The 230686-nt window shown below is 68.7% G+C and carries 188 protein-coding genes, 2 tRNA genes and 1 pseudogene (2 of these 191 cut by a window edge); 108 read left to right on the top strand and 83 right to left on the bottom strand.

Annotation, left to right across the window (positions count from 1 at the left end; all coding sequences use genetic code 11):
• From IEW34_RS20765 to IEW34_RS20750, 4 genes are all read left to right on the top strand, one after another.
• Positions 1-479: the 3' end of an MraY family glycosyltransferase gene (locus tag IEW34_RS20765; RefSeq protein ID WP_188611126.1), read on the top strand. It extends 526 nt beyond the left edge of the window; the window shows 479 of its 1005 coding nt (coding positions 527-1005); the start codon falls outside the window, past its left edge; the stop codon is at positions 477-479.
• 97 nt (positions 480-576) lie between these two features.
• Complete coding sequence (locus IEW34_RS20760) at positions 577-1716, top strand: polyamine ABC transporter substrate-binding protein (protein WP_188611125.1); 1140 nt, start codon at positions 577-579, stop codon at positions 1714-1716.
• 90 nt (positions 1717-1806) lie between these two features.
• Positions 1807-2178, top strand: a complete 372-nt coding sequence (locus IEW34_RS20755) for a TIGR02300 family protein (protein ID WP_188611124.1) — start codon at positions 1807-1809, stop codon at positions 2176-2178.
• A gap of 93 nt (positions 2179-2271) precedes the next feature.
• Positions 2272-2347: transfer RNA gene (locus IEW34_RS20750), tRNA-Ala, on the top strand.
• 227 nt (positions 2348-2574) lie between these two features.
• On the opposite strand, the gene IEW34_RS20745 is transcribed toward IEW34_RS20750, so the two are convergent.
• Positions 2575-2859, bottom strand: a complete 285-nt coding sequence (locus IEW34_RS20745) for a GlsB/YeaQ/YmgE family stress response membrane protein (protein ID WP_188611123.1) — start codon at positions 2857-2859, stop codon at positions 2575-2577.
• 244 nt (positions 2860-3103) lie between these two features.
• Here IEW34_RS20745 and IEW34_RS20740 point away from each other — a divergent pair, with 244 nt between their 5' ends.
• The gene (locus IEW34_RS20740; RefSeq protein WP_188611122.1) at positions 3104-4732 is read left to right on the top strand and encodes an NAD-dependent malic enzyme; all 1629 of its coding nucleotides are present in this window, start codon (positions 3104-3106) and stop codon (positions 4730-4732) included.
• A gap of 9 nt (positions 4733-4741) precedes the next feature.
• Here IEW34_RS20740 and IEW34_RS20735 read toward each other — a convergent pair whose 3' ends face one another.
• From IEW34_RS20735 to IEW34_RS20720, 4 genes are all read right to left on the bottom strand, one after another.
• On the bottom strand, positions 4742-6181 hold the full coding sequence (locus tag IEW34_RS20735; RefSeq protein WP_188611121.1) for an amidohydrolase family protein: 1440 nt from the start codon (positions 6179-6181) through the stop codon (positions 4742-4744).
• Positions 6182-6297: 116 nt separating this feature from the next.
• On the bottom strand, positions 6298-7323 hold the full coding sequence (locus IEW34_RS20730; RefSeq protein WP_188611120.1) for an ABC transporter substrate-binding protein: 1026 nt from the start codon (positions 7321-7323) through the stop codon (positions 6298-6300).
• A 27-nt stretch (positions 7324-7350) separates the two neighbouring features.
• Positions 7351-8130 carry an ABC transporter permease gene (locus IEW34_RS20725; protein ID WP_188611119.1) on the bottom strand — a complete coding sequence of 260 codons (780 nt, stop codon included), beginning with the start codon at positions 8128-8130 and terminating at the stop codon, positions 7351-7353.
• A 2-nt stretch (positions 8131-8132) separates the two neighbouring features.
• The gene (locus IEW34_RS20720; RefSeq protein ID WP_188611171.1) at positions 8133-8999 is read right to left on the bottom strand and encodes an ABC transporter ATP-binding protein; all 867 of its coding nucleotides are present in this window, start codon (positions 8997-8999) and stop codon (positions 8133-8135) included.
• A gap of 288 nt (positions 9000-9287) precedes the next feature.
• Here IEW34_RS20720 and IEW34_RS20715 point away from each other — a divergent pair, with 288 nt between their 5' ends.
• A complete protein-coding gene (locus IEW34_RS20715) occupies positions 9288-10049 on the top strand; it encodes a GntR family transcriptional regulator (protein WP_188611118.1) in 762 nt (253 codons plus the stop codon).
• Positions 10050-10094: 45 nt separating this feature from the next.
• Here the strand turns inward: IEW34_RS20715 and IEW34_RS20710 are convergent, their stop codons facing one another.
• Positions 10095-10517 (bottom strand): nuclear transport factor 2 family protein, encoded by a 423-nt coding sequence (locus IEW34_RS20710; RefSeq protein ID WP_188611117.1) that lies wholly within the window; start codon positions 10515-10517, stop codon positions 10095-10097.
• Positions 10518-10669: 152 nt separating this feature from the next.
• On the opposite strand from IEW34_RS20710, the gene IEW34_RS20705 reads away from it, so the two are divergent.
• On the top strand, positions 10670-11971 hold the full coding sequence (locus tag IEW34_RS20705) for an amidohydrolase family protein (RefSeq protein WP_188611116.1): 1302 nt from the start codon (positions 10670-10672) through the stop codon (positions 11969-11971).
• Positions 11972-12292: 321 nt separating this feature from the next.
• Here the strand turns inward: IEW34_RS20705 and IEW34_RS20700 are convergent, their stop codons facing one another.
• On the bottom strand, positions 12293-14701 hold the full coding sequence (locus tag IEW34_RS20700) for a phosphoketolase family protein (protein WP_188611115.1): 2409 nt from the start codon (positions 14699-14701) through the stop codon (positions 12293-12295).
• Positions 14702-15081: 380 nt separating this feature from the next.
• Here IEW34_RS20700 and IEW34_RS20695 point away from each other — a divergent pair, with 380 nt between their 5' ends.
• Positions 15082-16245, top strand: coding sequence for an acetate/propionate family kinase (locus IEW34_RS20695; RefSeq protein ID WP_188611114.1), 1164 nt, complete (start codon positions 15082-15084; stop codon positions 16243-16245).
• On the opposite strand, the gene IEW34_RS20690 is transcribed toward IEW34_RS20695, so the two are convergent.
• The 12 genes from IEW34_RS20690 to IEW34_RS20635 all read right to left on the bottom strand — a co-directional run bounded on the left by IEW34_RS20690 (position 16210) and on the right by IEW34_RS20635 (position 28571).
• Positions 16210-17535: a BatD family protein gene (locus tag IEW34_RS20690; protein WP_188611113.1), complete on the bottom strand. Its 1326-nt coding sequence runs from the start codon at positions 17533-17535 to the stop codon at positions 16210-16212. The two genes, IEW34_RS20695 and IEW34_RS20690, sit on opposite strands and share 36 nt — an antisense overlap.
• Positions 17532-18185: a tetratricopeptide repeat protein gene (locus IEW34_RS20685; RefSeq protein WP_210324545.1), complete on the bottom strand. Its 654-nt coding sequence runs from the start codon at positions 18183-18185 to the stop codon at positions 17532-17534. Before IEW34_RS20685 ends, IEW34_RS20690 begins: the two co-directional genes overlap by 4 nt.
• Positions 18186-18193: 8 nt before the next feature.
• Positions 18194-19117: a VWA domain-containing protein gene (locus IEW34_RS20680; protein ID WP_188611112.1), complete on the bottom strand. Its 924-nt coding sequence runs from the start codon at positions 19115-19117 to the stop codon at positions 18194-18196.
• Entirely contained in the window at positions 19114-20112 is a 999-nt protein-coding gene (locus IEW34_RS20675) for a VWA domain-containing protein (protein ID WP_188611111.1), read from the bottom strand. Before IEW34_RS20675 ends, IEW34_RS20680 begins: the two co-directional genes overlap by 4 nt.
• Positions 20106-20591, bottom strand: coding sequence for a DUF4381 domain-containing protein (locus IEW34_RS20670; protein WP_188611110.1), 486 nt, complete (start codon positions 20589-20591; stop codon positions 20106-20108). The genes IEW34_RS20675 and IEW34_RS20670 overlap by 7 nt, the downstream gene beginning before the upstream one ends.
• A complete protein-coding gene (locus IEW34_RS20665) occupies positions 20588-21538 on the bottom strand; it encodes a DUF58 domain-containing protein (protein ID WP_188611109.1) in 951 nt (316 codons plus the stop codon). The genes IEW34_RS20670 and IEW34_RS20665 overlap by 4 nt, the downstream gene beginning before the upstream one ends.
• A 15-nt stretch (positions 21539-21553) precedes the next feature.
• Positions 21554-22540 carry an AAA family ATPase gene (locus IEW34_RS20660; RefSeq protein WP_188611108.1) on the bottom strand — a complete coding sequence of 329 codons (987 nt, stop codon included), beginning with the start codon at positions 22538-22540 and terminating at the stop codon, positions 21554-21556.
• A gap of 131 nt (positions 22541-22671) precedes the next feature.
• Positions 22672-24333, bottom strand: coding sequence for an arylsulfatase (locus tag IEW34_RS20655; protein WP_188611107.1), 1662 nt, complete (start codon positions 24331-24333; stop codon positions 22672-22674).
• 80 nt (positions 24334-24413) lie between these two features.
• Positions 24414-25433 carry an HAD family hydrolase gene (locus tag IEW34_RS20650; protein WP_188611106.1) on the bottom strand — a complete coding sequence of 340 codons (1020 nt, stop codon included), beginning with the start codon at positions 25431-25433 and terminating at the stop codon, positions 24414-24416.
• Positions 25412-25933 (bottom strand): hypothetical protein, encoded by a 522-nt coding sequence (locus IEW34_RS20645; RefSeq protein WP_188611105.1) that lies wholly within the window; start codon positions 25931-25933, stop codon positions 25412-25414. Before IEW34_RS20645 ends, IEW34_RS20650 begins: the two co-directional genes overlap by 22 nt.
• Before the next feature lie 486 nt (positions 25934-26419).
• Positions 26420-27331 (bottom strand): Hint domain-containing protein, encoded by a 912-nt coding sequence (locus IEW34_RS20640; protein WP_188611104.1) that lies wholly within the window; start codon positions 27329-27331, stop codon positions 26420-26422.
• Between the two features lie 253 nt (positions 27332-27584).
• Positions 27585-28571, bottom strand: coding sequence for a helix-turn-helix domain-containing protein (locus tag IEW34_RS20635; RefSeq protein ID WP_188611103.1), 987 nt, complete (start codon positions 28569-28571; stop codon positions 27585-27587).
• A 448-nt stretch (positions 28572-29019) separates the two neighbouring features.
• On the opposite strand from IEW34_RS20635, the gene IEW34_RS30660 reads away from it, so the two are divergent.
• Complete coding sequence (locus IEW34_RS30660; protein ID WP_244642108.1) at positions 29020-29529, top strand: hypothetical protein; 510 nt, start codon at positions 29020-29022, stop codon at positions 29527-29529.
• Positions 29530-29678: 149 nt separating this feature from the next.
• On the opposite strand, the gene IEW34_RS20625 is transcribed toward IEW34_RS30660, so the two are convergent.
• Together IEW34_RS20625 and IEW34_RS20620 are read right to left on the bottom strand one after the other, a co-directional pair.
• Positions 29679-30125, bottom strand: a complete 447-nt coding sequence (locus tag IEW34_RS20625; protein ID WP_188611102.1) for a hypothetical protein — start codon at positions 30123-30125, stop codon at positions 29679-29681.
• A gap of 365 nt (positions 30126-30490) precedes the next feature.
• Positions 30491-32134 carry an arylsulfatase gene (locus tag IEW34_RS20620; protein WP_188611101.1) on the bottom strand — a complete coding sequence of 548 codons (1644 nt, stop codon included), beginning with the start codon at positions 32132-32134 and terminating at the stop codon, positions 30491-30493.
• Positions 32135-32629: 495 nt separating this feature from the next.
• Between IEW34_RS20620 and IEW34_RS20615 the strand changes: the two genes are divergently transcribed.
• The 4 genes from IEW34_RS20615 (at position 32630) to IEW34_RS20600 (ending at position 36019) form a co-directional block, all read left to right on the top strand.
• A complete protein-coding gene (locus tag IEW34_RS20615; RefSeq protein ID WP_188611100.1) occupies positions 32630-33676 on the top strand; it encodes a SphA family protein in 1047 nt (348 codons plus the stop codon).
• Between the two features lie 62 nt (positions 33677-33738).
• Complete coding sequence (locus tag IEW34_RS20610) at positions 33739-33990, top strand: DUF3302 domain-containing protein (RefSeq protein ID WP_188611099.1); 252 nt, start codon at positions 33739-33741, stop codon at positions 33988-33990.
• The gene (locus IEW34_RS20605) at positions 33987-34928 is read left to right on the top strand and encodes an HlyD family secretion protein (RefSeq protein WP_188611098.1); all 942 of its coding nucleotides are present in this window, start codon (positions 33987-33989) and stop codon (positions 34926-34928) included. The genes IEW34_RS20610 and IEW34_RS20605 overlap by 4 nt, the downstream gene beginning before the upstream one ends.
• A gap of 134 nt (positions 34929-35062) precedes the next feature.
• Positions 35063-36019, top strand: a complete 957-nt coding sequence (locus tag IEW34_RS20600) for an AraC family transcriptional regulator (RefSeq protein ID WP_188611097.1) — start codon at positions 35063-35065, stop codon at positions 36017-36019.
• A 29-nt stretch (positions 36020-36048) separates the two neighbouring features.
• Here the strand turns inward: IEW34_RS20600 and IEW34_RS20595 are convergent, their stop codons facing one another.
• From IEW34_RS20595 to nthA, 5 genes are all read right to left on the bottom strand, one after another.
• On the bottom strand, positions 36049-37455 hold the full coding sequence (locus tag IEW34_RS20595) for an amidase (protein WP_188611096.1): 1407 nt from the start codon (positions 37453-37455) through the stop codon (positions 36049-36051).
• A gap of 106 nt (positions 37456-37561) precedes the next feature.
• Positions 37562-37924 (bottom strand): nitrile hydratase accessory protein, encoded by a 363-nt coding sequence (locus tag IEW34_RS20590; protein ID WP_188611095.1) that lies wholly within the window; start codon positions 37922-37924, stop codon positions 37562-37564.
• 8 nt (positions 37925-37932) lie between these two features.
• Positions 37933-38292 carry an SH3-like domain-containing protein gene (locus IEW34_RS30950; RefSeq protein ID WP_210324544.1) on the bottom strand — a complete coding sequence of 120 codons (360 nt, stop codon included), beginning with the start codon at positions 38290-38292 and terminating at the stop codon, positions 37933-37935.
• Complete coding sequence (locus IEW34_RS30945) at positions 38292-38603, bottom strand: SH3-like domain-containing protein (protein ID WP_210324543.1); 312 nt, start codon at positions 38601-38603, stop codon at positions 38292-38294. Before IEW34_RS30945 ends, IEW34_RS30950 begins: the two co-directional genes overlap by 1 nt.
• Before the next feature lie 12 nt (positions 38604-38615).
• Positions 38616-39215, bottom strand: coding sequence for a nitrile hydratase subunit alpha (gene nthA, locus IEW34_RS20580; protein ID WP_188611094.1), 600 nt, complete (start codon positions 39213-39215; stop codon positions 38616-38618).
• Between the two features lie 398 nt (positions 39216-39613).
• Between nthA and IEW34_RS20575 the strand changes: the two genes are divergently transcribed.
• From IEW34_RS20575 to IEW34_RS20565, 3 genes are all read left to right on the top strand, one after another.
• Positions 39614-39991: a VOC family protein gene (locus tag IEW34_RS20575; RefSeq protein ID WP_188611093.1), complete on the top strand. Its 378-nt coding sequence runs from the start codon at positions 39614-39616 to the stop codon at positions 39989-39991.
• A 76-nt stretch (positions 39992-40067) separates the two neighbouring features.
• Complete coding sequence (locus IEW34_RS20570; protein WP_188611092.1) at positions 40068-40574, top strand: CinA family protein; 507 nt, start codon at positions 40068-40070, stop codon at positions 40572-40574.
• A gap of 18 nt (positions 40575-40592) precedes the next feature.
• Positions 40593-41849, top strand: a complete 1257-nt coding sequence (locus IEW34_RS20565; protein WP_188611091.1) for a NupC/NupG family nucleoside CNT transporter — start codon at positions 40593-40595, stop codon at positions 41847-41849.
• Between the two features lie 21 nt (positions 41850-41870).
• Here the strand turns inward: IEW34_RS20565 and IEW34_RS20560 are convergent, their stop codons facing one another.
• On the bottom strand, positions 41871-42659 hold the full coding sequence (locus IEW34_RS20560) for a helix-turn-helix transcriptional regulator (RefSeq protein WP_210324542.1): 789 nt from the start codon (positions 42657-42659) through the stop codon (positions 41871-41873).
• 100 nt (positions 42660-42759) lie between these two features.
• On the opposite strand from IEW34_RS20560, the gene IEW34_RS20555 reads away from it, so the two are divergent.
• Together IEW34_RS20555 and IEW34_RS20550 are read left to right on the top strand one after the other, a co-directional pair.
• The gene (locus tag IEW34_RS20555; protein WP_188611089.1) at positions 42760-43968 is read left to right on the top strand and encodes an ABC transporter substrate-binding protein; all 1209 of its coding nucleotides are present in this window, start codon (positions 42760-42762) and stop codon (positions 43966-43968) included.
• Positions 43969-44014: 46 nt separating this feature from the next.
• Complete coding sequence (locus IEW34_RS20550) at positions 44015-45472, top strand: flavin-containing monooxygenase (RefSeq protein WP_188611088.1); 1458 nt, start codon at positions 44015-44017, stop codon at positions 45470-45472.
• Here IEW34_RS20550 and IEW34_RS20545 read toward each other — a convergent pair whose 3' ends face one another.
• The 6 genes from IEW34_RS20545 to IEW34_RS20520 all read right to left on the bottom strand — a co-directional run bounded on the left by IEW34_RS20545 (position 45473) and on the right by IEW34_RS20520 (position 52089).
• The gene (locus tag IEW34_RS20545; protein ID WP_188611087.1) at positions 45473-45676 is read right to left on the bottom strand and encodes a hypothetical protein; all 204 of its coding nucleotides are present in this window, start codon (positions 45674-45676) and stop codon (positions 45473-45475) included.
• 178 nt (positions 45677-45854) lie between these two features.
• Positions 45855-47156 carry a peptide ABC transporter permease gene (locus IEW34_RS20540; protein ID WP_188611086.1) on the bottom strand — a complete coding sequence of 434 codons (1302 nt, stop codon included), beginning with the start codon at positions 47154-47156 and terminating at the stop codon, positions 45855-45857.
• Between the two features lie 476 nt (positions 47157-47632).
• Complete coding sequence (gene mmsB, locus IEW34_RS20535) at positions 47633-48511, bottom strand: 3-hydroxyisobutyrate dehydrogenase (RefSeq protein WP_188611085.1); 879 nt, start codon at positions 48509-48511, stop codon at positions 47633-47635.
• A 264-nt stretch (positions 48512-48775) separates the two neighbouring features.
• Complete coding sequence (locus IEW34_RS20530; RefSeq protein WP_188611084.1) at positions 48776-49918, bottom strand: isobutyryl-CoA dehydrogenase; 1143 nt, start codon at positions 49916-49918, stop codon at positions 48776-48778.
• A gap of 36 nt (positions 49919-49954) precedes the next feature.
• Positions 49955-50488, bottom strand: a complete 534-nt coding sequence (locus tag IEW34_RS20525; RefSeq protein ID WP_188611083.1) for a hypothetical protein — start codon at positions 50486-50488, stop codon at positions 49955-49957.
• A gap of 104 nt (positions 50489-50592) precedes the next feature.
• Entirely contained in the window at positions 50593-52089 is a 1497-nt protein-coding gene (locus tag IEW34_RS20520) for a CoA-acylating methylmalonate-semialdehyde dehydrogenase (RefSeq protein WP_188611082.1), read from the bottom strand.
• 235 nt (positions 52090-52324) lie between these two features.
• Here IEW34_RS20520 and IEW34_RS20515 point away from each other — a divergent pair, with 235 nt between their 5' ends.
• The 4 genes from IEW34_RS20515 to IEW34_RS20500 all read left to right on the top strand — a co-directional run bounded on the left by IEW34_RS20515 (position 52325) and on the right by IEW34_RS20500 (position 55500).
• A complete protein-coding gene (locus IEW34_RS20515) occupies positions 52325-53218 on the top strand; it encodes a LysR family transcriptional regulator (RefSeq protein ID WP_188611081.1) in 894 nt (297 codons plus the stop codon).
• A 91-nt stretch (positions 53219-53309) separates the two neighbouring features.
• On the top strand, positions 53310-53885 hold the full coding sequence (locus IEW34_RS20510; protein WP_188611080.1) for a TIGR00645 family protein: 576 nt from the start codon (positions 53310-53312) through the stop codon (positions 53883-53885).
• A gap of 231 nt (positions 53886-54116) precedes the next feature.
• Positions 54117-54566 carry an ester cyclase gene (locus IEW34_RS20505; protein ID WP_188611079.1) on the top strand — a complete coding sequence of 150 codons (450 nt, stop codon included), beginning with the start codon at positions 54117-54119 and terminating at the stop codon, positions 54564-54566.
• A gap of 184 nt (positions 54567-54750) precedes the next feature.
• A complete protein-coding gene (locus IEW34_RS20500) occupies positions 54751-55500 on the top strand; it encodes a 2OG-Fe(II) oxygenase (protein WP_188611078.1) in 750 nt (249 codons plus the stop codon).
• A gap of 48 nt (positions 55501-55548) precedes the next feature.
• Here IEW34_RS20500 and IEW34_RS20495 read toward each other — a convergent pair whose 3' ends face one another.
• The 5 genes from IEW34_RS20495 to IEW34_RS20475 all read right to left on the bottom strand — a co-directional run bounded on the left by IEW34_RS20495 (position 55549) and on the right by IEW34_RS20475 (position 62716).
• A complete protein-coding gene (locus IEW34_RS20495; protein ID WP_188611077.1) occupies positions 55549-57243 on the bottom strand; it encodes a thiamine pyrophosphate-binding protein in 1695 nt (564 codons plus the stop codon).
• 1 nt (position 57244) lies between these two features.
• Positions 57245-58447 carry a CaiB/BaiF CoA transferase family protein gene (locus tag IEW34_RS20490; protein ID WP_188611076.1) on the bottom strand — a complete coding sequence of 401 codons (1203 nt, stop codon included), beginning with the start codon at positions 58445-58447 and terminating at the stop codon, positions 57245-57247.
• A 197-nt stretch (positions 58448-58644) separates the two neighbouring features.
• Positions 58645-59871, bottom strand: coding sequence for an acyl-CoA dehydrogenase (locus IEW34_RS20485; protein WP_188611075.1), 1227 nt, complete (start codon positions 59869-59871; stop codon positions 58645-58647).
• Between the two features lie 107 nt (positions 59872-59978).
• Complete coding sequence (locus IEW34_RS20480) at positions 59979-60962, bottom strand: transporter (RefSeq protein ID WP_188611074.1); 984 nt, start codon at positions 60960-60962, stop codon at positions 59979-59981.
• A gap of 143 nt (positions 60963-61105) precedes the next feature.
• Positions 61106-62716: an inorganic phosphate transporter gene (locus tag IEW34_RS20475; RefSeq protein ID WP_188611073.1), complete on the bottom strand. Its 1611-nt coding sequence runs from the start codon at positions 62714-62716 to the stop codon at positions 61106-61108.
• Between the two features lie 166 nt (positions 62717-62882).
• On the opposite strand from IEW34_RS20475, the gene IEW34_RS20470 reads away from it, so the two are divergent.
• Both IEW34_RS20470 and IEW34_RS20465 read left to right on the top strand, forming a co-directional pair.
• On the top strand, positions 62883-63377 hold the full coding sequence (locus IEW34_RS20470; protein WP_188611072.1) for a hypothetical protein: 495 nt from the start codon (positions 62883-62885) through the stop codon (positions 63375-63377).
• Between the two features lie 85 nt (positions 63378-63462).
• Positions 63463-65118: an AMP-binding protein gene (locus IEW34_RS20465; RefSeq protein ID WP_188611071.1), complete on the top strand. Its 1656-nt coding sequence runs from the start codon at positions 63463-63465 to the stop codon at positions 65116-65118.
• A 99-nt stretch (positions 65119-65217) separates the two neighbouring features.
• On the opposite strand, the gene IEW34_RS20460 is transcribed toward IEW34_RS20465, so the two are convergent.
• The gene (locus tag IEW34_RS20460) at positions 65218-66459 is read right to left on the bottom strand and encodes an aspartate kinase (RefSeq protein WP_188611070.1); all 1242 of its coding nucleotides are present in this window, start codon (positions 66457-66459) and stop codon (positions 65218-65220) included.
• Between the two features lie 257 nt (positions 66460-66716).
• Here IEW34_RS20460 and IEW34_RS20455 point away from each other — a divergent pair, with 257 nt between their 5' ends.
• The 3 genes from IEW34_RS20455 (at position 66717) to IEW34_RS20445 (ending at position 70571) form a co-directional block, all read left to right on the top strand.
• On the top strand, positions 66717-67955 hold the full coding sequence (locus IEW34_RS20455) for an SAM-dependent methyltransferase (RefSeq protein ID WP_188611069.1): 1239 nt from the start codon (positions 66717-66719) through the stop codon (positions 67953-67955).
• Positions 67956-68354: 399 nt separating this feature from the next.
• Positions 68355-68768, top strand: coding sequence for a 50S ribosomal protein L19 (gene rplS, locus IEW34_RS20450; protein WP_188611068.1), 414 nt, complete (start codon positions 68355-68357; stop codon positions 68766-68768).
• Between the two features lie 261 nt (positions 68769-69029).
• On the top strand, positions 69030-70571 hold the full coding sequence (locus IEW34_RS20445; protein ID WP_188611067.1) for a N,N-dimethylformamidase beta subunit family domain-containing protein: 1542 nt from the start codon (positions 69030-69032) through the stop codon (positions 70569-70571).
• A 38-nt stretch (positions 70572-70609) separates the two neighbouring features.
• Here IEW34_RS20445 and IEW34_RS20440 read toward each other — a convergent pair whose 3' ends face one another.
• Positions 70610-71008 carry a hypothetical protein gene (locus tag IEW34_RS20440; protein WP_188611066.1) on the bottom strand — a complete coding sequence of 133 codons (399 nt, stop codon included), beginning with the start codon at positions 71006-71008 and terminating at the stop codon, positions 70610-70612.
• A gap of 147 nt (positions 71009-71155) precedes the next feature.
• Between IEW34_RS20440 and IEW34_RS20435 the strand changes: the two genes are divergently transcribed.
• The 5 genes from IEW34_RS20435 (at position 71156) to IEW34_RS20415 (ending at position 76215) form a co-directional block, all read left to right on the top strand.
• Positions 71156-71311 carry a hypothetical protein gene (locus IEW34_RS20435; protein ID WP_188611065.1) on the top strand — a complete coding sequence of 52 codons (156 nt, stop codon included), beginning with the start codon at positions 71156-71158 and terminating at the stop codon, positions 71309-71311.
• A 103-nt stretch (positions 71312-71414) separates the two neighbouring features.
• The gene (gene leuC, locus IEW34_RS20430; protein WP_188611064.1) at positions 71415-72818 is read left to right on the top strand and encodes a 3-isopropylmalate dehydratase large subunit; all 1404 of its coding nucleotides are present in this window, start codon (positions 71415-71417) and stop codon (positions 72816-72818) included.
• 5 nt (positions 72819-72823) lie between these two features.
• On the top strand, positions 72824-73249 hold the full coding sequence (locus IEW34_RS20425; protein WP_188611063.1) for a metallopeptidase family protein: 426 nt from the start codon (positions 72824-72826) through the stop codon (positions 73247-73249).
• 59 nt (positions 73250-73308) lie between these two features.
• Positions 73309-73917 (top strand): 3-isopropylmalate dehydratase small subunit, encoded by a 609-nt coding sequence (gene leuD, locus IEW34_RS20420; protein ID WP_188611062.1) that lies wholly within the window; start codon positions 73309-73311, stop codon positions 73915-73917.
• Between the two features lie 165 nt (positions 73918-74082).
• The gene (locus IEW34_RS20415; RefSeq protein ID WP_188611061.1) at positions 74083-76215 is read left to right on the top strand and encodes a GumC domain-containing protein; all 2133 of its coding nucleotides are present in this window, start codon (positions 74083-74085) and stop codon (positions 76213-76215) included.
• A gap of 18 nt (positions 76216-76233) precedes the next feature.
• Here the strand turns inward: IEW34_RS20415 and IEW34_RS20410 are convergent, their stop codons facing one another.
• The gene (locus IEW34_RS20410; protein WP_188611060.1) at positions 76234-77424 is read right to left on the bottom strand and encodes a polysaccharide biosynthesis/export family protein; all 1191 of its coding nucleotides are present in this window, start codon (positions 77422-77424) and stop codon (positions 76234-76236) included.
• A gap of 380 nt (positions 77425-77804) precedes the next feature.
• On the opposite strand from IEW34_RS20410, the gene IEW34_RS20405 reads away from it, so the two are divergent.
• Together IEW34_RS20405 and IEW34_RS20400 are read left to right on the top strand one after the other, a co-directional pair.
• Positions 77805-79607 (top strand): glucan ABC transporter ATP-binding protein/ permease, encoded by a 1803-nt coding sequence (locus tag IEW34_RS20405; protein ID WP_188611059.1) that lies wholly within the window; start codon positions 77805-77807, stop codon positions 79605-79607.
• Positions 79608-79780: 173 nt separating this feature from the next.
• On the top strand, positions 79781-80206 hold the full coding sequence (locus IEW34_RS20400) for a VOC family protein (RefSeq protein WP_188611058.1): 426 nt from the start codon (positions 79781-79783) through the stop codon (positions 80204-80206).
• A 74-nt stretch (positions 80207-80280) separates the two neighbouring features.
• On the opposite strand, the gene IEW34_RS20395 is transcribed toward IEW34_RS20400, so the two are convergent.
• The 3 genes from IEW34_RS20395 to IEW34_RS20385 are packed head-to-tail and all read right to left on the bottom strand — an operon-like array spanning position 80281 to position 83342.
• Entirely contained in the window at positions 80281-81573 is a 1293-nt protein-coding gene (locus IEW34_RS20395; protein WP_188611057.1) for an HlyC/CorC family transporter, read from the bottom strand.
• Positions 81574-81576: 3 nt separating this feature from the next.
• Positions 81577-82725 (bottom strand): 3-dehydroquinate synthase, encoded by a 1149-nt coding sequence (gene aroB, locus IEW34_RS20390; RefSeq protein ID WP_188611056.1) that lies wholly within the window; start codon positions 82723-82725, stop codon positions 81577-81579.
• Entirely contained in the window at positions 82722-83342 is a 621-nt protein-coding gene (locus tag IEW34_RS20385) for a shikimate kinase (protein WP_188611055.1), read from the bottom strand. Before IEW34_RS20385 ends, aroB begins: the two co-directional genes overlap by 4 nt.
• A 133-nt stretch (positions 83343-83475) precedes the next feature.
• Here IEW34_RS20385 and IEW34_RS20380 point away from each other — a divergent pair, with 133 nt between their 5' ends.
• The 8 genes from IEW34_RS20380 to IEW34_RS20345 all read left to right on the top strand — a co-directional run bounded on the left by IEW34_RS20380 (position 83476) and on the right by IEW34_RS20345 (position 93687).
• Positions 83476-83619, top strand: coding sequence for a histidine kinase (locus IEW34_RS20380; protein ID WP_188611054.1), 144 nt, complete (start codon positions 83476-83478; stop codon positions 83617-83619).
• A 53-nt stretch (positions 83620-83672) separates the two neighbouring features.
• Positions 83673-84599, top strand: a complete 927-nt coding sequence (locus IEW34_RS20375; RefSeq protein WP_188611053.1) for a site-specific tyrosine recombinase XerD — start codon at positions 83673-83675, stop codon at positions 84597-84599.
• Positions 84600-84762: 163 nt separating this feature from the next.
• Positions 84763-85398, top strand: a complete 636-nt coding sequence (locus IEW34_RS20370) for a TetR/AcrR family transcriptional regulator (RefSeq protein WP_188611052.1) — start codon at positions 84763-84765, stop codon at positions 85396-85398.
• Between the two features lie 17 nt (positions 85399-85415).
• A complete protein-coding gene (locus tag IEW34_RS20365) occupies positions 85416-86666 on the top strand; it encodes an efflux RND transporter periplasmic adaptor subunit (protein ID WP_188611051.1) in 1251 nt (416 codons plus the stop codon).
• A 26-nt stretch (positions 86667-86692) separates the two neighbouring features.
• Entirely contained in the window at positions 86693-89833 is a 3141-nt protein-coding gene (locus IEW34_RS20360) for an efflux RND transporter permease subunit (RefSeq protein ID WP_188611050.1), read from the top strand.
• A gap of 137 nt (positions 89834-89970) precedes the next feature.
• Positions 89971-92568 (top strand): DUF3772 domain-containing protein, encoded by a 2598-nt coding sequence (locus IEW34_RS20355; RefSeq protein WP_188611049.1) that lies wholly within the window; start codon positions 89971-89973, stop codon positions 92566-92568.
• 34 nt (positions 92569-92602) lie between these two features.
• Positions 92603-93115 (top strand): CAP domain-containing protein, encoded by a 513-nt coding sequence (locus tag IEW34_RS20350; protein WP_188611048.1) that lies wholly within the window; start codon positions 92603-92605, stop codon positions 93113-93115.
• A 281-nt stretch (positions 93116-93396) separates the two neighbouring features.
• Positions 93397-93687: a hypothetical protein gene (locus IEW34_RS20345; RefSeq protein WP_188611047.1), complete on the top strand. Its 291-nt coding sequence runs from the start codon at positions 93397-93399 to the stop codon at positions 93685-93687.
• 44 nt (positions 93688-93731) lie between these two features.
• Here the strand turns inward: IEW34_RS20345 and IEW34_RS20340 are convergent, their stop codons facing one another.
• Positions 93732-94016: a BolA family protein gene (locus tag IEW34_RS20340; protein ID WP_188611046.1), complete on the bottom strand. Its 285-nt coding sequence runs from the start codon at positions 94014-94016 to the stop codon at positions 93732-93734.
• Between the two features lie 72 nt (positions 94017-94088).
• Here IEW34_RS20340 and IEW34_RS20335 point away from each other — a divergent pair, with 72 nt between their 5' ends.
• The 4 genes from IEW34_RS20335 (at position 94089) to IEW34_RS20320 (ending at position 98843) form a co-directional block, all read left to right on the top strand.
• Positions 94089-94697 carry a J domain-containing protein gene (locus IEW34_RS20335; protein WP_188611045.1) on the top strand — a complete coding sequence of 203 codons (609 nt, stop codon included), beginning with the start codon at positions 94089-94091 and terminating at the stop codon, positions 94695-94697.
• 176 nt (positions 94698-94873) lie between these two features.
• Positions 94874-95863: a cobaltochelatase subunit CobS gene (gene cobS / locus IEW34_RS20330; RefSeq protein ID WP_188611044.1), complete on the top strand. Its 990-nt coding sequence runs from the start codon at positions 94874-94876 to the stop codon at positions 95861-95863.
• A gap of 59 nt (positions 95864-95922) precedes the next feature.
• Complete coding sequence (gene cobT, locus IEW34_RS20325) at positions 95923-97827, top strand: cobaltochelatase subunit CobT (RefSeq protein ID WP_188611043.1); 1905 nt, start codon at positions 95923-95925, stop codon at positions 97825-97827.
• Complete coding sequence (locus IEW34_RS20320) at positions 97824-98843, top strand: esterase-like activity of phytase family protein (protein ID WP_188611042.1); 1020 nt, start codon at positions 97824-97826, stop codon at positions 98841-98843. Before cobT ends, IEW34_RS20320 begins: the two co-directional genes overlap by 4 nt.
• Positions 98844-99056: 213 nt before the next feature.
• Here the strand turns inward: IEW34_RS20320 and rpmB are convergent, their stop codons facing one another.
• Positions 99057-99347 (bottom strand): 50S ribosomal protein L28, encoded by a 291-nt coding sequence (gene rpmB, locus IEW34_RS20315; RefSeq protein ID WP_188611041.1) that lies wholly within the window; start codon positions 99345-99347, stop codon positions 99057-99059.
• A 324-nt stretch (positions 99348-99671) separates the two neighbouring features.
• Between rpmB and IEW34_RS20310 the strand changes: the two genes are divergently transcribed.
• Positions 99672-101960, top strand: a complete 2289-nt coding sequence (locus IEW34_RS20310; RefSeq protein WP_188611040.1) for an NADP-dependent malic enzyme — start codon at positions 99672-99674, stop codon at positions 101958-101960.
• A 2-nt stretch (positions 101961-101962) separates the two neighbouring features.
• Positions 101963-102490 carry a hypothetical protein gene (locus tag IEW34_RS20305; protein WP_188611039.1) on the top strand — a complete coding sequence of 176 codons (528 nt, stop codon included), beginning with the start codon at positions 101963-101965 and terminating at the stop codon, positions 102488-102490.
• A gap of 13 nt (positions 102491-102503) precedes the next feature.
• On the opposite strand, the gene IEW34_RS20300 is transcribed toward IEW34_RS20305, so the two are convergent.
• From IEW34_RS20300 to trxA, 4 genes are all read right to left on the bottom strand, one after another.
• Complete coding sequence (locus tag IEW34_RS20300) at positions 102504-102842, bottom strand: hypothetical protein (RefSeq protein WP_188611038.1); 339 nt, start codon at positions 102840-102842, stop codon at positions 102504-102506.
• 84 nt (positions 102843-102926) lie between these two features.
• Positions 102927-103130, bottom strand: a complete 204-nt coding sequence (locus IEW34_RS20295; protein ID WP_188611037.1) for a Trm112 family protein — start codon at positions 103128-103130, stop codon at positions 102927-102929.
• Between the two features lie 49 nt (positions 103131-103179).
• Complete coding sequence (locus IEW34_RS20290) at positions 103180-103848, bottom strand: LON peptidase substrate-binding domain-containing protein (RefSeq protein WP_188611036.1); 669 nt, start codon at positions 103846-103848, stop codon at positions 103180-103182.
• Between the two features lie 78 nt (positions 103849-103926).
• Entirely contained in the window at positions 103927-104823 is an 897-nt protein-coding gene (gene trxA / locus IEW34_RS20285) for a thioredoxin (RefSeq protein ID WP_188611035.1), read from the bottom strand.
• Between the two features lie 375 nt (positions 104824-105198).
• Here trxA and IEW34_RS20280 point away from each other — a divergent pair.
• Together IEW34_RS20280 and IEW34_RS20275 are read left to right on the top strand one after the other, a co-directional pair.
• Positions 105199-105273 (top strand) — tRNA-Gly (locus IEW34_RS20280).
• An 841-nt stretch (positions 105274-106114) separates the two neighbouring features.
• Positions 106115-106330, top strand: coding sequence for a hypothetical protein (locus IEW34_RS20275; protein WP_188611034.1), 216 nt, complete (start codon positions 106115-106117; stop codon positions 106328-106330).
• Between the two features lie 838 nt (positions 106331-107168).
• Here the strand turns inward: IEW34_RS20275 and IEW34_RS20270 are convergent.
• Together IEW34_RS20270 and IEW34_RS20265 are read right to left on the bottom strand one after the other, a co-directional pair.
• The gene (locus tag IEW34_RS20270) at positions 107169-107696 is read right to left on the bottom strand and encodes a DUF4142 domain-containing protein (protein ID WP_188611033.1); all 528 of its coding nucleotides are present in this window, start codon (positions 107694-107696) and stop codon (positions 107169-107171) included.
• A gap of 201 nt (positions 107697-107897) precedes the next feature.
• Complete coding sequence (locus IEW34_RS20265; RefSeq protein ID WP_188611032.1) at positions 107898-108386, bottom strand: YciE/YciF ferroxidase family protein; 489 nt, start codon at positions 108384-108386, stop codon at positions 107898-107900.
• A 195-nt stretch (positions 108387-108581) separates the two neighbouring features.
• On the opposite strand from IEW34_RS20265, the gene IEW34_RS20260 reads away from it, so the two are divergent.
• On the top strand, positions 108582-108797 hold the full coding sequence (locus IEW34_RS20260; RefSeq protein WP_188611031.1) for a hypothetical protein: 216 nt from the start codon (positions 108582-108584) through the stop codon (positions 108795-108797).
• A 49-nt stretch (positions 108798-108846) separates the two neighbouring features.
• Here the strand turns inward: IEW34_RS20260 and IEW34_RS30940 are convergent, their stop codons facing one another.
• The 3 genes from IEW34_RS30940 to IEW34_RS30645 form a co-directional block, all read right to left on the bottom strand.
• Positions 108847-108972, bottom strand: a complete 126-nt coding sequence (locus IEW34_RS30940; RefSeq protein ID WP_280516318.1) for a hypothetical protein — start codon at positions 108970-108972, stop codon at positions 108847-108849.
• 8 nt (positions 108973-108980) lie between these two features.
• Complete coding sequence (locus tag IEW34_RS30650) at positions 108981-109304, bottom strand: divalent metal cation transporter (protein WP_244642116.1); 324 nt, start codon at positions 109302-109304, stop codon at positions 108981-108983.
• 73 nt (positions 109305-109377) lie between these two features.
• Complete coding sequence (locus IEW34_RS30645; protein WP_505626009.1) at positions 109378-109977, bottom strand: divalent metal cation transporter; 600 nt, start codon at positions 109975-109977, stop codon at positions 109378-109380.
• Positions 109978-110244: 267 nt separating this feature from the next.
• Between IEW34_RS30645 and IEW34_RS20250 the strand changes: the two genes are divergently transcribed.
• The 10 genes from IEW34_RS20250 to IEW34_RS20205 are packed head-to-tail and all read left to right on the top strand — an operon-like array spanning position 110245 to position 121318.
• A complete protein-coding gene (locus IEW34_RS20250; RefSeq protein WP_188611030.1) occupies positions 110245-112002 on the top strand; it encodes a protein kinase family protein in 1758 nt (585 codons plus the stop codon).
• 36 nt (positions 112003-112038) lie between these two features.
• A complete protein-coding gene (locus IEW34_RS20245) occupies positions 112039-112296 on the top strand; it encodes a hypothetical protein (RefSeq protein ID WP_188611029.1) in 258 nt (85 codons plus the stop codon).
• 12 nt (positions 112297-112308) lie between these two features.
• On the top strand, positions 112309-113415 hold the full coding sequence (locus IEW34_RS20240; RefSeq protein ID WP_188611028.1) for an NAD-dependent epimerase/dehydratase family protein: 1107 nt from the start codon (positions 112309-112311) through the stop codon (positions 113413-113415).
• Positions 113412-114500 carry an SDR family NAD(P)-dependent oxidoreductase gene (locus IEW34_RS20235; protein WP_188611027.1) on the top strand — a complete coding sequence of 363 codons (1089 nt, stop codon included), beginning with the start codon at positions 113412-113414 and terminating at the stop codon, positions 114498-114500. The genes IEW34_RS20240 and IEW34_RS20235 overlap by 4 nt, the downstream gene beginning before the upstream one ends.
• A 3-nt stretch (positions 114501-114503) precedes the next feature.
• Entirely contained in the window at positions 114504-115796 is a 1293-nt protein-coding gene (locus IEW34_RS20230) for a TIGR04295 family B12-binding domain-containing radical SAM protein (protein ID WP_188611026.1), read from the top strand.
• Positions 115793-116896 (top strand): glycosyltransferase family 4 protein, encoded by a 1104-nt coding sequence (locus IEW34_RS20225; protein WP_244642107.1) that lies wholly within the window; start codon positions 115793-115795, stop codon positions 116894-116896. Before IEW34_RS20230 ends, IEW34_RS20225 begins: the two co-directional genes overlap by 4 nt.
• Positions 116893-118002, top strand: a complete 1110-nt coding sequence (locus IEW34_RS20220; protein ID WP_188611025.1) for a CgeB family protein — start codon at positions 116893-116895, stop codon at positions 118000-118002. The genes IEW34_RS20225 and IEW34_RS20220 overlap by 4 nt, the downstream gene beginning before the upstream one ends.
• Positions 117999-119093, top strand: coding sequence for a CgeB family protein (locus tag IEW34_RS20215; protein ID WP_188611024.1), 1095 nt, complete (start codon positions 117999-118001; stop codon positions 119091-119093). The genes IEW34_RS20220 and IEW34_RS20215 overlap by 4 nt, the downstream gene beginning before the upstream one ends.
• Positions 119093-120193: a CgeB family protein gene (locus IEW34_RS20210; protein WP_188611167.1), complete on the top strand. Its 1101-nt coding sequence runs from the start codon at positions 119093-119095 to the stop codon at positions 120191-120193. Before IEW34_RS20215 ends, IEW34_RS20210 begins: the two co-directional genes overlap by 1 nt.
• Before the next feature lie 51 nt (positions 120194-120244).
• The gene (locus tag IEW34_RS20205) at positions 120245-121318 is read left to right on the top strand and encodes a UDP-glucuronic acid decarboxylase family protein (RefSeq protein WP_188611023.1); all 1074 of its coding nucleotides are present in this window, start codon (positions 120245-120247) and stop codon (positions 121316-121318) included.
• 93 nt (positions 121319-121411) lie between these two features.
• Here the strand turns inward: IEW34_RS20205 and IEW34_RS20200 are convergent, their stop codons facing one another.
• Genes IEW34_RS20200 through IEW34_RS20185 form a run of 4 tightly spaced genes read right to left on the bottom strand, consistent with a single transcriptional unit; the run spans position 121412 to position 124815 of the window.
• The gene (locus IEW34_RS20200) at positions 121412-122323 is read right to left on the bottom strand and encodes a beta-xylosidase (RefSeq protein WP_188611022.1); all 912 of its coding nucleotides are present in this window, start codon (positions 122321-122323) and stop codon (positions 121412-121414) included.
• Positions 122320-123078: a TIGR04290 family methyltransferase gene (locus IEW34_RS20195; RefSeq protein ID WP_188611021.1), complete on the bottom strand. Its 759-nt coding sequence runs from the start codon at positions 123076-123078 to the stop codon at positions 122320-122322. Before IEW34_RS20195 ends, IEW34_RS20200 begins: the two co-directional genes overlap by 4 nt.
• Before the next feature lie 37 nt (positions 123079-123115).
• Entirely contained in the window at positions 123116-123712 is a 597-nt protein-coding gene (locus tag IEW34_RS20190; protein ID WP_244642106.1) for a histidine phosphatase family protein, read from the bottom strand.
• Complete coding sequence (locus IEW34_RS20185; RefSeq protein ID WP_244642105.1) at positions 123709-124815, bottom strand: inositol-3-phosphate synthase; 1107 nt, start codon at positions 124813-124815, stop codon at positions 123709-123711. Before IEW34_RS20185 ends, IEW34_RS20190 begins: the two co-directional genes overlap by 4 nt.
• A 77-nt stretch (positions 124816-124892) precedes the next feature.
• Here IEW34_RS20185 and IEW34_RS20180 point away from each other — a divergent pair, with 77 nt between their 5' ends.
• The 8 genes from IEW34_RS20180 (at position 124893) to IEW34_RS20145 (ending at position 132005) form a co-directional block, all read left to right on the top strand.
• Positions 124893-125030, top strand: coding sequence for a hypothetical protein (locus IEW34_RS20180; RefSeq protein WP_188611019.1), 138 nt, complete (start codon positions 124893-124895; stop codon positions 125028-125030).
• Between the two features lie 75 nt (positions 125031-125105).
• Positions 125106-126197 (top strand): CgeB family protein, encoded by a 1092-nt coding sequence (locus IEW34_RS20175; RefSeq protein WP_188611018.1) that lies wholly within the window; start codon positions 125106-125108, stop codon positions 126195-126197.
• A gap of 3 nt (positions 126198-126200) precedes the next feature.
• The gene (locus IEW34_RS20170) at positions 126201-127013 is read left to right on the top strand and encodes a sugar phosphate nucleotidyltransferase (protein WP_188611017.1); all 813 of its coding nucleotides are present in this window, start codon (positions 126201-126203) and stop codon (positions 127011-127013) included.
• A 5-nt stretch (positions 127014-127018) separates the two neighbouring features.
• Entirely contained in the window at positions 127019-127822 is an 804-nt protein-coding gene (locus IEW34_RS20165; RefSeq protein WP_188611016.1) for a PIG-L deacetylase family protein, read from the top strand.
• 8 nt (positions 127823-127830) lie between these two features.
• Entirely contained in the window at positions 127831-128877 is a 1047-nt protein-coding gene (locus tag IEW34_RS20160; RefSeq protein ID WP_244642104.1) for a glycosyltransferase, read from the top strand.
• Positions 128874-129875: a GNAT family N-acetyltransferase gene (locus IEW34_RS20155; RefSeq protein ID WP_188611014.1), complete on the top strand. Its 1002-nt coding sequence runs from the start codon at positions 128874-128876 to the stop codon at positions 129873-129875. The genes IEW34_RS20160 and IEW34_RS20155 overlap by 4 nt, the downstream gene beginning before the upstream one ends.
• A 13-nt stretch (positions 129876-129888) precedes the next feature.
• On the top strand, positions 129889-130743 hold the full coding sequence (locus IEW34_RS20150) for a class I SAM-dependent methyltransferase (RefSeq protein ID WP_244642114.1): 855 nt from the start codon (positions 129889-129891) through the stop codon (positions 130741-130743).
• Positions 130744-130799: 56 nt separating this feature from the next.
• Positions 130800-132005, top strand: a complete 1206-nt coding sequence (locus tag IEW34_RS20145) for a phosphopentomutase (protein ID WP_188611012.1) — start codon at positions 130800-130802, stop codon at positions 132003-132005.
• An 83-nt stretch (positions 132006-132088) separates the two neighbouring features.
• On the opposite strand, the gene IEW34_RS20140 is transcribed toward IEW34_RS20145, so the two are convergent.
• The 3 genes from IEW34_RS20140 to IEW34_RS20130 are packed head-to-tail and all read right to left on the bottom strand — an operon-like array spanning position 132089 to position 135916.
• Positions 132089-133885, bottom strand: coding sequence for a thiamine pyrophosphate-requiring protein (locus IEW34_RS20140; protein WP_188611011.1), 1797 nt, complete (start codon positions 133883-133885; stop codon positions 132089-132091).
• A gap of 40 nt (positions 133886-133925) precedes the next feature.
• A complete protein-coding gene (locus IEW34_RS20135; RefSeq protein WP_188611010.1) occupies positions 133926-134729 on the bottom strand; it encodes an SDR family NAD(P)-dependent oxidoreductase in 804 nt (267 codons plus the stop codon).
• A gap of 17 nt (positions 134730-134746) precedes the next feature.
• Positions 134747-135916 (bottom strand): zinc-dependent alcohol dehydrogenase, encoded by a 1170-nt coding sequence (locus tag IEW34_RS20130; RefSeq protein ID WP_188611009.1) that lies wholly within the window; start codon positions 135914-135916, stop codon positions 134747-134749.
• 279 nt (positions 135917-136195) lie between these two features.
• Here IEW34_RS20130 and IEW34_RS31135 point away from each other — a divergent pair.
• From IEW34_RS31135 to IEW34_RS20045, 17 genes and pseudogenes are all read left to right on the top strand, one after another.
• A pseudogene (locus IEW34_RS31135) lies at positions 136196-136340 on the top strand (IS5/IS1182 family transposase); the annotation flags it as partial.
• Positions 136341-136642: 302 nt separating this feature from the next.
• The gene (locus IEW34_RS20120) at positions 136643-137383 is read left to right on the top strand and encodes a 4'-phosphopantetheinyl transferase family protein (protein WP_188611008.1); all 741 of its coding nucleotides are present in this window, start codon (positions 136643-136645) and stop codon (positions 137381-137383) included.
• Positions 137383-138834 carry an oligosaccharide flippase family protein gene (locus IEW34_RS20115; RefSeq protein WP_188611007.1) on the top strand — a complete coding sequence of 484 codons (1452 nt, stop codon included), beginning with the start codon at positions 137383-137385 and terminating at the stop codon, positions 138832-138834. The genes IEW34_RS20120 and IEW34_RS20115 overlap by 1 nt, the downstream gene beginning before the upstream one ends.
• 581 nt (positions 138835-139415) lie before the next feature.
• Positions 139416-140210 carry a thioesterase II family protein gene (locus IEW34_RS20110; RefSeq protein ID WP_188611006.1) on the top strand — a complete coding sequence of 265 codons (795 nt, stop codon included), beginning with the start codon at positions 139416-139418 and terminating at the stop codon, positions 140208-140210.
• Positions 140210-144715 carry a type I polyketide synthase gene (locus IEW34_RS20105; protein ID WP_188611005.1) on the top strand — a complete coding sequence of 1502 codons (4506 nt, stop codon included), beginning with the start codon at positions 140210-140212 and terminating at the stop codon, positions 144713-144715. Before IEW34_RS20110 ends, IEW34_RS20105 begins: the two co-directional genes overlap by 1 nt.
• Positions 144712-151065, top strand: coding sequence for a type I polyketide synthase (locus IEW34_RS20100; protein WP_188611004.1), 6354 nt, complete (start codon positions 144712-144714; stop codon positions 151063-151065). The genes IEW34_RS20105 and IEW34_RS20100 overlap by 4 nt, the downstream gene beginning before the upstream one ends.
• Positions 151062-155411: a type I polyketide synthase gene (locus tag IEW34_RS20095; RefSeq protein WP_188611003.1), complete on the top strand. Its 4350-nt coding sequence runs from the start codon at positions 151062-151064 to the stop codon at positions 155409-155411. The genes IEW34_RS20100 and IEW34_RS20095 overlap by 4 nt, the downstream gene beginning before the upstream one ends.
• Positions 155408-162892, top strand: a complete 7485-nt coding sequence (locus tag IEW34_RS20090; protein WP_188611002.1) for a type I polyketide synthase — start codon at positions 155408-155410, stop codon at positions 162890-162892. Before IEW34_RS20095 ends, IEW34_RS20090 begins: the two co-directional genes overlap by 4 nt.
• A 2-nt stretch (positions 162893-162894) precedes the next feature.
• Positions 162895-169521: a type I polyketide synthase gene (locus tag IEW34_RS20085; protein WP_188611001.1), complete on the top strand. Its 6627-nt coding sequence runs from the start codon at positions 162895-162897 to the stop codon at positions 169519-169521.
• Between the two features lie 2 nt (positions 169522-169523).
• Positions 169524-175934 carry a type I polyketide synthase gene (locus IEW34_RS20080; RefSeq protein WP_188611000.1) on the top strand — a complete coding sequence of 2137 codons (6411 nt, stop codon included), beginning with the start codon at positions 169524-169526 and terminating at the stop codon, positions 175932-175934.
• Complete coding sequence (locus IEW34_RS20075; protein WP_188610999.1) at positions 175931-176857, top strand: hypothetical protein; 927 nt, start codon at positions 175931-175933, stop codon at positions 176855-176857. Before IEW34_RS20080 ends, IEW34_RS20075 begins: the two co-directional genes overlap by 4 nt.
• Before the next feature lie 125 nt (positions 176858-176982).
• A complete protein-coding gene (locus IEW34_RS20070) occupies positions 176983-180369 on the top strand; it encodes a non-ribosomal peptide synthetase (protein WP_188610998.1) in 3387 nt (1128 codons plus the stop codon).
• The gene (locus IEW34_RS20065) at positions 180366-181151 is read left to right on the top strand and encodes a serine aminopeptidase domain-containing protein (protein ID WP_188610997.1); all 786 of its coding nucleotides are present in this window, start codon (positions 180366-180368) and stop codon (positions 181149-181151) included. The genes IEW34_RS20070 and IEW34_RS20065 overlap by 4 nt, the downstream gene beginning before the upstream one ends.
• Positions 181139-182056 carry an alpha/beta fold hydrolase gene (locus IEW34_RS20060; RefSeq protein WP_188610996.1) on the top strand — a complete coding sequence of 306 codons (918 nt, stop codon included), beginning with the start codon at positions 181139-181141 and terminating at the stop codon, positions 182054-182056. Before IEW34_RS20065 ends, IEW34_RS20060 begins: the two co-directional genes overlap by 13 nt.
• 337 nt (positions 182057-182393) lie before the next feature.
• Positions 182394-183470, top strand: a complete 1077-nt coding sequence (locus IEW34_RS20055; protein ID WP_188610995.1) for an LLM class flavin-dependent oxidoreductase — start codon at positions 182394-182396, stop codon at positions 183468-183470.
• 66 nt (positions 183471-183536) lie between these two features.
• Positions 183537-184295, top strand: coding sequence for an SDR family NAD(P)-dependent oxidoreductase (locus IEW34_RS20050; protein WP_188610994.1), 759 nt, complete (start codon positions 183537-183539; stop codon positions 184293-184295).
• 98 nt (positions 184296-184393) lie between these two features.
• Positions 184394-185569, top strand: coding sequence for an iron-containing alcohol dehydrogenase family protein (locus tag IEW34_RS20045; protein ID WP_188610993.1), 1176 nt, complete (start codon positions 184394-184396; stop codon positions 185567-185569).
• Positions 185570-185666: 97 nt separating this feature from the next.
• Here IEW34_RS20045 and IEW34_RS20040 read toward each other — a convergent pair whose 3' ends face one another.
• The 12 genes from IEW34_RS20040 to IEW34_RS19985 all read right to left on the bottom strand — a co-directional run bounded on the left by IEW34_RS20040 (position 185667) and on the right by IEW34_RS19985 (position 197803).
• The gene (locus tag IEW34_RS20040; RefSeq protein WP_188610992.1) at positions 185667-186575 is read right to left on the bottom strand and encodes an alpha/beta hydrolase; all 909 of its coding nucleotides are present in this window, start codon (positions 186573-186575) and stop codon (positions 185667-185669) included.
• Positions 186576-186602: 27 nt separating this feature from the next.
• Entirely contained in the window at positions 186603-187541 is a 939-nt protein-coding gene (gene kce, locus IEW34_RS20035) for a 3,5-dioxohexanoate:acetyl-CoA acetone transferase (RefSeq protein ID WP_188610991.1), read from the bottom strand.
• Positions 187542-187706: 165 nt separating this feature from the next.
• Positions 187707-188882 (bottom strand): ABC transporter substrate-binding protein, encoded by a 1176-nt coding sequence (locus IEW34_RS20030; RefSeq protein WP_188610990.1) that lies wholly within the window; start codon positions 188880-188882, stop codon positions 187707-187709.
• A gap of 138 nt (positions 188883-189020) precedes the next feature.
• The gene (locus IEW34_RS20025) at positions 189021-189932 is read right to left on the bottom strand and encodes an SDR family oxidoreductase (protein ID WP_188610989.1); all 912 of its coding nucleotides are present in this window, start codon (positions 189930-189932) and stop codon (positions 189021-189023) included.
• A 70-nt stretch (positions 189933-190002) separates the two neighbouring features.
• Positions 190003-191910 carry an AMP-dependent synthetase/ligase gene (locus tag IEW34_RS20020; RefSeq protein WP_244642103.1) on the bottom strand — a complete coding sequence of 636 codons (1908 nt, stop codon included), beginning with the start codon at positions 191908-191910 and terminating at the stop codon, positions 190003-190005.
• Positions 191911-191938: 28 nt separating this feature from the next.
• Positions 191939-192712: an ABC transporter ATP-binding protein gene (locus tag IEW34_RS20015; protein ID WP_188610987.1), complete on the bottom strand. Its 774-nt coding sequence runs from the start codon at positions 192710-192712 to the stop codon at positions 191939-191941.
• A gap of 3 nt (positions 192713-192715) precedes the next feature.
• Positions 192716-193474 carry an ABC transporter ATP-binding protein gene (locus IEW34_RS20010; protein ID WP_188610986.1) on the bottom strand — a complete coding sequence of 253 codons (759 nt, stop codon included), beginning with the start codon at positions 193472-193474 and terminating at the stop codon, positions 192716-192718.
• Positions 193471-194547: a branched-chain amino acid ABC transporter permease gene (locus IEW34_RS20005; RefSeq protein WP_188610985.1), complete on the bottom strand. Its 1077-nt coding sequence runs from the start codon at positions 194545-194547 to the stop codon at positions 193471-193473. Before IEW34_RS20005 ends, IEW34_RS20010 begins: the two co-directional genes overlap by 4 nt.
• A gap of 4 nt (positions 194548-194551) precedes the next feature.
• Positions 194552-195424 carry a branched-chain amino acid ABC transporter permease gene (locus IEW34_RS20000; protein ID WP_188610984.1) on the bottom strand — a complete coding sequence of 291 codons (873 nt, stop codon included), beginning with the start codon at positions 195422-195424 and terminating at the stop codon, positions 194552-194554.
• Between the two features lie 327 nt (positions 195425-195751).
• Positions 195752-196126, bottom strand: a complete 375-nt coding sequence (locus IEW34_RS19995; RefSeq protein WP_188610983.1) for a Zn-ribbon domain-containing OB-fold protein — start codon at positions 196124-196126, stop codon at positions 195752-195754.
• 2 nt (positions 196127-196128) lie between these two features.
• The gene (locus IEW34_RS19990; protein WP_188610982.1) at positions 196129-197298 is read right to left on the bottom strand and encodes a thiolase family protein; all 1170 of its coding nucleotides are present in this window, start codon (positions 197296-197298) and stop codon (positions 196129-196131) included.
• Positions 197299-197350: 52 nt separating this feature from the next.
• Positions 197351-197803, bottom strand: coding sequence for a MaoC family dehydratase (locus IEW34_RS19985; protein WP_188610981.1), 453 nt, complete (start codon positions 197801-197803; stop codon positions 197351-197353).
• 440 nt (positions 197804-198243) lie between these two features.
• On the opposite strand from IEW34_RS19985, the gene IEW34_RS19980 reads away from it, so the two are divergent.
• The 6 genes from IEW34_RS19980 to IEW34_RS19955 all read left to right on the top strand — a co-directional run bounded on the left by IEW34_RS19980 (position 198244) and on the right by IEW34_RS19955 (position 204858).
• Positions 198244-199245, top strand: a complete 1002-nt coding sequence (locus IEW34_RS19980; protein WP_188610980.1) for an NADP-dependent oxidoreductase — start codon at positions 198244-198246, stop codon at positions 199243-199245.
• 301 nt (positions 199246-199546) lie between these two features.
• Complete coding sequence (locus IEW34_RS19975; protein WP_188610979.1) at positions 199547-200518, top strand: NAD(P)H-dependent flavin oxidoreductase; 972 nt, start codon at positions 199547-199549, stop codon at positions 200516-200518.
• A gap of 29 nt (positions 200519-200547) precedes the next feature.
• Positions 200548-201006 carry a DUF3237 domain-containing protein gene (locus tag IEW34_RS19970; protein ID WP_188610978.1) on the top strand — a complete coding sequence of 153 codons (459 nt, stop codon included), beginning with the start codon at positions 200548-200550 and terminating at the stop codon, positions 201004-201006.
• 179 nt (positions 201007-201185) lie between these two features.
• Positions 201186-202787 carry a fatty acid--CoA ligase gene (locus IEW34_RS19965; RefSeq protein WP_188610977.1) on the top strand — a complete coding sequence of 534 codons (1602 nt, stop codon included), beginning with the start codon at positions 201186-201188 and terminating at the stop codon, positions 202785-202787.
• Between the two features lie 79 nt (positions 202788-202866).
• Positions 202867-203970: an NADH:flavin oxidoreductase/NADH oxidase gene (locus tag IEW34_RS19960; RefSeq protein ID WP_188610976.1), complete on the top strand. Its 1104-nt coding sequence runs from the start codon at positions 202867-202869 to the stop codon at positions 203968-203970.
• A 57-nt stretch (positions 203971-204027) separates the two neighbouring features.
• Positions 204028-204858 (top strand): PaaI family thioesterase, encoded by an 831-nt coding sequence (locus tag IEW34_RS19955; protein WP_188610975.1) that lies wholly within the window; start codon positions 204028-204030, stop codon positions 204856-204858.
• 266 nt (positions 204859-205124) lie between these two features.
• Here IEW34_RS19955 and IEW34_RS19950 read toward each other — a convergent pair whose 3' ends face one another.
• The 3 genes from IEW34_RS19950 to IEW34_RS19940 form a co-directional block, all read right to left on the bottom strand.
• A complete protein-coding gene (locus tag IEW34_RS19950; protein ID WP_188610974.1) occupies positions 205125-205958 on the bottom strand; it encodes an SDR family NAD(P)-dependent oxidoreductase in 834 nt (277 codons plus the stop codon).
• Positions 205959-205966: 8 nt separating this feature from the next.
• Positions 205967-207112 carry an ABC transporter substrate-binding protein gene (locus IEW34_RS19945; protein WP_188610973.1) on the bottom strand — a complete coding sequence of 382 codons (1146 nt, stop codon included), beginning with the start codon at positions 207110-207112 and terminating at the stop codon, positions 205967-205969.
• Positions 207113-207463: 351 nt separating this feature from the next.
• Positions 207464-208312 carry an SDR family NAD(P)-dependent oxidoreductase gene (locus IEW34_RS19940; RefSeq protein WP_188610972.1) on the bottom strand — a complete coding sequence of 283 codons (849 nt, stop codon included), beginning with the start codon at positions 208310-208312 and terminating at the stop codon, positions 207464-207466.
• Between the two features lie 277 nt (positions 208313-208589).
• Between IEW34_RS19940 and IEW34_RS19935 the strand changes: the two genes are divergently transcribed.
• Positions 208590-209753, top strand: a complete 1164-nt coding sequence (locus tag IEW34_RS19935) for an LLM class flavin-dependent oxidoreductase (protein WP_244642102.1) — start codon at positions 208590-208592, stop codon at positions 209751-209753.
• 207 nt (positions 209754-209960) lie between these two features.
• On the opposite strand, the gene IEW34_RS19930 is transcribed toward IEW34_RS19935, so the two are convergent.
• Together IEW34_RS19930 and IEW34_RS19925 are read right to left on the bottom strand one after the other, a co-directional pair.
• Positions 209961-210848: an MBL fold metallo-hydrolase gene (locus IEW34_RS19930; RefSeq protein ID WP_188610971.1), complete on the bottom strand. Its 888-nt coding sequence runs from the start codon at positions 210846-210848 to the stop codon at positions 209961-209963.
• Between the two features lie 13 nt (positions 210849-210861).
• A complete protein-coding gene (locus IEW34_RS19925; RefSeq protein WP_188610970.1) occupies positions 210862-211737 on the bottom strand; it encodes a succinate--CoA ligase subunit alpha in 876 nt (291 codons plus the stop codon).
• A 339-nt stretch (positions 211738-212076) separates the two neighbouring features.
• Between IEW34_RS19925 and IEW34_RS19920 the strand changes: the two genes are divergently transcribed.
• From IEW34_RS19920 to IEW34_RS19905, 4 genes are read left to right on the top strand one after another with little or no spacing between them, the layout of a single operon-like run.
• On the top strand, positions 212077-213336 hold the full coding sequence (locus IEW34_RS19920; RefSeq protein WP_188610969.1) for an acetyl-CoA hydrolase/transferase family protein: 1260 nt from the start codon (positions 212077-212079) through the stop codon (positions 213334-213336).
• A 29-nt stretch (positions 213337-213365) separates the two neighbouring features.
• A complete protein-coding gene (locus IEW34_RS19915; protein ID WP_188610968.1) occupies positions 213366-214220 on the top strand; it encodes an HpcH/HpaI aldolase/citrate lyase family protein in 855 nt (284 codons plus the stop codon).
• Positions 214221-214242: 22 nt separating this feature from the next.
• Positions 214243-215454, top strand: a complete 1212-nt coding sequence (locus tag IEW34_RS19910; RefSeq protein WP_188610967.1) for a CaiB/BaiF CoA transferase family protein — start codon at positions 214243-214245, stop codon at positions 215452-215454.
• Positions 215455-215488: 34 nt separating this feature from the next.
• Positions 215489-215806, top strand: a complete 318-nt coding sequence (locus IEW34_RS19905) for a hypothetical protein (protein WP_188610966.1) — start codon at positions 215489-215491, stop codon at positions 215804-215806.
• Positions 215807-215842: 36 nt separating this feature from the next.
• On the opposite strand, the gene IEW34_RS19900 is transcribed toward IEW34_RS19905, so the two are convergent.
• Genes IEW34_RS19900 through IEW34_RS19890 form a run of 3 tightly spaced genes read right to left on the bottom strand, consistent with a single transcriptional unit; the run spans position 215843 to position 219055 of the window.
• Positions 215843-216997, bottom strand: coding sequence for an ATP-grasp domain-containing protein (locus IEW34_RS19900; RefSeq protein WP_188610965.1), 1155 nt, complete (start codon positions 216995-216997; stop codon positions 215843-215845).
• 12 nt (positions 216998-217009) lie between these two features.
• Positions 217010-217777, bottom strand: a complete 768-nt coding sequence (locus tag IEW34_RS19895) for an SDR family NAD(P)-dependent oxidoreductase (protein ID WP_188610964.1) — start codon at positions 217775-217777, stop codon at positions 217010-217012.
• Positions 217778-217813: 36 nt separating this feature from the next.
• Complete coding sequence (locus IEW34_RS19890) at positions 217814-219055, bottom strand: CaiB/BaiF CoA transferase family protein (RefSeq protein ID WP_188610963.1); 1242 nt, start codon at positions 219053-219055, stop codon at positions 217814-217816.
• Between the two features lie 251 nt (positions 219056-219306).
• Here IEW34_RS19890 and IEW34_RS19885 point away from each other — a divergent pair, with 251 nt between their 5' ends.
• The 11 genes from IEW34_RS19885 (at position 219307) to IEW34_RS19835 (ending at position 230008) form a co-directional block, all read left to right on the top strand.
• Positions 219307-220497: an acyl-CoA dehydrogenase family protein gene (locus IEW34_RS19885; RefSeq protein ID WP_244642101.1), complete on the top strand. Its 1191-nt coding sequence runs from the start codon at positions 219307-219309 to the stop codon at positions 220495-220497.
• Between the two features lie 54 nt (positions 220498-220551).
• Positions 220552-221811, top strand: coding sequence for an ABC transporter substrate-binding protein (locus IEW34_RS19880; RefSeq protein WP_188610962.1), 1260 nt, complete (start codon positions 220552-220554; stop codon positions 221809-221811).
• Between the two features lie 298 nt (positions 221812-222109).
• Positions 222110-222985: a branched-chain amino acid ABC transporter permease gene (locus IEW34_RS19875; RefSeq protein ID WP_188610961.1), complete on the top strand. Its 876-nt coding sequence runs from the start codon at positions 222110-222112 to the stop codon at positions 222983-222985.
• The gene (locus tag IEW34_RS19870; protein WP_188610960.1) at positions 222982-223965 is read left to right on the top strand and encodes a branched-chain amino acid ABC transporter permease; all 984 of its coding nucleotides are present in this window, start codon (positions 222982-222984) and stop codon (positions 223963-223965) included. The genes IEW34_RS19875 and IEW34_RS19870 overlap by 4 nt, the downstream gene beginning before the upstream one ends.
• Positions 223962-224750: an ABC transporter ATP-binding protein gene (locus IEW34_RS19865; RefSeq protein WP_188610959.1), complete on the top strand. Its 789-nt coding sequence runs from the start codon at positions 223962-223964 to the stop codon at positions 224748-224750. Before IEW34_RS19870 ends, IEW34_RS19865 begins: the two co-directional genes overlap by 4 nt.
• Positions 224734-225492, top strand: a complete 759-nt coding sequence (locus IEW34_RS19860) for an ABC transporter ATP-binding protein (RefSeq protein WP_188610958.1) — start codon at positions 224734-224736, stop codon at positions 225490-225492. Before IEW34_RS19865 ends, IEW34_RS19860 begins: the two co-directional genes overlap by 17 nt.
• A 184-nt stretch (positions 225493-225676) precedes the next feature.
• Entirely contained in the window at positions 225677-226429 is a 753-nt protein-coding gene (locus IEW34_RS19855) for a GntR family transcriptional regulator (protein ID WP_188610957.1), read from the top strand.
• A 219-nt stretch (positions 226430-226648) separates the two neighbouring features.
• Positions 226649-227431 (top strand): enoyl-CoA hydratase-related protein, encoded by a 783-nt coding sequence (locus IEW34_RS19850; protein ID WP_188610956.1) that lies wholly within the window; start codon positions 226649-226651, stop codon positions 227429-227431.
• 15 nt (positions 227432-227446) lie between these two features.
• Positions 227447-228415: a hydroxymethylglutaryl-CoA lyase gene (locus tag IEW34_RS19845; RefSeq protein ID WP_188610955.1), complete on the top strand. Its 969-nt coding sequence runs from the start codon at positions 227447-227449 to the stop codon at positions 228413-228415.
• A 71-nt stretch (positions 228416-228486) separates the two neighbouring features.
• Complete coding sequence (locus IEW34_RS19840; RefSeq protein WP_188610954.1) at positions 228487-228648, top strand: hypothetical protein; 162 nt, start codon at positions 228487-228489, stop codon at positions 228646-228648.
• A 646-nt stretch (positions 228649-229294) separates the two neighbouring features.
• Complete coding sequence (locus IEW34_RS19835) at positions 229295-230008, top strand: helix-turn-helix domain-containing protein (RefSeq protein ID WP_188610953.1); 714 nt, start codon at positions 229295-229297, stop codon at positions 230006-230008.
• 246 nt (positions 230009-230254) lie between these two features.
• Here IEW34_RS19835 and IEW34_RS19830 read toward each other — a convergent pair whose 3' ends face one another.
• Positions 230255-230686, bottom strand: the 3' portion of a protein-coding gene (locus IEW34_RS19830) for an ABC transporter substrate-binding protein (RefSeq protein ID WP_188610952.1). It continues 747 nt past the right edge of the window; the window shows 432 of its 1179 coding nt (coding positions 748-1179); the start codon falls outside the window, past its right edge; it ends in the stop codon at positions 230255-230257.

The raw sequence follows: 230686 nt of genomic DNA, 5'->3' as shown, positions 1-230686 counted from the left end.
TGGCAGGCTGGCTGCCGCCCGCCGCCGGCGTCGTTGCCGGCGCCCTGCTCGGCGCCCTGCTCGGCTTCGTGCCCCACAATTGGCCCGTGGCCCGGCTGTTCCTCGGCGACGTCGGCTCCCTCGCCATCGGCCTCGTGCTGGCCTGGCTGCTCTACCGGCTGGCCGCGGCAGGCGCCATCACCGCTGCCGTGCTGTTGCCCATGTATTACTGCCTCGACGCGTCCATCACGCTGCTGCGGCGGCTGCGGCGCGGCGAGCGCATCTGGCAGGCGCACCGCGACCACTTCTACCAGCAGGCGGCGGACCGCGGCATGCCGGGGCTGACCATCGTCGGCTGGGTCGTCGCCCTCAACCTCGTCCTCGTCGCACTGGCGGTCCTGAGCTTGATCTACGATGGTGTCGCTGCGCAGATCGCTCTCGTCCTTGCCGGCGCCGTGCTCGCGGGCCTGGTCCTCGCCCGCTTCGCCGGCCGCGTCTGACCATTTTCCGATCCGGCGCGCCGTGGGCTCTCGCACGCTGCCGTAGGCGCCGGCCAATAGCTGCGATAAGAGGGCGCAAACGATAGAGGAGGTCACGATGGGGTCGAGCCGCCCGCCAGTCCGCCGAGCCGCAGGCCTCGGACGACGCTCCGCCGTCATCGGCCTCGCCCTGCTCGGATGGCTCGGCCTCGCAGCGACGCCGCGCGCCGCCGACCGCGTCGTCAACGTCTACAACTGGTCCGACTATATCGACCCCAAGATGCTCGACGCCTTCACCAAAGAGACGGGCATCAAGGTCGTCTACGACACCTACGACACCAACGAGATCGTCGAAAGCAAGCTGCTGGCCGGCCGCTCCGGCTACGACATCGTCGTCCCCTCGGGGCCGTTCCTGCAGCGCCTGATCAGGGCCGGGGTCTTCCAAAAGCTCGACAAGGCCAAGCTGCCCAATCTGACGAATCTCTGGCCCGAGGTGACCCAGCGCCTCCAGGCCTACGATCCCGGCAACCTCTATGCGGTCGACTACATGTGGGGCACGACCGGTATCGGGCTCGCCACGGCCAAGGTGCGCGCCGTCCTGGGGGCCGCCACGCCGCTCAACAGCTGGGACCTCATGTTCAAGCCCGAATACGCCGACAAGCTCAAGGCGTGCGGCCTCTACATGCTCGATGCCCCGGAGGACGTTCTGCCCAACGCCTTGCGCTACCTCGGCCTGGATCCCAACTCCAAGGCCCAGGCCGACCTGCAGCGGGCGGCTGATTTGCTCATGAAGGTGCGCGGCGACGTGCGCAAGTTCCACTCCTCCGAATACATCAACGCGCTCGCCAACGGCGACATCTGCGCGGCGGTCGGCTATTCCGGCGACGTCCTCCAGGCGCGCAAGCGCGCCAAGGAGGCGGACAACGGCGTCGAGATCAGCTACCTCGTCCCCAAGGAAGGGGCGCTGATGTGGTTCGACAGCTTCGCCATCCCGGCCGATGCCCCCAACGCGGAGGCGGCGCACGCGTTCATCAACTTCATGTTGAAGCCCGAGGTGGCCGCGGCCAACACCAACTTCGTCTCGTTCGCCAGTGGCAACCTCGCCGCCAAGGCCTTCGTCGCGCCGGCGATCCTGAATGATCCGGGCATCTATCCGGACGAAGCGACGATGACTCGCCTGTTCACCAACACGGCCTATGACGATAAGACCCAGCGGCTGGCGACCCGGCTATGGACCCGCGTGCGGACAGGGCATTGACGGCCGCGCGATTCGCCGGCAAAGCCGTGTTGACAGGGCCAGGCCGCTTGACTAACGGGAGCCCTCACATTTTCCAAGAGAGATTGCTCTGTGGCTAACCCGGAACTTGGGACGAAGCGCGTCTGTCCGACGACGGGCCGCAAGTTCTACGACCTGAACAAAGATCCCATCGTCTCGCCCTACACCGGCGAAGCGTTTCCACGTACCGTCTTCGAACCGCAGGCCAAGGCGGGCCGGCCCGCCGCCGTCGAGCCCGACGATACGGCGCCCGACACTGCCGGGGCGGAGGTCGTTTCGCTCGATGACGTCGAGGCGGCCGAGGAAAAGGCTGAGGACGCGGACGATGAGGCCGACATCAATGCCGGCGAAGCCGACGACACCTTCCTGGAGGAAGAGGTCGAGGGTGACGACGACGTGAGCGACCTCATCGACGGCGACATTGAGGACGACGAGGAAATCTGAGAAAAAGTTGAAATCAGCGCTTGAGTCCGCGGAAGCAGGTGACTATACCACCGCTTCCTCGGCGGCGGTCGCCCCATCGACCGCCCACGACGTGGGGCCATAGCTCAGTTGGGAGAGCGCTTGAATGGCATTCAAGAGGTCGGCGGTTCGATTCCGCCTGGCTCCACCAAATCACCGCGCCGGGCTCTGACCCATTCCCGCCGAGCGGGAAGAAGCGTTGCTTCCTCAGCAATTGAACGATAGCTGCGCTCCGCCTGCGCGGGAACGCGGTACATGAGTCTGCCGCCGATCGGGGAGTGAAACCACGCGATCGGCGAACCGCTCTCGGCGACGGCCACGCATGCCCGCCCCCGAGCCCAGACTTACCCTCGGCGAAAGGCAGCCGCCTCCCCCCCGTCAGTTCGGACGTTCGCGACGCCAGAACCACAGCGCGGCGAGCACGATCAGTGAGCCGATGAGGGCAGCGACCACGTCGCGCAGCGAGATCGAAACCCTGTCGAGTCCCTGGAACAGCCCCAGGAGCCGGAACAGGAGGCCACCGATGAACGCGCCCACCAGGCCCAATCCCAGGTTGCGGAGCATGCCGAAGCCTCTGCGCTCGCGCGTCGTCACCAGGCCGGCGAGGCTGCCGCCGATCAGGCCGACAATGATCCAGACGATGATTTGGCTGAATGCGGGCATCCCCCGACCTCCGCTTGCTCCCGCGCATGACTTTGGCGACCGGATGAGCCGGTCCGATCGCGAGCGCTCCGACGCGATCCTGCCACCGCGAAGTTAAAGCATTGGCGGCGCTGCCGGATAGTCGAATCGATCGCCTGAGGGGGCCATCGGATCGGTGAGCGGGGCCTCCGCCCCGTCGGCGAACGCCTCTTGCGGTCCGGCAAAAATCCTGTCCAATCCCGCTTGGCCGACAGGGAGCGATGCCATGAGCGAGCAGGTGACGAGCACGGGCTACGGGGTGCTGCGCGATCCGCACGTCAACAGGGGCTCCGCCTTCACCGAGCCCGAGCGTCGCGCTCGTCGCCTCGAGGGACTGTTGCCGCCGGGAATGAGCACGCTGGAGCTTCAGATCGCACGCGTGCATGCAGAGCTCGCCGCGCTCGACAACGACCTGCAAAAATATCTGCTGCTGTCGGACCTGCGGGGCCGCAACGAAACGCTGTTCTTCGCAGTGGTGATGGCCGATCCCGCCACCTTCATGCCGCTGGTCTACACCCCGACCGTGGGCGAGGCTTGCCAGAAGTTCGACCATATCTTCCGCGGCGCGCGCGGCATGTATCTGCCGATCACCGCCCGCGGACGGATCAAGGAACTTCTCGGCAACTGGCCCCAGCGCGACGTACGCTTCATCGTTGTCACCGACGGCGAGCGCATCCTGGGGCTGGGCGACCAGGGGGTCGGCGGCATGGGCATTCCCCTCGGCAAGCTGGCCCTCTACACCGCCTGCGCCGGCGTTCCCCCGCAATGCTGCCTTCCCATCACGCTGGACGTCGGTACCAACAACCACGACCTGCAAGAAGACCCGCTATACCTCGGCCTGCGGCAGGAGCGGGTGCGCGGCGCCGACTATCTCGCCTTCATCGACGAGTTCGTCGCGGCGGTCGAGGCGCTCTACCCCAAGTGCTGCATCCAATGGGAGGATTTCGCCAACATCAACGCCGTGCCGATCCTGGAGCGCTTCCGCGACAGGATCTGCACCTATAACGACGACATCCAGGGCACGGCGGCGGTGGCGCTGGCGGGCATCTTCGGCGCGCTGCGCCTCTCCGGCGGCAAGCTGACGGACCAGCGCTTCCTGTTCCTGGGCGGCGGCTCCGCCGCAACGGGCATCGCCGAGCTGATCAGCGAGGCCATGGCGCTCGAAGGCCTGCCGCTCGATCAGGCCCGGGCCCGCAGCCAGCTGTTCGACATCAACGGCCTGATGGTCACCTCGCGCCCCGATCTGGCCGACTTCCAGAAGCCGTTCGCCATCGACCATGCGCCGCTCTCGAACTTCGCCGACGCGGTGAAGGCCTTGCGCCCCACCGCCATTATCGGCGTCAGCACGGTGCCCAAGCTGTTCAATCAGCAGGTGATCGAGGCCATGGCGGCGATCAACGAACGGCCGATCATCTTCCCCTACTCCAACCCGACCTCGCGCTCGGAATGCACGGCGGAGGAGGCCTATCGCTGGTCGGACGGCCGCGCCATTTTCGCCAGCGGCAGCCCCTTCCCGCCGGTCGAACTGGCCGGCAGGACCTTCGTGCCGGGGCAGGGCAACAACGTCTACATCTTTCCCGCCATGGGCATGGCGGTCTACGCCACCGAAGCCACGCGTGTCACCGAGGACATGTTCATCGTCGCCGCCAAGGCCGTCGCCGAGCAGGTGACCGACGATAACCTGGCGACCGGCCTGATCTATCCACCGCAAAGCGCCATCTTCGAGGCCTCGCTGCACGTCGCCGAGCGCATCGCCACGTGCATCTTCGACAAGGGGCTGGCCCGTGTGCCGCGGCCGGACGACATCGCCGCCCACATCCGCGCGGCCGCCTACCGGCCCGTCTATCCCGGATAGGCCGCGCTCTTACGCGCAGCCGCAATAGCTGCGGAACCACTCCGTGAGCGCGGCGTCGAACGGGCGCCAGTGCCGCTCGAGCGCAGCATAGCGGGGCAAGGCGGCGCGAAACCGCGCACGCAGCTCGGCTTCTGCCGCGGCCAAGTCGATGCCGGTCGGCCGGCCGTCGCGGACGATGGTGCGGCCGTCGACCACGACGTCGCGCACGCAGGATGTGTTGCCCCGGGCGAACATGAGGTCGAGCGGATCGACGGGCATGATCGCGTCGCGATCGAGCCGGTCGAGATCGAGGACCGCGAAATCGGCGGGCGCGCCCGGCACGAGCCGTCCGTCCCCGGGCGCGCCGACGGCCCGCCGTCCGTCGCGCAGCGCCAGCGCCAGGAACTCCGCCGGGCTCCACGTCCGCCCGAATCCGACGCCGTCGTGCACGAGCTGGACCAAGCGCATCTCGCGGATGGCATCGTCGTCCTCATCGAGGGCGACGCCGTCGATGCCGACGGCGATGCGGCAGCCGCGCCGGTGGGCCTCGGCAATGGGTGCCAGGCCGGACCGCAGGTGCAGGTTGGAGCTGAAGTTGGTGACGATGGTAGCGCCGGCCGCGGCGATGAGATCGAGTTCGTCGGGCCGCGCATGGGTGCAATGGGCCAACGTCAGCCGCTCGGACAGGAGGCCGATGTCCCTGAGATAGGCGACGATTCCGCCGGGAAACGTGCGGTCGGCCCAGGCGCGCTGGTAGACGGTCTCGAGCAGATGCATGTGCACGCGCCGGCCGGTGCGGGCCGAATGGGCGGCGATGGCCTCCAGCATGGGCGGCGAGCACCATTGCACGCCGGCCGGCCCGAACTGCACGTCGACCGTCGGGCCGGCGATCGCCGCGGCGATGGCGTCGACCAGCTCGACATAGGCGCGGGGCGCCATCGCGGGGCGCACGAACAGCTCTTCGACGGCGCGGCGCCCCTCGGCGGGCAGTTGCGCCAGCACCGCCGCTCCATCACCGTAGACCAGCGGATTCCGGTCGCGCACGGCGAGCGCGAAGGCGAGGCGTATGCCGACGTCCCCCGCCGCCCGGGCAATGGCGCGGGCCTCGTCCACCAGCGCCATGGTGCCGCTCGGCCGCGTGTAGTGGATCATCATTGCGCCGCAGCCCGCGCGGGCGGCACGGGCAAGCGGCACCGCCGTGGCCAGATAGGGCTCCGGCGGCGCGCCGAAGGCGGAGCGGGCGATCCAGGTCTCCAGCGGCATGCCACCGGCGCCGAAGGAGGCCATGGCCGGGCGGCCGTGATCGTGGGCGTTGACCAGCGCCGGGACAACGAAGCGGCGCGGGCCGGCGACCGGCTGGCCGGCCTCCAGGCCGGTGATGCGGCCGGCCGCGTGTTCGAGCGCGACATCGGCGAGGACGCCGCGCTCGGCATCTGCGAACAGATGGCTGGCCGCGACCCGGGTCGTCATGATTTCGCGGTGTCGTGCCGACGGCGCCGGTCCTTGGTCGGCGCCGCGAGAGTTCCCCTCGGGCGCCGCACGGGCTCGGCCGAAGGAGGGGGAAGAGACGTCATCCCGGCCGGGTCTCAGTTCGCCACGTAGACGAGGTCGCGCTCCGTGCGCGGCGGCAGGAACTGGCGCGAGAAGATCTCCTCCGGCTTCGGCGCGCGCGCCAGCTGATAGCCCTCGACGACGATGCCGATGGCGCGCGCCATGCGGTCGTCCTTGACGTCGCCGATGCCGATCTCCTTCATCTCGGGCGAGATGATGAGCTTGTCGAACGAATACTGCAAACGGCGCTTCTCGACAGGCTCGTTGACCAGATTATCGAAGTTGACGACCGCCGCCATGCCGGCGTTCTGATCCTTGGCGATGGCGATCGTCGCCTTGTTGATGGCGCGCACCAGGCCGGCCACAGCCTTGGGATTGGAAGCCAGCAGCTTGCGCGACACCATCACGCCGTTGGAGTAGAGATCAAGTCCGTAGTCGCCGAAGGTGAGCCACTTGAAGTCCTTGTCCGGATCCTGCCGGTTCAGCACCAGGTTGAAGTAACTGGTGATATTGAAGACCAGGGCGGCGTCGATGTCGCCCTTGATCAGCATCGGCTCTTGCAGGTTGGGCGCCATGTTGGAGAGCTTGATCTTCTCCATGTCGAGGCCGTTCGTGCGGGCGAACACCGTCAGCAGGCGGGTCGTGGGCGTGCCCTGGGCGCCGCCCAGAGTGCGGCCCTCCAGATCCTTGGGGCCGGCGATGCCGCTCGCGGTCTTGGAGACGACGGCGAAGGGCGGCCGGTTCCACATCATGTAGACCATGACGGGGGCCTCGTCCGGCTTGGCCGAGGCGTTCTGAATGATGGCGTTGACGTCGCCGAAGCCGGCATCGTAAGCGCCAGACATGATGCGCGTCACCGTGGCGCCCGATCCCTCGCCCTGGTCGATGACCACATCGAGGCCCTCATCCTTGAAGTAGCCCTTGTCCTTGGCGTAGAAAAACGCCGCATCGCTGCCCTGTGTCTTCCAGCCGAGCGTGAACTTGATCTTCACCTCGTCGGCTCGAGCGGCGGTCGCAAGCAGCCCGCCGGCGATGACTATTGCCGCCAATCGTTTCAACATCTTGCCCTCCTTGGTGACGCCTGCGCCTCACGCGGCGGCGGCGAGGTCGTTGCGGCGCGTCGCCCACCCGGTCACCCGCGCCTCGATGAGCGAGAAGGCGACGTAGAGGGCGACACCGAGCGCGGCGAGGATGAACAGGCCGGCGAACAGCAGCGGCACGTTGAAGTTCGACGAGGCGCTCATCATCACGTTGCCGATGCCGCGGTTGGAGGCGACCGTCTCGGCCAGCACCGTGCCGACGAAGGCGTAGGTGATGGCAACCTTCAGCGAGGCGAAGAAGAACGGCATGGTGCGCGGCAGGCCGACGTTCCACAGGATGTCGAACTTGCTGGCCCCCAGCGCCTTGAGAACGTCTTCCAGCTCCGGCTCGGTGGTGGCGAGGCCGGTGGCGATGTTGACCACGATCGGAAAGAAGCAGATGGCCAGCGCGGTGAGCACCGCCGGCACGGTGCCCGAGCCGAACCACAGCACGAAGATCGGCACGACCGCGACCTTGGGGATCGACGAGAAACCGATGAGCAGGGGATAGACGGTGTCATAGGCCGTCTTGGAGACGCCGATCAAGGCGCCGAGCAGGATGCCGAGCGCCACCCCCAGGATGAAGCCGATCATCGTGGTGACAAGGGTCTGCACGATATGCGGCCACAGCACCGGCAGGCGCTGGACCAGCGTGACGAAGACCTGCGAGGGCCGCGGCAGGATCAGGTCCGACATGCCGGAGACGACGCAGAAGACCTCCCAGCCGACGAAGAACAGCACGATCAGCCCCGCCGAGGCGAGCTTCTGGCGGATCTCGGGTCGCGGCATGGTCAGGCCTCCGACGGCGCGGGCGCGGCGCGGCGCGCGTCGGTGATGAGGTCGCGCAGGCGCTGGTTGAGGGCGACGAAATCCGGCTCGAAGGTCATAGCGATGGTGCGCGGGCGCGCGAAGGCGACGGCGCTGTCGTCGATGATGCGGCCGGGGCGGGCGCTCATGACGCAGATGCGGTTGGCGAGGAAGCCGGCCTCGCGCAGGTCGTGGGTGACCAGCAGGACGGTGGGGCGATGGACGAGCCACAGATCCTGCAAGATGCTCCACAGCTCCTCGCGCGTGAACTGATCGAGGGCGCCGAAGGGCTCGTCGAGCAGCAGCAGGCGCGGCTCGTGGATCAGCGCCCGGCACAGATTGGCCCGTTGCAGCATGCCGCCCGACAACTGCCAGGGGTAGCGCGTGGCAAAGCCCGTCAGGCCCACCTGCGCCAGCAGCGCATGCGCCTTGTCGCGGAACGAGGCTTTGCGCTGGCGCCGAAACTGCGACCGGTAGGGCTCGACGATCTTCAGCGGCAGCATGACGTTCTGCTCGATCGTCAGCCACGGCAGCATGGTCGGATTCTGGAAGGCCATGCCGATGCGCAGGGCCTTGGCCGCGACCTCGCGTCCGCCGACCACGACGACGCCGGCACTTGGCCGCACCAAGCCGGCCGCGAGCTTCAGGATCGTCGACTTGCCGCAGCCGGAGGGACCGACGAGGGCGACGAACTCCCCGTCGGGAATGCGCAGTTCCGTCGCCTGGAGGGCCGCCACCGCGCGCTCGCCCTGCCCGAAGGTCACGGCGGCGGCCGACAACTCCACGGCGATCGCCGCGGCGCGGGACCGCGCCGCCGTCTCCGCCTCGATTGCTGTGAGTGGCGCGTGCATCATGACAAAGTGCATGCAAGTGCGAGGCCAGGGTGAATGGGCTCTCACCGCAAGCTTCGTGGCACGGGGGAGGTCGTCCTCGGCCGGCTTAAACTTGTGCAGTCTGCCCGGAAAAGTGCATGCAATTGCCTATCGCCCGTCAGCGCGCCGTCTTGCCTCGAGGCCCAGCCGGGAGGTAAGTGACCCTGGCGATGGACTCATCCAGGCGCAAAAAAAGATTCTGAGCATGCCCGCCATTTGATGATCCCACCCGATGGCGAAATACCTCCAGCCACGCGAGACTCGGCCATGGCACGCGGCAAGGACAACGCGCTGGATGCCGGCGACAAGGTCGGAACCATCTGCCGGGCGCTGAGGCGTGCCATCATCGAGCAGGCGCTCGAGCCCGGCGCCAAGCTGCCCGAGGACACCCTGGGCGAACGCTTCGGCGTCAGCCGCACCATCGCCCGCCACGCCCTCGGGCAGTTGGCGGCGGAAGGGCTGATCGAGCTGCGGCGCAACCGGATCGCCGTAGTCGCCACGCCGAGCTGGCAGGAAGCGCGCGATGCCTTCGACGTGCGCATCGAGATGGAGCGGCTGGTGGTGCGTCAGCTGGCCGGGCGCCTGAGCCGCGCGCAACTCGCCGAGCTGGAAGCCCATGTCGATCTCGAGGACGCCGCGCGCGACGGGCCCGACGCGGTGTCGATCCGGCTGGCGACGGAGTTCCACGTGCTGCTGGCGCAGATGACCAACAGCCCCATCCTCATCCGCTACGTCAGCGAACTGGCTTACCGCTGCTGCCTGACGTTGTCGCTCTACAGCCGCCCGCACTCATCCGAATGCGCCATCAACGAGCACCGCCTGGTCATCGCCGCTCTGGCCGCCGGGGATACCGATCGGGTGATGGAGCTCATGGGCCACCATCTGGAATCGGTCGCCAGCCGGGCCCTGGTCGGACCGGGCAAGCCGCACGGCCTCGACCTGATGGGCGTCCTGGCCCCCTATGCAGCCGAGGCACGCGATGCCGTGCCGGCGCGGCGGGTGGGGCGTCCACGCCTGCGGACGGGCTGAACGGCCCGGCGCAAGGCGGCGGAACCGACCCGTCCTCGATCGGCTTCAGGCCGTGATGCCGCGCTGGAGCAGGATGCGCTCGGCGCTGTCGTTCCACACGTCCATCCGCACGATCCGGCCGTCGCGCACGACGAAGCGATCGATGTAGCGATTGCCCTCGAACGGTGTGCCATCCGGCCATTCGCCGAAGAGCGTGCCGACGCTGTAGACGACGGTCTCCCCCTCGGCGGGGCAGACGTCGAAGCGCTCCATGCGTTTCTTCACCCACTTGTAGCGGCCCTTGTTGAAGGCCGTGGGGCCGCGCGGACTGTCGAACACGCGCCCGCCGGTAAAGGTGATCGGCGCCCCGGGCTTCATGTAGGCCGCGGCGGCATCGGGATCGGGGATCATGGAGGCTTCGAGATAGGCGCGCACGATCTCCGCATCGGCGAGACCGGGCCGTGGCTGGGCAGGGGACGCGGCCGGCATGGCAACTCCTTCGACGCGGCGATGCTAATGCCGCCCCGGACTAAGTGCATGCAATTTATTTTGGCAAAATAGAGATTCATCTGCACACAATTCGACCCTGCGAGGCAGCGGCGAGACGGCTATAGCGGTCTGTAGAATGCACCGGAGCGCCCATGCAGACGGACCCTGGTTCCGCCTTCGATCTCATCGTGCGCCGGGCCGTCGTCCAGAGCGGCAGCGAGCCGATCGACATCGGTATCCGCGACGGACGGATCGCCGCCCTCGCGCCGCGCCTCGATGCGCTGGCGCCCGAGCGCGATGCGGGCGGCCGCCTGGTGATCGCCGGCTTCGTCGAGACGCACATCCATCTCGACAAGGCCTGCATCCTGGGTCGCTGCGGCCACGGGCACGCCGACCTCGCCGCCGCGATCAGGGCGGTGGCGGCGCTGAAGCCGTCGTTCACGGCCGACGATGTCTACGCGCGCGGGGCGCGGGTGCTCGACACGGCCATCGCCAAGGGCACCACGCGCATGCGCACCCACGTGGAGGTGGATCCCCGCGCCGGCTTACGCAGCTTCGAGGCAATCAAGGCGCTGCGGCGGGACTATCGCTGGGCGCTCGACCTCTCCATCTGCGCCTTTCCGCAAGAGGGGCTGACCAACGATCCCGGCACCGAGGACCTGCTCGCGGAGGCGCTCGCGGCCGGTGCCGATGCGCTGGGCGGCTGCCCTTACACCGACAGCGATCCGCATGGGCAGATCGGCCGCCTGTTCGAGTTGGCGGCCCGCTTCGACGTCGACCTGGACTTTCACCTCGACTTCGACCTCGATCCCACGTGGATGCACCTCGACGAGATCGTCCGCCAGACCCGGCGGCACGGCTATGGCCGGCGCGTCGCCGTCGGCCACGTCACCAAGCTGTCGGCGCTGCCGGCAGGCGAGCGCGACCGCATCGCCGACCAGCTGGCCGAGGCCGGCGTCGCGGTGACGGTGCTCCCGGCGACGGACGTCTATCTGATGGGCCGGGACGCGAGCCACAGCGCGCCGCGCGGGCTGACGCCGGCCCACCGCCTCGCCGCCCGCGGCGTCGTCTGCTCGATCGCCTCCAACAACATCCTCAACCCGTTCACGCCGTTCGGCGATGCCTCGCTCTTGCGCATGGCCAATTTCTACGCCCATGTGGCGCACGTCGATCCAAGCGAGATCGGAGCCTGCCTCGACCTCGTCACCACGGCGCCGGCGCGGCTCCTGCGCCTGACCGACTACGGCCTCGCGGTCGGCCATCCCGCCGATCTGGTGGTGCTCGACGCGGTGACGGCCACGGAGGCGGTGGGCGAGATCGCCCAGCCGCTGCTCGGCCTCAAGGCCGGCCGGCCGACGTTCGAGCATGCTCGCGCGCGACTGTTGCCGCCCGGCGCGCAGGCGCGCGTACGGGCAGGCACCCTCCGGCCAGGGACGCTGACGAACCTCAATTGAGCGCCAAGGGCCGTGCGCTGAACTTTGGACAGGCTGGTCCGTCGCGCCGCGCCGTCTTCCCAGGCGGATGGATGGCCGGGTCAAGCCCGGCCATGACGAGGTGGGACGCGACAACCCTCGAACCTCAACGTCATAGCCGGGCTTGACCCGGCTATCCATCTCCTTGGACATGCGGGCCTGGCCGGGCATCTGTCTCTCTCGTGCTTCTGCGCAGACCGCCTATAGCATTTCCGCGTTTCTTCGAATCGCCGAAATGCTCTATCTATTTGATTTGTCGCGTTTTCTTCACGCGAACCGGCGTCCACTTCGCTCGAAAACGCTCTAGGTCCAGCCGCCCCAGTTGCGGATCTCGGGCATATCCTCGCCGTGCTCGCATACGTAGGCGCGGTGCTCGATCAGCTTGTCGCGGAAGCGTTGCTTGACGTGGCCGGCGGCCGCGTTGGCCCCCGCGACCCGCTCGATGGCGGCGATGGCGAGATGAAAGCGGTCGAGCCGGTTGAGCACCACCATGTCGAAGGGCGTCGTCGTCGTCCCCTCCTCCTGGTAGCCGTGCACATGGAAGTTGCCGTGGTTGGTCCGCGAGTAGGTCAGCCGGTGAATGAGATGCGGATAGCCGTGGTAGGCGAAGATCACCGGCTTGTCGGTGGTGAAGATGCCGTCGAATTCCGCGTCGGTCAGCCCGTGCGGGTGATCATCCTTGGATTGCAGGGTCATGAGGTCGACGACGTTGACCACGCGCACGCGCAACGACGGCAGCTGCTGGCGCAGCAGGTCGGCCGCCGCCACCGTCTCCAGCGTCGGCACGTCGCCGGCGCAGGCGAGCACGACGTCGGGCTCGCGGCCGTCGTCATCGTTGCTGGCGAAGCCCCAGATGCCGAGGCCCGCCTCGCAGTGGCGCTTGGCTTCCTCCATGGAGAGCCACTGCGGCGACGGTTGCTTGCCGGCGACGATCACATTGATGCGGTCGTAGGTATTGAGGCAGTGCTCGGTGACCCACAGCAGCGTGTTGGCATCCGGCGGCAGGTAAACCCGCACGACGTCCGCCTTCTTGTTGACCACGTGGTCGACGAAGCCGGGGTCCTGGTGGGTGAAGCCGTTGTGGTCCTGGCGCCAGACGTGCGAGGTCAGGAGGTAGTTGAGCGAGGCGATCGGCGCCCGCCACGGCAGGCCGCGCGCGATCTTCAGCCACTTGGCGTGCTGGTTGAACATCGCATCGACGATGTGCACGAAGGCTTCGTAGCACGAGAACAGGCCATGCCGGCCGGTGAGCAGATAGCCTTCCAGCCAGCCCTGGCAGAGGTGCTCGGAGAGGATCTCCACCACGCGCCCGTCGCGGGCGAGGTGGACGTCATAGGGCTCGATCTCCTCCATCCACACCCGGTCCGTCACCTCGAATACCGCGTCGAGGCGGTTCGAGGCGGTCTCGTCGGGGCCGAACAGGCGGAAATTCCGGGCATCCGCATTGAGGCGCATGACATCGCGCAGATAAGTGCCCATGACGCGGGTGGCCTCGACGCTGCCGCCGCCCGGGCGCTCCAGCCCGACCGCGTAGCCATCGATCGGCGGCAGCGTGAGCCGGCGCCGCTTGAGGCCGCCATTGGCGTGCGGATTGGCGCTCATGCGCCGCGCGCCCTGCGGCGCCTGCCCCCGCAGTTCGGCCCGCAGGCGCCCATGGTCGTCGAACAGCGCCTCCGGCTCATAGCCGCGCATCCAGCTTTCCAACAGCGCCCGGTGCGCCGGGTTCTCCTTCGCCTTGTCGATCGGCACCTGGTGCGCCCGCCAGAAGCCCTCCACGCGCTTGCCGTCGACCTCCTTGGGGCCGGTCCAGCCTTTGGGGCTGCGCAGGATGATCATCGGCCAGCGCGGCATGGCGTTGCCCGTCGCGGCGCCGGCCCGCGCCTCCTGCTGGATGGCGTGGATGCGGTCGAGCGCCTGGTCGAGCGTGGCAGCCATCTGCCGGTGCATCGGGCCGGGCTCGGAGCCGGAGACGATCAGCGGCTCGTAACCGTAGCCCTTGAACAGGTGGATCAGGTCCTTGTCGCTCATGCGCCCGAACACGGTCGGGTTGGCGATCTTGTAGCCGTTGAGGTGCAGGATCGGCAGCACGGCGCCGTCGTGGACCGGGTTGAGGAAGGTGTTGGAGTGCCAGGACGCGGCGAGCGGTCCGGTCTCGGCCTCGCCGTCGCCGACCACGCACGCCACCACCAGGTCCGGGTTGTCGAAGGCGGCGCCGAAGGCATGGGCCAGCGAATAGCCGAGCTCGCCGCCCTCATGGATGGAGCCGGGCGTCTCCGGCGCCGCGTGGCTCGGAATGCCGCCGGGGAAGGAGAACTGGCGGAACAGCCGCTGGAGGCCGTCGACGTCTTCCGTGATGGTCGGATAGACCTCGGTGTAGGTGCCCTCCAGATAGGCGTTGGCCACCATGCCGGGCCCGCCGTGCCCCGGCCCGCAGATGTAGATCACATCGAGGTCGCGGGCACGGATCACCCGGTTGAGGTGGGCGTAGATGAAGTTGAGCCCCGGCGTCGTGCCCCAGTGGCCGAGCAGGCGTGGCTTGATATGCTCGGGCGCCAGCGGCTCGCGCAGCAGCGGGTTGGCCAGCAGATAGATCTGCCCGACGGAGAGATAGTTGGCCGCCCGCCAATAGGCATCCAGCAGCGCGAAGTCGCCGTCCACGGCGCCGGCCGCGCCGCTCTGATCGACAGGGTTCACGTTGGCGCGTTCACTCATTGATCGTTCTCCTTGCTGTCGTCTGCGAACCAGTGATGGGATGCGGCTTCCCAGCGGAACAAATCTGGCCTGGAAGCCACGACGAACCGATGAAGGGCGCCGGCCGACGGCACCGCATCGGCCGAAGGGCAATACAAACGGCACCTTCACGTGTTGACCTCGATCGGCGGCCGCGCGTCGGTCCATGCGATCTGCGCAGTGCCCGCACCATCGGACGCTGGGCGCCTCCCGTTCGGCCGATCGCAGCCGACGGGGAGCATAACGGGCCGGTTCGCATTGTCGAATTGGGGGCGGCCGCACATGTCCGCCTCCGTCAGGGCAAACGACGCAAACTGCCAAGTTGATTTGATCCCCGCCCCCGCGCGACCGGAGCATCCGACGTGAGCAACGCCATCCTGGTTCTGAACGCCGGCTCATCGAGCATGAAGTTCGCGCTGTACGACGCCGACACGCTCGAGCCGCTCACCCGTGGCAACGTGCGGGGCATCGGCGGCGAAACCGGCCTCGATGTCAGCGGACCGGACGGCGCGATCTTCGGCGCTCCCCGCTCGCTCTCGCACCACGCCGACCACCAGGCGGCGATCGCCTGGATCCTGAAGCGCATTCGGGAGGAACCCGGCCTGAGCCTGCGGGCGGCGGGGCACCGGGTGGTGCACGGCGGCCCTCGCTTCACCGCCCCCGTGCTCGTCGACGACGCCATCCTGGCGCAACTCGCGGCGCTCACCCCGCTGGCACCGGCGCACCAGCCCCACAACCTGGCGGCGCTGCGCGCCGTCGCGCAGGCCTGGCCCGGCCTGCCGCAAGTGGCCTGCTTCGACACCGCCTTCCACCGCACCCAGCCGCGCCTGGCGCAACTGCTGCCGCTGCCCCGGTCCTTCGCCGACGAAGGAGTGCTGCGCTACGGCTTTCACGGCCTCTCCTACCAGCACATCGCCGAGACGCTGCCCGATTTGATTGGGCGGCGGTGCGAGGGCCGCGTCATCGTTGCGCATCTGGGCCATGGCGCCAGCCTGTGCGCCATGCGCGAGCGCCGCAGTGTCGCCACGACCATGGGTTTTACGGCGCTCGACGGGCTGATGATGGGCACGCGCTCCGGCGCCATCGATCCGGGCCTCGTCCTGTACCTGATCCAGGAGCGCGGCATGGCCCCCGCAGCGGTCGCCGAACTGCTCAACAAGCAGTCCGGGCTGCTCGGCGTCTCCGGGCTGAGCGACGACGTGCGCGTGCTGACTGAAAGCGGCGATGCTTGCGCCGAGGAGGCACTCGAGCTGTTCGCCTACCGCGCGGTGCGCGAGGCCGGCTCGCTGATGGCGGCGCTGGGCGGCCTCGACGTGCTGGTCTTCACCGCGGGAATCGGCGAGCACGCGCCGGGCGTGCGCGCCGCCATCGCCTCGGCGCTCGCGTGGGCCGGCATCGACTTCGACGGCGAGCGCAACCGGCACAATGCCCAGCGCATCAGCCGCGACGGCTCCGCGGTGGACGTGCTGGTCATCCCTGCCAACGAGGAGCTACCGATCGCCCGCGCGGTTCAGAACCTGCTGTAGCGGCGCCCGCGCGCCGACAGCCGCGCCCGGATTGAGCGGCGGCAGAGCCGCCACCGCTTGTCGATCGGGAACCAACAGCGCCGTGCGTGCCGCCTGGGCCGCGTCGCCGAGCCGCTTGGCCTGCGGCGGCGACCACATGCCCCGCGGCGATCCGAACAAGGCCTGCTCCAGCGGCTCCGCCAGCGGCGCGAGGCGCGAGGCGGCCTCGGCCGGCAGACGCCTCCGCCACGTCGCGAGCGCGCCATAGAGCCCTGTCGCATCATCGCCCCGGCAGGCTGCCATGAGGTCGCGGAAGGCCTTGGCTTCGGACGCCTCCCAGCGTTGCCGGCGCCGCGCCCGCCACGCGTCAAGACGCGGCAGGGCCCAGACGAGCAGAGCTACGATTGTAGCAGCGCCAGCGACCACGGCGGCCATCAACTGCCACGCTCCGCCTCCAACCGATTGCCCGAGCCCGCTCCCCGACGGCGCGGCCGTCACGGCAACGGCTACGCCGGCCCCGCTCGCCTGGCGCAGCGTCCCTGCGCCGAGGTCCCACCATGGCTGCGCGACCTCCGGGAGGGCATACCGGCCCTCCTGCTCGAAGACGTAGGTGACCTTATCGGTGCGCCGCCCGGTGACGACGCCGCGGGCGACCTCGTCCCGGCTGACGGGGGTGTCGACGTAGACGCGCACGCCCGGCGGCGCGGCAAAGCCGAGGTCGCGCATGGCAAGGCCCGGCACGTCGGCCGCCGTGCGCGTGATGGTGCGGACGATCGCGTCGCCGGCCCTGAAGGCGGTCGTGGGACTGGGCGCCCAGCTCTCGTCGAGTTCGACGCGGTTCGAGGCGATCACCGGCTTGGACACATCGACGCCGGGCGGCACGGCGACCGCGACGGTGACGGCCTCGCCATGGACGGTGGACGTCTCGTTGCCGTCGCGGTCGAGCACCGTCACGGTCGCCGGCGGCACCGTGAAGGAGCCGCCGTGGCGTGCATAGACGGCGAATTCGAAACGCTGCCCGATGTAGGCGGTGCCCGCGATCGTGTCGTTGATCGTCGTCGCCTGCGACTCGAAGCGGATGATCTGGGCGCCGGGCAGCTCCGGCACGGTCACCCGCGGCGGCCTCGGCATCTCGCCGCGAAACAGCACGTCGACATAGAGCGCGATACGCTGCCCGACCACGGCGCCCTGGGCCGGTGCGACCGACGTGCGCACCAGGATGGGCGGCTGTGGCGACGCGCCGGTGGCGGGCTGGGCCTGGACGGGCGCCGCCAGCCACAGCGTCAGCAGGCAGAGCCACAGCATTCTCACGGCCCGACCCCCGCCGGCGGCGCCACCTGCAGCTGATACGCGAAGCGAGCCCGCAGGAAATCGGCCGGCCGCGTCTGCACCCGCTTGAGCCACAGCGCCCGCACGGCGGCGTCGCTCATGGCCTCGCCGGCGGTCTCGGTATCCTGGCCGCCTTCGTCTTTCTTGTCCTTGTCATAGACGATCTGATCGGCGCCCTCGCGCTGATCGCCGGCATCGGCCCCCGGCGCCTTGAGCCGCTCGGCCCGCGCCTGGGCAAGGGCCCGGTTGGCGGCGGCATCCGCCCATCCCGGGCGCAGCGCCAGGGCGCGGTCGTAGCGGGCCACCGCCTCGTCGTATTTCCCCAGCATCACCAGGGCGTTGCCCTGGTCGTAGGCGGCCAGCCCGGTATCGATGCCGCCCAGCACCTGCGCCGCCTGCTTGAAGTCCCCGGCTCGCATCAACGCCACGCCGCGCCACATTGGGTCCTGAAAGGCCGCCGCTGCCTCGTCGTAGCGTTGCCGCTCGAACAGCCACCGGCCGCGCTGGTCGGGGCCGGCCCAGAGGTCCTTCAGGCCCAGGCGCCAGGCGCCCAGCGCCAGCGCCGCGACGGTCAGCCCCGCCACTACCATCAGCGGATGTCTGGACGCCAGCGATCTCACGGATGCGATCATGGCGCGGCTCACCCCAATACCCAGCCGCGCCGGAACCAGCCGAGCGCGATCAGCGCGATGATGGGAGTCAGCCAGTAGCCGGCCTCCTGCCAGCGCGCGGCCTCGCCCGGGGCCGGCGCCTGCGGGGCCGCAGCGAGGCGCCGCACCATCCTCGCCACGTCGGCCTCGTCCGGAGTGGTCTCGACGATGGGAGCGGAGAGCGCCCGCGCCGCGGCGGCCAGTGCCGTGTCCCTGTCGGCGTTCGCCGGCGGCACCACGGCGAAGATCACGGTGGGCACGCCCGCGGCGGCGCCGGCCAGCTCAGCGACCTGGTCCGGCGCCACCGTGTCGGTCACGATGAGGACGGCGCCGCCCTGCTGGCCCCGGCGCAGCACGTCGCTGGCCAGGGCGACCGCCTTGGCGAGCGCGTCGCCGCTCACCGGCATGATCTGCGGCGACAGCGCCCCGGCCATGGTGGCCACGACGTCCTTGTCGGGCGTGGGCGGCAGCACCAGGTGGGCCGAGCCGCCGTAGGCCACGAGCCCGGTCGCAGCGCCCGGGCGCGCTGCCATGAGATCGGCAAGCTTCTGGCGGGCGCGGTCGAGCCGAGTCGGCGAAAGATCCGGCGTCAACATCGAGGATGCCACCTTGAGCACGACCATGGCCGGCGGCGATGGCGCCGCGAACGGCTGCGGCAGCTCGCGCCACGTCGGCCCTGCGATGGCGACGATGCCCAGGATCCAGCCGGCCAGCAGCACGTCGGCCCGGGCGAAGGCGGAGCGGCGCTCGCCGCCGCTGCGCAGCACCGCCAGGAGGTCGGCATCCATCACCTTGGCCCAGGCCGCCGTGCTGTCGCTCGCCCGTCGCTCGATCCACCACAGCACGAGCGCCGGCACCAGCAGCAGGAGCCACCACGGCCGCAGCAGATGCAGATGGGCCAGCAGGTCGTTCATGCCGTCACCGGCCCCACCCGGCGGCGGCGCCAGCGGCGCGCGTGCGCCAGCACCTGGGCCAGCATCGACAGCCCGGTCAGCGCCGCCAGCGGCCACCAGTAGAGCTCGGTGCGCGGCGAGAACGACACCGTGTCGATCTTGCGCGGCTCCGCCGCATCCAGCCGGTTATAGATCTCGGCGAGTTGCGCTCGGTCGAGGGCACGGTAGAAGCCGCCGCCCGTCACCGCGGCAACATCGCGCAGCGCCGATTCGTCGAGCTTGTCCTCGCCCACGGCGGCCGGATCGCCGATGGCGACCGTGTGGACAACGATGCCGTTGTCCTTGGCGACCCGCGCCGCTTCGGCCGGCGGCACGGCACTGGCGGTGTCGTTGCCATCGGTCAGCGCGATCATGGTCTTGGCCGGCACCGTCGAGGCCGCGAACAGGTTGACGCCGAGGCCGATGGCGTCGCCCAGCGCCGTGCGCGGACCGGCGATGCCGACCTGCATCTCCCCGAGCAGGCGGCGGGCGAGGTCGAGATCGGCCGTGAACGGCGCCAACAGGAAGGGCGCATCGCCGAAGACCACGACGCCGATGCGGTCGCCCTGCCGGCGGGACAGGAAGTCGTCGAGCACCTGCTTGACCGCAGTGAGCCTGTCGGTCCGTGCGCCCGTCGGATCGGTGAAATCCCGGGTGTCCATGGAGCCGGACAGGTCGACCAGCAGCAGCAGGTCGCGGGCCGGCTGGTCGTGGTGAACCGGCGGCTCGATGCGCTGCGGCCGCATCAGCGCCAGCAGCGCCAGGGCCCAGCACATGACGAGGACGCCCGTGCGCCAGATGCCGCGGCGGCGCACGACGGCGCCCGCCTGCGGCGACGCGCCCGAAAGCCTGGCGATCGTGGCCAGGAACGGCACCCGGACGGCGGCGCGGTGCAGCGCGTAGGGCGGCATAAGATAATAGACCAGGAGCGGCAGCGGCAGCAGCAGGGCGATGAGCGGATAGGCGAAGGTCAGCATCCCTCGCCCCCCTCGGCAGGCCGGTGACGCGCCAGCCACTGTCGGGCCGCCCGGGCCAGCGCAGTGCCGTCGGCTGGCGCCCCGGCGCCCAGGGCCGCGGCTGTCAGTTGCCGCCCCGCGCCACGGCTGAAGGCGTCGGTGCCGCCGGTGCGATCGAGGAAGCCGAGCCACGCCGAGCCGGTGAGCGACGCGACCGCCTGGCGCGGGTAGGCCACCAGCGCGGCGCGCTTCAGCACGGCGGAGAGGCGCTGCGCCGCCGCCGGCGTGGTGACGGGGCCGATGGCATCGAGCTCCGCCAGCGCCTGGCGCCGGTAGGCGTCGCGGCGGTAGCGCGCGAGGGCGGCGGCAAGGCCGATGAGCAGCACGGCCGTGAGGGCCGCGGCGAGGATCCACCAGCCCGGCGCCGGCGGCCAATAGGCGACCGGCGCCGGCACGGCGATGTCGCGCAGCAGGGAGAGATCGGCGGGATCGCCGCTCATGACCGGGCCTCGGCGGCGTGAACGCGGCGCGCCGCGATGCGGCGGCCGAGGAGCTCGCGCATCTGGTCGAGCACCGGCCGGTCCGTCGAGACCGGCAGCACCGGGATGGCGCGGTCGCGCGAGAAGCGCTCGACGGCGGCGCGGCGATCGCGAAAGTCGGCGGCGAAGGCCGACCGCAGCCGCGCGGCGGAGGTGTCCACCTCGACCTGCCGCTCGCCCTCGGCCATCGCCGTCTCGCCGATCGTCGGCAGCTCCGTCTCCAGCGGATCGAACACGAAGACGGTGAGCACGTCGTTGTGCGCGGTGAGCCGGGTCACCAGTTGCACCGTTTCGCCGTCGGCGCCGAAGGTGTCGGTGACCAGGCAGACCAGCCAGTCGTGGTTGGCGAGCCGCACGGCCCGGTGCAGCGCCTCATTCAGCAGCGCGGGATCGGCCGGGCGCGGATCGGCGGCGGCGAGCTTGCCGTTGTGCCGCACCACCGTGTCGAGCACCCGCGTCACCGCGCCCGCGCGTGCCCGGGGACGGATTTCGTCGACGCCGTTCTCGGAGAAGACGATGGCGCCCACGCGGTCGCCGAGCGAGGTGACGCGCCAGGCCGACAGGGCGGCGGCCTCGGCCGCCGCCACCGATTTGGTAGTGAGCCGGCTGCCGAAGAACATGGAGAGCCGCTGGTCGACCAGCAGCAGCACCGGGCGGTCACGCTCCTCGGTGAAGACCCGGAGATAGGCCGACCCCAGGCGCGCCGTCGCCGGCCAGTCGATGGCGCGGGTGTCGTCGCCCTCGACATAGTGGCGCAACTCCTCGAACTCGAGGCCGCGGCCGCGCAGGCGCGAGGCGTGGCGGCCGTTGAGCAGGCTATGCACCGGCTGGCGCGGCAGGAAGCTGAAGCCCTTGGCGCGGTGGCGCAGGCGGGTCAGCTCATCCAGCGTGACATAGGCGCGTGCCACCGCTCCTCCTCGTCGTTACACGGCCACGGCCACTTGCCTGACGACCTCGTCGATGACGTCGTCGACCGCGACGCCGTCGGCGCTGGCCTCGTAGCTGAGCGAGACCCGGTGGCGGAGGCAATCGTGGATGACCGCCTGCACGTCCTCGGGCACCACGTAAGCCCGCTGCTGGAGCCAGGCATAGACGCGCGCGCAGCGGTCGAGCGCGAGCGTGCCGCGCGGGCTGGCGCCAATGGCGATCCATTTGCCGAGCTTGTCGCCGAAGTCGGCCGGCCGGCGCGTCGCCGCGATCAGCGCCACGGTATAGCCCTCGACCGCGGCCGCGCTGGTGACGGCGTCGATCTCTCGCCGCGCATCGAAGATAACCTGCTGGGGAACCTTGGCCGGCTCCGCCGCGGGCCCGGCCGCCGCCTCGGCCTCCGCCTTCTCGGCGCGCACCAGCTGCATCACCTTGATCTCGTCGGCATCGCTCGGATAGCCGATGCGCACGTGCATGAGGAAGCGGTCCATCTGCGCCTCGGGCAGCGGATAGGTGCCCTCCTGCTCGATGGGGTTCTGCGTCGCCAGCACCATGAACAGCTGGGGCAGCCCATAGCGCTTGCCCGCCACGGTGACCTGCCGCTCCTCCATGGCCTCCAGCAGGGCGGATTGAACCTTGGCCGGCGCCCGGTTGATCTCGTCGGCAAGAATAAGGTTGCCGAAGATCGGGCCCTTGCGGAACTCGAAGCTGCCGGCGCCTTGCGCATCGGTCCGGTAGATCTCGCCGCCGGTGACGTCCGACGGCAAGAGGTCGGGCGTGAACTGGATGCGGCTGAACTCCGATTCCAGCGCCTTCGAGAGGCTCTTGATCGCCCGTGTTTTGGCGAGGCCGGGCAAGCCCTCGAGCAGCACGTTGCCATCGGCGAGGAGCGCGATGATCAGCCGCTCGACGACACGCTCCTGGCCGATGATGGAGGCGTTGACGCGGGCCTCGATGGCAGCGATCTGATCGATTGACGACATGGGCCAGGCGTTTCCTTCGTTGGCGCACAATGGCTGAGCGCCGCTCGCCGAAGCTGAATGTCGCGCGCTCCAGTTTCAGGGGAAAGGGGCGGCGTTGCTGCCGTCCCCTCCCTCGCTCCGTCTGTCCAGGCTCAACGAGGGGCCAGGCCCTCCAGGTCCTTGAGGCGCTTGAGCGCCGCCTGCTGCCGCAAGAGGCTGTAGTTGATGCCGCTGGCGTTGAGCGTGCTGCCCTCCTGGTAGGGAAATTTGTCGAAGTCGGCGAAGAACTCCTTGATCTTCCCTTGAATGGGCACCAACAGCCACATGTTGCGCGCCAGGAACTCGATCGCACCGCCGCCCTCCTTCATCCCCCGCTCATAGGGATCCATCCTGAGGTTTTCGATGAGCGCCCAGCTTGGCGTCTCACGCAGCGCGGTAGCGATGTTGCCTTCGCTCGCAACCGCGAAGCTCAACTTCCAATCGTTCCAGCGGATGGCGTTCAGATTGCCGCCCTGGTCGAAGTAATACATGGCGTCGCGTGGCGGCGTCTTGGCTTCGCCCTTCAGCAGTTGCGTCAGGTCGTAGCCGTCGAGATGCACCTTGAAGGTCTTCGTACCGGACTGGAAGCCCGTCTTCATCTTCTCCTTCAGGTCGGGAATGCCCGCCGCCGTGGCGAAGGTCGGCATCCAGTCCATGAGCGTGACAATGTCGTTGATCTGGCTTCCCGGCTTCACCACGCCGGGCCACCGCACCATCATGGGAATGCGCATGCCACCCTCCCAGGTGGTGCCCTTCTCGCCGTGGAACGGCGTCATGCCGCCGTCCGGCCACAGCGCGAGTTCGGCGCCGTTGTCGGTGGTGTAGAGGACGATGGTGTCGTCGGCGATGCCGAGGTCGTCGAGTTGCTTCAGGAGCTGGCCGACGTGGCCGTCGTGCTCGACCATGCCGTCCGCATAGATACCCTTGCCGCTCTTGCCGTCGCTCTCGGGCTTGAGGTGGGTGAAGACGTGCATGCGAGTGGCGTTGAACCAGACGAAGAACGGCTTGTCGGCCTTGTGCTGGCGGTCGATGAAGTCCTTGGCGGCGCCCAGGAACTCCTCGTCGACGGTCTCCATGCGCTTCTTGTTGAGCGGCCCGGTGTCCTCGATGCGTCCGTCGGCATGGGAATGGATCACCCCGCGAGGACCGTATTTTTTCCGGAACTCGGGATCCTTCGGGTAGAAGTAGCCCTCGGGCTCCTCCTCGGCATTGAGGTGATAGAGGTTACCGAAGAACTCGTCGAAGCCGTGCTTGGTCGGCAGGTGCTGGTCCTGGTCGCCCAGGTGGTTCTTGCCGAACTGGCCGGTGCTGTAGCCCTTCGTCTTCATCACGTCGGCGATCGTCGGCATCCATTCCGCGATGCCATGGGGATCGCCCGGCATGCCGATGGTGAGCAGGCCGGTACGGAACGGCTCCTGGCCCAAAATGAACGACGCGCGTCCGGCGGTGCAGCTCTGCTGGCCGTAGGAATCGGTGAAGATGGCCCCTTCCGATGCGATCCGATCGATGTTCGGCGTGCGGTAGCCCATCAGACCCATGGTGTAGGCGCTGATCTGCGAGACGCCGATGTCGTCGCCGAAGATCACGAGGACGTTGGGCGGACGGCCGCCGGCCCCCGCCGAGGCGCCGGGTTGCCCCGCCCGAGGCTGCGGCTGCGTCGTCTGGGCCACCGCGGGCCCGCCCGCCACCGCGGCGGCGGCGAGAGCCGTGCCGCTGAGCAGGAGGTTGCGCCTGTCGACGGTGTTGGCCGGAGGGATCTTCTTGTCCGCACTCATGAACGTCACTCCTCTCGCGTCTTTCACAGAATTTCGATCGGCGGTCCGATGCGGCATTGGTTGCCAGCCTCGGCGGCGGTTTACTTCTGGAAGGGGAAGACGACCTTCCAGTCGGTCTTCATGTCGACCACGAGCCAGCCACGCTCGGGCGCCTGGTCGAGCGCCTTGGCCAGGCGGCCCACATGGGAGTTGCGGTCATAGGCCCACTCGCGCTCCGCGTCGGTGTGGTGGACGATGAGCCCCAAGCGGGGGCCCGTGTTCAGCGTCGTCCATTGCAGCATCTCCAGGTCGCCGTCGGAATTGCCGGCGGCGAACACCGGCCGGCGGCCGATGAAGCGGTTGATGCCCACGGGCTTGCCGGCACCGTCGTCGACGAATTCGATCTCCGGCAGCTTGAGGATCTCGGGCTTGTCGCCGTCGAGCTTGAACTCGGTCTTGCCGCTGGAGCCGACGATCTGCTCGGGTGGGATGCCGTAGGCCTTGGGCGCCCACGGCCGCATGAACTCGACGCCGCCACCGGAGACGATGAAGGTCTTGAAGCCGTTGGCCCTGAGATAGGCCAGGAGTTCCTGCATCGGCTGGTAGACGAGATCGGTGTAGGGCCGGTCGAAGCGCGGATGCCGGGCCGTCTTCAGCCAGTCCTGAACGATCTTCTCGAAGTCGGCGACGGTGAGCCCTGTGTGGGTGAGCGCCACGATCTGCAGGAAGCCCTTCTCGCCCAGCGCCGCCAAGACCGTGTTGTTCTCTGAAAGGGCCGACTTGTAGGGCTCGGTCGCCGCCAGCGCCGGCGTGGCCCGGGCCATGGCCTTCAACCGGTCGAGCGCGAAGAGGATCTGGAAATACATGGGCTGCTCGGCCCATAGCGTGCCGTCGTTGTCGAAGGTGGCGATCCGCTCCTCCACCGGCACGAAATCCGCCGATCCCTGCGTCGTCACGCGCCGGACGAAGTCCATGATGGAGGTTTTCGCCTTGCCCTCATTCCAGGACGGCAGGGGGTCGGTCTGGGCCAAGGTCGGGCGCGGGAGCGCGCCGAACAGCAACAGGACGACGAGGCCAAGGCGCAGCAAGATCAGTCGGCTCAAAGCCGCGGCAGCCAGCATGAACGCTCCTCCGTCCGCCGCTCGAACGGCGGCACGTCCACACATGTAGCGCCCTGGCAGGGATAGTCACCCCGGCTCATGGACAGGGTGGCTCCCGCCTGACGCGTCGGAAACCGATGAGGCTCGTCGACGTATCGACCGGTCGCGCAGGCCCGTGCCGCGGCCTGCAGCTCCACCATGCGCCGATCGCGCATGTCCACGGCCCGCCGCGGCAGGCTGGCCACCGACGAGTGGCCTCTGAGCATGCACGGGACGGCGCCGGGCAAGCCCTCGACGCGGGGCTTGCGCCCGGTGGGAGCGACGGAGCCTGTAATCTGGCGAAAGTGGGCGTTGCTCGGCGACGCGCGATCGATGGTGAGGCCGTCGACGCGCACGCCGTGCGCCAGCGCCTCGTCCGGGTCGAAGCGGTCAAAGCCCACCGTGAACTCGCCCGCGGGGACCGGACCCGTGTCCTTGCTGGCGCCGCCCGTGCCTTCTCGCGCTTCGGCCTCGATTCGCATCGCTGAAGCTCGGCCTCTTACTGGTTTACGGGCCCCACGTTAGATTCGCGCGGCGACATGCCGGCGACAATGCACGCCGGCCTCAGCGGGAGCTATGCAGATTGTGCCAAGTCGCCGTCGGCCCGCCTCCGGTCATTTAGCCGGCGCCGCACACATGACCGAGCGCCGCGACTACGGAGCACGGAACTCTTAGGCGCAGAAGTAACGCGGAAGAGCACCAGGGCCATAAGCACTCTTAAATGCCTGCGGCGTCGCCTCATAGGCGATGACGCCCGATGTTAGCCGAGGTGCCCGGACGCGAGGTCGAGAGGATGGGAAAAAAACCCGTCGTCGCGAGCCGAAGGGCATGCCTGGAGGCCACATCCAGGTCTCGACCGGGAGCCGTTCCCGATCAAATGACATCATCTGATCGGATAGCCGTGCTCCAAGTCTTTTCACCTGGCGCGCTTCTCTCCGATCGGGCGGTTTTACCCCGTCGGACGCGCTCTAGGCCGCTGCCTCGCTCACGAAGCCCAGCGCCGCGGCCCGTGCGGCGAGCCGCTCGCGTACCGCCCTCGGCAGTTGCCGGGCCGACTTCGCTCGTGGCAGCGCCAACTCGGGAATGCGCGCGTCGCCGTCACCGTACAACGCCGCATATTCCCTGTAGTTGTCGAAGCGGCGGCGCCTCACGTTATCGACGAAGGTCTCCGCCTCTGCCCCCTCGGCCAGGATGAGCGCATGGTCCTCCAGCTCGATATGATAGAGCGTGAAGAGCGCGGGCGGCTTATCGAGACGCCGGATGGTGAGCCCGTTCACCAGAGCGGCCGCCTGAACCAGCACGCCATCGACCAACAGCGCATGATCGGGCGAGACGTACAGGTCGCGCGTGGGTATCTGCGGTGCAAGGGCACCGGCTGTCACGCAAACCGGGGACGAGCGGAGCGGATCCGCGAAGAGCGACGCGACGGTCTGGCGCCCGATCCACCTGATCGGCTTCGGCATGCCGGAGGCCGACAGGACCATATCCCCGGCGCGGAGATCCTCGATGGGCCGCTCGCCGTCCGGACAGGCGATCATGGTGCCCGCCATGAAGCAGATCGGGACGTCATCGGCCTGGATGTTGAAGTTCTGGTTGAGCGGCACTTCCGTGTTCGCGAACAGGTAAAAGAGCCCGTCTGGCCCCTGCGCGACATAGCCGGGTATTCCGGGCTCGTGGCCGAGATAGGTGTATTCGCCGTCGAGGGCCGACTGCGTCGCGAAGGTGACGGTCACCGGCTCCCCGGGCGCAAAGACACCGTCGTCAGAGCCCGCCTCTTCGGCGCCACCGGCCTCCGCGTCCGGAACCTGTCCGTTGACGGTATACTGACCGGTGCCCCCCGGAGTAAGGGTGTAGAGATAAGTGCTGCTAAAAGTGGCCATAACTCCCCCTCGTTTCGCGATGGCAGCGTCTGACGCTCGCCTCGCCCTCGGCTCCGAGGCATCTGGGACCAAGAGCCATGAGAGCGAGCCCCCCAGCTCACACCCATTAGGACTGAGCGTGCTGGAGAAGTGGCGCCGATGTCAACCGCGCCCGAGAGCGCTCGCAAACCGCTTGTCAGCGATTGCAGGCACCAGCCCAGCAGCTCGCCACGCCTGCCGCGGACAGTAAGCCTCAGCCCGCGGCCCCTCTATGCTAATTGTGCCAACGGGCTGGCAAACCGGGGGGCATCTCGCTGAGCCGGCCGCGGGCTCGCGTCTGCGAGGGAAGTTCCCCGAACAGATCGCGATAGCGGCCGGCGAGCCGGCCGAGCTCGCTCAGTCCCCACCTATTGGCGATGAACGCGATCGTGAGCGACGCCTCCGCCTCCGACAGGAGTTCGTGACGGATGCGATGGAGCCGCAGCTTTTGCAGATACGAATAGGGCGTCTCATCGAGCACCTGCTGAAAGGCGCGATGAAGCGTGCGGCGGGAACCTCCCCCTGCCGCGGCGATCGCCTCGATCGAGAGCGGTTGATCGAGATTTGCGTGCATGAACGCACGGGCGCGGGCCACCACCCGCGCCAACCCGCGCGGATCTCGCTGGCCCACATGCATTCTCGGCGGCCGCCCGAGATGCACCACGAGCGCATCGAGCGCCTGATTGCCGAGCGCCTGCGGGCTGACCGCATCAGCGAGCCGTCCGGAGTGGAGGGCATGGAAGAGCTGCCGCAGCCCGGTCAACCTGTCGTGCGGGAGCTTGCGGGCGGCGACGCCGCTGCCGGTCACGCGCAGGTCCAAGCTGAGCTCATGTTGCTCAGCGAGTATTTCGGCCCGCTCCATGGGAAGCGTTACCGCGAGGTAGAGCGATCCCGGCGCATAGAGCGCGTCGTGCTCGTCACCGGGCATGAACACCGCGACATCGCCGGTGGTCACCTCGCTCAGCCATTGCCGCGAGCCCGACGGCAGCTCGAGGCCGAGGCCGACTGTGACCCTGTCGTCCGACAGACAGCCGGTGAGCGCGGTCCGCGCCCCGATTGCCCCCGTGGCAAAGGAGACGTCGTCGAGCGCGGCAAAGGCCAGGCTGCCGGTGACCGGTGCACGCGACAACTGCGCTGCATCCAGCCCGGCGCCGTAGACGGCATCCTTGAGGACTTCAATATTCTCGATTTGGATGCGGGCCCAATCGCCTCCAAGCCCCAACGTTGCCCTCCCTCATCGAGGCATGACCTCGGCTGCAGCCCGAACGTCGTTGGGCGGCCGCTGGTCGATCGACATTGCGATATGAAAAGAACACCGGCCGAAGGTCAATTCAGGTTGGCGTGTTTCCGCGGCGCCGGCGGACATCAAAGACTGTCGATGGTCTTTGCTCTGGCGTCTGATCCCACGCGGACACCCAGCAGCCCCACGGCGTGCTGCCGCTGACCACCGCATGCGCGGCAGTTCCTTCCCTCGCGAGCGTGAGCGCAACCCACGTACACCCCGAGTCCTTTCGCCGCTCTGCACAGTCTCGCAAGCCGAGCTATGCTATTTGTGCCAGCTTGAGCGGCCACTTACCGAGATCCGACGTGTTGACACGGTTGGTTGTTTCAGGATTTGAAGATCCCATCACCCGACAACGAACGCCGATTGCATTGCACGGAGGAAGCCAATGAGAACACCAGCTCTCTTTCTCATTGCTAGTCTGCTCGCCTGCCTGCCGGCCGAAGCCGGGCCGATCGCCGTCGGCTTGACCTCGATCTCGTCGGCCGCATCGGGGCTGGTGGAGCCGGCTGCGGCCCGATACAGGGCCGGCGGCGTCAGGGCGGGCCCCTATCGGGCCGGCGGCTATCGCCGCGGCGCGGTGGCCGGGCCCCGTGGTGTCGCGGTTCGGGGCACGCGCGCCGCCGTTGGCCCCTACGGCGGAGCCGCCATTCGCCGCGGCGCCGTGGTCGGGCCGCGCGGCAACGTCTTTGCCCGGCGAACCGTCGTCGTGAACGGCCGGTACCGTCCCTACGGTGCCTGGTGGCCCGCGGGCGGCGCCATTACGGCAGGCGCCGCTATCGGCTTCGTCACGGCGGCCACGGCCGCGGCCTGGGCCGGGGCGCCACCGGCTGCCGGCTATTGCTGGTTCTATACCGACGCAAGCCGGACGACGGGCTTTTGGGATCGGTGCCCCTGAGAGCATTTGCCGGTCCGAGGCACTTCCGATCGCGCCCAAATGGCCGAGCGCCGCGGACACGGACGGCGATCGTCACTCAAGCCAGGCGCGGCATTGCCGCGTCTGCCCGAACAACACGGCCATGCGCGTGGTCCGAAGGTCGCCGCGCCCTATTTGAAGCCGATCAGCACGCCATCGGCGCCCAGCGCCAGCTGCAACCCTTCGCGGCGCGTAGCAAGCCGCAGGGCGACGCCCTTGCCGTTCCTGAGCCAGAGCCGGCCCCGGCCTTGATCGCCCAACGCCCAGCCCTCCCGGATCTGCACGTAAGCGCCGGCGAAATCGCTCAGGCGCTTGAGGCCGTAGACCGTGCCGGTCGCCTCCAGTCGCGAGGCGCCAAAGCCGCCGATGCCGAGCCCGCCGACCGTGATAGGATAGGACCGACCGCGGAACATCAGCTTGCCGCCACCGATGCTGCCCGATCCGATGAAGGCGACCTGCACCTGCTCGATGCTCACCGAGCCCGAGGGCCGGCCAGGCGTAGCGTTTTGCGCAAGCGCCGGAGCCGATACCAGCACGCCAGCCGCCATGGCGAAAAGCATCGTCCTGAAGATGGTCATCTCTGAGTCTCCCTTTGCCCGAGCAATCTACTTGCCCGCGGCATCGGTCAAGGCTCAGATTGAGTCGCGCGCCTGCGGGGGCACGACCGCCGAGTTGCCCGCCGAGGGCCCCGCCCGACGGAACATCGGGCCGGCCCGTCGTCGCGGCAGCTGGGAGCGCGTGATCCCGACAAGTCGATTCCGGTTTTTGGACAAGATCACGCTCAAACCAAAGAATTAGAGGGAGTTGATTCAAATAAAAACCGTCTCGCTCGAGCTCTTCGGATTGAGCCGATATCGCCATGAGCCTTCTGCCCTCGCCGCAGCGGCCGCCAGCGCATGTGGCTGGCGGCCGCCATGGCATCGGCAAACGTGATCGACGTTGCTTACTGCTTGGTGCTCAGGCTCTTCTGCATCCCTTCGATGATCTGATCAACGGTGAAGCTCGCCGCGCGCTGGCGCGGCGGAAAGTCCTTGAAGGTGTTCAGGAATTTCTGCACCTCCGTCTGGGCTGCGAAGATGACGTAGGGCTGCGACAGGAACCAGTCGTAGTAGGTGTTGGAGGTGATGTCGGCTCGCTCATAGGGGTCGGAGCGCAGGTCGAACAGCTTGGGCAGGCGCAGCTTGGTGAACGGCTCGGCCCAGACCTGCATGGTGCCCGGCACCCGCTGCTCCTCGAAGACGACTTTCCAGTTCTCGTAGCGCAGGCCGAGCAGATCGCCGTCGTCGCTGAAGTAGAAGAACTCCTTGCGGGCCCCCTTGTCGTTGGCGCCCGTCAGCAGCGGCAGCTGGTTGTAGCCGTCCAGATGCACCTTGAAGCTCTTGCCACCGGCGGAATAGCCCTCGAGCAGCTTGTCCTTGATATCCGGCTCGCCGGCTGCGGCGAGCAGGGTCGGGAACCAGTCGAGGCCGCTGAAGATCTCGTTGCTGACGCTGCCGGGCCTGATCTTGCCGGGCCAGCGGATCATGGCCGGCACGCGGAACGCGCCCTCCCAGTTGGTGTTCTTCTCGCTACGGAACGGGGTAGTGCCGGCGTCGGGCCAGGAGTTCTGGTGTGGGCCATTGTCGGTAGTGTAGAGCACGATGGTGTTGTCGGCGATGCCGAGATCGTCGAGCTTCTTGAGGATCTGCCCGATGGTCGCGTCGTGCTCGATCATGCCGTCGGCATATTCAGTGCGGGCCGTGAGGCCCTTGGGGCCGCGGTGCTCGTCGCGCACATGGGTGCGGAAGTGCATGCGCGTCGAGTTGAACCAGCAGAAGAAGGGCTTCGACGCCTTCACCTGCCGGTCCATGAAATCCATCGCCGCCGCGGAGGTCTCGTCGTCGATGGTCTCCATCCGCTTTTTGGTGAGCGGGCCGGTATCCTCGATCTTGCCGTCGGCGCTCGAGCGGATGACGCCGCGCGGGCCGAAAGCCTTGCGAAAGGCCGGATCGGTCGGATAGGTGCGCTGTTCCGGCTCCTCCTCGGCGTTGAGGTGGTAGAGGTTGCCGAAGAACTCGTCGAAGCCGTGATTGGTCGGCAAATATTCGTCGCGATCACCCAGGTGGTTCTTGCCGAACTGGCCGGTGGCGTAGCCCAGCGGCTTCAACATCTCGGCGATGGTGCAGTCCTCCTTCTGCAGGCCGACGGTGGATCCCGGCACGCCGACCTTGGAGAGGCCGGTGCGCAGCGTCGCCTGCCCGGTGATGAAGGTGGAGCGGCCGGCAGTGCAGCTCTGCTCGGCATAGTAGTCTGTGAACTTGAGCCCCTCGTTGGCGATGCGGTCGATGTTGGGCGTGTAGTATCCCATCAGGCCGAATGAGTAAGCGCTGAGGTTGGTCTGGCCGATGTCGTCGCCGAAGATGACGAGGATGTTGGGCTTGCCTGCACCCCCGTTTGGGCCGGTGGCAGTGCTGGGCTGGCGCTGTTGGGTCTGCGCTTGAGCCAGTGTCGAAGCGCCGGCGGCGGCGAGGACGGTTCCACCGAGAAGGAGGTTTCGGCGGTCGAGCTCGCCCGCGCGGGCACCCTTGTCCTTGTCAATGCTGCTCATGCTCGCTCCTCCCTTACAACGCTCGAAATCCAATTTGGCTCGCCGACGCGGCGATGAGATACGCAAGACGCGCCGTCGGCCTGCATCGACCGCGGGCGATGGTGCGTCCAGGGGCGCGGGTCCTTCACCGCGCCGGCATGCAGATCTGGCAGTCGCGGCGCCCCCGCGCGAGCAGCCCTCGGCTCAAGGCATAGCTTAGCCGGCTCCTCCTGGCGCGGCGCCTTGGTCCAATCCCGCACCCGGTGCCCGAGAGCTTCCTCCAGATATTGCCGATCCGACCCAAGCCAGCGACCACCGGAGATAAACGCCGACTCGGCGCAAGCAGAAAGGATCGTGCAGGCCGTTCCATGCTGCTCATTTTGCCACTGAAGTGTCCGCTTCCCAGCAGCTGGCGCAGCAACTGGGTTGTGCGGGAGCGGGGTCACGATGCCAGCTCTCCCGGACACTGACAATTGGGAACCGCGGCTTAGCCACCGGGTTTACCCGGCCCGATGGATGAGCCATGCTCCCACATCGGGTCTCGGGAGCGAATCCTCTATGTGTAGAAGCTGGCTGACCCTTGCCCTCGCGCTCGCCGTATCGAGCGCCTTGCTGGGGCGGCGGGCGCAGGCTACCGAGAGCGGCGCGAGCCTCTATGTTCCGGGCCTCCGCGGACCTCTGTCTGGGATTGTCCCGCCGCCGGGGTTCTATTTCAACAACGACTTCTACTTCTATTCCGGCGAGCTCAGCGGCGGCCGCCGGATCCAGATCGGCGGGGCAGTGCTCGCCGGGGTCGACATCGAGGCCCGGGTCGATTTCCTGACGGCGAGTTGGGTCACCCCCGTCGAGATCTTCGGAGGTCGGCTGGGCTTCGGCGTGACTCTGCCGTTCGGGGTGCCGCGCGTGAGCGCCAGTGCCCTGATTGCGGCGCCCCGATTTGGACAGAGCTTCGCCTTCAGCAATCGTGACGCGACGTTCGTCGCCGGCGATCCGGTAGTGACGACCATGATCGGCTGGGATGCGGGCAAATTTCATTGGTCTGTCGGAGTCGCGGTGAGCATTCCCGGGGGAGCCTACCGCGATGGAGAGCTGTCCAATCTCGCCTTCAATCGGCCCGTTGGAGACGTATACGCAGCCCTCACCTGGCTCGACCCGGAACTCGGCCTCGACGTCTCCGGCGCGGTGGGCTTCGAGTTCAACGGCAAGAACTCCGATACCGACTATCGAAGCGGCAACGCCTTCCACGTCGATCTCGCGGTCAGCAAAAACTTGACGCGTGAGTTCGCTGTCGGGCTGCTTGCGGCCCACTACGAGCAAATCTCTGCGGACAGCGGCGAAGGCAATCGCATCGGGCCCTTCAAGGGACGGGTCACCGCGGTCGGCGCGACGGCGTCGTATAACGCCGCCATTCTCGGGACTCCGGTCACGACGCGGATCAAGCTGTTGCGCGAGGTGGAGGTCGAGAACCGGCCGCAGGGCACGATGGGTCTGCTTACGGTCGCATTCCCCATAGGCGGCCACTCGCACTCCGGCTCCCAACGAGCTGCGGCAGCTCACCGATGAGGTCGGCGCGCGGCTGAAGCAGTGACAATCCGAGCAGTTCCGTCTCGCGCGAGGAGCCCGCCATGGCGTTCATCGATATCTTCGCCATCATCGTGCTGATCGTCGCGGTGGCGTCGGCCGTCGCAGTGCTGCTGATCATCGGCATCGCGCCTGGCCACGTCGCGCGGCGGCGTGGCCATCCCTGGGCCGAGGCCGTCGGCGTCGCGGGCTGGATCACCCTGATCTTCGGCCTGGTGTTCTGGCCGCTGGCTTTCATCTGGGCTTATGTGGACATTCCCGCCCGGCCGGTGCCGCCGCGGGAGCCGGCGCCATGATCGTCTTTCTGCTCAACGCCTACATCCTCGTCCTCGTCGTCCTGATCTGGCTCAAGGTCATCCCCTCGAACTTGTTCTGGAAGATCTCGCCGATCCTCGTGCTCCTGCTGTTGCTCGTCGGGCTGTTCATCCCCATGGGCTGGGGGGCGCCAGCGGGCACGGCGCTGGTCGGGCGCCAGTCGGTGCAGATCGTGCCCGACGTCGCCGGCGAGGTCGCCGAGGTGCCAGTCGCGCCCAATCAGCCGCTCAAAGCGGGTGACGTGCTGTTCAAGATCGACCCCACCCCGTTCAGGGCTCAACTCGATGCACTCCAGGCGCAGTTTGCGCTGGCCGACACGCGGCTCAAGCAGATGGAGCAATTGCAGCGGACGGCGGCCGGGCGGGCTTTCGATGTGGAGGAGCGCCAGGCCCAGGTGAAGCAGCTCGAGGCCCAGATCGAGGGCGCCAAGTGGAACCTGGACAAGACGGTGGTGCGCGCGCCGGCCGACGGCTACGTCACCAACGTGACGCTGCGCAAGGGCGCTCGCGTCTCCAACCTGCCGCTGTCGCCCGTGATGGCCTTCATCGACACCTCGGAGTCGATCGTTATCGTCGAGGTGCCGCAAATCTACGCCCGCTTCATCGAGCCCGGGCAGAAGGTCGAGCTCACCTTCAAGTTTCTGCCCGGCGAGATCCACAGCGGCAAAGTCGAAACGGTCCTGCAGGCGATTGCCACCGGCCAGGCGGCGCCGTCCGGCACGGCCGTGGCGCCCCGCCAGATCGAGACCGGGCCCTTCGTGATCCGCGTCAGGCTCGACGAGCCGCGCCTGGGCGAGCGGCTGCCGGCCGGGAGCGTCGGCGACGCGGCGATCTACACCGACCATGTCAAGGTGAGCCACATCATCCGCCAGGTGGTGCTGCGGCAGGCGGCGATCCTCAACTTCGTCAACCCGTTCTGATCGGAGGAACCGGTTGGGCGCGGACCCGCACGAGGCCACGCCGGGAGCTGACGAGCGCCCTGTACACTCGAAGTGGCGCACTCCTTGCTTAGTCGAGACGCTCCTCGCTTGAGCCTCGAGAATGGAGAACGGCCATGCCCGCGGGCTTCGATACGAGCGCACTGCGGCCGGGAGAGCGCTTCGACTATTGGCGCGACGTGGTCTGCAAGCATTTCGTCACGGCCGGCTGCGCCGACCGCAGCTCCGGGCCGTTCGACGCGCAGCTCGCCTTGAGCGATCTCGGCCCCTTCATGATCGGCGCGCTCAAGGCGCCGCGCCACGTCTGGACGCGGGAGCCGCGCGATATCCGCGTCGCGCCCGACGACGACATCCTGATGGGATATCTGGTCAATGGCGAGGGCCGGCTGACGCAGGGCGGGCGTACCGTGCGCCAGCGGGCGGGCGACGTCGTCCTGTACGACGCTCGTCTGCCGTTCACCTACGAGCTCGGTGCCGCGGCCATCGTGATGAAGCTGCCGCGAGACATGCTGGCCGCCAGAGCGCGTGTCAGCGAGGCACTCTGCGCCCGGGCCATCGGCGCCGGCAATCCATTGCGGCCGCTGCTCGGCCGTCTGCTGACGCAATGCGTGGATCCCGCCTCGCCCTGCCTGCACAGCCCGACGGCCGGGGCACGGCTCGGCTCCTCCGCCTTCAACATGCTGCTGGCGCTGATCGACATCGAGATCGAGGGCGAGAGCGAGGCGCTTGCCCCGGCGCAGTCGGCTCAGCTCGAACGCGGCAAGCGCTATGCGATCGCCCACCTGGGTGATCCGGCCCTCGGCAGCGAGCGCATGGCCGACCACGCCGGCGTATCGCTGCGGACGCTGAACCGGCTGTTCGCCAGGATCGGCACCACCCCGATGCGCTGGGTCTGGCAGCAACGGCTCGAGGCGAGTCATCACGAGATCGCGGCGGGGCTGGCGCAGAACGTGACGGACGCGGCCTTCCGCTTCGGCTTCAAGGAGCTCTCGCACTTCAGCCGAAGCTTCAAGGCGGCCTACGGGGTCACACCCCAGTCGATCCTCGCCCAGCGGGCCAAACCGACCCACTGACGACGACGGCCGTGCCACCCGGCGCTCACTCAGCCCCCGCGCTGCGGCGGGCGGTGCGTGTGCCAGTCAGTGACCTGCTGGAAGGCGTGGCCGGCCCGGCACAGCAGGTCTTCGCCGAGATGGCGGCCGACCAGCTGGAGGCTGAGCGGCATGCCCGTCTCGTCAATGCCGGCCGGCAGCGTGATCGTCGGGCTTCCCGAGAAGTCGAAGGGCGCCGTGAAGCGGAGAATGCGAAGCAGCACGTCCGGATCCTCACCGTAGGCGGCCATCTGCGCCAAGCTCGGGATCGGCACCGGCATGGTGGGGACCAGCATCAGGTCCACGTCCTGGAACACGGCGGCGAGCGCGCCGGAGAAGGCGAGCCGCTCATGGTAGATCTCGCCGAGCTCGGCGCCGGACATGGCGCGGCCCTGCTCGATCAGCGCCGCGAGGTCAGGGCCATAGTCGCGGGACCGCGCGGGATAGCTCTCCTTGTGGGCGATCGCCGTCTCCACCGCGCAGAACGGGATCCAGCCGCGCACCAGCTCCGTCGTCGCGGGAAAGCGGATCTCGATGATGCGGGCGCCGAGTCCGGCGAGCACGCCCTCTGCCGCCTCCAGCGCCGCCACCACCTGGGCATCGATGCCCTCGCTGACGAAACGGCGGTCGATACCGATACGCAGACCGCGGATGTTGCGCCCGACCTCGCCGAGGTAATCGGGAACCGGAGCGGACAGCGCCGTCGGGTCGTGCGGATCGGCACCGGCGATGACGCCCAGCATGGCCGCCGCATCGGCGGCGTCGCGGGTCATCGGGCCGATATGATCGAGGGAGGCGGCGAGCGGGAAGACCCCATAGCGGCTCACCCGCCCCCAGGTCGGCTTGATGCCGGTGAGGCCGCAGGTGGCCGAGGGAAAGCGGATCGATCCCCCCGTGTCCGAGCCGATGGCGCCGTAGCAGAGGCCGGCGGCTGTGGCGACGCCCGACCCGGTGGAGGAGGAGCCAACCCAGTGATCGAGCCCCCAGGGGTTGAGCGGCGACGGGTTCTCGGGGTGGTGGCTGGTGTAGGCCCCCTCGGTCATGCTGAGCTTGCCGAGGATCACCGCACCGCCCTGTTCCAGGCGATCAACGACGGTGGCGTTGTGGCCAGGCACCACAGCGCGCAGCATCATGGTGCCGGCGCCGGTCGGCGCGAAGGTGGTGTTGCACAGGTCCTTCACCGCCACCGGCACGCCATGCAGCGGCCCGCGCCAGATGCCCTTGGCGAGTTCCCCGTCCGCCGCTTCGGCCCGGGCCAGCGCCCGGTCGGCGAGCACTGTGGTATAGCTGCGATAGGTGCCGTCGAACCGCTCGATCCGTTTCAGCTGGGCCGCTGTCACCTCGACCGACGACACGCTCCGGTTCCGGATGAGCTCCGAGACCCGGGTCAGGCTTTCAAAGCCAAGCTCGTCGGACATGTTACTCACCTTTTTGCGCCGGGGGGCGGCCGGGGCCGCTCACTCCTGCGGTCGGCCGCGCGCCTAAGCCGAAATCGATGGACGATCGGCCGGCAGAGCAGCCCGATCAGGCCACGCAGACCGGCTCGCGCCGGGCCACGTGGTCGTGCGGCACCGGGTTGTCCTTCAGATACTGATGACGGTCGTCGACGCTGTGCTGATCGAGCAGCTGCTTGCTCGCCAGCAGCTTTTCCAGCGCGGCGAACCAGATGTGATAGTAATCGTGCCCGTCGTCGTCGTGATGCTCGGCATCGTGCGCCTTGATCTCGCTCGACAGGCTCTCCACCCACTCCGGCCAGGTGAAGTGGCCCGCCTTGCTCAGCGCCACCGCCATGGCAAAAGCCGACGCCTCCCAGGGCTCGCGGAACACCGGGCCGTCGCCGTCGCCCGGCTGGCCCGGGGCCTGGCCGATCTCGACAGTCTCTACCATGGCTCGCCTCAACTCTCGTCGCTGACGATGTAGTCTTCGAACATGTCGATAAAGATCTTGTCCGTCGCCGGCGCATCGTCACCCCACAACTCGCGGGCGGCGAACGCGACGCTGTAGACGTGCTGGGGCTTCTCGCCCTTCAGCTCGGCATTGCTGTCCGGAAAGACGAAGACCCCGTGGTCCTTGTGGACGACGCCGCGCTTGCCGCGAACGTAGCGCGGCAGCCGCGTATGTGTCGCCGGGTTGATGTTGAGGACCATCACCTTGTCACCGGGGGCGAAGCCGGGCGCAACCACGGCATCGACGCGGCAGGAGCCTCCGGCCCTGATCAGGTCGGCGACACCTTCGGCAGGAAAAATCTGTGGCATCACGCTTGCCCCTGTCTGATCTCACCAACCCGTTTGTCGATCTCGGCCTCGGTGAGCGAGCCGTTGGCGATGCACCAACGCTCGAGCGAGTGGAGCCAGTGCTCATAGTATGGCGACTCGAGGTAATGCGCGGGGCTCATCTTCTCGATCGCCGCCCTGAACTGGTCGATGTTGAAATGTCCGCCGGCGAACGCCAGGATGAACATGCCGAACATCCGGCGTTCCCATTCGGCGCGGAAGATCGGCTGGCCCGGATCGATATCGATCGGCCCGAGGCCGTGCATGCCGCCGAGGTCGTGGATCCCGTTCATGACAAGGGCCCTTCACTTGGCGCCGACGGGCTGGCCGACGCCGACCATGCTGTCGCGCGTGACCAGCTCGGCAAGCTGGGTTTCGTCGAGCCCCTCCGTCCCGGCCGGGCGCATGGGCAGGACCAGGTAACGCAGCTCGGCATTGCTGTCCCAGACGCGGACCTCCGTGTCGCCAGGGAGCTCCATGCCGAACTCCTTGAGCACGCCGCGCGGATCGATCACCGCGCGCGAGCGGTAGGGCGCCGCCTTGTACCAGTTGGGCGGCAGTCCCAGGGTCGGCCACGGGTAGCAGGAGCACAGCGTGCACACGACCATGTTGTGGACGCCGGGCGTGTTCTCGACCACGACCATGTCCTCGCCCTGGATGCCGGAGTAACCGAGCTCGGCGATCGCCGCCGTCCCGTCATCGAGCAGGCGCTGCTTGTAGACCGGATCGGACCAGGCACGCGCCACCACGGCGGCGCCGTTGTGGGGGCCGATCTTGGTCTCGTAGGCATCGACCAGGAGGTCGATGGCCTTGGGATCGATCAGCCCCTTCTCGACCAGCAACGACTCGACCGCCTTGACACGCAGCGCAATGTCAGAGGGCTGGTGATGCTCATGATCCGTCATCGCGACCTCCTGCTATAGCCACGCATTGAAAGCATCCCCCGATCCGATGGACTCATCTGATCGGGTAGAAACACTCCAAGTCTTCGTATCCGGAGCGTTTCTCTCTGATCGGCGGGAACGACCCGATCAGAGAGAAATGCTCCGAGCGTGCCCTACCGCCGCGGAGCGCAGATCGCACCGAACGCGACCTCTCGCACAAGGCTACTGCTCCTCAGGGAGACGGAGACGGATCGTCTCTCCCTTTGCCTCGCCAGTCGAGCACTTTCGTCATGCTAGGATATGTCGGCCGCCCTGGCTTGCTTGCCATGGCCAATGTGCTTGCCTGCGGCCGCCAGCCGGCCCGAATATCGGCCATCGACGGGATATCGCCCGCGCCTTGGCTTGCGACACAGGAACCGATGATCGACCACATCTCCGTCGCGGTCAGCGATCTCAAGCGCTCGGCACGCTTCTACGAACTGGCGCTGGCGCCGCTCGGGCTGTCGCGCCTGGTGATCCGGCCGGCGACAGTCGGCTTCGGCAAGGCCTATCCCGAATTCTGGATCAACCTGCGCGCCGGGATGACCGAGGCCGAGCCGGGCAGCGGCATGCACGTCGCCCTTCGCGCCCGAAGCACGGGCGAGGTCGACGGCTTCCATGCGGCGGCGCTGAGCGCGGGCGGCCGCAGCGACGGCGCGCCGGGCCTGCGGCCTCACGACCGCGTGCGCTACTACGCCGCCTTCATCGTTGACCTCGACGGCAACCGCATCGAAGCGGTCACTTTCCCGAGCGAATAGACGCCAGCTCCGTCTCGGCGTGGCCGCGGGCCGGCAGGGCCTTGACTTATCTCAGCCATGGCCCAAACCAGGAGGCATGAGCGCCGACACCATTCCGCCCAGCCTCACCCGTCTCGCCCGCACCTGCGCCGAACGGCTCATCGCCCGCCAGGAGACGATCGGCATCTCGGAATCATCCGCCGGCGGCCTCGTCGCAGCGGCGCTGCTCGCGGTGCCCGGCGCATCGGCCTACTTCCTGGGTGCCAGCGTCACCTACGCGCGTCCGGCGGCGCGCGGCTTCCTCGGCATCGAGCGGCTGCCGCCCGGCGTGCGTAGCTCGACTGAAGCCTATGCGGCGTTCATGGCAGAGACCGTGCGCCTGCGCCTCGGCGCCACCTGGGGTCTGTGCGAGACCGGTGCCGCCGGGCCGAGCACCAACCGCTACGGCGACCCGACCGGCCACACCTGCCTGGCCATAGCCGGCCCCGTGGCCGACACGCGCACCCTGCGTACCGGGCTCGGCGAGCGCGAGCCCAACATGATCGCCTTCGCCGAAGCGGCCTTGCAGCTGCTGCACGATACGCTGGCCGCCAAGGACAGCTGACCCGGCAGCGAGGCCGCGATGATCGCCGAGCGGCTGCAATCCGGGCTTGGCATCCTCGTCATCCTCGCCGTTGCCTGGCTGCTGAGCAACAACCGCCAAGCCGTGTCCTGGCGCCGGATCGCCGCCGCGCTGGCGCTGACCGTCGCACTCTCGGCCATCGCCCTGCATCTCCCGCCGATCGTCGCCCTGCTGCGCGGCGCCAACGGTGCCGTCGATGCGATCTCCGAGGCGACGCGCGCAGGCACCTCCTTCGTCTTCGGCCACATCGGCGGCGGGCCGGCCCCCTACGACGTCAAGGCGCCGGGCAACAGCTTCATCCTGGCTTTCCAGGCGCTGCCGGTCGCGCTAGTGGTCAGCGTCATCACCACGCTGCTGTTCTATTGGGGCATCCTGCCGCCGGTGGTGCGCGGCTTCTCCTTCGTGCTCGAACGCCTGCTCGGCGTCGGCGGCGCGGTCGGGCTCGCCACCGCCGCCAACATCTTCGTGGGCATGGTGGAGGGACCGATGTTCATCCGCCCCTATCTCGCCAAGCTCACCCGGAGCGAATTGTTCATCGTCATGACCGGCGGCATGGCCGGAATCGCCGGCACGGTCTTCGTCGTCTACGCCACCATCCTGCGCGACGTCATCCCGGACGTGGCCAGCCACCTCATCGTCGCCTCGGTTCTCGGCGCGCCCGCGGCGATCCTGATCGCGCAGCTGATGATGCCGGAGACGGAGGCCCAGCAGATGCCCGGCAGCCTCGGCCCCATGGAGCCGATCGCCTCGAGCACCATGGACGCCATCGTCAAGGGCACCACCGTCGGCCTCGAGCTGCTGCTCAACATCGTCGCCATGCTGATCGTGCTGGTGGCGCTGGTGCATCTGGTCAACGCCGCAATCGGCCTCCTGCCGCAGATCATGGGCGCGCCGCTGACCTTGCAGCGCCTGCTCGGGGCGGTGATGGCGCCGCTGTGCTGGCTGATGGGCATCCCGTGGGCGGAGGCCCCGACGGCCGGGGCGCTGATGGGTACCAAGACCATCCTCAACGAGTTCATCGCCTACCTCGACCTCGCCGCGCTGCCGCCCGACGCGCTGTCGCCGCGCAGCCGGCTGATCATGCTCTATGCCATGTGCGGCTTCGCCAACCTGGGCTCGCTCGGCATCATGGTCGGCGGCCTCACGGCGCTCGCGCCCGGCCGCCGCGACGACATCCTCAAGCTCGGGCCGCGCACCGTCATCTCCGGCACGCTCTCCACCTGCCTGATCGGCGCCCTGGTCGGCGCTCTCAGCTGATACGAAGAGCGCGGGTGCCGATCAGGCACCGATCGGGCCGAGCATGCCGAGCTGGGCCGCCAGCGCCACCGCGTGCGCCCGGTTCGCGGCGCCGAGCTTGCGCACCACGTTATCCAGGTGGAAGCGCACGGTAGTGGCGGAGACGCCGCTGAGCTCGGCCACCTCGCGTTCGCGGTAGCCCTGCGCGGTGAGGCGCAGGCACTCCCATTCGCGCGGCGTGAGGCGCGACAGGTCCTCGCTCGTAAGCCCCCGCCGGCCAGGCCGGCGGCGCAGCACGTGCATGAAGAAATGCCCGCACGCCAGCAGCTCCGGTCCGGCCCCGGCGACGATCGCCGCGGCGCCGTCTGCCCCGAAGCCGCCGGCCCAGGTCACCATGGCGACCTGCCCGCGGGGCAGATGAACCGGCACGGTGATCATCGCCGTGAGCCCCATGGCCAGCACGATGGTCGTCGCCCGCCGCTGCTCCGGCGGCGGCAGCGCGCCATGGCGCGCCGGCGCCAAGAGGTCGGTGACGAATGGCAGATGCTCGAAGCGGCACCGGATGTAGAAGGGCATCTTGAGGGTGGCGTGGTCGTTCCACCAGATCCGCATGATCTCGTCCGGCCATCCCTGGCGCCGATGAAACGCGTCCATCAGCGGGTCGAAATAGGGCCGCGACAGATCCGGCGCCCAGGCCGTCTTCGCCGCCCCGATGGCGGCGGCAATGCCTTCCAGCTCCGGGATCGCCGCATCGAGACCGGCCGCACCACGCAAGGCCGCCAGATGCTGCCGCAGCCGCCGCATAGCCAGCGGCTTCACCTCTCCGTCCATGGGCTCCCTACGCTTTCCGAGAGGGCCAATTCATCGCACGCCCGGCTAAACCCTAGCCGCGTAAGGCGTCGACAGGAACGCCACGCAACGGGAGGATCGGATGAAGCATCGCATGGGCACATGGGCCTCGCTCCTCGCCCTCGCTCAGCTCGCCTGTGGGCCGGCGACCGCTGGCACCTACGACGAGGGGGCAACGGACACCACCATCAAGATCGGCAACGTCGCCGCCGCCAGCGGCGCAGTCGCCATTTACCTGCCGTACAGGGAGGCGCTGAGCCGCTGCTTCGCCAAGATCAACGCCGACGGCGGCATCCATGGCCGCAAGATCGAGTTCATCTCCTACGACGACGGCTACAACCCCGCCCGCACCGTCGAGCAGACGCGCCGGCTGGTGGAGGGCGACGGGGTGCTGTTCCTGGTGGGCGGCGTCGGCACCGCGACGAGCCTCGCCGCGGCGCCCTACCTTGCTCAAAAGAAGGTGCCCCATCTGTTCGTCGCCTCGTCCGCCAGCAAGATCTCCGACGCCGAGCTCTTCCCGTGGATGATGGGCTGGCAGCCCGCGGCGGCGCAGGAGGGGGCGGTGTTCGCCCGCTACATGGTCGATACGCTCGGCACCTCCAAGATCGGCGTGCTCTACCAGAACGACGATTTCGGCCGGGATTTCCTGGCCGGGGTGAAGGCCGGGCTCGGGGCCGACGGCGCGGGCCGGCTGGTGGCAGCCCGGCCCTACGAGGCGGCCGAGCCGACCATCACGTCCCAGATCGCCCAGATCAAGGCCGCCGGCGCCGACACGGTCTACCTCGCCGCCACCGGCAAGTTCGTCGCGCAGGGGATCAAGGCCATCCGCGAGCTCGGCTGGCAGCCGAACATCTTCATTCCCTACGTCGCCAATTCGCCCGAACTGGTGCTGAAGGCGGCGGACCTCAAGGGCGACGAGAAGCTATTCTCGGCCGCCTTCCTCAAGGACCCCGGCGATCCCCGCCAGGCCACGGCCGACGACGTCAAGGAATGGCTGGCCTGGATGGACAAGTACTATGCGGGCGGCAACACCAGCGAGGTCTTCAACGTCTGGGGATGGTCCATCTGCCAGACCGTCGCCCATGTGCTGCGCCAGGCCGGGGACACGCTGACGCGCGCCAACGTGCTGAAAGCGGCGAATTCCCTGCGCGACTACCGGCCGCCGCTGGTGCTGCCCGGCATCCTGCTGTCGTCGAGCCCGACGCAGCACCGGCTGGTGAAGTGCCTGCAATTACAGCGCTTTGCGGCCGGGCGCTGGGCGCCCGAAGGCGAGGTCGCCTGTGCCGAATGATCAATCCACGATGGCCCGCCATCATCAGCGCGAAAGAGACCTGCCCATGTCCGGATCCACCAGGCCGCTCAGACTAGCCGTCATCGGCGCCGGCGCCGGCGGTATCGCCGCCGCCATCGGCCTGCGCGACATCGGCATACGCGACGTCACCATCTTCGAGAAGGCACACGACGTCGGCGGCACCTGGCGGGACAACACCTATCCCGGGCTCGCCTGCGACGTCCCCTCCCACCTCTATCGCTTCTCCTTCGCCCCCAATCCGGACTGGAGCCGGCGCTACTCGCCCGGCGGCGAGATCCAGGCGTATATGAAGAAGGTCGCGGCCGAGTTCGACGTGACGCCGCTGGTGCGTTTCGACAATGAGGTGACGGCGGCGCGCTGGGACGGCGGCGCGTGGCGCATCCAGACAACGAAAGGGGATCAGGGCTCGTTCGATGCCGTCATTTCGGCGGTGGGCGTGTTGCACCACCCGGTCTACCCGGACATCCCTGGACTGGCGGATTTTTCCGGCACGGCTTTTCATTCCGCACGCTGGGACCATCGCGTCGACCTCGCCGGCAAGCGCGTCGGCATCATCGGCACCGGCTCCACCGCCGTGCAGATCCTGCCGGCGATTGTCGAAGACGTGGCCAAGGTCTCGCTGTTCCAGCGCACGGCGCAATGGATCCTGCCCGAGCCCAACCCGCCCATCCGCGAGGAGCGCAAGGCTGCCTTCCGGGCCGAGCCGGCGCTGATGGCCGAGCAATACGAGCGGCTTGCCGAGACCTTCAACGGCGCCTTCTGCGCCGCCCTCGTCGGCGACAATCCGCAGTGGTACGACGAGATGCAGACCGCCTGCCAGGCCAACCTCGACACGGTGGGGGATGGGGACCTGAAGGCCCGGCTCACGCCGCACTACCGCCTCGGCTGCAAGCGCCTGATCGTCTCGGACCGGTTCTACCCGGCGATCCAGTCTCCGAACGCCGAGCTGGTGACCGACACCATCGTGGGAATCGAGCCGGGCGGCGTGCGCACCGCCGACGGGCGCCTGCATGAGCTCGACGTGCTGGTGCTCGCCACCGGCTTCGACCCGCACCATCCCATGGGCCGGACCCAGGTGAGCGGAGACGGCGGACAGACGCTGGACGAGGCCTGGGCCGACGGCAACGTCACCTACCGCGCCGTCGGCGTCCCCGGCTTCCCGAACTGGTTCATGCTGGGTGGCCCCTACAGCCCGATCGGCAACTTCTCGTTCCTGATGACGCTGGAGCGCCAGCTGAGCTACGTGCTTCAGCTCCTGGGAATGCTGCGTGCGGGCGAGGCACGCCGCATTGCACCGGGGCGCGATGCGACGTCGGCCTATTACGAAGCGATCAAGGCCAAGGCCGGCGCCTCGATCTGGGCCTCGGGATGCAAGAGCTGGTATATCGACAAGCTCGGCAACGTCGCCTCCTATCCCTGGGGCTACGACGTGTTCGAGCGCGAGATGAGCCGGCCTGTCCTGGCCGACTTCGAGATCACCTGATCAGGCCGCCAGGCTCAACGCCGGAGCTTCGGATACGCCCTTCGTCGAGCTGTTGGGCACGTCGTCCGTGGCCTTGGCGCCGAAGAAGATGATGCCCGCCGCGATAGACGCCAGCACGAGCCCGGCAATCAGGACATAGAGGACCGGCCAGCCGGGGCGCCCCTGCCGAGCCTCGGTCGGAGTCACATGTTGGGTATCGATCACGATCGCTCTCCAGTGTTGGGCCGCGGGAGGGAGGAGGCGCCTCGCCGGTCCGTGCTCTCGCACGGCCACGCGATGCAGCCCCCGGCCTGTCGCAGCCGTCTGAAGGCGAACGTTGCCCGGCCCGAGCCGGTTCCGGCCGGGGCCGATGCATCAGGTGCGGGATGCGCCGGCGCGCGAGTTACGGTGGCGCACCATGAGGCCCGTCGGCGGGCGGCTCGGCCGCGCGCCGCACGCGCAGCAACTGCACGCCGGGCCGGTGGGTGCGGAACTGCCCGCGCTCGATGGCGACGAAGGTCAGCACCACGGCGCCGATGACGGACAGCCACCACGCCTGGGCATTGGCCGTGCCGAGGCAGGCGATGGCGAAGGCGCTGCCGTAGCCGGCGAGCACGCCGGGGATCAGCACCTTGTTGAGCGCTGCCGACGAGGACAGCGCGAAGAACAGGGCCGCGGCCGCGGCCAGAGCGCCGATCAGGCCGAGCTCGTACCAGATCTCGAACGGCAGCGTCTGCGGCGCATCGGGCGGCAAGAGCCCGATGAAGCGTGCCCTGAGGCTGGTATCGAGCCCGTGGCCGGTGATCAGCCGCAGCGGATCGCGGCCGACCTCGTCCGCCCAGATACGCAGGGCGGCGGCGCCCGGATAGAGCGGCCCGTGGAAGAACTTCAAGAACGGCCGCACCAGGAAAGGCACCAGGGGCGCGATCGCCAGGATGGCGGGCAGCACGATGGCGATGGCACGCACGCCGTGCTGGCGCCCGAGCGCCACCACGCCGTAGACGATGGCGCCGACGAGCAGGGCGGCGATGGACGCGCGATCCCCCGCCATTCCGGCGGCCAGGGCCACCACGGCCACCAGCGCGGCCGCGCTCCCCGGGCGGCTGCGCGAGACGAGCCACGCCACGCCCGGCCAGACCATGACCGCCAGGATCGCCACCGCGCGCTCCAGCGGGTCGAGCTCGCTCGGCACCGCGAGGCCCGTGCTGAGCCGGAGCAGGATGACGGCGATGGCGGCCAGGGCTGCGATGCCGGCGCCGAGGGGGACCAGGTAGAGGTTGGCCGCGCGCATGCGCAGCGGCAGGCTGACGATGCCGGCGAGAGCCACCGCAATGGTGCCGACGATATTGACGATCTTCTCCGTCGCCGTGTCCGGAAACGGCGTCCAGGCGATCGACAGGGCAGCCCAGCCGAGCAGCAGGAGGGCGCAGGCTCCGCCGTTGGACATCAAGGTTTCGCGAAGCGTGCGGGCCCGCGTCGTCGCCGCCCGGTCGAGAAGGGCGGCCAGCACGAGCAGCGCCGTACCGACCGGCACGAGGATGACGGTGGCGCGGCGTGCCCAGATCGCCGCGACGGGCACGGCGAAGACCAGGATGAAGAAGCCCAGGCGGCGCAGCAGGACGGCGGCGTCCTCGGCCGGATCGAAGCGCGAAGCCGCGTGCCGGGCCGCAGGACGCGACGGCCCGGCGGGCGCCTGAGCCTTCAACGGGGCTTTGGGTGGGGTCGACCTGGACGTGGGAGCCCTGATCTCCATGACGATCGCGCGGTTTGATTGATCTCGGTTGTCCTAACGGTAGCCGCCGTTCATCGCTGGCGCTGTAGAGATGGGGCAACACTGCCGCACCGAAACGTGTCCGCCGGCAGGACGAGATCCCAATTGGTCATTGTCATCCGAACCGGACGGCCCTCGGACATGCATGTCCGAGCCCGCCGGAATGTTCCCTCGCGATGAGCCGTCCGGCCGGCTGATCGACGGCCGGCCGGACGGCGCGCCGCCCAAGAGCATTTGGCCATCGGATGAGGCCATCCATGCCAGAGAAATGCTCATGATCTCTTGAATTTGGAGCGCTTCTTCGCGGTCTAGAGCATTTCCGCGTTTCTTCGAATCGCCGAAATGCTCTATCTGTTTGATTTGTCGCGTTTTCTTGTCGCGAACCGGCGTCCACTTCGCTCGAAAACGCTCTAGGCGCCGCGCAGGAACTTGATGATGCCGGAGAAGTCGGCGCCGCCATTGCCGGCCCCGGCGAACAGCGCATAAAGCTGCGCCGCCTCCGCGCCCAGGGGCGTGGCGGAGCCGCTGGCCAGCGCCGCCTCCTGGGCCAGCTTCAAGTCCTTCAGCATCAGGTCGGCGGCGAAGCCCGGCTTGTAGTCGTTGTTGGCGGGCGAGGTCGGCACCGGGCCCGGCACCGGGCAATAGGTGTTGATCGACCAGCACTGGCCCGACGACGTGGAGGCGACGTCGAACAGCGCCTGGTGGGACAGGCCGAGCTTCTCGCCGAGCGCGAAGGCCTCGCAGACGCCGATCATCGAGATGCCGAGGATCATGTTGTTGCAGATCTTGGCCGCCTGACCGTTGCCGGCGTCGCCGCAGTGGACGATCTTCTTGCCCATCGCCTCCAGCAGCGGCTTGCCCTTGGTGAAGGCGTCGACGCCGCCGCCGACCATGAAGGTGAGGGTGGCGCCTTGGGCCCCGCCGACGCCGCCGGAGACCGGGGCGTCGAGCGAGAGCGCCCCCGCCTCCTTGGCCAGGGCGTGCGCCGCCCGCGCGCTGGCGACGTCGATGGTCGAGGAATCGATGAACAGCGCGCCCGTGGGCGCCGCCGGCACGATCTCGCGCCAGACGCCGAGCACGTGCTTGCCGGCCGGCAGCATGGTGACCACCACCTCGGCGCCGGCGACCGCCTCGACCGCATTAGCCGAGACCGCCACCCCCGCCTTCGCCGCGGCATCGCACGAGGCGACCGACAGGTCGGCGCCGCGCACCGTGTGCCCGGCCTTGACCAGGTTGCCGGCCATGGGGCCGCCCATGTTGCCGAGGCCGATGAAGGCGATGGTGGTCATTGCGTCTCTCCCGATTGAGTTGGCCTGGCGGATGGATGGCCATCCTCGCCTCGTGCGTCTGCACCATGGATTTGATGGTTGGGTAGCGACGGAGCCGCCGCGCACCCTCGCCCCGCTTGCGGGGAGAGGGAGGGGTGAGGGGACTTGCCCACGTGGCGTGACCGCGTCGAGATTCCTCCGGTCCCCTCACCCGGCTTGCGCATGCGCGCAAGCCGACCTCTCCCCGCAAGCGGGGCGAGGTGAGCGGCCGCGCCGCCCGCGATGTCATCGTCCGATCAGGCTGCGCGCCACGATCACGCGCATGATCTCGTTGGTGCCCTCGAGGATCTGGTGCACGCGCAGGTCGCGCACGATCTTCTCGACGCCGTATTCGGCGAGGTAGCCGTAGCCGCCATGCAGCTGCAAGGCCTGGTTGGCGACCTCGAAGCCGATGTCCGTGCCGAAGCGCTTGGCCATGGCGCATAGGCGGCTCGCGTCCCCGTCCTTGCGGTCGAGGGCAGCGGCCGCCCGCCACAGGAAGGTGCGCGCCGCCTCCAGCTCGGTGGCCATGTCCGCAATGCGGAACTGCAAAGCCTGGAATTCGTCGAGGCGCTTGCCGAAGGCCTTGCGCTGATTGACGTAGGCCAGCGTCTTGTCGAGCGCCGCCTGGGCGCCGCCGATCGAGCAGGCGGCGATGTTGAGCCGCCCGCCGTCGAGGCCCGCCATGGCGATCTTGAAGCCGATGCCCTCCTCGCCCAGCCGGTTGGCCACCGGCACACGCGCATTGTCGAAGATCACCGAGCGGGTGGGCTGGGCGTTCCAGCCCATCTTGCGCTCGTTGGCGCCGAAGGAGAGGCCGGGCGTGTCCTTGGGCACGACCAGAGTCGAGACGCCGCCGGCGCCTTCGCCGCCGGTGCGCACCATGACCACGTAAACGTCGGTGGCGCCGGCGCCGGAGATGAACTGCTTGGCGCCATTGAGCACGTAATGGTCGCCGTCGCGCACCGCCTTGGTGGCGAGCGCCGCCGCATCCGAGCCGGCGTTGGCCTCGGTGAGGCAATAGCTCGCCATCCATTCCATGGTGGCGAGCTTGGGCAGGAAGCGCCGGCGCTGCTCGTCGCTGCCGTAGGTGTCGATCATCCACGACGCCATGTTGTGGATGGAGATGAAGGCGGACACCGTGGGACAGCCGCTCGCCAGCGCCTCGAAGATCAGCGCCGCGTCGAGGCGCGTGAGGCCGGAGCCCCCCACGTCCTCGCGCACGTAGACGCCGCCCATGCCGAGCGCCGCCGCCGCCCGCATCTCCTCGACCGGAAAATGCTTGGCCTCGTCCCAGGCCAGGGCGTGCGGTGCCAGTTGCTCCTCGGCAAACGTGCGTGCCATGTCGCGGATGGCGATGTGATCCTCGCTGAGGGCGAAGTGTGTCATGGCGTCCTCAGGGCTCCCCATCTGGTTATTTGCTTACTACGGCTCACTCTGCGGAACGGCTATTGGAGGAATGGCCGTGGATGGATTCAGCAGCTCCAATTCATGCAGCAAAGCGTCGTGGGCCAGTTGCCTCCGCCGGCAGTACACCTCCTCCGTGCAGTTTGTCGGAGGATTGGCCGCGATCGACGCGTCGACGACGAGGCCACAGGCAGAACGCACCCCGACGACCGGCCACTCGCGCGCGTTCCTCAACTTTTCCGGCAGGCGTGGATCAGCTTCAATGAGGAAGTTCAAGCGTCCCCCTTGGGTTGCTCCCCACGCTTTGGCGGATCGCCGCCCTGCATCAATGTCACAATCACCAAGCATACAATACGCTTCAAGGACTGATACATGATTGGGGATTCTGCCCTTGTGCGCACGGTCGACACTGAAACGACTCACGAAGATATAACCACCGCGAAATTTGATGGTCTTCGTAGACACGTACGTCCCCTCGAAGATGACGGGGGCGGCATCGACCATGCTTTTGGCCAGCCTCTCGGCTTGGATGAGCTCGGTGCCTTCTGCCAACGGCATTCGCCAGTAGGCTAGGCTGGGACAGCTGAAGCTGTTTGCTGCAGGCGATCCCAGCCCCACGACTGCTACCAATGCAGGCAGAAGGCGCCCGAACACTGTCAGGCCATCGTCGGGATGACGAACTCGGCGCCTTCCTTGACGCCGGACGGCCAGCGCGAGGTGACCGTCTTGGTCTTGGTGTAGAAGCGGACCGCATCGGGACCGTGCTGGTTGAGATCCCCGAAGCCCGAGCGCTTCCAGCCGCCGAAGGTGTAATAGGCGATCGGCACCGGGATCGGCACGTTCACGCCGATCATGCCGACGTTGACCTTGGCGGCGAAGTCGCGCGCCGCGTCACCGTCGCGGGTGAAGATGGCGACGCCGTTGCCGTATTGGTGGTCGGAGGGCAGTCGGAGCGCCTCGTCGTAGTCCTTGGCGCGGACGACGCTGAGCACCGGCCCGAAGATCTCCTCCTGGTAGATCTTCATCTCTGGCGTCACCTCGTCGAAGAGGCAGCCGCCCATGTAGAAGCCGTTCTCGTAGCCCTGCATCTTGAAGTCGCGGCCGTCGACGACGAGCTTGGCGCCTTCCTTGATGCCGGTATCGACATAGCCCTTGACCCGCTCCAGGGCCTCGCGCGTGACCAGCGGGCCGTAGTCGGCGGTCGGATCGGTGGAGAGGCCGATCTTCAGGCTCTCCACGCGCGGCACCAGCTTCTCGATCAGCTTGTCGGCCGTCGCCTTGCCGACCGGCACCGCCACCGAGATGGCCATGCAGCGCTCGCCGGCCGAGCCGTAGCCGGCGCCGATCAGGGCGTCGACGGTCTGGTCCATGTCGGCATCGGGCATGATGATGGCGTGGTTCTTGGCGCCGCCGAAGCATTGCGCCCGCTTGCCGGTCTGCGCCGCACGCTCGTAGATGTACTGGGCGATCGGCGAGGAGCCGACGAAGCCGACGGCGCGGACGTCCGGGTCGTCGAGGATGGCGTCGACCGCCTCTTTGTCGCCGTTCACGACGTTCAGGATGCCGGCCGGCAAGCCGGCCTCCAGCATCAGCTCGGCGAGGCGCATGGGCACGCCCGGATCACGCTCGGACGGCTTCAGGATGAAGGCGTTGCCGCAGGCGATCGCCGGCGCGAACTTCCACATCGGGATCATCGCCGGGAAGTTGAACGGGGTGATGCCGGCGACCACGCCGAGCGGCTGGCGCATGGAATAGATGTCGATGCCGGGCCCGGCGCCTTCCGTGTACTCGCCCTTCATCAGGTGAGGGATGCCGCAGGCGAACTCCACCACCTCCAGGCCGCGCTGGATGTCGCCCTTGGCGTCGGGGACGGTCTTGCCGTGCTCCCGCGCCAGGAGCTCGGCCAGGCTGTCGTATTCCGCTTGCACCAGGTCGAGGAACTTCATCAGGACGCGGGCGCGGCGCTGTGGATTGGTGTTGCCCCAGCCGACCTGGGCGTCGCGGGCATTCTCCACCGCTGCCCGGAGCTCGGCCTTGGTGGCCAGAGCGACCTTGGCCTGAACCTCGCCGGTCATGGGCTCGTAGACGTCGGAAAAGCGTCCGGACGTGCCGGGGACGTGCTTGCCGCCGATGAAATGGCCGATGGTGCGCATGGCGCTGCTCCCGAGTTTCAGATCCGCGCGGTCCGGCACTCTCGACCGGTCCGGGCGCAAGGTCCAGATCCCATGATACGCGAGTGGCGGCCACCGCCCATCGCGCCCGCGGATCCCCGCTGCGATGGATTGGTCGACTATCATTGACATCTGCGCACAGCTATAGGCTTTCTTGAAGCTCGGTCGTGCATTTTTGCGCAAGAGCCATCCCCGATGCCCGGCCACGAAGGTATGCATGACCGGCTTCGATTGGGACGACCTGCGCTTCTTCCTCTCCGTCGCCCGCGCCGGCCGGCTGACCGTCGCCGCCCGCCGGCTCGGCGCCGACCATGCCACGGTGTCGCGGCGCATCACGTCGCTCGAGGCTTCGCTCAAGGCCAAGCTGTTCGAACGGCGCCCGCAAGGCTACCAGCTCACTGCCCACGGCGAACGCCTGCTCACCAAGGCGGAGGCGATCGAGACGGAGGCCCTGGCCGCCCAGAGTGAGATCGGCGGCGCCGACCTCAGGCTGTCGGGCACGGTGCGCATCGGCGCGCCGGACGGCTTCGGCACCTATTTCCTGGCGCCGCGCATCGGCCGCCTCGCCGAGCGCTATCCCGAGCTCGACATCCAGCTGGTGGCGATGCCGCGCATCCCCTCGCTCAGCAAGCGCGAGGCCGACATCGCCGTCTCTCTCAACCCGCCGCGAGAGGGCAAGATCGTCGCGCGCAAGCTCGCCGACTACGCGCTGGGCCTGTTCGCCGCCCAAGCCTATCTCGACCACGCCCCGCCGCTCGAGCGCGTGGAGGATCTCTTCGCCCACAAGGTGATCGGCTACATCGACGACCTGATCTACACGCCGGAACTCGACTATCTCGACGAGGTGGCCAAAGGGCTCCGGGCACATCTGCAGAGCTCCAACATCGTGGCGCAGCTGATGGCCGCGCAGGCCGGCGCAGGCGTGTGCGTGCTGCCACGCTTCATGGCGGCGCGCGCCGGGCTGGTGCACGTCCTGCCCGAGACGGTGACGCTGGTCCGCTCGTTCTGGCTGATCGTGCATGCGGACCTCAAGGACGTCGCCCGCATCCGCGCCAGTGTCGAGTTCCTGGTGCGCGAGACGCGCGCGGCGCGGGCCGAGCTGCTGCCCTGACCGCGGGCGACGCCGCAACCCTTGTGCGGCGCGGCGATGGCCTCTATCTCCCGACCGTTCCCTTCGCCAGAGATCGAGCCGCGCCACACCCATGTCGCCGACGCCACCGACCCCGACCGAGCCGAAGCTGCCTCCGCGCCTGAGGCCCCTGCCGGCCGTCATTTTCGGCTCCCGCTGGCTGCAGCTGCCGCTCTACCTCGGGCTGATCGTCGCCCAGGGCGTCTACGCTTTCCTGTTCCTCAAGGAGCTGTGGCACCTGCTTTCCCACGCCACGGATTTCAGCGAGCAGCAGATCATGCTCGTGGTTCTCGGCCTGATCGACGTGGTGATGATCTCCAACCTGCTGATGATGGTGATCATCGGCGGCTATGAGACCTTCGTGTCGCGGCTGGAGCTCGAAACCCATCCCGACCAGCCGGAGTGGCTGAGCCACGTCAACGCCAGCGTGCTGAAGATCAAGCTCGCCATGGCCATCATCGGCATCTCGTCGATCCACCTGCTGCGCACCTTCATCGAGGCCGGCAACCTCGGCGTGCCCGGCAAGACCAACTACACGGAGACGGGCGTCATCTTGCAGACCGTCATCCACACGGTCTTCATCCTGTCGGCCATCGGCATCGCCTATGTCGACCGCCTGGCGCAACCGCCGGCGGGCAAGGCGCACTGAGTCAACCCCGGCGGCGGGGGCCTGGCGCATCAGGGCCGCTACCCCGATCCCGCCCGGGCGGGGCGTCGCGACCACGTCGGGCAAAGCCGTCGCGTGCCGACGGCACGGGCGGCCGAGCGGTTTCAAGGCAAGAACCGGAGTTCGGCGAGATGTCCTCGCGTGTAATCCGTCGTGCAGGTCGTCGATCAGCTTCGATGATCCTCTCGAAACGGAATACGAGGATCCACGCCGATGAACAGGGAAGAAAATAACAAGGCAGTCGTCGTCCGCTGGTTTACGGAGTTCTGGGGCAAGGATGTCAATCTTGCGGTCGTCGACCAGATCGCCGCACCGGACATGCTGCTCAAATACTCGCTGCATGAGCCCCGCCGCGGCCATGACGACATCAAGGCGTTCATGCACGACTTCCGCGCGGCATTTCCCGATCTCAACTTCTGGGGAACGGCGGACCTGATCGCCGAGGGCGACTACGTCGTCGGCCAGTGGGAAGGCGGCGGCACTCATACGGGGCCGGCCTTCGACGACTTTCTCATCGGCGGCCTGTCCGCCGCGACCGGCCGCAGGATGCACTTCACCGGCACCACCGTGCTGAAGCTGCGCGACGGCAGGATCGTTGAGGAGATCGGCCTGGACGACGGCGTCACCGCCCTGACCCAGCTCGGCCTGATCGAGGCTGCCTAGAGAGCGTTTTCGAGCGAAGTGGACGCCGATTCGCGTGAAGAAAACGCGACAAATCAAACAGATAGAGCATTTCGGCGATTCGAAGAAACGCGGAAATGCTCTAGATGTGAGCTCTCAGTAGGTTGTCGATCCGGTCCGGGAGAAGCGCTCCGGATGTGAGCACACTGGCAAGGAGGCCATTGGCATGCCCCCCCGTTCGTCCGGCCTCGCCTCGCCCGTCGCGGATTCGTCCGCGGCGGCGCGCGTTGCCGCTTACGACTGGCCCGCGCTCGCGGGCGAGCTCGACGGCTACGGCTGCGCCGTTCTGCCGAAGCTGCTCTCGCCGGAGGAGTGCCGCGCCATCGCGGCCCTCTATCCCGATGAAAGCCACTTTCGAAGCCATATCCACATGGCGCGGCACGGCTTCGGCAGAGGCGAATATCGCTACTTCAAATACCCGCTTCCCGACCTCCTGGGCGGTCTGCGGACGGCGCTCTATCCGCATCTTGCGCGTGTCGCCAACGCGTGGAACGAGCGGATGGGGATCGACGGGCACTTCCCCGGCGACCACGCGTCGTTCCTGGCGCGATGCCACGACGCCGGCCAGACGCGGCCGACGCCGTTGCTGCTGCAATATGAGCCGGGGGACTTCAACTGTCTCCACCAAGATCTCTACGGCGATCTCGCCTTTCCCATACAGGCCGCGATCCTGCTGTCGCAGCCTGGCGCGGACTTCACCGGCGGCGAGTTCGTGCTCACCGAGCAGCGGCCACGCATGCAGAGCCGTGTCGAGGTCGTGCCCCTGCGCCAGGGGGATGCGGTGGCCTTCGCCGTCCATAACCGCCCCGTTCAGGGCTCGAAGGGCAGTTACCGCGTCAACCTCCGCCACGGCGTGAGCCGGGTCCGCTCCGGTAGGCGGCACACGGCCGGCATCATCTTCCACGACGCGAAATGAGGGAGCGGGGGCTGGCTGTCGGGCCCATCCGCCCATCCATCGCAGCATTCATCCCCGTGCGCCCTCCGCGATCGCACGGTCGTGGATCTGGGTGAGAGTGGTCGTCGGCGTGATCGCCTCCGGGTCGATCAGGCAGTGGATGATCGCCGGCCCGCCCGCGGCCAGCGCCCGCTCCAGGGCGGGCGCGAACTCCGCGGTCGCCCGCACCGTCTCGCCATGGCCGCCGTAGGCGCGCGCCAGCGCCGCGAAATCGGGATTCGTGAGCGCCGTCGCCGAGACCCGGCCGGGATACTCCCGCTCCTGGTGCATGCGGATGGTGCCATACATGCCGTTGTCGACGACGATGACCACGATCGCCAGGCCATGCTGCACGGCCGTGGCGAACTCCTGGCCGTTCATCAGGAAGCAGCCGTCGCCGGCAAACGCCACCACCGTCCGCGCCGGGTCGAGCCGCTTGGCCGCCACCGCGGCGGGCACGCCGTAGCCCATCGACCCGGAGGTCGGCGCAAGTTGGGTGCCGAAGCCGCCGAAGGGCCAGAAGCGGTGCACCCAGGTGGCGTAGTTGCCGGCACCGTTGCACAGGACCGCGTCCGCCGGGAGACGGCCGCGCAGCTGTGCCATCACCGCGCCCATCTGCAAAGAGCCGGGGATGCACACGGGCACCGGGTCGCTCCAGGCGAGGTAGTCGCCATGGGCCGCGGCGGCAGCGCCGGCCCAGGCCATGGCCCGCGGGGGCTCGACGCCTTCCAGCGCCGCGCAGAACGCCGCCGGGCTGGCCTGGATGGCAAGGCTCGCCCGGTAGAGCTTGTTGAGCTCCGCCGCATCGGGATGGACGTGGATGAGCTCGACGCCGGGCTCGGGGATGCCGAGCAGGGAATAGGACTGGCTCGGCATCTCCGACAGCCGGGCGCCGACCAGAAGCAGCAGGTCGGCGGCCCTGACCCGGGCGAGCAGCCTGGGGTTGGGGCCGATGCCGAAGTCACCGGCGAAGCACGGATGGGCGGCGGGGAACAGCATCTGCCGGCGGAAGCTCACCGCGACCGGCAGGTCGAAGCGCGTGGCAAAGCGGCCCATGGCCTCGATGCCGCGCACCGTCCAGCGCGAGCCGCCGAGCAGCACCACGGGCGCGCGGGCCCGCCACAGGCGTTTCTGCAGGTCGGCCATGTCAGCGAGGCCCGGGTGGGTCTCGGCGGGTTCGGCGCGGGCCGCATCTGCGACGGCGACACGCTCGCGCAGCATGTCTTCGGGCAGCGCCACCACGACCGGCCCGGGGCGCCCCTGCATGGCGACGTGGAAGGCGCGGGAGACGAGCTCGGGAATGCGGGCGGCGTCATCGATCTCCACCACCCATTTGGCGATGGTGCCGAACACCGCCTGGTAGTCGAGTTCCTGGAACGCCTCGCGGCCGCGCATGCGCCGGCCCACCTGGCCGACGAACAGGATCATCGGCGTTGAATCCTGCGCGGCGATATGCAGGCCGGGCGAGGCATTGGTGGCGCCGGGGCCGCGCGTTACGAAGGCGAGGCCCGGGCGGCCGGTGAGCTTGCCCACCGCCTCCGCCATCATCGCCGCCCCGCCCTCCTGCCGGCAGATGGTGACCTCGAGCGGCGCATCGTGGAAGGCGTCGAGGACGGCGAGATAGCTTTCGCCGGGAACGCAGAAGACGTGCCGGGCGCCGTGCACCACCAGTTGGTCGACGAGGACCGCGGCGGCGCTGCGGTCGTTGGCGGGAGCGGCTGCCATCTCAGCCCCCCGCGGCCGCGGCCGGCCCCGCGCCGCCCCACGCGGGATCGCGCAGCACGTCGTTCGTATCGGCGCCGAGGGCCGGCGACGGCGTGGGGGCGAACACCGGCTCACCGTCGATGACGATGGGCGAGCGCAAGGTCGGGATGCTGCCCCCCGCCGCATCGGCGGCCGGCAGCTCCACCCGCAGGCCGCGATACACCACCTGCGGATGGGCGAACACCTCGTCCAGCCGGTTGATCGGCCCGACCGGAACGCCCACCGCGACGAGCTTGGCCAGCAGATCGTCCTTGGTGAAGGTGGCGGTGCGGGCGGTCAGCAGGGCCATCAACTCGCCGCGATTGGCCAGCCGATCCGCGTTCTTGGCGAAGCGCGGATCGTGGGCGAGCTCCGGCACGCCCAGCACCTCGCAGATCTTCACGTACTGGCCGTCGGTGCCCGAGGCGATGATGATGTGGCCGTCGGCCGCCGGGACCACCTGATAGGGCACCACGTTGGAGTGGGCGTTGCCCATGCGCGGCGGCGGCTCGCCGGCGACGAAATAGTTGAGCGCCTGGTTGCCGAGCACCGCGACCTGGGTGTCGAGCAGGGCCATGTCGATGTGGCAGCCGGCGCCGGTCGCAGTGCGGCCCTGGAGCGCGGCGAGTATGGCGACGCTCGCATACATGCCGGTGAAGATGTCGGCGAAGGCGACGCCGGTCTTGACCGGCTCCCCCTCGGGCTCGCCGGTCAGCGACATGATCCCGCCGAGCCCCTGGATCATGAAATCGTAGCCCGGCCGCGACGCATAGGGGCCGTCCTGGCCAAAGCCGGTGACCGAGCAATAGATCAGTCGGGGGTTGATCGCGCTCAAGCCGGCGTAGTCGAGCCCGTACTTGGCGAGCCCGCCGACCTTGAAGTTCTCGATCACGACATCGGCGTGGGCGGCGAGCCGCCGCACCAGGGCGCGGCCCTGCTCGCTCTCGAAGTCGACCTCGATGGAGCGCTTGCCGCGGTTGGTGGAGTGATAATAGGCGGCGGAGAGGTTGGCGCCGTCGGCCCCGCGCACGAAGGGCGGCCCCCATTGCCGGGTGTCGTCGCCGACGCCCGCGCGCTCCACCTTGACCACGTCGGCGCCGAGGTCGGCGAGAAGCTGGCCGGCCCAGGGGCCGGCGAGGACGCGCGCCAGTTCGAGGACGCGAACGCCCTTGAGCGGTGTTGTCATGGTGCGCTCGTCCCTCCGCGCGGTGATCTCGTCTCTTTGAGCGGATGGCTGGTCGGGTCAAGCCCGGCCATGACGGAGAGGAAACGGACGGCAATTGTTCTCAGCGTCATGATCGGGCTTGACCCGATCATCCATCGACTCGAAGGCCCACCCCGCTGCCATCGCCCCGAACGGTCACGATTCCAGCGCGGCAAGGCCTAGAAGAAGGCCTGCAGGCCGGTCTGGGCGCGGCCGAGGATCAGCGCATGAATGTCGTGCGTGCCCTCGTAGGTGTTCACCGTCTCCAGGTTCTGGGCGTGGCGCATGACGTGGAACTCCTGGGCGATGCCGTTGCCGCCGTGCATGTCACGGGCGACGCGGGCGATGTCGAGGGCCTTGCCGCAGTTGTTGCGCTTGACCAGGGAGACCATCTCCGGCGCCATCCGCCCGTCGTCGAACAGGCGGCCGACCCGCAGCGATGCCTGCAGGCCGAGCGCGATCTCGGTCTGCATGTCGGCGAGCTTCTTCTGCACCAGCTGGGTCGCGGCCAGCGGCCGGCCGAACTGCTTGCGGTCGAGGGTATAGGCCCGGGCGCGGTGCCAGCAGTCCTCCGCCGCCCCCATGGCCCCCCAGGAGATGCCGTAGCGGGCGCGGTTCAGGCAGCCGAACGGTCCCTTGAGGCCGGCGACGTTGGGCAGCAGGGCGCCTTCCGGCACCTCCACGTTGTCCATCACCACCTCGCCGGTGATGGAGGCGCGCAGGCTGAGCTTGCCCTCGATCTTGGGGGTGGAGAGGCCCTTCATCCCCTTCTCCAGGATGAAGCCGCGGATCTCGCCGCCGTGGGCGGCCGACTTCGCCCAGACGACGAACACGTCGGCGATCGGCGCGTTGGAGATCCACATCTTGGCACCGTTGAGCAGATAGCCGCCGGCCGTCTTCTCGACCTTGGTCTTCATGCCGCCGGGATCGGAGCCCGCATCCGGCTCGGTCAGGCCGAAACAGCCGACCCATTCGCCCGAGCCCAGCTTGGGCAGGTAGGTGCGGCGCTGGTTCTCGTCGCCATAGGCGTAGATCGGATACATGACCAGCGACGACTGCACGCTCATCATCGAGCGGTAGCCCGAATCGACGCGCTCCACCTCCCGCGCCACCAGGCCGTAGGCGACGTAGGAGGCGCCGGCGCAGCCGTAGTCCTCGGGAATGGTGACGCCGAGCAGCCCGAGCTCGCCCATCTCGTTGAAGATCGCCCGATCGGTCTTCTCGTGGGCATAGGCCTCGATGACGCGGGGCGCCAGCTTCTCCTGCGCATAGGCGCGGGCGGTGTCGCGGATCATCCGCTCGTCGTCGGTCAGTTGGTCATCGAGGAGGAAGGGGTCTTCCCACACGAAGGCCGCGGGCCTGGCGACCGCAGCCTCCTGCCGCTGGGACGGTTGCGCCTCCACCATGGGCCTCTCCTGCTGTCACGGGCGGATCCTGTGCCAGCGAGATAAGGCCAAGTGCGCCCGCACCACAAGCGCCGGCAAACACGCCGGGAGCCCCGCCTCCGCCACGATCAGACCAGGCGCATGCGCCGCAACACCATGGTGGTGACCACGGCGACGACCGCGATGAGCGCCATGCCCCACCAGAAGCCGGCATCGCTCTGCAAGCCGGGCATTCCGCCGAGATTCATGCCGAAGATGCCGGAGACCAGCGTCATCGGCAGGAAGATGACGGTGACGATCGACAGGACGTAGAGGTTGCGGTTGGTCTCTTCCGCGAGCCGGCTCGACAGCTCGTCCTGGAGCAGGCGCGCCCGCTCCTGGATCAGATCGAGGTCGTGGCTGAGCGCCTCCAGACGCTCGACCGCCTTGCGCAGACGGCCGGCCTCCGGTTCCTCCACCCATTCGGGCAGCCGCGTCACGAGCGCCATCAGGGCGTGCTTCTGCGGCAGCAGATGGCGGCGGATGCGGGCCGTGAGGCGGCGGCAGCGGCCGAGCTCGGCGCTCTTGTCGGCGATCTGGCCGGTGAGAATCGGATCCTCGACGTCGTCGAGCTGTTCGCCAAGGCGGTCCATGGCGCCGTCGAGAGCGCTGGCGATGTAGTGGAACAGCGCGATGATGAGGTCGATCGGCCGGCGCACCTTCATCCCGTCGGCGACCGCGTGGCGCAACTGGTCGACCGCCTTGAGCGGCAGGCGCCGCGCGCTGATGACGCAGTGGTCGTCGACGTAGAAGTGCAGCAGGCCGACCTCGTCGGCTTCGGTGTGGAGATCGTGGTGCAGGTCGCCGACGACGCCGGCGATGCCCTCGCCCACCGGATCGATGCGCACGTGCCGGTCGTCGGCGAGGAGCACGTCGCGCGCCCGCCGCGGCAGGTGCTCGCAGGCGTCGACCCACTCGCGGGCCCGCGCGTCGGTCAGGTTGAAGTGGAGCCAGACGACGCCGCTGCGCGAGGCCAGCGCCTTGTCCATCTCGCCCCAGGCCACGGCCTGGGTGCCGCTCGGGTAGATGGCGAAGCCACAGATGAGGCCGGTGTGGTCGGTCAGCGCGATCATCGTCGCCTCTCAGGCCGGTGCATTTCCTCCCGCCCGGACGGCGCCATCCGAAGGGAAGTGGCCATACGCCGATGGCCGGGCGCCCGGCCCGGCCATCCTGGCAATCGCAGGCCGGCAGCGCACGCCGCCGGCCGAGACTACGCTCAGAAGATGTGGCGGAACACGTAGAACAGCGTCGCCGAGAGCATGATGGCGGCCGGCAGGGTCAGCACCCAGGCCAGGGCCAGGTTGCGGATCGTCGACAGCTGGAGACCCGAGCGGTTGGCCGCCATGGTGCCGGCCACGCCCGATGACAGCACGTGCGTGGTGGAGACGGGCAGGCCGTAGGTGTCCGCCGCAAAGATGGTGCTCATGGCGACCAACTCCGCCGATGCGCCCTGGGCGTAGGTGAGGTGCGTCTTGCCGATCTTCTCACCGACGGTGACCACGATGCGGCGCCAGCCGACCATGGTGCCGAGGCCCAGGGCGATGGCGACGGAGACCTTGACCCAGAGCGGGATGAACTTGGTCGCCGAGTCGAGGCTCGCCTTGAAACCCTTGAGCACCGCCACCTCGTCCGCCGTCAGCTCGTTCTGCTTGTCCTTGAGGAGGACGCGGATCGCCTCGGAGGCCAGGTACATGTCGTTGCGGGTGTTGCCGACCGCGGCCGACGGCACCTTGTCGATCGAACCGTACTTCTTCACCTGGTCGCCCAGGTCCTGCACGAGGAGCGACAGGGCCGGATAGGTGCCGCCGGTGAGCTCATGCCGGGAGATGTAGGCCGACACCACCGGGCGCGGGTCGCCGATGATGCTATAGCCGGAGGCCTTGTCGGCGATCACCTTGGCCGCGGCGGTCGAGGTCTGCTGGTAGAGCTCCACCTCGTTGTCCGGCAGCGACCGGTTCAGCGCATAGGCGGTGGGCACGACGCCGATCAGGATGAGCATGATCAGGCCCATGCCCTTCTGGCCGTCGTTGGAGCCGTGGGCGAAGCTGACGCCCGTGCAGGTGAGGATCAGCAGGGCGCGGATCCACAACGGCGGCGCCACGCCGGGCTTGGGCTCGTTGTAGAGCGCGGGGTTGCGCACCAGCACCTTGAGCGACAGCAGCAGCAGGGCAGCGGCGAAGAAGCCGACCATCGGCGACAGCAGCAGCGACCAGCCGATCTCGGTCGCCTTCGACCAGTCGACGCCGGCCGTGCCGTCCTGGCCGCGCATCATCGCGTTGGCGACGCCGACGCCGATGATCGAGCCGATCAGGGTGTGGGAGCTCGACGCGGGCAGGCCCAGCGCCCAGGTGCCCAGGTTCCAGATGATCGCCGCGATCAGCAGCGCGAACACCATGGCGAAGCCGGCGCTGGAGCCGACCTGGAGGATGAGCTCGACCGGCAGCAGCGAGATGATTCCGAAGGCGACCGCGCCGGTCGACAGCAGCACGCCGAGGAAATTCCACAGCCCCGACCACATCACCGCGACGTGAGGGTTGAGGGAGTTGGTGTAGATCACCGTGGCGACGGCGTTGGCGGTGTCGTGAAAGCCGTTCACGAACTCGAAGCCGAGCGCGATGAACAGCGCCACGCCGAGGAGGATGAACGGCAGCACGGCCGTCGGGTGCGAGTCGACCGCGGTGACGTCGTGGTAGAGGCTGTAGCCCGCGTAGAGCAGGCCGGCGGCCAGCAATCCGAGGAACAGGACCGCAGTCCCCGCCCCCATCGGGGCATCGAGTTTCGGCCTGCCCGACGGGGCGGCCACGGACGGCGCAGTGATATCGCTCATGAGACAAGCTCCCAGCTTCTCGCCGCCTTGAAGACCTGTCGTGTTACATCCATATGACCGACCCGCCCGGGGGCCGTGGTGCAACGGCCACCTTTTGCCGCTACATTCCACCGTCGGTATCGCGGCAACCGATTCCGGTTGAAGAGGAGCCAGGGCGGAAATGCTGTTGACGCGTCAGCTTCACGTCCCGTCGCGCTGGCGGCGGCGCGGCGGCAGCCGCCGTGGCGCCAAGGGCCCACTCTTCGGCCTGGCCGCGCTTGCCGCCACCGCGCTGGTGGTCGGCGGCGCGATCGCGGCTCCGGCGCCGGCCGGGCCGCCCCGCACCGTCGCGGCCTCGCAGGTCACCGTGGTGACCGGCTCGATCTTCCGGGTCGGCAGTCAGGCCTATCAGATCTCCGGCATGCGCACGGCGCGCATCGCCCGCGCCCAGTGCTTCTACGAGAAGCGCGTCGGCCGCGCCGCGCAGCGGGCGCTCAGGCGGATGCTGGCGCGCGGCCCGATCGAGGTGACGCCGGTCGGCGGCACGAGCTTGATGGGCGCTCCCTTCGTCGCCGTGAAGGTCAAGGGGCAGGACGTGCGTCAACGCATGATCGCCCGCGGCTACGCCATTCCGCGCGCCGCGCTGAACGACCGCCGCAATCCTTGGTGTGTACAGCCATAGGCGCCGCACACAGCCGCGCACTTGACCACGACCTTCAGCCACTTAAGCAAGATGAGCCCGACGGGCCTTCAGGGGAGGAAAGCCGATGTCCACCTCGCATCCCGCGCCGAGCGCGGACTACGCCGCCTTCATCGCCGGCTTCCGGGCAGATGCCCTTTGGGACGAGGTCATGGCGCCCGGGCCGGTGCTCAACGCCTGCATCGCCTGCTGCGATCGCCACCCGGCCGGCCGGGTGGCGCTGATCCACGACGGCAAGGGCGGCCGCACGAGCGAGCTCACCTTCGGCGAGCTGAAGGAGCGCGCCGAGCGCTTCGCCCACACGCTCGTCCGCCTCGGGGTCCAGCCGGGCGACCGCATCGCCGCCATGCTGCCGCGCATCCCGGAGCTTCTGGTGGTCATGCTGGGCGCCTGGCGCGCAGGCGCCGTCTACGTGCCGCTGTTCACGGCCTTCGGCCCCAAAGCGATCGAGACCCGCGTCAAAGGCGCCGACGCCAAGCTCGTCGTCACCGATGCGGTCAACCGGCCCAAGCTGAACGACGTCGAGGGCTGCCCGCCGGTCGTCCTGGTCGATCGCGGCGGCGGCGCGCCCGGGCCGGGCGATCATGACTTCGACGCCGAGCTCGCCCGCTCGGCCGGCAGCTTCGCCCCGGTGCCGCGGCAGCCGGGGGACCTCTTCCTCATGCTGTTCACCTCGGGCACCACCGGCTCGCCCAAAGGCGTCGGCGTGCCGCTGACGGCACTCGCCGCGTTCCTCGCCTACATGCGCTATGCCATCGACCTGAGGCCGGAGGATCGCTTCTGGAACATCGCCGACCCGGGCTGGGCCTATGGCCTGTATTACGCCGCCACCGGTCCGCTGCTGATGGGCCACGCCACGCTGTTCTGCGAGGAGGCGTTCTCGGTCGACAGCTTCTACCGCGTGGTGAAGCAATACGGCATCACGAACCTGGCCGGGGCGCCGACCGCCTATCGCCTGCTGATGGCCGCGGGCGAGGGCCCGGCGGCGCCGGTCAAGGGCCAGCTCAGGGTGGTATCGAGCGCCGGTGAGCCGCTGAATGCCGAGGTCATCCGCTGGTTCGCGCGCTCGCTCGCGGTACCGATCCATGATCACTACGGCCAGACCGAGATGGGCATGGTGCTGTGCAACCACCATGCGCTGGCCCATCGCGTGCACGAGGGGGCGGCAGGCCTGGCGCTGCCCGGATACCGCATCGTCGTGATCGACGACGGCGGCCGCGAGCTCCGCGCCGGCGAGCAGGGACAGCTGGCCATCGATCGGCAGGCATCTCCGCTGATGACCTTCGCCGGCTATTGGCAGCGCGACGCCCTGCCCGCCTCCGACCGCTACTACCTCACCGGCGACACCGCCGAACAGAACGACGACGGCACCATCAGCTTCTTCGGTCGCGCCGACGACGTCATCACCTCGTCGGGCTACCGCATCGGTCCGTTCGACGTGGAAAGCGCCCTGATCGAGCATCCGGCGGTGGCCGAGACGGCTGTCATCGGCAAGCCCGACCCGGAGCGCACCGAGGTGGTCAAGGCCTTCATCATCCTCAAGCCCGGCGTCGAGGCCACCCCGGCGCTGGCCGAGGAGCTACGCCAGCATGTCCGCCACCGGCTCTCGGCGCACGCCTATCCGCGCGAGATCGATTTCGTCGCCGAGCTGCCCAAGACTCCGTCAGGCAAGATCCAGCGCTTCATCCTGCGCAACGCCGAAGTGGCGCGCGCAGCCACCTGACGCCCCGGCTCGCCCCGCCGCCGCAGGCCGCGGGGGACACCCCAAGGATGTCCATCCGACCGGAGGAGGCCTCCGATCGGGATGTGCTCCGCGGCGCGATCAGGCCGCCTTGTCGAGCCCGTAGAGCGAGTGCAGCGTGCGTACCGCAAGCTCGGTGTAGGCGGCATCGATCAGCACCGAGAACTTGATCTCGGAAGTGGTGATGGCGCGGATGTTGATGCCCTTCTCGGCCAACGCCCGGAACGCCCGCGCGGCGACGCCGGCGTGGCTGCGCATGCCGATGCCGATGGCCGAGACCTTCACCACGTCGGTGGCGCCCTGGAGGGTGGCATAGCCGACGGCGCCGCGCACCGCCTCCAGGATCGTGCGCGCGCGGTCATAGTCGGCACGCGGCACGGTAAAAGTGATGTCCGTCGTGGTGGTGTCGTCGGAGACCACCTGGATGATCATGTCGACGTTGATGTTGGCATCGGCGAGCGGCCCGAAGATGGCGGCCGCGACGCCCGGCTTGTCCGCCACGCGGCGCAGCGTGAGCTGGGCCTCGTCCTTGGAATAGGCGATGCCGGTGACGACCTGCTGTTCCACGATCTCCTCCTCGTCGCAGATGAGGGTGCCGGACCTGGGGTCGGCCGGATCGTCGAAGGACGAGCGCACGTACGTGCGCACCCCATGCACCATGGCGAGCTCGACCGAGCGCACCTGCAGAACCTTGGCACCCAGCGAGGCCATTTCCAGCATCTCCTCGAACGAGATGCGGTCCAGCCGGCGGGCACGGTCGTCGATGCGCGGATCGGTGGTGTAGACGCCGTCCACGTCCGTATAGATATCGCAGCGATCGGCCTTGATGGCGGCGGCCAGCGCCACCGCGCTGGTGTCGGAGCCGCCGCGGCCCAGCGTGGTGACGCGGCCGGTGGCCCTGTGCAGCCCCTGGAAGCCCGCGACCACGGCAACCTCGTGGCGCTCGTCAAAGCGCGCGACGAGCTCGGCGCCCTCGACGCCCAGGATGCGGGCCGTGCCGTGCGCGCCGTCGGTCAGGATGGGAACCTGCCAGCCCTGCCAGGAGCGGGCCTGAATGCCCATCTCCTGCAGCACGATGGCGAGCAGACCTGCGGTCACCAGTTCACCCGAGGCGACGACGGCGTCGTATTCGCGCGCATCGTGCAGCAGCGAGGCATCCCTGCACCAGGCCACGAGCTCGTTGGTCTTGCCGGACATGGCCGACACGACCACCGCCACCTCATGACCGGCGTCCACCTCGCGCTTGACGTGGCGGGCGACGTTGCGAATGCGCGCCACGTCCGCGACGGACGTGCCGCCGAACTTCATCACCAGCCGGGCCATGGCTCAACATAACGACTCTGCGCCGCGGAAGGGGCCCGCGGACTCGCGAAGGAACCGGGCGTATATGGAGCGGGCCTGCCGGTGTCAACGGAGGCTACTCCGGGGAGGCCCTGCCGAGAATGGGCGGAGCGGCTGGCTATTGGCCGCCGAATGGGAGAGAAGAGACCGGCTCGCCGGAGGGGGACGGGCACGCGCCTGCGATCACGCGCCGTCATCCCGCTCCATCGAAAAAGCAATGGATCACGGTATCGGCCCCCATGCGCCTGCTGTCCGGTCTCCTGAAGAAGTTCATCCGCAACGGCAGGCTCGTCCTCACCGACGCCGACGGAGGGGTGCACCCGTTCGGCGGCGACGGTCCGGGGCCGCAGGTTCGCCTTTCGCTGCACGACCGGGCGCTGCACACCAAGCTGGCGTTCAACCCCGAGCTCTACGCGGCGGAAGCCTACATGGACGGAACGCTCACCTTCGCCGAAGGCTCGAGCGTCTACGACCTGCTCAACCTGTTTTCGGAGAACCGCAAGGGCCTCGGCTCGGCCGGCTCGCAGCAGATGCTGCGGCGGGCCTGGCGCGTCGCCCGGCGCTGGCAGCAGGCCAACCCCGTGGGTGTCGCGGCCAAAAACGCGCGACACCACTACGACCTCTCGACCGATCTTTACCGGCTCTTCCTCGACGAGGGCCTCAATTATTCTTGCGCCTTCTTCGAGCGGCCGCAGACCGATACGCTCGAAGAAGCCCAGCTCGCCAAGCTGGCCCGCATCACGGCCAAGCTCGGCCTGCGCCCGGGCCACACGGTCGCCGAGATCGGCTCAGGCTGGGGCTCGCTCGCCATCCATATCGCCCGCACCAGCGGCGCCCATGTCGTGGCCATCAACGTCTCGCCCGAGCAGATCAAGATCGCGCGCGAGCGCGCGGCAGCCGCCGGCGTGGCCGACCGTGTCGAATTCCGAGAGATGGACTACCGCAACCTCACCGGGCGCTTCGACCGCGTCGTCTCGGTGGGCATGATGGAGCACGTCGGCATCGGCCATTTCGATGCCTATTTCGGCAAGATCCGCGATCTGCTGGGCGAGGGCGGCTACGGCCTCATCCACTGCATCGGCCGCATGAGCCCGCCCGGCACCACGAGCCCGTTCATCCGCAAATACATCTTCCCCGGCGGCTACGTGCCGGCCCTGTCGGAGGTGTTCGCGGCCACCGAGCGCCAGGGCCTCTGGGTCGCCGACATGGAGGTGCTGCGGCTGCACTACCATCACACGATCCGGCACTGGCGCCAGCGCTTCACCGCCAACCGCGCCGCGGCGGCGGCGATCTATGACGAGCGCTTCTGCCGCATGTGGGAGTTTTACCTGGCCGCAGTCGAGTTCGGCTTCCTGACCGGCTCCAACATGGTCTTCCAGGTCGCCGTCTCACCGGCGATCGACGCGGTGCCGATCGTTCGCGACTTCATGGTTGAGGACATCCGCCGCAGCCGCGGTGCGACGATCAGCGTCACCTGAATGCCGATCGCCGGCTGAGCACAACGAGGAGAAGGGCCACCTCGCGGCGGCCCTTCCGGGGTCAGAATGCAAATCGCGCCACACGGCAACGACGTGTCAGGCGAAACGGATCCCGGTCGAGGTCGAGACCCAGTTCACACAAGCGCGCGATTGCAGCTCTTGACGATCAGACACTGGATCACCTCCTTTCAGTTCGTTGACGACCGCACGAAGATGGCAGCGCCCGCGCCATCTCGCAAGTGCAGCAGGCGTGCGGCGTCCCGCCGGGCCATGCCAAAACACCCCGGCGGACGTCTCGACAAACGGCCCCTGCTCGTGTATTGGCGCAGCTCCAACTCACAACAGCGTCGCCGAAACGCTTGTGGTCCCCTGCGGACCGCACCGGCAGGAGTTATGACCATGAACGTCATCGAAGAGCTCGATCGCGAGCAGATCGCCAAGCTCTCCGCCGCACACGCGGTCCCCGATTTCCAACCGGGCGACACCGTGCAGGTCAACGTCAAGGTGCGCGAAGGCGAGCGCTCGCGCGTGCAGGCCTACGAGGGCGTGTGCATCGCTCGCGCCGGTGGCGGCATCAACCAGAATTTCACCGTCCGCAAGATCTCCTACGGCGAGGGCGTCGAGCGCGTGTTCCCGCTCTATTCGCCGATGATCGACTCGATCAAGGTGGTCCGGCGTGGCAAGGTGCGGCGCGCCAAGCTCTATTATCTGCGCGATCGCCGCGGCAAGGCCGCCCGCATCGCCGAGCGGACCGACCGGCCGGCCAAGGCAGCCCGCGCCGCAGCCGCGGCAACGGCCCCCGCCGCCGAGTAATATCAAAGGCCAAGCCCGCGCAGCGTTGGGCGAGGCCGTCTCGGTATCGCTCGCAAGCGCCGCTTTCCGCGTCCGCGCGCCGCGGCGGCTGAGCCTCAAAGCTTCATCATGGCCGGGCGTGACCCGGCCATTTCTGTGAGCAGCATGACGAACCTGCGCCGGGCGAGCGCGGGCGCGCTGCCGGACGCCCGGGTCGCCAACCCGGACTGCTCGCGTTAGTTTCCCCGCTCCGGGCGCCTTCGCCTCCGGGGAGGCAAATCCATGCTCGCCTGCTACGTCGACCGCCCGAGTGTGCAGCCGGGCGAGCCCTTCGTCCTCCATGCCAGCGGCGATGGCCGGCCGTGCCGCCTGCGCATCAGTCGCGTCGGCCTCGGCGAGGAGGTCGTCCTGGAGCGCCGCGGCCTCGTGCCGCCCCCGGCCGAACTGCCGGCGGAAGCCGACCGCAACGGCTGCGGCTGGCCGATCCTCGCCGAGGTCGAGGCCGGCGCCGACTGGCGCCCCGGCTACTACGACGTCGCGCTGACGGCGGAGGACGGGGCGGTCGCCCACCACTTCGTCTGCGTGCGCTCCCGCCCGCAGCAGCGCGCCGGCGCCGCATTGCTCGTGCTCAACACGAACACCTACAACGCCTACAACTACTTCGGAGGCCGCTCGGCCTATTGCGATGTCGGCGCCCTGCTAGAGCGCCGCCTGCCGCTGGCCGAAGCCATGGAGGGCGCCATCGGCGTGCTGTCGACGCAGCGCCCGTTTCCGCCCATGCTGCTGACGCCGCCAGCCGACGTGCCGCGCCTGGTCACCGACCGCAAGCGTGGGCTCGGCGAGCGCCCCCGGGGCCTGGACCCGGAGTGGGCCCGGGCGCGGCGCACCTCGCCTTATGATTTCTCGGCCGGCTTCATCAACAAGTGGGAGCATGCCTTCGTCGCCTGGTGCGAGGCGAAAGGCATCGCGCTCGACTATGCGACGGACTACGACCTCGACGCCGATCCGCGCGCCCTGGAGGGCTTTCGCTGCGTCGTCCTGGCCGGCCACAGCGAGTATTGGTCGGGGCCGCAGCGCGACGGGCTGGAGGACTTCGTCGACGGCGGCGGCGGGCTCGCCATCTTCTCCGGCAACACCGCCTTCTGGAAGGTCCGCCACGAGGACCAGGGGCGGACCATGATCTGCCACAAGTGGCGTGGCTTCGAAGCCGACCCTCGCGCGCAGGAGGATGCCGCGACGGCGACGCACCTGTGGTCGCACCGGCGGTTCGGCCGGCCCGAGGCCGAGATCACCGGCCTCAGCTTCATCTTCGGTGGGTATCACCGCCTGGGCAACTGCATCTCGCGCGGCGCCGCCGGCTACACCGTCTACGACGAGCGGCATTGGGCGCTCGCCGGCGCCGACCTCGGCTACGGCGACGTGATCGGCGCCGAGGTGCCGCTGCTGGGCTACGAGAACGATGGCTGCCGCTTCGACTTCGGCGGCGACGGGCGCCTCGTCGCCCGGCCCATCCTCGGCGTGCCGGCCTCGCTCGAGATCATCGCCGTGGCACCGGCCGCCTTCGGCGAGGACCCGGCGGCCCCCTACCAGCCCCTGATCCCGCCCGAGCGTGTCGACGTCGTGCTCCGCGACGCTCTGGACGAGCACGACGGGGATGCCGAGCGCCGCCTGCTGCGCGGCCACGCGGTGATGGCCTCGTTCCGCCGCGGCCGCGGCGAGGTGTTCAACGGGGGAACGACCGAATGGGCCCACGGCCTCGCGGCCGGCGACCCCTTCATCGAGCGGATCACCGAGAACGTGCTGCGGCGCTTCGGCGCGCTCTGATCGCACCGCGGCATCGACGCCCCGGACGTGAGACGTGGCTACGCCGGCGCCGGCACGCCTTCCTGGCGGGCGCCGCGCCGCGAGATCAGATAGCCGGCGAGCACGTCGACGAGGATGATCACCGTGAGCAGCAGGAACACGCTCGTGCCACACTTGGGCACCAGCAGGAACTCGGCGATGCAGACGATGAGCAGCACCAGCGACAGCGCGTGGTTGACCATGGTCGCCGTGCGGGAGCCGAGCGAGATCATCTCGACGAACAGCAGCGCCAAGGCGACAATGAGCATGGTGTCCCCGGTGGTGATGTTCCAGCCGCCCCCCGAAGGCAGCGCCAGGTGGCCGACGATGGTGTCGAGCGTGCCGGTACCGAAGACGATGAGCACGTTGTAGGCGACAACGACCAGCACCAGGAACGGGAAGGCAAGGAGAAGGCTCATGGCGTAGGCTCCCTTCAGGCGCGGTCATGCCGTGTCGGAGCACGAAGCACAAGGGGCCCATCACCCGATGGTGAGCCGCGACGACCAACCGCTTTGGCGGCATCGGGATTGATTGTCTGCGCCGTTTGGAGCGGCTATAAAGAACTGATGACGATCGTTGCAAATCCGCACAGGCTGCCGCTGCGCGCCGCCCACCAGGGCGCGGGCACGCCCGCGCGCGTCATCCTGCACGATCACACCCGGTTGCCGGGGCGCTTCTTCGGGCGGCTGACGGCGTCGGTCCAGGCGGAACTTAGGCGCTAGGCGCGACGCCGCGCCGGCGGGAGCTCGGGGCAGCGTCTAGGCTGCCGCCGCTTTCGCCCATCCCGCCTTTTCTGCCGACTTTTTTTCATTCACGAGATCAGCCATGCCCCCTCGTACCCTCTACGACAAAATCTGGGACGACCACGTCGTCGACACGCAGCCCGACGGCACCAGCCTGCTCTATATCGACCGTCACCTGGTGCACGAGGTCACCTCGCCGCAAGCGTTCGAAGGCCTGCGGGTCGCCGGCCGCAAGGTGCGCGCGCCGGCCAAGACCCTCGCCGTGGTCGACCACAACGTGCCCACCAGCGACCGCAGCAAGGGCATCGACGACCCCGAGGCGGCGACGCAGATCGCCACCCTGGCGCAAAACGCCAAGGACTTCGGTGTCCTGTATTTCAACGAGCGCGACGTCCGCCAGGGCATCGTCCATATCATCGGCCCGGAACAGGGCTTCACCCTGCCCGGCACCACCATCGTCTGCGGCGACAGCCACACGTCGACGCACGGTGCCTTCGGCGCGCTGGCGCACGGCATCGGCACCTCGGAGGTGGAGCACGTGCTCGCCACCCAGACGCTGGTGCAGAAGAAGGCCCGGAACATGCGCGTCACGGTGGACGGCGCGCTGCCGCCGGGCGTGACCGCCAAGGACATCATCCTCGCCATCATCGGTGAGATCGGCACCGCCGGCGGCACCGGCCACGTCATCGAATACGCAGGCGAGGCGATCCGCGCACTGTCGGTCGAGGGCCGTATGACCGTGTGCAACATGTCGATCGAGGGCGGCGCCCGGGCCGGCATGGTGGCTCCGGACGATAAGGTCTACGCCTATCTCGACGGCCGGCCGATGGCTCCGAAGGGCGAGGCGCTGGCCGCCGCACGCCGCTTCTGGGACACGCTCCACACCGACGACGGCGCCCATTTCGATGCCGAGATCCGGCTCGATGCGGCGGCGCTGCCGCCCATCGTGACCTGGGGCACGAGCCCGGAGGACGTGATCTCGGTGACCGGCCAGGTGCCCGATCCCGAGCAGATCGCGGACGAAGCCAAGCGCCTCTCCAAGCATCGGGCGCTGGAGTACATGGGCCTCACCGCCGGCACCCGGATCACCGACATCGCGCTCGACCGGGTGTTCATCGGCTCGTGCACCAACGGCCGCATCGAAGACCTGCGCGAGGTCGCCCGCCTGGTCGAGGGCAAGAAGGTCAACCCCAACGTCAACGCCATGGTGGTGCCGGGCTCTGGCCTGGTGAAGGTGCAGGCGGAGGCGGAGGGGCTCGACAAGATCCTCGTCGCCGCCGGCTTCGACTGGCGCGAGCCCGGCTGCTCCATGTGCCTCGCCATGAACGCCGACCGGCTGTCGCCGCAGGAGCGCTGCGCCTCGACCTCGAACCGCAACTTCGAGGGCCGCCAGGGCTTCAAGGGCCGCACCCACCTGGTGTCGCCTGCCATGGCGGCGGCGGCGGCGATCGAAGGACACTTCGTCGACATCCGCACCTGGGGCTGAGACCGTTGGGCCGGGCGCAACACCAGGGCGTCGGCGCCGACGCCCTCGCCCCCAGCCTGGAGGATCTGGAGCGCCTCGCCGACGAGGCCTTCGCGGCGTTGCCGGACCAGTTCCGGGCGCTGTGCGAGGGCGTGGTGATCCGCATCGAGGACTTCCCGGACGACGAGACCCTGGATCAGATGAAGTGCGAGACCGCCTTCGACCTCCTGGGCCTCTTCCGCGGCCACGGCCTCGCCCAGCAGGGCGCGGGGCCGCAGACCGGGCAGTTCCCGAACATGGTGTTCCTCTACCGCCGCCCGATCCTGGATTACTGGGCGGAGCACGAGGAGACCATCGGATCAATCGTGACGCACGTACTGGTGCACGAGATCGGCCACCATTTCGGCCTGTCGGACGCCGACATGGAGGCCGTCGAGGCAGCGGCGGGCTGAACCGTCACGGGCGCCCCGCACCCCGATTTCGCTACCGACCTATCGATGGATCAACGAACATGGACAAGTTCACGACGCTGACCGGGGTCGCGGCCCCGCTGGAGATCGTCAATGTCGACACCGACATGATCATCCCCAAGCAGTATCTGAAGACGATCAAGCGCACCGGCCTCGGCACGGGCCTGTTCTCCGAAATGCGCTACAAGGAGGATGGCTCGGAAAATCCCGACTTCGTGCTGAACCAGCCGGCCTACCGCAAGGCCCAGATCATCGTCGCCGGTGACAACTTCGGCTGCGGCTCCTCGCGCGAGCACGCGCCGTGGGCGCTGCTCGATTTCGGCATCCGCTGCGTCATCTCGACGTCGTTCGCCGACATCTTCTACAACAACTGCTTCAACAACGGCATCCTGCCTGTCGCCGTGTCGCAGGAGGACCTCTACAAGCTGTTCGACGATGCCAAGCGCGGCGCCAACGCCACCCTGACGATCGACCTGGAGGCCCAGGAGATCCGCGGGCCCGACGGCGGCGTCGTGCGTTTCGACATCGATCCGCAGCGGAAGGCCAAGCTGCTGTCCGGGCTCGACGACATCGGCGTGACGACGAAGGAGAAGGGCCCGGCGATCGACACCTACGAGCGCCAGGCGGCCGAGCGGCGCCCCTGGCTCTAAGCCTTGTCTCGCCGGCCGGGTGGCTCCATCCGATCGCGAAGCACGCGAGCGACGGGACGACGGGCCGGCCCATGAGGGCTGGAGTTCGCTCCACGGATCCTTAAGGTCCGCGTGAGACAAACTTCGACCTCCGTCCGTCCAATGGTGAACCGAGCCGTGGCCCCCGTGGTCGACCCAACCGACGTCGCGCCGCCGCGTGCATCGCCGGCGCGTCGTTCGGCCGGCGAGTGGCTGCGGCGGGGCGCCCTGCATTGGCGCGCCTTTCTCCTCTGTCTGCTGCTGCCGATCCTGGCGGCGCTGCTGCTGGCATCCCTCCTCCCCACCACCTACGAGGCCGAGGCGCGCCTCCTGGTTCGCATCGACGGCGAGTATGCGGCCGGCACGGGGCGCCACGGCACCGTCGGCGACCCGGGGCGGATCGCGCGAACCGAGGCCGCCGTGTTGACCGGCGCCCCCGCGCGCCGAGCGGTTCTGCAAGCGATCGGGCCGTTGAGGATCTACCCGGACCTTGCGGGGGAGCCCGCGGAGGCGGCCCTCGATGAGGCGACGCGCCGGCTGGGCGGCCAACTGCGGGCGGAGAGCGAGCCGGACTCGTTCGTCGTCCGCATCGCCTTCCGTCACCACGACCGGGCCGCCGCCACCGCCGTGGTGGACGGGCTCGTCCAGGCCTCCATCGAGCCGCGGCACCGTCTCCCCCTTCCGGACCAGGGTCAGCAGCAGGCCGCGGCGCGCGACAAAGCCGAGCTCGACGCCGCCGAGCGCGACATTGCCGCTCTGCGCCAGGGGAGCGACCCCGCTGAGCTCGAGGCCCGCCACGCGGTCCTGGTGGAGCGCCGGCAGGGCCAGGACGAAGTGCTGCGCCGGCTGGAGGCGCGCCGGGCCGGCCTGGACGGCGCCGCCGCGGCCAGCCGCGCCGCCGCGCCACCCCCGGCACCGGTGGCGCCGGCCTCCGACGCCGGGCGGGCCAATGCCTGGGAGGCCGAGCAGCTCCGGCAGCGCCTGGCGGAAGCACAGGCCGACCGGGCGCGCCTGATCAGCATCTTCGGGCCGCAGTCGACGGCTATTCTCGATCGCCAAATCGCGGCGCTGAGGAAGCAGCTCGCCGTCGAGCCGGCGCCGGCAAACGCTCCGGAGCGGCGGCCGCAGCCTCCGCCCAGCGACCCGCTCGCCGCAGAGCGCGGCCGGCTCGATCGTGACATCGCCGCGGCTGCCCAGCAGCTCCGGGACACCGGGGCCCAACTCGCGGCCGTCGACGAGCGTCTCGGCGCGCGCTCAACGGAGATGTCGCTGCTGCTGCGCCGCCGCGACGCGGCGGCCGCCCGCTATGAGACCGATCCGCGGCCTGACAGCGGGGCGGGCGCGGGCCGGAGCGCCGGCGTGACCGTCATCGAGCCGGCGCTGGCACGCGGGCGGGACCTGCGGGCCGAGGTGCTCGCAGCGGGGCTCGCGCTCGGCCTGCTGCTTGCGCCTGTGGCGGCCTTGGCCATGGCCGCGACCCGGCCCGTGCTGCTGACCCCCGCCGACGCCGCGCGCCTGGGCATTCCCTGCCTCGGGACGACGGCAGCGCCCGGTCGCGGCGGCCATCCCGACGGCACCCCCGAGGCGCGCGCCGCCCACCACCTGCCGCGCCTCAACGACATCCTGCCGATCGCGCAAGCACTGCGCACGGCCCGGGCAGGGGGCACAACAGCACCGCACACCGTCCTCTTCGTGTCCCTGCCGCCCGAGACGGCAAGCGGCCACATGCTCGTGCGTGACACCGCAATGGCGCTCGCCGAGGAAGCGGGCAAGCCGGTGCTCCTCGTCGACGCGGCCAGCCAGGTCCACAACGCTCATTTTTCGGCTCACAAGCTGATCGCCGAGCCGGTGGCTGAAGCGTTCATGGGCTCGGCTGCACCGCCGGAGCCGGTTGAGGCACGCCAACCGCCGCAGGCGTCGGCCACCGGCACACGCGCCGTGGTGCTGCGCACCCGCCGCGTGGCCGGCGCGCCGCTCTTCATCGCCCGCGCCGAGGACGCCCTGCCGGCGTTGGCCGCGCTGAGGGGGGGCAGGCAGGGCGGCGGCGACGATGAATTGAGCCGCCGTTTCGCGCGCATCGTCATCGACGGCTCTGCCGCGCTGAACGACTTCCGCGTCCTGCGCGAGACGGCGAGCGTCGATGCCACCGTGCTCATGCTCACCGCCGCAATCACGACCGAGATCGACGCGCGCCGTCTCGTCGAGCGGATCGACGATCTGGGCGGACGCACGCTCGGCACCGTGCTGCTCGACGGGCGACGCCGCCGCGGCACCTGGTGATGGGAGACGGTCCCCGGATCACCTGTGCGAGCAGGAGACGGGCGCTAGCGGCGGCGCGGCCTGCCCCGGCGCGGGGCTCGCGCCGCCGGCGGCGACGACCTGCCAGATGTCGGCGATGCGCATCGCCGACGCCTGGGGCGCGGCCGCGACGTAGATGAGGTCACGGTCTCGGACCAGGGCCTTGCCGGCGTAAAAGAAGCCGAGCGCGCTGCGCATATCGAAGCGATAGACCATCGCCGACGACGGCGCGTCCACTTCGAATCGATACAGGTACACCGCAGTCGGGCCGCCGCGCCCCTCGCCCAGCCCGCCGGCCCGGGCCAGCGCGTCGGCGACGGACACCGTGGGCGTGTCGAACACGAAACGGCCCGCCTGCCCCGATGCCCCGATCACATTGTAGCTGCGCTGGCGGCGATGCACGTAGACGGAATCGCCCGGCTCCAGGGCGACGTTGACCGAAGGCTTGGCCATGAGCTCATGGAAGCTCGTCGTGGTCGACCGACCGTGCCGTAACAGCGTCACGTAGGTCTCGAAGCCTTCAGCCTTGGCGCCTCCGGCTCGGGCGATGGCGTCGAGCAGACGGGTGGGCGCGTTGCTCAGGGCGAAGCGGGTGGGCGCGTTAACCTGGCCGAGCACGCTGACTTCGGCGGCCTGGCGCTCCAGCACCGTCACGATCACCTGCGGCTCGATCGAGCGCGGCCTCAGCTTCTCGACGATGGCGTCCTGGAGCTCGGCGACGGTGAGCCCCGCCGCCTTGACCGTCCCGGCATAGGGAACGGAGAGCTGCCCGTCGGCCTCGATGGCCTGGCGCGGCAGCTCGACGAAGTTGCCGGGCCGCGCTCCTGCCTGGAGGGGGATGAACAGGCCGCCGGCCGCCGCCTCGAAGACGGTGAGGCTGACTACGTCCCCCTTGCCCAGCCGCAGGCCGGGCGGCCGGCCGGAACCGGCGAGGCCGCCGGGGGGCTCCGGCGTCGCCCGCGCCAGCCGCGGCAGGGTGTCGGCGTTGACCTCGACAAGGCAGTAGCCGAGCCCGTCCGACGCCGCAGGCACGCTGAGCGCGGGGCCGGCACGGGGCGCAATGCAGCCCGTGAGCCCCAAGGCGATGGCGGCCACCACGGGGAAACGCGCAAGCCCGCACCGGCCGACGGCGCGGCAAGCCGCGCGGGAAGCCTCCGCGCCCTTGTCTCGACGGTGCGTGATTCGTGCCATGGTCCCTACCCGAACCCCACGGCATCCATTTACGGTTAAGGGCCGGTTAACCGGCCGCGAGGGGCCCCTCAGTCCACACGCCGCTCCGCGCGATGACCTGTGCTCGCCGACACGGCCCGGGTGTATGAATAGGGCAGCCGCATCGAGCTGCCGGCACAGGGCTGGGCCATCCTGGCCGAGGCTGACGGCAACCCCAGTAGAGCGTTTCGAGCGAAGTGGACGCCGGTTCGCGTGAAGAAAACGCAACAAATCAAACAAACAGAGCATTTTGGCGATTCGAAGAAACGCGGAAATGCTCTAAAGCACTTGCTTGACCTCGGCAGACAGGGCAGAGCAGGGCCGATACGCGGCCGTACGCCGTGGATCGTGGACGCTGCGCCATGAGCCTTCTGCGCCTTTACATCCGCATTCTCTCCGAACTGCGCGACGAGCGCGACCTGGTGCTGCTGCTCGCCCTCGCCAATGTGCTGCTGGCAGTCGCGCAATTCGCCGAGCCGGTGCTATTCGGTCGCATCGTCGACGTGCTGACCAAGGCTCAGTCGGCCCAGGCGCCGCCGACCTTCGCCACGCTGGCGCCGCTGGTCGGCGCCTGGGTCGGCTTCGGCCTGTTCACCATCGCGGCGGGCGCGCTGGTGGCGCTGCACGCCGACCGGCTGTCGCATCGGCGCCGCCTCGCCATGGTGGCGACCTACTTCAATCATGTGCTGTCGCTACCGCTCGCCTTTCACGGCTCCACCCATTCCGGCCGCGTGCTCAAGGTGATGATCGAGGGCAGCAACGGCATGGCCTCGCTGTGGCTGTCGTTTTTCCGGGAGCATTGCGCCTCGTTCGTCACGCTCGGCGTGCTGCTCCCGGCGAGCCTGATCATCAACTGGCAGCTCGGGCTGCTGCTGCTCGTGCTGGTCTGCGTCTTCGCTGCGCTCACCTTCGTCGTGCTGCGCAAGACCGAGAGCCTGCAGGGCTCGGTGGAGCGCTATCACACCGACCTGGCGGAGCGGGCCTCCGACGCGCTCGGCAACGTACCGGTGATCCAGAGCTTCACCAGGGTCGAGGCGGAGGTCAGCGCCATGCGCGCCACCATCGACCGCCTGCTGGCGGCGCAGCGACCGGTGCTGTCGTGGTGGGCGCTGGCCAGCATCGCCAGCCGCGCCTCGGCGACGCTGACGGTGCTGGCGGTGTTCCTGATGGGCACCTGGCTCAACCTCAACGGCCAGGCCACGGTGGGCCAGGTGGTGACGTTCATGAACCTCGCCACGCTGCTGATCGCGCGCCTGGAGCAGACGGTCGGCTTCGTCAATTTCATCTTCATGCAGGGTGCCAAGATCGGTGAGTTCTTCGAGGTGCTCGACACGACGGCCACGGTCGCCGACCGGCCCGGCGCCCGTGCCCTGGGCAAGGTCGCCGGCGAGGTGGCCTTCGACGACGTGAGCTTCTCCTATGACGGACGCAAGCCTGCCGTGCTCGATGTCTCGTTCACCGCCAGGCCCGGAGAGACGATCGCGTTGGTGGGCTCCACCGGCTCCGGCAAATCGACCACGCTCGCCCTGCTGCACCGGACCTTCGATCCGCAATCGGGCCGCATCCTGATCGACGGCACCGACCTGCGCGACGTCACGCTCACCTCGCTGCGCCGCGCCATCGGCGTCGTCTTCCAGGAGCCGATGCTGTTCGCCCGGTCCATCCGCGAGAACATGCAGGCCGGCAAGCCCGATGCAACCGATGCCGAGATCTACGCAGCGCTCGAACGGGCCCAGGCGAGCGATTTCATCGCCCGCCAGCCGGAGGGCCTCGACACCGTCGTTGGTGAGCGCGGCCGTTCGCTGTCCGGCGGCGAGCGCCAGCGCCTGTCGATCGCCCGCGCACTGCTCAAGGACCCGCCGATCCTGATCCTCGATGAGGCGACCAGCGCCCTCGATGCCGCAACCGAAAGCAAGCTGCAGAAGGCGCTGAGCGAGGTGATGAAGGGGCGGACCACCTTCGTCATCGCCCACCGGCTGGCGACCATCCGCGAGGCCGGCCGCATCCTCGTCTTCAACAAGGGCTCGATCATCGAAGCCGGCTCGTTCGACGAACTCGTCGCCAAGGACGGCGTGTTCGCCGGTCTGGCCAGGGCGCAGTTCATGGCGGGCGCGGCACAGCAGGAACAGGCCCCCGAGGCCCGCCATGCCGCCGCAGGCGGTTAGCCCCGCGCTTTCAGACCACACCGCGGCCGCCTCCGGCGGTCGTCGAGCCGCTTGAGGTCTCTATTTCTTAGCGCGATGTCGGAGCTGGCCCGCGCCGGTCGTCCTATGGACATGGACCGCGCGAACGGCGCCCCACGCGGGACCGCAGTCGCGCAAAATCGAAAGAAGCACGCATGCCTAAAATGATCTTCGTGAACCTGCCGGTGAAGGACCTTGGGGCCGCGACGCGCTTCTATGAAGCGATCGGCTGCGAGAAGAACGCTCAGTTCAGCGACGAGAAGGCCTCATCGATGGTCTGGTCGGATACGATCGTCTTCCAGCTCCTGACGCGCGACTATTACGCGACCTTCACGCAGAAGCCGATTGCCGACGCTCACGGCACGAGCGCCGCGCTGTTCGCCCTTTCGTTCGACAGCCGCGAGCAGGTGGACGCCGTCGTCGCGGCCGCAGCGACGGCCGGCGGCAAAGCCGACGTGCGCGAGCCACAGGACCTGGGTTTCATGTACTCGCGGGCCTTCGCGGATCCGGACGGCAACGTGTTCGAGCCGATGTGGATGGACCCCTCCGCCATCAGCGGGGATGGCGCTCCTTCCGCCTGACGCGATCGCCCCGCCGGCCGCCGAGCTCTCGCTTGCCCATCCCTGACGGCTTGCGGGAGCGGACGTGCCGCACGTCAGGCCTGGCGGGCCATCAGCCGGGTGACGCGCAGCAGGGTGATGCGGTTGCGGGCGCGGCGCATCACCTGGAAGCGGAAGCCGTGGAAGGTGAAGGCCTGGCCGGGCTCGGGGATGGTCTGGGCCTCGTGGATGACGAGGCCGGCAATGGTCGTCGCCTCCTCGTCGGGCAGGTGCCAGTCCATGGCCCGGTTGAGGTCGCGGATCGGCACGCTGCCCTCGATGAAGACGGCGCCGTCGGGCTGCGGCCGCACGCCCTGCACGGCGAGGTCGTGCTCGTCCCTGATGTCGCCGACGATCTCCTCGAGGATGTCCTCCAGCGTCACCAGCCCCATTACCTCGCCGTACTCGTCGACCACCAGGGCGAAGTGGTTCTTGCGCGCGAGAAAGGCCTTGAGCTGGTCCTCGACCGGGTTGGTATCCGGCACGAACCACGGCTCCGAGGCGACAGCGGCGATCTCGAGCCTTGCCGCATCGCCGCCGGCGGCATAGAGGGCGCGCAGCAGGTCCTTGGCGTGGACCACGCCGATGATGTTCTCGGGCGTGCCACGCCACACCGGCAGGCGGGTGTGCGGCGAGGCCAGCACCTCGCGCACCAGTTGCACCGGCGGCAGGTCCGCGTTGAGCGTGCGCATCTTGGTGCGGTGGACCATGAGGTCGGAGACCTCCAGGTCGCCCAGATCGAGCAGACCGCCCAGCATGTCCCGGGTGTCCTTGACCACGCCGCCCTCGCGGTGGAACAGGTCGACCTGGCCGCGCAACTCCTCGGAAGCGGACAGCACCGCCTGGTTCTCGGCCAAGCGCAGGCCGAACGGCCGCAGCACGACGCGCACGAACCACTCGATGGCGAGCGTCACCGGGCCGAACAGCGCAACGAAGAACGAGACCGGCCGCGCCAGCAGCAGCGCCGCGCGCTCCGGCGACTTGATCGCCACGGTCTTCGGCATGATCTCGGCGAAGATGATCACCAGTACGGACATGCCGACGGTGGCATAGATGACGCCCGCATCGCCGAAGAGCGCCACCAGCACGCTGGTGGTGAAGGCCGAGGCGCCGATATTGACGATGTTGTTGCCGATCAGCATGGCGCCGATCAGCCGCTCCTTGATGCTCAGCAGCCGGTTGACGATCGCGGCCCGCGCGTCGCCGCCCATCTCCAGGGCATGCATGCGCGCGCGCGAGGCCGCCGTCAGGGCGGTCTCCGAGCCGGAGAAGAAAGCCGACATCAGGAGGCACAAGGCGACGATGCCGACGGCAATCCAGAGCTCGGGGGTCAGATCGATGTCGGCCATGGTCTACGCCGTCGTGAGCTCGCGAGCGAGGAAGGCGCGCACCTCCGCCGGATCGACTCCCTTGGCAATGAAGCTTCGCCCGATGCCGCGGGCGAGAATGAAGGTGAGCGCTCCGCGCGACACCTTCTTGTCCTGAGCCATAGCGTCCAGCAGCTGATCCGCGCTTCCGGCCCCCCCGGGCACGTCCTGAAGGCGCGTCGGGAGGCCGACCTGGGCGAGGTGGCGGGCAACACGCTGGGCATCCTGGCCCGGGCAGAGACCGAGACTCGCCGAGAAGCGGAAGGCCAGCGCCATGCCGATGGCCACGCCTTCGCCGTGCACCAGCCGCGCGGGATCATAGCCGGCTAGGCGCTCCAGCGCGTGGCCGAAGGTATGCCCCAGGTTGAGCAGAGCCCGGTCGCCCGTCTCGGTCTCGTCGCGCGCCACCACCGCGGCCTTGGCCGCGCAGCTCCTGGCCACCGCGTATTCGCGCGCGTCCGTGCCGGCGATAATGCCGGCCCAATGCGCCTCGCACCAGTTGAAGAAGGGCTCGTCGTCGATCAGGCCGTATTTGACCACCTCCGCATAGCCCGCCTTGAACTCCCGCTCGCTCAAGGTGTCGAGCAGCCCGGTGTCGGCGATGACCAGCGACGGCTGATGGAACGCGCCGACGAGGTTCTTGCCGTGCGGCGAATTGATACCGGTCTTGCCGCCCACGGAGGAATCGACCTGCGCCAGCAGGGTCGTCGGCATCTGCACCAGGCGCACGCCGCGGCGCAGGATGGCGGCGGCGAAGCCGGCGAGGTCGCCGACCACCCCGCCGCCGAGCGCCAGCACGAGATCGCCTCGCTCGATCTTGGCGGCGAGCATCGCCTCGGTGATGCGCTCGAGCTCGCGCCAGCCCTTGGCCCCCTCGCCCGCCGGCACGGCGACGAGGGTGCAGCGCAGGCCTGCCTGCTCCAGGGCGCTCCGCACCGCCGCACCGTAGAGGCCCTCGACCGTGGTGTCGGTGACGACGGCCACGGTGCCGCCGGGCGCCAGCGTCGCGAGCTCCGGACCCACCGCAGCCGTCACGCCGCGGCCGATGCGGATATCGTAGGCGCGCTCGCCCAGCGCGACGCGGACGGTGTGAGCCTCGCCGGCCTCGGCCGGCCGCACGGACGGGGACGTCATGATGAGCTCTCGTCGGCAAGGACGGCCTCGGCACGCGCCGCCAAGGCCGCGAGCACGCTCTCGACTACGGTTTCGTGCGGCGCCTCATGGGAGGCCACGGTGAGGTCGGCTTGCGCGTAGACCGGATAGCGCTCCGCCATCAGGCGCCGCAACGTGTCCTCGGGATCGGCGGTCTGAAGCAGCGGCCGGTGCCCGCGCTTGCGCACCCGCCGCATCAGCACGTCGAGCTCGGCCTTGAGCCACACCGAGAGGCCGCGGGCAGCGATCAGGGCCCGCGTGGAGGGCTCCATGTAGGCGCCGCCGCCGGTTGCCAGGACCCGGCCGCCATCGCGCAGCAGACGGGCAATGACGCGCCGCTCGCCGTCGCGGAAGTAGGTCTCGCCGTGCTGGGCGAAGATCTCGGGAATGGATTTGCCGGCGGCGCGCTCGATCTCGGCATCGGCGTCGACAAAGGGCACGTCGAGCCGCGCCGCCAGGCGCCGGCCGACCGTGCTCTTGCCGCAGCCCATGAGTCCAACGAGAACGAGCGAGCGCTCGCCCAGGTGCCGGCGAATGAGGGCCGCGCGAGGGTCGCTCCCGTTCCTGCCCTCGTCAGCGGCCAGCTGATGCGTATCCATGCGGTGTCGATATCACGACTGGACCGGCCATGTAATGCGGCCCCCACCGCTCCCGGGGCTTGCGTTCCCGGCCCGGCATGGAGGATATGCTCAACCCAGCGCCGCTTCCCCGCGTGACGTTCAGGAAGGTGTCGTGCCGACGCTGTTTCGGTTTCTCGTCTTCGTCGGCCTGATCTTCGCTCTCGCTTACGGCGCGATGATCGCCCTGGTGACTCTGGTGCAGCCCGAGCTGCGCGAAATCGTCGTCACCATTCCGGCCGACAAGCTCGGCAAGTGAGCCGCGCGCCGCGCTGCGCCGACGCCGGCCGCGCGGATGCTGATGGAGCGAAGATGGGCAATCAGGCGCTCGTCGACCTCTACCTGGACATGCTGGCGTCGGAGCGTGGCGCCGCCCGCAACACGCTCGACGCCTATGCCCGCGATCTCGCCGACTACACGGCCTTCCTCGCCAGCCTCGGCCGAGGCCCGCTCGACGCCGACGCGGCCACCGTCCGCGCCTATCTGGCCGACGTGCACGCGCGCGGGCTCAAGGCCTCGTCCGCGGCGCGGCGGCTCTCGGCCGTGCGCCAGCTCCACAAATTCCTGTTCACGGAAGGCGAGCGGGCCGACGATCCCACCAACGCGATCGAAGGGCCCAAGCTCGGCCGGCCGCTGCCCAAAATCCTCTCCGTGGCCGAGGTCGACCGCCTGCTCGCGGTCGTCCGCGAGGGCATCAACGAGGCGGCACGGCCGCGCGGCGAGCGGCTGCGCGCCGCCCGGCTGAGCGGCCTGCTGGAGCTGCTGTACGCCACGGGCCTGCGGGTGACGGAGCTGGTCTCGCTGCCGCGGAGCGCGGCGCTGACCCGCGAGCGTTTCCTGGTGATCGTCGGCAAGGGCGCCAAGGAGCGCCTGGTGCCGCTGACCGACGCGGCGAAGGCGGCCATGCAGGACTACCTGACGCTGCTCGACGCGGCGCGCCCCGCCGGGAGCCCGCACCTCTTCCCGGCCGACAGCGAGAGCGGCCACCTCACCCGCCAGGCTTTCGCCCGCGACCTCAAGGCCGCCGCCGCGGCGGCGGGCATCGCCGGCCACCGCGTCAGCCCGCACGTACTACGCCACGCCTTCGCCAGTCACCTCCTCCAAAACGGCGCCGACCTGCGCATCGTGCAGGAGCTGCTGGGTCATGCCGACATCGCCACCACGCAGATCTACACCCACGTCCTCGACGAGCGGTTGAAGGCGATGGTGCGCGACCTGCATCCACTGGGCGAAGATTGAGCCGCAGCCGAGCGGCCCCTCGACCTGGGATTGTCGGCGCGGCAGGACGCGGCGACGGGCAACCTTACAAAATCCTCATTTGACAAGGTCTGAACTCGCCAGTTCAATCCGGCGCCGAACGGTTGCGTCTGATATGATGGCAAGGGCTTTGAGGTCGCCGATCATGGTTGCGGGTTCACTTCGAAATGCGAGCGAGGACCGCCGCCGGCGCATCGTTGCGGCCGCCGTCCACCTCTTTTCGGTCCGCCTCTACCAGGACGTGCAGATGGACGACGTGGCGCGCGAGGCCGGCGTCGCCAAGCCGACGCTCTATCGCTACTTCGCCGCCAAGGAGGACCTGTTCATCGAGGCCATGGGGGAGCGGCTCGATGCAGTGGAAGGCGCGACCCGCGCCCAGGCCGCCGCGAGCGCTCCGGCCGCCGACACGTTGCGCGCCGCCATCGCGACGGTTCTCGACGCGTTCGGACGGGATGCGGCAGCGCTCACGGTTGCCGACGGCACCGACAACCGCATCGGCGAGCGGGCGCGCAGCGTGGTGCGGCGCAAGGTCCGCAGCCTGCGCAGTTGCTTCGCCCAGATCATCCGAGCCGGCATCGACGACGGCCAGTTCGCCGCCATCGATCCGGAGGTGGCGGCCGACGCCGTGCTCGGCGCGATCCGCCTCCTGGCGGTGACCAGTGAGCCCGCCCGGCGCGGCGAAGCCGCGGCGATCGTCGCCCACATCTTCACGGCCGGCCTCGCCCATGCCCCGGCGGCGCAACGAGCGCCCGCCACCGCCCACGCGCCGGCCGCGGCCTGAAAGGACGACGACGTTCCATGCGCACGCGCACCCTCGTCTTCACGGTGATCGTCCTTGCCGCCGCAGCCGCCGGCATGCGCTATCGCGAGCAACTCGCGCCGCTGCTGCACACGGCGACCGCGCGGCTGACGGGCCAGCCCGGGCCCACGGTACCGGCGGATGCAGCCAAGGCAGCCAAGGGTAGCGGGCAGAGCGGCGGCGGAGTCGCGGTGGTGACGGCGCTGTCCGAGAACGTCTCCTTCCCGATCCGTCGCCGCACCATCGGCATCGTCGAGACGCCGGCGTCGGTGGTGGTGAAGTCGCGCATCGACAGCCAGATTCTCGAGCAGCACATCACCGACGGGCAGATGGTGAACGCCGGTGATCCGCTGTTCACCCTCGACGACAAGGAGGTGAGGGCGGCCATCGCCCGCGACGAGGCGACGCTCGCGCGCGACCAGGCGCTGGCCGAGCGTGCGCGGGCGGCGCTCGCCCGCACCAAGGAATTGCTGGCCCGCAGCGCCGCTGCACAGTCGGCGCTCGATCAGGCGGTGGCCGACGCCAAGAGTGCCGACGCCAACGTCGCCGCCGACCAGGCGACCCTGGCCAACGACAAGATCAAGCTTTCTTACACCAGGATCACCGCGCCGATGGCCGGCCGCATCGGCGCCGTCCGGGTCGTCCCCGGCAATCTGGTGAGCGCCAGCGATCCGACCGGCACCGGCCTCGTGACCATCACCCAGGTCAAGCCGATCCGCGCCGCCTTCACGCTGCCGGAGCGGGAACTGCCCCGTATTCGCACCGCCATGCTGCGCAAGCCTCTGCCGACCGTGCGCGTGCTGCTGCCCGGCACCGAAACGGTGCTGGCGACCGGGCGGATCGACTTCCTCGACAGCTCGGTCGACACCGCGTCGGGCACCATCGTGGCCAAGTCCAACTTCGCCAACGAGGATCTGCGACTTTGGCCCGGCATGTATGTCGACGTGCAGGTCGACCTCGACCAGCGGCCCGACACCGTCACGGTTCCCTCCCCGGCGGTGCAGATCGGCCAGAACGGCTCGTATGTCTACGTAGTCAAGTCCGACAAGACGGTGGAGGCGCGCCAGGTGACGGTGCTCGGCGCCGAAGGGGACCGCACGGCGATCGAGACGGGGCTGAAGCCCGGCGAGCACGTGGTTGTCGACGGGCAGCTGCGCATCGGGCCGGGCACCCGCGTCACCGAGAGCACGCGCGGCAGCGCCGCCGGATCGCAGAACGAAGCTGCCGTCCACCGCGACGACCACTCCTGATATAATGGCGGTACCGAGGAACGCCCGTGAACGTTTCTGAATTCTGCATCCGGCACCCGGTCGCGACCATCCTGATGTCGGCGGCGCTGGTCATCGGCGGCCTGTTCGCCTACCGCTTCCTGCCCGTAGCCGCGCTGCCGAACACGGACTTCCCGGTCATCAGCGTGACGGCGCAGCTGCCCGGCGCCTCGCCCGACACCATGGCAAATTCGATCGCGACACCGCTGATCAAGCAGTTCGCGACGATCCCCGCCATCGATTCCATGTCGGCCTCGAGCACCCAGGGCAACACGGTCATCAACATTCAGTTCGCGCTGAGCCGGAATATCGACGCGGCGGCGGCGGACGTGCAGTCGGCGATCACGCGCACCCAGCGGCAGCTGCCGATCGAGATGACGACGCCGCCGAGCTTCCGCAAGGCCAATCCCGCCGACGCGCCGGTGCTGCTGCTGACGCTGACGAGCGACGTGCTGCCGCTGTCGACGCTGGACGCCTTCGCCCAGCAGGTCATCTCGCCGGCCGTCTCCACCATCGACGGCGTTGCCCAGCTCCTGATCTACGGCAGTCAGAAATTCGCCGTCCGGGTACAGGCCGACCCCAATGCCCTCGCGGTCCGCGGCATCGGCGTCGACCAGCTGCAGAACGCCGTGGCACAGGCCAACTCCTCGACGCCCGTCGGCACGCTGCAGAACCCGAGCCAGAACCTGACCATCCAGGCCGACACCCAGATGGAAAAGGCGGCTCAGTTTCGCGACGTCATCGTCGCATACAGCAACGGCCGTCCGGTGCGCCTCAGGGACGTCGCCAACGTCATCGACTCGGTCGAGAACAATCAGACCGCCAGCTGGCACGACGGCTCGCGCGCCATCATCCTCGCCGTGCAGCGCCAGCCCGACGCCAACACCGTGGACGTCGTCGACAAGGTGAAGGCGATGCTGCCCGCCTTCCAGGCGCAATTGCCGCCATCCGCCAAGATCCAGACGCTGATCGATCGCTCGACGTCCATCCGCCATGCGGTCGAGGACGTACAGCTCACGCTGCTGCTCACGATCGGGCTGGTGATCCTGGTGATCTTCCTGTTCCTGCGCCGTCTCTCGGCCACCATCATCCCGAGTCTGGCCGTGCCCATCTCGATCATCGCCACCCTGGGCGCGATGTATCTGCTGGGCTTTTCGATCGACAACATCTCGTTGCTCGGTCTGACGCTCTCGGTGGGCCTCGTCGTCGACGACGCCATCGTCATGGTCGAGAACATCTACCGGCACATGGAGGAGGAGGGCAAAAGCGCGTTCCAGGCGGCGCTCGACGGCAGCCGTGAGATCGGCTTCACCATCGTCTCGATCACCGTGTCGCTGGTCGCCGTGTTCATCCCGGTGCTGCTGATGGGCGGCGTGGTCGGACGCGTCTTCCACGAGTTCGCCGTCGTCGTCACCTGCGCGCTCGCCGCCTCCGCCTTCGTCTCGTTGACGCTGACCCCCATGCTCGCCTCGCGCATGCTGCCCAGGCCGCTCAGCCACGAGGAGGCGCGGCGCGGCATCGGCGGGCTGCTCGAGCGCGGCTTCGACCGCATGCTCGGCGCCTACGACTTCGTGCTGAAGGCGGCGCTGCGCTTCAAGATCATCACCTTCATGGTGTTCCTGGCCACCATCGGCGCCACCGCCTACCTGTTCGTCGTCATACCCAAGGGCTTCTTCCCGATCGAGGACATCGACCAGCTGTCGATCTCGACGGAAGCGCGGCAGGACATTTCATTCGCCGAGATGGCAAAGCTGCAGGGCGAGGTGGAGGCGACCTTCCGCCGCTCCCCCTACGTCAAGCATGCCGCGTCGATCATCGGCGCCACCAACAGCACGGTCAATCAGGGACGCGGCTTCGTCGAGCTCAAGCCCAAGGCGGAGCGCCCCGAGCTCAAAGTGGTCCTGGCCGAGCTCAGGCGGGATCTGGCGCGCATCCCCGGCATCCAGACCTACATGATCCCCAACCAGAACCTGCGCTTCGGCACCACGCGCACGAAGAGCCAGTACCAGCTGGTGCTGCAGGGGCTGGAGCAGTCGACGCTCTATGACTGGGCCGTCAAGATGACGGACGCCATGCGCGCCGACCCGGCCTTCGTCGACGTCTCGTCGGACCTGCAGGCCAACGCCTTGCAGTCGACGGTGGCCGTCGACCGCGACAAGGCGACCGCCCTGGGCATCTCGGCCGACCAGATACGCTCGACCTTGTATTCGGGCTTCGGCGTGCGGCAGATCTCGACGATCTACAACACCGGCGACAGCTACCGGGTGATCATCGAGTTCGATCCGCGCTACGGCTGGAGCAACAACCTGCTCGACACGGTCCGGATCCGTTCGGCCAACGGCACCCTCGTGCCGATCAGCGCCTTCGCCCGCATCGAGCGCACCAGCGGCACGCTTTCCGTCAACCAGCTCGGCCAGCTGCCGGCCGTGACGCTGTCGTTCAACCTGCCGCCCGGCAAATCGCTGAGCGATGCGACGGCCGCCGTCGACGCGCTCAAGGGCAAGCTCGGCATGCCGCCGTCGATCACCACGGTCTATTCAGGCGACGCCGACATCTACCAGCAGTCGCTCGCCAACCAGGGAATCCTGCTGCTCGCCGCGATCATCACCATCTACATCGTGCTGGGCATCCTCTACGAGAGCTTCGTGCATCCGTTCACGATCCTGACCGGCCTGCCCGCGGCGGCACTCGGCGCCCTCGCCACTTTGCAGCTCTTCGGTCTGGATCTCAGCGTCATCGCCATCATCGGCATCCTGATGCTGATCGGCATCGTCAAGAAGAACGCGATCATGATGATCGACGTGGCGCTGCAATTGCTGCGCGAGGGGGCCGAGCCGGAGAGCGCCATCTACCGGGCCTGCATCCTGCGGTTCCGCCCGATCATGATGACGACGTTCGCAGCCCTGGTGGGCACCATCCCCATCGCCGTCGGCGCTGGCGCGAGCTCTGAGCTGCGCCAGCCGCTCGGCGTCGCCGTGGTCGGCGGCCTGGTGGTGTCGCAGTTGTTGACCCTGTTCATCACCCCCGTCCTGTTCCTCTACATGGACCGACTGAGCAAATGGCTGGCGGGGCTCGGCCGGCGCAAGGCACGGGTCGATGCGCCCGCCGCCGCTCCGGTGCTGACGCCGCAGGTCAACCCCGCCGAATAGCTCAGCGTGACACCGGCGCAGCGGGCTTGCTCTCGCCGCTTTTGCGCGCTGGAAGGCATGTGCTTCCCTCGTCCTGTCTCGAATCGCGCCGCTGCTGCCCGATGTATGCGGTGATGAGACGCCCAACAGGATCGCGCATGACCGGCTCTTCCGACCGTTCCCTCGCCCGCCTCGCCGCAGCCGCCGTCCGCTGGCTTGTGGCCCTGTCGATCGGAGCGGGAATCGCCGGCTTCGCTTGGCAAGCCTCCGCCCAGGCGCCGCCGGCCCCGACGCCGACCACGGCACCGACGATGCCCGACGCGACCGCCGACGGCCTCAAAACGATGCGCGAGCGCTTCGACCACGTGAAGTTTCGCCTGAACGAAGCTGAGGCCGCCCTCGCCAGGCCAGGGCTCACGGACGCTCAGCTCATCGATCTCAGGGCCCAGGTCGACCCGGCGACGGAGACCATCCAGGACATCCTCAACCGGCTGTCGCCGCGGGTGACGGCCGCCAAGGCGCGCCTCGACCAGCTCGGCCCCAAGCCCGAAGCCAGCGCGCCACCGGAGAGCCCGGAGGCGGCCCGCGACCGCCAGGAGCGCGAGCGGGAGTTCGCCGAACTCAACGAGGTGGTGCGCGCCGGCAACGCCCTTCTGGTTCAGGCCAACCAGGTCAGCAGCCACGTCACCAACCGCCGGCGCGCGCTCTTCACCAACACGCTCTTCCATCGCAACTGGAGCATCCTCAGCCCGGACCTGTGGCTGTCGGTGATGCAATCGGCACCGAGCGACCTCAAGGCGATTTCGACCATCACCTCGGACTGGCTGTCGGCGCTCGGTAGCCGGGTCGCGCAAGGGCGGGTGCTCGCCTTGCTGGTGGCCTTCGCCGCCGCCCTCGCAACCTATATGGGCCGTCGCCGTCTGGCGCCCCGGCTCACCGCCCGCAACGATCGCATCACCGCGCCGACGCGCCTGCGCCGAGCGCTCGCAGCCGTCTGGCGCACGCTGTTCGCCGCCCTGCCCGCCGCGCTGTCGGCGTACTTCATCTACATGGGCCTCGATGGCGCCGGCCTGCTGCCTCCGGGCATCGAGCCGATCATCCGCGCCGCCCTGATCGCAATCCTCTTCATCGTCTTCGTGCGGGCCCTTGCCGAGGCGATCCTGGCGCCGGGCGCCCCGAGCTGGCGCGTGGTCGACGCGCCCGACTCGGCCGCCGAGCCGCTCTATCACCTGGTCGTGATCGGCTCGGTCGTCCTCGCCATCGGCCGTATCATCGAGGTGGCGCTGCAGACCATTGGGGCGGCCCTCGCCACCACGATCGCAGCCAAGGGCGTCGTCGCGATCGTGGTCGCGCTGCTGCTCGCTCGAACCTTGCAGCGCATCCGCCGCAACGACGACTGCGACGAGGCGAGCCTCGGCCCCTACGTCCCCACGGAGCCGACGTTCGGCGGGCCGCTGCGTATCATCGCCTGGGCTGTCGTCGCCGTGCTGCTCGTCGCTGTTCTCGGCGGCTTCATCGCGCTTGCCTCCTTCACCATCCAGCAGTGCATCTGGATTGCGGTTATCGGCGCGGCGCTCGGGCTGGCCCTCACCATTGTCGACGAGACCATCGGCCGCACCCTAGCCGGCGATGGCCGGGTCGCGGTGGCGCTGCAAACGAGCGTCGGTCTACGCAAGCGCTCGCTGGATCAGCTCGCAGTGCTGACCTCGGGCCTGCTCCGGGTCTTGCTGGTGGCCATCGCTTTGCTGCTCGTGCTGGCGCCCTGGGGCATCGACTCCGACGACTTCACCTCGTCGCTCGATGCCGCCCTGTTCGGCCTGCAGATCGCCGGGTTCCGCATCTCGCTCGGCACCGTCATCGGCGCCGCCGGGCTCTTCATCCTGGCGGTGCTGGCGACGCGGGCGCTGCAGCGGTGGCTGTCCGCCAAATACCTGCCAGTGACCGGCCTCGACTCCGGCATCAGGAACTCGATCACCACGGCGGTCGGCTATCTCGGCGGCTTCGTCGCCGTAGCGCTCGCCCTCGCCCAGCTCGGCCTCAGCCTGGACAAGATCGCGATCGTCGCCGGCGCCCTGTCGGTCGGCATCGGCTTCGGCCTGCAGTCGATCGTCAACAATTTCGTATCCGGGCTGATCCTCCTGTGGGAGCGCTCGATCAGTGTCGGTGATTGGATCGTCGTCGGCGGCGAGCAGGGCTACGTGCGCCGCATCAGCGTGCGCGCCACCGAGATTCAAACCTTCGAGCGCGCCTCCGTCATCGTGCCGAACTCCAATCTGGTGTCCGGCGTGGTCAAGAACTGGCTGCACAACAACCGCATCGGCCGCATCTCGATCGTCGTCACGGTACCGTTCCAACCGGACCCGAACCGCGTCGCCAGCCTGCTGCTCGCCTGCGCCGGAGCCCATCCGGACGTGCTGCAGGATCCCAAGCCCTCGGCCCTGTTCAACAAATTCACCGACAGCTCGCAGGAGTTCGAGCTGCGCTGCTTCGCCGACGTGGAGGCAACTCTGCGCATTAAGAGCGAGCTGAATTTCAGGATCTTTCAGCGGCTGACGGAGGAGAAGATCTACTCGGCGCCGGGCGTGCCGTTAAGCGAAGTGAAACTGCAGCTGCCCCAACAGTTCGAGGCGTTGATGGCACGGCGTGCCAGGGCACCCCGCGCCGCGGGCAAGGCGGAGGCGGGCGAAGCGGCGACCGGCAGTGCCACGCCCGATGACGAGCGCCCGGACGGCGAGGCGCCGAACGGCCGGGATTGAGCGGCACGAGACCCAGCCGACGGGGACGGGGGCCATGGCAGGCATTGTGGAACGTCTGTGCGCACTGGCGCTGACGGCGATGGCTGCGGCCTGCGCGAGCGAGCCGCGCGGCAGCGGCGGCAGACAGACACCGCTGTTCTATGCCAGCCTCGCGGCCCCGGCCGCGCAGGTGGATGCCCAGTCGGCCGCCGGCATGATCAACCTCTATCGACGCAACAACGGACTTCCGCCGCTGGCGGTCGACCCGGCACTCGAGCGCGCGGCCGGGGCGGCCGCCGCCGACATGGCGGCGCACGACAAGCCTGCATCGGCCGAAGCGCTGAAGCGGAAGCTCAGCGCAGCCGGCGTCGCCGCGCCGGCGGTCAACGTCTCGGCCGGTTACCACACGGTGGCCGAGGCCTTCTCGGGCTGGCGCGAATCACCGGTGCACAACCGCACCATGCTCGACGGGGCAGGCACCCGCCTCGGCATCGCTACGGCCTATGCGCCTGGCTCCAAGTACAAAGTGTACTGGGCTCTGATCGTGGCCGGCCCGGAGCAGCGCTAGAGTGCTTCGCGATGGGGGTGGCATCATCCAATCGCTGAGAAGCTCTCCAGATCAACGCATTGGCACCGGCCTGCGCAGGTGGGCGGGGGCCCTTCGGGCAGCGGCTGCGCCGGCTCCAACCGACCGGGGAACGGCGACCCTTAGACGCGAAAACAATTTCCATCGTATCCCGATCGCTATAGCCTAACCGTTCGGTCGCCGCGGGCGTCTTCTCAGGCGGCTTCGTCCGGCCGGCGCGCGGATGATCCTATCCGATCCGGGGCCTGCACTAGGATGGATGCATGTTCGATCTCTTCGATTCCTGGGTTTCCCTCACCTGCGACACCGCCCTCATGGCGCTCGGCGCGCAGCAGGTGATCGGCCTGCGCCTGGTCAAGATGGCGGCCGGGGGTACCCAGGCCGAGGTCGAGATGCAACGGATGGTGGCGGAAAAGTCGTCGGCCTTCGTCGAGGCGCAACTCGCCATGCTCAGCGCGCTCGCGGCCGGCCAGTCCCACCGCGTCGCGGCCGTCGCCCTCACGCCCTATGCCCGCCGGGTGCGCGCCAACCATGCGCGCTTGAGCCGCAGCTGAGGCCCGGCAGCCTTTCCCTCATCGATGAGATTGATGCTGGAGCGCTAGGCGCTGGCCGTCCATTCGACCGGGGACTTGGCTATGATCGCGAGCGCATGGATGCGCTCCGGCACGAGCTCGTCCGCCAGTGCAGCATTGACCATGCGGTGGCGCTCCAGCCGGCTCTTGCCGGCGAAGGCATCCGATACAATCTCTACGCTGAAATGGGTTTCACCTTCCGGTCGCGCACCCCTGTGCCCCGCATGGCGGTGGGAGTCGTCAGTGACCGCGAGATGGACCGGCGCGAACGCCGCCCTGAGCCGGCCATCGATCAGATCTTTCCTGGACATGCGCGAACCTCAACGGCCCTGTGACCGATAAACCCTTGCCGGTACGGGCCGAGGAAACATAATCTGGCTGTGATGGATCTCAACTCGCCCCTTTTCGACCGTATCCGCGTCCGCAAGGCCGCCGCCGAGCCGCGGCCGCAGCAGGTGCGCACGTGCGACCATCCCGGTTGCGGGGCCGCGGCCGAGCACCGGGCTCCGAAGGGGCGTGGCAAGGAGGGCCAGTACTGGCAGTTCTGCCTGGAACACGTGCGGGCCTACAACCATTCCTATAATTATTTCGCGGGGATGGACGACGACGCGGTGGTGCGTCACCAGAAGGCCGATGCAGTGGGGCACCGGCCGACCTGGAGCATGGGCGTCAAGGCCGGGGCGCGAGCCCAGTGGCGGCGTGGCGATGGCGACCAAGCCGCGTTCGATCCGTTCAATTTGTTCGGCCAGACCGCCAGCGCCGCACACGCCGCCACCGAGGAGCGCAAGCCGCGCCTCAGCGTCGCCGCCGTGAAAGCCCTGGAGACGCTGGAGCTGGAGGAAGGCGCCGACGCCGCGACCATCAAGGCGCGCTACAAGGCGTTGGTGAAGCGCTTTCATCCCGACGCCAACGGCGGCGACCGCAGCTACGAGACGCGGTTCCAGGACATCGTCCGCGCCTACGGTGTCCTGCGATCGCTCAATCTCTGCTGATCTGGCGCATTTCGTGCCTTGCCCGGGGCACCCTCCGGGCAGCGTGTCCGAGCGACACGACCGGCTGCGGTGAAATTGCCGGCCCAGGCGGCCCGCTTTAGGAAGGAACGGAAGGCAAGCGCTCCGACGGGCCGCGGATTGGCCCGGCACGCGCAGGCATCCGATAGTGAGGACCCATGCAAGGCCATAGCGAGACGAAAGCCGCCCTTCCGGACATGAAGGTGTCCCTGCGCCAGGTATTCGGCATCGAATCCGATCTGGAGGTCCCGGCCTATTCCGAGCCCGACGAGCACGTGCCCGACGTCGACCCGGACTACCTGTTCGACCACGACACCACCCTCGCCATCGTGGCCGGATTCGCGCGCAATCGCCGCGTGATGGTGACGGGCTACCACGGCACCGGCAAGTCGACGCACATCGAGCAGGTGGCGGCGCGGCTCAATTGGCCGTGCGTGCGCATCAACCTGGACAGCCACGTGTCTCGCGTCGACCTGGTCGGCAAGGATGCGATCGTGCTCCAAGACGGCAAGCAGGTGACCGAGTTCCGCGACGGCATCCTGCCGTGGGCGTTGCAGAACAACGTGGCGCTGGTGTTCGACGAGTACGACGCCGGCCGCGCCGACGTGATGTTCGTGATCCAGCGCGTGCTGGAGGTGTCCGGCCGGCTGACGCTGCTCGACCAGAAGCGGGTGATCCGGCCGCACCCGGCCTTCCGCCTGTTCGCCACCGCCAACACCATCGGCCTCGGCGACACGTCGGGCCTCTACCACGGCACCCAGCAGATCAACCAGGGCCAGATGGATCGCTGGTCGATCGTGGTGACGCTGAACTACCTGTCGCACGACAAGGAAGTGGATATCGTGCTGGCCAAGGCGCACCACTACCGCGATTCCGAGCAGGGACGCGATACGGTGAACCGCATGGTCCGCTTGGCGGACCTGACGCGCAACGCCTTCATGAACGGCGACCTGTCGACGGTGATGAGCCCGCGCACGGTGATCACCTGGGCGGAGAACGCCGAGATATTCCGGGATGTCGGCTTCGCCTTCCGGCTGACCTTCCTCAACAAGTGCGACGAGCTGGAGCGACCACTGGTGGCCGAATTCTACCAGCGCTGTTTCGGCCGCGACCTGCCTGAGAGCGCCGCCAACATCGCCCTGAGCTGAGGCCAGGGCACGCGCGGCCGGCGCTCGCCGGCCGCCGCCCAACCGTGCGGATCGGACCCGTGACGATCTCCAATATCAAGCCGTCCACCACCAAGCCCTCACCGACCGAGCCGCTGAAACGCGCCGTGACCGGCTGCATGCGTGCGCTCGCCGGCCGCGCCGACCTCGAAGTGGCCTTTGCCTCCGACAAGCCGTCCCTGGTGGGTGAGCGAGCCCGGTTGCCGGAGCCGCCACGGCGGGTTGCGGCGGCCGATATCGCCGTGCTGCGCGGCCACGCCGATTCCATGGCGCTCCGCCTCGCCTGCCACGACGGCAACCTGCACCGCAAGCTCGCGCCGGAGGGCCAGCAGGCGCGTGCCGTCTACGACGCCGTCGAGCAGTCGCGCGTGGAGGCCATCGGCTCGACCCGTATGCGCGGCACCGCCGCCAACATCACCGCGATGCTGGAGGACCGCTATCACCGCGGCAACTACCACGAGATCACCGATCGCGCCGATGCGCCGATCGCCGACGCACTGGCCATGCTGGTGCGCGAGCGCCTGACTGGCCTCAAGCCGCCGCCGGCGGCGCAGAAGGTCGTCGACCTGTGGCGCGACTTCATCGAAGAGCGCGCCGGCGACGATCTGGACGCCCTGGCCAGGTCCATCGGCAACCAGCGCAGCTTCGCCCGCAACGTCCGCGACCTGCTCTCCAGCCTCGACATGGCGGACGAGTCGGACATGGAGTCCGAGGAAGACGAAGACGACGACCAGGAGAACGCGCCCGACACCAGTCAGGACCAGAACCAGGGCGACGGCGACGAACAGGACACCAGCGAGCGCGGCGACGCTGAGGTCTCGGACGACGCCACCGACGAGCTCGAGGAAGGCGCGACGGAGGCGGCGGACGCACCCTCGGGCGAGATGCCCGACGACGCCGACACGGGCGACTCCGAGAATTCCGGCGAGATGACGCGGCCGCCCGCGTCCCGCTCCAACGAGCCGCGGGGCCCCGACTACAAGCCGTTCGTGGCCAAGTTCGACGAGGTGATCGCGGCCGAAGACCTCTGCGACGCCGAGGAGCTGGCACGCCTGCGCGGCTATCTCGACAAGCAGCTCGCCAACCTTCAGGGGGTGGTAGCGCGGCTTGCCAACCGGCTCCAGCGCAAGCTGCTCGCCCAGCAGAACCGCTCCTGGGAATTCGACCAGGACGAGGGGATGCTCGACCCGGCGCGCCTGCCCCGCGTGATCGTCGACCCATTTCAGCCGCTGTCGTTCAAGCGGGAGAAGGACACCGACTTCCGCGACACGGTCGTCACCCTGCTGCTCGACAATTCCGGCTCCATGCGCGGGCGCCCGATCACGGTGGCGGCGACCTGCGCCGACATTCTGGCGCGGACGCTGGAGCGCTGCGGCGTCAAGGTCGAGATCCTGGGCTTCACCACGCGGGCCTGGAAGGGCGGCCAGTCCCGCGAGCTGTGGCTGCAATCGGGCAAGCCACCCAACCCCGGCCGGCTCAACGATCTGCGTCACATCATCTACAAATCGGCCGATGCGCCCTGGCGCCGGGCGCGCAAGAACCTCGGCCTGATGATGCGCGAGGGGCTGCTCAAGGAGAACATCGACGGCGAGGCGCTCGATTGGGCCCACAAGCGGCTGCTCGGCCGGGCGGAGCAGCGCAAGATCCTGATGGTCATCTCCGACGGTGCTCCGGTCGACGATTCCACGCTCTCGGTCAATCCGGGCAACTACCTGGAGCGGCACCTGCGCCATATCATCGCCGAGGTCGAGGAACGATCGCCGGTGGAACTGATCGCCATCGGCATCGGCCACGATGTGACGCGCTACTATCGGCGCGCCGTCACCATCGTCGATGCCGAGGAACTCGGCGGGGCCATGACCGACAAGCTGGCCGAGCTGTTCGACGACAAGGCGCCGCCGTCGTTCGGCGGCAACCTGCGGCGGGCGGCAGGCGGCCGGCGTTGAGCCCCTACGCCGCCGGCGCGCGTCTCGCAGCCACGCTTCTGCTCCTCGCGCCGCTCGGCGGGGCGCCGCGTGCCGAGGCGGGAGGCCGCGCCGCGGACGTCGCGGTGCAGCCGGCGCGGGGGTTCGACCGGGCCGCCCCCGAGGCGACGCGATTTGGCGCGCTGGACTTCCGCGGCGGCCTGGTGCTCAGCGCCAGGGACAGCGACTTCGGCGGCTGGTCGGGGTTGTGGCGGAGCGCCGATGGCCGCCGGCTCGTCGCCATCAGCGACAAGGGCACCTGGATGACGGCGACGCCGCGCTACGACGGGGGACGCCTCGCCGGCCTCGACGAGGTCAAGCTGGCCCCGGCGCTGTCGGGCACGGGCGAGCCGCTGGGCGAAACCACCGCCTACGACACCGAGGGCCTGGCGATCGTGGACGGCACCGCCTACGTCAGCATCGAGCGCACGCATGAGGTGCTGCGCTTCGCCTTCGGGCGCGACGGCACCGCCGCGCGGGGCGAGACCGTCTCGGTGCCGCCCGCGGCGAAGCGGCTGCGATCCAACTCCAGCCTGGAAGCGATCGGGGTGGCGCCGCCGGCGAGCCCCATCGCGGGCGCCGTCGTGACCATCGCCGAGCAATCGGACGGCGACGGCCCCACTCGCGGCTGGATCCTGACCGGGCCGGCTGCCGGCGAATTTCGCGTGGCGCGCCACGACGGCTTCGACATCACCGACCTCGCCTTCCTGCCCGGCGGCGACATGCTGCTGCTGGAGCGCTTCTACACGCGCGCCACCGGGGTGAAGCTCAGGCTGCGGCGCGTCGCGGCGGCCGATGTGAAGGCGGGCGCGCTGCTCGACGGCCCGGTGCTCGCCACCGCCGACAAGGGCTTCGAGATCGACAATATGGAGGGGCTGGCGCTGCACCGCACGCCGTCGGGAGAGACGATTCTGACGATCATCTCCGACGACAACTTCTCGTCCGAGCAGCGCACCATCCTGCTCGAGTTCGCGCTCAGCGACGGCGCCGCGCGATAGGCCCCTGCCCATCGCGCAGGAGCGGCTCTGCAATGAGATGGGCGCGGCCCCGTCGCGGCAAACAGCAAAAGCCTTCCGCAACGGCATGGGATCAACCCGTTGCGGAAGGCTTTCGCCAAGCCCCAAGCGTCGCCAATGGCGGCACGCAGGCTAACGTTTCGGTATCAGGGCCGGGCTTGCCCCGGCCATGCATCGAGCAGGGCCCCGCCGCGATCAGCTGGCGGCGGCGGCCTTCTTCTCGATCTCGCGCTTCAGCGCCCGCGCGCCGGGCGACAGCTCGTCGGCGGACGCCTTGACGAGGAAGCCGTCCAGGCCGCCGCGATGCTCGACGCTGCGGATCGCCGCGGCGGTGACGCGCAGCCGCACGGAGCGCTGAAGCGCCTCCGACTGCAGCGTCACATTGCACAGGTTCGGCAAGAACCGGCGCTTGGTCTTACGGTTGGAGTGGCTCACGAGATGGCCGGTCAAGACCGCCTTCCCAGTCAGCTCGCAACGGCGGGCCATATTCTGAACGTCCTGCTGAACGGCGAAGCCAGGCAAGCCCGAAGAGCGGGCAGCGGCCTCAACCGACGATGCCATGAAGGGTCCGGTGTATAGGGGTGGCGGCGGAGCCCGTCAAGGCACCCTACGGTGCTTTGTCGGGAGCGGACGACGTGTCCGGGTCCGGGTCGCGCATGACTGTGCGATCAGGCTCGGGCAGACGGCCGACCGACCGGGACACATCCTCGCGGCAGCGGCGGCAAAAGGTCCGCACGCAATTCTGGACATCGGCCGTGCCGCCAGTCACCTTCCGGCCGCGAGCAAGCTGGCCATGGCGGAGCAAAAGCGGTGGACGAGAACCCCTCTCAGGACCTCAAATCCGGTGCGCTGGTCTACCACTCCTATCCCAAGCCCGGGAAGCTGGAGATCCAGGCCACCAAGCCGCTGGGCAACCAGCGCGACCTGGCGCTGGCCTATTCGCCGGGCGTGGCCGCCGCCTGCGAGGCGATCGCCGCCGATCCCGCCACGGCGGCCCTGTACACGGTGCGGCAGAACCTGGTGGCCGTGGTGAGCAACGGCACCGCCGTGCTCGGCCTCGGTGACATCGGCCCCCTCGCCGCCAAGCCGGTGATGGAAGGCAAGGCGGTGCTGTTCAAGAAATTCGCCGGCATCGACGTCTTCGACATCGAGCTGGCCGAGAAGAACGTCGACCGGCTGGTCGACATCGTCGCGGCGCTCGAGCCCACCTTCGGCGGCATCAACCTGGAGGACATCAAGGCGCCCGAGTGCTTCGAGCTGGAGGAGCGCCTGCGCGCCCGCATGGGCATCCCGGTGTTCCACGACGACCAGCACGGCACCGCCATCATCGTCGCCGCCGCGGTCACCAACGGGCTGGCGCTCGCCGGCAAGGCGATCGGCGACGTCAAGATCGTCACCTCGGGAGCTGGGGCCGCGGCGCTCGCCTGCCTCAACCTGCTGGTCTCGATCGGAGCGCGGCGCGAGAACATCTGGGTCACGGACATCGACGGCGTCGTCTATGAGGGCCGGCCCACCCTGATGGACCGCTGGAAGGCGGTCTACGCGCAACGGACGAAGCTGCGCACGCTGGCCGAGGTCATCCCGGGTGCCGACATCTTCCTCGGCCTGTCGGCCGGTGGCGTGCTGAAGCCGCAGATGCTGGAGGCCATGGCGCCGCGCCCGCTGGTCATGGCGCTGGCCAACCCCTACCCCGAGATCATGCCCGACGTCGCCGAGGCGACGCGGCCCGACGCCATGATGTGCACCGGCCGCTCGGACTTTCCGAACCAGGTCAACAACGTCCTGTGCTTCCCCTACATCTTCCGGGGCGCGCTCGACGTGGGGGCGACGACGATCAACGAGCCGATGAAGGCGGCCGCCGCCAGCGCCATTGCGGCGCTGGCACGGGAAGCCCCGTCCGACGTGGTCGCCCGCGCCTACGGCGGCGAGGCGCGTCTGTTCGGCCCGCGCTCACTCATTCCCAGTCCCTTCGACCCGCGCCTCATCCTGCGCATCGCTCCAGCCGTGGCCCAGGCGGCGATGGACAGCGGCGTCGCCACGCGGCCGCTCGGCGACCTCAAGGCCTATGCGGACGGGCTGGGCAGTTTCGTCTTCCGCTCGGGCTTCGTCATGAAGCCCCTGATCAACCAGGCCAAGAGCGACCCCAAGCGCGTTATCTATGCGGAGGGCGAGGACGAGCGGGTGCTGCGCGCCGTCCAGGTCATCATCGAGGAGGGCATCGCCCGGCCAATCCTGGTGGGCCGCCCCTCGGTCATCGAGACTCGGCTCAAGCGCTTCGGCCTGTCGATCCGCCCGATGACGGATTTCGACATCACCAACCCCGAGGACGACCCGCGCTATCGCGACTACGTCGCCAGCTACGTGGAGGTGGCCGGCCGCCGCGGCATCACCCCTGACGCCGCCAAGACGCTGGTGCGCACGAACTCGACCGTCATCGCCGCGCTCGCGGTGAAGCGCGGCGATGCCGATGCCATGATCTGCGGACTGGAGGGACGCTTCCAGTCGCGGCTGAAGCACATCCGCGATATCATCGGCCTGGCCCCCGGCAGCCAGGACATGGCAGCCCTGTCCCTGGTCATCACGCAGAAGGGCGCCTTCTTCCTCGCCGACACGCATGTGCGGCCCGATCCCAGCGCCGAGGAGATCGCCGATATGACGATCGCCTGCGCCAACCACGTCGAGCGCTTCGGCATGACGCCGCAGATCGCCCTGGTGTCCCATTCGGATTTCGGCTCGTCCGACTCGCCCTCGGCCCTGAAGATGCGGGCGGCGCTGTCGCTGGTGCGCCAGCGGGCCCCGGACCTGGAGGTGGACGGCGAGATGGCGGCGGACACGGCCCTGTCGCAGGTGGTGCGGGAGCGGGTGTACCCGGCCTCTCGCCTCCAGGGCGTCGCCAATGTCTTGATCATGCCGAACCTGGATGCGGCCAACGTCGCCTTCCAATTCACCAAGGCGCTGGCCGACGCGCTGCCGGTCGGGCCGATCCTGATCGGCCCGGCGCAGCCGGCGCATGTGCTCACCCATTCGGTGACGGCCCGCGGCATCGTCAACATCACTGCCATCGCGGTGGTCGAGGCGCAGGTGCTGCCGGGAGGCTGAGCATGACCGCGTCAGCCCAGCCGCGCCAGTGCGGGACCTGCGCGCTCTGCTGCAAGGTGATGGGCATCGTGGAGCTCGACAAGCCGCGCGGGCGCTGGTGCCCGCACTGCCGGCCCGGCCAGGGCTGCACCACCTACGACGACCGGCCGGAGGAATGCCGCACCTTCTCCTGCCTGTGGCTGACCCAGGACTTCCTCGGCGAGGAGTGGAAGCCCGATCGTAGCAAGCTGGTGCTCTACACCGAGCACGATGCCAACCGCCTGGTCGTGCAGGTCGACACGGGCGCCGCCCAGGCCTGGCGCCGCGAGCCGTTCTTCAGCCAGATCAAGGCGTGGGCGCAGGCGGGCGTCGACAGCCGCCGGCAGGTCCTGGTGGTCACCGGCGAACTCACCACCCTCGTCCTGCCGGACCGCGAGGTGGCGCTCGGCAAACTCGCCGAGGGTGACCTGGTCATCGTCCGGCCACGGCTGGACGCCGGCCGGCCGGCCTATGACGTCCAGGTGGAGCGCAAGGGCATGTCGCCCGGTTGAGCCCTTCGGCCGATCAGCGGCAGCGCTGCAAGGGCCCGTTCCAGCCGTCCCGGTTGATCCGGTAGCTCAGCATGCCCTTGGCGAGCCGGGCGGTGACGGTGGCCGCCTCGCGGTCCGCGCCGAAGGTGCACTGGCCGCGCCAGCGCACGGTGTTGCCTTGGCGATCGACCGACTTGAAGTCGCAGAAGAAATCCTCGCCGGAGAAGCCCATGGGACGGATGTCCACGGTCGACAGCGGCCGGCCGCACCGGCCCGGCGTCGCCCACGTGCCGACCAGGCTTTCGGCGGCAACGGCGGGGACGCACAGCCCGATCGCTATCGCGACGGCTGAGGCGCCGAGCGGCCGCACCATGATTCACCTCCCTGCCAGGGCCTCGCGATGGGCGGCGCCGCCAGATCGTCCGACAAGCGCTCCCGTGGAACGACCAGGAGCCGCTCAGTCGAGCGGACGGGCCTCGTCCGGCAGCATGATCGGGATGCCGTCGCGAATCGGATAGGCGAGCTTGGCCGGATGGCTGATCAGCTCCTGCCGCTCGGCATCATACTCCAGCGTCGCCTTGGTCAGCGGACAAACCAGCAGCTCCAGCAGCTTGGGATCGAGCCGCGTTGCTTCGGGCTGGGCGGAGGAGGTGTCGGCCATCGGGTGCTCGCTTTCGGGAGGGATGCGGTGGACGCGGCAGCGGCGCCGGCTATTGCAGCGACGTGTCGGAACTGCCGGCGTCGCGCGCCAGCTCGATCTCGGTGATGGCGATCAGCATGTCCGCCCGCGCCTTCAGATCCGGCGCCTCCAACAGCGCCTGCTTCTCCTTGGCACCGTAGGGGCTCATCATCGACAGGGCATTGACGAGGGCCTCGTTGGGCGCATTCTGCACGCCGCGCCAGTCGATCTTGAGCTGGTTGGCCTTCACGAAGGCGGCAAGCGCGGCGATCACCCCTTCGCGGTCCACCTCGTCCTCCCCCGCGCGGGCGGAGAAATCGATCGGGAACGCATAGTCCACCTTGGCCTGGCGGTAGAGCGTGGTGCCGGAGACCTCCTCGGCGACCATGAAGCGCGCGACCCCGGTGAGCGTGACGAGATAACGCCCGTCGCCGGTCTCGGCCCACTGGGTGATCCGGCCGGCGCAGCCCACCTGGTAGAGGGCGGGCGGCGGCCCGTCCGGCAGCGCTTCCTCGATCGGCTGGATGATGCCGATGAGACGGCGTCCGGCGAGCGCGTCGTCCACCATGGCGAGGTAGCGCGGCTCGAAGATGTTGAGCGGCATCTCGCCCCGCGGCAACAGCAGCGCCCCCGACAGAGGGAACAGCGGGATGGTCCTCGGGCAATCCTGAGGGCCCCGGTAGACGGCGTTCATCACCACGGCAGCCTCACCTCTCCCAATGCTGGTCGCTACCCCGCCCCGCCGCGGCGCCTCGGCACGGCTGCGTCCGCGCCCGACTCACGAGAACATCAGCGACGACAGCTTGCGCCGGCCCGTGACCGACAGCGGGTCCATAGGACCCCAGGCCTCGAACATCTGCACCAGCTGCTTGCGCGCCGCACCCTCGTTCCACGACCGGTCCGCCTTGAAGATGGCGAGCAGGTGATCGAGCGCCGCCTCGCGCTGGCCCTTGGCGGCGAGCGCCAGCGCCAGGTCGAAACGTGCCTGAAGGTCATTCGGGTCCGCCGCCACCTTGGCTTCCAACTCGCCCGTGGATCCGACCTCGGCAGCCTGCTCGGCAAGCTCGATGGCCGAACGGGCGGAGGCAATCGCCGGATGGTCCGCCTTGTCCTCCGGCGCCATGGCCAGGAAGCGCCTGGCGCCCTCCAGATCCTCCAGATCGAGGTGCAGCTTGGCCATGGCTCCGATCGCGTCGGCGTTCTCCGGGTCGTCGGCGAGGATCTCGGCATAGACCTGGGCGGCGCCGGCGGCATCGCCATTCGCTACCAGCGCTTCGGCCTCGGCCAGCAGCTCCTCGGTCGCCGTCGGCCCCAGCGGGCCAACCAGCCGCTCGATAAAGCCGCGGATCTGGGCCTCCGGCACGGCGCCCATGAAGCCATCGACCGGCTGGCCGCGCTGGAAGGCGATGACCGCGGGAATCGACTGGATGCCGAGCTGGCCGGCCACCTGGGGATGGTCGTCGATGTTCATCTTGACCAGCTTGACCTTGCCCTGGGTCGAGTCGACGACCTTTTCGAGCACCGGCGCCAGCTGCTTGCAGGGACCGCACCAGGGTGCCCAGAAGTCGACCAACACGGGCTGCCGCATCGAATCGGAGATGACGTCCTGGGTGAACGTCGCCGTAGTGACGTCCTTGACGGCGCTCGGCGGCGCGGTGGTCGTTTGTTCGAGCATATTGGCAACCCTTGGCACTGCCCTTGGCGACAGCGCATCTCGACCGGAAGTGCGATCAACATGGTGCGCGGCCAGGGCCCTGGCAATCAGCTTCTAATGCAGGATGGGCCGGGTGGCATCCGCTTTTGCGTGGCGAGCGACATCGACCACGCCGCTGGCGCCGCAGCGCCGGCTCCCACCGCGACGCCCCCCGCCATGGCGCTCCGCGGCGCCAGCGACCGCAGGCGCAAAGGCTCGCCGCTCCAGCGCCGGCCCGGCGCGCAGGTCGGCACATGCCGATTTATGCACAGCCGCCCACAAAGACCTCTTGCGTCGGCCGCCCATTTCCGGCATGAAGCGCGCCTCGGTGGCGGCGACAGCCGGCGCCGAACGGATGCGGGTGTAGCTCAGGGGTAGAGCACAACCTTGCCAAGGTTGGGGTCGAGGGTTCGAATCCCTTCGCCCGCTCCATTTCTCTTATAATAATCAAAGCGATAACGCGGCCTCGCAAGGCCGCGTTGCTGCTTACATGCGAGTTGCCTCGACCTTGTAAGCGCTGTGTAAGCACTTCAGCGAGACGCCCCGCACAATGCTGACAGTGCGAAGGGCGCGGCGCCTACATTCGCGCGGCGCATAACGCACCGTCACCCTCCGAAGGCAAAGCTCGTACGTTCGAAGCGTGTCGTATACCGCGGCAGGTGCATCTCGAACCTTGTCCCCCAAGGCTTCTTCGTGCCCGCGACCGCGGACATGACGACTCCGCTCCGAAGCGCGGTGTCGGCGTCGACCCAACACCATCCGGACCGCCCGCTCGCGATCGCGCCCTCCGATGAGCGCGGTGGCGCGGCCTCGGCTCGACTGAGTCATCGAGGATCATGGCCCGCCTTCGAACTTCGTTCCATCGCGCCGCAGCCGCCCGCGCCCGCCGCGGCCAGCGCCAGGCGCTCCTCGGTCCAGTTCGCCTGTACGAGTTCGACTTTGATGGCGGACGAGTCAGCGCTCAAGCTGCCTTTGGCGGCCCCTCCACCGCATCGTCGACATCCACGGGGACATCATCGACGCCGCTTGAGATGCTTGGCGCAAGCTCATAGCGCAACCTGCACCGCTACCTCCATCGATCACGCAAATAGCCATCGCGGGTCCCAAGGAGGGGTCGCCGAATATAAGCCGAGCCGCCTTCCGCCTGAATGAGCGGTGAGCGGCTGCTGGCTCAAGCTCGAAGAAGAGGTGTGGGGCCAGAACCATGTGCGGCGCGGCACGTTCTAGACGATGAGGTACCCGATGGCGTCGAACGAATATGTTGGAGGACCAAATGTCAGCTGGGTTCAAGCTCAGGTATCGCGACGAAGGCGGTTTGTACCAAGAGTGGCTCGCGCACATCGACAATCTCGACGTCGCGAAGGCGGCGGTGGAGAAGTTTGTCGAGCACGGCTACAAATTTGCGTTCGAGCAAGCTCTCGACCATGAGCAGATTGCTGGTCAAATTCCAGAGGGCGAGCTCAAGTTCCTACGCGTAGGAAAATACTAGAGCGTTTTCGAGCGAAGTGGACGCCGGTTCGCGTGAAGAAAACGCGACAAAACAGACACATAGAGCATTTCGACGATTAGAAGAAGCGCGGAAATGCTCTAGACGAATGTCTGGCGGGAGGCTGGCACTTCGGCGGACATCCTGTCGCATGCCATGACTTGTCGATCTCCAGCCTGGTAGCGTCACCTCGGCTGCATTTAGCTGGGGCACGCGACGGCGGGGCGACCTATGCGATGACTGCCGCCACGCTGGCTCCTTGCTCCACATCCGTGTCTGAAGCGTTCCATTCGCGACCAGGGCGTTCCACCCATCGTAAAGCGCTTTGCTCGGCGCCCGGCATGTACCGTCGCGAGTTGGCGGCAGATGGTCGATCATTCCCTCGCATGGGTACCGACGACATAGCCTACCGCGGCCGCGACAGCGATACTCAAGACAGGATTCCGACCGATCCAATCCGCGACTTCGCTCGCAACGCTCCCGGAAGGTTTGACAACCGACGTCGTCAAATCTCCGCTTTGCCGAGACGCCTGACGGCTGTTGCGGTTTGAAGCCGCCTCCCGCGGCAGACGGGAAGAATTACTTTGTTGGGCGGCATCAATCGTCTCGTTGAACGACATCGGAAGACCCTTCGGAGCTGCGTGTGATCCTATGGCAGGAACGCTGGGGTCCCGTTGTTGTTCAATCAGCGAAGTCCCTGACCGGGTCTCGACAGGCAGAAGACGCTCGCTGAAGCCAAGTCGCGGCCGAAACGGACGTCTTCGCCGCGAGCCGTGCTGAGGATGCGGCTTTGTGAACGTTAGGCTGAGGCTTACAATCGATTGTACGGGGATAGTCCCCGTCAGTTGTCGAGTTTCTTTGCCATGTCGAGGTGGTGCTCGAGTGCAGGCGCTGTCTTGGCCGCCCATTCCTTCAGAGCCGGGTTGTCGCCCCCTTTGCCATAGCGCTGGAAGAGCGAGACGGCCTCCTGGTGAGCACTGACCTGATCGTCGTGATACTGCTTCGTAAAGTCCGTGCCCTTCAAGCCCTTGAGCTTGTCCAGCTTGGCTTGATGAGCGCTGTCCAGGGCCGTCGGTGCACTTTCCTTCACCTTGCCGCTCGAGATAAGCCCCTTCAGTTCAATGCTGGTCTTCTCGTGATCCTTGATCATCTGTTCGGCGAAGGCCTTCGTCGGGCCGTCGGAACGCTCGAGCGCGAGCTTGCTCGACTCGATCTCGAACATGTCGCTGACCGCGGCCTGGCTCACGAAATCAGCGGTCTTGGGAGCGATCCCAAGCGCTGAGTTGACGCCGGACTTTTCTCCGAGCGACTGCGCAGCCAGCGGCGTTGCGACGAGCATCGCAGCCAAGGCGATCAATGGCAATTTCATGGTTTGCATCCTCCGCTTGATAAGCATCTAACGACGCCGGGCGGTAGAAGGTCGGGCAATCCGCCGCCCTATTCTGGAGATGATTGTCCAGTCGAAGTTCCCTCGCACACGTGCGGGACCGACCGGAGCATATGATAAGCTTGCGATCGAAGACGAACGGTCAAATGGCGGCTCACATTGTCTGAATATCCGACTATTCGCTCATGCAGCCTTTGCGTTTATGGCCTCTTCGGCGAGTTCAGACAGGATGCTATCCGTGTTCTCTTCCTCGATCAGGGTGTCGGTGAGCGGCGCCTCGACATCCTTGAGCGCCAGTTGCCTCGCCCAGGCGAGCAGCGTGCCGTATCGCGTAATCTCGTAGTGCTCGACCGCCTGCGCCGCCGCGATCAGCCCGGCGTCGAGCGCCTCACCGGCGCCGAACTCCCGGATCATTTCCTCGCCTTCGCCCAGGATGCCTGCCATAGCCTTGCATTCCACCGCTTGCGGCTTCTCACCCAGGGTGCGGAAGATGCCTTCGAGCCGCGTCACCTGAGTCTTGGTCTCCTCCAGGTGGACGCCGAAGGCGCCGCGCAGCTCGTCGGAACGGGCCGCTTCAGCCATCTTGGGCAGGGCCTTCACGATCGCTTGCTCGGCCGCATACGTGTCGTTGAGCTGGTGCAGGAACAAGGCCTTGAGATCTGGCTGGGGCATGGCGAACTCCTGGGACGGTTGGCTGTCTCAAGAAGCCGCAAGCGCGCCATTCGTTCCGTCGAGATCAAGCGCGCGGCGCACGTGCTGTGCGCGCCGGCCCGAATGCATGGAAACCGGAGGCCAGGCCCTGACGACCAGCCGAGTGGAACCGGCGGTGGTGCTCGCTGTTGCCTTGGATCAGCGAGGAGCACACTCATGGCCAAGACGCCCCATTCCCGTCCGACCAGCGAACAGCTTCGCCATCAGATCGACAGCGGCAAGACCGGCGACAAGGTGCCGGGCAGCGATCCCGCCGCCGCCCCCTTGGGCACGGATGATGAAGCCGGCGGCCATCCGAACACCGACGAGCAGATCGGTCGTGCCCAGGCCCAAGAGACTTCGCGCGACCTGCGCTCGCCCAAGCGAAACTGAGAGCCGGCGGCTTGCCAGGCGACGAACAGCGTCGAGCCTCAGCCGAGCTTCAGATCAACCAGGTGGCGCATAGTCCGGCGCTAGCGAGAAAGATCACCCCGGTCGTCAGCCACCCCAGGACGTTGGTGCCGCGGCCGTTGACGTTGTCGCCCATGATGCGGTGATTGTTGGTCATCAGCATCTTCAGCAAAAGAGTGGCGGCGTCGAGAAGCCCTGAACGATGCCGGACCAGACGAGTGCCTTGATCGGATTGAAGCCAAGAAAGTTGAGAGCTACGCCGATGAAGGTGAAGGCGCCGATCGCCAGGTAGAAGCGCGGCGCCTCGCGGAAGGTGGCATGCAGGCTGTGGCGCCATCCGAGAGCCTGGCAAAGGTCATAGGCGGCGCCGGTCGTCATGACGGGCGCCGCCAAGAAGCCGACGCCGATCACCCCGGCGGCAAACAGCATCGCAGGGGCGTCGCCCGCGAGGGGACGGAGCGCCTCGGCGGCCTGCGCCGCCGTGTCGATCTCATGCTGGCCTGTCTTGTACAGGGTGAGGCAGTCGCCAGGATGATGAAATACATGACGAGGTTCGAGGACGTCATGCCGATGATAATATCCCTTCGGCTGCGCCGCAGCTCGGCGTCCGTCGCGCCCTTCCGTTGCGAGGCCGTGGGCTGCCCCTCCGAGATCTTCTCCTCGACCTCCTCATTGGACTGCCAGGTATAAAGCTAGGCCGACAGCGTCGTGCCGATGATCGCCACGGGGATCGACAAGAACTCGCGGCTGAACTCCACGTGGGAAGGAGCGTGCCGCGGAGCACGGCCATGGCGTCCGGCTTGGCGAGGATGGCGGCGCCCACATAGGCCAGCAGCGCCAGCGCCAGCCAGCGAAACAAATTGCGGATGAGCGTGTAGGACCCGAATATTTGCAGCACGAACAAGGCGATCGCGACCACCGCGACGATCAGCGGAATCGGCAGCGGCACGAACAGATTGATGGCGGCCGCCATCCCGCCGAGATCGGCGGCGGCCTCGACCGTGTTGCCGATCAGAACGCCGATCAACACCCTCCACAGGAGCCAGCGATAAAAGTCCTTGATGACGTGGAAGAGGCCGCGGCCCGATACTTGCCCGAGCTTCGACGACAGGTACACGACGACATACATCATCGGCAGTGTGACCGGCGCGGTCCACAGGATGTCAGGCCCGAAGCGGGCCCCCGCACTGGCATAGGTGCCGATGGCCGAGGGGTCGTCGTCGCGCCGGTGATCAGTCCGAGGCCGAGCGCACGGCCCAGGCCGCCGCGCTTGCTCTGTTGCGATGCTTGTTCGCGGGACGGAGGGGGCTGACGCGATCCGGACACGGGCAGCAAATTAGGTGGCCTGATCATCGTTCCCGATCCGGAGGGGCGAGCGCGGCTGCCTGACGCTCCCCTCGACGGAACTTTCCCCCGGATCCTTCCTTTCGTGCTGATGCTGGTGTTCGGTGATCGCGAGCGGACGGTTGAACCCCGTGCGGAATTGGCACGCCTGCAGGTTGCATGCGAACGCCTGGAGCGCCTGGAACCAGGAAACCGTTCGCATGCGGCGCTTGTTGCCATTTTCATCGATGTGGCCGAGCTCAGCCAGGGCCTTGTCGACGCCGAGTTCGCTCGAGCGGGAACCGACCGATTGACGCTTCGGGGGTGTTCGGGTGCAGAAGTGCTTCGGGCCTTGGCCGGCGCCGTCATTCGCTCCGGAGACAGCAGGGTCACACCCATGGATGCCGCCCGCAGCGCCATGCGCCAGCTCGCGGCCATGCCTCTACCCGGCGCCGTCGCCTGCCGCCGGCAGGAGGGCTTTGCCTTCTACGCCGTCTACCCCGAAGCCTATGTCGCTGCCGCCCGCCGGCTCGGGGAGTGCCCGGGCGCCGTGATCGGCATTCGCAGCATCGGCATCGGCTTGGCTGCCATCGTCAGCGCGGCCACCGCCGCGCCGTTCATGGTCTCCGTGCGTCCCATCGGCCCCCCGTTCGCGCGCAGGCTGGCGCTGGCCCCCGAACTTCAGAGGCGCCTTGCCGCCTGTACCGGGCAGCCGGTTGCCGTGGTCGACGAAGGCCCGGGGTTATCGGGCAGCTCATTCTTGGCTGTCGGCAGAGCTCTCCGCAGTCTTGGATGCCCGGCGCGCCGCGTGCACTTCTTTCCGTCTCATGGCGGCTTGCCGGGCGCCGCGGCAAGCGACGCCGACCGGGCTGCGTGGCAGCACGCTCCGCGCCACGTCGCGAGCTTCGAGGATGTGGTGTTGCCGCATCTGGCCTCCTGGGTTGCCGACCTCACAGGCCCGGCCGTCGAGCCGCTGGAGGACATGAGCGCAGGCGAATGGCGGCGCCATCACCCCCTTGGCGCACGGCTCCCGGCACAGCCGATGTGGGAGCGTCGCAAGTATCTGCTGCGCAGTGAGCGCGGACGATTTCTGCTGCGCTTTGCCGGGCTCGGCCGGTATGGCGAGGCGGTCCATCGGCGCGCACGTGTCCTCGCCGAAGCCGGCCTCTCACCCCCTGTCCTGGGGCTGCGCTACGGCTTTCTTGTCGAGGAGTGGATCGAGGACGCCCGAATGGCCGGTGCCGGGCAGGAGCGTGCCGGCTTTCTGGCACACGTGGCAGCTTACCTCGCGTTTCGGGCCCAACGGCTGCCCGCCACGCCGGATCGTGGGGCGTCGCTCGACGAACTCGCCCGTATGCTGGTTCACAACGCCTCGGAAGCGCTCGAACAGCCGCTGCCGGAGGCGCCGTGGCTGTCCTGGGCTCGCATGCTGGAGCCACGCGTTCGCCGGATCGAGACCGACGGCCGCCTGCATCGCTGGGAATGGCTCTGCACACGCGACGGCCGGGTGCTGAAGTGCGATGGCTACGACCATTGCGATGGGCATGACATCGTCGGGTGCCAAGACGTCGCCTGGGACGTGACCGGCGCCGTTCACGAGCTGGATCTCACGCGTTCCGAACTCCTCGTGGTCCTCGAGCGACTTGGCGCGCACGGCGTGTCGGTTGACCTCGACCTCCTCCGCTTCCTCTGGCCCTGCTACCTCGCCTTTCAGCTTGGCTGCATCGGCCGATCGGATCCGGGCTCGCGCAACGGAAAGTGGTCCGACAATGCTCTAGCCCAAGAACATGGCAGGTATACAGCCCAGCTGAAGAAAATAATTTGCGCTCCATGCGGAAGATATTCTTCGGAACCTACTTTGTAGCTCACCGTTCTCTGATCTGACGAACGGAGTTCGCCCATGTCGCAAGGAAAGACGACAACCGATCACGGCACCATTCGCAAGTGGGCGGAAGCCCGCGGCGGCAAGCCCGCGAGGGTAAAAGGGACGGGGAAAAAAGATGATCCCGGACTCCTTCGAATCGACTGTGAGAAACCTGAAGAGAGCCTCGAATACATCTCGTGGGATGATTTCTTCGAGAAATTTGAGGAAAAGAAACTGGCTTTCCTCTATCAGGACGAGCCGGACAGCCGCTTCAGCAAGCTTGTCCACCGCTAAATTGCCGAGGCCATGATGGAGACTGTTCTCATCACCGGTGGCGCCGGATTCATCGGCCGCCACCTCGCCCAGGCTTTGCTTCAGCGCGGCTATCGGGTGCGCATGCTCGACAGCCTGATCGAGCAGGTGCATCAGGGTAGGGCGGCGCCAGCCCAGCTCCCGGCAGAGGTCGAATTCCAGCAGGGCGATGTGCGCGACGGCAATGCGGTCGGCCGTGCGCTCCGAGGGGCCGACGCACTCATCCATCTGGCTGCCGAAGTCGGCGTCGGCCAGAGCATGTACGCCATCGACCGTTATGTCGCCGTGAACGATCTCGGCACCGCGGTCGTGTTCCAGCAGCTCATCGAGCGGCCGGTACGTCGGGTGGTCGTCGCCTCGTCCATGAGCATTTATGGGGAAGGCCTGTACCGGACCGTCGATGGCGAGCCAGTGGAGGATGCCGAGCGGACCGCCACGGTCTCGACCACGTGGGACCCGGTGGATGAACAGGGGCGGCCGTTGCAGCCCGTCCCGACCCCCGAGTGGAAGCGCCCTGCGCTCGCCTCCGTCTATGCGCTGACCAAGTACGTTCAGGAGCGTCTCACCCTCAACATCTGCGGGGCGTACGGCATGCAGGGTGTGGCTCTGCGGCTGTTCAACGTCTACGGGCCGGGTCAGGCGCTCTCCAATCCGTACACGGGCGTCCTGGCGATCTTCGCCTCACGGCTCCTCAACGGTAAGGCGCCGCTGGTCTTCGAGGACGGGCGCCAACGCCGGGATTTCGTGCACGTCTCGGACGTGGCGCGCGCGTTTATCGCCGCCCTGGAGCATCCGGCGGCCCCCGGGGGCGTGTTCAACGTCGGTAGCGGCCACGAACTCTCGATCGCCGAGGTGGCGAGATCTCTGGCCTCGGCCATGGGCCGCGACACGGCCGCCGAGGTCACGGGGAAGGCCCGCACCGGCGACATTCGACACTGCTTTGCCGATATCGGCAAAGCAGAGCGAGAGCTCGGCTTCCGTCCGGTCATGAATTTCGAGGCCGGCCTCGCGGAACTCGCGCAATGGGTGGCCCAGCAGGAGGCGGTGGACCGAGCCGACGACGCTCGCCGCGAGCTCGAATTGCGCGGACTGGTGGCATGAGCCCGCCAGCGGTCGTTGGCCTTCGGCCCATCCTGGTGACGGGCGGTGCCGGCTTCATCGGCTCCAACCTGGTCGATCGGCTGGCGCGCGAGGGCGAGCACGTGCTGATCCTCGACGATCTGTCGCGCGCCGGCGTCGACCGCAACGTCGCATGGCTCCAGGCCCGGCATGGCGACCGGGTATCACTGCTCGTCGGCGACGTGCGCGACGGCAGCACCATTGCCGGGGTCGTCAAGCAGGCTTCGGCGATTTTTCACTTCGCAGCGCAGGTCGCGGTGACCACCAGCTTGCGGGAGCCCGTTGAGGACTTTGCGATCAACGTCGCGGCGACGCTCGGGCTGCTGGAAGCGGTTCGCCTCAGGGGCGGCGATATCCCGGTCATCTTCGCGAGCACCAATAAGGTCTACGGCGACCTGGCCGATCTGCCCCTCGCCGTCCGCGACGATGCCTATCTGCCCGCGGACGACATCCTGCGCGGCCGCGGCATCTCGGAACAGCAACCGCTCGATTTCCATACGCCCTATGGCTGCTCAAAGGGGGCAGCGGAGCAGTATGTGCTGGACTATGCCCGCTCCTTCGGCCTCCCGGCCGCGGTCATGCGCATGAGTTGTATCTACGGGCCGCGGCAGATGGGCACGGAAGACCAGGGCTGGGTCGCCCACTTCATGCTGCGCATTCTCGCCGGAGAGCCGATCAGCATCTATGGCGACGGCCGCCAGGTGCGGGATGTACTGTTCGTGGACGACGCCGTGGAGGCCTATATCCGGGCGTGGCGCGCGGCCGCGCGCATCGCCGGCCGCGCCTTCAACCTGGGCGGCGGCCCCCTGAACGCCGTGAGCCTCCGGCAGGTGCTCGCTCACGCCGAGCAACTCCTTGGCTGCCGGGCCGAGCTCTCGTTCCACCCGACGCGGGCCGGCGATCAACGCTATTACGTGTCCGACATCCGGCGGGTTACGCGCGAACTCGCGCTGCCGCCTCCGCTGGCCTGGCAGGCGGGCCTCGCGCGCCTGGCGCAATGGCTGCGGGACGAGCACGGCATTCGCCCGTCGCCCGCGACCCCCGTTCTGCAAACGGCGGGAGCTTGAGCCATGCGCGTCGCCCTCGTCAATCCCACCTGGCGCTTCGATCGCTCGATCTATTTCGGCTGCCGGGAACCGCATCTGCCGCTCGAGCTCGGCGCTGCGAAGGTGCTGTTGGAATGCGCGGGCCACGACGTCCTGCTGGCCGACGGCCACATCACCGATACGCCCATGGCGGCGCTGGCCGACGAGGTGGCCGCCTTCGCGCCCGACATGACCGTGGTCACCACGGCGCCATCCTATCTGTTCTGGCGCTGCGCCCCGCCGGAGCTGCGGATTCCCCGGGAGTTCTTGCTCGCGCTGGACGGACGAGGCGGCCGGACGGTGGCGGTCGGCCCGCACGGCTCCGTGACCCCGCAGACGACGCGGCAAAAGCTCGGTGTCGACGTGGTCGTGCGCGGCGAGTGCGAGGAGGCGATCGTCGAACTCGCCGCCGGCAGGAATTGGGGCTCGATCCCAGGCTTGTGCCTGGCCGACGCGGGCCAAGATGTCGTCACCGGCGGGCCGCGGAGCGCCACCTTTACCGACCTCCCTGCGCTGACCTGGCCCGAGGCCTGGGTGCAGCGCCATCATCACCATCATCACCGCTTCGAGGCTGCACCGGACGGCCCCGGCGCCGAGGTCGAAGCCTCGCGGGGTTGTCCGTATGCGTGCAGTTTCTGCGCCAAGATCGATTTTCGCGACCGGTATCGCCGGCGTTCGCTCGGAGCACTGGTGGAAGAGATCGACGGTCTTCTCGCGCAGGGAGCCGTCTATCTGTACTTCATCGACGAGATATTCCTGCCCCAGAAGCCGCTGCTCGAAGCGCTGGTCGCGCGGCAGGTGCCCTTCGGCGTCCAGACGCGCATCGACCTGTGGAAGCCCGACATGCTCGACCTCCTGGGCGCGGCGCGGTGCGTGTCGATCGAGGCGGGCGTGGAAAGCCTGACCGTGGAAGGGCGTGCAGCGCTCGACAAGAACTGCCGCATGAGCACGGACGAACTGGCGGAACGATTGATCTATGCGCGGCGGCGGGTGCCCTTCGTCCAGGCGAACCTGATCAAACTTGCCGACGACGACGCCGGGCTCGTCGCGGATTGGCGTGCGCGGCTCGAGGGCGCAGGCGTATGGGCTAACGATCCTGTGCCACTCTATCCCTACCCGTCTTCACCGGACTATCGCCGCATGTGGGGCATGCCCGATGGCCGCGCCTGGGAGCGCGCGCACGAGCATTACCTGCGGCAGTTCGACCGCTTCAGCGACATCCAGGAGGAGCATCCGCTGCCGCTGCCGGAACTGGAGGCCGCATGCGAGCGAGCGTGAGGCCAATCAAGCTCATGATGACCGCGGATGCGGTGGGCGGCGTGTTCACCTATGCGCTGGACCTTGCAGCAGGACTTGCGCCGCATGGCATCGAGACGACGCTGGTCGTGCTGGGGCCGGCGATGAATGCCGCGCAGCGGGCCGCCGCCAGCAGTGTGCCGGGCTTGGCCGTGATCCAGAGCGGCCTGCCTCTCGACTGGCTGGCCGCAGACGAAGCCGGGCTTACCGCCGCGGCCGCGGCGGTCGCCGCCATCGCCGCGCGGGCGGAGGCCGACCTCGTCCACCTCAACACGCCGGCCCTGGCAGTTGCCAGCTATGCCGTTCCGGTGGTCGCGGCGGCGCACTCCTGCGTGGCGAGCTGGTGGGCCGCGGTGAGGGGCGGAGAGCTGCCGGATGATTTCGTATGGCGCACGCGAGCCATGGCGCGCGGGCTCGGTGCGGCCGACGCCGTGGTTTGTCCGAGCCGAACCTATGCGGAGACGCTGAGCGCGACCTATGCGGTGGCGGCGACCGCCGTGCACAACGGCCGGGCTGGACCACCGGCCGTCGGAGCGGACGCTCCCCTTGCCCAGGCGTTCACGGCCGGGCGGCTGTGGGACGAGGGCAAGAACATCGGCGTGCTTGATGCCGCCGCTGCCCTGACGGGCGTGCGCATCGCAGCGGCGGGTCCGCTCGATGGCCCGGACGGCACGCACACGGGGCTGCTGAACGTACATCGGATGGGCGTCCTGAGCGATCCTCAGATCCGCGGCTATCTGGCGGCCAAGCCGATCTTTGTCTCCACAGCGCGCTACGAGCCATTCGGCTTGGCGGTGCTTGAGGCCGCGCAGGCGGGCTGTCCACTGGTCCTGTCCGATATTCCCACTTTCCGCGAGCTGTGGAGCGGAGCCGCTCTGTTCACTCCTGTGGACGACCCCGCCGCCGTCGCTGCGGCCCTCGACGCGCTGGCTGCCGATCGAGGCAAGCGCGTGCGCATGGGCGAGGCGGCGCGAGCGCGGGCCGGCCGCTACAGCGTCGAGGCCATGGCAGCGGGCCTGGTCGAAATCTACCGCCGGGTGCACCCCAATCTCGCCCTCGATATCCGGGAGACGGCAGCGTGAAGATCGCCTACTTCACCCAGTCGCTGCTGTCGTGCTGGAACCACGGAAACGCCCACTTTCTGAGGGGGGTGCTGAGCGAACTGTCGGCCGCAGGGCACCAGGTGCGCGCGCATGAGCCGGCCGCGCCGTGGAGCCTGACGAACCTTTTGGCCGATCATGGGGAGGACGGACTTGCACCGTTCCGGCACCTCTATCCGGAGCTGGTGACGACGCCGTTCACCACGGTTGGCGATGTCGATGCGGCCCTCGACGGCGCCGATCTCGTCGTTGTGCACGAGTGGAACGAGCCGTGGCTCGTCGCCCACATCGGCAGGGTGCGGCGGTCGGGCGGCCGCTTTCTGCTGCTCTTCCACGATACCCACCATCGCGCGGTCAGCGATCCGGCGGCGATACGCACCTTCGACCTCACCGCCTATGACGGCGTGCTCGCCTTCGGCCGCACCTTGGCCGACGTTTATGCGCGCTGGGGCTGGGAAGACCGGGTCTTCGTCTGGCACGAAGCCGCGGATGTCCGTCGCTTCCGCCCGCCGGCGGAGGAAGGCCCGCGCGACGGCCTGGTCTGGATCGGCAATTGGGGCGACGGCGAGCGCTCCGCCGAGCTGGAGCAGTTTCTGCTGCGCCCGGCGGCTGCCGCCGATCTGCCCCTCGACGTTTACGGGGTGCGCTACCCTGATGAAGCGCAGCATCTGCTCGCCCGCCATGGCGCACGCTTTCGCGGCTGGCTCCCGAACGCCTGCGCGCCCGAGGTCTTCGCGCGTCATCTGGCGACGGTGCATGTGCCGCGGCGCTTCTACGCCTCGATACTGCCGGGCATTCCAACCATCCGCGTTTTCGAGGCGCTGGCCTGCGGCATTCCGCTGGTGTCCGCACCGTGGAGCGACAGCGAAGGGCTGTTCACACCCGGCAAGGACTATCTGGTTGCCGCCAGCGAAGCCGAGATGACACGGCACCTGAAGACTTTGCGCGGCGACGCGGCCCTGCGCACCCAGCTCGCGGCCGCGGGCCTCGCCACCATTCGCAACCGGCATACCTGCGCCCATCGCGCCGGCGAGCTGCTGGAGATTGCCGGCCGGCTCGCCTCAGCCCCCGTGGAGAGCGCCGCATGAACATCGCCTTCTATGGTTCCAGCCTGCTGTCGTCCTACTGGAACGGTGCTGCCACCTATTATCGGGGGCTCCTTCGGGATCTGGCCGGGCGCGGCTATCGCGTGGTCTTCTACGAGCCCGACGCCTTCGACCGGCAGCAGCATAGGGACATGGACGCGCCCGAGTGGGCCGAAGTGGTGGTGTATCCCGCCAGTGAAGAGGGGCTGCGCCGGGTGATCGCCGAGGCAGCGAAGGCAGACGTCGTCATTAAGGCGAGCGGCGTCGGCGTCTTCGACGACGAGCTGCTCGGCGGGCTGGTCGCTGCCTCGCAGCCGCATGCCATCCGCATCTTCTGGGACGTCGACGCACCGGCCACCCTGGCTGAACTCGCCCGGGCGCCCGACCATCCGCTGCACCGGGCGTTTCCCGCCTTGGACCTGGTGCTGACTTACGGAGGCGGCGATCCCGTCGTGGCCGCCTACGAGGCCTTGGGCGCCGCGCGCTGCGTACCGATCTACAACGCGCTCGATCCCACGACCCATGGGCCGGCCGCGCCCGATCCGCGCTTTGCCTGCGATCTCGCCTTTCTCGGCAACCGGCTGCCGGACCGCGAAGCCCGCGTCACGCAATTCTTCCTGGTGCCGGCGGCGCGGCTGCCGCAGCGCTCGTTCCTCATTGGTGGCAACGGCTGGGAAAGCCGCGCCATGCCGGCCAACGTGCGCCACCTCGGCCATGTCTACACGCACGAGCACAACGCCTTCAACGCGACGCCGCTGGCCGTACTCAACATCGCTCGCGACAGCATGGCCCATGTCGGCTTCTCCCCGGCCACCCGCGTGTTCGAGGCAACGGGTGCCGCCGCTTGCCTGATCACGGATGCCTGGGAGGGAATCGAGCTGTTTCTGGCGCCCGGCGAGGAGGTGCTGGTGGCGCGCGACGGCCGCGACGTGGCCGAGCACCTGGAGGGACTGTCGGCGCACCGTGCCCGCGCCATCGGCGAGGCCGCCCGCCGGCGCGTCCTGGCCGAGCACACCTACGCCCGGCGCGGCGCGAAGGTCGATGCGATCCTCACCGAGACGGCGGCCCGCAAGCGGGAAAGGGCGGTGGCATGATGCCGTATAAGCCGCTCGACCTCGTCGTCTTCGGCCTCAGCCTGTCCTCGTCATGGGGCAACGGCCACGCGACGACCTTCCGCGCGCTGCTCAAGGCGTGGTCGCGGCGCGGTCATCGCGCCGTGTTCTTGGAGCGCGACCAGCCCTGGTATGCGGAGCACCGCGATCTGGTTGCCCCGGACTTCTGTCGGCTGGTGCTCTACGACGGCGTGGAGGAGTTGGAGCTCTATCGAAAGACCGTCGCGCAGGCCGACGTGGTCATGGTCGGCTCCTACGTATCCGATGGTGCAGCCGTCGGCCGCTTCGTGCAGCAGCATGCCCGGGGTGCGACGGCCTTCTACGACATCGATACGCCGGTCACCCTAGAGGCCTTGGGCCGGGGCCGCTGCGACTACCTCGATGCGGAGCTCATCCCCGGCTTCGACCTCTATCTTTCGTTCACCGGGGGGCCGACCCTCGACCTCCTCGAGCAGCGCTACGGATCGCCCGCTGCACGGCCGTTCTACTGCAGCGTCGATGCCGGCACCTATCACCCGTCGGGTGGCCCGCCTCGCTACGATCTCGGCTATCTCGGGACCTATTCGCCCGATCGGCAGCCGTCGCTGGAGCGCCTGCTGATCGAGCCTGCGAGGCAGGCGTCGCACCTGTCGTTCATCGTCGCTGGCCCGCAATACCCGGCGGACATCCCGTGGCCAGCCAATGTGCACCGCGTCGACCACGTGCCTCCGGCGCGCCATGCGGAGTTCTACGGCGCCTGTCGCTTCACCCTGAACGTGACCCGTGCTGACATGATCCGCGCCGGCTTCAGCCCCAGCGTGCGCCTCTTCGAGGCCGCGGCCTGTGCGACGCCCATCATTTCGGATGTGTGGGACGGCCTCGACACCTTCCTCACTCCCCCGGGCGAGATCGCCTTCGCGGCGGCGGCGGGCGACGTGCTGCGGCTCCTCCTGGAGACATCCGAGGAGGAGCGTCTGAGCATGGGACGGCGGGCACGCAGGCGCATTTTGGCGGCCCACACGGCGGCGCATCGCGCGGCCGAGCTCGAAGCCTACGTGCGCGCGGTGCAGCCCGTGCCGGCCCGTGCCGCGGTGCTTGCCTGAGTTGATATGCGTTCGCCGCGCTCAGTGCGGCGCTTTGAAGAGGATGTGCTCATGACCTGCGAGAACGACGCCATCGCTCTCGTCGCCGGTGGCGCGGGATTTATCGGCTCGCATCTCATCGACGCGCTACTGGGTCGCGGCTGGCGGGTCATTTGCCTCGATAATTTCCAGACAGGCCGGTTCGACAACGTCCGCCACCTCGAGCGTGAGCCAAGGTTCGACGTATGCGAGGCGGATATCATCGATCCGCTGCCGGTCAGGCTCGCGCGCAGCCGCGTGCCGATCACGCACGTGTTCAACCTGGCCTGCGCCGCTTCGCCCCCGCACTACCAGGCCGATCCCGAACACACCCTGCTGACGAGCGTGGTCGGCACCCATCACCTCCTGCAGCTCGCCGAGCAACGCGGCGCCCGCTTCCTGCTGGCCTCGACCAGCGAGGTCTACGGCGATCCGGAGGTCCATCCGCAGCAGGAGAGCTACTGGGGCCACGTCAACCCGATAGGGCCCCGGGCCTGCTACGACGAGGGCAAGCGAGCGGCCGAGACGCTGAGCTTCGATTTCCTGCGTACGGCTCGTGTCGACGTACGGGTAGCGCGCATCTTCAACACCTACGGCCCGCGCATGCGCGCCGACGACGGCCGCGTGGTGTCCAATGTCATCACCCAGGCCCTCGCCGGCGACGACATCACCATCTACGGCAGCGGCGAGCAGACCCGCTCCTTCTGCTATGTGGACGACCTGGTGGACGGCCTGCTCCGGCTCATGACCCACGAGCAGGACTACCGGGGCGCCATCAACCTCGGCAATCCGCACGAGCTGAAGGTGCACGAACTCGCCGACTTGGTGGTGGCCATGACCGGCACGCGGTCGATCGTCAGCTACAAGCCGCTTCCCATCGACGATCCGCGGCGGCGGCGGCCCGATATCGGCATCGCGCGGCGGGTGCTCGGGTGGTCGCCACGGGTGCATCTGGAGGTCGGACTGGAAAAGACGATCGCTCACTTCGCGGCCGAGGCGCGCGCGGCGGCAGACCTGCCATTCGTCAGGAGCGCCGTGCGGCGGGCGAGGAGCACGGGCGCAAGGCGCAGCACGCCCTCCACCGTGGTCGCGCATTACGAGCGATGACCGCACCTAAGCGCGCGCGATCATTCGCCCGACCAGGCGAAGCCGCTGTAGCAAGAATTGATGCGGTTCAGGACGGCTTGCTCCCAGCGGCGCTCAAGCCGCCGAGAGGGAGCGAGCATCGCCCCCATAGCGCCGCATCATGCGCGCGCAGAACGCAGCGAACTCGCCCGAGACCGCCGGTGGGCTGGTGTGGTGGGGCGCCAGGCCCCTGTGCTCGGGTGTGAAGCAGAACGTCACGGTCACATCGAAATCGTCCAGCGCCAGCATCATTCGGTCAAACCAGGCGTCGGCGTTGGGGCGAAAGCTGTCGGCCCACGACAGGCCGGTGCGCACGTAGGTCACGCCGAGGCGCTTCATCCAGGAGACCGCATCGTCGAGGCGCGGATCCTCGAAGTGGAACCATTGCACAAGGCCCACCGCGGGCGTCCACTTGGCAAATTCGGTCAGCGCCGGTTTCGGCGTGCCATCGGCACGCAGCAGCCCCATGTGGAAGTGACGGTAGTAGGACGAACCCTCCGCCTCCTTGTGGCGGGTGGTGGCACCCCATTCCATGGGAAGGTCGTAGAGGCTGTACCACTGGATGCGCGGGGCCCTCCCGACAAGGAGCTCGGCGGTGCGCTTCAAGCCCCACACCTGCACCTCGTCGGCACCGAAGGTGGAGATTCCCACCTCGCTGACCCACACGGGGAGCGGCGTCACGGCCTCGATCTCGGCGAGCTTGGCGGGCCACTCGTCGACCTTCCACAGGTTCCAGTCGAGGGGGAATCCATGAACGGCCACGGCTTCCACACGGTCCAGCACGCCGCGCCCCTTCATGTTCTCCATGAAGACCGGATCAATGGGCGAAATGCCCCCGAGCACACGCGTTACGTTTGGGCTCTCGGCGGCGATCGCGTCAGCCGCCTCGATCGCCATGGCGGCGTACAGCGCCCAGTCCGGATCGAGCTCCGGATCCCAATGGGATTTGTTGTTGGGCTCGTTCCAGATCATTGCCGCTTCGATCATGCCGCACCATTCCTTGCTGGATAGACCGCGCCTTCGCCGGCCGGCCGACCGGCGCGACGGCAGACATAGACCTCGGCCTCCGGATGGCTGAGGATCTCGAAACCGGCCGAACGCAGCATCGCCTCGACGCAGGCGGCATTCGGTACCCACCAGTTGGTCGGATCCTGCGCGTAGCTGTGCTCGACGAAATGGAGCCTGGGATACCCGGGGCGCTCGAAAGGCGTCACGTCCCAGAAGTCTCTGTCCCCCACGGCAGGGTCGACCTCGGCGCTCCCCCGCTGCATGGATTGGAACACCAAGAGATTGTCGACCACGTGTTCGCGGATCAGATCCAACGCGAGCAGCGGATGCCGCAGGTGATACAGCACCCCCATGAACAGGACGATGTCGAAGCGCTCCCGAAGGGCTGCGACGTCGTAGACGGACAGCTTCGCGAACGCGATATCGAGGCCGGCGACCTCGGCCGCAAAACGCGCCTGGGCGAGATAGTCGTCGTCGAAGTCGACGCCTAGCACACGCGCCGCTCCTCTTCGCTTCATTTCGAGCGAGTAGAATCCGCCGTTGCAGCCGATATCGAGCACGCTTTTGCCGGAAAGATCCTGCGGCAACGAGCCGGCAAAGTGCCGCCACTTCACGCGCGGATAGTCACCGAGAAAGTGATCCGGGGCCGTCGCGACCCCGCTCAGATCCAGATTGTGAAACCATGGACCGAGCGCCTCGACGCGCTGCTGAATTTCCTGGGTCGAAAGCTTCATCGACACCTCCGGCGTGGGTCTTGCCAAGGTCGCTGCCTCACCACACCACCTCGTTCAGTCCCAGCAATTTCCAAGCCCAGCCAGTGACCTCGATCCGTGTGATCGACGCCGGCTCGACCTCGAAGCGCTGCCAGGCGTCGATGGAGAGGCCCAGTTGATAGATCACCACGGCCTTGATCACGTCGGCGTGGCTGACGAGAGTTATGGTGCGATCGCCGAGCTCGTGCGCGGCGGCTTCCATGTGACGGAGGATGCGGCTCTGGACGTCGTGCATGCTCTCGCCGGCCGGCGTGCGCGAGAAGCTTCGCACCTCGTTCCAACGACGGAATGCGACGTCTCGGTCGAGATCATCAAAGGTTCGGCCCGACCAGGAGCCGAAATCGACCTCGTCGAGCTCCGGCACGATCCGCGGATCGGCCAGTCCGGCCGCGGCGGCAATGGCGGCGGCCGTCTGGCACGTGCGGGGCTGCGGGCTCGTATGGATTGCGCTGATGGCTTCGCCGCGCAGGCGTGAGGCGAGGCGTCCAGCCTGCAACAGTCCTGCTTCCCCGAGCTGGATTCCCCGCGTCCGCCCCGCCAGGAACCCACCGACGTTGTCGTGGGCAGCGTGACGCACCAACAGGAACAGCGTCACTGGGGCTTCCCCGGCCTCGCGAAGCCGTCGTCGCCGGCGATGAAGCGGCGGGTCAGTTCCCGCGCCTCGTCGTCGGTGAACTGCTGGGGCGGCGACTTCATGAAGTAGCTCGAGGGGCCGACGAGCGCACCGGCCTGTCCGCGATCCATGGCAAGTTTGGCGCAGCGCACCGCGTCGATGACAATGCCGGCGGAGTTGGGCGAGTCCCACACCTCGAGCTTGACTTCGGCGTTGAGCGGGACGCCGCCGAAGGCGGTGCCTTCCAAGCGAATGTGCGCGATCTTCCTGTCGGTCAGCCACGGAACGTAATCGCTGGGGCCCACATGCACGTCGCACGCAGGCATCGGCACCGCCAATTGGCTGGTCACCGCCTGCGTTTTGGAGATCTTCTTAGACGTCAACCGCTCGCGCTCCAACATGTTCAAGAAATCGCTGTTGCCGCCGAAGTTTAGTTGGTAAGTGCGGTCGAGCCGCACGCCGCGCTCCTGGAACAGGTTGGCCAACATGCGATGGACGATGGTGGCGCCGACCTGGCTCTTGATGTCGTCACCGATGATGGGCAGGCCGCGCGTTTCGAAGCGCGCCCGCCACTCCGGCCGCGACGCTATGAACACCGGCAGGCAGTTGACCACACCGCACCCGGCTTCGAGGGCCCGGTCGACATACCATTCATTGGCGCGCTGCGAACCGACCGGCAGGTAGGACACCAACACGTCGGTCTCGCTGTCGCGGAGCACGCGTGTCACGTCTGCCACGGGCTCATTGGACTCGATCACCGCGTCGACCAGGTATTTGCCGATCCCGTCGAGCGTAATGCCGCGGTCGACGCGGACGCCCGTCGGCGCGACTTCGGCAAACGCATGGGTGTTGTTGGGCGGCGCAAGGATCGCTTCGGCGACGTCCCGCCCCACCTTCGGCGCAGCGACGTCGAAGGCGGCGGATATCTCGATATCCGAGATGTGGTAGTCGCCGAGCGTGGCGTTCATGAGCCCAGGCACCGGCTCGTTGCCGGCGACGTCGCGGTAGTAGCTCAGGCCCTGCACGAAGGAAGAGGCGCAATTGCCGATGCCGACGAGCCCGACGCGGAGTTTCTTGGCGCCCAAGTGCTTACCCTCACTCGTGTGCGAGGCACCGCGGAACGGCGGTGACGTCATGCTCGCGTAACCCGGCCTACAAAGCTATGTTCGCCGACGTGAACGTGACCAGATCAGCTTTGTTCCTGTCGAGCGCCGTCGGCGAGACGATCCAGCTCAAGGTTGCTGATTTCGACCACATGATGTCTGTTATCGACGCCAGCTACACCGTAAATCGGCTTTGATCTGCGGGTCCTCCGACGTAAGTCAAGCCGCTCCGCCAACCAGGAACAATCTATTTGGCGCCGAGTTGCTGGCCCATGAAGATCGTCGTCTTCGGCCTCACCATCAGCTCGTCCTGGGGAAATGGTCATGCCACGCTCTGGCGAGGGCTGGCCGGCGCGCTGCATCGCCGTGGCTGGCGCATCGTCTTCTTCGAGCGGGACACCTCCTACTACGCGCTCAATCGCGATCTGCACGAGATCGCCGGCGGCGAGCTCGTGCTTTACCGCAATTGGACGGATGTGGCGCCGCGCGCCGCGCGCGAGGCGCGCGATGCGGACGCGGTGATGGTCACGTCCTTCTGTCCTGACGGGATCGCCGCGGCCGATCTCTGCGCCGAGACACCGTCCGCGCTACGCATCTTCTATGATCTCGACACGCCGGTCACCCTGGCCAATCTCGGCCGTGGCGAGCGGCCCTGCTACATCGGCCCGCGCTTACTTGCGGATTTCCACCTGGTATTGAGCTATACGGGCGGGGAGGCGCTGAGCGGACTTCAAGAGTTGCTTTCCGCGCGTCGCGCCGTGCCTCTGTACGGCCACGTTGACCCGCACGTTCATCGGCCGGTTCAACCGCAGGCGGCCTTTGCCGGCGATCTCTCCTATCTCGGCACCTATGCGGCCGACCGCCAGGACGGGGTGCAGCGCTTTTTCATCGGCCCGGCCGGACTGCGGCCGAATGCGCGCTTTGTGCTTGGGGGCGCCCAGTACCCGCCCGAATTTCCGTGGGTCGACAACGTCTTTTTCGTGCGGCACCTGCCGCCGGCCGACCATGCGTCGTTCTTCTGCTCGTCTCCACTCACCCTCAACGTGACGCGGCGGGCGATGGCCGAGATGGGCTGGTGCCCATCAGGGCGCCTGTTCGAAGCCGCCGCGTGTGGAACGGCGCTGATCAGCGACGACTGGGAAGGTCTCGATACGTTCTTCGAGCCTGGCCGCGAGTTGCTTGTGGCGCGCACGGCGCAGGACGTGCTGACAGCGCTGGATCGCTCGCCCGAAGACACACGGCTCATGGGTGCCCGCGCCCGCGAGCGGGTGCTCGCGGAGCATACCTGCGATCACCGTGCAGCGCAGCTCGAAGCGCTGCTCGCCGCGACACCCCGAGCGGCGCGCGTCGCCAAGGAGGCTTGATCCATGTGGGGCATCATTCCCGCCGCGGGCCGCGGCAGCCGCATTCAGCCGCTCGCCTTCTCCAAGGAGCTGCTGCCCGTCGGCAGTCGCGTCGAAGCTGGCGTCGAGCGCCCGTGTGCCGTCAGCGAATATTTGCTCGAACGTATGGTGGCTGGCGGGGCCGACAAGATCGCCTTCGTCATTTCTCCGGGCAAGTCCGACATCATGGAGTATTACGGCGCGGGGCACGGTAGCGTCGCGGTGGTCTATGCCGTGCAACCCAAGGCCGACGGCCTGTGTGATGCGATCTTCCGGGCTGCGCCCCTGATCGCCGCGAGCGACCAGGTGCTTGTCGGCTTGCCGGACACGGTCTGGTTTCCGCGCGAGGGCTTTACGACGCTGCCGGACGGGGATCTGTCGTTCCTGCTGTTTCCCGTGGACGAGCCCAGGTATTTCGATGCGGTCGTGCTCGACGGCAACGACCGGGTAGTCGAAATCCAGGTGAAGCGAGAGGATGCGGCCTCCCAGTGGATCTGGGGCGCCTTCAAGCTGTCCGGCGCTACCTTCCACACACTGCATGACCTGTGGCTGCGCCGCGGGCGGGCCGACGAATTCGTCGGAACGCTGGTCAACGCCTATCTCGCGGCCGGGGGCGAGGCTGTGGGGGTGCGCGCTGGACGCGCTTACGTCGATGTCGGCACCTTCAACGGTTATCGTTCGGCCATCGGTCTGCTGTCCGCCCGGTCCGGCGTTGCGGGAGGCGCGATCGCCGCTGCCGGACGATGGGGCGGCGGGCCCGAGTCTGCGAGATCGGTGCCGCATGCAGCCGGCGGGTAGGTCCAATGCCACTGCTTCGACGAATCGCGCATACGCCCGACCGACCCCTCGGCGGGGCCGATGTCGCCGTGGTGGTCGCCCATCCCGACGACGAGACGCTGGGGTGCGGCGGGCTGCTCGGGCGCTTGTCCGGCGGGCGGCTGATCGTCGTCACGGACGGGGCGCCGCGCGAGGGCGCCGACGCGTCGCGCTGCGGCTTCTCCGATCCCGGCGCGTATGGAACCTGCCGGCGCGCCGAGCTGATCCGTGCGCTCGCGGTGGCGCGGGTGCCGGCTTCGGCACTGATCCTCTTGGACGTCCCCGACCAGGGCGTCTGCCATCGGATGGCTGAGATCGCCCGCGCGCTCGCGCGGCTGTTTGCGATCCACGGCATCAGGAGTGTGTTCACCCACGCCTTCGAAGGCGGCCATCCCGACCACGACGGCATCGCGTTCTGCGTCCGCCTCGCCGCAGACCTACCAGGCTCGAGCATCGTCGAAATCATCGAGATGCCCCTCTATCACCTGGGCGAGGCCGGCATATGCGTCCAGCGGTTCTGCGACGGCGACCACGGCGTGGTCATCGACCTGAAGCCGGGCGAGCGCATGCGCAAGCGTCGCATGCTGGCCTGCCACGCCACGCAGACGGACACCCTTCGCCCGTTCTCGGTCCGGCAGGAGCGCTTCCGCGCCGCGCCGGACTACTGTTTCGCTGCGCTGCCGAACCGAGGCCGTTGCCTCTACGGCGGCCACGACTGGGGGCTATCGCCGGCCGACTGGCCCGCCTGCGTGGGGGCGGCGCGCCGCGCTTTCGAAAGGCTGGCCGCATGAGTCTCACCGTGCTCAGCGTCGCCTATCCGTTCGCGCCGGTCAGCCGCGATACGGCCGGCGGCGCCGAGCAGGTGCTGGCCATGATCGATGCCGGGTTGACCGGCGCCGGTCACACCTCCCTCGTGATGGCCCAGACCGGCTCGCGGGTGGCCGGCACCTTGCTACCCATGCCGAGGCCGCACGGCCCGCTCGACGATGCTGCACGAGCCCGGTTTGAACGGCTCTATCGCGACGCGCTGGCTGCCGCGCTCCGCAGTCGGCGGATCGATCTCGTGCACATGCACGGGGTCGACTACCAGGCCTATCTGCCAGAGGCAGGCCTGCCGGTGCTGGCGACGCTGCATCTGCCGCCCGGCTGGTATCCACCCGCGGCGCTCGCGCCGCTTCGCCCACGCACCTTCGTGCATGGTGTGTCCGCGGCCCAGCACAGGGCGGCCGCCCGTCCCGGCCTGCTGTCACCGATCGAGAACGGGATCGAGCTGGAGGCGTTCGCCGGTCGCCATGCCAAACGCCGTTTCGTGTTGATGCTCGCCCGCATGTGTCCGGAAAAGGGCGTGCACCTCGCCATCGACGCAGCTAAGCAGGCGGAGCTGCCGCTGCTGATTGCGGGCAAGCTTTTCCCCTATCCGGACCATGAACGCTATTTCGCCGACGCCGTCGCGCCACGGCTCGACCGATGGCGCCGCTACATCGGGCCGGTGGGCCTCGCGCGCAAGCGCAGGCTGCTTGGCGCAGCGCACTGCGTGGTGATCGCTTCGACGGTTGCCGAGACGAGCTCGCTCGTCGCCCGTGAGGCGCTTGCGGCAGGGACCGCGGTCGTGGCCCTGGCCCGCGGCGCACTGGTCGACGCAGTCGACCACGGCGTCACCGGGTTTCTCGCCAACGACGTCGCGGAGCTGGCCTTCGGCCTGAGGCGAGCTCACACGCTCGATGGACGGGTGTGCCGCCAGGTCGCCCGCGCCCGCTTCGATGGGCGGCAGATGGTGGCGAGCTACATCGCCCGCTATCGCGAGCTGATCGCCGATGGCTTGCCTGAAACGGGAGCCGCCGCATGAGGCTCAGACTCGCAAGGATCGATCAACTAAGCGACCTGGAGGCGATTGCCGACGAGTGGTGGGCGCTCTGGCATCGGGCCCCGAGCGCCACCCCATTCCAATCGCCCACATGGCTCATTCCATGGTGGAAGACCTTTGCGCCGGGCAAGCTCTGCGTGCTGGCAGTCAAGCATGGGGCAACGCTCGTCGGTCTGGCTCCCTTTTACGTCGAACCGGGCGGCCGCGCCCTGCCGCTCGGCATCTCGGTCAGCGACTATCTGGACGTGTTGGTCGATCCGGACCATCTCGCGCCGGCGGGCGACGTCTTGAGCGGTGCCATTGTCGACGGCTTGCATGCGGGAATTTCCGCCTGGGCCCTGCCCGAGCTGCGGCCGACCGCGCAGGCGTTGGATCTGGCGCCGGATGCCATCGGCGAGCTGCATCCCGGCGACGTATGCCCGGTGCTCGCCCTGCCGGATCAGGCACAGGACCTAGCCGAGGTCGTGCCGCACGCGCGGATGCGCAAGGTGCGCATGGCGCGCCATCGAGCGGCGCGGGCCGGCGGATACACCATCGAGGTCTGTGGAACGCCGGCCCTTGTCGATGCCCTGGGCGATCTCGTCCGCCTGCACGCCATCCGCTGGGCCGAGCGCGGCGGCGGCATCTTCGCCGACGAGCGGGTCGCGGCATTCCATCGTGAAGCGCTGCCGGCACTCGACCGCGCGGGGTTGCTGCGCGTCCTGCGGTGTCGCATCGGCGGCGAGGTGGCAGGCGTCTACTACGGTCTGCGCGACGGCACATGCGCCTATGCCTACATCGGCGGCTTCGACCCGCAGCAGGCCTACACCAGCCCCGGTACCCTGCTGATCGCCGCCGCCATCGAGGACGCGGTGGCTGCCGGCGCGCGAGAGTTCCACTTCCTGCGCGGTGACGAGCCCTACAAGCACGCGTGGGGTGCCGTCGACCGACTCAATTGCTGCCGGATATTTCGGCCATTGAAGGCGTTGGCGTATGGCTGAGGCGTTGGATGCGGTGCTGGGTCTTTGCGCGGACGGCGAGCTGCCGCCGGGCATCGCCCTTGCTCAGCTCTGCCTTGCCGCAACCGACGAGCAGGGCGCGCGGCATGCGCTGGCCCACGCCTTGGCCGACGCCGCGCCCGCCCCCCGGCGTCGCCTGGCCGCGGTATACGCCCTGTGGAATGCGACTCCCGCCGCCTTCGCCGTCACGCGAGCGGTCGCGTCGACAAGCGCGGAGGTGGATACGGAGCGGACGCCCGCAACATGGGCACGCGCGTTCGATGCGGCAGCGGCGATCTCGCCGGAAGCGGCCGTTGCCTTGTACAGCCTCGGGCGCCCGGATCTCCTGGCATCTGCCACGGCGGAGATCGTCGACGACTTGCGCGCGCGGGGGGTGCTCGGTGCCGATCGCCGTGTCGTGGACGTCGGCTGCGGCATCGGTCGCATTCTCGCCGCGCTCGCGCCCCGCGTGAAGGAGGCGGTCGGGATCGAGGTGTCGGCCGTGATGATCGCGGAAGCGCGCAAACGTTGCGCCGGGCTTGAGAACATCACGCTTGCGCCGGGCAGCGGCTCGGACCTGGCGCCCTGCTCGAGTGCGGCTTACGAGCTCGTGCTTTTCGTCGACAGCTTTCCTTACGTCGTAGCCAGCGGTCCCGCCCTCGTCGTCGCCAACCTGCGCGAAGCGCACCGCGTTCTGCGCCCGCGGAGCAGACTCCTCATCTACAATTATTCATATCGCGGCAGCGACGACGACGATCGCCACGACGTGTCGAGACTGGCCGGCGAGCTTGGGTTTCATGTGCTGGAGAATGGCCGACGGGGACTGCGGCGCTGGGACGGCGCCGTCTTCGATCTCATGCGAACGGGCTGACCCAGAAGCACTCAAGGTTCAGATGCCCTGGAGCAGGTCCAGCCGGAGGAAGAGGTATGCCGCGCGCATTTCTGATCGTGATGGATTCCGTCGGCATCGGCGCGGCCCCGGACGCCGGGCGCTACGGCGACAGCGGTGCCGACACTGTCGGCCATATCGCCGACTTCTGTGCCCGCGAACGCGGCGCGCAGCTCGAGGTTCCGCACCTCGTGCGGCTCGGCCTCGGACGGGCCTGTTATCTGGCGACCGGGCGCGTGCCGGCCGGGCTCGACGGTGCCCTATCACCCGGCGGCCGTTATGGCTGCGCGGCCGAGGTGTCGAAGGGCAAGGACACCCCATCGGGACATTGGGAGATCGCCGGACTGCCCGTGCCCTTCGAATGGGGCTATTTCCCCAAGACGTCCCCGTGCTTTCCGCCAGAACTGGTCGCCGAGCTCTGCGGCCGGGCCGCCCTTCCCGGCATCCTCGGCGATTGTCATGCTTCGGGCACCGAGATCATCGAGCGCCTCGGCGCAGCTCACATGAGTTCGGGCAAGCCGATCTGCTACACATCCGCCGACAGCGTCTTTCAGATCGCCGCGCACGAAGAAGCCTTTGGCCTGGAGCGGCTCTACGACATTTGCGCCGTTGCGCGCGAACTCACACGGCCGCTGATGGTGGGACGGGTCATCGCTCGTCCGTTCATCGGCGAGCCCGGCCGGTTCGAGCGCACGCCGCGGAGGCGGGATTTCGCCATCGCGCCACCGGCCCCGACCTTGCTGTCGCTCGCGTCGCGCGAAGGGCGCCAGGTGATCTCCATCGGCAAGATCGGCGACATCTTCGCCCATGAGGGCACGGGACGGGAGGTCAAGGCAACCGGTAACAGCGCGCTGATGGAGGCGACCGCGAAGGCGGTTGCCGAGCTGGCCGATGGGGGGCTGGCATTCACCAATCTGATCGACTTCGACAGCCTCTACGGCCATCGACGCGATCCGCCGGGGTATGCGCGGGCCCTGGAAGCATTCGACGCCCAGCTCGGGCAACTGCTGGGGCAGTTGCAGAGCGGGGACGCGCTCATTGTCACCGCCGACCACGGCTGCGATCCGACCTGGGCGGGCACCGACCATACGCGGGAATGGGTTCCGGTGCTGGCGGTCAGTCCGGGAACAAGCGGCGCGTCCATGGGCAGGCGCACGAGCTTCGCCGATGTGGGCGCGGCCTGCGCCGCTCACCTTCGGCTACCGGAGGTTCTGTCCGGGCAGCCGGCAGGCATGCTCGATTGACGCCAGCGTTTGTCGCACACCGCTCCTTCGATCGTGCCTCAGACGCCGGCAGGAAGGGCGCCTCGCTCACACCCCACGTCACGTCAGTGTTTGTCGCTCGCACCGGGTAGTATCGCCCCCACCAGCTGCCGCGCGGTGCCCTTGATGACGCTGGCGGTGCTAGGCTCTCCGTGCGCGAGCGCCGACGCCAGGTTGCGCGCCTGCTCGAAGGTGATGTGCGGCGGCAGCGGCGGCACCTCGGGATCGGTCTTCACCTCGATCACCACAGGTCGGTCGGCCGACAGTGCCTCCTCCCAGGCGCGTCCCACCTGTCCCGGATCGTCGACAAAGATGCCTTTGAGGCCGATCAGCTCGGCGAAGCGGTGATACGGCACGTCGGGGATATTCTGGGACGCCTCGAACTTGGGATCCCCCTCCATGACGCGCTGCTCCCACGTCACCTGGTTGAGATCGGCGTTGTTCAAGACGCAGGCGATCCAACGCGGATCAGCCCATTGGCGCCAGTACTTGGCCACGGTGATCAGCTCGGCCATGTTGTTCATCTGCATGGCGCCATCGCCGACCAGCGCGATGACAGCTCGCTGCGGGTGAGCGAACTTGGCGGCGATGGCGTAGGGCACGGCCGAGCCCATGGAGGCGAGGCGGCCGGAAAGCGACGCCATCATGCCGCGGCGCATCTTGAGATCGCGGGCAAACCAATTGGCGCACGATCCGGAATCGCTGGTGAGAATGACGCCGTCCGGCAGGCGCGGCGACAGTTCCCAGGTGACCAACTGCGGGTTGACCGGATCGGCCTTGACCTTCGCCCGCTCTGCGAGCGTCGCCCACCACGCGTCGACCTCGGCTGCGATCGTCGCGCGCCAGCTGTTGGCGTCCTTCGCGTTCAAAAGCGGCAGCAGCGCGCGCAGGGTCTCGCGGGCATCGCCCACCAGGCTCACCTCCATGGGGTAGCGCAGCGACAGCATGTCGGGCTTGATGTCGACCTGCACCCCGCGGGCCTGGCCTTCCGGGGGCAGGAACTCCGCATAGGGAAAGTCGGAGCCGACCATCAGCAGCGTATCGCACTCGTTCATCAAGGTGTCGCTCGGCTTGGTGCCGAGCAGGCCGATCGACCCGGTGACCCAGGGCAGGTCGTCGGGCAGGACGGCCTTACCGAGCAGCGCCTTGGCAACGCCCGCGCCCAGCCGATCGGCCACGGCGATCACCTCGTCCGTGGCCCCCAGCGCGCCAGCGCCGACCAGCATCGCCACTTTGGATCCCGCGTTCAGCACCGCGGCGGCGCGCTCCAGGTCGGCGTCGAACGGCATGACCCGGGCAGGCGACAGTCCGACTCCCGAATGCAGTGTGCCGTGCTGGCGTGGCGGCTCCTCATAGGGAAGCTCCTGGAGGTCGTTGGGTAGGATCAGCGCCGTCACCGTCTTGCGGCCGAGTGCGATGCGCACCGCGCGGTCCACCAGATGGCGCACCTGGGCCGGGACCATCGCCTGCTGGACGAAATCGCTTGCCACGTCCTTGAACATGGACAGGAGGTCCAGCTCCTGCTGGTAGTGGCCGCCGAGGGCCGTGCGTGCCTGCTGTCCGACGATGGCCAGTACCGGCTGATGGTCCAGCCGCGCATCGTAGAGGCCGGTCAAGAGATGCGATGCCCCCGGCCCGGAGGTGGCGATGCAGACGCCGAGCTCGCCGGTGAACTTGGCATGTGCTGCGGCCATGAAGGCGGCCATCTCCTCATGCCGGGCCTGGATGAATTCGATCTTGCCTTCCGCCCGGTTCAACGCGCCGAAGACGCCGTTGATGCCGTCACCGGGATAGCCGAACAGCCGCCGCACGCCCCACGCCGCGAGCCGTGCCACGACGAAATCTCCGACGGTCTGGGCCATGGCCGGCGTCCTTGCGTTTCTGTTGCGGATGAGGGCTGCGTCAGCGGCCGCCCGAGCCCGGCTCCGCCATCTTGCGGTGCTGCTCGGCCAGCACGGCGGCGGGCGTCACGTGCGCCATGGTCGCCTGCAGCTTGTTCTTCCAGCCGGCGACGACGTCGCCCTCGCCCTTCATCATCGCGTCGAAGCCGACCTTGGCGACGGCCGCAGGGTCGTCCTTCTTCTGCTGTCCGACGGCGGTGTCCATCAGGTCGCCCCGCTCGAAGAACTCGGTCTCCGTCGGACCCGGCATCAGGCAGGTCACGCTAACGCCGGTATCCTTCAGCTCGTTGCGCAGCGCCCAGGAAAAGGAATCGAGGAACGCCTTCGTGCCGTTATAGACCGCCTGGAACGCTCCCGGGATGAAGCCGGCAATCGAACCGGTGATCAGGATCCTGCCCCGGTTGTGCGTGCGCATGTCGCGGCCGATCTTGTGGATCAGCAGCAGGGTGCCGGTCAGATTGGTGTCCAGCACCTGGCGCCAGTCGGCCGGCTCCTGGTCAAGGAAGCCCTTGCCGAGCCCGCGCCCAGCATTGGCGAGCAGCGCCGCCACGGGCCGGCCGTCGGCGGCCGCCAGCGCGCAGAGCTCGAGCACACCCTTTTCGGTCGCAAGATCGGCTTCGAGCGTTTCCACCCGAGCGCCTCTGCCCCTGAGATCGGAGGCGGCGCGTTCGATCTCGGGCTCGTCAGCGGCGATGATCAGGTCGAAACCGTTGTTCGCGCATTGGAGGGCCAGCTCGTAGCCGATGCCGGTGGATGCGCCGGTCACAATGGCCAGCGGCCGGCCGGAGGGTTCACGCGATGCCATGGTCCGTCTCCTGTCGGTCAGGGGCGCAGGACGACCTTGATGCAGCCGTCCTGCTTGTCTCTGAAGGTCTCGTAAAGGCCAGGTCCGTCTTCCAGAGAGGCGCGATGCGTGATGACGAAAGACGGGTCGATCTCGCCTTTCTCGATGCGCTCCAGCAGCAACGGCAGGTAGCGTTGCACCGGCGTCTGAGCCATGCGGAACGTCAGGCCGCGGTTGATGGCCGAGCCCATGGGGATTTTGTCGAGATAGCCGCCATAGACGCCGACGATGGAGACGGTGCCGAAGTTGCGGCAGCATTGGATCGCCTGGCGCAGCACGTGCGGGCGGTCCGTGCCCATGAAGGTCGCCACCTTGAGCCGATCGATTCGCGCGTAGAAGCTGGACGCTGCATCGGCCTCCGTGCCCACCGCGTCGATGCAGGCGTCGGCGCCGCGGCCCTTGGTCAACTCGCGGATGCGCTCGTAGATATCCTCTTCGAGAAAATCGAGCACCTCGGCGCCCCCGGCCTGCGCCAGCGCCAGTCGCTCCGGCACCGTGTCGATGGCGATCACCCGTTCCGCGCCCAGCAGGACGGCGCTGCGGATGGCGAATTGGCCGACAGGTCCGCAGCCCCACACGGCAATCGTGTCGCCCGGCTGGATGTTGCAGAACTCGGCGGCCATGTAGCCGGTGGGGAAGATGTCCGAGAGGAACAGCACCTGCTCATCGCTGAGGCCGGTCGGCACCTTGATGGGTCCGACATCTGCATAGGGCACGCGCAGATATTCAGCCTGACCGCCGGCATAGCCACCGAGCATATGCGAATAGCCGAAGAGGCCGGCGGGCGAGTATCCCCACATCTTCTCGGCTTGAGCCTTGTCGGGGTTGGAGCGCTCGCAGCCGGAGTAGAAGCCGCGCCGGCAAAAGAAACATTCGCCGCAAGAAATGGTGAATGGCACGACGACGCGGTCGCCGACCTTCAGCGCCTTGTTCTCGGGGCCGACCTCGACGACTTCGCCCATGGTCTCGTGGCCGAGAACGTCGCCGCTCTGCATGGACGGAATGACGCCGTCATAGATGTGCACGTCCGAGCCGCAGATCGCGCAAGCCGTCACCTTGATGATGGCGTCCCGGCCGTGCTCGATCCTGGGATCGTCGACGCGCTCGCAGCGGATGTCGCCTTTGCCGTGCCAGGTCAACGCTTTCATCAGCGGCCTCGTTTTTTTGCGTGGTGAGCGCGGGACTAGAAAAATGGCTCTGGAGGCCGGACATCGCCCGGATGCCGTCAGGGCGACCAAGTCTTGGGAACGGCGCAGCGCCCGTAGAGTTCCTGCATTGCCAAGTCCAAGCAGGACAAACTGGTGCGCGTAGAACCCCAAAAATTTCGCATCGACTAACTTCGTCTCGAGCAGTCCGATGAGAGAGCCTTTGGCACCGCGAGCTCGGCCTTGCGCTGGCAGGTCGCATTGTGGGGCGACAGCGGTCACAAGTCGGCCGATCTCGACTTCGCGCTGGGATCATACGTCGACGGGACGGAACAAAAGAGCTTCGAGGTTCTCCCGCGTGTTTGGGTGCGAGCGGACGTTCGGTTGGATAATCCGCTGGCGACGGCTGGTCAGGGACTATGAACGAGCGACCCGGCCTCCCCGCTCTCCTCCCTCATGCAGACGCGCGACGCGGTCGGCCAAGGTGCAGGACAGAGTCCGCTTCTCGTCTTCCGCTATCCAAATGGACGAGAGATCTAAGACCATTTGGTCCTTTCCTCGGCCGTGGTGATGCCCACGCTTATCAAGAGGACTAGAGGACGACACATTGTTTCGGAGTTTCTCGAATAGGCCTTGAAGGTTAGCTTCGCCCGCCAGCGGCCTTCGGCACAGCCCTCCAAGCTCTCCGCACGGCGGGCCGGCTTGCCGCATTGGGGCATGAGGGATCTGATGAACGCGGCGCCTTGGACGGAGATACGGGACGTGCGCCGACCGGCTCCTCCCTGCGCGAATGCCGTGGACCTCTGGCTGATCGACTTGGATGGCGCCCGCCCTTCGATCACCGGTGCGCTCAACGTAGAAGAGCGCAGACGCGCCGGTCGTTTTGCTTTTGCGCGCGATGCGCGCCGCTTCGCCGCGGCGCGTGGATACTTGCGCCATATATTGGGCGCGAGACTCGACTGCCCGCCCGCAGAGATCGCGTTCGAGGTCGGTCCATGGGGTAAACCGGCATTGCCGCCAAGTGTCGCGAGCTGCTTGGCGTTCAATCTCTCTCATTCCGGCGGCCAGGCGCTCATCGCCCTCGCCCACACGGCAAGTCTCGGAGTTGATTTGGAGGAAATGCGTCCTATCGATGGCTGGCAGGGGCTGATGGACACGTTTGCCTCTTATGAAGCTCAATCCATTCTGCGGACGAGGCCATCTGCTCAGATGGATGCATTTTTCGCTTGTTGGACCCGAAGGGAAGCGGTCGTCAAACTTTGGGGGGAAGGATTTTCGGCAGATCTACACTCCTTTGAGGTCTCCACCGACCCCGACGCTCCGGCGCGGATCCTATCTGTGACGCGGCCGGGCATAACCGCTGCGGACATCAGCCTTTGGAGCTTCAAGGCGACGCCGCGGAGTTGGGCGGCGCTCGCGATACCGGCGGTTGGCGGTTCCGTGGAACTGCGCTTCTGGCGTCTGATCTAGTGCCGAGGATCATCCGCGCCGTTGCGCTCGCGTCCAGCGAGCGCTACTTCAGCGTGCTGACAAGCATCGGCGCAACCATTGTGCTCTCTCGATTGTTGACCCCGAGCGAGTTCGGGATCGGCGTCGTCGGGTTTGCAGCCGCCGCGCTGGCGGAGGGCGTGCGCGAGGTCAGCGCTTCCAATTACATCGTGCAGACCCGCCATCTCAATCGTTCCGCGCTGCGCACAGTCTTCACTCTCAACGGGCTCTTCACACTCGCGATCGCCGCGTGCCTCTATGGCCTCGCGCGTCCGCTCGCCCGCTTCTACAATCTCGATGAGTTGCAGACATTCCTCCAGGTCTTCGCGCTGGGCTTCGCCTTGGGGCTCACCTCCGGACCGGCTGGGGCGCTGATGGCGCGCGAACTCGCCTTCGGACGCCGAGGCGCCGCAGGCCTCCTCGTCACCGTGATCAACGCCGGCGCCGCAATCCTCTTCGCTCTGCAAGGCGCAAGCTACATGAGCTTCGCTTGGGCCTATGTCATCTCCAATGGCGCATCGGCGTTCATCTACCCGGTCCTCCTTCGGGATTGGACGATGTTCGGGATCAGTTTGCGGGATTGGCGCAGAGTGCTGACATTCGGCATGTACGGCGCCGCGACGCGTCTGCTCAACATCGCCAGTGAGAATGCCGCCTACCTCGTCATGGGCCGTTTTGTGTCGCCGGGCGGGATCGGTCTCCTCTACCGGGCCGGGATGGTGGTGACGCTTCCCGATCGTGTCTTGCTCGGTGCCGTATCCTCCGTCGCATTTCCCGCCTTTTCGCGCGAGGCCCGCGACGGGGTGCCCCTCGGCCCAACCTACGTCCGCGCCGCCGAGCTGATGACCGCCATCTACTGGCCCGCGCTCACGGTTATCGGGCTGCTCGCCTTCCCGATTATCCTGACGCTGCTCGGCGCGCAGTGGCGGGAAGCCGCGACCCTCGTTCAAATCATGGCCGGAGCCGCTCTGTTCAACGCCCCAATGGGCATCAGCTATACCGTACCCATCGCGCTCGGCGCCATTCGCCTCACGACGCTCCTCGCCCTGTTCCAGGCGCTCGTTTCGGTCCTGTGCATCGCGGCCGCGGCGCCTTACGGAGCAAGGGCGATCGCTTGGAGTGCCTGGGTCTCGGTTCCGATCAATGTCGGAGCCGCGCTCTTTCTCGTGCACCGCGTCGCACCCTTCTCGGTTGGCGAGCTGGCCATGCGGCTCGCGGGTAGCGCCGCGGTTACTTTCGGAACGGCGCTCGGGCCACTTGTCGTGATCGCGGCAGCCGGTTGGCGTTTTGATTTGCCGCCTCTCGCGAGCCTATGCGCCATCCTCCTGGCCGGACTGGGTTGGCTCGCGAGCCTGGCGGGCGTCCGTCATCCGCTCCTTGGGCACATACGAAATGTTCTACGGCACAGTCGAACCCGCCTGACGACTGGCTAACGATCCAACGACAATTGGATACTCCAGAGGGTTTGCGGAGCGGCACGTCCAATAACAACGATCTCGAGTGCGATGCCGGCGAGAACGCCCGCGTTGATTGGACGATCACCAAGATTAGCGCCGCCGCTGCTCCTTCCTCAATGCGGCACGCCGCAGTGTGCGATGAAGAGCGTGCGAGCTTCCGACGGCAGCCTCACGTGGGCGGCGTGAGCTCGACCATCGATCTGCGGCTCTCTACCGGACATTGGACAGCCCTCCGGTTTGGCGCACCGGGCGCGATATCCCGGCATGTGGTTCGACTCAGACATCGACACGCCGCTGCGCTGGGAAGCCGCCTGACGGATGCACAGCGCCGCCTCCAAAGCCAGCCCCGTAGCCCATAGGCGCCCCACCTCTCATCCGAAAGGCTAATCGTTTACGCCAATTGGCGGCGGAGCATAAGCCGGTTTTCCAAGCCGCGCCCACTTCTCGATTGAAATAGCATTGGTTCATCGAGAGGGTTGGCTGGAATTCGTTGCATACTAGGAGCGTCCTGCCGGCAATTCGGTTCAGCTGGATCGATCTCTATTCCCCGTTTTCTCTTGGAGCTGGTCGGTACAATGGGGGTCGATAGCACCGCTATCTTTCGGCCATCACCGCGGCACGATCCGGCGGTCCGGCTGTTCTGTCTACCATTTGCCGGCGGTGGTGCCGCCTCATATAGACTGTGGCCGCGACATCTGCCAGAGGCGGTCGAACTCCTGGCTTTTCACCCACCCGGACGGGCACATCGCCTGAGGGAAGCGCCACTTACGACCATCGGAGCGATGGTCGAGGCGCTCCTCGACGAAATGTCGAACTGGATCGACAGGCCGCTTGCCATCTTCGGTCACAGCCTGGGCGCCGTCGTCGCGAGCGAATGCGCCAGGGCGCTGGAGGCGCGCGGGCACGAACCGGCGCATCTGTTCGTGTCGGCGCGCCCCTTTAGGCGCCCCGCCGAAGCACGCATTCATGATCTGCCGGACACGGAGTTCGTCACGGCCATGAACCGGCGCTACCAAGGCATTCCCGACGAGATCCTCAAGCACCCGGACGTATTGGATCTGCTGCTGCCAGCGCTGCGCGCCGACTTGCAGGCGCTGGAGACGTTTCAGCCCGACCCATCCCGTCCCAAGATCAACTGTCCGACGACCGTTTTCGGCGGCTCGCTCGACCGGGCGGTGTCGCGGACCGATTTGGAGGCTTGGCGCGGCGAGGTTGCCGGCTCGTGCCGGATCCGCATGTTTCCGGGGGACCATTTCTTCCTGGAGCCGCAGCGCAGCCATCTGGTCGCTGAGATCGTCGCCGCGCTTGCACCGCAGCTGGAGGACTCGGCCAAGGCCGATGCGATGCTGTGATGTCCGGCGGCCCAACTCCTATCGCCATCGTCGGGATTGGCTGCCGCTTCCCAGGTGCGGTCAACGATCCGGAGCAGTTTTGGGCAATGCTCAGCGACGGGCGCGACGGGATTGGGGACATTCCCGGCGACCGCTTCGACTTACCGCGATTCTTCGATGCGGCACCGCAGACACCGGGCAAGACCATCGCGCGTCATGGCGGATACCTATCAAGCATCGACCGTTTCGATGCTGACTTCTTTGGAATTTCACCCCGAGAAGCAGCTTGCATCGATCCTCAGCACAGACTGTTGCTCGAAACGGCCTGGGAGGCCCTCGAGAACGCCGGTGCCGATGCAGGCAAGCTGCGGGGCACGCGGGTCGGCGTGTTCATCGGTCAATGGCTGGCCGATTTCGAGCAGAGACTTTCGCTGCATCCCGATCGCATGGACTTCCCCATGACGCTCGGCAGCGGTCGCTACGCCACCTCCGGCCGCCTGTCCTACGCGTTCGACTTCACCGGGCCCTCCCTAACGATCGACACCGCCTGCTCGTCGTCTCTGACAGCGGTACATCTGGCGATCCAGAGCCTGCGGTCGGGCGAGGCGGCCCTCGCCCTCGCCGGCGGCGTCAACCTCATTCTCGCGCCACACATTCACGTTGCCTACTCGCAGAGCGGCATGATGGCCGGCGACGGGCGCTGCAAGTTCGGCGATGCACGGGCGGACGGCTATGTGCGAAGCGAGGGCGCCGCCGTCGTGGTGCTCAAGCCGCTCCAGGCGGCGCTCGACAGCGGCGACCGCGTCCATGCCGTGATCCGCGGCTCGGCGATCAGCAATGACGGCAGCGCCAGCGGATCCATGGGCACCCCCAGCCTGGCGGGGCAGCAGGAGCTGCTGCGGCGGGCCCTGGGGGATGCCCGCGTCGCTCCAGCGGCGGTTGGCTATGTCGAGGCGCACGGAACCGGTACGCGCGCGGGCGACAAGATCGAGGTCGGTGCCGTCGCGGCCGTGCTGGGTCACGGGCGCTCGCCGTCGCGGCCGCTTCAGATCGGGTCGGTGAAGACAAACCTCGGCCATACCGAGGGTGCGGCCGGGTTGGCCGGGCTGATCAAGGCCGCCCTCGTGGTGCGCGAAGGCGTCATCCCGGCGAGCCTGAACCTGGAGACCGCCAGCCCCGACGTGCCGTGGCATGCGGCCCCCGTCGAAGTCCCTCGCACGGCGACGGCTTGGCCCGGGGATGCCGGGCTGCGGATCGCCGGTGTCAGCGCCTTCGGCATCTCCGGATCGAACGCTCACGTGCTCGTTCAGCAACCGCCGGAGCGCCCGCGCCGCGCGGTCGCAGGACCGCTGCTGCCGCTGCTGCCGCTCTCCGCCTCCAACCCGAAAGCACTGCGAGCCCTGGCTGGCCAGGTTGCCGCCCGCCTGAAGCGTGCCCCCACCGATCTCGAAGCCGTGCTGGCCTTCGCGCAGGAACGCCGCACCCCTTTGCGCCACCGGGCCGCCTTCAGCGCACACGGCGGCTGTGACGCGCTCTGCGAGGCGCTGCGCGCCTACGCCGCCGGAGGCGAGGCGCTCGCCGAGGGGGCCACGGATTCGGCCAGGCCCGCCAAGCTCGCCTTCGTCTTTCCGGGGCAAGGCGGCCAGTGGGCCGGGATGGCGCGGTCGCTCATCGCCGAGGAGCAGGTTTTTCACGCCTTGCTTGCGCCGCTCGACGCCATCATCCGCGATGAAACCGGCTGGTCGCTCATCGAGCGCCTCTGCGCCGCGCCCGGCGCGATGGACTGGCAGGCCGTCGACGTCGTTCAACCCGCCCTTTGCGCTCTCGCCATCGCCTACGCCCAGTGGCTGGGGACAGCCGGCGTCACCGCCCATGCCATCGTCGGACACAGCATGGGGGAGGCGGGGGCTGCCTATGCCTGCGGTGCGCTCTCGTCCGCGGACGCGCTCAAGGTCGTCTGCCGGCGCAGCGCACTGATGCGGGAGAAGCGTGGCCAAGGCGCCATGGCGCTCGTCGATCTACCCCCCGAGGCGGCGCGTGCGTCGCTTGCCGGCTTGGAAGACCGGGTGTCGGTCGCGGCTGTCAACAGCCCGCGCTCCTGCGTCATCTCGGGAGACGCCGCTCCCGTGGCCGATCTGGTCGAGCAGTTCGGCAGGCAGGGCATTTTCAGCCGCGTGATCAACGTCGACGTGGCCTCCCACTCGCCTCATATGGATACGCCGGCAGCGGCCCTGTTCAGCGGGCTCGATGGGCTGGCGCCGACCGTGGAGACAATTCCCTTCGTGTCGGCCCTGTTCGGCCGCGCCGCGTCGGGGACGGAGTTGGACGCGCGGTACTGGGCCCGCAACCTGCGCGAGCCGGTGCGGTTCGCCGCCGCGATCGAAGCCTTGTCCGCGCAGGGCGTCACCGTCTTCGTCGAGCTTGGCCCGCATCCGGTGCTGGCTCCTTCGATCGAGCAGACGGTCGGGACTGGCGACCGCGCGCCGCTGGTCGTCTGCTGCGGGCATCGTGACCGGCCGGAGCGCGCGGCGCTCACGGAGGTGGTGGCGCGAGTGTGGTGCGCCGGCGTGCCGATCGACTGGGCGCGGGGCCGGGCGCGGCCGGCCGACGTCGTCGACTTCCCGCTCTACCCCTGGCAGCGGCGGCGCCATTGGGCCGAGGCCGCCACGCTGGAGCGCGCCCTCGGCCCATCAGCGGTCGCCGCCGGCCCCGACGACGAGGCGCGCGGCTGGATGCACTGCATCGACTGGCGGCAAGCGGCGCCCCCAGCGCCCGCCGACGCAAGCCGATCGGCCTGGCTGGTGCTGGGTGATGTGCCCGGGCTGGCTGCGGCGCTCGCCGCTCGGGGCGCGCGCGTCGAGAGCGATTTGCTCGACCGGCTGGAAGTACGTCTTGCCGCCGTCGGATCGCATGGCGAGGACGTCGATGTGCTGATCGCGGCGCCCGACGGGGATGATGCGCCGTTTCTGCCGGTCCGCGTGGCCCAGGCGGCCCCCCGGGGCGCACGCGCCCGCATCTGGTTTGTGACCTGCGGCGCCCAGAGCCCGGAGGGCTTCGCCCGCGTCGACCCCGACCATGCGGCGCTGTGGGGCGCCGCGCGCGCCATGGGCGAGGAGCGCCCGGAGCTTTGGGGCGGCCTGCTGGATCTGCCGGAGCGCGGCGATCCGTCTGCGCAGTTGGAGAGGGCGGCGGCCTGGCTGCTCACGCACGGCGGCGAGGACCAGATCGCGGTCCGTAGCGAGCGCTCGTTCGTACCGCGTCTGGTTCGGGCCGAACTGGCGGACACGCGCCTCCAGTGGCGGCCTGACGCCACCTACCTGATCTCGGGCGGGCTGGGTGACGTGGGGCTCGCCATCGCTCGCACCATGGCGGAGGACGGCGCACGCCGCTTCATCCTGGCCGCGCGCACCCCTCTGCCGCCGCGCCGTGAATGGAGCTCGGTCGATCCGGGCTCGTCGGCAGGCCGGCGCATCGCCGGCCTGCGCGGTCTCGAGCGCCTGGGTGCCGCGGTCCACTATTGGCAGGTCGACACGTCCGACCAGGCAGCGGTCGAGCGATTGATTGCCGACCATACGGCCGAAGACTGGCCGGCCATTCGCGGCGTCGTTCACCTCGCAGCCGTGCTCGACCGTCGCCTGATCGAGAACATGACGCGAGAGACCTTCGACGCGGCATTGGCGGCCAAATTGCGAAGCGCCCAAGTTCTCGACCGGCTCCTGCCGGATCTGGACTGCTTCGTGCTGTTCTCGTCGATGAGCACGCTGCTGCCTCAAGCGGGAATGTCCGCTTACATCGCGGCGAACGCCGGCATCGAAGCGCTCGCCACGGATCGGCGCGCCCGGGGGAAGCCCGCAAGCTGCATCGCATGGGGCTCCTGGCGGGACGCGGGCCTGATGGGCGGCCAAAGCGGCGCGGCGGTTGCGGAGACGTTGGAGCGGCAGGGCATCGGCTCGTTCGAGCCGCGGCGCGGCGCCACGTTGTTCGCATGGGCGGCCAGCCAGACCGATGGACTGCTCGCCGTGCTGCCGATCGATTGGCCGCGGTTCGCCGGCACGCGGGCAACCCGGGCCGGGCCATTCCTCGCCGACATGACGGCAGCGGACCGAATGCCAAGCCCTACGGCCACGACGCTGGCGCTGGCGAGCGGCGCCGAGCGGCGCACGTTGCTGACGCAGATCGTGGCCGAAGCGGTGGCCCAGACGCTTCACGTGCCAATGGACGATATCGACCACGGCCGCGAGTTCGGCACGTTGGGGCTGACGTCGCTGCTGGCCATGGAACTGCGTAACCGCCTGGAGCGGGCGCTGGCAACACCGCTCTCGGCGACACTGGCGTGGAACTTTCCCACTGTGTCGAGGCTGTCGGCGCATTTGGCTGGCGACGAGGCCAGCGAACGCTTCACGGGGACGGTCGTTGCCGTGCCGGAACGATCGGCCATGGCGGCGCGCCTCGCCGCTGTCGCGGACCTGAGTGACGACCGAGCGCTCGATGCTCTGCGTCGACGGCGCGCGAGGAGAGCGTCGTGAACGGCCCCGTCGCGCTCTCCAACCTCACCGCCGTGCAGATCGCCCTGATGGCCGAGGACGTTCGGGACGAGACGGCGCCGATCCTGCGCGCCGATCCGGTCGCGGTCGTCGGCATGGCCTGCCGCGCGCCCGGCGGCAGCGACAGCCCGGCTGCGCTTTGGCGCCTGCTCGCCGCCGGCTCGACGACGACCGGCGAAATCCCCGGCGAGCGCTTCGACGTCGCCCCCTGGTTCGATCCCGATCCGGATGCGCCCGGCAAGCTCGTCACGCGCCGCGGCAGCTTCCTCGACCGTATCGATCTCTTCGACGCCGAGTATTTCGGCATCCTGGGCCGTGAAGCGGATCAGATGGATCCGCAGCAGCGTCTGACCCTCGAAACCGCGATCGAAGCGATCGACGACGCAGGCGTCGTCCACGCCGCGCTGCGCGGCGCGCGGGCGGGCGTCTTCATGGCCTGCTACCACTCCGACTACGCGCGCCTGGTCTATCGCAGCGTCGGAGCTCTCGACACCCGCACCCTCACCGGCACGGTGCACGGCGTCGTCGCCAATCGCATCTCCCATGTCCTCGACCTGCGCGGGCCGAGCCTCACGCTCGACACGGGCTGCTCGTCGTCGCTCGTGGCGATCCATCTCGCCTGCCAGAGCCTGCGCCTGGGCGAGACGGATTTCGCCCTCGCCGGCGGGGCGTCGGTGATGATCACGCCCGAATTGTTCGTCGCCATGACCAAGCTGGGCTTCATGGCGCCGGACGGCCAGTGCAAGACCTTCGATGCCGCTGCGGACGGATTCGGTCGCGGCGAAGGGTGCGGCGTCGTCGCGCTGAAGCGGCTGAGCGACGCCGTGGCGGACGGCGACCGTGTCCTTGCGGTCATTCGCGGCTCGGCGGTCAACCAGGACGGCCGCTCGACGGTGCTCACGGCGCCGAACGGGCAGGCGCAGCAGGCGCTCGTGCACGAGGCCCTCACATCCGGCGGCGTGACCCCCGAGCGGATCTCGTTCGTGGAAGCGCACGGCACCGGAACCGCCCTTGGCGATCCCATCGAAGTCGAGGCCCTGGCGTCAGCCCTGGGCGCGGGCCGGCCTCATGCGCCGCCGTGCTACCTCGGCTCGGCCAAGGCGAACATCGGGCATCTCGAGGCCGCCGCTGGCGTCATCGGCCTGATCAAGACGGTCGAGGCCTTGCGCCGGGGGCAGATCCCGCCGCAGCCGAATTTCAAGCTCCTCAATCCGCACATATCGTTGGAGCACTCGCGCCTGCGGATTCCGGTCCGGCTGACGCCGTTTCCGGCGGCGGCCGCACCGCGCTGCGCCGCGGTGAGCTCCTTCGGCATCGGCGGCACCAACGGCCACGTCGTCCTGGAGGAAGCGCCCATGCTTCCGGGGGTCGACCCCGCGCCGGAGGGAGCGGTGTGGACGCTGCCCCTTTCGGCGAAGACCCCAGCCGGGCTCGCCACGCTCGCTTCTGCCTGGCTCGACCTGCTCGATGCTCCGGAGTCCGCTCCGATCGCCGATCTCTGCCACACCGCCGCCCGGCGACGGTCGCACTACGCCGCGCGGCTCGCCGTCGTCGGCAAGGACAAGGCTGCGCTCCGCCGCCGGCTCTCCGCCGCGCTGGAGGCGGCGCCGACGCCGCTGTCGGCGGCGAAGCCACGCATCGGTTTTGTCTTCTGCGGTCAAGGAACCCAATGGTTCGCCATGGGCCGGGAGTTGATGGCGTCCCATGCCCGCTTCTTGGCGACCATGGAGGCCTGCGATCGAGCCATCGCACAAATCTCCGGCTGGAGCGTGATCGAGGAGCTGCGGCGTCCGGAGGAGTGTTCGCGCCTCGGTGAAACGGCAATCGCGCAGCCCGCGCTGTTCGCCCTCCAGACCGCCCTTGCCGCCACCTGGGCGTGCTGGGGCATACGGCCGGCGGCGGTCGTCGGCCACAGCGTGGGTGAGATTGCCGCGCTGCACGTCGCGGGCGCGCTCTCGCTGGAGGAGGCGGCGCGCATCGTCGTGCGACGTGGCGCAATCATGCAAGCTGCGACCGGCCTGGGCCGCATGGCGGCCGTCGCGCTGACGGAAGCGGATGCGCGGGCGCTGGTGGCACGGTTCGACGGCCGCATCGACATCGGCGCAGTCAATGCGCCCGGCCAAACGGTGCTGTCCGGCGAAGCCGCCGCCCTCGACGCAGCGATCGAGGAGCTTGCCGGGCGCAATATCCTCGTCCGGCCGCTCCACGTCGACTACGCCTTCCATTCGGCGCAGATGCGGCCGCTCGCCGAGCGCTTCGCCGCCGGGCTCGGGCCTGTCGAGAGCCGTGACGGCGCGATACCAATCGTCTCGACGGTGACGGGGGCAGACTTCGCCGGCCGGGACGTCGACGCTGCCTATCTGACGGAAGCCATCTGCAAGCCGGTGCGCTTTGCGGCGGCCATTGGCGCGATGGCGGACGCGCATGTGGACGTCTTCGTGGAAGTAGGCCCGCACCCGGCGCTCGCCGCCGCGATCGGGGAGACGTTGGGCGACGGCCGGCCGCACGTCGTGGTCGCGTCGCTCCGGCGCGGCCGGGACGACACCGAAACCATGCACCAGAGCCTGGCGGCGCTCTACGCGGCCGGCGTCGACCCGGATTGGTCCGCCGTGCAGCCAGCCGATGGCCAGGTGACGACCCTGCCGGCCTACCCCTGGCAGCGACGCCGCCACTGGATTGCGGACAGCCGGCCCGCTCTTCAGGCTCAGGGCGACTGGCTCGGCGCACCGGCCCCGGTCGCCGGCACGGATCTGACGATCATCCCGCTCGACCCGCAGGCCCTCGGCTCGTGGGTCGATGACCACCGCGTCTTCGACGAGGTGATCCTGCCCGGTGCAGCGATCATCCAGGCGCTTGCGGGCGCGGCCGGCGCCGTGTCGCAAGGGCGTGCCGGGGCCCTGGCGGAGGTGCTCATCCGCGAGCCGCTCAGGGTCGGCGTGGACGGCGAATCCTGGCAGATCGTCGCGGCCGAGGTGCCGAACGGCTGGACGCTGGCCTTTCACGCGCGCGCCGGCACGGCGCCCTGGCGCCTCGTCGCGGAAGCACGGAGCGCCGTACCGGCCGCTCCGTCGGCGCAGCCCCCCGAGACGCACGGCCGCTCCTCTGATCTGGTGTCCTTCTACGGCGCGCTCGCCGGCGCCGGCTTCGCCTTCGGCCCGGCCTTCCGCATCCTGGAGGCAGCCGACGTCAGCGGAAGCGAAGCCCAGGGATGGGCAGCGCTGCCCGACGGCACCCCGACGACGCGGACGCTCCATCCGACCTTGCTGGACGCCGGTTTCCAGCTCGCGACGCTCGCGGCCGGCGTGGACGGCGCTTACCTTCCGATGAGCGTCGAGCATGCGGAGCTCTGGCCTGCGGCGGGCCGCACGCTGCGCCTCCACGCGCGCGTCACGGCCCAGAGCGACGCCGCGTTGACCGCCGAGGTCACGGGCTACGATGAAAGCGGTGCGTGCGTCGCGAAGCTGACTGGGGTGCATTTCGTCAAGCCGTCGCCCCAGTTGCCCCCCGGCCATCGCGACAGGCCGGCGGAGCTCTATTCGGTCGATTGGATCGCGGCAGAGCAGCGGACACCGGATCGTCCGGCTCAAAGCTGGATTGTTCTCGAAGACGCCGGTGGCGTTGCCGCCTCCTTCTGCGCGTCGCTCGAAGCGGCCGGTCTGCGCGCGTTGCGGCTGCGGGCGGACGAGAGCGAGGTCGCGGCGCGGTTGGGCGGCCTGCCGGGGGAGATTGCGACCGCCGCCGTCGCCTGCTTCTGGCCGCTCGACGCCGATGCCGGGTCAGATGGCGAGACCATCTACGCCGCGCTTCTCGCCCTCCTGCAGACGCTCGGCGAGGGCCCTACCCGCCCCTTGGTCGTCGTCACCAGCGGCGCTGCGGGGATAGACGTGGCCTCCCCTGACCTCTCGGTGGCCACCCGCGGAGCCGGCATCGCCGCGCTCTCGGCGGCCGCCGCGCTCGAGTATCCCCAGCTCGGCGTGCGCGTCGTCGACGTCGACCCACTCGCCCCATCGGCCAAGCAGGCGGGCGCCGTGCTGACGGCGCTGCGTGTGTCGAGCGAACCCCTGCTGGCGCTTCGGGGGGACGATATTCTCGCCCCCCGCCTGCGGCGCCTGCCGGACCACGCCGACGCCATCCCGATGGAGATCGTGCACGGTGGCGGGGGGCTCGACGGCGTCGCCCTGCGGCCATTCACGCCTGCCCGGCCGCTACGTGGAGAGGTTCTGGTCCGGGTCCTGGCGGCAGGCCTCAACTTCCGCGACGTGCTCGTCGCGCTCGGGGCCTATCCGGGCGCGCCAGCGCCATTCGGCGGCGAGTGCGCCGGAATCGTGGAGGCCGTGGGCGCCGGCGTCGAGGGATTCGCCGCGGGCGATGCCGTGGTCTGTCTGGCCCAGGGATGCCTCGCCACCCACGCGCTCGCCCGCGCCGACCTTACGGCCCGATTGCCGGATGGGCTGCGCTTCGATGTCGCCGCTGCGAGCCCGGTCGCCTTTCTCACCGGCCATATCGGCCTGCACCACATCGCGAAGCTGCGCCGCGGGGACACCGTGCTGATCCACGCCGCCACCGGCGGCGTCGGCCTCGCGGCTCTGGCGCTGGCCCAGCGTGCGGGCGCCCAGGTGATCGCCACGGCCGGGTCGCCGGAAAAGCGCGCCTACCTCAGTCGCCGCGGCGTAGAGCACGTCTTCGATTCGCGGACGCCGGACTTCGCCGAGCAGGTACTGGCCGCGACGGGCGGCAAGGGCGCGCGCATAGCCCTCAACTCGCTCACTGGCCCGTTCGTCGGCGAAACCTTGCGCGCGCTGTCACCGGGCGGCGTCATGATCGAGCTCGGGAAACGGCAGATCTGGACGCCGGAGCAGGTCGCGGCGGCGCGGCCGGACGTCGCCTACCACGTCTTCGACGCCAGCGTCATGGCCGCCGCCGATCCCACCCTGTTCACTCACGTCGCCAACGAGATCTTGCCGGCCATCGCGCGCGGCGAGCTGGCGCCGCTGCCGATCGAGGTCCGCGGTCTCGACGACGCCACGGGCGCCCTGCGGCACATGGCGCAGGCGCGCCATATCGGCAAGCTGGTTCTGAAGCCGAAGGCGGCGCGGACGGCTTCGCCGCCGGTCCGCACCGACGCCGCCTACCTGATCACCGGCGGCTTCGGCGCCCTCGGGCTGCGGGCCGCCGCATGGCTGGTGGCCCAGGGCGCCCGTCAGCTCGTGCTCGTCGGCCGCAACGCACCGGGGGCCAGCGCACGCGAGGCTATCGCCGCGCTCGAACGCGCGGGGGCGCGGGTGCGCGTCGCGCTGAACGACATCTGCAATCTCGACGCGACGCGCGCCTTGCTCGCCGATGTCGGCCGCGACGCGCCGCTGCGCGGGATCGTGCATGCCGCCGGGGTCGCGGCCGACGCGCTGATCCGCACCCTCGACGCGGCGACGATCCACGAGGCGCGGCGGGGCAAGGCCGTCGGTGCACGGGCGCTGCGCCAAGCGACCAGCGGGCTGCCGCTCGATTTCGTCGTTCTCTGCTCGTCGGCCGCCGGACTGTTCGGCGGCCTGGGACAAGGCGCCTATGTCGCCGCCAACGCCGAGCTGGAGGCTGTCGGGACCCAATGGCGCCGGGACGGCGCTCCCGTCATCACCGTCGCGTGGGGGCCGTGGGCCGAAGGAGGCATGTTCGAGCGCCTCCCGGCGCAAGCCAAATCCGCGTGGCACGCGCGCGGACTGAGGCCGATGCCGAGTCATCAAGCGCTCGCGGCCCTCGAGTTGCTGCTGGCGCAGGACGAGCCGCATGCCGTCGCAGCCTCAGCCGACTGGCGGCAGCTGTCCGAGCTGGCGCCTCCCGATCGCCGGCGCGCGCTGTTCGAAGCCTTCGAGCCCGATCGGCCGGCGTCGCCTCGCGTGATGCCCCCCGCCGACCAGGGGCTCGGCCAGCTCCGTGCTTTGTCGGGCGGTCTCCAGCGGCCGGCCTTGATCGAAGTTCTCGCCAAGCGAACGCGTGCGGTGCTCGAACTGCCCGACGGGGTGCCTCTGCCGGCCGCCACGCCGCTCAAGCAGTTCGGGCTCGATTCACTCATGGCGGTGGAGTTGAGAAACCAGCTCGCAAGATTTGGCGGCGTGCCGTTGCCTGCAACCCTCGTATTCGATCACCCGACCCTCGAGGCGTTGGCCGACCGCCTGAGCAGCGTCTGGGCGCTTCGTCCAGCCCACGCCATCGCCACACCGACGTCGCCGGCGGGTGACGAGATCGACGGTATGAGCGACATCGAGGCGGAGGCGCTGCTGGCCGCGGAGCTCGCCACGCTCTCGGCCGAACCGGCCCGTGGACGGAGGCCGCAATGAGCGCGGATCTCCAGTCCACCACCAAGCGCGCGCTCGTCGAGATCCGCAATCTGCGTGCCCGCCTGGAGCGCAGCGAGGGCGCCGTGCGGGCGCCGATCGCCATCGTCGGGATGGGACTGCGCCTGCCGGGCGACGTCAGCGACGCCAACAGCTTCGCCGACGTGCTGTGGGGCCGCGTCGATACCGTCGGGCCCATCCCGGCCGACCGCTGGGAACTGGAGCCGATCTACTCCGACGATCCCGACGCGCCGGGCAAGATGACGACGCGCTTCGGCGCGTTCCTCAAGAGTGTCGACACGTTTGACGCGGCCTTCTTCGGCATCTCGCCGCGGGAAGCGGCCAGCGTGGACCCGCAGCAACGGCTGCTGCTCGAACTCGCCTGGGAGGCGCTGGAGGGCGCCGCCATCGCGCCCGACCGGCTGGGCGGCACGCGGGTCGGCGTCTATGTCGGCCTGGGCAACAGCGACTACGGCCGGGCCGTGTTCGCCCAGCGCGAGCGTATCGACGCCTACTCCGCGACCGGGACCTCGCTCGCCGTCGCTGCCGGACGGATCGCCTATACCCTGGGCCTCAACGGGCCGGCAGTGACGGTGGACACCGCCTGCTCGTCCGCGCTGGTGGCACTGCACCTCGCCTGCCAGGCGCTGCGGCTGGGCGAATGCGACGCGGCCCTGGTCGGCGGCGCCAACCTGATCCTGTCGCCCGACATCAACGTCAGCTTCAGCAAGGGGCGCATGATGTCGCCCGACGGACGCTGCAAGTTCGCCGACGCCTCGGCGGATGGCTACGTGCGCGGCGAGGGTGGTGTCGTCCTCGTGGTGAAGCGCGAGGCCGACGCGCGCGCCGCCGGCGATCCGGTGCTGGCGGTCATTCGCGGCACGGCGATCAATCAGGATGGCCGCACAAGCGGCATCACCGCGCCCAATGGTCCCGCTCAAGAAGCCGTCATCAAGGCGGCGCTCGCCAACGCCGGCGTCGCCCCGGCCGAGATCGGCTACGTCGAGGCGCACGGCACCGGCACCTCGCTCGGCGACCCGATCGAGCTCGGCGCACTGCAAGCGGTGTTTGCGCCGACACGGACACCGGAGCGGCCGCTGCTGGTGGGCACCGTCAAGACGAACATCGGCCACACCGAGGCAGTCGCCGGCCTCGCCGGCGTCGCCAAGAGCGTCCTCGCCCTGACCCGGCGATCGATCCCCCCGAGCCTGCACTTCCTGGCAGGCAACCCGCATGTCGACTGGGAGCACGCACGCCTGGCGGTGGCCACGGACGCCCAGCCGTTTCCGGCGGGACCCTCGGGGCGGCGTTTGGCGGGCGTCAGCGCCTTCGGCTTCTCCGGCACCAACGCGCACGTGGTGCTCGAAGAGGCGGAGGTGTCGCCCGTGCGCGAGGCGGAGCCCGACCGACCGACCCATGTCCTGGCACTTTCGGCCCATGGCGCGGCGGCCCTGCAGGCCACGGCCGACCGTCTGAGGACCCGCTTCGAGCAAGGCGGCGCGGTGGCTGATCTGTGCCACACGCTCAACGTCGGGCGGGCGGGGCTCGCCACTCGCGCCGCCATCGTCGGCCGCACGGAAGCCGATATCGTCAGGGGGCTGACCGCCCTGCGCGAAGGCCAGCCTCACGCCGCCGTCATCACGGCGGGGCCCGAGCCGGGTGCGGACGCGCCGCGCATCGCATTCCTGTTCACGGGCCAGGGCCTGCACCACGCGGGCATGGGCCGGGAGCTCTATCGGACCTCGCCGGTGTTTCGTGACGCCCTGGACGCATGCGCCCGGGCCGCCGCTCCCCATTGCGGCGACGACCTTCTCGCACGCATGTTCTCCGCCGATAGCGCCGCCCTGGCCGATGCCGCGATCCTTCAGCCCGCCGGCTTCGCGCTGCAGGTCGGTCTGCTGGCGCTCTGGCGCGCATGGGGGATCGAGCCTGCCGCCGCGCTCGGACACAGCCTCGGGGAATACGCCGCCGCCTACGCTGGCGGGGTGATGTCCCTCGACGATGCCATGCGGGTCGTGGTGGCGCGCGGACGCGGCGCGGCACGCTGTGCCGGCGCGGCGACGATGCTCGCGGCCACGGCGCCGGAGGCGGTGGTCGCCCGCGCGCTGGCGGCCGTCGGCGAGGTGGAGATCGCGGCGTTCAACGGGCCGGACAGTGTCGTCGTCAGCGGTCCGCCCGATGCGCTCGCCGCGTGGGCGCGCGTGGTCGAGAGCGAAGGGGGCCGAACCAAGGCGCTGGCCATCCCCTTCGGCTCCCACTCCCGCTGGATCGAGCCGGCGCTGCCGCCGCTGGCCGCCGCCCTGCAAACCGTGGCGTTCCACCCGAGCCGCATCGCGCTGGCAGCGAACGTCACGGGCGCGCTGGCCGGGCCGGACGAGCTTTCGGCGCCCCACTATTGGCTTGCACAGATGCGCCGCCCCGTCCGCTTCGCGCAGGCGATCGCGGCGCTGGGATCCCTCGGGATCACCCATTTCGTCGAGCTCGGGCCTCATCCGGCGCTGTGCACCGCCGGCGCGGAGTGCCTGGGAGATGGCCCCCGATGGATCGCCTCCATGCGGCGCGACGGCGACCCGTGGGCCGACTTGCTGGAGGGTGTCGGCCGCCTGTTCGTCGACGGTGCCCGCGTGGATTGGCGTGGTTTCGACCATGGCTACGGCAGGCGCCGATCCGCGGCCCCCACCTACCCGTTCCAGCGCTCTCGGCATTGGCTGGCGCCGATGGCGCCGGTTCGCGCCGCCGATGCGTGGGCCGCGACGACGGCGGCGGCCGACCGGCAGAGCGAGCAAGGACCGCTCGGGCTCAATGCCGGCTCGTATCCGGCGAAGTGGGCCGTGCTGGATCAACTCGCCGTGGCGCAAACGCTGGCCGCGCTGCGCGGCGCCGGCCTGTTCCTTCAGGCCGAGACGCATGCGCCGGCCGAGATTCTCGCGCGCCTCGGTGTGGCCAGCTCCTATCACGGCCTTGTCCGCCGCTGGCTTCAGCGCCTCGTCGCCGCCGGCTACCTGCGCGAGACCGCACGTGGCATCCACGCTGGCGCACCCTTGCCGGACCCCGATCTCGCGAGGCTGTGGCGCGAGGCGGAGCAGCTCTTCGTCGACAACCCGGAACTCCTCGCCTACGTGCGCCAGTGCGGCACGCTGGCGTTGGACGTCGTCGCCGGACGCGAAAGTCCGCTCGAGACGCTGTTTCCGAACGGCACGTTCGGCCTCGCCGAGGACCTCTACGAGCGCTCCGCGGCGATGCGCTACGTCAACCTGCTGGCTTCGGCGGCAACGTCTGCCTTCGGCGCCGCGGCGGGCGCACGGGGAAGCCTCCGCGTGCTCGAAATCGGCGGCGGCACGGGCGCTACGACGGCGGCGCTGCTGCCAACGCTCGACGCCGGCTGCCGTTATCTGTTCACCGATGTGTCCGACCTCTTCCTCGACCGCGCGCGCGACAAGTTCGCCGCCTATCCGCATGTGCGCTACGGCCGTTTCGATCTCGACGTCGAGATCGCCGAGCAGGGCTACGAGGGCGGCCAGTTCGACCTCGTTGTGGCGGCCAATGCCGTCCATGCCTGCACCGATCTGACAAGGACGCTCGAGCGGCTGCTCGCGCTGCTCGCGCCCGGCGGCGTATTGGCGCTGATCGAGTCGACCACATCGTTCGCCTGGTTCGACTTCACCACCAGCCTCATCGACGGATGGCGCAAGCACGCCGACGAACTCCGCCATGACGGGCCACTGCTGGCCCCGGAGGCCTGGGGGGCGGCGTTGCGCGGCGCCGGGTTTGCGGACGTGGAAACCTGGCCGCGGCGCGGCTCCGCCGCCGACACGCTGGGTCAGCATTTGATCCTTGCCCGTGCGCCCGGTGTCTTCTCGGCCGGCTCGGCCGCGAGCGAGCCCGACGCAGACGATCAGCTCACCATGGACGCCCCGGCGGTGCCTGTTCAGTCCGCCGCCGACATGATCCTCGCCGCCCCGGCGGGCGAGCAGCTGGACCTCATGCGGGACGTGGTGCGCACGCATGTGATGGCCGTGCTGCGAACGGGCGACGATGCGCCGCCCCATCGACACAGCCGGCTTGCAGAACTTGGACTCGACTCGCTCATGGCGCTGCAACTGCGTGATCGCCTGACCCGCGGGTTGTCACTGGCCCGGCCACTGCCGGCAACGCTGATGTTCGACTACCCCACCATCGAGGCGCTCGCCGCCAAGCTGCTCGCGCTCGTACGGCCTGCCGAAGTTGCGGAGCGCCAGGCGGCGCCGGCGGCGGCGATCGCGCCCTCCCTCGCGGCCCACGAGATTGCACAACTGAGCGACGCCGACATCGAGCGCCTGCTCGCAAGCCGTGAGGTGAGCCGGGCATGAACGTCTCCCTCACTCCGCTCCAGCGCGCCTTCCTTGCCTTGCAGGAGGCCGAGGCGCGGCTGGACGCCTTGCGGGCTGACATGGCCGCCCCCATCGCGGTGATCGGTCTCGGCTGCCGAGCGCCGGGCGGAGCGGCCGACGCCGACAGCTTCTGGACGCTCCTGGCGGAGGGCCGCGATGCGGTGCGTCCGCCCCCGTCGGGGCGCTGGGACCATGGCGCGCTCTATGACCCCGATCCCGACGCGCCCGGCCGGATCGCCGCGCGGGCCGGCTCCTTCATCGACGACATCGATCTCTTCGACGCGGACTTCTTCGGTCTGTCGCCCCGCGAGGCGGCGGCGATGGACCCGCAGCAGCGCCTGCTGCTCGAGGTGTGCTGGGAAGCGCTGGAGAACGCCGGACAGGCGCCTGACCGCCTGCACGGCTCCGCGACCGGTGTCTTCATGGGCGCGGCCGGATCCGACTATGCCTACATGCAGATGCGGGCGGGCGCCGCGGCACTCGGGCCACATTTCGCGTCCGGCATCGCCCACAGCGTCCTGTCGGGCCGGGTCTCCTATCTGCTCGGCCTCAGCGGCCCGAGCGTCAGCATCGACACGGCCTGCTCGTCCTCCCTGGTTGCCGTTCATCTGGCCTGCCAGGCCTTGCGCAACCGGGAATGCCGTCTGGCGCTCGCCGGCGGCGTCAACCTCATCCTGTCGCCCGACATCTACACCGCGCTCTCCCGGGCGCGGATGCTCGCGCCCGACGGGCGCTGCAAGGCGTTCGACGCTGGCGCCGACGGCTTCGGCCGCGGCGAGGGCTGCGCCGTCGTCGCCCTCAAGCGCCTGAGCGACGCGGACAGCGATGGTGACCGCGTGCTGGCCGTGATCCGCGGCAGCGCGGTCAACCAGGATGGCCCCTCCAGCAGCCTCACGGCACCCAACGGCCCTGCACAGCAAGCGGTCATCCGCGCAGCGCTCGCGCAGGCCGGACTGACGCCCGACCAGATCGGTTATGTCGAGGCCCACGGCACGGGCACCCAGCTCGGCGACCCTCTGGAGGCGCAAGCCCTCGGCGCGGTCTTCGGCAGCGGCCGCGACGCGCACCAACCGCTGCTGATCGGCTCGGCCAAGGCCAACGTCGGACATCTGGAGGCCGCCGCAGGGGCGATCGGCCTGGTCAAGTGCGTGCTGGCTCTCCAGCACGCAACGATTCCGGCGCAGCCGCATTTCACCACGCCGAGCGCCCATATCGCCTGGGATGACTGGAAGCTCAGCGTGCCCCGGCAGACGATGCCGTGGCCCCCTATCGGCGGACGCCGCATCGCAGGCGTCAGCGCGTTCGGCTTCAGCGGCACCAATGCCCATCTCGTCGTCGAGGCGCCCCCTCCCGCCGCCGCGCCCGAGGCCGCAGAGCGCTCCGGCTGGCTCATTCCGCTGTCGGCCCATCGGACCGACGCGCTGCGGGCGCTCGCGGCCGCGACCTGCGACGCGATCGAGCCGGACGCCCGCCTCGCCGACATCGCCCGGACGTTGACGCTCGGTCGCTCCAACCGCGCCGCTCGAGCGGTCATCAGGACCGCCTCGGCCGCCTCGCTGCGCTCAGGGCTCGCCGCCTTGTCCCGGGACGAGGCAACGGGGGAATGGCGGATGGCGGAGCTGCTCAGCCAGGAGCCGCCGCGCGTCGCCTTCGTGTTCACCGGGCAAGGGTCCCAATATACCGGCATGGCGGCGGGGCTTTACCGCGCGGCGCCGGCCTTCCGGACGGCCTTCGACCGCTGCGACCAGATCCTGACCCCGCTGCTCGGGCAATCGCTCCGGACCTCCGTACTGGCGCAGGACGACGCGGGCGCACTCCAGCAGACGGGGCTCGCCCAACCTGCATTGTTCACGGTGGAGTATGCGCTGGCCGAGTTCCTGCTCGGCCTCGGCATCAAACCGGTCGCGGTCCTCGGCCATTCGGTCGGCGAGTTCGTCGCGGCCTGCGTCGCCGGCGCTCTCGACCTGCAAGACGCGCTGCGCCTCATCGCGGTTCGCGGTTCGCTGATGCAGTCGCTACCGACGGGCGGCGCCATGGCGGCCATCTTCGCTCCCGAGGCACGGGTCGCGGACGCGCTCGTGTCGTTTGAAGCGGAGGTTGCGATCGCCGCCGTCAATGGTCCGGCGCAAACGGTCATTTCCGGGGTGGCGGCGCATGTCGAGGCCGTCTGCGCCCGCTTTGCGGCAGAGGACGTTCGCACGCAGCCGCTCGGTGTATCCCATGCATTCCATTCGCCCCTGGTCACGCCGATCCTCGATGCCTTCGAGGTGGAAGCTGCCAAGGCCTCGTTTAGTGCCCCCCGCGTCCCGATCATTTCCAATGTCACGGGACAGCGCCTGTCCTCATCGGAGCTGGCGACTTCGAATTACTGGCGCCGGCATTTGCGGGACCGCGTCCGGTTTGCCGATGGGCTGACGTCGCTGGCGGCGATGGACGTCGACATCTGCATCGAGGTGGGCCCGCACCCGGCGTTGTCGGCCTTCGGTGCGGCGGTGTTCCCTGACGGCCAAGGCCCGCGCTTCGTTCCGACCCTGCGTCGTGGTGCCGACGACTGGTGCTCCATGCTCGACGCCGTCGGCAGTCTGTATCTTGCCGGTGCCGAGATCGATTGGCGCGGCCTCGATCCCGAGCGCGCCGGCCGTCCAATCGCGCTGCCGACCGCGCGCTTCCGCCGCCAGCGCCATTGGTTCGCCGAGGCGACCGGGACGGTCCCGCCCGCGGCCGGGGCGGCCTCCGGTCATCCTCTGCTCGGTGTCCGGCTCCGCTCGCCTCTGCCCGATGTCGTCCAGTTCGAAGCGGTGCTTACCCCGGACGCCGCGCCCTTCCTGGCCGATCACGTCGTGCAGCAGCGGGTGATCATGCCGGCGGCCGCCATGATCGACATGGTTCTGCAGGCCGGCAAGCTCATCGGCGGCTCTCCCGTAGCGGCGGAAGGCATGCTGATCACCGAGCCGCTGGTGCTTTCGTCCGACGTCCCGCGCATCGTGCAGACCGTTGTCCGACGAGACGGAGAATCGCCTGCGAGCTTCGAGATCCTGTCCTGCGACGCGGCCGACCCGGCGGCGGGCTGGCTCCGCCACGCCCAGGGCGACTACGGTCCGATCGCGGAAGTCGGGCGCCGGCCGCTCCCCCCTGCCGCCCTCGGCGAGGAGATCGCCGGGGCGCAACACTACGAGGAGCTCGCCCGCCGCGGCCTGACGTTCGGCCCGAGCCTGCGCGGCGTGCGATGCGCCCGCCCCGGCGCCGGGAACGCCATGGGCGACATCACCACGCCCGACGCCGCCGGCGACGGCGCGTTCGCCATTCATCCCGCCCAGCTGGACGCCTGCCTGCAGGTGATCGCGGCCGCGCTGCCAGCCGGCACGTCGACATACCTGCCGGTCGGCATTGATCGCATCACCGTCGTCCGCCGTCCGGGGCGGGATGTCCAGGCGCATGTCGAACTCGAGCAGCACCAGCCGAGCCTGCTTCGTGCCGACGTCGTCATCTGCGACGGCGGCGGAGTCGTGGGACGGCTGGAGGGCGTGAGCCTGCGGCCGCCGCGCGGCGCGATGTCATCGGATTTGTATGCCGTCGACTGGCGGCCCGCCGACATTATCAATGCCTGGATGCCCGCCCCTGGAGAGCTGGCGAGAGCCCTCGATGGCCGCATCGTCGAGCTCGAGCGAGAGCACGATCTCGCAACCTACCAGCACGCCTTCCTCGCCCTCGAAGAAGAAAGCGTCAGATCGATCGTGCGGGCCCTGATCGCATTGGGCTGGCAGCCTGCGCTGGGCGAGCGCGTCGACGTCCAGTCGTTGGCGCAGCGCCTCGCCGTCGTGCCGCGATATCACCGCGCCCTCGGCCGCTTCCTTGATATCCTCGCCGAGGACGGCGTGCTGCGGCGGGCGGGCGATGCGTTCGTCGTCAACGCGTTACCGGAGGCGTCGTCGATCCCGGACGAACTGGCCCTCTCGGACGGCACGGACGCCCGCCGCGCCATGGCAATGGCCTGCGGGCGCGACCTGCCGGGCATCCTGGCGGGCCGCATCGATCCGTTGCATGTCCTCTTCCCGGGGGGGGCGTCCGCGCTCGCCGAACGGCTCTATCGGGACTCACCCGAATCCAAGGCCTACAACGGGCTCCTGGCCGAGACGATCGCCGGGATGGTGGCGCGCGCGCCGGCGCATCGAAAAGTCCGCATCCTCGAAGTTGGCGGCGGCTCGGGGGGCAGCACCGGCTGGATCCTGCAGCGGTTGCCGCCCGGCCGCGTCGACTACTGCTTCACGGACGTCGGGACGAGCCTGGTGGAGCGGGCGCGCGACACCTTCGCCTCCTTCGACTTCGTTTCGTTCCGCACGCTCGATCTGGAAGCGGATGCCGGCGCGCAGGGACTAGAGCCGGAGAGCTTCGACATCGTGATCGCCGCCAACGTGGTGCATGCCACGGCGGATCTGCGCCGCACCCTCGGCCGGCTGCGCTCGCTGCTCGGCCCCGGCGGCATGCTGTGCCTGCTCGAGATGACCGGCTTCGAGCGGTGGATCGACATCACGTTCGGGCTGACCGATGGCTGGTGGCTCGGCACCGACCTCGACCTGCGTCCGGCCTACCCGCTGCTCGACCGGCGGCGCTGGATCGACGTGCTCGCCTCCAGCGGTTTCACCGCGGCGGAGATCGGTCCTGCGCTGGCGACCTCGCGCGAGGCGCTCTTCGTCGCCCGGCGGGTGGACGCGCCGCCGCAGCGCGTCGCCATCGTCGGCGAGGGCAACGGCCTCGCCGCCGCGCTCGCGGCTCGGATCACGGCGGCCGGCGGCGAAGCGCAGGTCGTGGATGCGGCAGCTGGCCTCGACGTCTCGGTCGACGCCCTGATTCATCTGGGCTTCCTGGATCTGCCGGCGCTCGAGCCCGGAGACGGCGGGGCGGCGCTCCGCCATCAGCGCGATGCCTTCGCGCCGCTGCTGGCGGCCGTGCAGGCGGCCGCCGCGCGCGGCGGCCGTTCACCCCGCCTCTGGCTGCTTGCTACGGGTGCCGTGGCGGTCGGAGCGCACGAATTGGCGGATCCCGGCCAGGCGACGGTGCTCGGCTTTCGCCGTGCGGCAGCGCTCGAACATCCGGAATGGCAGCCGACGCTGATCGATCTCGATCCGAGCCTGCCGCCGCCGGCACAAGCGGACATCGTGATGGCCCACCTCGCGACATCCGCCGCGGAGGCGGAGATCGCCGTGCGCGGCGGTCACGTGTTCGTCAGCCGGCTCGGCCACCTGGCCGCGCCGCGCGATGCCCCCCGGCTGCGTCTCGAGGCGGCCGCCACCGGCACGATCGGCGATCTCGATCTCGTGCCGTTCGAACGCTGTCCGCCCGGACCGGGGTCGGTCGAGATCCGCGTGGCGGCGAGCGGACTGAACTTCCGGGACGTGATGAACGCGGTCGGCATGAGGGCCGATGGCGAACCGCTCGGCGGCGAATGCGCGGGGGTGGTGACGGCCGTCGGGCCCGGCGTCGATGGCGTCCAGGTGGGCGACTCGGTCGTTGCCACCGCGGCAGGCGCCTTCGCCTCGCACGTGCTGGCCGACGCTCGCTGCGTCGTGCCACGGCCGCGAGGGCTCACCCATGCGCAGGCGGCCGCGCTGCCGCTCGTTGCGATGACGGCACGCCACGCACTCGAGGAGCTTGCCGGGCTGCGCGCCGGACAGAGCGTGCTGATCCATGCGGGCGCCGGCGGGGTCGGGCTCGCGGCGATTCAGATCGCCCAACGGGCGGGCGCGACGATCTTCGCCACGGCCGGTAGCGACGCCAAGCGGGCGCTGCTGCGCGGGCTCGGCGTCGCCCACGTGCTCTCGTCGAGAACCCTGGAGTTCGAAGCGGAGATCGGCAGGCTCACCAATGGCGGCGGCGTCGACGTCGTGCTGAATTCGCTGTCGGGTCCGTTCATCGGGGCGAGCGTGCGCTCGCTCGCGCCAGCGGGGATCTTCATCGAGATCGGCAAGCGGGACATCTGGTCGCCCGGCGCGTTCCGCGACGAGCGGCCGCGCGGCCGTTATCACGTGGTCGACCTGTCCATCACCCGGCTCGACGACCCGGCGCGTTGGGGAGCGATGCTGCGATCGTTGATGGACGACGTGGCGCGCGGCGCCTTCAAGCCGCTCCCTGTCCGAACGTTCCCTTTGACGCAGGCGGCCGACGCCTTCGCCTGCATGGCGCAGGCCCGCCACATCGGGAAGCTCGTCCTCACGGCCGGCGACGGCGACTCTCGCGATCTCGCCGACCTCGATCCGGGCGGGGTCTACCTGGTGACCGGTGGTTTCGCAGGTCTGGGCCTGGAAACGGCGCGCCGGCTGGTGGTGCGCGGTGCCCGTTGGCTGGCCCTGCTCGGCCGCAGTTCCCCCGGGCCGGAGGCGCAGACGCTCATCGGCGGCTGGCGCGCTGCGGGTGTCGATGTCCTCGTGTTGCGCGCCGACGTGGGCGACGACGCCGAACTGGCGGACGCCTTTGACACCATCGACCGCACCGGACGGCCGCTGCGCGGTGTCGTGCATGCGGCCGGAGCGCTCGCGGATGGCGCGCTGTCCCAGCAGCAATGGGAGCGCTTCTCGATGCCGCTGAAGGCCAAGGTGGCCGGTGCGTGGGCGCTGCACCGGCTGACGCGGGATCGGCAACTCGACTTCTTCGTCCTCTACTCCTCCCTGGCCGCGACCTTGGGCTCGGCAGGCCAGGTCAATCATGCCGCGGCGAATGCCTTCATGGATGCCCTCGCCCAATTCCGCCGAGGCCGCGGGCTCCCGGGCCTGAGCATCGGATGGGGCGCGTGGAGCGACATCGGCGCAGCCGCCGCGCGCGGCGTGGACCAATCCGTCGCCAAGCGCGGCATCGGTTCAATCGCGCCGGAGCAAGGCATGGACCTCCTCGAATCGCTGGTCGGCCAAGCCCCCGCCCATGTCGTCGTCAGCCCAATCCAGTGGCCGCGCTACCTCGCCCCGTTCGACGGCGCCGTTCCCTCGCTGCTGAGCGATTTCCGGCGCGATGATGCCGACCGGCCGCACGCGTCTCGCGACGGCGCGGGCCGCGAAGCGACGCCGGATCCGGTGCTGCGTGAACTCGAAGCGGCTGCGCCGGCCGCGCGGCGCGGGATGCTCGTCGATTTCGTCGGCCGCACCGTCGCCCGCGTGCTCGGCCGTCAGGGCGAAGGCGACTTGGACCCTCGCCGCCCCCTCAACGAGATGGGACTGGATTCGCTGCTCGCCGTCGAGTTGCGCAATCACCTCGGCGCCAGCCTGGGCCTGTCGCGAGTCCTGCCGGCGACGCTCGTCTTCACGTGCCCGACGATCGAGGCCCTGGCCGACCATCTGGAGGAGCGCCTCGTGTCACCCAGCCCCGAGACCGCGGCGCCCGTTTCGACCGCACCGGCCGATCCGCTGACGGCGATCGACGGGATGTCCGACGCCGAAATCGAAGCGCTGTTCGCGCGGATGGTCAGGACCTGAGAATGTCGGATTTCCTGCAACGCATCGCCGACTATTCACCCAAGCGCCTCGCCCTGGTGGCGAACGAGCTGAAGCAGCGCGTCGATGCCCTGGAGCAGGCACCTCATGAGCCGGTCGCCATCGTCGGCATGGGATGCCGCTTCCCCGGCGGTGCCGATACGCCGGAGCTCTACTGGGAGAAGATCCGCGCCGGCGCCGATTGCGTCGTGGAGACCCCGCCCGATCGCTGGGACACAAAGGCCCTGTTCGACCCGGATCCGGACGCGCCGGGCAAGCTGACATCCCGCCATGGAGGCTTCCTGGCGCGCGTCGACGCCTTCGACCCGGAGATGTTCGGCATCTCGCGGCGCGAAGCGCAGAACATGGACCCCCAGCAGCGCCTGCTGCTCGAGGTCGCCTGGGAGGCGCTGGAGAACGCCTGCATCCCGGCCAGCGATCTCTACGGCGCCAACGCCGGCATCTTTGTCGGCGTGTCGGGGTTCGATTATTTCCAGCTCTTGCGGCGCGGCGATTCCAGCGCCTTCGATGCGTATGCCGCCTCCGGCGTCGCCCACAGCATCGCTTCCGGCCGCCTGGCCTATGTCCTCGGTACGCGGGGCCCGGCCCTCTCCATCGACACCGCGTGCTCCTCGTCTCTGATGGCGGCGCACGTAGCCGTCCGGAGCCTGCGCAACCGCGAATGCAACGTGGCCCTGGCGGGCGGCGTCAATCTCATTCTGACGCCCGAAACCACGGTGGCGCTGTCGAAGGCGCGCATGATGGCCCCCGACGGCCGCTGCAAGGCGTTCGACGCGCGGGCGGACGGTTTCGTGCGCGGCGAGGGCTGCGGCGTGCTCGTGCTCAAGCGGCTGTCGGACGCACGGGCGGCGGGCGATCCGATCGTCGCCGTGATCCGTGGCACCGCGGCCAACCAGGACGGCCGCAGCAACGGTCTCACAGCGCCGAACGGCGTAGCTCAAGAGGAGCTCCTGAAGGCCGCGCTGGACAACGCACGCATCGAAGCCGACGCGGTCGGCTACGTGGAGGCCCACGGCACCGGGACCAAGCTCGGCGATCCGATCGAGGCCCTCGCATTGGACGCCGCGTTCGGCCGCTCTCGCCGCGGCGCCCCTGTCTTCACCGGTTCGGTCAAGGCCAACATCGGCCACCTCGAATCCGCCGCCGGGGCGGCCGGCCTGATCAAGCTCGCCCTCATGCTCCGGCACGGCGTCATCCCGCCCCAGATCCACTTCGAGACGCCCAATCCGCACGTCCCATGGGAGACGATCGGCGTGCGTGTGCCGCGCACGGAAATGCCGTGGCCGATGCGTGCGGACCAGCCGCGGATCGGCGGTGTCAGTTCCTTCGGCTTCAGCGGCACCAACGCGCATCTGATCCTCGAACAGGCGCCGGACCCGGCGCCGGCCCCGCGCGCCGAGCCGCGAGCGATCCAGATCGTCACCGTGTCGGCCCGCACCGAGGCCGCGCTCGCGAGCCTTGCCGGGAGCTACGCATCGGTGCTGGCCGTACCCGGTGCCGACCTGGATGCCGTGGCCGCCACTGCCACCGCGGGGCGAATGCACCTTCCCCACCGTGCCGCCGTGGTGGCGGCGAGCCCGCACGAGGCGTCGGAGCAACTGGCCGCATTGTCCCTGGGCCAGGACGCGGCCTCCGCTTACCGCGGAGCTGCGAATGCACGACCGCCGAAAATCGCTTTTCTGTTCACCGGCCAAGGCTGCCAATATCTCGGCATGGCGCGGGGCCTGCTCGATGCGCAGCCGGTCTTTCGCGCTGCCATGGACGACTGCCGCGCCCAGCTGAACGCACTTTGGCCGCACGATCTCTTCGAGATCCTCTTCGCGGAGAGCGGCGCGTCGGGCGACCGGCTCAACGACACCACGTTCACCCAGCCGGCACTATTTGCCGTCGAATATGCGTTGGCCCAACTCTGGGCGTCGTTCGGTGTGCGCCCCGATGCGGTGGCCGGCCACAGCCTCGGCGAGATCTCGGCAGCCTGCGTCGCCGGCATGCTCAGCCTCCACGACGCGCTCAAGCTGACGGTCGCCAGGGGGCGGCTGATGGGATCGCTGCCGCGCAACGGCGCCATGGCCGCCGTGATGGCGAGCGAGGAGCGCGTGCTGGCTGCCATCAGGCCGCACGCCCATGCGATTTCGGTCGCCGCGCTGAACGGGCCGGTCGGCACCGTGATCTCGGGGGACGCCGGCGCCGTGAGCTCCGTCGCCGCCGACCTGCGTGCCCAGGGCGTCACGGTGACCCCCCTTAAAGTCTCGCACGCCTTCCATTCGCCTTTGATGGACCCGATCCTGCAGGACTTCGCGGCCGAGGCCGGTGCCGTCGCGTGGGGGCCGGCGCAGATCAAGCTGGCGTCCAACGTGACCGGGAGTTGGGCAGACACGACCGCCGCGGATCCGGACTATTGGTGCCGGCATGCGCGCGCGCCCGTGCGCTTCGCCGACGGCATCGCGGCGCTGGCCCAGTCCGGCTGCAACGTGTTCATCGAGATCGGGCCGCATCCGACGCTGATCCCGATGGCCCAGGCGTGCGTTCCCGATCACGAGGCGCTCTGGCTCGCGTCCCTCAAGCGCGGCGCAAACGACGACGCGGCCATGATGAACGCCCTGGCCGCGCTCTACACCGCCGGGGCAGACATCGACTGGCGCGGACCGAGCGCGTCCGCCGCACGAACGCGCCTGCCGAACTATCCCTTCCAGCGTGAGCGCTTCTGGCTGAGCAACGCAGACGCGGCGGCGGAGCCGCAGCGGGCCGAGCTCCATCCCCTCCTCGGCCGGGAGGTGCGCCAGAGCCTCGGCGCGGAGCGCCTCTTCGAAGCGCGGCTCGGCCCGGCGCGGCAGAGCTATCTGGCCGATCATCGCATCCATGGCACGCTGCCGACGCCGTCGCCCGTGCTGATGGAGATGGCACTGGCGGCCGGCCGCCAGGTCCTGGGCCACGGCGCCCTGCGCCTGCGCAACTTCGAGCTCTCGGCTCCGCTCATGCTCGATGACGCGGAGCTTTCAGTCGTCCAGACGGCCATCGTGCCGACGAGCGGCGAAGTCCGGATTGCCGCCCTCGGCGCCGACGATACGTGGCTGCCGATCGCGACCTGCCGCGTGGAGCGTGACACGGGACCGGACGCCGACATCGTCGACGTGGGCGGCTTGCGGGCATCGCTCCCCGAGATGATCTCGCCGGAGCTGTATTACGGCCGCCTGGCGCAGCTGGGGCTGGAATTCGGACCCGCGTTCCGCGGAGTCGACATCCTTCACCACGGCGCCGGCACGGCACTGGCGCGCGTCGCGGCAACGGCTGGCCTCGCCGCGGCGACCACGATACACCCGGCTGCGCTCGATGCCTGTCTGCACGCGATCGGCGCGGCGCTGCCCGGCGCCGCAGACGGGCTCGCCGAGCCCTACCTGCTGATGGCCGTCGAGGAGGTCCGCGGGCGCGGCGCGGGCTGCGACGGGCCATTCTGGTCCCACGTGACGCTGCGCGATCCGGTGAAGGCAGCGCACGGCGAAGCCTTCGTGGCAGACGTGCGCATAGTCGACGACGCCGGGGCCCCACTGGCAGAGCTCAGTGGCGTGACGCTCAAACGCGCGCGCAAGAGTTCGTTCGGCGACCGGACGCTGGCAGCGCCGATCAGGCGGCTGCTGCACGAAATCGCCTGGGTCCCGGCGACGATGTCCGGCGCCGAAGAGGTCGCGGCGGCGCTGGCGCCGCAGCTCCGCGAGGCGGCCGAGGCGCCTGCGCTGGCCGCCTACGCGGAATTCATACCGAAGCTCGATCATCTCTGCGCGCTCTATGTCATCCGCGGCCTGCGCCTCCTCGGCTGGACCATGTCCGCCGGGGCGACCGCCACGGCGCGCGATCTCGCCGATCGGCTCGATATCCCGCTGCGCCATCGCCGCCTGTTCGCGCGCATGCTGGACATTCTGCGCGAAGACCGCGTCCTCGTTCACAGCGAGGGCGTCTGGCGCGTCATCGAGGTGCCCGAGACGGATCCGGAAGCGTTTGCGGACGAGGTGCTCGCAGCCCATCCCGATTGTGGCGCGGAACTTTCGCTGACGCGCCGGTGCGCGCGCTCCCTGGCCGCGGTGATGCGGGGCGAGACCGATCCGCTGGCACTGCTCTTCCCGGGTGGGTCCTTGGCGGATGCCGAACGGCTCTACCAATCCTCGCCGCCCGCGCAGATCTACAACAAGCTGGTGGCCGACGCGGTCGGCACCCTCGCCGCCGCGTCGGGCGGCCGGCCGCTGCGCATTCTGGAGGTCGGCGCCGGCACCGGCAGCACCACGGAAAGCGTTCTGCGGCGGCTGGGCAGCGCGCCGTTCGAATACACGTTCACGGACGTCTCGCCCCTGTTCCTGAACCACGCCAGAGCCAAGTTCGCGGCCTGTGGCACGGTCCGCTACGAGTTGCTCGACCTGGAGCAGGACCTCGCCGGGCAAGGCTTCGAAGCAGGCAGCTTCGACATCGTCATCGGCGCCAATGTCGTCCACGCCACGCGGGATCTGGCGGCGACGGCGGCGCGCCTGCGAGCGCTGCTGGGGCCGGAGGGGCGCCTCATTCTGCTCGAAGGCGCAGGGCCGCAGCGGTTCGGCGACCTGACCGTCGGCCTGCTGGAAGGCTGGTGGGCCTATACCGACACGGATCTGCGTCAGTACGCCCTGATGCCGCGCGCGGCGTGGCGGACGCTGCTGTCCGGCGCAGGCTTTGCGGAGGTTGCTGCGATTCCGCCGGAGGGCACGCATGCCGTGCTCGACCAGCAGGCGGTCTTCGTGGCCGAAGCTGCGCCTGCTTCACCCCGCACCTGGTTGCTGCAGCCCGACCGAGGCGGCCTCGCCGCCGCCCTCGCCGACGCGCTCCAGCGGCGCGGCTGTTCGACCGTCTTCGTCGACGAGGGCGATGCGATCGCGGCGGCCCTCACCTCACGCACGCGCGAGCCGGTCGGAGTGGTCTCGCTCATCGCGCTCGACCATGCGGCGGAAGCGGCGCAGGACGATCTCGGCGCCGACCAGGAACGGTTGATCAAACCGACGCTGGCGCTCTTCCAGGCCCTCGTGGCGCACGCGGGGCCGGCGCGGTTCTATGCCGTCACGCGCGGAGCGCAGGCGATCCGGGCTGGCGAAGCGGCCGAACCCGCCCAGGCGACGCTGTGGGGGCTCAGCCACGTCGCGGCCCTGGAGCACCCCGAGCTCAACGTCGTGCGCTTCGACCTCGATCCGGCCGAGGATACGGCGACCGCAGCCGATGCGCTCGCACGCGAGCTGTGCGGAGGCTCGCGCGAGCACGAGATCGCGCAGCGGGGCGGCAGGCGCTTCGCGCGTCGCCTCACGACCCGTCTGTCCCAGCCCGCCCGCAGCCTTGCCCCGGCGGCGGCGATCGATCCTGACGGCGCCTATCTGATCACGGGCGGTCTGCGGGGGCTGGGCTTGCTGGTGGCCGAATGGCTCTTCGACCAGGGCGCCCGGTCTATTGCCCTGATGGGGCGCGGCGCGCCTGGGGAGAAGGCGGCGGCGGCCATCGCCCGCATGGAGCGAGGTGGAGCGAATGTCCTGACGCTCCGGGGCGACGTCGCCTTGCGCGATGACGTCAAGGCGGCCCTGTCGGCCGTGCGCGCCGCCGGCCGGCCGCTGAAGGGCGTGTTCCACTGCGCCGGCGTGCTCGACGACGGAGCGCTCATGTCGCTGGACTGGGATCGCTTTGCGCCCGTGCTCGCGCCGAAGGTGCAGGGCGCGTGGAACCTGCATGCGCTGTGCGGCGACCTCGACATGTTCGTCATGTTCTCCTCCGGTGCGTCGCTCGCCGGGTCGGCCGGGCAGGCCAATCATGCCGCCGCCAATGCCTTCGAAGACGCCCTTGCCTGGTTGCGCCAAGCGCAAGGTCAACCCGGGCTGGCAATCAACTGGGGACCGTGGGCCGATATCGGCGCCGCCGCCGACCGCTCCCTGAGCGCGGTCGGAGGCCTTTTGCGGGCGATCTTGCCTCAGGACGGCCTGGCAGCGCTGTCGGCCTGTCTCTGGCGTGGTGAAGGGCAGCCGCTATTTCAGCCGGCGCAACTCGCGGTGATCGACGCCGACTGGTCGGCGCTCGCCACGGCCCAGCGAGGACTAGCGGATTCCCCGCTGTTCTGGGCCATCGCGGCAGAGACCGGGTCCGATGCGGAGCGTCCTGTGGCCCGCCGCACGCGCACCCAGCCGGAGGAGCGCAATTGGCGCGCCCGGATCCGCGCCGCGCCGGCGAGCCGGCGCGGCGCCCTGCTGCGCGACGACGTGCGCGCGCTTGCCGCCAGGGTGCTGGGCGCTTCGCCCAGGAATGTCGACGTCGATCAGCCGTTGCGTGACCTCGGCCTCGACTCGCTGATGGCGGTCGAACTGCGCAACCGGCTCGGCATCGCGCTCGGATGCACCTTGCCTGCGACGATCACCTTTGACTGTCCGACGATTACCGCCCTCGTCTCCTATTTGGGTAGGGAGGGCGACGTCGGTCTCAGGGACATACTCTCGGATGTTGCTCCGGTCCCTGTGCCAGACGTGCCCGATCCCTACGCTGGTCAGACGGAGAGCCAGCTCGCCGCGGCACTCGTGGCGAAGCTGGATGCACTTCAACTCATGAACGAAGTGGCCTGATCGTGAACGTGAGCTTCCAGAACCAGCAGGCGAACAGCGAGCTCTTGCGGCGCGCCCTCGCAGCGATTGATCAGTTGCAGGTCAAGTTGGCTCAGGCCGAGGCCGCGCAGCACGAGCCGATCGCCATCATCGGCATCGGCTGCCGCTTTCCCGGCGGCGCCGAAGATCCGGAAGCGCTCTGGCAGCTGCTCGTCGACGGCGTCGATGCGGTCACCGAAGTGCCGCTCGATCGCTGGGACGTGGCGAAGATCTTCGACCCCGATCCAAACGCGGCAGGCAAGACCTACACGAAGTGGGGAGCGTTCCTCGACGGCGTCGACATGTTCGACGCGCCGTTCTTCGGCATCACCCCGCGCGAGGCGGTCAACCTCGACCCCCAGCAGCGCCTTCTACTGGAAATGTCCTGGCTGGCACTCGAAGACGCGGGCATCGCTCCCCTATCGGTCGCTAACACCCGCACCGGCGTCTATGTGGGCGTGACAGCGCTCGACTATGTGCAGATCCTCGCCCGCAGTTCCGGGCCGGAGGACGCCTATGCGCTCTCGGGCACGGCCCACAGCATCGCCGGCGGCCGCATCTCCTATTTCCTCGGCGCGCAAGGTCCCAACATTTCCGTCGACACGGCCTGCTCGTCGTCGATGGTCGCAGTCCATCTCGCGGTCAAGGGCCTGCGAGCCCGCGAATCCGACCTGGCGATCGCCGGCGGCGTCAACGTCACGCTCATTCCCGACGCATCGATCCTCACGTCACGCGCGCGGATGATGTCGCCGACCGGCCGCTGCCACGCCTTCGACGCCGCCGCCGATGGCTACGTGCGGGCCGAAGGAGCCGGCATGATCGCCCTGAAGCGCCTGTCGGACGCGGAACGCGACGGCGATCGGATCCTGGCGCTGATCCGCGGCTCGGCGCTCAATCAGGATGGGCGCAGCAGCGGGCTCACCGCCCCGCACGGGCCGTCCCAGGAAGCGGTGATCCGCGCCGCCCTGGAGGATGCGCAGGTCACCCCGGGCGACATCACCTTCGTCGAGGCGCACGGCACGGGTACCTCGCTCGGCGACCCGATCGAGGTCAACGCCCTCGGCAACGTCTTCGGCGGACGCCCGGCCGATCGGCCACTCCTCATCGGTTCGATCAAGGCCAACATCGGCCACACCGAAGGCGCGGCCGGCATCGCCGGCATGATCAAGGCTGTTCAGGCGCTGCGCCACCGCGCCTTGCCACGACAGCTGCATCTTCAGACGCCGAACCCGATGATCGATTGGGACAAGTGGCCTGTCCGCGTGCCGCTGGAGACGACGCCGCTGGCCCTCGCGGATGACGCAACGCCCCTGCTCTGCGGCATCAGCTCGTTCGGATTCAGCGGCACCAACGCCCATGTGGTGTTGCAGGAGCCGCCGGCGCCGCCGGCGGCCGAGCGCGGGCCGCATCCCGCCGACGCATCGACATTGCTGGTGCTTTCGGCGCGGACGGACGACGCGGCCCGCGAGCTCGCCGGCCGCTACGCCGCCCTGCTCGAGCGCGAGGGCGGCCCGTCGCTCCGCGACGTCGCCGCCGCCGCACCGCTCGCGCGCTCTCCCTTCCCGCAACGCGTTGGCGTCGTCGCGGCCGATGCCGCCGAAGCGGCCGCGTCGCTCGCGGCCTTCGCCCGGGGAGATGCCCCACGCAACGTAGTTCACGGCCGCGCCACGTCGGCCGCAGCGCCCGAGGTCGTCTTTCTGTTCACCGGCCAGGGCGCCCAATACGCCGGCATGGGCAAGGGCCTCTACGAAACCGAGCCCGCGTTCCGCCAGGCCCTGGACGAATGCGATCGGCTGGCCCGCCCTCACATGGACCGCGGGCTGCTCGATGTGATCCTCGGCGATCAATCCACGCTCATCGACCAGACGACCTACACGCAGCCGGCCTTGTTCGCGCTCGAGTATGCCCTGGCCATGACCTGGCGGGCTTGGGGCATCGAGCCGACGGCGGTCATGGGCCACAGCGTCGGCGAGTATTCAGCCGCCTGCTTTGCCGGCATGATCCCGCTCGCCGATGCGCTGCGCCTCATCGCGACACGCGGGCGCCTCATGGGCGCTCTGCCTGCCGGTGGCGCGATGGCAGCGGTCATGGCACCGGAGCCGGTCGTGCGGTCGGCGATCACGGCGGCCGCCGGGCGCCTGGACATCGCCGCCGTCAACGGTCCGGCGAGCATCGTCGTTTCGGGCGCCGCAGACGCCCTCGATGAGCTGTTGGGCCGCCTGCGGGACCAGGGGATCGAGGCGCAGCGTCTCAACGTCTCGCACGCCTTCCATTCCGCGCTGATGGAGCCGATTCTCGACGAGTTCGAGCAGGCGCTCGCGGCGACGTGCTTCGCGATGCCGTCGATGACCGTGATGTCCAACCTCTCGGGAACGCCGCTTGGCGCCGAAGCGCTCAAGCCCGACTATTGGCGGCGTCACCTGCGCCACGCCGTCCGCTTCGCGGATTCGGTCGCCCATTTGCAGCGCGACGGCTACCGCCTGTTCCTCGAGGTCGGCCCGGCCCCCATTCTCTCCGGAATGGCCAAGCACTGCGGGGGCGAGCCGGATTGCGCCTATGTCGGATCATTGCGCCGCGGCCGCGATGATCGCCGGTCGATGCTCGAGGCGGCGGCCCAGCTTTACGTGGCCGGAGCACAATTGAACTGGCCCGCGATCACGGGCGAACGCGCAGGGCACACGTCCCTCCCCACCTACCCGTTCCAGCGGACACGCTTCTGGCGCGACGACACCAGGGCGATGGGGGGCATGGCCATGCAAGGCCACCCGACGAGCCACCCTCTGCTTGGCCTGCGCACGTCCTCGCCGGTGGAGATCTACACCACCGAGCTGGGGGTCCAGCTCCAGCCCTGGGCGCATGATCACCGCATCTTCGACTACACGCCGTTCCCCGCCGCGGGCTTCCTCGAGCTCGCCCTGGCGGCCGCGACCGAACGCGGAGGCAAGGCGGCGGCCCTGGAGAATGTGACCATAGGCCAGGGATTGCTGCTTCCTGAGGCCGGAGCGGCGAGCCTCCAGGTGGTGGTCACGCCCGACGCCGACGGCCGCAAGACCGTGCAGATCTACAGCGCGGCCGGCGAGGACGGGCCGTCCGAATGGCGTCTCCACGTAACCGCCCAGGTGGTCGAGCGCGGCACGCCGGCGTCGCCGCCGCTCGCGATCGAGGAAGCGGGCTGGAGCGAAGCTTCGGTCGACGACTACTACGGTCGGATGGATGCGCTCGGCGCGCATTACGGCCCTGCCCTGCGCGGCGTTCGCTCCATGAGGCGGCACGGCCGAACCGTTGTCGCGGAGATCGCCTTGCCCGCGGGCCTGTCGCCGGATGGCTACGGCCTTCACCCGGCGTTGCTCGACGCCTGTTTCCAACCCATGGGCTTGGGCATGGAGGAGGAAGGCGCCGCGGTGCCGAGCACGGACCTCTACATGCCGGTCGCGGCCAAGCGCTACAGCGTGTGGCAGCCCGCCGCGACCGCCGTGACGTGCCGGGTTGCGGTGACGACGGGCGGTGAGGGCAGCGGTGTCGCCGAGGCCGATTTCGCCATCTTCGATGCCGCCGGCGCACTCGTCGCCGAGGTGATCGGCTTCGAAGTCCGCCGCATCACCCGCGCCGCGCTCGAACGCCAGCGTCGCGCCAACGGTCCGAAGGCGGACTGGCGCTTCGGCGTGGAATGGCTTGCCAGCGCACCGAACGACGATCCGTCTCAGGTCGCGGGGCAGAATTGGCTGATCCTGGCGGACCAGGGCGGTGTCGGCGATGGCCTGGCAGCGCAGTTGCGCCTGGCCGGCGCTTCTGCCGAGCTCGTGCCTTGCCCGGGTTCCATGACCGAGGCGGATATTGCCGCGGCGGTGGCGGCGGCGGCGCCGATCGATCGTCCCTTGCACGGCGCAGTGCTGCTGTGGCCCCTCGATGGGCCGGAAGGGCTCGCCGATCTGACCGCCATCGAAGCAGCGCACGCCACGCATGTGACGGCGGCGCTCTTCGCCTTGCGCGCGGTCGTGAACCGCGCGGCGCGCGTCATGGTGGTGACCCGCGCGACGCAGCAGCTCGGACAGCTTTCAGCCGATCTGGTCCAGACGCCGATCTGGACCTTCGCCGGCGTCGCCGCCTCCGAATATCCGACGTGCGGGCTCGCCCGGATCGACCTCGACGCGGCACGCGAGGCCGAAGACGGCGACAGGGTCTTCGCCGAGGCCTGCTCGCGGGACGGCGAGGATCGGGTCGCTTATCGCGGCGGCGAGCGCTTCGTCGCCAGGCTCAAGCTTCGGGAGCAGGAGACGACGGCCGAGGGCACGCCGGTCCTGCTCGACATCGCCGAACGCGGATCCCTGGGCAACCTGTCCCTCGTTGCGGCCGAACGCCGGCCGCCGGGTCCTGGCGAGGTCGAGATCCGGGTGCATGCGACCGGGCTGAATTTTCGCGACGTGCTGAACGCGCTCGGCATGTACCAGGGCGAGGCCGGCCCGCTCGGCAACGAATGCGCCGGTGTCGTGACGGCGGTGGGCGCCGGCGTCACGCGCCTCTCCGTGGGCGAGGACGTGGTCGCCATGGTCGATCGCAGCTTCGCATCCTATGTGATCGCGCCGGAGACGATGACCGTCCGCAAGCCGCCGTTCGTATCCTACCAAGAGGCTGCCACCGTTCCGGTGACGTTCCTGACCGCGGACTATGCGCTGCGGGCCCTCTCCCACATCAAGCCGGGCGATCGCGTGCTGATCCACGCGGTGACCGGGGGCGTCGGCATGGCGGCGACGCAGATCGCACTGCGCGCGGGAGCGACCGTCTTCGGCACGGCGGGAACGGCAGCCAAACGGGTCCTCGCCCGGAGCCTCGGCGTTCATTTCGTCAGCGATTCCCGCTCGCTCGATTTCGTCGACGACATCCATCGCGATACGGGGGGAGCGGGGGTCGACATCGTGCTGAACTCGCTGGCGGGCGAATTCATACCCGCCAGCCTGGGCCTCGTTGCCCAGGGTGGGAGCTTCGTCGAGATCGGCAAGACCGATATCTGGACGCGCGAGACCGTTGCCGCCCGGTTTCCCGGCATCGACTATCACCCGCTCTACCTGGGCGAGGTCGCCGCCGCCGAGCCGGAACGGATCCGGTCGATGCTGGTCGACATTCTCGCCGACATGGACGACGGGCCACTGCGCCCGTTGCCGCAGACCGTCTACCCCTTGCACCAGGCCGAAGACGCGTTCCGCTACATGGGCCAGGGGCTGCACACCGGAAAGGTCGTGGTCACTCAGCCCAAGCCGGCGGCCATCCGCGATGATGGCGTCTATGTGATCACCGGCGGGCTGACCGGCCTCGGGCTGACGACCGCCGAATGGCTCGTCCAGCAGGGCGCGCGCAAGCTCATCCTCATGGGGCGCCGCGCGCCCGGCCCGGACGCGCTGTCTGCCATCCAGCGCCTCGAGACGAGTGGGGCAACAGTGCAGACCGCTCAAGCGGACGTGGGCGATCGCGCCGCCCTGGCGGACCTCCTGGCTGACGCCCGCAGCGGCTTGGGTCCGATCCGCGGCGTCCTTCACGCCGCCGGCGTACTCGACGACGGCATGCTGTCCGAGCAGACGCCGGAGCGCTTTGCGCGCGTGATGGCGCCGAAGGTTCGCGGCGGCTGGTTGCTCCACGAACTGACCTTGAGCGATCCCCTGGACTTCTTCGTCCTGTTCTCCTCCGGCGCCTCGCTGCTCGGATCGCCGGGCCAAGGCAACTACGCGGCCGCCAACGGTTTCCTCGACGCACTTGCCAGCTATCGGCACGCGAGCGGGCGGCCGGCGCTCAGCATCAGTTGGGGCAGTTGGGCAGAGGTGGGCATGGCCGCGGGCGTCGGTGAAGACCATCACAGGCGCTGGGCGGCGATGGGCCTGGAGATGATCACGCCGGATTCCGGGATGGAGATGCTCGGCGCGCTGCTGGCCAGCGGCGATGGCCCCCAGGTCGCGGCGGTCCCCATCGTGCGTTCGCGCCTGCCGGCAACGGTCGGGCCCTTCTATCGGGGGCTGGTCGACGCCTCCGCCGCCGCTGCCGAGCCGACACTGCCCGTCACGATCGGCGCAGATCTGCGCGCGGCGGAGCCGGAGGCCAGGCGCGGCTTGCTCGACGCCTTCCTGGCCGATCAGGTCCTGCGCGTCCTGGCCCTGCCGGCGACACAGAAGGTCGACCGGCACGAGCGGCTGCTCAACCTGGGAATGGATTCCCTGATGGCGATGGAGTTCCGCAACCGCGTGCTGGCCGCGCTCGGCGTGCGCCTGGCGGTAGCGGATCTGCTGGGCGGTGCCAGTCTGACCGATGTCGGGCGCATCGTCATGAGCGAGCTCGCGTTCGATGACGGCGGCCCGGGCGAGGCGCCGGCGGTCGACGCCGAGATGGAATGGGAGGAAGGCCAGCTATGACCCAGGCCGACGCCCTGATGCGCTGGGTGGCCGGCGACAATGCCGTGCGCCGGGCCATGGCGTGGGCGGGCTTGTTCGGCATCGGCTGGGCCGGGCTGGAGCTGCTGCTCGTCGCGGAGCTGCGCGAACCCCTGAGTCTGCTTCAGATCGTCTGGTGCCGGTATGCCGTACACCTGATGATCGTCTTGCTCATCTGGGGGCAGCGAACGCCGGTCACCTTTTGGCGTACGTCACGGCCCGTATCGCACGTCTGCCGGTCGCTTATGATGATCGTCATGCCGGGTTCGTTTGCCATCGCTCTCGCGCATGGCATCGCAGTGGAGTTCGTCTGGTCCATGTTCTGGATGGCGCCCGCCTTGATCATCGCCATCGCGGCCGTCTGCCTCAAAGAGCGGCCGCCGTGGGCCGTCGTGGCCGCGAGCTTTGTCGGAGCTCTGTGCGTGGCTGCCATGTTCGGGCATGTGCGCTCGCCATCGCTGTCCGCCATCGGCCTAGCCTTGGCGGCGGCGGGGTCGTTCAGCCTGTACGTCGTGCTGACACGTTCGTTGCGGGAGCAGCCTCTCTCGACGAACATGTTCTACACCGCGATTGCCGTGTTCGTCGCGGCCACGCCTGCCATGCCGAGCGTGTGGATTTGGCCGGACGCCCATGATCTGGTGTTGCTGACCATCCTCGGAGGCGCTGGCTTCGCGGTGCTGCTGGCGCTGGATCACGCCTGCCGCGCAGCTCCGGCTTGGGGCGGTGCCAACGCGCTCTTCACGCAAGCATTCTGCATCGATGGAGTTCTGTCGGTCGTCGGCGGCGGGGCACTGCGTCCGCGCGTCGCTCTCGGGCTGACCGCACTCGTTGTTCTAATCGGAACCCTCTGGATTCGTGCCGATCGGTTCGACATCGGACCGAGTGGCGAGCCGAGCAGCGGCTAGAGCGTTTTCGAGCGAAGTGGACGCCGGTTCGCGTGAAGAAAACGCGGCAAAACAAATAGATATCGCGTTTCCGCGATTCGAAGAAACGCGGAAATGCTCTAGCGGGAAGTAGCAGCGAAGAAGCCATGTCTCACTCCTATATGATCGCTGAGGCAATTCTTCTGCGGCTGAGCGCGCGCGGGGTCGACCTGTGGGTCGAGGCCGGCAATCTGCGCTTCCGAGCCCCGCGCAACGCCATCGATGCCGATTCACGCCAGGAGATCGCGGCAAACCGCGATGCCATCATCTCGGTGCTGAACGAGCGTGGCGTGCAGCCCGCATCGCAAGCCGCCGGGGAGCGGATCCGGCCGCGTGCTGCCGCCACGGGTCTGCCGCTGTCCTCCGTACAGAAGCGTCTGTGGTTTCTCGACCAGATCGACCCCGGTTCGCTGCGCTACAGCATCGGAAGTTCGCTCCGAGTCCGCGAGCCGCTCGATCTAGATATCTTCGCGGCGGCGGTGGACGACTTGTTCGCGCGCCATGAGGCCTTCCGCACTCGGATTGTGGCCGTGGACGGCGAGCCTGTCCTCGACGTTCTGCCGCGCGCGCGCATCGCCTTGGATGTCGTCGACCTATCGAGCGATCCTCCCACCGACGTTGAGGAGGCCGTGCGGACGTTCGGGCGCGAGGCGCTCCGCACCCCCCTCAGCATGGCCGAAGGCAAACTTGCGCTGATGCGCGCCGTTCGCCTGACGCCGAGCGAATATTTCATCGTCTTCGTCGTCCACCACATCATCGCGGATGGTCGCTCGCTGGACATCGTCTGGCGGGATCTGCACGAATTCTATCATGCCCGCGCCGAGAGGCGCTCTGCCCGGCTGCCCTTGCTGAAACTTCAGTATTCGGACTTCGCGTCATGGGAGCGCAACAGAGCACAGACGAAGGGCTTCGCCGGGCACATCGCGTTCTGGCGCGAGACGCTGGCGCAGGCCCCGCGCCTCGATCTCCCCGTGGACCGGCCACGGCGCGCACAGGGCTCCAGCCGCGGCGGCCGCTATTGCGGCCATATCGACAAGGCCGACGTCGAGGCGCTCAAGGACGTTGCCCGCACACGCGGGGCGACGCTGTTCATGGCCCTGCTCGCCGTCTGGCAGACGCTCCTGTCGCGTCTGTGCGGCCAGGATGACATCGTCGTCGGCACTCCGCTTGCGACGCGCGACGAGGAAGGCCTCGCGGATATCGTCGGCTGCTTCGTCAACGATGTCGCGCTGCGCGGTGACCTCAGCGGCTCGCCGCGCTTCACCGAATTGCTCGAGCGCACCAAGAACAGGACGCTTGCAGCTTTCCGGCACAGCGATCTCCCGTTCGATATGGTCGTCGAAGCCGTCAACCCACCTCGCACGTCATCGTATCCGCCCTTGTTCCAAACCCTGTTCACCTTGATGGACTTCCAGGGCGGTGAAGATCCGGCGCCAGGTAGCACCGTCGCCGCGCCGATCGACGGCGATACCGGGGCCTCGCGCTTCGACCTCAGCCTCGAGCTGTCCCGCGCCAGCGCAGGCCCTCAAGCCGGCGCTATGCTTGCGGCATACGAATACGATGCGGTCCTCTTCGAGGAGGCGACGATCGAACGCCTCCACGGGCAATTCCGCCGCCTGTTGCGTGCGGCCCACCAGACACCCGAGGCGCGTCTGCATGATGTGCCGCTGGTGTCGGACGACGAGGCGCACCGTATGGCGAACGACTGGAACGCCACGGCTCACAGGTTCGATCGCGAGCGACCGGTTCATCGGCAGATCGCCGAAATCGCGCGGCAGCACCCGGGCACTGTGGCGATCCGGGCCGGAACAGCTGAGCTCGACTTCGCCGCTTTCGATGCGCAGAGCAACGAGATCGCCCATCGACTCGTGGGGCTCGGCGCAAAGACGGGCACGCGCGTCGGAGTGTGCCTGGAACGCGGCCTGAACCTTCCCCTCGCCCTCGCCGCGGTGTTGAAGGCCGGTGCCGCCTACGTTCCGCTCGACCCGGCACATCCGGTCGAGCGCACGCGGTTGATCCTCGAGGACGCGGACGTGATGTGCGTTTTGACCACGTCCGATCTTGCCGGCCAGTTCGCGTTTGCCTCCGTACTGCTTCTGGACGAGCAGGCGACCGCGATCGCCGCCGCGCCCGATCGCCCACCTCAGGTATCGATCGGGGCTGACGACATCGCCTATCTGATCTACACGTCCGGCTCCACGGGTAGACCGAAAGGCGTCGAGGTCACGCATGGCAACTTGGCCGCGTTTCTCGACGCGATGCGCCTCAAGCTTGGCCCAGCCGCCGGCAAGACGCTGCTCGCGGTCACGACGCCTGCATTCGATATCGCGGGCCTGGAACTTTGGCTGCCGCTGACGAGCGGCGGGCGCGTTGTACTCGCGGACTCCGCGGACACGGTGGACGGCTCGGCGCTCACCTCGCTGATCGACGCACACGATATCGGCCTGTTCCAGGCCACCCCCACGACGTGGCGGCTACTCCTGGAAGACGGCTGGCAGGGCAAGGCCGATCTGACGGCGCTCTGTGGTGGTGAGGCCATGCCGGTCGACCTAGCTGAAGCGCTGATCGATCGGGTGGAGAACTTATGGAATGTCTACGGGCCGACCGAGACAACCGTCTGGTCCGCGATGCACCGAGTGGTGGCTGCCGACGTCGGCGGCGGCCGCCGGCCGATTGGGGGACCGATCCCCAACACACGGATCTATGTGTTGGAGCCATCTGGAACTCTCGCTCCCGTCGGAGCGCCGGGCGAACTGGTGATCGCCGGAGACGGCGTGGCGCGCGGCTATCGCAATCGGCCGGACCTGACCGCCGAGCGGTTCGTTGATCTCCGCATCCTCGGTCGCACCGAGAGGGTATACCGCACGGGCGACCTAGCGCGCTGGCGGGCCGACGCCACGCTCGATTTCATCGGCCGCCGCGACGGCCAGATCAAAATTCGCGGGTTCCGCATAGAGCTCGGGGAAGTCGAGGCTGCACTTTCGTCCCACCCTGCCGTTCGTCAGGCCTACGTCTCGGTTTCGAATGGTGGCAGCGGTTCCGCGCTCGTGGCTTACCTCGCCTTCTGGCTCGGAGGCGAGCCCACGACAAGCGAGTTGCGCCGCTATCTACGCGCCAAGCTTCCCGATTACATGGTGCCTGCTCTGTTCGTGACGCTCGAAGCGGTACCTCTATTGCCGAGTGGCAAGGTGGATCGCGCGCGACTGCCGAACCCGTTCCGCGCTGGAACAAGGGCGCACAGGCGCGACGAGCCCCCGGCGGACGGAATCGAGCGGACGCTGGCCGACATCTGGTGCGAGCTCCTGGACGCCAGGGACATCGGGCCCGGCGACAATTTTTTTGAGCTTGGAGGCCACTCATTGCTGTCCCTGCGCGTCGCCGCAGCCGTCCAACGGCGCCTCGGTTCGCGAATGGACCCTCGCGCATTGTACTTCCAGTCGCTGCGCGAGGTTGCCGCGGGTATCCAGCGCAATGGAGCCGGATTGGGCCAATGACACCGTTCTTCTTTGGTGAAGGCCAACGACGACTTTTCGGAGTCTACGATCCGGCGGAGGGTTTGAATGCGAAGGCGCCGCGTGCGGTCGTATTCTGCGCGCCTTGGGGGCCGGAGTACACGTTTTCCCATGGCGTCTTCCGTCGCCTCGCCCTCAATCTGGCGGCGGGCGGCTATCACGTGCTGCGCTTCGACTATTTCGGCGCTGGCGATTCAGCGGGAGAAAGCACGGAAGCCGATCTCGAAGGCTGGCGCACCGATATCGACTCGGCCATCGATGAACTGAAGAGCATGGCCGGCGCCCTGCGCGTTTCGCTCATCGGAGCGCGGATCGGCGCGGCGCTCGCCGCCGAGGCGGCGGTACGCCGGGTCGATATCGACCGACTCGTGCTCTGGGATCCGGTCGTGGTCGGGCGCAGCTATCTCGATGAGCTCGAACTCAAGCACGCCGCTTGGGTCAATGAACGCACGCGCTATTTACCGCTTCCGCCGGCGGACACGCCCAACCGGCTGTGCCACCCTCTTCCAGCCAGGATCGAGCAGCAAATGGCGGCGATCGATCTGGCCGGTCTCTTGACACGGTTGAAGCAAAAGATCCTCCTTGTGCTCAGCGAGTCGCGCGGCACTGACGCTGCCGCCCTCGGCACCATCGCAAACGTGATACCGAACCGGTTGACGCTCGAGCGCGTTCGCGATCGGCCTCCGTGGAGGGAGGACTCGCCCGAGTTCGGCGGCCCGATGCCGGTCAACGCGTTGGGGAGGATCACCGCGTGGATGGGGTGAGCGGGACGATCAGCGAACGCGCGGTGACTTTCGGCCTTGGCGACAGCCTGGTCGGGATCATCACACAGGCTTCGCGCCCTGATCCGACGTTGCCCGTTGTCGTGGCGATCAACGGCGGAATCCTGGTGCGAAGCGGCCAAGGCCGGGTTTACGTCTCCCTCGCCCGTCGCCTGGCAGCGCTTGGCTACCGGATGCTTCGGTTCGACTTGTCGGGCATCGGTGACAGCCTGACGAGAGGCGACGGCTTGTCCCCCGGCAACGCAGCGGTCGACGACATCCGATTGGCCTTGGACTATTTCGCAGCCATGGGCGAACGAGTGGTCTTACTCGGACTTTGCGATGGCGCGACCTTGGCGGCGCATCGTGCTTCGCTTGATCGCCGCGTCGTCGGCGCGATGCTGATCGATCCACTCATTCCCAGAACGGCCCGTTATCGGCGCTTGCACCTTCAACAGCGGCTCGCTCACCGCACGACGTGGTCCGAACTCGCCGATGGCAGCCACCCCCTCTGGCGCAGGCTTAAAATGCAAGTCAAAGGCTTGACATTTAGCAACAGCACTACACCTCCGTTCGATCCCAATTCACCGGCGGTGTACGCAGGCCTGGAGGCCGTATACCGTGGGCTGGTCGACAACGATGTCGAGGTATTTGCATTGTTCACGGGCGGGATGCAGCATCGGCACTGTTACCGGGAGCAGTTGCTAGATGCGTTTCCGGCCATTGATTTTGGCCCCCGGCTGCGCCTTGAATATTTTCCCAGCAACGACCACCATCTCGAATGGCCGCCCCATCGCGTGTGGCTACTTGATCAGATCACCGCTTGGCTTCAAAGCGCACCTTTCCGGGACAGACCCGAGCGCGAACTGTCCGACCTTTCCCCTCGCCGCAACGTACAGGATATGTGACGGCTTGTGAGCTGCGTGATGCCCAGGCCGCCTGGAGACCTGGAGCATTTCCGCGTTTATTCGAATCGCCAAAATGCTCTATCTGTTTGATTTGTCGCGTCTTCTTCACGCGAACCGGCGTCCACTTCGCTCGAAAACGCTCTAAAGGGCCAGCAGGGACGGTCCAAATTCATGGAGTCATAACTCGTCACTGCCGGTCGGCGCGGAGCGCCCGCTCGATGCGCCCTCGCCATCGACAGACGGGGCGGCTTGCCAATCGGCTCAATGTAAACCTATAAATAGGATAATATGCCATTGAGACTAGGTCGCCAGACCGGCCTTCGCGAGGGAGCTGCCTATGACCACCGTCGGTATCAATTGCATCTTCCAGAACGTGTTCGACGAGCTATCGGATGCGGACGCCTATCGACGCGACCTTCATATCGCCAGCCTCGCCGAGCCGCTTGGATTTGATAAGATCAGCGCTGTCGAGCACCATTTCAGCAACTACTCGATGGCGCCGGACAACGTCGCTTTCCTGTCCTGGGTCGCCGCTCAGACCAAGCGCCTCGAGCTGATGACCGGCGCCGTCATCCTGCCGTGGAACAACCCGCTGCGCGTCGTCGAACGCATGATCCTTCTCGACCATCTGAGCCAGGGCCGCGCTCACTTCGGCATCGGCCGGGGTCTTGCACGTCGCGAATACGAAGCCTTCGGCATCGACATGAATGAAGCAAGAGAGAGATTCAACGAGGCAGCCAAGATGGTCATCGCCGGTGTCGAGACCGGCGTGGTCGAAGGCAGCGGCCCCTTTTACAAGCAGAAGCGGACGGAGGTTCGGCCACGCCCGTTCCGCAGCTTCAAGGATCGGATCACCTGTGTCGCGATGTCAGCCGATACGGTGCCAATTGCCGCGGGCCTCGGGCTCAGGATGACCGTCTTCGCGCAGAAGCCGTGGGCCGAGATGGTCTCCCATTTCGATACGTACCGTCGCCTGTTCGCGGACTCCCAGGGGCACGCCGCGCCGCCGCCGACCTGCACGGAATTCATGTTCTGCGACGAGAGCGCGGATCGGGCGGAAGAGAAGGCTCTCAAGCACATCGGCAACTACTACGACATCATCATCGATCACTACGAGTTCAAGAGCAATCATTTCGAAAAGACGAAAGGGTACACGGCCTATGCCGAGGCGGCCAACAAGGCGCGGACGGCCGATCATGTCAAGGCGCGCGAAGAGTACGTACGGGTCAACAACTTCGGAACGCCCAACCAGATCCTTGAGAACTACGAGCGGCGGCGCAAGCTGATCGGCGACTTCGACATTCAGGTCAACGTGACCTACGGCGGCCTGACGACAGCGGAGGCAGAACGCAACATGCGCCTCTACGCCGCGAAGGTGCTGCCGGAAGTGAAGTCCTGGCGCAAAGCTGCCTGAAGACGCAGCGCCCTCGCGCTCGGCAGATCAGTCAACCACGGCCGCAGGGCCACCGGAGAGCTCACGATGGCTGACAGACTGGCTTTGATCATCGGCGGCGGCAGCGGTCTCGGTCGTGCCGCGAGCATCGCCCTGGCCGGGCAAGGCATGACCATCGCCGTGGCCGATCTCAACGAGGCGGCATCCGACGAAACGGCCAGTCTGCTGCCTGGAACCGGCCACGGCTCCTACCGCGTCGACGTCACCGACGAGGCTTCGGTGGTGGCACTCTTCGAGGCCGTCGAGGCCAGCCGCGGCCCCGCTGCCGTGCTCGCCAACTTCGCCGGCCTGCTGATCGCCCGTGACGGCGCCAGGACCGGCCTCGTGCACACGTCGCTGGACGAATGGGAGCGCAGCTTCGCGGTCAATGCTCGAGGCTGCTTCCTCGTCGTGCGCGAGATGCTGCGGCGACGCGCGGCAGCTCCGGTCGCTCACGGGCGCATCATCACAGTGAGCTCGCTTGCCGGCCAGGTCGGTGGCGTGCGTGGCAGCGCCGCCTACTCGGCCGCCAAGGGCGCGGTCCTGACGCTTACCAAGACGGCGGCGCGCGAAGGCGGCCCGCTTGGTGTCACGGTCAATGCCATCGCGCCGGGCATGATCGAGACGCCGATGCTGCGCCTGGTGCTATCCCGGGAGGACGAGGCGGCGGCAGCCGCGGCGTTGCCGGCCGGACGCATCGGGCGGCCCGAGGAGATCGCCGCGGCCGTGGTCTACCTGGCGTCCGAGGCCGCCGACTTCGTGACCGGCGCCGTGTTGGACATAAATGGCGGCCAGTCCATGCGGTAGGGCATTTCCCGACCGGATGCATGCATCCGATCGGAAGAGTGTGCTCCAAGCCTTTGACACTGGAGCACTTCCTCTCAATCGATCCGGATACGCTCGCCATGCCCGACTCCATCTCGTTCAAGCACGTCACGGCGGGTCTGAGGGTCCACTATGGCGGAGACAGCCTCAGCCAGCTGGCGCCGGAAATGCGGCGCCTCGGCTGCACGCGCGCCGTCGTCGTCTGCGGCGCGTCGGTCGTTCGCGCGGGCGCCGTCGATCTGGTCCGGCGGGCCGGGCTTGGCGACCGACTGGTCGGGGTGTTCGACGGCGTCCGCGCACACAGCCCGCTCGCCGCGGTCGAGGCCGCCGCCGGGGCGATCCGCCACGCCGGAGCGGACGCGGTGGTGGCCCTGGGCGGAGGCTCCGCCATTGTCACGGCGCGGGCCGCGGCGATCCTTCTCGCGGAGGATGGGGACATCCACCAGCTCTGCGCGCAGGTCCGGCCCGGGCGGCCGCCGATGAGCCCCCGGCTGACGCGGCCCAAGCTCCCCCAGTTCGTCGTGCCGACGACCCCGACGACGGCCTACGGTAAGGCCGGCGCTGCCGTGCTCGATCCGGCGAGCGGGCGGCGGCTGACCCTGTTCGATCCCCAGACGCGGGCCCAGGCGTTGTTCATGCACCCGGACCTGGCCATGGGCGCGCCGCCCGAGCTGGTGCGCAGCGCCGCGCTGAACACCTTCGTCATGGCCGTGCAGGGGCTGGAATCGCTGACACGCGAACCGCTGGCGGACGCAGAGCTGATGCATGCGCTGCGCCTGCTGCTGCGCCGCACCGGGCAGCTCGGCACCCGCGACGACAGCTTCGCGCCGCGCGGCGAGCTCATGCTCGCCGCGCTCATGTGCGGTCGCGGCACGGACCACACCACCGGCGCCCTCGCGTCGGTCCTCGGCCATGCCATCGGCGCACGGCTCCACCTGGACAATGGGCTCGTCAATGCGGTGCTGCTGCCTCATGCCATGCGCTTCAATGCGCCCGCCACCGGAAGGCGCCTTGCCGACCTTGCCGAATTGCTGCGCATCGACACGTCCGGAGACGCCGTGGCCCCTGTCGTCGCGGCGATCGAGGGATTTCTGAAGGCTATGCCGATACCGCAGCGGCTGCGTGATCTCGGCATCGATCGCGACATCTTGCCGGACGTGGCGTGCGACGCGGAGTATGACTGGTTTCTGCACCAGAATGCCCAGCCGATCCGCGGCCGGGACGACCTCCTCGGCATCTTGCTCGCCGCCTGGTAGCGGCCGGGCCGGCCGACCAGGGCGCCGGGGCGCCCGTTCACGGGGGAAAAGCCAGCGCCGGCGCCTGGCATGGTGGCCCCCCGCGGAATGCCCAAGCTCAATCGATCGGGCCGCGCACCCTCGCCCGCGCGAAGCGGGCGAGGCGATCGATCGCGCCGCGCCCTTCGGGAATGAGTTTGGCGAAGAAGGGCCAGATGTGGATCATCTCGGGCCATTGGTCGAGCTCGACGTCGACCCCTGCCTGGTTTGCCCGCTCGGCCAGGCGCAAGGCGTCGTCGCGCAGCGCTTCCGCCAGCCCCACCTGGATGAACAGCGGCGCCAGGCCGCGGAGGTCGGCGAAGAGAGGGGAGACCAGAGGATGGGCGGCATCCCCCGCGGCGCCGATATAGCGCTGGACAGAGGCGGCTGCCCCGCGCCGCTGCACGAGCGGGTCGCAGGCGGCGTTCTCGTCCAGCGAAGCCCCCGACAGGGTGAGATCGGTCCATGGCGAAATGAGCATTGCGCCAGCCGGCGACGGCAGGCCGGCGTCGCGCGCCGTGAGCAGCAGCGACAAGGCCAGCCCCCCTCCGGCCGAATCTCCGGCCACCAGGAGGCCCGACGGCGGAACCCCCAGGCTCAGCAGCGTGCGGTAGACCTGCACCGCGTCCTCCAAGGCCGCCGGGAACGGATGCTCGGGCGCCAATCGATAGTCGGGCGCCACGACGAAGGCCCCTGCCGCCCGGCTGAGACGGCCGAGCAGGTCGCGATGCGTCCGCGGCGAACCGACGGTATACCCACCGCCGTGCAGGAAGACGATGGTTCGGCGCGGCCCCGCGCTGCCGGCGCTGATCCCGTCGCAGGCCACGCCGCCGATCATCATGGGCTGGCAGCGGACGTCGTCGTCGAGGGGCAGCAGGCTGTCGGCCAGCCGCTCGAAGCCGGCGCGCCGGGCCTGGATGCCGAGATCGGCGTCCGCCTGCGGCCGGCCCAGCGCGGCCAGAAGCGCGGCGAATTCAGGGCTTGCCATTGGCCTCTCCCCGCTCACCCCGGCGCATCAGAACTCCGTCCGCTCGCCGCCCTTGAGGGCGAGCATGGCGCGCGCCTCGTCGGGTGACGCCGCCTCGAGCCCGAGCCCCTCGATCAGGTGACGCGCGCGCCTGACCTGAGCGGCGTTGGACGGCGCCAACTCGCCCGGCCCCAGCCAGAGCGAATCCTCGAGGCCGACACGGACGTTGCCGCCCATGACGGCGGCTTGTGCCGCGATGGCCATCTGATGGCGCCCGGCGCCGAGCACCGACCAGCGATAATCGGAGCCGAACAGCCGGTCCGCCGTCCGCTTCATATGCATCACGTCCTCCGCATGCGGACCGATGCCGCCGAGAATGCCGAAGACGCTCTGGATGAAGAAGGGCGGCTTGACGATGCCCCGGTCGGCGAAGTGGCGCAGCGTGTAGAGATGGCCGATATCGTAACACTCGATCTCGAAGCGGGTGCCGTTCTCCGCGCACGTCGTCAAGATGTATTCGATATCCTCGAAGGTGTTGCGGAAGATGCGGCCGCGCGATCCTTCCAGGTAGTCGCGCTCCCAGGGGTGCTTGAACTCCTTGAAGCGCTCGAGCATCGGATAGAGCCCGAAGTTCATGCTGCCCATGTTGAGGCTCGCCACCTCCGGCTTGAAGTGCGCAGCCGGCCGCACGCGCTCCTCGATGGTCATGGTCGTCGCGCCACCGGTGGTGATGTTGAGCACGCAGTTGGAGCGCTGCTTGATGACCTTCAGAAAGGGGGTGAAGGCATCGACGCTCTGGTCGGGCAAGCCGCTCTCCGGATGGCGCGCATGCAGGTGCACGATGGCAGCGCCCGCCTCGGCGGCGCCGATCGCGGCCTCGGCGATCTCCTCGGCGGAGACCGGCAGATGCGGCGACATGGACGGGGTGTGGATCGACCCCGTCACGGCGCAGGTGATGATGACCTTGTGCTTGGCTCGCTCCGCCATCGATCCCTCCCAGGATGGGCCCGATCAGATCCAGTCATGAGACCGGGCAGATGCCGCTCTAGAGCATTTCCGCGTTTCCTCGAATCGCCGAAATGCTCTATCTGACTGATTTGTTGTGTTTTCTTCACGCGAACCGGCGTCCACTTCGCTCGAAAACGCTCTAGACTAATCCTTGTAGTCGACCGGTTCCTTGCTCAGGGGGATGAACTTGCCACCCTTGAGCTCGGTCAGGAAGGAAGAGCGCGTGCCCTGATGGCTCGTCGCGCTGTAGTTCTGCTCCGGCCCGCCGAACATGTCGTGGTAGTCTCGGATGCTCTCCATCCCGGCGATGAACGTTTCGACCGACAGGTTCTTGCCGGCCCTTTCCAGGCCGATGCGGATCAGATCGATCGCCACCTGGCCGTTGATGGCGGAGGTGCTGGGGTCGCTGCCGGTGCGCTTCTTGTACGCATCGATCCACCTCTGCACCGGTGCGGGCGCCTCGTCGCGCAAGGGGACCAGCGCCGAGGTGGCCGCGTAGTAACCGTCCATGCCGGGCGCAGCGGCCACCACCGGGTCGTAGCCAGCGGCGTTGCCGACGACGTCCACATCGGTCCAGCCGTTCTTGCGGATCGAGGTGTAGATCAGGATGGAGTCGCGGACGAGGCTGCCGAGCAGCACCAGCTCGCACTTGGCCGCCCTGAGCTTCAGGATATGGGCTGTGAAGTCCGTATCGGTCGGGCGATATCCCGCGGTTTCGGCCACCGGGATCTTGGATGCGGCGGCCTGATCCTTGACCCCGTCCAGCGTCTCCTTGCCGAAATCGGTGTCCTGGTAGAGCGCGCAGACGTTCTTCTTGCCCTTGGCCTGCACCATCCAGCTGATGGTCGAGCGCGCCTGGTCGTAATAGCCGGAGGCGGCCACGAACTTCAGGCGGTCGAACGGCAGCCACATCTGCCTGGCCTGCGAGGCGGGAAACATGTTGGGGATGTTGGCCTTGAACTGCTCGGGAAAGATCGCGAGATTCATCGGCGTGCCGATGTTGGCGACCATCAGGAAGACCTTGTCGCGGCTGATCAGCTTGTTGGCCGCCTGCACAGCCCGCGGCACCTGGTATTGCGCATCCTCCGCGATGAGCCGCAGCTTGCGGCCGTGGATGCCACCGGCGGCGTTGATCTCGTCGATCCCCATCTGCAGGGTCGCCGTCTCGGCAACGCCGGCGAAGGCGGCGGGGCCGCTCAGCGCCGTGACCGAGCCCAGCAGGATCTCGCTGTCGCTGACCCCGTGCAGCGGGGCCTGGGCGCGCGCTGGCGCGGCGACCAGACAGGCGGCGGCGACGACGCCGAAGACCTTGGTGAACATGATACTCCCCTCCCCTTGTTTTCGCTGGATGGCCCGCTGCGCGCGCACGGCCGCCGGATGCGATGGCCGGACGGCCTCACGCACGCGATGACCGGGCGGCATCACCCGGTCACGACGACGTACTCTCAGTTCAAGACCTCAGATCAGGCTCGCGCTCTTCAGGCGCTGGTCGATGTAGCCCGCAGGGCCGGCCGTGCTCGGCACGACGGTGTCGAGGCCGTAGATATCGGCGAAGCGCTCGGCGAACATGTCGACGGTGATCGGCTGCCGGGGGTCGAACTGCACGCCCGCCGTCTCGAAATAGTGCAGCCGGCCGAATCCGCCCGCGGCCGCGGTGATGATGGTGCCCGTCACGTTGCAGGCCTCGCTGGCAAGCCAGGCGACGGCCGGCGATACGTTCTCCGGCCCCATGAAGGCGGTGATCGCGTCGCCGACCAGGCCCTCCGTCATGCGCGTGTTGGCGCCGGGAGAGACCGCGTTGATGAGGACATTGTTCTTCTGCCCTTCGATGGCGAGGGCGTTCATGAAGCCGACGAGGCCGAGCTTAGCGGCGGCGTAGTTGGCCTGGCCGAAGTTGCCGCTGGTGCCGGCGACCGAGGTCGTCACGACGACGCGACCGTACTTCTGCTCGACCATCACCGGCCACGCCGCCTTCGTGCAGTAGGCCGTGCCGAAAAGATGCACCTTCAGCACTTTCTCGAAGTCGGCCAGCTCCATCTTGGCGAAGCTCTTGTCACGCAGGATGCCGGCGTTGTTGATCAGGACATCGAGGCGCCCGAACCGCTTGAGCGCCGTCTCGACGATGCCGGCGCCGCCCTCCGGCGTCTCGACGGAATCGTAGTTCGGCGCGGCCTCGCCGCCCGCCGCCTTGATCTCGGCGACCACCCGGTCGGCGGCCGCCTGGTCGCCGCCGACGCCATTCACCGCCCCGCCGAGGTCGTTGACCACCACCTTGGCGCCCTGCTGGGCGAGCAGCAGCGCATGGGCGCGACCAAGGCCGGCGCCGGCGCCGGTAACGATGGCCACGCGGCCGTCCAAACGTGTCGTCATGGGATCAAGTCTCCTGTGTGCCGGCGCGACCGTCGCGCCCTCGTTGCGGCTCGCGCGCGCACGGCGGCCGTCAGACCGCGGGCTCGCGGTACATCTCGTCGATCAGCTCGCGGTAGGTCTCGCTGACGTAGCTCCGCTTCAGTTTCATCGTCGGCGTCAGCTCGGCATCCTCCGCGGTCAACACCTGCTCGATCAGCCTGAAGGTCTTGATCGTCTCGACGCGCGCGACGTTGCGATTCACCTTCTCGATCTCCGCCGCCACCAGGTCCTGCACGGCCCTGGCCCGACAGAGGGAGGCGAAGCTGGTGAACGGCACGCCGTTGTCCTGGGCGAACTGGGCGACATTGTCCTGGTCGACCATGATCAGGCAGGTGAGGAACTTGCGCCGATCACCGATCACCACGGCATCGGAAATATAGGGGCTGAACTTCAGCTGATTCTCGATCTCCGATGGCGTGATGTTCTTGCCGCCGGCGGTGATGATGATGTCCTTCAGCCGGTCGACGACGCGGACCCAGCCATCCTCGTCGATGGTACCGACGTCGCCGGTGTGCAGCCAGCCGTCGACCACGGTTTCGGCGCTCTTGCCGGGCTGATTTAGGTAGCCGGCGAATATATTCGGCCCGCGCGCCAGGATCTCGCCGCCGGCACCCAGCCGCACCTCCACGTTGGGAACGCCCTTGCCGACGGTCCCCAGCTTCGCCGATCCCGCCGGCGTGCAGGTGATCATGCCGGCGCTCTCGGTCTGACCGTAGGCTTCGCGCATGTCCAGGCCGAGCGCCATATACCATTTGATGACGTCGGGGGCGATCGGCGCCGCCCCGGTCACCAGATACCGGCAGCGGCTGACGCCGATGGAGCGGCGCACGTTCTCCAGCGCCACGCGGCTCGCCAGCGCATAGGCGGCCCGCAGGGCGAGCGGCGGGCGGCGGGCGGCCATGCGCTGGTCCACCAGCCGGTACCCCAGGCCGATAGCCGCCTGGTACAACAGCCGGCCCGGCAGCGTCGCCTCCTTCATGCGCAGCACGACGGCGGAGTGGAACTTCTCCCACACGCGCGGCACGGCGAAGAGGATGGTGGGCTGCAGCTCCTGCAGGTTGGCCGCCATGGTCTCGCCGCTCTCGACGAAGTTGACCACCGCGCCGGTCTTGAGCGGGAAGAACGAGGAATACGAGCGCTCGGCGATATGGCTGAGCGGCAGGAAGCTGAGCAGGCTGTCGCGGCTCGACTGGCCGAGCAGCTCCGTCTCATTCTCGATCTTGAACACCAGATTGCGGTGCGTGAGCATCACTCCCTTGGGCGGGCCGGTGGTCCCGGAGGTGTAGATGAGCACGGCGACGTCCTCAGGCCGCGCCATCTCGATCTCGCCCTCCCAGACGCCGGGCTGCGCCCGGCCGTGCTGCTCGCCCCGCGCCAGGAGATCGGCGAAGCTGATCACCATCGGGTCGCTGAACTGGTGCAGGCCCTTCATGTCGATGACCACGATGGCGCGCAGCGCGGCGCAGCGCCCGCGCACCTCCAGCACCTTGTCGAGCTGCTCCTCGTTCTCGACGATGCAGACGACGGAGCCGCTGTCGCCCAGGATATAGGCGACCTGTGCCGGGCTGTCGGTGGTATAGATGCCGTTGCACACCGCGCCGATGCCGTAGATGCCGTATTCGGCGTAGAGCCACTCCGGCCGGCCCTCGGCGATGATCGAGACGGCCTCGCCACGGCGGACCCCGAGCGCAGCCAGGCCGAGCCCGGCGCAGCGGGCCCGCTCGCCATACTGCCGCCAGCTCACGCCCTGCCAGATGCCGTATTCCTTCATGCGCATGGCGACGGCGTCGCCGCGCTGGCGCGTGGCCGCCGCGAACAGCCGCGGCAGGGTCTCCACCTCGATGATCGAGCGGATCCGGGGATCGACCCTCGCCCAGGCCGGGCCGCGCTGCGGCGCGACGCTGTGCAGATCCGAGGGTGCCTGCATCGCAATCGTCATTCGCACACCTGTCGGCGATCGAGGGTCATCAGCGCCAGGTCTTGCGCCGCTTCCAGCGCCGCCCCTCCCGCACGCCCTCGTCCTTCATCCCCAAGTAGAATTCCTTGATGTCGTCCTTCGCCATCAGGTTCTCGCAGGTGTCTTCCATGACGATGCGCCCCAGTTCGAGAACGAAACCGAAGTGACAGGTGGCGAGCGCCGTGCCGGCGTTCTGCTCGACGACAAGGATGGTGAGCCCGGTCTCGCCGTTGAGGCGCCGGATCAGCTCGAAGACCTCGCCCACGAGTCGCGGCGACAGGCCGAGGGAAGGCTCGTCGAGCAGCAGCAGGCGCGGCCGGCTCATCAGTGCGCGGCCGATCGCCAGCATCTGCTGCTCGCCCCCCGACATGGAGCCGGCGACGCGCTGGCTCAGGTCGCGGAGGCGCGGGATATAGCCGTAGACCATCTCCAGGTCGCCGGGCACGGCCGCCCGGTCGCGCCGCGCATAGGCGCCCATCAGCAGGTTCTGGCGAACCGTGAGATAGGGAAAGGTCTCGCGCCCCTCCGGCACGTGGGCGATACCGGCCCGGGCGATCCGGTCCGGGTCCTCGCCCTGGATCTCGCGGCCTTCGAAGACGACGGCACCCTTGAGCGGATCCATGACGCCGGAGATGGTCTTGAGGATCGTCGTCTTGCCGGCGCCGTTGGCACCCAGCACCGCGACGATCGTGCCCTGGTGCACGTCGAGCGAGACGCCCCGGATCGCCCGGATCGGGCCGTAGAAGGTCTCGACGTTGGACAGCCGGAGCAGCGGCTCACGCATGGCTCAGCCCCCCAGATAGGCTTTGACGACCTGCGGGTCGCTCTTGACCGCGCCGGGGGTGCCGCTGGCGATCACCTGCCCGTGGTTCAGTGCCAGCACGTGGTCGGACACCTTGCTGACCAGCCCCATGTCGTGCTCGACCATCAGCACGGTGATACCGAGGATGTCGCGGATGTCCTGGATCCAGAACACGAGGTCGTCGGTCTCCTCCGGGTTGAGGCCGGACGAGGGCTCGTCGAGCAACAGCAGCCGCGGCTCGGTGCACAGCGCCCGGCCGAGCTCGACGATCTTGCGCACGCCGTAGGACAGGCCCGAGATCAGCGTGTCGCGATGGGGCTCGAGGTTCAGGAAGTCGATGACCCGCTCCACCGCCTCGCGGTGCGCGATCTCGCGGCGCCGCACGCCCGGCAGGAACATGAGCTCGGCCACGACGTTGCCGGCGGCGTGGGCATGGCGGCCGAGCAGCAGGTTCTGGAGCACCGTCGCATTCTCGAACAGCTCGATGTTCTGGAAGGTGCGAGCGATGCCGCGCCGCGCGATATCATGGGGCGGCACCGTGGTGATGTCCCGCCCCTCGAAGATGAGGCGGCCGGCCGTCGGCTCGTAGATCCGGCTGATCAGGTTGAAGACAGTGGTCTTGCCGGCGCCGTTGGGGCCGATCAGCGTGAACACGCTGCGCTCCGGCACCTGGAAGCTGATGCCGTCGACAGCCTTGATGCCGCCGAAGTGGAGGGCGAGCTCCCTGGCCTCGAGCGCGATCACCGGAAGCGCTCCGACTTGGTGAAGCTCTTCTGCTTCTTGAAGGTAGCGACGCGGTACATGGGGAACTGCGAGAAGAACAGCCGCAGCTTGCGCCAGCGCCCCTCGATGCCATGCGGCTCGAACAGGATGAAGCCGATCAGGATGAGGCCGAACAGCCCCGGCTCCAGCCCCGGCTGGCGCGCCACGGACTGGGGCAGGAAATCGCGCAGCAGGGCGATGACCGACGGCAGGGCGCCGACGAAGAGCGCGCCGAAGATGGCGCCCCGGAAGGATCCGAGGCCGCCCACCACCACCATCAGCAGCAGCTGGATCGACAGCAGGATGCCGAAGGCGTCCGGCGCCAGATAGCCGATCTTGTGGGCGAAGAAGGCGCCGGCGAACCCGGTCAGCCCGGCCGACAGGGCGAACGAGATGGTCTTGTAGCGGGTGAGCTTGACGCCCATCGACTGGGCCGCCACCTCGCTGTCGCGCAGCGCGATCAGCGCCCGTCCCGTCGGGGCCCGCATGATGTTGTTGGCGACGAAGAGCGCGAACAGCAAAGCGGCAAGCGTGAGATAGTAGAAGAGCGGATAGTCGACGATCGAATAGCCGAATACGGTGGGCTGCGGCACGGCGAAACCGGAGAAGCCGCCGGTCACGCTGTCCCAGTGCACGAAGACATATTCGACGATGAAGTTGAAGGCGAGGGTCGCCATGGCGAGATAGATGCCGACCAGCCGCAGTGCGGGAAAGCCGATGGCGGCCCCCACGCCGGCGGTGATCAGGCTCGCCAGCGGCGCGGCCACGAAGAAGGGCACGCCCCGTTGCAGCAGGACCGCGTAGGCATAGGCGCCGATGCCGAGAAAGGCGCCATGGCACAGCGAGACCTGCCCGGTATAGCCGGTGAGCAGCATCAGCCCCACGGCGGCGATCGACAGGATGAAGACGTAGGAGAGCTCGCCCAGCCAGAACTGCTCGAGCACCAGCGGCGCCGCGCACAACACGGCGAGCAGCGCGAGGTACCAGTTGCGCTGCGCGGCATCGCCGAAGAGGTCGATGTCCCGGTCGTAGCTGGTCTTGAACTGATATCGCATGGCGTTACACGCGCTTCCTGGCCGCGGCCCCGAAGAGCCCCTGCGGCCTGACGAACAGGACGAGCAGCAGAACCACGTAGGCGGCGATGTCCTTGAAGCCGTCCATCAGGTAGACGCCGGAGAACTGCTCGATCAGGCCGATGGCGATGCCGCCGGCGAGCGCGCCCGGGATCGAGCCGAACCCGCCGAGGACGGCGGCGGCGAAGGCCTTGAGGCCGAGGAAGCCGATCGAGGTGTCGATCAGCGTCAGTGGCGCGAGCAGGATGCCGGCCACCGCCGCGACGCCGCCCGAGATGGCCCAGATCAGCGCGAAGATGCGCTTGACGGGGATCCCCATGTAGTAGGCGGCCAGCTGGTTCTGGGAGGCGGCCTGCATGGCGACGCCGACCGGCGTGTACTGGAACAGGGCGAACAGCAGCCCGCACAGGACGGCGGTGCCGGCGACGATCGACAGGCTTACGTCGGGTATCGGCGCCCCGCCGATGCTGGTGGTGCCGTCGGTGAAGGGGGTGACGAAGGCGAGCGGATTGGCGCCCCAGATCATCGACGCGGCGGCACGGAACACGAAGCCGAGGCCGATCGTGAGCATGACCACGGCGAACTGGGGCTGGCCGATCACGCGCCGCAGGACGAAGACGTCGAGCGCGTAGCTGAACACGGCCATGATCACCACGGCACCGACGAGGGCGATCCAATAGTTGGCGCCGAGGCCGACGATCAGGAAGTAACCGACGAACGCGCCGAGCATCATGAGATCGCCCTGCGCGAAGTTCACCATCTCGGTCGCCTTGTAGATCAGCACGAAGCCGAGCGCGACGAGCGCGTAGATGCAGCCTTCGGCCAAGCCGCTCATGAAGATCTGGATGACTTGCGACATCCCTGGTCACCCGCCTCCCTGGCGCTGCGGTTGTCTCGGGCGATCGGACAGCGGCCTCGGCCCGCAGCTTTGCGGCCCCGAGACAATCATGAGGCCTGATATCCGGTCAATAGGTCTTCTTAATAAATAATCTGACTAGCCGGTTTTATGAGTCGAGCCCGAATCGGGGCAGCTCCTCGCGAGACGGCGCGGGCGCACGCCATGCGCCCGGCGCGGTTGCGACCCCGGCCGCCCGCCCCGCCGCGCGAGGCGGACTGCGCACCGGCCGGAGGGCCGGCGGCCGAGTGACGATGCGGCGCGTGCCGCCGGGCTGCGGTCGCGGCGTCCTCAGCCCGGCGGCACGCGCCGGAACATCGGCACGGCGACGCCGTCCACGTCCCGGAAGACGACGTCGACAGGCTGGCCAATGGCGATAGTGTCCAGCGGCGTATCGACGATGTTGGTCAGCAGCGTCGGCCCCTCCGCCAGGGTGACGAAGGCGATGGCGTAGGGCTCCGCGCCGCGGCGCGTCACGCTGTAGGAGTAGATCGTGCCCTGGCCTGCCGCCTCCACCCACTCCGTCTCGGCACTGAAGCAGAAGGGACAGTGGGGACGCGGATAATGATGAAGCTCGCCGCACGCCTTGCAGCGCTTCAACAGCAGCTTGCCGCCGGTCGAGCGCCAGTAGGGCGCCGCCTGGGCCTCCGGACGGACCGCATCCATGATCAGACCCTTTCCAGGATGAGCGTTGCGCTGCCGTGACGCCCGGCCAGGTAGCCGCCGGTACCGTTGGCGAGCGCGAGGTCGCAGTTGGCCACCTGCACGGCCGGATGGGCTTCGCCGCGCAGCTGACGGACGGCTTCGATCACCTTGGTCATGCCGCCGCGGTTGGCCGGATGGTTGCTGCACAGGCCGCCGCCGTCGGTGTTGAACGGCAGCTTGCCGACGCCGGCGATCAGATTGCCGTCGCTGACGAAGCGTCCCCCCGTGCCGCGCTCGCAGAAACCCAAGTCCTCCAGCTGCATCAGCACCGTGATGGTGAAGCTGTCGTAGATCGAGACATACTTGATGTCCCTCGGGGTGACGGCCGCCTCGGCGAAGGCGGCGCGCCCGGACCATGCGGTGCCGGAATAGGCGAGGTCGACCTTGCCGCCGTCGGAGTGCTTCACCGCCGCCGCCGCGCCCCGGACCTTGACCAGCGGCCGCTTCAGGCTGCGCGCGATCTCCGGCGCCACCACCACCAGCGCGCCGCCACCGTCGGTGACCACGCAACAATCGAGGCGATGCAGCGGATCGGCGATGATCGGCGAGCCGACCACGTCGGCGACGCTCACCACCTCGCGCAACAGCGCATGAGGATTGTGCTGGGCGTGGTGGGAGGCGGCGACCTTGATCCACGCCAGTTGCTCGCTGGTGGTGCCGAAGGCGTGCATGTGGCGCTGCGCCACCATGCCGTAGAGGTTGACGATGGTGGCCCGGAACGGCGTCTCGTAGGGCACGTCCGGCACGCCGGGATCGCTCAGATAGGCGATCTCGGCCGGCGACTGCGGTTCGCTGCGCGGCCGGCCCGCCAGCGTGATGAGCGCCACCTTGCATTTGCCGGCCGCGATGGCCTGCGCCGCGTGGTCGACCGCAACGATGTAGGAGGAGCCGCCGGTGTTGGTCGAATCGACATGGCGGGCTCGCAGACCGAGGTACTCGGCCATGTTGAGCGGGCCGAGCCCGGGCGAGTCGCCGGAGCAGAAGAAGCCGTCGACATCCGCGACGCTCAGGCCCGCGTCGTCGAGGGCACCCCTGGCGACCTCCGCGTGCAGCTCCGCCGTGGTCTTGTCGGGCGCTTTCCGGGTCGGATGTTCGTAGGCACCCGCGATGTAGGCTTTGCCGTTGATGGTCACGCGATGGTCTCCGGATCGGCGTGGCTGGGCCGCGCCGGCCCGCCACGGCGGCTCAGTCGAAGTAGAGGAAGACGATCTCGGCGATCAGCGCCGGCTTGGGCGCGCCCTCCAGCTCGATCGTCGCTTCGGTGGCGATGCGGAGCCCGCCGGAGACCGGCTCGGCCGCCTTGACGGTCTCGCTCAGGCGGACGCGCGCGCCCGACGGCACCGGCGCCAGAAAGCGCAGCCGGTTGATGCCATAGTTCAGGATCCGTGAGGCCTTGACGGTGTAGATGGTCGGCTGCAGCACGCCCAGCAGTGACAGCAGCAGATAGCCGTGCGCGATGGTCTTGCCGTCCGGTGCTTCGCGCCGGGCGCGCTCGACATCCACATGGATCCACTGGCGGTCGCCCGTGGCGTCGGCGAAGCGGTCGATCATCTCCTGGGTGACGGTGGTCCAATCGCCGGGACCGAGGGCCTCCCCCACCCGGCTTGCCAGCACCGCGGGACTGTCGAATGCAATCATGATGGCTGTCCTTTCCCCGCCGGGCGGACTCCCTGCCCCCGCCGGCCGAAGTGCCGAACGCGTCGAAGCGTCCGGCGCGAAGGCGCGTTGTCAGTAGAGTAGGCCTATTAATGCGACTATCAGCTACGATTGTCTCTGACAAGCGGACATCGAGCGCCCGTGGCTGAACGCTGCCGAAGGGCTTACATCCTCGGAGGGGGGCGATTGGGCCCGGGCAACGCGCCGCATCAAAAGCGCGTGCTACTCTAAGCAGGGGCGCGGGATGCAGGAGCGACCCATATCGCATCGATACGCCGGCGTTCTTGCAGCCTTCGCCGGATCGCCGGCACGACAGCTGGTTTCGACAATAACATTGTTGTACCTTTTTTAGGTTTAATCCTTGCCGCCGCGCGGGAGACGCACCGCTCCCGTCCGCCGCGTGCGCAACCACGGCCTCTGCCATGAACCGACAGATCGTCCTCGCCAGCCGGCCCGAGGGGCTGCCTGCCCTCGACAACTTCGCACTGGTCTCCGGCGACATGCCCGTGCCGGGCCCCGGGCAGTTCCTGCTCGCCCATCATTATCTCGGCCTGGCGCCAGCCGCACGCATCCGCATGGGCGCCGCCCGCTCCTATGCGCCGCCGCTGCCGATCGGCGGCGTCATCTACGGCCAGGCGGTGGGGCGCGTAGGCGCCTCCCGTCATCCACAGTTCCAGGAGGGGGACCTGGTCGTCTCCACCGACGCCGGGTGGCAGGAGTATTCGGTATCCGACGGTGCGCGCGCGAGCCGGATCGACGCCGCGATCGCCCCCGAGCGCGTCTGGCTCGGCGCCCTCGGCGTCTCGGGATTGACCGCCTATGTCGGCCTGCTCGATGTCGGCGGCCCGCGGGCCACCGACACGGTGGTGGTGTCCGCGGCGGCCGGGGCCGTGGGCTCGGCGGTCGGGCAGATCGCCAGGATCAAGGGCTGCCGGGTGGTCGGCATCGCCGGCGGCAGCGCCAAATGCCGCTACGTGACGCAGGAGCTCGGCCTCGATGCCAGCGTCGACTACCACGCCGCCGACTTCGCCAGGCAACTGGCCGACGCCTGCCACGCCGGCATCGACCTCTACTTCGACAATGTCGGCGGCGCGGTGCGCGACACCGTTTGGCCGCTGATGAACGACTTCGGGCGCGTGGTGGTGTGCGGCCAGATTTCCGAGTACGGCGCCACGGCGCCGGCGGCCGGCCCCGGCTGGTTTTCCCTCCTCACCAAGCGCCTGAGTGTGCGCGGCTTCCTGCTGCGCGACCACGAGGAGCGACACGCCGCCGCCGTCGCCGACATGAGCCGCTGGTATCGCGAGGGCCGCATCAAGGGCCGCGAGCAGATCGTCGAGGGGCTCGAGCAGGCCCCGGCCGCCTTCATCCGCATGCTGCAAGGCGGCAACCTCGGCAAGACCCTGGTCAGGCTGACGACGTCCTGACCGCCGCAGCGGCCACACGAGCCGTCATGATGGTCGAGAAGTTCTATTGACACGTCTACCGCCCTTTCATACCGTTTTCTTGACAGCGCCGGAACGGGGCGTCGGCGAGGCCCGCCGCCCCGGCGCCGTGAGATCACCGAGGAGCGAAACGCGGAGGGGAAGCAGCCGGACGTGGCCCCACGGGCCAGGCCGCGCCGCCTCGCATCGTCCTGGCCGGCGCCGGGCGATCCCGTCGTCCAGCCCGCCAGATGCAGCGCAAGCGGCCCGGACGCCGGTCCCGGGGCACAGGAGAGACGTGACGATGGCGCTTCCAAAGCTTCTCGAGGGCCGGCTGAGCTTGCCGCTCATCGCCTCACCGCTGTTCATCGTGTCGGGCCCGGAGCTCGTCATCGCCCAATGCAAGGCCGGCATCGTGGGCTCCTTCCCCGCCTTGAACGCCCGCCCGGCCGACCAGCTCGACGTCTGGATCCGCCGCATCAAGGAGGAGCTCGCAGCCTATGCCGCGGCCAACCCGGGCAAGCCCGTGGCGCCCTTCGCGGTCAACCAGATCGCCCACAAGTCCAACGTGCGTCTGATGGCCGACGTAGAGGTGTGCCTGAAGCACGAGGTGCCGATCATCATCACCTCGCTCAGGGCGCCGCGTCAGGTGGTGGAGGCGGTGCACGCCTACGGCGGCATCGTCCTGCATGACGTCATCAACATCCGCCACGCCAGGAAGGCCATCGAGGATGGGGTCGACGGCCTGATCACCGTCTGTGCCGGCGCCGGCGGCCACGCCGGCACGCTGAGCCCCTTCGCATTGGTGCGCGAGCTACGCACCTTCTACACCGGCACGATCGCCCTCTCCGGGGCGATCGCCGACGGTGCCTCGCTGCTGGCGGCGCTCGCGATGGGCGCCGACATGGGCTACATGGGCACGCGCTTCATCGCCACGGCCGAGGCCAACGCCAAGCCCGAATACAAGCAGATGCTGATCAATTCCACGTGCAGCGACGTGGTCTACTCGGCTTTCTTCAGCGGCGTGCACGGCAACTACCTGGCCGGCAGCATCAGCCAGGCCGGCCTCGATCCGTTCGACCTGCCGCCGGGCAAGCGCGAGACCATGGACTTCAGCTCCGGCGACAGCCCGGAGGCGAAGCTCTGGAAGGACATCTGGGCCTGCGGCCAAGGCATCGGCGCCATCGACGATGCGCCGCCCGTCGCCGAGCTGGTCGAGCGCCTGAGGCACGAGTTCGCCGACGCCAAGCGACGCCTCTCGGCGATCGCGGCGTGACGCAGCCGCGCGACGGAGGCCGGGGCGAGATGAGCACCCTCGCCAGCCGCCACCTGTTCACTGCCCGCATGGAAACGACGCCGCAGGTGGTCGGCGCGGTGCCCATGGGCTTTCACCGGCGCGCCGGCATCCTGACGGGCGGCAGCTTCTGCGGCGAGCGGTTGCGCGGCCGGGTTCTCCCGGGCGGCGGCGATTGGCTGATCCAGCGGCCGGACGGGGCGCTGCATCTCGACGTGCGGTGCATGCTGGAGACCGACCAGGGCGAGATCATCTACATGACCTATACGGGCCGGCGCACCACCTCGCCCGAGGTCGCCCGGCGGCTGGCGCGGGGAGAGCCGGTCGCCGCCGAAGACATGTACTTCCGCACCGCCGTGCAGTTCGAGACGGCCTCCCCGCGCCTCATCTGGCTGAACGACGTCATTGCCGTCGGGGTCGGCAGCCGGCCACCGGTCGGCCCCGTCTACGACGTCTTCGAGATCATCTAGAGCATTTCCCGATCAGGTCGACTCAACCGATCGGATGCGAACGCTCCAAGTCCTTGTATCTAGAGCACTTCCCACCGGCATACACGCGATCGTTGCCGGTGAACGGTTCATCTAAGCAGGTGTTTGGCCACGACATGCGCGCGCGCATAGCGGGTCCGTGGCGTTCGTCTTGGGAGGACATGACGGTGAACGACGTCAACAGCGGCGCGGGAGCTACCGCGCGCCTTGCCGTGGCGGTCGGCGACCTGGCGCGCGTGCATGCGCGGGCCACGCCCGACAGGCCGGCGATGGTCTTCGAGGAGCGGGTGACCAGCTATGCGGCGCTGGATCGGCGCACCAACCAGGTGGCCAACGGCCTGCTGGCGGCCGGTATCCGCGACCAGGCGCGCATCGCCGTCCTCGCCAAGAACAGCGACCGCTTCTACGACGTCTACTTCGGCGCAGCGAAGGCGAACAACGTCATCGTCCCCGTGAACTGGCGCCTGGCACCGCCCGAGATCGCCTTCATCATCAACCATTCGCAGGCCAAGGCGCTCGTCATCGGCGCCGAATACCTGCCGCTGCTGGACGAGATCGGCACCGAGCTGACCGGGCTCGAGCTGATCCTCGCCGTCGGCGCGGACGGCACGCGGCATGTGGAGTTCGACGCCTGGCAGGCGGGGCAGCCCCACGCCGACCCCGGCCTCGCCCACGACGCCGACATGACGGTGATGCAGCTCTACACGTCAGGCACCACCGGCCTTCCGAAGGGCGTGGAGCTCACCAACGGCAACGTCGTCAGCGCGCTCGCCGCCGGCCTGTCCGGAGCGCTGGGGCCGTGGGGGCCCGAGGAGGTGGTGCTGATCCCGCTGCCCCTCTTCCACGTCGGCGGCGCCCACTTCGGCACCAACGCCTTCTATCACGGCGGCTGCAACGTCATCCTGCGCGAGACCAGCGCCGACCTGATCCTCGAAGCCTTCCGGCGCCATCCCATCACGCGCGCCGGCTTCGTGCCCTCGGTGCTGCTGCTCTGCCTGCAGCATCCCGACTGCCCGGCCACCGACTTCGGCCCGCTGCACACCATCACCTACGGCGGCTCGCCCATCCCCTTCGACCTGCTGCGGCAAGCCATCGACGTGTTCAAATGCGGCTTCGTGCACATGTACGGAATGACCGAGAGCACCTCGTTGGCGACCGTGCTGAAGCCCGAGGAGCACGACCTGGACAACCTGACCCGGCTGCGCTCGGTCGGCCGCGCGGTGCCGGGGCTCGCGGTGCAGATCGTCGACGCCAACGGCGCTGAAGTCGCGCCCGGCCAGGTCGGCGAGATCATCGTTCGCGGGCCATGCGTCACCAAGGGCTACTGGCGCCAGCCCGACGCCACCGCCCATACGATCCGGGCCGGCTGGCTGCACACGGGTGACGCCGGCTATGCCGACGAGGACGGCTATCTCTACGTCTACGACCGCGTGAAGGACATGATCGTCTCGGGTGGCGAGAACGTCTATCCGGCCGAGGTGGAGAGCGCGATCTTCGGCCATCCCGCCGTGGCCGACGTTGCGGTGATCGGCGTTCCCGACGCGCGCTGGGGAGAGGCGGTGAAGGCGGTGGTGGTGCTGGCCCCTGGCGCCGACACCAGCGCCGATGCCATCATCGATTTCGCGCGCGCCCGCATCGCCGGCTTCAAGTGCCCCAAGTCGGTCGATTTCGTCGACGCGCTGCCGCGCAACCCCTCCGGCAAGATCCTGAAGCGGCTGCTGCGCGAGCCCTACTGGGCGGGTTACGAACGCCAGGTGAACTGATCGGGACTGCCGTCGCGACGCCAGCCCATTGCCCGCGTTGGACCGCTCCAGCCGCGGCGCACGCCGTAACAGGAGAGACATGACGGATATCCCGCTGCTGTTCCAGCCCCTGCAACTGCGCTCGGTGTTGGCCAAGAACCGGATCGCGGTGTCGCCCATGTGCCAGTATTCGGCCCGGGATGGCGTCGGCGACGACTGGCACGTGCAGCATCTGGGCGCGCGGGCGGCCGGCGGCGCCGGCATCGTCTTCGTGGAGGCGACGCACGTCTCGGCGGTCGGTCGCATCACCCACGGTTGCCTCGGCCTCTGGAATTGCGCGCAGCAGGCGCTGCTGGGCCGCATCGCCCACCTCATCACGCGCTGCGGCGCCGTGCCGGCCATCCAGGTCGCCCATGCGGGGCGCAAGGCCAGCTGCGAGATCCCGTGGCTCGGCAGCGGGCCGATCCGCCGCGAGGGCCCGCCGATCCCGGTGGACCGGGGCGGCTGGCAGCCCGTGGCTCCGAGCGCGCTGCCCTACGACGAAGACGGTTGCCCGCCGCACCCCCTGTCGGCGGACGAGATCCGCCAGGTGGTCGACCAGTTCGCGACGACGGCGCGCCTTGCCCGCGAAGCCGGCTTCAAGGTGCTGGAGGTGCACGCCGCGCACGGCTATCTCCTGCATTCCTTCATCTCACCCCTCTCCAACAAGCGCGCCGATGCCTACGGCGGCTCGCGCGCGCACCGCTGGCGGGCGCTGATGGAGGTGCTGGACGCCGTCCGGGCCGAGTGGCCAGCGGAGCTGCCGCTGTTCGTGCGCCTCTCCTGCACGGACTACGTGGAAGGCGGCGTGATGCTCGCCGATTCAGTCGAGCTCGCCCGCGCCCTCGCAACCCGCGGCGACGTCGACCTGATCGATTGCTCGAGCGGCGGCGGCAGCCCGCACCAGAGGCTGCCGCCCCTCTACCCCGGCTATCAGGCGGATTTCGCCCGACGCATCCGCGCCGAAGCCGGCATCGCGACCGGCGCCGTCGGGCTGATCCAGGGTCCGGAGCTGGCCAATGCGCTGATCTCGGGCGGTGCGGCCGACCTCGTGCTGGTGGGACGTGCCATCCTCGCCGATCCGGCCTGGCCGCTGCGCGCCGCCAAGGCGCTGGGGGTGGAGGCGGAGCGGGCGCGGCCCTATCAACGGGCCATCGTGACATGAGGCTGGCGGCGCGGCGTGGCCGCGGCGGCCGGCATCTGGGGGCGGAGCACTGAAGGCATGACGCACGAGGACAAGCTGAAGATCATGCGGTCGGCGGCCTATGCCCGCGCCCTTGGGCTGGAGTTCGGCTCTTGGGGCGACGGACGGGCGGAGCTGCGCCTGCCACTGCATGCCCGCATCGGCGCCGACGCGGACGGCGCGCGGATCGACCAGCGGGCGCTCATCGGGCTGCTCGACGACCTCTCGGGCTATGCCGTCGCCTCGACCATCGCGCCCGAGATGGGCATGTCGACCGTGTGCCTGCACATCGACTTCGTCCAGCCCGTGCCGCCGGGTGACATCGTCGGCGCGACGCGCTGCGAGGGTGCCTTCAACGACATCGTCCTCGTTCACGGCACCGCCACGAGCCCGGCGGCCGGGCTCGTCGCCACGTCGACGGCCTGGTTTCACGCCGGCGCCTACCCGGGCCAGTCCGCCTCGGCGGTCATGGGCGAGGCCCGGGAGCGCACCCGCCAGGCCGACGCCTGGCCGGACGGCTCCTACGGCGCCCTGCTGGGCGCCCGCCGGGACGGCGACGCCTGGGTGGTGGCGCCGACACCGCATCTGCTGGGTGGCAACGACAACCCGGCGGTGCACGGCGGCGCCGTCGGCGCCCTGCTCGCCACCGCCTGCCATGCCCGGCTCGCCGACGAGGGACGCGGCGACATGCACATGGCGAGCCTGTCAATCCGCTATCTGCGCGCCGTCCGGTCCGAGCTGCGGGCCACCGCCAGCGTCAGCCGCATCGGCGGGCGCATCGCCTTCATCGACGCGGCGATCCGCGCCGACGACGGCAGCGCTCTGATCGCCACCGCCCAATCGCTCTGGGCCCGCCAGCCGACGCGATAGGACGACTGGGCCTTCGGCGTCAGCGATTGTTCTGAAAGCGCGTCACAAAGCGGAACCACCCCCCCTGAATCCCTCCCCACAAGGCGGAGGGAAGAGGCTCGCTTTGCAACCGTTAGAGAGTTGGCGAGGCGGCCTGCCGAACGGCCTCCCCCTTGTGGGGAGGCCGTCCCGTGCAGAGCGCAACGAAGCGGAAGGGACTGGTGGGGGGTGGGCTCCAACCGCCGCGACGCCGGTCGGATCAGCCGCTACGCTGAAGAGCCTGCCGCTCAGGTGCGGACGTGGTCCTGGCGGTCGAACCCCGGCCGCGGGATCAGGCCGAGCCATGACCGGCCGACGGCGCCATCGACGAGCAGTTCCTGGCCGCTGACATAGGCGGCCTGGTCGCTGGCCAGGAACAGCGCCGCGGCGGCGATGTCGGCGGGGGTGCCGATGCGCCGCAGCGGCACCATGGCCGTACGACGGGCCAGGAGTTCGGCATCCCGGTAGAAGGGCTCGCTCAGCGGCGTGCGGATCATCGCCGGGCTGACGACGTTACTGCGCACGCCGTGCTCGCCGAGCTCCACCGCCAGCTGCTGCGACAGCATCATCACGCCGGCCTTGCTGACGCTGTAGGCGCCGCTGAAGGATTGCGGGAGGTGCCCGGCGATCGACGCGACATGCACCATGGATCCGCGCCCGCGCTCGGTCATGTGGCGGCCGAAGTGCTGAGCGCAGAGCAGGTAGCCCGTCAGGTTCACGGCCAGCAGCGCGTTCCAGTCGGCGAACGAGACCGTCGCGATCGGACCGGCGCGCAGGATCGCGGCATTGTTGACCAGGACGTCACACGGTCCCGCCTCGGCACGGCAGGCCTGCGCCGCCCGGGCGACGCTCGCGGGATCGGCGACATCGCAGGCCAGCGCCACGGCGGCCGCCGCGGCCGGCAGCTCGGCCGCCACTTCGCGGCAGGCCCTCTCGTCCCGGTCCAGCACGACGACCCGCGCGCCCGCGGCCGCGAAGTGCGCGGCGAGGAGGCGGCCGATTCCGCCGCCCGCCCCGGTGATGACGCAGACACGTCCGGCGAGCCCGAGCCAGGCCGGATCCATTGCGGGATTCTCTGCCATCGTCATCCCTACCGGACCTCTTGGAAGCGGCCGTCTCTGACCTGCATCAGCACGAGCGCATTCTTGTCGAGGCCGCGGTGGTCCTCGGGCGTCACCTCGCGGCAACCATCGGCGCCGCACATCTTCACCCGCTCGATCGCGCCTCGCAGCGCCTCGCGCGTGACCGGGCCGTCGATGGCCTTCAGGGCCGCATCGAGGACGATCTTGGAGTCGAGCGCATGGCCCGACGTCTGATCCGGCGGGACGCCCCAGCGCTCGCGATAGGCCTTGTCGAAGCTGGCCAAAGGCGCCTTGCGCGGATCGCTGTCGGGCAGCACCTCCGGCGCCACGATGGGCAGGGCCGCGACATAGACGCCCTCCGCGGCGGCCCCGGTCTGCGCGATGAACGAGAGCGACGCATTGGCGTAGCTCACATAGAACGGCAGCTTCAGCCCGATCTCCTGGGCGTTGCGCAGCACGATGGTCGGCGCCGGGTTGGCGGACCAGATGATCACCGCATCCGGCTTTTTCTCGCGCACGCGCAGGAGCTGTGGCGTCATGTTGGTGTCCTGCGGGCTGAAGCTTTCGACGGCGACGAGATCGATACCGAAGGCCGCGGCCCGCTCCTGCACGATGCCGCCGCCGGATTGGCCGAAGCCATCGGTCGAGTAGATCACGGCAGCCGTCTTGGCGCCGCGGCCGCGCAGATGGTCGAGAATGCTCTCGACCACCAGGCGATCGGTCGGCGACAGGGCGAAGACGTAGGGGGTCACCGGCTTGGTGATCGGCTCGGCGCCGCCATAGGTGATGTTGGGCACCTTGAGCTGGTTGGCGACGGGCACCACCGCCAGCGATTCGCCGCTCGTCGAGGGGCCGAGGACGACATCGACCTCGTCATTGTCGACCAGCCGTCGATAGAACTGCACCGCCTTCGTTGAATTGCCCTCGGTGTCATAGACGGAGAGCTTGACCTTGCGGCCGGCGAGCCCCTCCTTGGCCAGGCTGTCGAAGATCAGCTTCAGGCCCTTCTCCGCCGGGCCGCCGTAGCTCGAAGCCGGTCCGCTGATGGCAAGAATGGCGCCGACGCGCAGGACGTCTTCGGCGGACGCCGCGGGGGCGGCGGCGAGGGATGCTATGGCTGCCGCGCCGAGCAGCAGCCGGTGGAACGACGTCATCGAAATCCTCCTGGGTGTTCCTCGTTGTTATTGGCGGCCGCGAAGAGGCCTCGCCGGCCGCGATCGACGGCTGCGCCGCGCAGTGGTTCGGCCGGGCCGTCGGCTCAGGTGCGATCGCGACCGAAGACCGGCGCCAAACGGCGCAAATTCGCGCCATCCGCTCAGAGATATGCGCTCCAGAATCAGAGACTTGAGATTCAAAGTCCTGGAGTATTTCTCTCCGATGAGTCCATCTGATCGGGAAACGCCCTAGAGCATTTCCGCGTTTCTTCGAATCGCGAAAATGCTCTATCTATTTGTTTTATCGCATTTTCTTCATGCGAACCGGCGTCCACTTCGCTCGAAAACGCTCTAGGCGCCGGCCGCCGACGCGGGCTTGCCGTAGACGCCGCGCTCGAGCAGCGCCCGCGAGCCGAGGTCGGCACCGTTCCAGTTGGTGAAGAAGCCCGCCGTCAGGCCGCCGTCGACCGGCAGCACGGCGCCGGTGATGTAGGCGGCTGCGTCCGACAGCAGGAACAGGCCGGCGCCGGCCTGATCGTCGGGGGTCGACAACCGGCCGAGCGGCACCCGGCCGAGCACCGCCGTCTCGATATGCTCGGCCGGCATGCTCGCCCGGAGCAGCGGCGTATCGACCACGCCCGGCGCCAATCCGTTGACCCGGATGTTGTGCCGGCCCCACTCGATGGCGAGCGACTTGGTCAGCCCGGCGACGCCGTGCTTGGAGGCGCTGTAGTGGGAGCGGGCGGCATGGCCGCCGAACGCGTCGATCGACGCGATCAGCACCACGGCGCCGCGACGGCGCTCGACCATGCGCCGGCCGATCGGACGGATCGATTTGTAGAGGCCGGTCAGGTTGATATCGATGACGAGAGACCACTCGTCGTCGGTCATGTCCGTGGCGAGGGCCGGGCGGGAGGTGCCGGCCGAGGCGACGACGCCGTCGATCGGGCCCAGCTGCTCCTCGATGCGGGCCGTGGCGGCCTCGGCCGCGGCTCCGTCGCGTACGTCGAACACCTCCGCCACGGCGCGCCCGCCCAGCCGTTCGATCTCCTCCGCCGTCTGGTGCGCGGCGTCGTGCGACGCGTCGATGACGGCGACCCGCGCGCCGGCCTTGGCCGCGGCCAGGCCGTGAGCGCGGCCGATGCCGGACGCTCCGCCGGTGACGACGATCACGCGGTCTCGCAGTCCAAAATCGATCATGAACCAAGCCTCCGAGCTGCCCCACCCGCCCGCCGCTCTCCGGCGGCGATCTGCCGATGACTGTAGTGCTATATTTAGTTTTTCACAAGCCACGGATATGGGGTATCCTGGCCTCGGTCGGCGCTTGCCGCGCCGAGTTGTATCATTGACAGAACCTTAGGTGTTCAGCTCTATGCGCTCCGACGCAGCCGGCCCGCGAGCCGAGATTGCCGGGCAGCGCACGGGCTCGACCGTGAAGCCTGCGGAGCAGCATCAGCGTCGGAGCAAGGAGGAACGTATGTCGACCATCCCGCTGAAGCACGGTGTTTTCCTGGCGCCCTACCATCCGATCGAGGAAGGTCCGACCACCTGGATGCGACGCGACCTCGAGCTGTGCCAGATCCTGGATGACCTCGGCTTCGACGAAGTCTGGGTCGGCGAGCATCATTCCGGCGGCTACGAGATGATCTCGTCGCCCGAACTGTTCATCGCCGCCGCAGCCGAGATGACCAAGCGTATTCACTTCGGCACGGGCGTGATCACCCTGCCCTATCACAACCCCCTGATGACGGCGAACCGGATCGCCCAGCTCGACCATCAGACGCGCGGCCGCGTGTCGTTCGGCGTCGGTCCGGGGCTCCTGATGATGGACGCGCTGATGATGGGCCTCGATCCCAACAAGACGCGGGACATGATGCTCGAGGCCTTGGAGGTGATCCTGCGCCTGCTGCGCGGCGAGGAGGTCAGCGCCAAGGGCTCGTGGTACGAACTGGTGAAGGCGCGCGCGCACCTGCTGCCCTACAGCCAGCCCCTGCCCGAGTTCGCCGTCGCCAGCGCCGGCACGCCCTCCGGCGGCCGCGCCGCCGGCAAGCTCGGGCTGTCGATGCTGTGCGTCGCCGCCTCGCAGATCGGCGCCTTCGACGTGCTCGACACCAATTGGAAGATCGCCTGCGAGACCGCCGAGCAGCACGGCCACGCCATGGACCCGTCGAAGCTGCGGCTGGTGGCGCCGGTGCACATCGCCGAGACCCGCGCCAAGGCACGCGAGAACGTGCGTCACGGCTTGGAACGCTGGGCCAAGTACTACGAGATGGTGGCGCCGAACCCGTTCCCCAGCGACGGCCGCGACATCGCCGACGTGCTCATCGATTCCGGACGCGCCGTCATCGGCTCGCCGGACGATGCGATCGCGATGATCGAGCGCCTGCGCAAGAAGCAAGGCCGGTTCGGCGTCTTCCTGGCGCAGCACGTCGATTGGGCCGACTGGGACCAGACGCGCAAGTGCTACGAGCTCTACGCCCGCTACGTGATGCCGCACTTCTCGAACGCCAACGCCAACCGGCTGGCGACCTACGCGGCCATGCGCGAGCGCAACGCGGAGCTGCTCAAGCTGCGCGCCGACGCCTCCGAACAGGCCTTCGCCAAGCACGAGAAGGAGCTCGGCCGCTCGGTACGGGCCTGAGCCAGCGACCGGCGATCAGCGCCTCCGGCTTCGATGCCCGAGGCGCTGGGCCATCCATTGACCGATTGCGAGGCCCGCCACACGAGGGCGGGCCGGCTCGTCGTTTCGCTGGCGCTGCGCGCGGGCAGCGTCGGGCAGCCGCGGCGTGAGAGGCGGACGTCCTGCCCCGTCCCGATGCGGGCGTGGCCGCCGGACGCGTGGCAGCGCTCAGGCCGCCCAGACGAGCCGTGCGGCGGCGCCCGCCCGCACCAGCCGGCAGGCGGTCGGGGCCGGTGAATGGCCGGTCAGGATGATCGTGTCGCTGTCCGCATAAGTCGCGATCAGGCGGCGCACCGTCGCCTCGCCGAGACCAGGGTCGGTATCCGGCCGCGAGCGCCAGCCGGGATGGGCGAACTGGATCGCGTGGTGCACCGCGTCCGCGGTGAAGAAGGCGTGGCGCCCGCCCGAGCGGATGTGGACGCCCACCTGGTGAAGCGTATGACCGGGCAGTTCTTCGAGCCGGATCTCGAGGTCGGGGCCGCGCTCGAGCACGTGATCGGACGGCACCAGCTGCGCGCGCCCCGCCCGAACCAGCGGCTCGACGCATTCGAGGAACGACGCCTTGGCCTGCGGCGTGCCGGCGCCGCGGGCATGCACATCGCGCCACCAGCAATACTCCGCCTCGTTGAACACATAAGTGGCGTTGGGGAAGGTGGGCACGAAGCCCGCGCCGTCCTGCCGCACGTTCCAGCCCACATGGTCCACATGCAGATGGCTGCACACCACCATGTCGACCTCCTCCGGCGCCACGGTCGCGCGCAAGCGCTCGATATACGACGTCTCCAGCATGTGGAAGAACGGCACCGACGGGCGCTGGCGCCGGTTGCCGGTGCAGGTGTCGATCAGGATCGTGCGCTGCGGGGTGCGCAGCAGATACGACTGCACGACCAGCTTCAGCTGGCCGGTATCGCGGTCGACGAGGCGCGGGCCGAGCGCCTCGTAGTTGGCCACCACGTCCGCCGCACCGGCCTGATGCAACAGCCATTCCGGCTCGAAGGCAATGTCCATCTCGACCACGTTGTCGATCCGGACGGCGCCGATGCGCAGCGTCTCCATGCATCACACTCCTTCAGCCGGCCGCGGGCACGAGCTCGCGCAGCCGCTCGACGATGGCGTAGGGCGAGGTGGCGACGATGGCGCCCGCCTCGGCGAGCGCCGCGGCCTTGGCCGCCGCCGTCTCGCGGTCGGCACCCACCAGGGCGCCCGCATGGCCCATGCGCTTGCCGGGTGGAGCGCTGCGCCCGACGATGAAGGCGATGACCGGCTTGCGACGTGCGGCGATCAGATCGAGCAGCGCGTATTCCTTCGCGCCGCCGATCTCACCGCAGTAGACGAGAATGTCGGTGTCGGGGTCGTCCAGGTAGAGCTTCGCCCATTCGTGCGGATTGCGGCCGGCCAGCATGTCGCCGCCGATGTGGGTGACGGTGCTCTGCCCGAGGCCGTGCGCGCTCATGATCCGCGCCACGGTCATCGTCAGCGTGCCGCTGCGGCCGACGAGCCCGATGCGGCCGGGCGCCGTGAAGCCCTGGGGGATCGATCCCAGGATCGCCTGTCCCGGCGTCGCCATGCCCGCCGTATTGGGCCCGACGACCCACATCCCGGCCTCGCGCGCATAGGCCAGGGCCTTGAGGGAATCGTGCAGCGGTACGAACTCGGCGGCGGCCAGCGCCAACCCGATGCCGGCATCGGCGCATTCCGCGATGGCCGCGCCGCAGCCAATCGCCGGCGTGTAGATCACGGCGGTATCCGCACCGGTGGCAGCCACGGCTTCGGCGACGGTATCGAACAGCGGAACCCCGTCGAGCGCGCCGCCGCCGCGCCCGGCCGAGACCCCGGCCACCACCCGGGTGCCACCGCCCCGCATCGCGTCCAGTTGCGCCCGCCCATACGGTCCGGTCGCCGACAGCGTCACCACCCTCGCCGAAGCCCGAAGCAGCACGGCCATGCGACCTCCCCGGGCTCGTCATTGGTCGGATCGGCCCCTCCCGATGGGCTATCACGGCGCGAGTTCGGCAACAACCGTGTATGATGCATATTAGGCTAACATCCTATGATCAGGGTTCAAGACGAACGCGACATGCCCGCCCATGTGGCAGCCGGCTGCCAGCTCGAAGCGACGATATCGAAGCTGAATCCTAAGCGGATTCAGGGGTCGGCACGGCGCCGCCGATGCATGTCGCCGATCGCGAGTTGACCGGCAATAAAGTCCTATATATGGGAAAATAACTTATTCCCTGGAACCGCGCCGGCGCATCGTCGCGCCACCATGCGGGAGAGGCGCCCTATGAGCAGGACCGCTGCCAGCAAATGGCGCTCGGCCGCCGATGCCGTGGATGCCATCGCGTCAGGCATGACCGTGGGCCTCGGCCACGTCGGCGCCGAACCGACGGCGCTGACGGCCGCCCTGTGGGAGCGCGGCCGGGACCTGCGCGACGTCACGTTGCTGTCGGGGATGATGCTCACCGGCTATCCATTCCTCAAGCCGGAGACCGGCGATGGCTTCCGGCTCAAGACCTGGTTCATGCCGGGCACGCTGCTCAGCGCCGAGGCGCGCGAGGTGGAGGCGGAGTATCTGCCTCTGAACTGGACCCAGACGGCCCGCTTCCTGCTCTCCGCCGGCACCGACGTGGCGCTCGTCCAGGTCAGCGAAGCGGACGCCGCCGGCTACCACAGCCTCGGCATCTCGACCGGACAGCACCGGCCGATGATCCGGGGCTCGAAGCTGGTGATCGCCGAGGTCAATCCGGCGATGCCACGCACCTGTGGGGATTCGCTGATCCATGAATCGGAGCTCGACATCCTGGTGCGGGCGGAGCACCCGCTGATCGCCTTCCCGCACCGCGACGGCGACCCGATCGACCGTGCCATCGGCCTCAAGGCAGCCGAGCTGATCGGCGACGGCACGACGATCCAGTTCGGCATCGGCACCATCCCCGGCGCCATGCTCGACGGTCTCCTCGCGCTCGGGCGCTGCAACCTGCGCATCCTGTCGCAGATCAGCGACCCGGCGCGGGCGCTGATCGAAGCGGGCGCCTGCGTCGCCGACGGCCCCAAGGCCATCGTCGGCGAGGTCATCGGCAGCCACGCGCTCTACGAGTGGGCGCGCGACAATGCCGACCTGGCCATGGCCGACGCCCTGTCGACGCACGCCATCGCCGGCTTCGCCACGCGCGAGCGCTTCGTCTCGGTCAACTCGGCGCTGGAGATCGATCTCTACGGCCAGGTCAACTCGGAGACCCTCGACGGCCGCCAGGTCGGCGCCATCGGCGGCAGCATCGACTTCGCCATCGGTGCTCAGCTCGATGGCAATCTGTCGATCATCGCCCTGCGCTCGGCCACCAAGCGCGGCGAAGCCCGCATCGTGCCGGTGCTGAAGCCCGGGCCGGTGACGGTGCCGCGCAGCCTCGTGCAGGTGGTGGTGACCGAGCACGGCGTCGCCGACCTGCGCAACCGGACCATGAAGGAGCGGGCGCAGGCGCTCGCCGCCATCGCCCATCCCGACCACCGCGAAGACCTGGCGCGCCACGCCGCCGCGATCCGCTAGAGCGCAAAGACTAAGAGCAGGGAGCCCCCATGGATCAGGACAACGATCTCGGCCCGGCGCTGCTGTTCTGCCCCGGCGACCGACCGGAGCGCTTCGCCAAGGCTGCGGCCACGGCCGACCAGGCGGTGCTCGACCTGGAGGACGGCGTCTTGCCGGACGGCAAGGACGCCGCCCGCGCCGCCGTCGTCGCCTACCTCGCCGAGGCCGGCGCCCGGGCGATCGTCCGGATCAACCATCCGGCGACACCGCGCGGGCGCGCCGATGCCGCTGCAATCGTCGCCGCCGGCGGCCGCACGCTGCTGTTGCCCAAGACGCAGTCCCGCATGGAGGTCGACGACATCCTCGCCCTCCGCGCCGGCGCCGATCGCCTGCGCGTCGTCGTCACCGTCGAGACCGCCCTCGGCGTGCGCGCGCTGCCCGAGATCCTGGGGCAGCCCGGCGTCACCGCGGTGAGCTGGGGCCCCTACGATCTGGCCGCCGACATGGGGCTGCGCAGCGCGCGCGACGGCGCCGGCCAGTTGCTATCGCCACTCGCCCATGCCCGGGACCAGATCCTGCTCGCCGCCGCGGCGGCGCGCACGACGGTGCTCGACACGGTGACCGCCGAGCTTCGCGATCCCGCCATCCTGGCCCGCGATGCAGAGGTCGCGGCCCTGTTCGGCATGCGCGGCAAGTTCGCCATTCACCCGGCGCAGGTCGACGTGATCCGGCGCGCCTTCCGGCCGAGCGCGGCGGAGGTGGAGCGCTGCCGCCGCCTGCTCGCCGCCGTCCCCGCCCATGGCGCCTTCCTGTTCGAGGGCGATATGATCGACGAGCCGATGCTGCGGCGCGCCAGGCGCACGCTCGCGCTGGCCGAACGGGCGGATGCGACCGCCCACGCATGAACAGCACCTGGAGGCTGGCCCCATGAGCACGACGACCGATTCCGACGCGAGCGGCGGCATCGCCTGCCGGGGGCTGCGGGTCATCGACACCTCGCGCGTGCTCGCCGGCCCCTTCTGCGGCACCATCCTCGCCGATCTGGGAGCCGACGTGATCCGCGTCGAGCACCCCGTGCAGATGGACGAGGTGCGCAGCTGGTCGCCCGTCGTCGACGGCGTCGCCGCCGCCTTCATTGCCGTCAACCACAGCAAGCGCGGCATCGCCATCGACCTGGCGCAGAAGGAGGGACAGGAGATCTTCCGCCGGCTGCTCGCCACCGCCGACGTGCTGATCGACAACTACCGGCCCGGAACCCTGGAGCGCTTCGGCTTCGGCCGCGGCGTCATCGAGGCGCTCAACCCCAGGCTCGTCCACTGCGCCATCCGGGCCTTTCCCACCGGCACCAGCGCCGAGGCGCTGCCCGGCTACGAAGCCTCGATCCAGGCCTACAGCGGCATCATGGCCATGACCGGCGAGCCCGACGGCGAGCCGGTACGCTGCGGCCCGAGCGTCGTCGACATGAGTACCGGCCTGGTGGCGACGATCGCCATCCTGGCCGCCCTGCGCGAGCGCGACGTCACCGGCCGGGGCGGCCGTGTCGAGCCGGCGCTGCTGCGCACCGCCACCAACCTGATGGGCTTTCAGCTCGCCTCCTATGCACATGGCGGCGTGCCGCCGCGGCGCCAGGGCAGCGGCCATGCCTCGCTCGTGCCCTACGGTACCTTCCACACGGCCGACGGCCCCGTGCTGCTGGCCGCCAGCAACGACCGGCTGTGGGCCCGCCTGTGGGACGTGCTGGAGCCGGACGCCGGCGCCGAGCGGCCCTACCCCACCCTGGCCGAGCGGGCGGCGGCCCGGGCGGCGGTGAACCAGCTCGTCGCCGCCAAGGTGGCCGGCTGGTCGCGCGACGCCCTGCTCGCGGCACTGATCGCGGCCGGCGTTCCGGCCGCCCCGGTGCAGACGCTGCCCGAATACATGGCCGACCCCACGCTCGAGCATGCCGGCGTGCTCGAGCGGATCGCGCTGCCGCGGGCCCGCGACATCCAGATCGCCGGCCGCCTGTTCGGCGCCGATGCACCGCTCCGCCCGCGCCGGCCGCCGCCGGAGCTGGGCGAACACACGATGCAGATCCTCGCCGATCTGGGCTACGGCGCGGACGAGCGGGAACGGCTCGAGCGCGCCGGCGTGGTGAGCTGACCGCCGGGGCCAGAGGACAGGAGAGGACGACGCCGTGATTCTCGACATCACCGAGGGGCATCTGGAGCTGCGCGAGCACGAGAACCTGCGGGCCTTCAAGGTGTGCGTGCGGGGGCAGCGCCTGGGGCTCGCGGACGTGCGCCAGGCGCTGGCGGGGCGCGTCGGCTTCCCCGACGAGGCGACCGCATGGGTTGCCGAGCAGACCCTGCGGCAATGGCCGACACTGAAGGACAGCGCCGCATGGCAGCAGGCCCTGACGGCCATGATCGAGAAGGCGCGACCGCATGGCTGGGTCGACCCGGCCACCGGGGCGATCAAGGCGCACGTGGAATGGCCCGACGGCGAGCCCTGAACGGCGCCGCGGTCCGCGCCGGCGCCAGACGCCCCGTCAGGCGCGGCCCTCGATCTGCCGCTTCAGCGCCGCGACCAGCTCCGATGGCTCGCCGACACAGTCGTAGCCGAGCTCGGCGAAGGCCGCCTTGGCCTGCGCCACGCTCATCTCGCGCAGGGCCGGGCCGGTCGCGGCGAAGCCGACGACGACCGGCTTGGCCGGCCGCCGCCGTTTGATCGTCTCGATCAGGCTGACGACGGCCGGCTGAAGCGAGGTGGCCGATAGCGTGAAGAACGCGCCGATCGCCTCGACCCGCGGATCCGCCGCGCGGTCGAACACCAGCTCGGCCATGCGCGTGAAGGCCGTCATGCCGCTGCCGCCGACGGTGTCGCAGAAGTTCGCGGCAGCCAGCCCGCTGTCGGCCAGCAGATCGACCAACGCCATGCCGAGCCCGGCGCCCCCCGACATCAGCGCCACGTTGCCCGGCAGCTCGACGAAGGTGACGCCGGCCGTCTCGGCCTGCGCCTCCAGCGCCGTGAGGCCCGCATGGCGCAGGCGATACGACGGCAGCGCCCGCCAGTACGGGTGCCGCACGGCGGCGGCGGCATCGACCGCCATCTTGCAGTCGAGCGCGACCACGTCGCCCGCGGCCGTCGCCACGAGCGGATTGATCTCGAGGAGCTCGGCATCCTCGGCCTGGAACACCCGGTAGCTGTCGGCGGCGAAGCGAGCGATGGCGCCGAGCATGCGGCCGGTGACGCCGGCGTCGCGCAGGAAGGCGACGAAGTGGTGCGGCAAGGGCGCGCGCAGCGGGCTCACCGGCAGCTGGCGCAGGCTTGCGGCGTGGCTCTCGATCTCGACGCCGCCGTCGAGAGAGAACATCAGCACCGGCCGTTGCGCCACGTCGTCGATGCGCCAGGCCAGATAGTATTCGTGGGCGATGGCGACCCGATCCTCCAGGAGTACGAGCGGCTCCTCGCCGCGCGCCCGCAATTGGCCGCGGATCGCATCGACGCGCCCCGGCGCGTCGTCCGCCTCGACCAGTTGCACGAGGCCCGCCTTGCCGCGCCCGCCCGTCAGGACCTGCGCTTTGGCCACGGCCGGCGCCGCCGTGACGACGGCGTCGCCGGGGCCGAGCAACCGTGCGCGCCCCGGCACCGGAAGCCCGGCCCGCCGCAGCAGCTCCTTGCCGTCAGCCTCGATCAGGCGCATGGCCGCCTCCCTTCATGCGGCGGTGTAACCGCCATCGATCGTGTAGGCGGCGCCCGTCACGTAGGCGGCGCGGTCGGAGCACAGCCAGACCACCAGCTCGGCGATCTCCTCGGCGGTGCCGAGGCGGCCGAGCGGCGTGCGCTGCTCCAGATGGCCGCGCCGCCGCTCCAGGCTCGCCTGGATCAGCGGCGTCTCGATGTAGCCCGGGCAGACGGCGTTGATGCGGATCGCGGCGGCGCCGTACTCGATGGCCGCCGCCTTGGTCAGCCCCACGACGCCATGCTTGCTGGCGGTGTAGGCGGCCGCCGTCGGCAGGCCGACGACGCCGCCGACGGAGGCGACGTTGACGATGGCGCCGCCGGTCGCCTGCATGGCGGCGATCTCGTGCGTCATGCCCAGCCAGACGCCGGTGAGGTTGACGGCGATGATGCGGTCCCAGGCCGCGCGCGGGATCTCGGCCGTGCGCTTGCCGGCGCTGCCGGTCTCGGCACCGCCGATCCCGGCATTGTTGACGGCGCCGTCCAGGCGGCCGAACCGGCGCACCGCCGTCTCCACCATGGCCGCCACGTCGTCTTCACGCGCCACGTCGGCAACGACGTCGATGGCCTCGCCGCCGGCGGCGCGCACCGCCTCGGCGACCGCGGCCGCACCGGCCGCGCTGCGGTCGGCCGCGATCACCCGGGCGCCCTCCCGGGCCAGCGCCAGCACCGTGGCGCGGCCGATGCCGGACGCCGCTCCCGTGACCAGCACGGCCTTGTCGCGGCAGATGCCCTCGCCCATTGCGCCTGCTCCTTCCCGCTCGCGCGCCTGCCCCGATCAGACAGGGCCGCGGACGCGGGCCGTGCCCGCTTCGCCGGCCCGCGCCTCGACCGCCCCGGCCGCGCGCAAGGCGGCGATCGTGTCGGCGCCGTAGCCGAGCTCGGCCAGGATCGCCTCCGTGTGCTCGCCCAGGAGCGGTGGCGCCGATCCGAAGTCGCGCGGCTGGCCGTCGAACACGATCGGCATGCCGACGGTCTGAATCGGCCCCACCACCGGATGCTCGACGGCGCCGATGATGCCGCGCGCGATCGTGTGCTCGTGGCGCAGCACGTCCTCCAGACTGTTCACCGGCGCGCAGGGGACGCCCATGGCGTCGAGCTTGGCCAGCAGATCGTCGGCGCGCCAAGCACCGACGATGTCCTGCACGATGCCGACTGTCTCGTCGCGGCGCACGACACGGCTGGCGTTGGTGGCGAAGCGCGGGTCCTCGGCGAGCTCGTCGCGGCCGAATGCGCGGCAGAAGTTCTGCCACAGCTTGTCGTTGGCGACGCCGATCAGCACCGGCTTGTCGGCACAGTCGAAGGCCTGATAGGGCACGATGCCGGCGTGCCGCGAGCCGATGCGGGTGGGCAGCGCGCCGTTGGCCCAGTACGCCTGCAGCAGATAGCCGACGAAGGCGACGGCGGTCTCGAACAGCGAGACCTCGACGTAGGCCCCTTCCCCGGTCTGGCCGCGCCGCATCAGCGCCGCCAGGATGCCGACCACCGCATGGTGCCCGGTGGTCTGATCGATCGGCGAGAAGGGCACGCGCACCGGGCTGGCGCCCTCCTCCCCGGTGAGACCCATGATGCCGCTGAAGGCCTGCAGGATCATGTCGTAGCCGCGCGCCTCGCGCAGCGGTCCGGTGCGGCCGAAGCCGGAGATCGTGCAGTAGACCAGCCGCGGATTGCGCGCCTTGAGCGATGCGTAGTCGATGCCGAGCCGCTCGGCCACGCCGGTGGCGCTGCTCTCGATGACCACGTCGCTCTCCTCGACGAGCCGCCGGGCGATCTCGAGGCCCTCCGGCCGCTTCAGATCGAGGGCGATGCTGCGCTTACTGCGGTTGGCGCAGAGGAAGGCGGTGCTGGTGCCATTCTGGAAGGGCGGCCAGGCGCGGCTGTCGTCGCCCGTGCCGCACGATTCGATCTTGATGACGTCGGCGCCGAGGTCCGCGAGCGTCTGGGCGCAGAGCGGACCGGCGAGAACCCGGCTGAAGTCCAGTACGCGCGTGCCGGCCAGGGGCTTCATGGCGCCGATCATGTCCTCATCCTCATTGAAGCAACGGCGGAGGCTCCGCCGGACGCGCCACGCGGCACGCCCTCCCTGCGCTTACCAGCCCGCGCCCCTTGGCTCAAGAGTTTACTTCTATGCCCTACTTTGGGCTTAGTAAGCCGTACGCCCCTTCAAGCTTGGACAAAATCGCACGTGGCATGATGACAACTGATCTGTAATTCCGTTATTAGTCATAGTAGGGTTGCGCGTCCGTGATCATGGCGGCGGGAGAGAAGCACGTGAGCGATTTCAGTTGGCTGCCGTCAGGCGTGGAGCTCACCCCGGAGCGTCGGCAGATCTGCGAAGCCGTCAAGGCGCTGTGCGACCGCTTCGACGACGCTTACTGGCTCGATCTGGACAATCGTCACGCCTTTCCGCACGAGTTCCACGCGGCCATGGCACGCGACGGCTGGCTCGGCATCACGATGCCGGAGCAATACGGCGGCGCCGGCCTCGGGGTGACGGAGGCGGCCCTGCTGATGCAGACGGTCGCCAATTCGGCCGGCGCCATCGCCGCCTGCTCGACCTTCCACATCAACCTCTTCGGCCCGCACCCGGTGCTGCTCTACGGCACCGAGGAGCAGAAGCGGCGCATCATTCCGCCGCTCGTGCGTGGCGAGGACAAGGTGGCCTTCGGCGTCACGGAGCCCGACGCCGGCCTCGACACCACCAGCATCACCACGCGCGCGGTCAAGGACGGCAACCGCTACATCGTCAACGGCCAGAAGGTGTGGACGACGACGGCGCAGCAGGCCAACAAGATCCTGCTGCTGACGCGGACGACGCCGCGCGAGAGATGCGCCAAGCGCACCGACGGCCTCACCCTGTTCTACACCGACCTCGACCGGCGCTATGTCGAGGTGCGCGAGATCGACAAGCTGGGACGCGCCGCCGTCAACTCCAACGCCACCTTCTACGAGAACCTGCCGGTGCCGGAGGAAGACCGCATCGGCGCCGAGGGCGACGGCTTCCGCCTGCTGCTCGACAGCCTCAACCCCGAGCGCATCCTGGTCGCGGCCGAATGCGTCGGCGTCGGCCGCCGCGCCCTCGCCAAAGCCGCGGCCTATGCCAGCGAGCGCGTCGTCTTCGGCCGGCCGATCGGCCAGAACCAGAGCATCCAGCATCCGCTGGCGCAGAGCTGGATGGCGCTCGAGGCAGCCGACCTGATGGTCTGGAAGGCCGCGTCGCTCTACGATTCCAAGCAGCCCTGCGGCGCCCAGGCCAATGCGGCGAAGTTCCTGGCGGCGGACGCCGCCTTCGATGCCTGCGACCGCGCCGTACGCACCCATGGCGGCTTCGGCTACGCCAAGGAATACCACGTCGAGCGCTACCTGCGCGAAATCATGTTGCCGCGCATCGCGCCGGTCAGCCGCGAGATGATCATGTGCTTCATCGCCGAGCGCGTGCTCGGCCTGCCCAAATCCTACTGAAGCCGCAGCTCAACCGAATCCGGCGCAACCGGATCGGCCAGGGAAGGAACACCCATGCAGGTCATTCGCCGCCTGAAGCGCCTTGCGGACGGGTGGAAGCGCCCGATCGCAAGCGACGCGGTTCAGATCGAAGACGATCGAGCATTCCTCGGCAATTCCATGATGCTCGTCCAAGTGCGCCATGCGGCGGGCGTCGCCGCTGCCGCGGCGCTGCTGCTCGCGCTGCCGGCCCAGGCCGAGGAGGAGCCGATCAAGATCGGGGCGGTGCTGGCGCTGACCGGGCCTGCCGGCGTGTACGGCGCCCCGGCGGCGCAGGGCCTGCGCGTCGCGCTGGACGACCTGCCGGGCAAGCTGGTCGCCGGCCGGCCCTACAAGCTGACGATCTACGACAGCGAGGGCAACTCCACCAAGGCCGTGCAGCTGTTCCGGCGGCTCGTGGACAGCAACGGTGTCGACGTGATCGTCGGCCCCTCCACCAGCGGTGAATCCCTCTCCGTCGTGCCGGTGGCCAACCAGCTCAAGGTGTCGATGCTCTCGGGCGGGGGCTCGGAGAAGATCACCAACCCGGTCACCCCTTACGCCTTCGCGCTGGCGCCGACCGACCGGCTGATGGTGGAGTTCCTGCTCGGCGTGCTGAAGAAGCGGGGGTTGAACCGCGTCGCGCTGATCTTCTCGATGGACGGCTTCGGCCAGTCCGGCGGCACCATCGTCCAGGAGCTCGCCGCGGCCGCGGGCATCGAGCTGGTCGCGACCGAGACCTTCAGTCCCCAGGACACCAGCATGACGCCGCAGCTCATCCGCATCCGCGAGAAGAACCCGGACGCCGTCATCGCCTGGGCGCCCAATCCGGGCCCGAGCATCCTGCTCAAGAACGCGGCCGAGATCGGCTACAAGGTGCCGGTCTTCCTCAGCACCGCCAACGCGCTGGCGTCGTTCACCAAGCAGACGGGCCCGGCGGCCGAGGGGGTCTATGCCTCGGCCCTGCCGATCATCAATCCGGCAAGCCTGCCGGACAGCGATCCGCGCAAGGCGCCGTCGGTCAAGTTCGCCGATGCCTACCAGGCGCGCTACGGCGTGCCACCCGACCAGACCTCCGGCCTGACGCTCGATGCGGTGCTGATCATCGAGGCCGCGGCCAAGGCCATTACCGGCCCGATCACGCCCGACAAGCTCAGGGCCGCCATCGAGACCGTCCGCATCTGCGGCGCCGACGGCTGCCGTGTCGGCACGCCGAGCGATCACCGCGGCCTGACCAAGGACTCGCTCGTCCTGATGCAGGTGCAGAACGGGCAATGGACGACCGTGCAGCCCTGAGGAAAGCCCCAGGGGCTCCTCCCTCGCTGGCGCGCGACGCGCTAAGATCTGTAGACCGATCTATAGATCTATAATCGGCCGACCGCTCAGAGAGAGCATCCGTGTGTGCCATCTCTCGCACGGGCCAGCCCGTCGCCTCGATTGACCTATGCCTATTAATAGAACTAAATGCCAGCAGCCCCCGACGGGCCATCGGCTGGCAAGGGAGGAGCTGAACAATGTCCCGATGTGCCGATATCAGGCTTGCTCCGCTCGCGGCGGCCGCCGCCGGCCCGCGGCCGGGCGTGGAGCGGCGGCCGTGACGCAGCTGCTTCAGACCCTGCTCTCCGGGCTGACCACCGGCGCCATCTACGGGCTGATCGCGCTGGGCTTCACCATCGTGTTCAACGCCACCAAGGTGACCAATTTCGCCAATGGCGATTTCGTCATGATGGGCGGCGTCGTCTGCGCCGGCCTCGTCACCCTGGCCCACTGGCCCCTGCTGCTCGCCGTGCCGGCGACCATCGTCGGCGTCACCGCGCTGGGTGCCGCCCTCGACGTCTTCGGCATCCAGCGTGCGCGGCGCAAGACCGTGCTCAGCCTGGCGATGATCACCATCGGCTTCAGCGTGCTCTATCGCGGGCTGATGCAGGTGCTCGTGGGGCGCGACGTGATGTTCGCGCCCTCCTTCGGTATCATTCCCGACATCCGCACCGCCGAGCTTTACGTCGGCTCGCAGAGCCTGTGGATCCTGCTGGCGCTCGGCCTGATCAGCGGCGGGCTCTCGTATCTCTTCCTCAAGACGCGCCTCGGCAAAGCCATGCGGGCGGCGAGCCAGAGCCCGCGCGCCGCTGCGCTGTGCGGAATCGATCCGCGGCTGATGTCGATCGCCTCATTCGCCATGGCCGCTGCCGTCGGCGCCATCGCCGGGGCGCTGATCGCGCCGATCGGCGCGGCCTTCTACGACTACGGCCTGGTCTTCGGCCTCAAGGGCTTCGCCGCCGCCGTGCTCGGCGGCTTCGGCAGCCCCGTCGGCGCCGTCGTCGGCGGGCTGCTGCTCGGGCTCATGGAGAGCATCTCCGCCGGCTATCTCGCCTCCGCCTACAAGGATGCGGTGGCGCTGGCCATCCTGCTCGGACTGCTCCTGGTGTGGCCGAGCGGCCTGTTCGGCCGCGTCGAAGCGAGGCGGGTATGATGGCCCGCTCCTTCCTCGCCCGCCGCTACCGCAGCGACCTGATGGGCGTCGCTCTCCTGGCCGTCGCCGTCGTCATCGGCGGCAGCACCATCGTGAAGTCCTATCACCTCACGATGCTGATCTATTCCGGCATCTATGCCATCGCCGCGCTCGGCATGTTCGTGCTGTTCGGCATCGCCGGACAGATCTCCATCGGCCAAGCGGCGTTCTTCGGCGTCGGCGCCTACGCCAGCGCGCTCGCCGCGACGCACGCCGGCATCCCGCCGGTGCTGGCCGTGGCCGGCTCGACCGCGATGGCGGCGGCCTTCGGCTGGCTGGTGTCGCGGCCGCTCTTGCGGCTCACCACCAACTATCTCGCCATGGCGACGCTCGCCTTCGGCGTCATCTGCTTCATCCTGTTCGCCCAGTTGCGCTCGCTCACCGGCGGCATCGACCCCGGCATCGTCGCCACGCCCGGCTTCAGCGTGGCGGGGTTCGACCTGTCGAGCGCGCGGGCGATGTTCTTCGTCGTCGGCGCAGCCCTCTGCGGCACCATCCTGCTGGTGCTCAATCTGGTGCACAGCCGCGTCGGCCGCGCGCTCCGGGCGCTCAAGGGCTCGGAGGTCGCCACCGCCGGCCTCGGCATCGACGTGGTCCGCTACAAGGTGGCGGCCTTCACCCTGGCGGCGGGGCTGGCCGGGCTGGCGGGCGCACTTTTCGCCTACTTCCAGAGCGCCTTCAACGCCTCCGTCTTCAGCGTCGGCTTGTCCATCGAGCTCCTGTTGATGGTCATCGTCGGCTCGGTATCGAGCCCCTGGGGCGCCCTTTTCGGCGCACTGTTCGTCACCATCCTGCCCACCTTCCTGGAGGATTTCGAACAGTACAAACTGTTGATCTATGGAGTGATCTTGACCGTCGTCATGATCTACATGCCGGACGGCTTCGGCAGCACCGTCGTCCAGCTGGGCCGGCGGCTCACGCGGCGGACGGCCACGCCATGACGCTCGTCGTCCAAAGCTTTGCCAAGCGCTATGGCGGCCTCGTCGCCGTCGACGGCGTCAGCCTGACGCTGGCACCTGCGGAGGTCACCGCCATCATCGGCCCCAACGGGGCGGGCAAGACGACGCTGATCAATCTGATGAGCGGCGTCATCCTGCCGGACGGGGGCTCCATGCAGCTGTTCGGCGCGGACGTCGCCGGGGCGACCCCGCACGTGCTCGCAGAGCACGGCCTCACCCGCACCTACCAGAGCCCGCAGCTCTTCGCCGAGATGAGCGTGCTCGAGACCGTCATGGTCGGCGCCCATCTCTCCGGGCGCGCCGGCTTCCTGTCGGCGATGCTGCGGCTGGGCGCCATCCGGCGCGAGGAGGACGAACTGGAGGCGCGGGCCCGCGCCGCGCTAAGCCGCGTCGGGCTGCCCGATGACCTGCTCGACCGCAACACCACGGACCTCGCCTACGGCCATCAGCGACGGGTGGAGATCGCCCGCGCCCTGGCCACAGGACCGAAGGTGATCCTGCTCGACGAACCGGCGGCCGGCCTCAACCCGAAGGAAACTCACGAGATTGCCGATCTGATCAGTGATCTGGCGCGCGAAGGCTATGCGGTCGGGCTGGTCGAGCACGACATGGACATGGTGATGGGCATCTCCCAGCACGTCGTGGTGATGAACTTCGGTCGCAAGATCGCGGACGGCACGGTCGACGAGATCCAGTCGGATCCGGCCGTGATCGAGGCGTATCTCGGGACAAGCGAGGGAGAGGCCGCCCATGCTTGCGTTGCGTGACGTCAGCGCCCGCTACGGCGCCATCCGCGCGCTCGAGGGCGTATCCCTCGACGTCGCCCCCGGCGAGATCGTCTGCCTGATCGGCGCCAACGGCGCCGGCAAGTCGACGGCGCTGAACGTCGTCTCCAACGTGGTGGCCGCCCGCGGCGGCGAGGTGACCTTCGAAGGCGAGCGGCTGCTCGCCCGTTCGGCCAGCGCCACCGTCCGGCGAGGCGTCATCCAGGTGCCGGAAGGACGCCTCGTGTTCCCCGACCTCACCGTTCTGGAGAATCTCGAGATGGGCGCCTACACGCAGGCGCAAGCCCGCTTCGCGCCGACGCTGGAGGCGGTGTTCGCGCTGTTCCCGCGCCTGGCCGAGCGGCGCAAGCAGCTCGCCGGGCTGATGTCCGGCGGCGAACAGCAGATGCTCGCCATCGGCCGGGCGTTGATGGCGCACCCCAAGCTGCTGCTGCTCGACGAGCCGTCCATGGGGCTGGCCCCGCTGGTCATTGCCGACATCTTCCGGGCACTGCAGCGCCTGCGCGCCGAGCTCGGCTGCACGATCCTGCTGGTGGAGCAGAATGCGCGCGCGGCGCTCGCGCTTGCCGACAGGGGCTATGTTCTGGCAAACGGACGAATCACTAAATCCGGCCCGGCGGCCGAGCTCATGCGCGACAGCACCATCCAGGAGGCATTCTTGGGGAAACGTAGGGCCAAAGCATCGCCGGATCAGATGAGATCATCTGAGCGGGTGATGCTCTGACAGCCTGATATTCGGATTGCATCCCGGTCGGGAAGCGCGCGAGGCGCGCCCGGGCCTGCAACCCCACGGATCGCGCGGGCCAGCTTGGTGGCGGCACGCCGCGAGAATCGCCCTAGACTGCACCGCACGGTGGCTCAGGTCCGCAGACGCTGCGGGCGGAGCACCCTCTCCTGAGGTTTCGGCCATGAATTACTCGATGCTGCAGCCAGGACCCGTGACGCTCTACGCGCAGGTTGCCAGCATACTGCGCGACCGCATTGTCAGCGGCACGTGGAAGAACCGCGAGGATATTCCCACCCTCGACGAACTCGCCAAGCAGCTTTCGGTCGCCCGCGTAACCGTGCGACAGGCGGTGCAGATGCTGTCGTCGGAAGGGCTGCTGTCCAGCCAGCGCGGGCGGCGCACCTACGTCACCTATGACCTGGGCGAGGCCGCCGACCGGAGCCCGCTGTTCTCATCAGTCGGCTCGGTCGACAGCGAGGGCGTCAACTATGGTGTCGAGATCCTGTCCCGGGAAAAGGTGGCGGGGCTGCCCCCCCGTCAGATCACGACGGGCGTGGCCATGGGCGACTACGTCCGCATCCGCAAGATCGACAGCCATTCCGGCGTCCCCTACGCCATGTCGGAGAACTATATCGCGGCCTCGGTGGTGCGGCGCTTTCCCAAGGGGGCGGAGAAGAAGGTCAAACTGAGCCGACTGACCCGTGACTACGCCAATCCGCCGATCGAGAAAGCCTTCGAGGCCATCACCATCGGCACCATCGGCTACGAGGAGGCGACCCGCCTGCAGGCACCGCTGTCGAGCGCCGTGGCCAAGGTGACGCGTCTGTTCTTCGGCCCCGAGCAGGCGATCATCTACTACGGCACCTTGACCTATCGCAGCGAGCGCTTCCGCATCGAGCGCGACATCACTGACCTCGTTGTCAAGCAGGCCTAGAGCGTTTTCGAGCGAAGTGGACGCCGGTTCGCGGAAAGAAATCGCGATAAATCAAATAGATAGAGCATTTCGGCGATTCGAAGAAACGCGGAAATGCTATAGTGGCCGAAGCGAGCGGCCGCGGCTGGCGCGATCCGCGTTGCATTCTGATAACTAAATCTGTAGTTCTAGAAATAGAATTTCTAACCGCGGTTCGGCGGCCAGTGGGAGAGACGCGCCATGGCTCAGGCAAGCCCCATCAGCATCACCACCCGTGACGGCGTCACGCGCCTCACTATCGACCGTGCAGAGGCGCGCAACGCCCTCAACGACGCGGTGATGGCGGCGCTCACGGTGGCGATCCTGGAGGCGCAGGCCGACGCGTCGACACGCGCCATCGTGGTGACGGGTGCGGGCGACCGCGCCTTCTGCGCCGGCGCCGACCTCAAGCCCGATGCCAAGACCTTCGGCTTCGACTACGCGCGCCCCAACACGGTCTATGCCGACCTGCTGCGGGCAGCGAGCCACTGTACGCTGCCGCTCGTGGCGCGGGTCAACGGCGCCTGCATGGCCGGCGGCATGGGCATCCTGAGCATGTGCGACATGGCGGTGGCCAGCGAGGAGGCACGCTTCGGCCTGCCCGAGGTGAAGATCGGGCTATTTCCGATGCAGGTGGCGGCGCTGCTGCAGATGGTGTTGCCCCGCACCAAGTTCGCGGAGATGTGCATCACCGGCGAACCGATCACCGCCGCGGAGGCGCTGCAGTACAACCTCGTCAACTACGTCGTGCCGCCGGCCCAGCTCGACGCCAAGGTGGACTGGCTGCTGGCGCGCATCGTCGACAAGTCGCCGACCGCCATCCGGCGCGGCAAGTACGCGCTGCGCGCCATGCAGGACATGACCTATGAGCAGGCGCTCGGCTATGCCGAGGTGCAGATCGGCAGTATCGTCCACACCGAGGATGCGGCCGAGGGGCTGCGGGCCTTCAATGAACGGCGCCCGCCGGCCTGGACCGGCCGCTGACGGGGATCGTCGCCAATGGGCAACGATCTGCCGAGCCGCATCCGCATCATCGAGGAAGGGCCGCGTGAGGGCTTCCAGAGCGAGCCGCCGGGCATCCCGACGGCCGCCAAGGTGCGGCTGATCGAGGCACTCGCCACGACCGGCCTCACGGAGATCGCCTGCTGCTCCTTCGTCGATCCCAGGCGCCTGCCGCAGATGGCCGACGCGGAGGCGATCGCCGCGGCGGTCCGGCGGCGGCCGGGCGTCGCCTATCGCGGCCTGTGGTTGAACGGCGCCGGCTTCGATCGCGCCCGCTCGACCACGCTCGACCTGCGCCCGATCGTCTTCGCCAGCGCCTCGGCGACCTTCGGCGAACGCAACAACGGGCGCTCGCCCACGGGCATGATCGAGGAACAGCGGCGGCTGATCGCCCGCTACCAGGCGGCAGGCCTGAAGGTGGAGGCGGCCTACGTATTCACCGCCTTCGGCTGCAACTACGAGGGCGACATCGCCGTCGCCGCCGTGGTCGAACGCGTCGCTGCGCTGGTCGACGTCTGCGCCGAGGCGGGCGAGCGGCCGCCGCTCGCCGTCCTCTGCGACACCGTCGGCGCCGCCAACCCGCTGCTCGTCGAGCGCCTCATCGGCGCCGTGCGCGAGCGCTGGCCGGACCTCGCCATCGGCCTGCATCTGCACGACACGCGCGGCCTGGGCCTCGCCAACGCCATGGCCGGGCTGCGGCTCGGGGTGACGCACTTCGAGAGTTCCTGCGCCGGCCTCGGCGGTTGCCCGTTTGCCGGCAACCGGGCGGCGGCCGGCAACATCGCGACCGAGGATCTGGCCTTTCTCTGCGCCGAGATCGGCGTGGCGACCGGCCTCGACCTCGAGGCGCTGATCGCGGCGGCCACCCTGGCCGAGGAGATCGTCGGCCACCCCCTGCCGGGGCGGACGATGAAGGGCGGCTCATTGGCGCGCTTCCGCTCCCAGGCCACGATCAACCTGGATTGACGATCTCGATGACACAGGTATCGAGCGTCGCGCGGTCCGGCAGTCCGTCGCCGGCCTCCCGGACCGCGCGCTTGGCGCAGCATATCCTCACCGTGCTGAAAGCGGACGATGTCGCGACACGTCATATCTGGCTGCGCAGCTTGCCTCCCGAGGCGCTGCTACGTGCCGATACGGCCGAACCCATGATCGCGGATGCCGTCACGGCGGTCGAGGCGGCACCGGCGGCAGCTTAGAGCGTTTTCGAGCGAAGTGGACGCCGGTTCGCGTGAAGAAAACGCGACAAAACAAACAGCTAGAGCATTTCGGCGATTCGAAGAAACGCGGAAATGCTCTAGCGCATGTTCTCGCGCGCGATTACGGTCGTCGTCCGGTCCTTCAGTCCATGGCTGCAAGACACATCGTCCAGAACCAATTTGGGCTCGCGGCCGGTCTTCGCGCCGAAGACGAAGAGCTGGCGGTCGATGGCGCATCGGGCGCGACGCTGAGCGAGGCGATCTGTCACTTTTCGACTTCGCTCCGGCATGTCCCGCCGCCGAGCTCCTCGGCCATCCCCGGCCGCCGCGCGCGCCGGCCGAGACCCTCCCTTCGTCGCGAATACATCGCCGGCAAGTCCTGCCGCGAACCCGCGGCAATCACGCGTGTGGTCGCGCCCCAGTCCCCACCTCCCCTACCATTCGGCAGCGGCTGGAGGCGAGACGCGCCTGGACCTGATCCGGGATGCGATAGATAAAGAGGCGCGTCGACGGGAGAGACAGAAGGGCCGATCCGGAACCGCAGGCCCGCTCGAGGTCATGACCGATAGGGATATCAAGGCTGGGCGAGCTTTGATCAGGACGCGCTGAGCCCGCGTTCGGAGCGTTGGAAGGGGCATGCTTGCGAATGGTCACGGAACGCACAAAGAATCAGAACCAGAAAAGTCGCGTCCGGATCAAGGCGGTAGCTCTGAAGCTGTTTGCAACGAGGGGAATGGCGGACGTTTCAACACGCGAGATCGCGCAGGTATGCGGACTGCGCAATGCTGGATCTGTGAACTATCATTTCGGAACCAAGCAGGAGCTGGTCGCAGAACTGGTCCGCGATGCATCCGCATTGATAGAACGCGACCGGAACACCCAACTCGATTACCTCGAGAGCCTGGGCCGGCCACGATCGGTTCGCGAAGTCGTCGCCATCCTTTCAGACATGTCCATATTCGCAAAATCCGGCTCGACGAACGCCGAGTACGGAATGCGCTTGTTAAACATGCTGTACCTCCAGGATAGGCCACTTCTTTTTTCGACCCTCGGTGGCGGGGCCGACAGTGGAACGCGCCGCTGCCTGGCTCATCTCAGGGCAATGCTGTCCCACGTCCCTGCATCTATCCTGCGCTTGCGGATGATGTTGGCAATTCAATATCTTTTCGCAGCCACCTCCACGAGAGAGGCGGCTGTCGAAGCTCCGGAGGCGTGGTCGGCCCTATGGGGCGAACCCTACGCTTGGTCGAACTATCTCGACACAGTGGAAGGCATGCTCAGCTGCCCGGTGTCGCAGCTGACGCAGCAGGAGCTCGAAAAAGCCGCGGCGGCTTTTACGGGCGGCACCGCCACGTCATGATGCCCTGGCACGGCGCAGGGAGGGCGAAGTGCGCCAGAGCGGAAGTGAGCGACGCGGGGCTTGCGGCGGAGGCCGAGCTGGTGCGCGCTGCCTCAGGCTCTGATGAGGCGAACGAGGGCATCTTCGGCTTCGTCGAAAAACGGTTGCGCGCGCCTCTGAAGCGTGCGGCTGCCACAGGCCCACAGGCCGACGTAGCGACCGCGTCGGAATGCTGCGCCCGGCCATTGGCCGGGCGCCTTCTTTGCCTTACTCAGGCAGCAACTCCCAGCGTTTGCCCTTGAACTCGATCAGGCGCAGTTTTTTCATCGGCCGGTAGTCCTTCGCCCCCGTGTGCAACTCGATGCCCGGCAGCAGCAAGGGCACCCTGAAGTTCATATTCGCCGCCTCCTTCATGATGCGTTCGCTGGAGACGTCGGTGCCGGCGTTCTCCAGCAGGCGGATCATGGTGGCGGCCTGAGCGTAGCCCAGAACATTCAGATAATCGGTGGCGTCGGCGCGCGGGTTGTACTTCGCCATCCAGGCGCGCCAGTCCTTCATTTCCGGATCGTCGGCCCATTGCGGATCGTTGGGATCCTTCAGGAACGCCGCCGAAATCAGGCCCTGGGCCCGCTCGAAGCCGGCCGGCTCGATGGCGCCGGCGATGCTGCTCGTGGTGTTGGCCAGATAGGTGTGGGGCTT

This window comes from Chelatococcus reniformis (genome assembly GCF_014640075.1).
GTDB classification, from domain to species: domain Bacteria; phylum Pseudomonadota; class Alphaproteobacteria; order Rhizobiales; family Beijerinckiaceae; genus Camelimonas; species Camelimonas reniformis.
The sequence above is the reverse complement of the archived record's forward strand: the minus strand, read 5'-3'. Positions and strand labels throughout refer to the sequence as shown.

Coding starts and splice junctions, on each gene's coding strand:
- IEW34_RS19945 (WP_188610973.1), bottom strand. CDS start 207,112: ATGACGTCGTTCCACCGGCTGCTGCTCGGCGCGGCAGCCATAGCATCC.
- IEW34_RS20495 (WP_188611077.1), bottom strand. CDS start 57,243: ATGGCAGCCGCTCCCGCCAACGACCGCAGCGCCGCCGCGGTCCTCGTC.
- IEW34_RS20550 (WP_188611088.1), top strand. CDS start 44,015: ATGTCCGGATCCACCAGGCCGCTCAGACTAGCCGTCATCGGCGCCGGC.
- IEW34_RS20050 (WP_188610994.1), top strand. CDS start 183,537: ATGGCTGACAGACTGGCTTTGATCATCGGCGGCGGCAGCGGTCTCGGT.
- IEW34_RS20505 (WP_188611079.1), top strand. CDS start 54,117: ATGAACAGGGAAGAAAATAACAAGGCAGTCGTCGTCCGCTGGTTTACG.
- IEW34_RS20345 (WP_188611047.1), top strand. CDS start 93,397: ATGTTCGATCTCTTCGATTCCTGGGTTTCCCTCACCTGCGACACCGCC.
- IEW34_RS19845 (WP_188610955.1), top strand. CDS start 227,447: ATGGGCAACGATCTGCCGAGCCGCATCCGCATCATCGAGGAAGGGCCG.
- IEW34_RS20105 (WP_188611005.1), top strand. CDS start 140,210: ATGTCCGGCGGCCCAACTCCTATCGCCATCGTCGGGATTGGCTGCCGC.
- trxA (WP_188611035.1), bottom strand. CDS start 104,823: ATGCTCGAACAAACGACCACCGCGCCGCCGAGCGCCGTCAAGGACGTC.
- IEW34_RS20195 (WP_188611021.1), bottom strand. CDS start 123,078: ATGAAGCTTTCGACCCAGGAAATTCAGCAGCGCGTCGAGGCGCTCGGT.
- IEW34_RS20565 (WP_188611091.1), top strand. CDS start 40,593: ATGATCGCCGAGCGGCTGCAATCCGGGCTTGGCATCCTCGTCATCCTC.
- IEW34_RS20295 (WP_188611037.1), bottom strand. CDS start 103,130: ATGGCCGACACCTCCTCCGCCCAGCCCGAAGCAACGCGGCTCGATCCC.
- IEW34_RS20405 (WP_188611059.1), top strand. CDS start 77,805: ATGAGCCTTCTGCGCCTTTACATCCGCATTCTCTCCGAACTGCGCGAC.
- IEW34_RS20370 (WP_188611052.1), top strand. CDS start 84,763: ATGGTTGCGGGTTCACTTCGAAATGCGAGCGAGGACCGCCGCCGGCGC.
- kce (WP_188610991.1), bottom strand. CDS start 187,541: ATGGCGGAGCGAGCCAAGCACAAGGTCATCATCACCTGCGCCGTGACG.
- IEW34_RS30660 (WP_244642108.1), top strand. CDS start 29,020: ATGAGAACACCAGCTCTCTTTCTCATTGCTAGTCTGCTCGCCTGCCTG.
- IEW34_RS20205 (WP_188611023.1), top strand. CDS start 120,245: ATGACCTGCGAGAACGACGCCATCGCTCTCGTCGCCGGTGGCGCGGGA.
- IEW34_RS20460 (WP_188611070.1), bottom strand. CDS start 66,459: ATGGCCCGGCTGGTGATGAAGTTCGGCGGCACGTCCGTCGCGGACGTG.
- IEW34_RS20615 (WP_188611100.1), top strand. CDS start 32,630: ATGAGCCATGCTCCCACATCGGGTCTCGGGAGCGAATCCTCTATGTGT.
- IEW34_RS20135 (WP_188611010.1), bottom strand. CDS start 134,729: ATGGCATCGCGTGAACCCTCCGGCCGGCCGCTGGCCATTGTGACCGGC.
- IEW34_RS20705 (WP_188611116.1), top strand. CDS start 10,670: ATGCAGACGGACCCTGGTTCCGCCTTCGATCTCATCGTGCGCCGGGCC.
- IEW34_RS20090 (WP_188611002.1), top strand. CDS start 155,408: ATGAACGTCTCCCTCACTCCGCTCCAGCGCGCCTTCCTTGCCTTGCAG.
- IEW34_RS19895 (WP_188610964.1), bottom strand. CDS start 217,777: ATGGGCGAGGGCATCTGCCGCGACAAGGCCGTGCTGGTCACGGGAGCG.
- IEW34_RS20725 (WP_188611119.1), bottom strand. CDS start 8,130: ATGCCGCGACCCGAGATCCGCCAGAAGCTCGCCTCGGCGGGGCTGATC.
- IEW34_RS19835 (WP_188610953.1), top strand. CDS start 229,295: ATGGTCACGGAACGCACAAAGAATCAGAACCAGAAAAGTCGCGTCCGG.
- IEW34_RS20500 (WP_188611078.1), top strand. CDS start 54,751: ATGCCCCCCCGTTCGTCCGGCCTCGCCTCGCCCGTCGCGGATTCGTCC.
- IEW34_RS20555 (WP_188611089.1), top strand. CDS start 42,760: ATGAAGCATCGCATGGGCACATGGGCCTCGCTCCTCGCCCTCGCTCAG.
- IEW34_RS20335 (WP_188611045.1), top strand. CDS start 94,089: ATGGATCTCAACTCGCCCCTTTTCGACCGTATCCGCGTCCGCAAGGCC.
- IEW34_RS20440 (WP_188611066.1), bottom strand. CDS start 71,008: ATGAGCCTTCTCCTTGCCTTCCCGTTCCTGGTGCTGGTCGTTGTCGCC.
- IEW34_RS19965 (WP_188610977.1), top strand. CDS start 201,186: ATGACGGTGAACGACGTCAACAGCGGCGCGGGAGCTACCGCGCGCCTT.
- IEW34_RS20350 (WP_188611048.1), top strand. CDS start 92,603: ATGGCAGGCATTGTGGAACGTCTGTGCGCACTGGCGCTGACGGCGATG.
- IEW34_RS19900 (WP_188610965.1), bottom strand. CDS start 216,997: ATGCGCCTGATCGAGGCTGACGGCAAGGAGCTGCTGCGGCGGGCCGGG.
- IEW34_RS20130 (WP_188611009.1), bottom strand. CDS start 135,916: ATGAAAGCGTTGACCTGGCACGGCAAAGGCGACATCCGCTGCGAGCGC.
- IEW34_RS20375 (WP_188611053.1), top strand. CDS start 83,673: ATGGGCAATCAGGCGCTCGTCGACCTCTACCTGGACATGCTGGCGTCG.
- IEW34_RS20520 (WP_188611082.1), bottom strand. CDS start 52,089: ATGCGCACCATCGGCCATTTCATCGGCGGCAAGCACGTCCCCGGCACG.
- IEW34_RS20625 (WP_188611102.1), bottom strand. CDS start 30,125: ATGACCATCTTCAGGACGATGCTTTTCGCCATGGCGGCTGGCGTGCTG.
- IEW34_RS20030 (WP_188610990.1), bottom strand. CDS start 188,882: ATGTTCACCAAGGTCTTCGGCGTCGTCGCCGCCGCCTGTCTGGTCGCC.
- IEW34_RS19880 (WP_188610962.1), top strand. CDS start 220,552: ATGCAGGTCATTCGCCGCCTGAAGCGCCTTGCGGACGGGTGGAAGCGC.
- IEW34_RS20055 (WP_188610995.1), top strand. CDS start 182,394: ATGACCACCGTCGGTATCAATTGCATCTTCCAGAACGTGTTCGACGAG.
- IEW34_RS20395 (WP_188611057.1), bottom strand. CDS start 81,573: ATGGCCGACATCGATCTGACCCCCGAGCTCTGGATTGCCGTCGGCATC.
- IEW34_RS19950 (WP_188610974.1), bottom strand. CDS start 205,958: ATGGCAGAGAATCCCGCAATGGATCCGGCCTGGCTCGGGCTCGCCGGA.
- IEW34_RS20075 (WP_188610999.1), top strand. CDS start 175,931: ATGACCCAGGCCGACGCCCTGATGCGCTGGGTGGCCGGCGACAATGCC.
- IEW34_RS20740 (WP_188611122.1), top strand. CDS start 3,104: ATGAGCGAGCAGGTGACGAGCACGGGCTACGGGGTGCTGCGCGATCCG.
- IEW34_RS20165 (WP_188611016.1), top strand. CDS start 127,019: ATGCCACTGCTTCGACGAATCGCGCATACGCCCGACCGACCCCTCGGC.
- IEW34_RS20480 (WP_188611074.1), bottom strand. CDS start 60,962: ATGATCGCGCTGACCGACCACACCGGCCTCATCTGTGGCTTCGCCATC.
- IEW34_RS30945 (WP_210324543.1), bottom strand. CDS start 38,603: ATGAACGGGATCCACGACCTCGGCGGCATGCACGGCCTCGGGCCGATC.
- IEW34_RS19920 (WP_188610969.1), top strand. CDS start 212,077: ATGAGCAGGACCGCTGCCAGCAAATGGCGCTCGGCCGCCGATGCCGTG.
- IEW34_RS19995 (WP_188610983.1), bottom strand. CDS start 196,126: ATGGATGCGGTCCGTCCGGAGGCCCAGGCGGCGCCCTACTGGCGCTCG.
- IEW34_RS19860 (WP_188610958.1), top strand. CDS start 224,734: ATGCTTGCGTTGCGTGACGTCAGCGCCCGCTACGGCGCCATCCGCGCG.
- IEW34_RS20300 (WP_188611038.1), bottom strand. CDS start 102,842: ATGGTGCGGCCGCTCGGCGCCTCAGCCGTCGCGATAGCGATCGGGCTG.
- IEW34_RS20610 (WP_188611099.1), top strand. CDS start 33,739: ATGGCGTTCATCGATATCTTCGCCATCATCGTGCTGATCGTCGCGGTG.
- IEW34_RS20530 (WP_188611084.1), bottom strand. CDS start 49,918: ATGACACACTTCGCCCTCAGCGAGGATCACATCGCCATCCGCGACATG.
- IEW34_RS20200 (WP_188611022.1), bottom strand. CDS start 122,323: ATGATCGAAGCGGCAATGATCTGGAACGAGCCCAACAACAAATCCCAT.
- IEW34_RS19970 (WP_188610978.1), top strand. CDS start 200,548: ATGAGCACCCTCGCCAGCCGCCACCTGTTCACTGCCCGCATGGAAACG.
- IEW34_RS19870 (WP_188610960.1), top strand. CDS start 222,982: ATGATGGCCCGCTCCTTCCTCGCCCGCCGCTACCGCAGCGACCTGATG.
- IEW34_RS20005 (WP_188610985.1), bottom strand. CDS start 194,547: ATGCGATATCAGTTCAAGACCAGCTACGACCGGGACATCGACCTCTTC.
- IEW34_RS20560 (WP_210324542.1), bottom strand. CDS start 42,659: ATGGACGGAGAGGTGAAGCCGCTGGCTATGCGGCGGCTGCGGCAGCAT.
- IEW34_RS20735 (WP_188611121.1), bottom strand. CDS start 6,181: ATGACGACCCGGGTCGCGGCCAGCCATCTGTTCGCAGATGCCGAGCGC.
- IEW34_RS20575 (WP_188611093.1), top strand. CDS start 39,614: ATGATCGACCACATCTCCGTCGCGGTCAGCGATCTCAAGCGCTCGGCA.
- leuD (WP_188611062.1), top strand. CDS start 73,309: ATGGACAAGTTCACGACGCTGACCGGGGTCGCGGCCCCGCTGGAGATC.
- IEW34_RS20475 (WP_188611073.1), bottom strand. CDS start 62,716: ATGAGCGATATCACTGCGCCGTCCGTGGCCGCCCCGTCGGGCAGGCCG.
- IEW34_RS20455 (WP_188611069.1), top strand. CDS start 66,717: ATGCGCCTGCTGTCCGGTCTCCTGAAGAAGTTCATCCGCAACGGCAGG.
- IEW34_RS20605 (WP_188611098.1), top strand. CDS start 33,987: ATGATCGTCTTTCTGCTCAACGCCTACATCCTCGTCCTCGTCGTCCTG.
- IEW34_RS20240 (WP_188611028.1), top strand. CDS start 112,309: ATGATGGAGACTGTTCTCATCACCGGTGGCGCCGGATTCATCGGCCGC.
- IEW34_RS19865 (WP_188610959.1), top strand. CDS start 223,962: ATGACGCTCGTCGTCCAAAGCTTTGCCAAGCGCTATGGCGGCCTCGTC.
- IEW34_RS20180 (WP_188611019.1), top strand. CDS start 124,893: ATGTTCGCCGACGTGAACGTGACCAGATCAGCTTTGTTCCTGTCGAGC.
- IEW34_RS20070 (WP_188610998.1), top strand. CDS start 176,983: ATGTCTCACTCCTATATGATCGCTGAGGCAATTCTTCTGCGGCTGAGC.
- IEW34_RS20760 (WP_188611125.1), top strand. CDS start 577: ATGGGGTCGAGCCGCCCGCCAGTCCGCCGAGCCGCAGGCCTCGGACGA.
- IEW34_RS20045 (WP_188610993.1), top strand. CDS start 184,394: ATGCCCGACTCCATCTCGTTCAAGCACGTCACGGCGGGTCTGAGGGTC.
- IEW34_RS20020 (WP_244642103.1), bottom strand. CDS start 191,910: ATGACGATTGCGATGCAGGCACCCTCGGATCTGCACAGCGTCGCGCCG.
- IEW34_RS19925 (WP_188610970.1), bottom strand. CDS start 211,737: ATGGCCGTGCTGCTTCGGGCTTCGGCGAGGGTGGTGACGCTGTCGGCG.
- IEW34_RS20685 (WP_210324545.1), bottom strand. CDS start 18,185: ATGATCGCATCCGTGAGATCGCTGGCGTCCAGACATCCGCTGATGGTA.
- IEW34_RS20730 (WP_188611120.1), bottom strand. CDS start 7,323: ATGTTGAAACGATTGGCGGCAATAGTCATCGCCGGCGGGCTGCTTGCG.
- cobS (WP_188611044.1), top strand. CDS start 94,874: ATGCAAGGCCATAGCGAGACGAAAGCCGCCCTTCCGGACATGAAGGTG.
- rpmB (WP_188611041.1), bottom strand. CDS start 99,347: ATGGCCCGCCGTTGCGAGCTGACTGGGAAGGCGGTCTTGACCGGCCAT.
- IEW34_RS20410 (WP_188611060.1), bottom strand. CDS start 77,424: ATGGCACGAATCACGCACCGTCGAGACAAGGGCGCGGAGGCTTCCCGC.
- IEW34_RS20210 (WP_188611167.1), top strand. CDS start 119,093: ATGCCGTATAAGCCGCTCGACCTCGTCGTCTTCGGCCTCAGCCTGTCC.
- IEW34_RS20175 (WP_188611018.1), top strand. CDS start 125,106: ATGAAGATCGTCGTCTTCGGCCTCACCATCAGCTCGTCCTGGGGAAAT.
- IEW34_RS20015 (WP_188610987.1), bottom strand. CDS start 192,712: ATGCGTGAGCCGCTGCTCCGGCTGTCCAACGTCGAGACCTTCTACGGC.
- IEW34_RS20140 (WP_188611011.1), bottom strand. CDS start 133,885: ATGGCCCAGACCGTCGGAGATTTCGTCGTGGCACGGCTCGCGGCGTGG.
- IEW34_RS20720 (WP_188611171.1), bottom strand. CDS start 8,999: ATGCACGCGCCACTCACAGCAATCGAGGCGGAGACGGCGGCGCGGTCC.
- IEW34_RS20655 (WP_188611107.1), bottom strand. CDS start 24,333: ATGAGTGCGGACAAGAAGATCCCTCCGGCCAACACCGTCGACAGGCGC.
- IEW34_RS20235 (WP_188611027.1), top strand. CDS start 113,412: ATGAGCCCGCCAGCGGTCGTTGGCCTTCGGCCCATCCTGGTGACGGGC.
- IEW34_RS20435 (WP_188611065.1), top strand. CDS start 71,156: ATGACGATCGTTGCAAATCCGCACAGGCTGCCGCTGCGCGCCGCCCAC.
- IEW34_RS20120 (WP_188611008.1), top strand. CDS start 136,643: ATGAACGCGGCGCCTTGGACGGAGATACGGGACGTGCGCCGACCGGCT.
- IEW34_RS20270 (WP_188611033.1), bottom strand. CDS start 107,696: ATGAAATTGCCATTGATCGCCTTGGCTGCGATGCTCGTCGCAACGCCG.
- IEW34_RS20600 (WP_188611097.1), top strand. CDS start 35,063: ATGCCCGCGGGCTTCGATACGAGCGCACTGCGGCCGGGAGAGCGCTTC.
- IEW34_RS20640 (WP_188611104.1), bottom strand. CDS start 27,331: ATGGCCACTTTTAGCAGCACTTATCTCTACACCCTTACTCCGGGGGGC.
- aroB (WP_188611056.1), bottom strand. CDS start 82,725: ATGACGTCCCCGTCCGTGCGGCCGGCCGAGGCCGGCGAGGCTCACACC.
- IEW34_RS20465 (WP_188611071.1), top strand. CDS start 63,463: ATGTCCACCTCGCATCCCGCGCCGAGCGCGGACTACGCCGCCTTCATC.
- IEW34_RS19940 (WP_188610972.1), bottom strand. CDS start 208,312: ATGATCGATTTTGGACTGCGAGACCGCGTGATCGTCGTCACCGGCGGA.
- IEW34_RS20365 (WP_188611051.1), top strand. CDS start 85,416: ATGCGCACGCGCACCCTCGTCTTCACGGTGATCGTCCTTGCCGCCGCA.
- IEW34_RS20065 (WP_188610997.1), top strand. CDS start 180,366: ATGACACCGTTCTTCTTTGGTGAAGGCCAACGACGACTTTTCGGAGTC.
- IEW34_RS20595 (WP_188611096.1), bottom strand. CDS start 37,455: ATGTCCGACGAGCTTGGCTTTGAAAGCCTGACCCGGGTCTCGGAGCTC.
- IEW34_RS20675 (WP_188611111.1), bottom strand. CDS start 20,112: ATGCTGACCTTCGCCTATCCGCTCATCGCCCTGCTGCTGCCGCTGCCG.
- IEW34_RS20040 (WP_188610992.1), bottom strand. CDS start 186,575: ATGGCAAGCCCTGAATTCGCCGCGCTTCTGGCCGCGCTGGGCCGGCCG.
- IEW34_RS20715 (WP_188611118.1), top strand. CDS start 9,288: ATGGCACGCGGCAAGGACAACGCGCTGGATGCCGGCGACAAGGTCGGA.
- IEW34_RS20170 (WP_188611017.1), top strand. CDS start 126,201: ATGTGGGGCATCATTCCCGCCGCGGGCCGCGGCAGCCGCATTCAGCCG.
- IEW34_RS19985 (WP_188610981.1), bottom strand. CDS start 197,803: ATGATTGCATTCGACAGTCCCGCGGTGCTGGCAAGCCGGGTGGGGGAG.
- IEW34_RS20710 (WP_188611117.1), bottom strand. CDS start 10,517: ATGCCGGCCGCGTCCCCTGCCCAGCCACGGCCCGGTCTCGCCGATGCG.
- IEW34_RS20245 (WP_188611029.1), top strand. CDS start 112,039: ATGTCGCAAGGAAAGACGACAACCGATCACGGCACCATTCGCAAGTGG.
- IEW34_RS20385 (WP_188611055.1), bottom strand. CDS start 83,342: ATGGATACGCATCAGCTGGCCGCTGACGAGGGCAGGAACGGGAGCGAC.
- IEW34_RS20025 (WP_188610989.1), bottom strand. CDS start 189,932: ATGACGACACGTTTGGACGGCCGCGTGGCCATCGTTACCGGCGCCGGC.
- IEW34_RS20230 (WP_188611026.1), top strand. CDS start 114,504: ATGCGCGTCGCCCTCGTCAATCCCACCTGGCGCTTCGATCGCTCGATC.
- IEW34_RS20085 (WP_188611001.1), top strand. CDS start 162,895: ATGTCGGATTTCCTGCAACGCATCGCCGACTATTCACCCAAGCGCCTC.
- IEW34_RS20355 (WP_188611049.1), top strand. CDS start 89,971: ATGACCGGCTCTTCCGACCGTTCCCTCGCCCGCCTCGCCGCAGCCGCC.
- IEW34_RS20400 (WP_188611058.1), top strand. CDS start 79,781: ATGCCTAAAATGATCTTCGTGAACCTGCCGGTGAAGGACCTTGGGGCC.
- leuC (WP_188611064.1), top strand. CDS start 71,415: ATGCCCCCTCGTACCCTCTACGACAAAATCTGGGACGACCACGTCGTC.
- IEW34_RS20645 (WP_188611105.1), bottom strand. CDS start 25,933: ATGCGAATCGAGGCCGAAGCGCGAGAAGGCACGGGCGGCGCCAGCAAG.
- IEW34_RS19910 (WP_188610967.1), top strand. CDS start 214,243: ATGAGCACGACGACCGATTCCGACGCGAGCGGCGGCATCGCCTGCCGG.
- IEW34_RS19960 (WP_188610976.1), top strand. CDS start 202,867: ATGACGGATATCCCGCTGCTGTTCCAGCCCCTGCAACTGCGCTCGGTG.
- IEW34_RS20265 (WP_188611032.1), bottom strand. CDS start 108,386: ATGCCCCAGCCAGATCTCAAGGCCTTGTTCCTGCACCAGCTCAACGAC.
- IEW34_RS30940 (WP_280516318.1), bottom strand. CDS start 108,972: ATGACCAACAATCACCGCATCATGGGCGACAACGTCAACGGCCGCGGC.
- IEW34_RS19855 (WP_188610957.1), top strand. CDS start 225,677: ATGAATTACTCGATGCTGCAGCCAGGACCCGTGACGCTCTACGCGCAG.
- IEW34_RS20095 (WP_188611003.1), top strand. CDS start 151,062: ATGAGCGCGGATCTCCAGTCCACCACCAAGCGCGCGCTCGTCGAGATC.
- IEW34_RS19935 (WP_244642102.1), top strand. CDS start 208,590: ATGTCGACCATCCCGCTGAAGCACGGTGTTTTCCTGGCGCCCTACCAT.
- IEW34_RS20000 (WP_188610984.1), bottom strand. CDS start 195,424: ATGTCGCAAGTCATCCAGATCTTCATGAGCGGCTTGGCCGAAGGCTGC.
- nthA (WP_188611094.1), bottom strand. CDS start 39,215: ATGACGGATCATGAGCATCACCAGCCCTCTGACATTGCGCTGCGTGTC.
- IEW34_RS19975 (WP_188610979.1), top strand. CDS start 199,547: ATGGCGCTTCCAAAGCTTCTCGAGGGCCGGCTGAGCTTGCCGCTCATC.
- IEW34_RS20215 (WP_188611024.1), top strand. CDS start 117,999: ATGAACATCGCCTTCTATGGTTCCAGCCTGCTGTCGTCCTACTGGAAC.
- IEW34_RS20515 (WP_188611081.1), top strand. CDS start 52,325: ATGACCGGCTTCGATTGGGACGACCTGCGCTTCTTCCTCTCCGTCGCC.
- IEW34_RS20650 (WP_188611106.1), bottom strand. CDS start 25,433: ATGCTGGCTGCCGCGGCTTTGAGCCGACTGATCTTGCTGCGCCTTGGC.
- IEW34_RS20590 (WP_188611095.1), bottom strand. CDS start 37,924: ATGGTAGAGACTGTCGAGATCGGCCAGGCCCCGGGCCAGCCGGGCGAC.
- IEW34_RS19890 (WP_188610963.1), bottom strand. CDS start 219,055: ATGATCGGCGCCATGAAGCCCCTGGCCGGCACGCGCGTACTGGACTTC.
- IEW34_RS20670 (WP_188611110.1), bottom strand. CDS start 20,591: ATGAGCGGCGATCCCGCCGATCTCTCCCTGCTGCGCGACATCGCCGTG.
- IEW34_RS20340 (WP_188611046.1), bottom strand. CDS start 94,016: ATGTCCAGGAAAGATCTGATCGATGGCCGGCTCAGGGCGGCGTTCGCG.
- IEW34_RS20145 (WP_188611012.1), top strand. CDS start 130,800: ATGCCGCGCGCATTTCTGATCGTGATGGATTCCGTCGGCATCGGCGCG.
- IEW34_RS20660 (WP_188611108.1), bottom strand. CDS start 22,540: ATGTCGTCAATCGATCAGATCGCTGCCATCGAGGCCCGCGTCAACGCC.
- IEW34_RS20620 (WP_188611101.1), bottom strand. CDS start 32,134: ATGAGCAGCATTGACAAGGACAAGGGTGCCCGCGCGGGCGAGCTCGAC.
- IEW34_RS20275 (WP_188611034.1), top strand. CDS start 106,115: ATGTCAGCTGGGTTCAAGCTCAGGTATCGCGACGAAGGCGGTTTGTAC.
- IEW34_RS20490 (WP_188611076.1), bottom strand. CDS start 58,447: ATGACAACACCGCTCAAGGGCGTTCGCGTCCTCGAACTGGCGCGCGTC.
- IEW34_RS20510 (WP_188611080.1), top strand. CDS start 53,310: ATGTCGCCGACGCCACCGACCCCGACCGAGCCGAAGCTGCCTCCGCGC.
- IEW34_RS20445 (WP_188611067.1), top strand. CDS start 69,030: ATGCTCGCCTGCTACGTCGACCGCCCGAGTGTGCAGCCGGGCGAGCCC.
- IEW34_RS20155 (WP_188611014.1), top strand. CDS start 128,874: ATGAGGCTCAGACTCGCAAGGATCGATCAACTAAGCGACCTGGAGGCG.
- IEW34_RS20260 (WP_188611031.1), top strand. CDS start 108,582: ATGGCCAAGACGCCCCATTCCCGTCCGACCAGCGAACAGCTTCGCCAT.
- IEW34_RS20485 (WP_188611075.1), bottom strand. CDS start 59,871: ATGGTGGAGGCGCAACCGTCCCAGCGGCAGGAGGCTGCGGTCGCCAGG.
- IEW34_RS20745 (WP_188611123.1), bottom strand. CDS start 2,859: ATGCCCGCATTCAGCCAAATCATCGTCTGGATCATTGTCGGCCTGATC.
- IEW34_RS20570 (WP_188611092.1), top strand. CDS start 40,068: ATGAGCGCCGACACCATTCCGCCCAGCCTCACCCGTCTCGCCCGCACC.
- IEW34_RS20305 (WP_188611039.1), top strand. CDS start 101,963: ATGACCGCGTCAGCCCAGCCGCGCCAGTGCGGGACCTGCGCGCTCTGC.
- IEW34_RS20700 (WP_188611115.1), bottom strand. CDS start 14,701: ATGAGTGAACGCGCCAACGTGAACCCTGTCGATCAGAGCGGCGCGGCC.
- IEW34_RS30950 (WP_210324544.1), bottom strand. CDS start 38,292: ATGCCACAGATTTTTCCTGCCGAAGGTGTCGCCGACCTGATCAGGGCC.
- IEW34_RS19915 (WP_188610968.1), top strand. CDS start 213,366: ATGGATCAGGACAACGATCTCGGCCCGGCGCTGCTGTTCTGCCCCGGC.
- rplS (WP_188611068.1), top strand. CDS start 68,355: ATGAACGTCATCGAAGAGCTCGATCGCGAGCAGATCGCCAAGCTCTCC.
- IEW34_RS19850 (WP_188610956.1), top strand. CDS start 226,649: ATGGCTCAGGCAAGCCCCATCAGCATCACCACCCGTGACGGCGTCACG.
- mmsB (WP_188611085.1), bottom strand. CDS start 48,511: ATGACCACCATCGCCTTCATCGGCCTCGGCAACATGGGCGGCCCCATG.
- IEW34_RS19955 (WP_188610975.1), top strand. CDS start 204,028: ATGACGCACGAGGACAAGCTGAAGATCATGCGGTCGGCGGCCTATGCC.
- IEW34_RS19930 (WP_188610971.1), bottom strand. CDS start 210,848: ATGGAGACGCTGCGCATCGGCGCCGTCCGGATCGACAACGTGGTCGAG.
- IEW34_RS20680 (WP_188611112.1), bottom strand. CDS start 19,117: ATGAACGACCTGCTGGCCCATCTGCATCTGCTGCGGCCGTGGTGGCTC.
- IEW34_RS19980 (WP_188610980.1), top strand. CDS start 198,244: ATGAACCGACAGATCGTCCTCGCCAGCCGGCCCGAGGGGCTGCCTGCC.